Genomic DNA, 183734 nt, shown 5'->3' on the forward strand with positions numbered 1-183734 from the left:
GATAGAGGACTTCGGTGCCCTCGCCATTGCCTTCATCCTTCCGCTCGCCCTTCACGCTCAGCACATTGCGATGTGCCTCGATGGTAATGTCGGCCTCGGAGAAGCCGGCGACAGCCATCGAAATGCGGTAGGCGTCTTCACCGGTCCGCTCGATGTTGTAGGGCGGATAGGTCTGGGCGCTCTCCGGCTGCGCGAGCGAGTCGAGCATCGTGAAGAGCCGGTCGAAGCCGACCGTCGAACGATAGAGTGGCGAAAAATCAACGTGACGCATGGCCTGTTCTCCTGTTGAGCAACACTGTTTGCGTTTGGCCCGGTGCAAAACCCTTGAGCGGCGTATTGCATGGACCAGTGGCCCCGGTTCGGCGGCCACGGCACTAATCTGGGGAGCGGAAAAACGGCTTTCAAGGCATTTCCGGCCGGAAAATCCGCGGCTGGGCGCAGGAGATCGTTAGTAGAGGTCAGGCCCAGCTATCCCTCTCATCGGTGCATAACGTGCGTTCTGCACCCAGATGGCTGGATCACCCACTTGCACCTGCGGCTCCGCCTCCTCCATCTTGCCTGGTAGAAGCGGCCGATCCTTACGGCCTGATCAATTCCGCCAAATCGCGCGAAATGGCATCGCGTCAGGCGCCTTCCGCCTGGCGAAATCGAGATTCTAGGGGAGACTGATCATGAGCGAAGGCATTCCTGCAATCGACATCAAGGCTTTGTTCGGACCCGCTTCGCCCGAACGCGACGCAGCCGACCGAGCGGTGCTGCAGGCGGGTTCCGGCGTCGGCTTCATGACGATAACGGGCTTTCCGGGCAGCGAACTGCTGACCGGCGAGAACCGCGCCCGGCTGCTCCGCATATTCAGCCTTCCCGACGCGCGCAAGGCTGATCTGCTGCGCTGGAACTTCGACAACACCAGATCCAACTTCTATCGCGGCTGGTTCCCGCTGCAGCCGACGGCGGTTTCCTACAAGGAAGGCATAGATATGGGGCCGGACGTCGCCCATGAGGACGCCGCCTTCGATCCGAACGATCCATTGTGCGAAGCTACGCCGCTGCCGGACGAGTCGGAACTTCCCGGATGGCGCAGCCAAGCGGCCGACTATCACAGGGCGATGGAAAAGGTCGGCAACACGCTGATGCGCGCCATCGCCCGCGGCCTCGACCTGCCGCAAGACACGTTCGATGCCTATTTTAAGGGCGGAATCTCGACCCTGCGCCTGATCCGATATCCGCTGCGCGATGCGAAAGCCGCGGTCGATCTCAGCGGCCCGGACTATTCGGTCGTCCACAAAGGCGAGACGCGCACGATCATCGGGAAGGAACATGTCGATTCCGGTTTCGTCACGCTGCTGGCGCAGGACGGCGTGGAAGGCCTTCAGGCGAAGGACCATAGCGGCGAGTGGATTGACGTGCCGCCGGCCGATGGAACGCTTGCGGTCAATTTCGGCCAGTTGCTCGAGCGCTGGACTGGCGGCAGGGTGCGCGCCACCTTGCACAGGGTGATCGCCCCGGATCGGGCGCGCTACTCCATTCCGTTCTTTTACGAGCCTCGCGTCGACGCCGAGATAGCGCCCCTGGCGGTCCCGGGCGCTACCCCCTTCGAGCCGTTCCTTTACGGCGACCATTTGTGGGAAGCGGCGACCAATTTCGTTGAAATGCGCGGCATCAAGCATTTACGCAAGCCGCGCCGCGCCAAGGCGTCTTGAGTGCGGAAAATCGGATTTCAGGGCTTTCCAGCCGGAAACAATGCGCGGCTCGAATCGTTCTCGAACATGAATGCAGGATGAACCGCGGCTTCGGCGAGCGTTCAGGCAAGGGCTGCTAGATTGTGCTCGAACATAAGCGTCAAGCGGTGCGCGGACGCACCGCGACGAAGCCGAGCCGGGTGTAACGTCCCTTCCTCCCGGGTCGACAGAGGCCGGAACCTGCCAAAAGCAGCTTCCGGCCTCCTTTCGCCGATTCCGGCCCGCGGGATTTCCTTTGCTTTTGCCCGCCATGATCTTATCACCTTCGGCAATGCCGCTTGGGGATACCCAACACCGTGAATCTGCGCATGATCCTTCTCGACAACCGATTTCGGTTTTCGAGGGGCATGCCCGAGCCGCCATAGTGGACGATGAATACTCTTTTCCATGAGCTTCCGGGCAATCCGGTCCCGGAAAACGCCTCGACGGGACGTTTCACCACAAGCGACGGCAAATCGCTCCGCTATGCCTGTTTCTTGCCTTCCGCACGCCCGTTCAAGGGAACGGTCGTCGTGCTCCCGGGGCGCAACGAATGCATCGAGAAATATTTTGAGACGATCAGCGACCTGACGGCGCGCGGTCTCGGGGTCGCGATCTTCGACTGGCGCGGGCAAGGCGCGTCGGTCCGGCTGATCAAGGATCCGCAGCGCGGCTATGTGCGCAGTTTCTTCGACTACGCCAACGACCTGGACCAGTTCTTCACCGAGATCGTGCTGCCCGACTGCCGCGGCCCCTATTATGTGCTCGCCCATTCGGCGGGAGCGCTGGTGGCGCTTCTGGCGGCGCCCTCCATGGCGAACCGTGTCCGCCGCATGGTGCTGATCGCCCCCTTCCTGATGGTAACGGGCGTTTCGCTGACGCTTGCGACCATCCGCCGGCTGGCGACGGCGCTTTATTATCTGGGCTTTGGCCGGTTTTACGTCACAGGCGGGCCGCGCCCGCTCGAGCGGTACCCTTTCGCCTCCAACAAGCTTACGTCCGACCCGGCGCGCTATGCGCGAAACTGCGAGCTTTACGAGGCCCATCCAAATCTTGGGCTTGGCGGCCCCACGGTCGCCTGGATACGCGCCGCGGCGGAAGCTTCGGTGACCGTCCAGGATCCGGACTTCCTCGCGAAGATCCAGACGCCGATCCTGATAGTCGCAGCAGGCGCCGACGAGGTGGTAGCCAACCGGCCGATCGGGGATCTGGCGCTAAGGCTGCGCAACGGCTCGCTGCTGACGGTCGACGGCGCCCGCCACGAGATCCTGCAGGAGGCCGACATTTTTCGCGAACAGTTCTTCGCCGCTTTCGATGCTTTCGTGCCGGGGAGCGGCGGCTGAGGGATCAGCCCTCGTGCAGCAGCTTCAGCGCCGCATCGTGCAGCTTGGGCGAGCCGGCGGCGACGATCTCGCCGCCGTTCTCGGCGGGGCCTCCGTCCCAGTTGGTGATCTTGCCGCCGGCCTGCTCGATGATCGGGATCAGCGCCACGATGTCATATGCCTGCAGGCCGACCTCGACGACCAAGTCGATATGGCCGGCGGCGAGCATTGCGTAGGCATAGCAGTCGGTTCCGTAGCGCGACAGCCGGACCGCAGCCTCCAGCCGGTTGTAGGATTCGCGCCGGCCGCCCAGGAACAGCGCCGGCGTCGTCGTGCACAAGGTCGCGCCCGCAAGCGCATCCACCTTGCGCGTCGCCAGCCGGCGCTCGCCGCCCGGACCTTCATAGAAGGCTCCGCTCCCGTCGGCGCGGAAAAGCTCGCCGATGAAGGGCTGCGACATCAGCCCGGCGACCGCGTCGCCGTCGACGGTGAGGCCGACAAGCGTGCCCCAGAGCGGCACGCCGGAGATGAAGGAGCGCGTGCCGTCGATCGGATCGATCACCCAGATGTGGCTGCTTGCGGCGTTTTCGGAGCCGAATTCCTCGCCGAGTATGCCGTGATCCGGATATTGCTCGCGGATGACGGCGCGGATTGCCTGCTCCGCCCGCTGGTCCGCCTCGGTGACCGGATCGAACCCTGCCGAAAGCTTGTTGGAGACGGCCCCCTGCCCGCGAAAGCGCGGCAGGGTCTCGGCGGCGGCGGCTTCGGCGACACGCCGCATGAACTCGGCACTGACCTTCAAAATCCCATCTCCCGACACCCGAATCACTTTGCCCGACTATAGCCGTGCTCCTGTCGGTGCATGGCCTTTGCAGGGATTAATCGGACAATTTGGCGCGTTTTGGTGTTGCGCGGGCGCAACATTTCACGCCTCTTTGGCCGATCTCCACATCATTATGAATTAAATATTCATGTATGCGCTTGACATTTGTGCAGCGCACAATAAATTTTAGGTCGGACAGGTTCTCCTGTCTATGCCCTCCTTGGGCGTTTCCTCCCTAGACTTCGACCGCGTTGTGCAAACAACGCGGTCTTTTTTCGGCTAGCGTGCAGCCGGTCGGGCGTGGCTATTCGGCCGCCAGCGGCAGGTCGCCGAAATTGTGGTCGGGCATCCCCATCAGATCGGCGCAGAACCGCGCGAGATCGTCCGCCAGCGCATCGAAGCCGGACGATTTCTGCAATGTACGCTCGTTCATGTAGAGGCCGCGATTGACCTCGATCTGCAACGCGTGGAGGCGTCGCGCCGGACGGCCGTAATGTTCGGTGATGAAGCCGCCGGCATAAGGCTTGTTGTGGGCGACGGTGTAGCCCATGGAAGTCAGGAGGCCGATGGCCGTCTCGGTCAGACCCGGCGCGGCGGAAGCGCCGAAGCGGTCGCCGATGATGAAGTCCGGCCGCATCCCGGCGTCTCCGACCCGAACGCTCGCCGGCATGGAGTGGCAATCGATCAGAACGCCGTAGCCGAAGCGCGCATGGGTGCGCGTCAGAAGCTGCTTCAGGGCATCGTGGTAGGGCTTGTAGACGGTCTCGATGCGCGCCACCGCCTCGTTGAGCGGCAGGCGGCCGGCATAGATGTCCAGCCCCTCCCCGACCAGCTTGGGCACCGTGCCGAGGCCGCCGGCCACGCGGGCGGAACGGATGTTGGCGAAGGACGGCACCGGCTCGACAAACATGCGCGGGTCGAGTTCCCACGGCTCGCGATTCACGTCGAGATAGGCGCGCGGGAAATTCGCCGCCAGCATCGGCGCGCCGAGCGCGACGGCGCCGCCGAACAGCTCGTCGACGTAGCAATCCTCGGAACGGCGGATCGCATTGCGGTCGAGCCGGATCATGGCGAGGAAGCGGTCGGGGTAATGGCTGCCGCTGTGCGGAGAGTTGAAGACGAACGGCACGCGCTGTTCGGCGGCTATGCGGATGTCGAACGGCGCCCTCGCCGCGAAGTCGTCAGCGGCCGTCATCGGCTGCACCATGCCCGCAAATGCGTTCCATCATGCTTTCGAAACTGCCATCTGAAGCAACGGACGTCCAGATGGAATCGGCTCCGTTTTTTCGGACAGCGAGGCAATCTTGCCGGATGCCCGCCGCATTGGCGCAAAGGCGGCGTTCACGGGCGCCACCGCGCATTCACTTGATCTTTACCGTCGGCTCTTCATATAGAGATGGTTAACCAGCCTGGCTGCAAGCAGTTCTTGCAGGTGATTCGGACGGGAAAACATGGCACGCATACTTCTGGCTGAAGACGACGACGACATGCGTCGGTTTCTGGTCAAGGCGCTCGAACGCGCCGGCTATGATGTCAGCGATTTCGACAACGGGGCAAGCGCCTACGAGCGGCTGCGCGAAGAGCCGTTTTCGCTGCTTTTGACCGACATCGTCATGCCGGAAATGGACGGCATCGAGTTGGCGCGGCGCGCGACCGAGATCGATCCCGACCTGAAGGTGATGTTCATCACCGGCTTTGCCGCGGTGGCGCTCAACCCCGACTCCAAGGCGCCGAAAGACGCCAAAGTGCTGTCGAAGCCCTTCCACCTGCGCGATCTCGTCAACGAGGTCGAAAAGATGCTGCAGGCCGCCTGACGGCGCGCCCTGCGCCACGGGCAAATAGCCGACCATTCGATCATTCTCGCTATTGACGCGCTCGGCCATAATATGGTGTATGCGCGGCTTCGGATGGGCGTGTAGCTCAGCGGGAGAGCACTGCATTGACATTGCAGGGGTCACAGGTTCAATCCCTGTCACGCCCACCATCCTGATCCCCTGAAATTATTAGCTTTTTTGCTCCAGGGCGCTTCTTGAAAGACTGATCGAATTCGCAGCTGTCACACTCTGGTCACAGCAAAAGGGTTCGACATGTCTACAATTCGCAAGCGGGGGACCAAATGGCAGGTCCAATCCGGCGCAAGGGAATCGCTCCACTAACCCGCACTTTTGCATTCAAGGCAGACGCCATGGAGTGGGCTCGTAACCGTGAGGTTCTAGCGGACCGTCACGATCTGCCACCCAGCGCCAAAGCCCTGGACGCAATCACCCTACGAGACTTGGTCGTGCGATATCGAGACGAGGTGGTCCCTGCAAAGCGAGGAGCACCGGTTGAAACGATCGTATTGAACGCCTTCCTTCGTGATCCGGTTTGCTCGAAGCGTCTCTCCCAACTCACCACAGCCGATTTCGCGGCGTACAGAGACAAGCGGCTGTCCAAGGTGGTCGGAACGACTCTCAGAAGGCAATTGGCTCCCATCCGGAACATGTTCGAGATAGCTCGGACGGAATGGGAGGTACCGCTCAGACAAAATCCGCTCGACAGCCTTCCCCTTAACGCCGTGAATGCCAAGAGGCAGCGAAGATTGCGCGAAGGCGAGTTCGACAGGTTGGTGGCAGCCGCGACTAAGGCGAGAAATCCCCTTGTTCTGCCAATCATCAGGTTTGCCATAGAGACAGCCATGAGAAGGGGGGAAATCCTGGCCATGAAATGGCACGACATCGACGTTCAAAGGCGTCTGTTGATCGTCCCTGGGGCAAAGAACGGTCATTCACGGACAATTCCACTCACACTGACTGCTGTTGCGACTCTTAAAAGCACAGCAGAGACCAATGAAAAAGTGTTCCCAATAACACCGAACGCATTGAGATTGGCATGGGATAGACTGATTGAACGAGGTTCCATCGCTGATCTCCATTTCCATGATTTGCGGCACGAAGCCATCAGTCGTTTCTTGGAAATGGGGCTTACCATTCCCGAAGTGGCACTCATTAGCGGCCACCGTGACTTGAGAATGCTCATGCGGTACGCTCACGCGAGTTGCAGCAGGATCACAGCACAGCTTGTGAGGTTAGAGAGGGAAACTGATGACTAATCCATTCAGGGTGGCTGTGGCCCTTGGAACCCTATTTCTGGCTTCTCCGGCATTCGCCAATGACGGCCTTGTGCCTTTAAACCAGCTCCCAATGAACGATCTGGACAACTTGCTTTACATGGTGAAGCGATGCGGAGCAGTTTCCTTTGTCATGGCAACGAAATTTCGCGAACACGATGAAGACATGAGCAACAGACTCTTGAAACAACGCGATCATTTTTCAGATAAAGCATTCCAGGTTGTTGTTGCGATGTCTAACAACACTGGGAAAGAAGTTAAAACTGAAGATATCAATCTCATTGTGGAAGACATCGTGAAATTGGTATATTTATACCGTCGGCATATGGAGGACAGCTATATTAAATCCGGAAAAATGATAGATAACCTGACCATGAGTGACTCCCAGCTATGCATCAGCGCCTATGAAAGCGACTTAGTTAGTTCGAAAAACTAGGTTATTTCACATTGTCAATAGCAACTTTCCAGATTCTTCGACTAATTTTCTAATACAACACGCAATAAGGTTCGTACTCTTCGTTCCATGCCGTATCGCGCACCCACCATTCACGATTTCAACCATTACCGCTGGATGCGTAAGGGGTTTACGCTTGATCCAGTGTGGGCTCCATTGGTTGGAGACATCGCCGAGAGAGCACGGATACATGCAGGAAAGGCTCCAAGACGAGATGTTATACAGAATATAAGAAATTCCATGAGCGTCATCTTAGCAAACCTGTATTTCAGTCACGTGAGAGATGAGAATCGGTATGTTGCAATTGACAGGAGCAACGATGGTTACCCACATGGCATTTACAATCCACTCAACTTGAACATTAGGGCGACAAGAGATTCGATAAATTATTTAATTGATGCTAATCCTAGTTATGTTGAAGTGAGAGGAGGGAATTTTGATCAGGAGAGAGGCGTTGGTTATACGACTAGATTTAGAGCTAGTGAGAGACTAATTGGGGAGTTAGAAGATTCTTTATTCCGAGAAGAACATGTCGAGGAGCTAGCTACCCGAGGTATTATTAGGAACACTTTGAATAACAATCCAAACAACTTGGCATTAGCTGAACTATTTCAAAACCATAATCTACCTTTGGTAAGACTCAGGGGAGAGGCAGCTGCTCAAGGTCAAGGAAGGGAGTTTATTCATTTCGAACAAACTGACGAAACTCGCCGGATGGAAGGCAACCTTCGTCGATTCAACCAATTCATTGCTGATCACCATTGGCTTGACCTGCTCATTCCTGACCAAGAGTTCCAAGCCCTTTCAAGGCGCAATGAGGATGAAAGGGATGAGTTCGGTGACATCAAAGACCACCGCAGCGACCTAGACCTCCTCTTTCGCAACCAACTGTATCGGGTGTTCAATAACGGTCGATTCAACGAGGGAGGACGATTTTATGGGGGCTGGTGGCAAGGGGTGCCTAGTCACCTCAGACGTTATCTCACGATCAATTGGTACCCCACTGCTGAACTTGATTACTCCAACATGCAAATCGCAATGCTGTATGCAGACCAACGCTTGGCACTGGAGGGCGACGCCTATTCCATCGAAGGAATTCCCGCCACTCATCGGAAGCTCATCAAACGGACCGTGCTCAAGATTATCAATGCGCCCGGACAAATCAGAGCGCCTCGTCGAGTTGAACTGCCGGAAGGATGGACCTGGCGACAAATCATCGATGCCGTCCGCGAAAAGCATGCCCCGATCGCCCGCTATTTTGGGACTGGAGAGGGTATACGCCTACAGAAGCGAGACGCAGATATCGCAGAGACGGTCATGCTTCGGTTGATGGACGAAAATATTCTGGCGCTCCCGATCCACGACAGCTTCATTGTGGAGGATGGTCGCCAAAATCGCCTTAGACAAGTTATGGTCGAGTCCTATCATCAACATCTTGGGCAGGATATCCCAGTCGACGCCGACGAAACATGGGTTGAGACCCTTCCAGCTGACGCACCACTTTTGGACGAGCTTGGGGTGCGCGATCTTGAAGATTGGCTTTCAGAAACCGAGCAGGGACCAGAGTACGCGAATTATCGACAAAGAAGGCGGTCGTTTCTTCAGCTCAAAGGCGAGGCTTGGGGCCACGAACACCATTTTCACTCATAAGTTAGTGCTTCTATTGAATAGTATGCTCTATACGCCACAGAGAAGCCCGCACAGAGGTTTCTTAGCAAAATAGCTAGGTACATACCAGAAACAATTAACGGCTCTCAGTGACCCTCTATTCCAATTGTAGTTGCCAATCGCTTTTCTAAGCCACAGGGATTAATTTACAGACTCAAGCCATAATTACATACTCTATCCTTATTCCCAGGCTACTTTATAGGTTTACAGTCGACTATTTTAAAAATTGTGTCATGCTCGTATAGACGCTAGCTACCCCCCGGCCTGGCACTCGCCCCTACTCCCGGTGGCCCCTACATGACTTCCTCACGCAGATCGCAATCCAAATTCCGCTGTCTTTTGTCTGGGTCGTTGAAGCTTTACAACTCTGACACAAGGGGCAATGGGCCAACCGCGCATACACTTTTCATTCCTACGAAAAAACATCATGCCTTCGAAGCTGCGCCAATGACCATTAGGGCGACAACGACACCGATTACGATCCATACAGTACCCGACCACTCCATTATGTCGCCGCCCGAATTTCGGATGCGACCTCAGCCCCCCTCTGAACAGTCTCATCTTTCTTCTCAATCGCCCAGTCTTTCAAATCGTTCAGCATTTTTTCCCCACCTTGAGTACCAGCGTTGAATTATCAGCTTACCTGAATACGCACCTTTTGGGCAGATCACCTGTCTGAATGCATGCGTTCAAAAAACCTGTCCGGTTCTCGACCTCGAAGCCTTTGTTTTTTCTGGCCATCAAACGGCCGAATTGCGCGTTCATTAAAGGAGTGTTTTGTGAACAAAGGAGGATAACTGATGGCCACCCGAGCTGCCCTCTATTTGAGAGTGAGCACGAAGGATCAGACAACGGACAATCAAAGGATCGAACTCGAACAAGTCGCCCAGGCGAAAGGGTGGAGGATTGCGGCCATATATGAGGATGATGGCATTAGCGGAGCCGAGGGACGGGACAAGCGCCCTGCATATGATCAGATGCTCAAAGATGCTGTGAGAGCCAGGTTCGACGTTCTGCTGTCGTGGGATGTCTCACGGTTAGGAAGAAGCTTGACAGGCTTGGTCCAATCCCTCGACGACTTGCATGCTAACGGCGTGGACCTTTACCTACACAAGCAGGCAATTGACACGACCACCCCATCCGGCAAGGCTATGTTTCAAATGACGGGTGTCTTCGCCGAATTTGAAAGGGCGATGATCCGGGATCGGGTCTTGGCGGGCCTGGCTAGGGCAAAGGCAAGTGGGAAAACACTGGGGCGACCAAAGAACATTGTTGATCTAGTAGAGATCGCCGCTGATCGAAAGGCCGGCCTGACGCTCCGTCAGCTGTCAAAAAAGCATGGCGTCTCACTTGGCTACATCCACAGCATATTGCTACGCAATGAAAATTATAATTAGTGACCATCTCTGTGAATACGTAATGTCGGGCGACTCTGGAAGGACTGGTTAGAAATGCGAACGCGTATTTTTCATATCTCTGATCTGCACATGAACAAGGGATGGCATGAGCAGCAGGGTGTTGTCCTTGACGCTTTTTTTGATGACATAAAGCCACGCGTCAATGAGAGCAATGAGCCCTTCCTGGTATTTTCCGGCGATTTAGTTCAGGCTGGTTCAAGCCAAGAGATGTACGCCGAATTTACTCGCCATTTTGGGACACTTCTTTCAATGTTCCCGGACAAGGGTCGCCGTATATGCTGTTCAGGCAATCATGATGTAAATCGGGATTATATCGAAAAGAACATTTTCGTACTTGAAGCTATCACAAGCAAAGGCAGTTCTGAAACGACTTTCAACACCCTGCTAGAGTCCGATTCGTTCTCTAAATTGATTAGGCCGAAATTCGACGATTTTGACTCGTTCCAGCAATTGCATTTCGGTACCGTCGCTAGTGGCGACTACTTTTTTGGTGACTTCAACGAGTTCAACGATATTGGCGTCTATGTGTTGAATTCCGCCCTACTTTCGTTCGGGGGGGCGATGAATATGGAAAGAACGCAGTCCATCGACGACAGGCGCAAACTTCGTGTGGAGACGCGCAGATTAAATGAGTGGTTGCAGGTCACCGATACGAAATTTAAAATCTTAGTTGTGCACCACCCAATTGATTGGCTAACAGAGGATGCTGAGATTGAGCTTAGAACACTCATTCAAAGGCATTTTTCATTAGTATTATCTGGTCACATTCATGAGGCGAACCCGTCTGGACTAACCAACACGGCTGGCTCCTGCTTGGTTTCCATAGCGCCGGCTCTGTTTCACGCTAAGGATTTTCCGAATGGGTATACCTATTTAGATATCGATACCGCCACTAATGAGATTGTCGTACACTATCGGACATGGAGCCCAAAAACCCACCGTTTTGTTTCTGGGACCACAATCACCGGCAATGACACCGGGACGTTCATTTCCAAATCTCATTCATCTCAACCAACTGACGGCAGCCCCTCTGGTGGTTCAACTCTCATTCATACCTCTGTGGAGAAGCCTGAACAATTTCTAGCCGAAGCATTCACCGATGCACTTCGCTCCTATGCCTCGCTCAACGATTGCTGGGTGACGCCGCACTTGTCCGAAAATCCCGAACACGTCAGTGAGACAGCTGTCTCAGATACTATAGCCCCTATTGACGCGTTGAAACGCAATAAGCGCCTGATTTTGTCAGCTCCACCACGCTTTGGACTCACAACCCTCGGTAAGAATCTCGCTTTAGAGTACTGGCAAACAGCTTCGTCGCTACTCCTTGCGATACCCTCCAGCAAAATGCCTCTTTACGAAGCAGAATGCTCACGATTGGTCGAGTCATTTGTGGGGCGCTTTGGACTTTCCAACTCAGACTTTGGCGGCTTTATTGTTGACTTGGAAGCGGTTGAGCTCGATAAAATTCGACGCTTCCTAAAGTGCATCACGGAACGGTTTCCCGATCGCCATATCGTCTTTCTAAACACCCAACGGTCGATGTCGCAGCTTTCCCGCCCCCTATCTGAAACGCTAGCCAGCAATTTCACTGAATTTTACGTAACAAGCCTTAGCAGATCAGAAATTCGATCTATCGTTCAAAATCAGATTAAGTCCGGTCTGAATATCGACGAGAATATTTTAACCAATAGAATCGTCAGCGATATCGACAACATCAACATTCATCGCACTCCATTTCATGCAAAGCTGCTTTTGAGCATTGCTTATAGATATTTTGATATCACTCCCCTTAATATGACTGAGGTTCATACACTGCAATTGTCTGCGGCTATTTTGGCAAATATGCCAGTTGGTACATACGATACAGCACCAGATATAAAGGACTGCTGCTATGCTCTCGGTCTTTTTTGCGCAAATCTCATTAAGGATGACAAGAACCAATTCGAAAAGCACGACTTTTTGCTCACAATTATTTTGTATTGCGACGAAAAGTCCATTGACCTTGATGTCAATTTGCTATTCGAGTGCTTGATTAGAGAGAAGATTATAGTTGGCTATGGCTCTGCATATAAATTTAACTATATATATTGGGTATATTTCTTTGGTGCTCACCATATGATTACTAATGATGAGTTTTGTCAGTTTATATTGACTAAGAAGAACTATGCGAGATACTCCGAGATGATAGAGTACTATTCTGGAATCGACAGACGTCGCACGGATTTAATTCGATCTTTGAGAGCAGACCTCGCGGATATGAATGAGGATTTTCGCCGTCGCTCTAACATCAGCGGCGACGCTACGGTGTACAATACAATTCACTGGAGCCCTACCGTCAAAGAAATCGACGTCGTTAGTGAAAAACTAGACCAGATTGTTGATGAAACAAATCTGCCGGTAGCCGTGAAGGATTCTATTGCTGATAAGGATTTCAATCCCGCTAAACCATACCGGCAAGAATTGCGTAACTTTATAGCTGATTTGTCACTGGGCACCACGGCACATGTAATGGTGGCATCGTCTAAAGCGATTCGTAACAGCGATCATGTTGATTCTGAGGAGAAGCTGGTGCTCCTTCGGGAGATTTTCACTGTTTGGAAAGAAATCATTCAAGCAACGTTGCTGGTTTCCCCAATCTTGGTACGCGACAAGACAGCAGTATTTGAGGATGTGCTGTTTGTACTGGACGATTCTTACGACAATTATTCTGAGGACGAGCGTCTGATGGCATTGATCGAAATATTGCCGGCCTTCCTGTCCCGGCTGTCATCAAAGGACCTTTCCACAAGGAGAACCGGTCCGTTGTTCTTTAACTTTCTGGACAGGGAAACCGACGAGATGTTTAGGTTCTTTGCGGCTATGCAAATAATTATAACGAAGCCGCATAAATGGCTCACGCACGCTGTTAAGTACATTGATGGTTGTCATAAGAGATCATTTTTCCTATTTTCTTTGTTGGGACAGCTCAAGCGTGATAGGTTGATTGGGTACAACTCAACAAAGGACGCTGAGGACTTGGAGTATTTGATTTCTTATATTCATGCCAAGCACGATCTGAATGCCAAGCACCCAAGCGACAAGCTGGTTCGACGGATAATGAATGAGCTGACTTTCGGACCTCCCGTGGTTGACGCGATATAACTGGGGACCATCTGTCCGGCAAACGGGGGATTCGGTTTACTCGCTATTTCAATATGGCCTGGCACACACCCGTCACAGTCATCTAGGAAAAAGCCCCAGATTTCGGCTTCGGATGGACATGTAGCGAGAAAGATCGTAGACTGCGTAAGCAGCTGAATTCATTCAGTCTTTCGATAGGAGTGCAGCGAAGCGGAACTCTGTCTCAGCGGGAGAGCACTGCATTGACATTGCAGGGGTCACAGGTTCAATCCCTGTCACGCCCACCATCCTGATCCCAATTCCACCATTCGCCGCTAGGCCGGTGTTGACTCGCACCATCCCGCCCTGGCGCCAGCCTCGCGGTCTACGGCCGCCGCTCTCAGCGTTCTTTTGCCTCGTCGCTGAGCCGCCGCACGATTTCGACAGTGTTGCGGATGTCGGCCTCGCTCAGGCCGGCGCCCATCGTCGAGGCGATCGCTAGGAGCCGGGCGTTCATCTCGCGGTAGTGCGCTTCACCCTTGGGCGTGAGGCTCACCAGTTTCGATCGCCGATGCCTCGGATTGTCGATGAGTTCCACGAGCCCCTCCGCCGCCAGCTCGTCGGCCAACCGCTGCATGCGCTGGCGGCTGGTCGGTCGCATCTGGGCGATCTGCGGCACGGTGAGGGGGCCGAGCAGCGCCAGGCTGCGCATGAAGCCGAACGCGCCGCCGCCCCAGCTCGTGATGAGCCCTGTCCTCTGGCCAACTGCCCGTATTCGAAAGAAGAATTGCGCTGTTTCGAGCATCAGGTCCGCGATCGCCTCGCCCTTGCTCGTGGCGATCTGACTTTCCGCTTTCCCCTGTCGCGCCGTCGCCATCCTGTTTCGCTCCGCCGTTTGCAGATTGACACCTGTGTTGTCAAATATTAGAATGACACCCGTATTGTCATCTTAACGCCGATCCTGACCTTCGGCGCAGCGTCTGGCAAGTAGGAGAAGCCAATATGGGCTCTACCGACCAGCAGGCTGATGACGCCCCGGCAGCGCGGGGCATCGCGCGGCCGCCGTTGCTCTATCTCGCGTGCCTGTTCCTGGGGCTTGTCCTGGATCGCATGCTTCCCTTGCCGCTCATCTTGCCGGAGGCCGGCCTCATCCGCTGGACCGTGGGTGGAGGGCTGGTCGTGGTCGGCATTGCGATCATGGCCGCGGGAATTCGCAATTTCTCTCGCGCGGCTACGCCCGTGCGCTCCAACCAGCCCGTCCGCGCGCTGGTCGCAACCGGCATACATGCCTGGAGCCGCAATCCGATCTATGTCGGCATGCTCCTTATCTATGTAGGCATCGGCATAGCTGCGCTCAGCCCGTGGGTCCTTGTCCTCGCGCTGCCTCTCGTCATCATCCTGCGCTACGTCGTGGTCGCGCGCGAAGAAGCATATCTCGAGCGACGCTTCGGCGACTCCTACCGCGACTACAAAGCGCATGTCCGCCGTTGGCTGTAGCGCCGGCCCCGTTGACCAATCTTGGAAGAGCCGGAGGCCGAATTGAGATTGGGCTTGGCCGTAGTCGTAATGGCATTGGCGCTGGCCTCCTGCGCCACGATCCCGACGCCTCAGGAGGCCAACGACGCAGTACTCACACTCCGGAAATACGAGAGCTGGGCATGGGCCGCAGGCATCGTTCTCATCTGGGCTGATGTTGTGTTGCCGGTCCCGCAGACCGTGGTGATTGCTGCTCTCGGCGTCATCTACGGTACGGTGCTCGGGGGTCTTTTGGGTAGCGTCGGCCTGATTACTGGCGGCCTTCTGGGCTATGTCCTCATGCTCACCTCCGCACGGCGAATGGTGAAGCGCTTTGTTGGCCCCCAGTCATTGAACAGGATGGAGAGCTTGTTCGAAAGGAGCGGTGCGTGGGCGATCGTCCTGACCCGCAGCCTCCCCTACAGCGTTCCGGAAGCCATGGTCTTTCTTGCTGGGCTTGCGGGGATGCCGACGAGAAAATTCACAGCTGCATTGGCCTTGGGCAGCGTACCAACCGCGTTTGCGTTTGCGGCGATCGGCGCCGGCTGGGCCGACAAGCCGATCCTGGCGCTCGTGGCGAGCTACGTGCTTCCCATCCTGCTCCTGCCCGTTGCGCTTTTTCTCATGCGTCGCTCATCGTAGTACATGTCGACCACAATGCCCGGCAACGGCCGGTATGCAGGCGCTCAGCCCAGCCGGAGCGCCACGACGCCGGCGACTATGCAGAGCGCGGCGGCGACCCGCCATCCGGTCATCTTTTCGCGTAATGCAAAGACCGAGATGAGCATGGCAAACAGGATTGAGGTTTCGCGCAGGGCCGCCACCGATGCGATCGGCGCTTTCGTCATCGCCCACATCGCGATCCAGTAGGAGGCGGCGCTCAGAAGCCCGGTGAGAACGCCGATATGCCATTCCGTCTTCATGATCGGAAGCAGGCTGCGCCCGCGGTAGTAGAAGCCGATCGCCATCGAGACCAGCCCGTCGCAGAGGAACAGCCATGCCGCATAGCTCGACGCGGTGGCGGCGAGCCGGGCGCCGCTGCCGTCGGTCAGCGTGTAGCCCGTGACGAAGATCGAAGTGGTCAGCGCGAACCCGACCGCCCGGTGGTCGAGCCTGCCGAGGCCCCTGCCGCCGCGAAACGACATCAGCAGCGTGCCGGTCGAAAGGAGCACAATGCCGAGTATCGCCAGCAGCGTCGGCAATTCGGCAAGCAGGAAGATCGCGCCGACCGTGGTCATCAGTGGCGCTGCACCCCGCGCCAGCGGATAGGTCTGGGCGAGGTCGCCGGCCTCGTAGGCCATGACCAGGAACAGCCGATAGCCGATATGGATGGCGAGCGAGGCGGCGATGAACGGCCAGACGTCAGCACCGGGAAATTCGACGAAGGGAATGACCGGCAATGCGGCGAGGCTCATGCCGAGCGAGGTCAGCGAGATCGAGGCGAAGCGGTCGCCGCGCATCTTGATCAGCGCGTTCCATGCGGCATGCATGGCGGCCGCCGCGAGCACCGCGAAGAAAACGGTAAGCGTCATTCCGGCGCGATCCGCGATCCCGGATCGTCAAGGTCGATGTCGACGAAAAGCGGATGGTGGTCGGAAGCGATTTCAGCGTTGTCGACGCTGACCGAGCGCACGCGCGAGGCGAGCATCGAGCCGACGAAGCAATAATCGAGCCGGCGCTTCATGATGCGGCCGCCGATCTCCTTCACATGCGTATGGAGATCGCCAGGACCGTGGCCGGCAATCGTCGCCGCATCGACAAAACCGTCGAGATAAGCGACTCCGGCATGGTACGGCGTCGTGCCGGTGATCGCGCGATATTCGGCGCTGTCCGGCTCGCAGTTGAAATCGCCCATCCAGACCGCCGCCAGCGGGCATTCCGGCTCGCTCTCGCCATGTGTCCAGTCGCGCTCCGGTTCGTCGTCGACGCCGCTCCACGGGCCGCCCTGGAACGGCGTGCGGCGATGCAGGTCCTGCAGGAAAGAAATCTGCTCCAGCCGCTCCTCCGCGCCGATATGCGCGAGGTGCAACGACAGGAACCGCACGGGCCCGACTGGCGTGCGGATCATGCATTCGAGCGCCGGATTCTGCGTGTTGAGCGGGCTAACCGTTCGGCGCATCGGCAGCAGGTGCAGGCGCGACCAAACGATTGGCAAGCGCGACAGCAGCATGGTTCCGAACTGCCGCCGCCGGTTGACGACGCGGCCGTCCACGCGGGTGCTGGCGTCCATGTCGAAGGCCGGTCCGTAGACCCAATAGTGATCCGGCAAGAGCCGGCCGAGCATCTCGGGCTGATCGTCGGAACCGGTCCGCCGCCAGCCGCGCTCGACCTCCTGCAGTGCGATGATGTCGGCGCCGGCAACAACGCGCGCGATCCGCTCCAGATCGTAGCGGCCGTCTGCTCCGAAACCGTACTGAATGTTATAGCTGACGAGCTTCATCGATTATCCGGCTCAGTATTCTGATGGAGTAGCGGGTCGGCGCAGGGCTTGCAATGAGCAGGCCCAAGCAAGGGGATTGAGCCAGACGGCGGTGATGTTCAGAAGAACGAGCTTCTCCGTTGCCACGCCCGCTTTCGCGTCTGGCCATTGTGGGAAGCGGCGCATGGCAACCACGCCTAATCAATTTAATTTAGTGACGCGCTGCCATGCGCCGCCGGCGTTTTCTCCCCTTGCCGCTCCCGGCCCATGCCCTGTCCCGGTATTCTGGGACAAGGAGCGGGCGCACAGGTTCGACCCGGGGCCGGAGCGCCCCGCACGACCATGCGGGAATCATCTCCGGCGCCACACTTGCCTGGATGCCGGTCGTGCACACCCGTTCCCACCAGCAAGCTGCCGGGACTGAGTATGGTGGAGGTGGCAGGGGGTGTGGACAAAAGCGAGGGCGAAAAAAGAAGAAATCGTGCAAGACGTTGATTTCAGGGCGTTAAAACTTTTGCGGGATGGCCCGCACCCTGCGAGGTAAGACTTCAAGCACACCCACCTAATGCAAAACCAGCAGGTCACTGGACGAGAAACTGATCTCGGTCCTGTCGCCGACATTGGGCGGCGGGGTTGTGGGATTGTTGAACGTATCGAGCGAAACAGCGCTGTTGCCGAGATCGACGCGCATACGGATCACAGAGCCGAGAAAGCTGACTTCGGAAATTTCGCCCCCGAGACTGGCGTCACGGCCAGGCTGTTTTCCAAGCGAGATCGCTTCAGGGCGCAGCGCCAGGGAAAGCGTGTCGCCGGCCTTGGCCCCGTTAAGCGGCTGCTTCAGGACCAGATCGCTGCCGCCGACGCTGACCTTGCCGCCGGCGGCGTCGCTGACCGTGGCTTCGAGTACGTTCAGTGTCCCTACGAAATTGGCGACGAATTTCGTCGCCGGCTTGTTGTAGATCTCGAACGGCGTGCCGACCTGCTCGGCCTTGCCGCCATACATGACGACGATGCGGTCCGACATGGACAGCGCCTCTTCCTGGTCGTGGGTAACGAAGATGGTGGTAATGCCGAGCTTCTTCTGGATGGAACGGATTTCCTCGCGCAGCGACACGCGGACCTTGGCGTCGAGTGCGGACAGGGGCTCGTCGAGCAGCAGCAGCTTCGGCTTCGGCGCCAGCGCGCGGGCGAGCGCCACGCGCTGCTGCTGGCCGCCCGAAAGTTGATACGGATAGCGGTCGCCGAACTCCGGCAGCTTGATGATCGACAGCATCTCGGCGACGCGCGCATCCGACTCGGCCCGGGGAACACCCGCGACCTTCAGCCCGAAACCGATATTTTGCGCCACTGTCAGGTTCGGAAACAGCGCATAGGCCTGGAACACCATGCCGATGTCGCGCTGGTTCGGCTTCAGATTGGTGACATCCTTGCCGCCGACCATCACCATGCCGGCGCTGGGCTCCTCAAAGCCGGCGACGATGCGCAGCATCGTGGTCTTGCCGCAGCCGCTCGGCCCGAGAAAGGAAACGAACTCGCCGCGCTCGACGTCCAGGTTGAAGTCCTGGACCACGGTGGTCGCGCCGAAGGCCTTGCGGACGTTCTGGATCGAAAGGAAGGTTTCGGCCATGGGCTGGACTTTCAGTGCGACGGATTGTTGGCCGATTTCGGCGCAAACCGGGAGAGAAGCTGGATGACCGCCATGCAGCCCCAGGTGATGGCGAAGGCGATGACCGCCAGCGCCGCCGGCTCGTAGGCGCGGTTGGCGCCGATGTTCTGCAGGTAGGGGCCGAAGGCCGGGCGGTTGAGCAGGCTCGCCATGGTGAACTCGCCGATCACGATTGCGAATGTGAGAAACGCGCCCGAAAGGACCGCTATCAGCACATTGGGCAGGATGATGCGCGCAATTATGGTCGTCCAGCCGGCGCCCAGTATCTGCGCCGCCTCGGTGAGTGTGCGCACGTCGATTGTTCTCAAGCCCGTGTCGACGGCTCGGTACATATAGGGCAGCGCCAGCGTCGCATAGCCGATGATCAGCAAGAGGTCGGTGCCGCGTCGCGTCGCCAGGAAAGGAAGCGGCGATGACGAGCCGTACATGCGGATATAGCCGAACACGATGACGATCGCCGGGATGATGAGCGGCAGGAGCGTGATGAACTCGACGACGGGCCGGATATGCGGCATGCGCAGCCTGATCCAGTAGGCCGTCGGCACCACAAGCAGGACCCCGAGCAGAATGGTGAAGCAGGCGACCACGACAGAATAGCCGAAGGTTTCGTGGAAACGGGGATCGCCGAACACGACGCGGTAGGCGTCGAAGGAGTACTCGCCGCGCCGCATCCGCAGCGAGAATTCGAACGTCGCGATCAACGGGATGAAGAAATAGGCCGCGCCGACCGCGAAGGTGAGCCAGGCCCAGAAACGCCCGGTCTTCATTTCAGCCACCTTTCGCTGCGCGTCCGGAACCAGATGTAGAACACGTTTGCGAGGCCGGTGACGAAGATCATGCCGAATGCGAGCGCATAACCGAGATGCGGATTGTGCAGCACGTCGCCGCGTATCTGCGCATAGAGCAGGATCGGCACGATGTTGAGCGACGAGCCGGTGAGTGCATAAGCCGTGGCGATGGCGCCGAAGGAATTGGCGAAAAGCAGGATCACCGTGCCGAGGAAGCTCGGCCAAAGGACGGGTATGGCGACCATGCGCCAGTATTGGAACTGGGTCGCGCCAAGCGTGGCGGCGGCCTCGCCCCATTCCTTTTTCAGCCCGTCGATAGCCGGCGTGATGATAACCACCATCAGCGGAATCTGGAAGAACAGATAGGTGAGCGTCAGGCCCCAGAAGGACAGGATATTGAAGCCGAGGGCATATATGTCGATGCCCCAGGCCCTGAGGAGGACGGTGACCAAGCCGAGGCGGCCGAGCGTGGCGAGGAAGGCGAATGCCAGCGGAACGCCGGCAAAATTGGAGGCAACGCCTGAAAACGTCATCGTGGCCGAGCGTACCCAAGGGGGCAGTCCTCCGCGCACGATGGCGATGGCGATGGCGAGCCCGACAAGCGCCCCGAGCAATGCGGAAGCCAGGCTGATCCTGATCGAGATCCAGTAGGCCGCGAGGATGGAAGGCTGGGAAAGCGCGACGATGTTTTCCAGCGTGAATTCGCCCTGATTGTTCTGGAATGCGCCGACGACCAGATAGATCGTCGGGAAGATCAAGAACATCAGCGCGAAGATGAAGAAGGGCGCGACGCCCAACCACTGCGTCGGCAAACGGAAACTGCGGCCTGCAGTTTTTGCCGCGGCCGGCTCGATCGCTGTCTCGGTGTCGCTTAAATGTGCCATGGGGCTGGGCAGCAAATGGAATGCGGCGGGCGCCTTTCGGCTAACCCGCTGCATTCCGGATGCTTATTGCACGTTCGCGCCGACCACGGCGTCCCACTGCTTGGTGATGACTTCCTTGGCGGCCGCCTGATCCTCGAGCGTCGGGAACACGGCGGCTTCGTAGGAAGCGGCCGGCGGCAGCTTGTCGAGCATCTCCTGCGGGATCTTGCCGTTCTTGGCGAGATCGTTGAAGCGGATCGGGTGGCAATAGCCCTTCAGCCAGCCGAGCTGACCCTCATCCGAATAGAGGTATTCCATCCAGAGCTTGGCCGCGTTCGGATGCGGCGCAAATGCGCTGATCGCCTGGACATAGACGCCGGCGACCACCCCGGTCTTCGGCACAACCACGTCGACCGGCGGGTTGCCCTTCAGCGTGTCGCGGCCGGAGAGCGCATTATAATCCCAGGTGATCAGGATTGGGGTCTGGCCCTGCGCCAGAGTCGCCGCCTTGCCGATGACCGGCACGAAATTGCCCTTGGCGTTCAGTTCCTTGAAGAAGGCGAGGCCCTTCTCGGCGGCCGATGCGGCATCCGTGGCGCCGGAGCCGAGACCGGCCGCATAGACGCCCTGGATCGCCTGGTTCGACGCGCGCGGATCGCCGGCAAGCGCGACGGCGTTCTTGTACTCGTCCTTCAGGAGATCGGCCCAGTCTGCAGGCGGATTGGGTACCAGATCCTTGTTCACCTCGAACGACAGCACGCCGTAATAGTCGCCGTACCAATGGCCTTCGGCATCCTTGGCATCGTCAGGGATCGTGTCCCAGGTCGAGACCTTGTAGGGCTGGATCAGGCCTTCCTGCTTGGCGGACGGTCCATAGGAAAGACCGACGTCGATCACGTCAGGCGCTTGCGGGCCCTTGTTGTCCTTGTTGGCCTTGATCGCCTCGATCTCGTCGCTCGAGCCGGCGTCGGGGTTGAGCTCGTTGACGGTGATTTCCGGGTACTTGGCCTTGAAGCCGGCGATGACCTCGCCGTAGCCGCACCAGTCGTGCGGCAGCGCGATCGTGGTCAGCTGACCTTCAGCCTTCGCGGCGGCAACCAGTTCGTCCATGGTCTGGGCAGAGGTAATTGCCGTCGCTGCCATAAGCGATGCGGCGGTAAGGGAAAGGACCTTTCCCGTAAACTTGAACATGTGTTCTCTCCATTGAACTGACGCCATTGGACGCCTGCGATGCGGTTACCGGCATTCGATGACAGACAGATGAAAATGCGGCCGCCCGGACCCCCCAGGCAGGGAAAAGTTAACTACTTTTCTATGCTTGTGGCAATCGCGGCCATTGTTTTCCGGCTAACGATTTTCGCCTGTTCGATTTTGCTCCCCTCCCTTCATTTTGAGTTCTAACCGGCAGAGCCTTGCACCGTGCCGGCGATCGAATTGTCGAGCAGCGCCAGCGCCGCTTTCCGCGTCAGCTTCACCGGGTTTCCGCCCGCCGTAGGATCGACGATTGCCATCTCGGCAATCAGCGCCTTGCGCTTCTTGTCCATGTCGAGCCCCTTGATCAGGCCCGGCAGCGCATGCGGCACGCCCAGTTCCTTGCGCAGCTTGAGCACGGACCTGGCGAAGCCGTCGAACCCGCCCTTGATGCCGATATAGGCGGCGAGCCTGGCGATGCGCTCTTCGATCGCGTCGCGGTTGAAGGCCAGCACGTAGGGCATGAACACCGCGTTGGTCATGCCGTGATGGGTGTCGTAGAGCGCACCGATCGGGTGCGACAGCGAGTGGATGGCGCCGAGGCCCTTCTGGAAGGCGGCAGCACCCATGGCGGCGGCGCTCATCATATGCGCGCGGGCGGTCAGATCCTTGCCGTTGGCGTATGCCTTGGGCAGGTTCTCGAACACGAGCCTTATGCCCTCGACCGCGATGCCGTCGGCCATCGGATGGTAGCCCGGCGCGCAATAGGCTTCGAGGCAATGGGCGAAGGCGTCCATGCCGGTTCCCGCCGTGATGACGGGCGGCATGCCGACCGTCAGTTCGGGATCGGCGATAACGATGGCCGGCAGCAGCTTCGGATGGAAGATCACCTTCTTGGTATGCGTTTCCTCGTGGGTGACGACGCCTGCTCGGCCGACCTCGGAGCCGGTTCCTGCCGTCGTGGGCACGGCGACGATCGGCGCAATGGCGGCTGAATCGGCGCGCGTCCACCAGTCGCCGACATCCTCGAAATCCCAGACCGGCCGCGTCTGGCCGGCCTGGAAGGCGATCAGCTTGCCGAGATCGAGGCCCGACCCGCCGCCAAAGGCGATGACACCGTCATGCTTGCCCTTTTTGAAGACCGCGATGCCGGCGGTGAGGTTGGATTCGACCGGATTGGGCTTCACGTCCGAAAACACGCCGTAAGGGATCCTGGCGTCGTCCAGCAGCTTCAGCGTGCTGGCCACCACCGGCAGTTTCGCCAAGCCGGGATCGGTGACGAAGAGCGGCCGCTTGATGCCGGCGGCGGCGAGCGCGTCGGGCAGTTCGGAAATGCGCCCTGCGCCGAAACGCACGGTGGTCGGGTAGTTCCATTTGGAAACGAGTTTGGGCATCAATGCTCTTTCGAAAAAATCAAATTGCTTCGCGCAGGTGAAAAGACTTCGGCCGGGTCAGGTTCTCATAGCCGACGACCGACATGGCGCCGCCCTTTCCGGTCTCCTTGACCCCCGTCCAGACCAGGCCGGGATCGACATAGTCGCAGCGGTTCATGAACACGGTGCCGGTCTCGATCCGGTCGCCAATCGCGGCGGCGCGGTCGGTGTCGGTGGTCCAGATGGAAGCGGTCAGACCGTAAGGACTGTCGTTCATGAGCGCGATTGCCTCCTCGTCGTTGCGCACCTTCATGATGCCGACGATCGGGCCGAAACTCTCCTCGCGCATTACGCTCATCTGGTGGTCGACATTGGTCAGCACTTCCGGCGCCAGATAGGGTGAGCCATCCTTGTCGTTGTCGACCTTCATGCCGATGTGCGCGGTCGCGCCCTTGCGCAGGGCTTCGGCCTTCTGCTCGCGGATGAAATCGGCGAAACGGGCCTGCGCCATCGGCCCCATCGTGGTCGCCTGGTCGAGCGGATTGCCGACCACGTAGTTCTTGGTCTCGGCGATGAAGCCCTCGACGAATTCGTCGTAGACCTTCTCGTGGACGTAGACGCGCTCGATGCCGCAGCAGCACTGGCCGGAATTGTAGAACGCGCCGTCGACGAGGTTTGCGACGGCATGGTCGAGTTTCACGTCCGGCAGCACATAGGCCGGATCCTTGCCGCCGAGTTCGAGGCCGAGCGTCATGAAGGTTCCGGCCGCGGCCTTCTCGATGGCGCGCCCGCCGGCGACGGAGCCGGTGAAGTTGACGTGGTCGATCTTGCCGGAGCCAAGCAGCTTCTCGGTCTGCGCATGGTTGAGCACGATGTTCTGGAACACGCCTTTCGGCAGGCCGGCCTTTTCGAAGGCCTTGGCGAAGCGCTCGCCGACGAGCAGCGTCTGGGCGGCGTGCTTGAGGATCACGGCGTTGCCGGCCATCAAGGCGGGCACGATCGAATTGACCGCGGTGAGGTACGGATAGTTCCATGGCGCGATGACGAACACCACGCCGAGCGGCTCCTTCTTGAGGTAGCGGCGAAAGCCTGGCCGGTCCTCCGGAACGTAGGGCGCCAGCGCCTTCTCGGCGAGCGCCACCATGTAGCGGGTACGCTCCTCGACGCCGCCCTTCTCCCCGCCGTAACGCGTCGGCCGACCCATCTGCCAGGCAAGTTCCGGCACGATCTCGTCGTTCATGGCCAGCAGCGCCTCGAGGAAGGCGAGCAGGTATTTTCCACGTTCGGCGATCGGGGTCTCGGCCCAGGTAGCCTGCGCCGCTTTGGCGCGCTCGACGGCTGCATTGACCGCCTGATCGGTGGCGACCGGCCGCTCGGCAAAGATCGAGCCGTCGATGGGGGATTTGAGTTTTATGGTTTCCGTCATGTCGTCCTCGTGTTCTTCTTGTTCTTGAGTCGATCAGTACCGCTCGAACCCCCTGTGGAGCTCCCAATCCGTGATGCGGCGGTCGTATTCGAGCTGCTCCCAGCGGGCCGTATGCAGGTAATGCTCCATCACGTCCTCGCCGAAGGCCTCCCTCAGCATGGCCGAGCCCTCCATCGTCTGGATGGCCTCGCGCAGCGTCTTCGGGATCTCGGGCAGGTCGGCCGCCTGGTAGGCGTCGCCGACGAAAGGCTTCTGCAATTCCAGTTTCTCGTCGATGCCGGCGAGCCCGGCCGCAATCAGCGCCGCGAAGGCGAGATACGGGTTCAGGTCGGCGCCGCCGATGCGGCATTCCATGCGGATGCCCTTGGTGCCCTCGCCGCAAAGGCGGAAACCGGCTGTGCGGTTGTCTTCGCTCCACATGATCTTCGTCGGGGCGAATGTGCCGGACTGAAAGCGCTTGTAGGAGTTGATGTAGGGCGCCAGGAACCAGGTGAATTCCTTGGCGTATTTGAGCTGGCCCGCGGCCCATTGCTGGCCGAGCTGGCTCAGCGTCCATTCGCTGTTCTTGTCGTAGAAAAGCGGCGTCTTGCCGTCGGCGCTCCACAGCGAATTGTGGATATGGCTCGAATTGCCGGCGAGGCCGTAATTGTACTTGGCCATGAAGCTGATCGCCTTGCCCATGCTGTCGGCGATTTCCTTGGCGCCGTTTTTCAGGATGACGTGGCGGTCCGCCATTTCCAGCACTTCGGCGTAGCGGACGTTGATCTCCTCCTGGCCCGGTCCCCACTCGCCCTTCGAATTCTCGATCGGGATGCCGGCCGCCTCCATCTCGTTGCGCAGCCGGCGCATCACGCCCTCTTCCTTGGTTGTGATGCCGATCAGGTAGTCGCCGATATAGGGCGAAGCCGTTTCGAGGTTTTGCCAGTGCTTGGCGCGGGCGGATTCATAGGTTTCGCTGAACAGGTAGAACTCCAGCTCGGACGCGAAATAGGCGAGATAGCCGCGTTCCTGGAGGCGCTTCACCTGCTTGCGCAGAATCGCACGCGGCGAATGCGGCAGGTCGTCATGGGTATGGTGGTCGAGAATGTCGCAAAGAACCAGGGCGGTCTTTTCGAGCCATGGAACGCGGCGGATCGTCGACAGGTCGGGCTTCATGACGAAGTCGCCATAACCTTTCGACCAACTCGCCGCCTTGTAGCCCGGGACAGGCTCCATATCGATGTCGTTGGCCAGCAGATAGTTGCAGCCATGCGTCTCGTCATAGGCTGACTCGACGAAATATTTGGCCAGAAAGCGCTTGCCGACGAGCCGTCCCTGCATGTCGACGGCGCAGGCGAGAACGGTGTCGATCTCGCCGTCCGCAACCGCTTTCTTCAACTGATCGAACGAGAAATTTTCGGCCATTCTTTGCCTACCCCGGTGATGAGATTTCAAAATCGACGATACTTTAAGGACCGTGGCCGGCGTAACGCCGGCCACGGCAGGATGAAGGATGGCTCAGTGCCCGGTTTCGCCGACAGCGCGTTCCGCCGCGGCGATCTCGGCTTGCCGCTTGGCGACCTCTTCGCCGATCGGCGGTCCCTTGAAGCGCGAGCGCTCGAAGCCGAACCAGACGATGCCGGTGACGATCAGGAAGCCCACGGTAATGTAGAGCGCCCAATCGTTAGGCGGCTGGATGCCGATCACGAAGATCAGGACCATAGCAATGATGGAGAGCACGGCAAACAGCTTGAACATGCCTTCGCCGAGGTTCCACGGACCCTGTTTGTCCCATTTCGACGTGCCCCAGGCCATCAGGCCGAGCGTGATCGGAATGATGAAGGAGAAGAACAGGAAGATAACCGTGCAGGACACGACGATCGTATAGACCGGCGTCTCGCCGATAGAGACGAGCGAAGAGCCCCAGACGAAGAGGACTGCCAGGATCGAGCCCGTCCAGATCGCGGCCACCGGCGTGCGATAGGTCGGGCTGACTTTCGCGAGAGCCGAGGAAGCCGGCAGGCCACCGTCGCGCGAAAATGCAAAGATCATGCGTGAAGCCGAGGTGACGGTCGCGAGCCCGCACAGCCATTGCGCCACGAAGATCGCGAGATAGAGAATATTCTTGACGGCCGGATTGACCTGCTGGTCCATGCCCCAGAAGAACACGTTCCAGCCCTGCGTCGCCGCCTCATCCATGCTGGGCAGCATGAGCACGAACGCGCAGAGCATGATGTAGCCGAACAGCGCCGACCAAAGCACCGAACCGATCATCGCCCGCGGAACGGAGTGCGCGGCCTTGAGGGTTTCCTCGGATGTATGCGCCGAGGCGTCATAGCCGGTGATCGTATAGATCGGCATCAGCAGCCCGAGCAGGAAAATCCAGGTCGAGGATGTCGCCGGCCAGACGTTGCCGCCGGTCTCGCCCGAGTAGTTCCCAAAGGTGAAGAGCCTGCCGAACTCCCAGGTATCGGCAGCCACGAGGCAAACCAGCGCCAGCGCAATTGCGGTGGCAAAGATCAGGTAGCCGGAAAAGTCGGTCAGCTTTGCCGTGAGCCCAATGCCCATGTGGTTCACGAGCGCCTGGAGGCCGGTGATGATCGCCAGGAAGATGATACGGGTGGTTGTCGTGTCCTCAAGCCCCAGCGCGCCGCCGAAGGCGCCCATGAAGAAGTAATACGTGCCAACATTGATGGCGCCGAGAACGGTGATGAGTCCGAGAAGGTTGAACCAGGCGGTGAGCCAGCCGGTGAAGCGGTTGCCGAGGATCGAACCCCAGTGATAGAGGCCGCCCGCGGTCGGGTAGGCCGAGCTGATCTGCGCCATCGCAACGGCAAAGACCAACGAGATAAAACAGCCGAGCGGCCAGCCGATGCCGATCGCGGCGCCGCCGGCGCCCGATGTCGCCTGCGCCAGCGAATTGATGCCGCCGGAAAGAATGCAGATGATCGAGAACGAAACGGCAAAGTTCGAGAACTGACTCATCCGCCGTTCGAGTTCCTGGGCATAGCCCATGCCGTGGAGGATTTTCATATCCTCGCTTTTGTCGACGTCAGTGTATTCTGTCATTTCATGTCCCCTTTGTTATCAAGTTGACTGTTCGACCGAACGTTGCATCCCGATCCGGGCGGCGGTTCTTCTGCCCGCTTCGGGCTCCAGATTCGAAAAAATTCCTATGAGCATATCCGCCCATTTCCGCTGCCCGATTTCCTCGGCGATTTCGTCGTTGCGGATTTCGATCATGGCGCAGGCGAGCCCGCGCGAACGCCCGTGGCGCTCCAGCGTGAAATACACCCGGTCGGCCGGCGAATAAGGCTCGTTGTCGCCGACGACGATGCTGCTCGACGACTTCAGCGCGGCGATCAACGGGTCCGCGATGCTCCGGTCCTCGTCATGCAGGATGCCGATGTGCCAGGGCCGCTTCACGCCTTTGTAGACCGGCGTGAAAGAATGGACCGAGATCAACCTGGTATCGCGCCCTTGGGAAAGCCGGTCCTCGATCAGTGCTTCGACCGCTTCGTGAAAGGGCTGCCATGACAGGGCGATACGGGCCTCGCGATCCTGGGGCGAAAGGCCTGCGTTGCCCGGAACAACCGTCGTCTCGCTGACCGGGCAGATCAGGTCGGGCGCGTCCCGCGGGCGGTTGCAGTCGATCACCAGGCGCGAAACTCGGGACTCGACCAGCGCCGCATCGAGCGCCTTGGCCAGTCGGCGGGCGACCGGCAGCGCGCCCGGATCCCAGGCGATGTGGCTTTCGAGCTCTCGCTCTCCGAGGCCGAGGCGGCCGAACTGTTCGGGAATGAAATTCGAGGCGTGATCGCAAATGACGACGATCGGACTACGACCGTTGCGGTTCGTGATCCGGACGGCATTGGAGGTTGCGTGCTCGGCTGGCAGCGCGGGTTCCATTCTCGTCGTCGTCCCCTGAAGCGCCGTATCGTATGTTACGTATTTTGTATCATTGCGCCTCGATGGATGATTTCATACACATTCGGAAAGTTTGTCAAACGCGTTCGCGCGTTGACCAGCGAAAGATGGGGGACATCCGCCGGTCATGATTGGCGGCGGGCCGTGGGAGGGTTCATGGCGTCGAGTATTGCCGAACTGATCGCCGATCGCATCGATGCAATGCCGGCCGGCGAGCGCCGGGCGGCACAGACGCTTATCGCAAGCTATCCCATGATCGGGCTGAAGACTGTCGCCGATTTCTCGCTGCAGGCGGGCGTCAGTTCGCCCACCATCCTCCGCTTCGTTTCCCGCCTCGGTTTCCAGAACTATCCGGAATTCCAGTCGGCGTTGCAGGACGAGCTCGCCGCGCAGTTGCAGTCTCCGCTTTCGCGCACTGCATCGCCCTTGGCGACTGGACACGGCGAAGCCTCGCCCATGCTGGAAGCGACGCTCGAAAACATCCGCGAGACGTTCCGCCACGTTTCCGAAAAGCAGATGCGCGACATCGTCCTTCATCTTTCCAATCCGCGCGCCAAGACCTTCCTGATCGGCGGCCGCTTCACCGATCCGGTGGCGCGCTACATGGCGGCGCACCTGACCATCATCCGGCCCAATGTCTTTCATCTGACCGGCCAGGAAAGCAATTGGCGCGACCGGCTGATCGATATGGGCAAGCGCGACGTGCTCCTGATCTTCGATATCCGGCGCTATCAGGACAGCCTGATCCGCTTCGCCGAGAAGGCGCATCAGCGCGGCGTGCAGATCGTGCTGTTCACCGACCAGTGGCTGTCGCCGATCGCCCGCTTCGCCCGCCACGTCGTCGCCGGGCGCACGGCGGTACCTTCGCCATGGGACTCGTCGGCGGCGCTTTTCGTCTTTGCCGAGGCGCTGATCGGAGAGGTGACGCGCGAACTCGAGGCCGAGAGCGCCAGACGCATCCGCGAGATGGAAAATCTGCGCTGAAAATCAGACGTTCGTGATTTTGGTTAAGTCGCGCGCGGTGTGATATTACAGATATTTAAGGTGCGGACCGGCCTGCGAATTGTCATAAAGGCCGCGTACTGATTTCCGGGTGCTTTAGCGCCCGAAAGTTCCCCGGCTCGCTCTTCGGTACGGCAGAGGCCGGGTGGACCCGAAACCAACTGCCGACCGGAGTGCCGATGGCCGCCTGGAAACAATTTCTTATTGCCGCCGTCATCATGGTGGCGGCAGCCGCGGCCTGGGTGCGGTTTTTTCCCGGTGCGCCGGAAATACTCGCAAGCTGGGGGATTGAATGGGCGCTGGCAGCTACGCCCAAGGCCGAGAGCCCGGCCGAAGGTAGCCGTCAGGGTCGCGGCGGCCCAGGGGCCAAGGCCGCGGTCGTAACTCGACCCGTCGTACCTGCCACCATCAACGACAAACTGTCGGCGATTGGAACCGGTCGCGCCAACAAATCCGTCACCGTCAAACCCTATTCGGCCGGCCGGCTGACCGAACTGGTGGTCGCCTCCGGCAGCCGCATTCGCGCCGGCGACGTCATCGCCAAGCTCGATTCGGACGCCGAGGAAATCGCGGTCGACCGGGCGCGGATCGCCATGGCCGATGCGGAGGCGCGCGTCGAGCGCATCAAGGCGCTGCGGTCATCCAACACCGCGACCGCAGTTCAGATGACCGAAGCGGAGCTTGCGCTCGGCAATGCGCGTCTGGCGGTCCGCGACGCCGAGCTTGCGCTCGAGCGCCGCTCGATTGAAGCCCCGATCTCCGGCATTGTCGGCATCCTGCCGGTGGAAGCTGGAAACTACGTCGCGACCGAAACGGCCGTCGCCACGCTCGACGACCGCTCCAGCATCATAGTCGATTTCTGGGTGCCGGAACGCTACGCCAGCGCCATCACCGTCGGCATGCCAATGAGCGCCACCTCGATCGCCCGTCCCAACCAGGTGTTCGAAGGCGCTGTCAGCGCGGTCGACAACCGCCTCGACGAGGCCAGCCGGACGCTGCATGTGCGGGCGCGCATCGGCAATCCCGACGATACGCTGCGAGCGGGCATGTCCTTCCAGGTCTCGATGCGTTTTGCCGGCGACACCTACCCGTCTGTCGATCCTCTGGCCATCCAGTGGGGTGCCGACGGAGCTTTCGTCTGGGCGATTGGCGAGGACGGCAGGGCCAAGCGCACGCCGGTTCGCATCGTCCAGCGCAACACGGAGAGCGTCCTGATCGACGCCGACATACGCGCAGGCGTCGAAGTGGTCACGGAGGGCATCCACGTCGTCCGCGAGGGCGCCGAACTGCTGATCGCCGGCCGAGAACCCTCGGCATCGGCCATGCCGACGCCGCTCGCTTCCGGCAGCGGCTCCTGAGGCGCGCCATGGCCGCTAACCAGGACGCCAACGGCGAAAAAGGCATGACGGCGCTTTTCGTGCGCCGCCCGGTGCTGGCCTTCGTCTTGAACACGCTGATCGTGGTAGCGGGTCTGGCGGCCCTGGCCGGTGTCGAGATTCGGGAACTGCCGGATGTCGACCGGCCCGTCATCTCCATTTCCACCGATTTCACCGGCGCCGCCGCAGAGACCATCGACCGCGAACTGACGGCAATCGTGGAAGGTGCGGTCTCGCGCGTGGCGGGCGTGGAAGCGATATCGTCAACCTCTTCCTTCGGCCGCAGCCGGGTCACGGTCGAGTTCGGCGACGATGTCGATCTCGATACCGCGGCCTCCGACATGCGCGACGCGGTGTCGAGGGTCCAGAATCAGCTACCCGACCTCGCCGACATACCGCGCATCGTGAAGGCCGACGCAAACGCGGATGCGGTGCTGCGCCTGGCCGTTACTTCACAGGATATGTCCGTCGAGGACATGACCGTGCTGATCGAGGATGAGGTGGTTGACGCTTTTGCCGCGGTTCCCGGCGTGGCCGACGTGCAAATCTACGGCAACCGCGACAAGATCTTCCGGGTGGACATTAATCAGGCGCGCCTCGCCGGCCACGGCCTGACCGTCGCCGATATCAGCGGCGCCCTCTCGTCGATGGCCTTCGACGCACCGGCGGGATCGCTGACCAGCAACACGCAGGATCTGGTCGTGCGTGCGACAGCCTCGCTGACGACGCCGGAGGCTTTCGAGAACATCATCATCGGTGACGGCCGCACCCGTCTGGGCGACGTCTCAACGGTCACGCTCGGTCCCGACATCGGCGAGTCCAGCCTGCGCGCCAACGGCGCCACCGGCATCGGCCTCGGCATCGTGCGGCAGGCTCAGTCCAACACGCTGGATATTTCCGAAGGCGTGCACGCAGCGGCGGCGAAGCTCAACGAGACGCTCCCCGAAGGCATGGAAATCCGCGTCACCAGTGACGACGCGACGTTCATCGAGGGCGCTATCCATGAGGTCGAGATCGCCCTGATTCTTTCGGTGTCGCTGGTGCTGCTCGTCATCTTCCTGTTCCTCTGGGACTGGCGCGCGACCCTCATTCCCGGCTTCTCCATGCCGGTCGCGCTGATCGGGACCGTCGCGGCGATCTACCTGGCCGGCTTCTCGATCAACATCCTGACCCTGCTGGCGCTGGTCCTGGCCACCGGCCTCGTTGTCGATGACGCCATCGTCGTGCTTGAGAATATCGTGCGCAGGCGCAACCAGGGCATGGGCCCGCGCGCCGCCGCCGTGCTGGGCGCGAAGGAGGTGTTCTTCGCGGTGATCGCCACCACGGCGACGCTGATCGCCGTGTTCGTTCCCCTGTCCTTCCTGCCTGGCCAAACCGGCGGCCTGTTCCGTGAATTCGGCTTCGTGCTGGCGTGTTCGGTCGCTCTGTCCGCCGTGGTCGCGCTTTCGCTTTGTCCCATGCTCGCGTCGCGAATGCTCCGCGGGCATGCCGGTGAGGAGCAGCGAACCGGCGCTGCCGCGCGGGTCGGCCAAAGTCTCGCCGGTCTCTACCGCCGCATGCTTCGCGCCTGCCTGAATGCTCCCGCGCTTGTCGTCCTGGCTTCGGTGCTCTTCGGCGCCGCGGCATTCGGCATCTCCGGCTCCATCCAGCAGGAACTCACTCCGCCCGAGGACCGCTCGTCGGCCTTCCTGCGCATCACCGCGCCGCAAGGCGTCAGCCTCGACTATCTGTCGCAGAAGATGCGCGAAATCGAACAGCTGGTCGCCCCCATGCGCCAATCGGGCGAGATTCGAAACACTTTCGGCATTGCCGGGTCGAACAGCTCGGCCAATAGCGGCTTCATGGTGCTGTCTCTCGCGCCATGGCACGAGCGCGAGCGCACCCAGCAGCAAATCGTCGACGAGATCGAGAATTTGATGCGGCAGGTGCCGGGCGTAAGGGTCTTCGCCGCCCAGCCGAACAGCCTGGGCATCCGCGGCGCCGGCAGCGGCCTGCAATTCGCGGTCGCCGGCAACAACTACGCCGACCTTGGCAAGGCTGCAGCCTCAATCGTCGCCGAGATGGAGAAGGATCCCCGCTTCCAGCAGCCCAGGCTTTCCACCGACACCACGCAGCCGCAGCTTTCTGTGCGCATCGACCGCGAACGCGCATCCGACGTCGGCATCGATATAGCCGGGCTGGCCGAAGCCATGCAGTCCATGCTCGACGGGCGTGAAGTCGGTTCGGTTTTCATCGACGACCGCGCCTATGACGTCAAATTCGTCTCCACCACCAACCCCATCAACGATCCGACGGACCTGGAGAACGTTTACCTTCGCGCCGGCGACGGCCGTTTCGTTCCGATGTCGACCATCGCCAGCCTGACCGAACAGGCGGTGCCGCCGTCGCTGGCGCGCGAGCAGCAATTGCGCGCCGTCGCCGTCACCTCGGCGCTGCGCGACGACTTCGCCCTCGGCGAAGCCTACGAAGTCGCGCAGGAGCTAGCGGCCCCGCTGCTCCCTGCCGGCAGCCGCATCATACCGCTCGCCGAAACGGCGACGCTGGGCGAACAGTCGAGCAGCATGTTCGTGATATTCGGCTTCGCCATCGTCATCATCCTGCTTGTGCTCGCCGCCCAGTTCGAGAGCTTCGTCAGCGCCATCATCATCATGGCGACGGTGCCGCTCGGCCTCGCCTGCGCGGTTTTCGCGATGCTGCTGACGGGGACCAGCCTGAACGTCTACAGCCAGATCGGCCTGGTCATGCTGGTCGGCATCATGGCCAAGAACGGTATTCTCATCGTCGAATTCGCCAACCAGCTCCGCGACAGGGGCATGGGCGTGCGCGAAGCGATCGAGGAGGCGTCGAACATCCGGCTGCGACCGGTGCTGATGACCATGATCTGCACCATCTTGGGCGGCCTGCCGCTGGTTCTAGCCGCCGGCGCCGGCGCCGAGGCCCGAATTGCGCTCGGCTGGATCATCGTTGGCGGGCTCGGCCTGGCGACCGTCTCGACGCTGTTCCTGACGCCCGTCGCCTATCTGCTGCTAGGCCGCTTTGTGACGCCGAAGATCGAGGAAGAGGCGCGGCTGAAGCGCGAACTCGATGAGGCCGCCTATACTGGCATGGAGCCGGCGGAGTAGCCGCCGGACCTCCTCTCGTTTCGGGAAAGCGCCTTCCCCGGGCTCAGATCTTCTCCTGTGTGTATTTCCTGAGTTCCGCCCGCGCGACCTGCCGCCGGTGCACGGCGTCGGGGCCGTCAGCGAGGCGCAGCGTCCGAAGATGCGTCCATGAGCGCGCCAGCGGCGTGTCCTGGCTGACGCCGGCGCCGCCGAATATCTGCACCGCCTCGTCGACGACCTTCAGCGCCACGCGCGGCGCGACAACCTTGATCTGGCTGATCCAAGGTGCGGCGGCGCGCGCGTCGCCCTGGTCGATCATCCATGCCGCCTTGAGGCAGAGCAGCCGCGCCATCTCGATCTCCATGCGGCATTCGGCGATGATGTCGAAATTCGCCCCGAGTTCGGCCAGCTTCTTGCCGAACGCCTCGCGGCGGAGCGAACGCTGGCACATCATCTCGAGTGCTGATTCCGCCTGGCCGATCGCACGCATGCAATGATGAATGCGGCCGGGTCCGAGCCGCCCCTGCGCGATCTCGAAGCCCCTGCCCTCGCCCAGGATCAGATTGTCTTTGGGCACCCGGACATTGTCGAAGCGTATGTGGAAATGGCCGTGCGGTGCATCGTCGTCGCCATAGACGGTCATCGGCCGCAGCTTTTTGACGCCGCCCGCATCGGCCGGCACCAGGATCATCGAATGCCGCTTGTGCTTCGGCGCGGTGTCATCGCCCGTCCGGACCATGACGATGTAGATCTTGCAGCGCGGATCGCCGGCGCCCGTAGCCCACCATTTTTCGCCGTTCAGCACATAATTGTCGCCGTCGGGCTCGCAGCGCATCGCGATGTTGGTGGCATCGGAGGAGGCGACATCCGGCTCGGTCATCAGGTATGCGGAGCGGATCTTGCCGTCCAGCAGCGGCCGCAGCCACTTCTCCTTATGGTCCTCCGAACCGTAGCGTTCCAGCACCTCCATGTTTCCGGTGTCGGGCGCGGAGCAGTTGAAGGTCTCGGCCCCGAGATGCGCGCGGCCCATCTCCTCGGCGAGATAGGCGTATTCGACGGTCGAGAGGCCGTACCCGCTCTCAGATGCCGTCAACCAGAAATTCCACAGGCCGCGCTCGCGCGCCTTGCCCTTCAACTCGCCGAGAATCTCCCGCTGCTGCGCCGTGAAAGCCCAGCGGTCTCCATCCTTGCCGACTTCGGCGAGGAATTCGGCGTCGAGCGGGATAATCTCTTCCCGCACCATGCGGGCAACGCGTTCGTGGATCGGCTTCAGCCGCTCCGTCATGCCAAGGGCCATCTCAGACATCCGACTTCTCCTCAGTGAGGCCAAGTCCCCCGCAACGCGCGGATCACCACCTGGTTCATCTGCCGATCGCAAAGAGGTCTGCCGCGCTAGCCAAGTTCGGGCCTTTACGGCCGGTGCGGCATCAACATACTGGCTTCCCATTGCAACGCTATCGCGAACAAGCGGCGCTGCGCCGCGGCCGGGAGGTTTCGATGTCCTATCTCGACGATCTGTTTTCGGCTGCCGGCAAGACGGCGCTCGTCACCGGCGCTGCGACCGGCATCGGCCGCATGGCCGCGGCCGCACTGGTACAGGCAGGCGCGAGCGTGATGATCGCCTCGCGCAAGGGCGATGACTGCGCCCGCGTCGCCGGCGGACTGAACGCGCTCGGCGCGCCGGGCAGAGCCGAAGGCTTCGGCGGCGATGTCAGCACCGAGGCCGGCGTGCTGGCGCTCGCCGCTGCCGTGAAAGAACGAACCGACCGGCTGAATATTCTCATCAACAATGCCGGCACGTCCTGGGGTGAGCCGCTGGAGAGCTTTCCCTACAAGGCTTGGGCGAAAGTGTTCGACGTCAACGTCACCGGGCTGTTCCACCTGACGCGCGAACTTCTGCCGCTGCTCTCCAAGGCGGCTTCCGACGCCGACCCGGCGCGTATCATCAATCTCGGCTCGGTGATGGGAACCCAGCCGCTGGCCGACGACGCCTATTCCTACACCGCTTCGAAGGCGGCGGTGCACCACCTGACCCGGACGCTGGCGATTGAACTGGCGGGCCGGCGCATCACCGTCAACGCGTTTGCGCCCGGACCCTTCCGCAGCCGCATGACCGCATTCGCCACGGGCAGCGAAGAAGGCGCCAGCCGGGTGGCGAGCCACGTGCCGATCGGCAGGATCGGCGCGCCCGATGACATTGCCGGCGCGACCCTGTATCTGTGCAGCCGTGCGGGCAGCTATGTCACCGGCGCCATACTGCCCATCGACGGCGGACAGTCGGTGCAGCATGGCATGACGCTGTTCAAAGAATGATTTCGTACCGGGAGCCGAACGCTTGAAACCAATAACCGTTGATCAACTCGTGGCCGGCGTCGGGTCCGAACTCACATCGCCCTGGCGCACCGTCACGCAGCAGATGATGGACCTGTTCGCCGACGCGACCGACGACCACCAGTTCATCCATTGCGACCCGGAACGGGCCGCGGCGGAGACGCCATTCGGCGGCACCATCGCGCACGGCTTCCTGACGCTGTCGCTGCTGTCGGCCATGGCCTACGAGACCATACCGCCGCTGGAAGGCGCCGGCATGGGCATCAACCAGGGTTTCGAGAGCCTGAAATTCGTCGCGCCGGTGAAGACAGGCGCACGTATCCGAACGAAATTCGTGCTTGCCGACGTGAAGGTGCGGCCCTCCGGCTGGGTCCAGGTCGCGCATGAGGTCACTATCGAGATCGATGGATCGAAGAAGCCGGCGCTGACGGCGCGTTGGCTGACGCTGACCATGGTCGAGCCGGAGAAAGCTACGGGATGAGCGACCGGAACGCGCTCGACCAGGCGGCGCCTCGCGCCCTATCTGGAGGCGGCAATCCCCGGCTTTTCCGGGCTCCTGTCGATCGAGAAGTTCAAGTCCGGCCAGTCCAATCCGACCTATCTGCTTACAACAACGTCCGGCCGCTATGTGCTGCGGGCCAAGCCGCCCGGGCAATTGCTGAAATCGGCGCATCAGGTCGACCGCGAATTCCGCATCATGAAGGCGCTGGCCGGCACGGCGGTTCCGGTTCCCGAAATGCTGCATTTGTCGCCGGAGGACTCTCCGATCGGCCGCATGTTCTACGTCATGGGCTACGTCGAGGGGCGCATCTTCTGGGACCCGGCCCTGCCCGAGATCGGTTCCAACTCCGAACGCGCAGCAATCTACGATGCGATGAACGCGACGCTCGCCGCCCTGCACGATATCGATCCGGCGGCTGTCGGGCTTGGCGATTTCGGCAGGCCCGGCAGCTATTTCGAACGCCAGCTTGGCCGCTGGACGAGCCAGTATCGCGCGACCGAAACCGGCGTCATCGCCGACATGGACCGGCTGATCCACTGGCTTGAGGCGCATATGCCGCCGGACGACGGCGTCGCCTCGCTGGTGCATGGCGACTATCGCCTCGACAACATGGTCTTTGCGCCCGACCGCTCGGAAGTCCTGGCCGTGCTCGACTGGGAACTCTCGACGCTCGGCCATCCCTATGCCGACCTCGCCTATCAGTGCATGCAATGGCGGCTGCCGCACGCCTCGGGCTTTCGCGGCCTTGGCGGCATCGACCGGAAGGCGCCCGGCCTTCCCTCCGAAGAAGATTACGTCGCGGCCTATTGCCGGCGGCGCGGCATCGGCGGCATTGCCGACTGGACGTTCTTCCTCGCCTTCTCCTTCTTCCGGCTCGCGGCGATCTGCCAGGGTGTCTACAAGCGCGCGCTGGACGGCAACGCCTCCAATCCGGAACGGGGCCTCAGGCACGGCGAACTGGTGCCGTTGCTGGCCGGCCTTGCCGTGGAAATGATCCACGACGGAAAGTGATGCCCGGCTTCTCCCTCCCCCTGAGGGGACGGAAGGCCCGCGCCTCGTCAGGCCGCAGCGTCGCGCGCGGCTTCGATGAGGAAGGCAAAAGCGTAGTCGGCAAAAGAACGCCAGCATTCGACGCGGAAGGCGTCCTCGGCGGTGCGCAGAAGCACGATTTCTACCTTGCCCAATATGGTGCGCGAGCAGGCGCCTACGGGAAAGGCCGCGAGCGACAGATCCTGCGGGCAGCCGGCATTGATCGCGGCAGCAGCGGCCGGCCCGGTGACCGAGATGGCGACGTTGCGGTGCGAGATACCGACCGCTGAATGCAGCGCCTTGACGCCGGCGCAGTCGGCCAGCGGATCACGGCCGCCCTCGTCGATCACGAGCCATTCGTCCGGCCCGAGCCACAGCGCCGATCGCTTGCCTTTGCTGGCCGAGTTTTTGGGCGCAGTGGGCAGCGTCAAGCCGAGAGCCTTGGACAAAGCGCCAAGAGAAGCGGCCGGCGCACGCAGCGAGATGCGGTCGGCGGGTTGCAGCACCGTCAGCCTGACATCCTTCGCGCCGAACTCGCGGCCGGACAAAGCCGGCGCGCGCGCGGCGATCCTCGATACTGCGTCAGCCATTGAGGCGGCCTCCCTTCTCGTCGAAGAACACGGGCGAGCACACCTCGACCTCGATGACACTATCCGGCATCGGAACGTAAAGCGTCTTGCCCATCATGGCGCGGCCGTCGGCAACAAGCGCCATGGCGATGGAGCGGTCGCAATTTTCCGACCAATAGCTGGAGGTGACGTGGCCGATCATCTTAATTGGCACTGGCTGTTTCGGATCCGCAACGATCTGCGCGCCCTCTTCCAGCACAATTTTAGGGTCTTTTGTCTTCAGGCCGACAAGCTGCTTGCGGCCGGGGGCGGCGAGATCGGGCCGGGTCAGGCCGCGAATGCCGACGAAGTCGGTCTTTTTCTTGCCGGCCGCCCAGTCGAGCCCGGCATCGTTCGGGGTGACCGTGCCGTCGGTGTCCTGGCCGACAATTATATAACCCTTTTCGGCCCGGAGCACATGCATCGTTTCGGTACCGTAAGCACAGGCGCCGTGCTTCTGGCCCTCGGCCCAGAGCGCTTCCCAGACAGCCAGGCCGTAGTCCGCCGGCACGTTGACCTCGAAGCCGCGATCGCCGGTGAACGACATGCGGAACAGCCTGGTCGGCACGCCGCAGATCTTTCCCTCACGCACCGACATATGCGGCAGCGCCTCGTCGGACATGTCGATGCCTTCGACCAGCGGCTCGATGATCTTTCGGGAGTTCGGCCCCTGAATGGCGATCACCGCCCACTGCTCGGAGATCGAGGTCAGCCAGACGTTGAGATGCGGGAACTCGGTCTGGAGGTAGTCCTCCATGTGGTTCATGACGCGGGCCGCGCCGCCGGTCGTCGTGGTGACATGGAAGCGGTCGGGCGCGAGGCGGCCGACCACGCCGTCATCATAGATAAAACCGTCCTCGCGCAGCATGATGCCGTAGCGACAGCGGCCGGCATCCAGCTTCTCCCAAGGATTGGTGTAGAGCAGTTCCATGAACTTCGCCGCGTCCGAGCCGACCACCTCGATCTTGCCGAGGGTGGAGGCGTCGAACAGGCCGGCGGACCGGCGCACGGTGACGCATTCGCGGTTGACGGCGGCGTGCATGTCCTCGCCGGCCTTCGGAAAATACCAGGCGCGCTTCCACTGGCCGACATCCTCGAACACCGCGCCGTGGGCTTCCGCCCAGGCGTGCGTCGCCGTCTTGCGGGTCGGGTCGAACAGCGCACCGCGGCCATGGTTGACGATGGCCCCGAAGGTGACCGGCGTATAGGGCGCGCGGAAGGTGGTGAGGCCGACCTCCGGGATTTCCTTTCCGAGCGTCTCGGCGGCAATGGCCAGGCCGTGCATGTTGGAGGTCTTGCCCTGGTCGGTCGCCATGCCGGTGGTGGTGAAGCGCTTGACATGCTCGATCGAGCGCATGCCTTCCTTTACGGCGAGGCGGATATCCTTGGCGGTAACGTCATTCTGGAAATCGACAAAGGCTTTTACGGTTTTATCCGGACCCGCGCCGGGGGCGGCACCAAGCATGTTGCCGGCTAAGCTTTCGCTGCTCGCGGCCTTCGGCCTGGGGGATTTCAGGGCTTTGCCGCCGAAATCCCTCGCGGCCTTCTCGCCGGCGGCGTACGCCTCGTCGACAGCCGTCGTGACATCGTCCGTGCCGTTGCAGGCGCCGACAGACACGCAATCCTGTGCGTAGGCTCCGGGCAGGAAGCGCTTTGTGGCGTCGTCGAAGGCGACCTTGCCGCGCGACTGCGAGAAGAGGTGCACCGACGGCGTCCAGCCCGACGACATCAGGACGGCGTCGACCGGAATGGTGCGTTCGCCGCCGCCGCTCTTCGGCTGGATGGTCATGGAGGAGACGCGCAGCTTGCCGCCCGCCCTGATGACGGCGCGGCCATGATTGACTTCGATGCCGAGCGCCCTCGCCTCGTCGACTGCCGGACTGGAGGGGTTGTCGCGCAGGTCGACGATCGCGGCGATGTTGACGCCGGCCTTCTTCAGGTCGATGGCTGCCGCATAGGCGGTATCGTTGGCGGTGTAGACGCCGACATTGCGGCCGACCGTCACGCCGTAATGATTGAGATAGGTACGCGCCGCCGAGGCGAGCATCACGCCCGGCCGGTCATTGTCGGCGAACACCATGTGGCGCTCGATCGAGCCGGTGGCGAGGATGACGCGCTTGGCGCGGACCTGCCAAAGGCGCTCGCGCGGCAGCCCGTCGCCGGGCCTGGCGAGATGGTCGGTGACACGCTCGACAAGGCCGACGAAATTCTGCGCGTAATAGCCGAAGGCGGTGGTGCGCGGCAGAACGCGGACATTCTCCATCGCCGCGAGCTTTGCCACGGTCGCTTGCGCCCAGGCCCAGCCGTTCGCGCCGTCGACCGAAGCGCCCGCCTCGAACCGCAACGCGCCGCCGAATTCGGCCTGCTCGTCGCAGACGATTACACGGACGCCGGTTTCGGCGGCAGCCAATGCCGCGGCGATGCCGGCAGCGCCGCCGCCAAGCACAAGCACGTCGCAATGGGCGAAGCGCGAGGCGTAATGATCGGGATCGGGCTGGTCAGGTGCGACGCCGAGGCCGGCGGCGGCGCGGATGCGCGGCTCGTAAAGCGCCTTCCACGCGGCCTTTGGCCACATGAAGGTCTTGTAGTAGAAGCCGGCCGAGAACATGCCGCCGGCGCGGTCGGACGCGGCGCCCACGTCGAAGGCGAGCGAGGGCCAGCGGTTCTGCGAGTGCGCGGTCAGCCCGTCATAGAGTTCCTGCACGGTGGCGCGGACGTTCGGCGTCTTCCGCGCCGCGTCGCGCTCGACCTGGACCAGCGCGTTGGGCTCCTCGGCGCCTGCCGAAAGAATGCCGCGCGGGCGGTGGTATTTGAACGAGCGGCCGACGAGGTGGACGCCGTTGGCGAGTAGCGCGGAGGCCAGCGTGTCGCCCTCGACGCCGGCGAAGGAGCGGCCGTCGAACGAGAAGCGCGCGGTCTTTGACTGTGCCAGGCGGCCATGGCCGGAGATGCGATAGTTGGCCGCCATTTATGCGATCTCCACTGATGCCGAGTGCAGTCGCAGCCGTTGACGATTGACCATCACGCTTCCCCCTTCTTCGCCGACTTCCGCTTCGCCGCCGGCTTCTTCACGTTGAGCTGGTCGGGCGGCCGGTTGGCCCACGCAGCCGGACCGCTTTCCGCGATTGCGGCGAGGTCGGGCCTCGGCTCGCCGGCCTTGTAGGTCATGACGAACTTGTCGGTGACGGTGTCGCGCGCGGCGTTGAAGAAGCGCGCGCAGCCATGCATGTGCCGCCAGCGCTCGAAGATAATCCCCTTCGGGTTGGAGCGTATGAAGAAGAACTTTTCGAAATCCTCGTCGCTTGTCGCGGTGATATTCGACGGCCGCGCGATATGCGCCTCGCCGGCGTTGCGGAATTCGAGCTCGGGACGCTCTTCCTCGCAATAGGGGCAGCGGATCAACAGCATGATTTTCTCTCGGGGCTTAGTGCGCGACCGCCGCCGCCGCCGCTTCGTCGATCAGGCGGCCGGTGCGGAAGCGTTCGATGGTGAAGGGCGCGTTGATCGGGTGCGGCTCGTCGCGGGCGATGGTGTGGGCGAAGACGTTGCCGGAGCCCGGCGTCGCCTTGAAGCCGCCCGTGCCCCAGCCGCAATTTACGTAGAGCCCCTTGACCGGCGTCTTGGCCAGGATTGGCGAGCGGTCGGGCGTCACGTCGACGATGCCGCCCCAGGAGCGCAGCATCTTCATGCGCGTAAACATCGGGAACATCTCGCAGATGGCGTCGAGCGTGTGGTTGAGGATGTGGAGCCCACCCGTTTGTGAATAGGAAATATACTGGTCGGTGCCGGCGCCAATGACCAGTTCGCCCTTGTCGGACTGCGAGATGTAGGCGTGGACGGTGTTGGACATGACCACGCACGGAAACACCGGCTTGACCGGTTCCGACACCAGCGCCTGCAGCGGATAGCTTTCTAGCGGCATCCTGACGCCGGCCATGTTCATGATGACGGAGGAATGGCCCGCCGCGACGACGCCGACCTTCTTCGCGCCGATGAAACCCCTGCTGGTCTCGACGCCCGTCACCTGGCCGCCGGGAGCGCGCTTGATCCCGGTGACCTCGCAGTTCTGGATGATGTGGACGCCGCGCGCCGAGGCCGCGCGCGCATAGCCCCACGCGACCGCGTCGTGGCGTGCCGTGCCGCCGCGGCGCTGGAGGGATGCGCCGACCACGGGATAGCGCGCGTCGCGCGAAATGTTGAGCGGCGGGCAGAATTCCTTGGCCTGCTCCGGCGTCAGCCATTCATTGTCGATGCCGTTCAGCCGGTTGGCATGGACGTGGCGCTTGAGCACCTGAATGTCGTGGACGTTGTGCGCCAGCATCATGACGCCGCGCGCCGAATACATGACGTTGTAGTTCAGATCCTGGGAGAGCCCGTCCCACAGCTTCAGGGCGTGGTCGTAAATGCCGGCCGATTCGTCGTAGAGATAATTGGAGCGGATGATGGTGGTGTTGCGGCCGGTGTTGCCGCCGCCGAGCCAGCCCTTTTCCAGCACCGCGACATTGGTGATGCCGTGCTCCTTGGCGAGGTAGTAGGCGGTCGCCAGGCCATGGCCGCCCGCTCCGACGATGATCACGTCGTATTCGGCCTTCGGCTCGGGCGAGGACCACTGCTCCTCCCAGCCCCTATTGCCGCGCATCGCCTCGCGGGCGATCGCAAATACCGAATATTTCCGCATCTTTTTGGCCCCGCGAATGCCGCAACCGATCGGCTGTCGTTCAGAAAGCGAGGCATACCACTAGCGAAAAGCCGATGTCACCTTTGCGCTGTTTGCGACGGCGATTGCCGCTTTGCGCCGGACGACCAGCCCTTCCAGATCGGCCGGGCAGGCCCAGGAGCCAAATTCTTCGTCGAGGGGCTTGCATAAGATGCAACTTAGATATATCTAAGTTGCATCTTAACATATCGAAAGAGATTGAAATGAACCCCTTCAGACATTGCGGCCACAGCCGCCACAACTGGAAATCCCGAGGGCCGCACGGCCATTTCGCCGAACGCGCCGAGCATCGCCATGGCGGCGGACGCGGCGGCAGGCGGCGCATCTTCGACCAGGGCGATCTCCGCCTTGTCGTGCTGCAACTGATTTCGGAAAAGCCGCGCCACGGCTACGACATCATCCGCGCTATCGAGGAAAAGGTCGGCGGCGCCTACAGCCCGAGCCCAGGCGTCGTCTATCCGACGCTGACCCTGCTCGAAGACATCGGCCATGTCCGCGTGACGACCGACGAAAGCGCCAGAAAACTCCACGAGATCACGCCGGAAGGAACCGAGTTTCTCGAGCCGCAACCGCGAGGCGGTCGACGCGCTCTTCGCGCGAATGGCGGGTATCCAGCAGGCGCAGGGCCAGAGCGCGATGCCGCAGATCGTCCGCGCGACCGAGAATTTCAACCTCGCGCTCAGGATGCGGCTCAGCCGTCAACCATTGACCAACGAGCAGGCCAACGCCATCGCCGCGATCATCGATCAGGCGGCGACGGCGGTCGAGCAGAGCTGACCGTTCAGGGTAGCAGGCCGGCGGCAGGCATCGCCGGTCCGCCGGCAGGCCGTCTTGCGGCCGCTCGGCTTTCCACCTCGCGAGCGAAATCTCGACTTCGTCCTTCCGCACGTATCGGGTGGCTGGCCTTCGTCCGATTTGCGACCACGGTCGTCGAAGCCGGCAACCGCCGGTGGGAAATCGGAAGGGCTTAAGAAAATGTTTTCACTCGTGAACAAGGTTGCGATCGTCACCGGCGCAAGCTCTGGCATTGGGCGGGCCACGGCGCTGCTGTTTGCCGAACAGGGCGCGCGCGTTGTCGTCGCCGCACGGCGGCAGGCCGAACTTGACGCGCTGGTTGAGGAAATCGCCGAGGCCGGAGGCGAGGCTGTCGCCTTGGCCGGCGATGTTCGGGATGAAGCTTATGCGAGGGCGCTGGTCGAACTGGCAGTGAAGAAGTTCGGCGGCTTGGACATCGCGTTCAACAATGCCGGCATGGTTGGCAATGCGGGTTCGGTGCCGGAGATGACGCTGGAAAGCTGGCGCGAAACGCTCGACACCAATTTGAACAGCGCATTTCTCGGCGCCAAATACCAGATCCCCGCGATGATCGAGCGCGGCGGCGGTTCACTGATCTTCACCTCGACCTTCGTCGGCCACACTGTCGGTTTTCCCGGCATGGCGGCTTACGCGGCGAGCAAGGCCGGACTGATAGGCCTGACGCAGGTGCTCGCCGCCGAATACGGAGCCAAGGGCGTTCGCGTCAACGCGCTGCTTCCGGGCGGCACCGACACGCCGGCGAGCATCACCAACGCGCCGGGCGCCGGACCCGAGGTGCTGGCGTTTGTGGAAGGGCTGCATGCGCTGAAGCGCATCGCGAGGCCGGAAGAGATCGCGCGGGCGGCGCTCTATCTCGCCTCCGACGCGTCAAGCTTCACCACCGGCGCAGCACTTCTGGCCGATGGCGGCGTCTCGATCAACCGCACGTAAGGTACCGCCAAGCGCAGGCGGCTGACGCTATCTGCTTTTCGGCAACGGCAACGGCAACTGCCGCGCTGCAAGCGCGAGATCGGGAATGCGAGGCTGGCGGCCGGATAGGGCCAGCCGCCAGCCGGCTGGTGCCCTTTTGGATTGGATCTGGATCCCCCCAAAAGCCCATGCGGGAAAAATTATATCATATTGGCTTCGGCTGAACACCTTCTTCCAGCGTTCTTCACAGTGCTGGGAGAATTTGCCGGAAGCAAATGCGCCATTGCCATCGATTGCCGCAGGATCTACATTGATCCGACGGCGACTGGGCAAGCGATGCAATAGCGGGCTTCCCTCTCGACATTCCCCTCTGATTCTGCTAACAGCCAGCGCAATTCGCGGTGGCGACCGCCGCGGAGGCATAGGTCTATTGGCCGTTGCCTTTTGATTTTAAACCGAAAGACAGGATTGCCCGTGCAGGTACTCGTCCGCGACAACAATGTTGATCAGGCGCTTCGCGCGCTCAAGAAAAAGATGCAGCGCGAAGGCATCTTCCGCGAAATGAAGATGCGCGGACACTATGAGAAGCCCTCCGAAAAGCGCGCCCGCGAGAAGGCTGAAGCCGTCCGCCGCGCCCGCAAGCTGGCCCGCAAGCGCGCACAGCGCGAAGGCCTGCTGCCGATGACGCCGCGCCCGGTTGCCGCCGCAGGCGCCGGAGCTCCGCGCACGCCGCGCTGATCCGCCAATATTTCGTCCTTTTCAAAGCATACCGGAGGTGGGGCGATGGTAAGTCGCCACCACCTTTTTCTTTGACCGGCAGCCTGAGGAAGCACCATTGATGAACGCATTGCCTGGCAACCGCAAACTCTCGGGACGCGGCTTCGCAATGCTTGCGGCCATGATTTCCGGCTTTGCGCTGGCCGGCTGCACGACCACCCCAACGGGCGAACTGGCGACCATCGAGGTGGCGCAGGGCTCCGACGAGAACATCTCGTCGCTGTCGGCCGTCATCGACCGCAATCCGAGCGACCCGGAAGCCTATAATGTGCGCGGATCGGCCTATGGCCGCGGAGGCAAATATCGCGAAGCGCTCAGGGATTTCGACAAGGCGCTGGAGCTGCGCCCGGATTTCTACCAGGCCTACGCCAACCGCGCCCTGATCCACCGCTTCCTCGGCGACCAGGCGAGTGCGCTGGCCGACTACAACCGCTCGATCCAGCTCAACCCCAGCTACGACGCCGCCTATATCGGCCGCGGCAATCTCTACCGCAAGGCGGGCCGCGTGCAGGAGGCGTTCAACGATTTCCAGAAAGCAATCCAGCTCGACACCACGGACCCGCGCGCCTACCACAATCGCGGCCTGATCTATCAGTCGCAGGGCCAGCACAATTTCGCCATCGAGGATTTCTCGACCGCGATCTCTCTCGCCCCCGACGCCGCCGAACCCTATAACGGCCGCGGCCTTTCCTATATCGCCACCAACGACGAGGAAAACGCCTTCGCCGACTTCAACATGGCCATCAAGCTCGACGGCAAGATCGCCGAGAGCTGGGCCAACCAGGCGCTGATCTACGAGCGCCGCGGCGACAAGGCGAAGGCGGCGAAATCCTATGCCCGCGCCGCCCAGCTGGATCCCAATTACAAGCCCGCCGTCGAAGGCCTGGCCCGCACCCGCGCCAGCTGAGCGGACGCGTTAGCCGCGCCGGAACCATGTCTGCCGCCGTCAGTTTATCGAGCTGAACGGCACGAAGGAGACATGAGGTGAAAACTTCGATCATCACGGCCGCCGCTACCGCCGCGCTCTCGGCCGTCGCCTTCGCCGCCCAGGCCCAGCAGGGCGGCGTCGAGATCGGGCTCCTGGACTGTCAGGTGGAAGGCGGAACCGGCTTCATCGTCGGCTCGACCAAGGACGTCAGATGCACCTACAGGCCGGCTGACCAGTCTTTCGCCCCCGAAAGCTATTTCGGCGCGATCAACAAGATCGGCCTCGATGTCGGCACTACCGGAACCACCTACATACAATGGGCCGTGCTGGCGCCCAGCACCAACGTCTATGCGCCGGGCGCGCTGGCCGGCGACTATTTCGAGTAAGCGCCGAGGCATCCGCGGCCGCCGGCGCCGGCGCGAACCTGCTCGTCGGAGGCTCGAACCAGACCTTCACATTGCAGCCTTTGAGCCTGCAGGCGCAGACCGGCGTCAACATCGCTCTCGGCGTCACCGAGTTCGAGTTGCGCAGCGTCTCGAACTGACCGGTGCAGCCTGCAAAGTTCGATCACGCTGGCTTCCGGGTCCCGCAATCTCTCCGTTCCCGTACTTGCTGGCCTCACCGCTTCTTCTTGCTGGACGCGGCGGGCCGCCCTATCCATGGCCGCGACGAGGCGGCCATGACTTACACCGAGGCGGAAAGAGTGGACTGGCGGGCGCTGTGGGCGAGCGGCGATCTGGCGCGTTTCTGCTTCATCAGCCTCGGCATCCTGCTGCACGCCACCAACGAAACCATGGTCGCGACAGTCATGCCGGCGATGGTCGGCGACCTGTCGGGAGTGGAACTGGTCGGCTGGTCGCTTGCGGTCTACGAGATCGGCGCGATCACCGCGGGTGCTGCGGCGGGCCGGATGGTCAGCTACGTGCCGCTGCGCACCAACATGATGGCCGCCGCACTGCTCTATGCGGCCGGCGCGCTGATCTGCGCCATGGCGCCCTCCATGCCTGTGTTCCTGGCCGGCCGCGTGGTCGAGGGGCTTGGCGGCGGCGCGCTGGTGTCGCTCGCCTTCGTGTCGGTCGAGCGGCTGTTTCCCCGCAAAATATGGCCGCAGCTTTTCGGCGTCATGTCGGCGATCTGGGGTGTCGCCGCCTTCTCCGGTCCGCTGATCGGCGCGCTGCTCTCGCAGTATTTCTCCTGGCGCTGGGCCTTCGGTGTGTTCGTCTTCGGCGGCCTTGCCATGGCAATCGCCTGCTACGCCGTGCTGCGCAGCCCGGAGGCGACGACGCGCAAGGCCGCCGGAACCGCACTGCCGCCCTTTCCCTTCGCCGCGCTCGCATGCCTTGCGTCGAGCGTGCTGCTGATCGCGCTTGCCGGCGTCGATATCGAGATGCTGCGCTCGTCGCTGTTCCTGCTCGCCGGCCTCGCAGGGCTTGCGCTGTTCTTCCTGCTCGACGCGCGGAAGCCCCGCTCGCGGCTGTTTCCGACAAGGCCGTTCGACCCACGCTCCGCCGTCGGCAGCGGCATGATCATGGTGTTCGCCTTCTCGATCGCGACATGCTCCTTCGCACTCTACGGCCCGCTGATCCTGACAACTCTGCACGATATTCCGCTGCTGACGACGGGCTACATCATCGCCGCCGAATCGATCGCGTGGTCGATCCTCTCGATACTGGTCGCCAACGCGCCGCCGCGCAGCGAGCGGGCGATCATCATCGGCGGAGCGTCGATGATCGCGGCCGGAATAGCCGGTTTCGCCTATGCCGTGCCGCTTGGATCGGTGCCGCTGATCCTGTTTTGCGCGGTGCTGCAGGGTGGCGGCTTCGGCATCGCCTGGCCGTTCGTCACGCGCGTCATCGTGGCGACCGCCGACCCGGCCGAAAGCACGGTGGCGTCATCGGGCGTGCCGACCATGCAGCGCATCGGCTACGCGGTCGGCGCGGCCATGACCGGCATTATCGCCAACGCGGTCGGTTTTTCTGAAGGGCTCAGCGCCGAAACATCCGCCGGTGTGGCTTCCTGGATTTTCCTCACGTTCCTGCCGCTGGGGCTAATCGGTTGCCTGGCGGCTGTGAAGCTGACCCGCGATTCGCGGGCTCTGCCAGCCTAACCAACAGACTGGCGCTACACCCTGCCCGGCCGCCAGCCGAGACGCGATTCGATGCGGCGCGCGCTGGCTTTGACCAGCGCGATCAGGTCGGGATCCTTCTGCCTGACCTTGATGTCGGGAACCACGATCGAGATGGTGGCGCGGCATGCGCCCTGGCTGTCACGGATAGGTGCGGCTATGCAGGCGACGGAAAAGTCGGATTCGCCGGCCTGGATCGACAGCCCCTGCTCGAGCGCGGCGCGCGAACTTGCCGCTAGCACATCGGTGTTGGTTTCCGCGCGACCTGTCGGCGACGCAGTGGCCGAGCGTGCGAATATCTCGCGCCGCTCTGCCTCGGACAGGTGCCCGACCAGGAGCCGTCCCGACGCCGTCCAGTTTAGCGGGCTGCGTGTGCCGACCCGCGAGGTGACCTGGAAATGATCCGGCCCCTCTGCCATGGCCAGCACGACCATGTGGTCGCCGTCGCGGCCGCAGATCTGGATCGTCTCGCCGGAAGTCTCGGCGAGTTCCGCCATTTCCTGCGTCGCGGCGGTCAAAAGGTCGAGACTTCGCGCATAGGTCAGGCCGTAATGGTAGAGCCGCGGGCCGAGCCAGATCAGGCCGTTGTCCTGCCGGTCGAGCAGATCCTTCTCAACGAGGTCGTCGACGATGACATAGATGGTGGACAGCGGCGCGCCGATATGGCGCGCGATCTCGTAGGCGGTGGCCGGCCGCTCGACCTTCTGCAGGAAGTCGAGGATCTGCAGCGCACGGTCGATGCCGCTGGTGCGCGAGCGGCGCACCTCTGCGATGGTCGTATCGGCGGGTTTCACATCAAGGTCGGTCATTTTCCGCCGGCTGCTCGCAAGATTGCGTGTTCAAGGTACATTAGGCTGTTTCTGTCCACGCGGGAACGGCGATCAGTCCGGCCATTTCAGGATCGCCGCTTCCTGGCGCAGCAGGCGTTCGGTGAACGGCGTGACGATTACTTCGTTGGACATGCGGGCCTTTTCCAACTCCTCCATCAGCCTTGCCGCGACCTTATGCTCCTCGCCGGGATGAAGGTTGCACGGATCGAGGTAGAAGTAGCCGTGCTCGACCTCGTGGTCGCGCACGATCACCGGTGGATCGCCGGCTGCGAGACGATCGGCGAGATCCCAGGCGCTGATGCGCGCCTCGGCCGGATCGACGCTGAGCTTCAGGCGGTCGAGCGGGTTGTTGGTCGGGTCGGGCACGATCTCGACGATGACGCCGGGCCGGCCCTCGAGCCGCCTCCACCCAGCAGCCAAGGGCGCTGCGCTCGCGCGCGCGGATGCCATCATGGTCGCGCGTTTTCCAGGCGCTCAGCGCCGCGAGCGCGCCGACAATGCCTTCCTTGCCGACCTTCATGCCGCGACCGATGCCGCGGTTCTGCAGATAGACGTTGCGCACGAGTGCCTTCGGCCCGGCGACGATGCCGGAGGTCGGGCCGCCGAGGAATTTGTGGCCGGAATAAAGCACGAGGTCGGCGCCGTCGGCGAGGAAGCCCGCCAAATCATATTCGGATGCCGCGTCGACGATGACTGGCACGCCGCACTCATGCGCGACTTCGGCGAATATTTTCAGCGGGATCTGGGCGTAGTCCACGACGTGGTGCGAGACGACATAGACGGCGGCGGCGGTGCGCTCGTTGATTGCGCCGCGCAGGTGATAGGCCGACGCGCTGGTCGCCTGCCCGACTGGGACGACCTTGGCTCCGGTCAGCCTTATGCCCTGCTCGACCGGTGCGCCGTAGCTGATCATGTGGCCGGACTGGATGACGACTTCGTTCTTCAGGCCGGTCGTATCAGGCAGCCGTTCGATGGCGGCAAGATCGGAGCCGGTCATAGAGGCGGCGACCGCCAGGCTGATCGCTGCCGAGCAGGAAGCGGTGACGAAGCCCGCCTCCGCGCCGGTGAGTTCGGCGATGACCTGGCTGGCGCGGCGATGGAGGTCGCCCATCTCGACGAACTCGGTGAGGATCGCCGAAACCGCCTCGACCGCCTCTGGAACGACTATGGAAGCGCCGAGCGAGGTCATGGTTCCGGAGACGTTGATGACCGGGCGGAGGCCAAGGTCGGCACGGATATCTTTGGTCGGCATTCTGTCAGGACTCCGGGAATTCATGAATTGAACGAGTGATCGCCGGCATCAATCCACCGCCACGATGGCTTCGATCTCGACGGTGATGCGGCCGGGCAGCGAGCCGTGGCCGACGGCAGAGCGCGCATGGATGCCCCTGTCGCCGAACACTTCGATGAGAAGATCGGAGCAGCCGTTGATGACGGAGGGATGGTCGGCGAAATCGGGCGCGGCATTGACCATGCCGAACAGTTTTACCACGCGGCGCACGCGCGAAAGATCGCCCAGCGCCTCGTGCATGACCGCGATGAGATTGATACCGGTGAGCCGCGCATGGGCGTACGCCGCCTCGGCGGAAATCTCCGCGCCGACCTTGCCGGTGTGCAGGGAACCGTCGGCCTCGCTCGGGCCCTGCCCAGAAAGGTAGAGCAGGTTGCCCTCAAGCACGTGGGTGACGAAATTGGCGATCGGCGGCGGTGCGCCGGGAAGCGTGATCCCAAGCGCCTTGAGCCGGTCGTACGGCGTGGTTTCCGGACGCTTGAGAAGCTCGGAAAAGGTCATGCAAACTCCAGTCAGGATGCTGTTTCGTTGTGGCGGATACAGGCCACGAACTGGCCTCCGCCGACCGCCTCGACCGGCGGGATGGTTTCGGCGCAGGCAGGAAGCGCGAGCGGGCAGCGCGTGCGGAAGACGCAGCCCGAAGGCGGGTTGATCGGGCTCGGAATGTCGCCGTGCAGTGCTACATGCGTGCGCCGCCGGGTCGGATCGGGAATGGGCGCGGTGGCGAGCAACGCCTTGGTGTAGGGGTGGCGCGGCGCGGCGTAGACGCGGCGGCTCGGCCCCCGCTCCATGATCCGGCCGAGATACATCACCACCACTTCGTCGCAGAGATATTCGACCACCGAGAGATCGTGGGCGATGAACAGCATTGTGAGGCCGAGGCTCTTCTGCAGCTCGCTCAAAAGATTGAGCACCTGCGCCTGGACCGAGACGTCGAGCGCCGAAACGGGCTCGTCGGCGACGACGAATTCCGGCTCGACGGCGAGCGCGCGAGCGATGCCGATGCGCTGGCGCTGGCCGCCCGAAAATTCATGCGGGAAGCGCGTGGCATGATCAGGCGAGAGACCGACCAGCGTCAGCAACTCGGCGACACGCTCGGCCCGCTTCGTGCCGCGCGGAAAGCCGCGCGCGTCGAGCGCCTCGCCGATGATTGCGGCAATGCGCATGCGCGGATTTAGGCTGGAGAACGGATCCTGGAAGACGATCTGCAGCCGCCGGCGATAGGTGCGCATCTCGCGCGGCGTGAGCGAAAACAGGTCGACGCCGTCGAAGACCGCCTTGCCGGCGCTCGGCTCGACCAGCCGCAGGATGGAGCGGCCAGCGGTGGTCTTGCCCGAACCGGATTCGCCGACCAGCCCGACGGTCGCGCCCTTGCGTACCTCGAAGCTGACATCCTCGACGGCATGCACGATGCGGCCGCCGCGCCCCGGAAAATGCTTAGTCAGGCCCTCGACGCTGAGCAGGACCGGCTGTTCGGCCGGCGATTGCCAGCTCTGGTCGGGAAGGCGTTCGGCGGCGACGCTCATAGCTCGGCGCTCCTGATGCAGCGCGAAAAGCCCACGCTAGCAGCGACCAGCGGCGGCGGCGCTTCACGGCAGGCTTTCAGCGCGAATTGGCAGCGCGGCTCGAAGGCGCAGCCAGGCGGCAGCGCCGTGATCGGCGGCACGCTGCCCGGGATCGAATAGAGTGCCTGCCGCTCGCCGTCCGGGCTGATGTCGCGCGCGGCGTTCGGCGTGCAGGCGAGCAGGCCCTTGGTATAGGGATGACGCTGATGCGCGAACAAATCGTTGACCGGCGCCTGCTCGACGACGCGGCCGCCATACATGACCACGACATTGTGCGCGATTTCGGCGACGACGCCGAGATTGTGGGTGATGAACAGGATCGACATGCCGAACTGCGCCTGCAGCCGGCGCAGGAGATCGAGGATCTGCGCCTGGATGGTCACGTCGAGCGCCGTGGTCGGCTCGTCGGCGATCAGCAGCGACGGACCGCAGGCAAGGGCCATGGCGATCATGACGCGCTGGCGCATGCCGCCCGACATCTGGTGCGGATAGTCGTCGAGGCGCGACGCCGCGTCAGGAATCTCGACATGCCTCAGCATTTCAAGGGCGCGACTGCGTGCCTCGCTGCGGCTGACCGGCTCGTGCAGCGCGATCATCTCGCCGATCTGGTCGCCGACGGTGTAGAGCGGGTTCAGGCTGGTCATCGGCTCCTGGAAGATCATGGCGATCTCCCGGCCGCGAATCTTGCGGAACTCCTTCTGGCCGAAGGCGGCAAGGTCGTGGACCCGCTCCTTGCGGTCGCGAAACAGGATGCTGCCGCCGGCGATCGCGCCCGGCCGCGACAGCAAGCCCATGATCGACAGGCTGGTGACCGACTTGCCAGAGCCGGATTCGCCGACCACGGCCAGCGTCTCGCCGCGCTTCAGATCGAAGGTGACGCCGTCTACCGCCTTGGCCGTCATGCGGCGGGTCACAAACCAGGTCTTCAGGTCGCGGACCGAGAGGATGGTGTCGGCGTCGAGGGTCATGATTTCCACCCGCAATGCGGACAGGCATGCCCGCCGGCCGAACCTTCCGCCGGAACGTGCCGATGCGCGGTGACGGGCTCCGCGCCAAGGATCGCATAGCGCGGCTCGAAGAGCCGGGTGAGCCGGCTTGCCGCGCCTTGCGAATCCTTCACCGTCAGGTCGGAATCGACCACATCGAACAAGGTGAACTCGGCCGGCTTGCCAACCTCCAGCAGGTTGTCTGCCGGCAGGCGGATGGCGCGCCGCGGCGCTGTGGTCGAGGCTGCCACGACATCGTCGAGCTTCATGCCGAGCGACAGCAGCTTGGACATGGTCGTCGCCATGTCCCAGACCGATCCGTCGAGCGAACGGTTGTGCAGGTCGGTCGAGATGGTCTGCGGCTTCAACCCGCGCGACAGGGCAGCCTTCGCCACGTCGAAGGAGAAGGATGCGCCGCCATGGCCGACATCGAGCACGATGCCGCGCGCCGCCGCCTGCTCGGCGAGTTGGTAGAGATCCTCATCCTCGAGGATCGAGCCGCCGGCCTTGCCGTTGAAGCAGTGGGTGACGATGTCGCCCTCGGTCAGCACGCCGAGCACATCGTCGTAGAGCGGCGGCGGCTCGCCGACATGCACCATCAGCGGCAGTTTCAGGATGCGGCAGAGCTTTTTTGCGAGCTTGACCGGCGCGAGGTCCCAGCCGCCGGTGATGACCGCGCTGGCCCTGACCTTGAGCCCGACGATGACATCGCGGTTGGCCTCGACCGCCGCGATGGTGCGGTCGATGTCGATCGAGCGCATGTCGATCAGTTCGCTGACGCGGTTGCAGGCGACGAGGCCGATCGAGCCAAGATTGAGGAAGGCGTAGATGTTCTCGCGGGCGGGTTCGATGATGAATTCGCGCAGCCCATGGAAATTGGCCTCGCCGGCCGAACCGGCATCGACCATGGTGGTGACGCCGCGCGCCGCGCCGCACTGCTCCGGCTTGAGCGAAATGTCGGTGCCGCCATACCAGACATGGACGTGAAGATCGGTCCATCCGGGCGACACGAACGCTCCCTTCGCCTCGACGGTGCGGACGTCGCCGCCGGCTTCGATCCGCGCAGAGACTTCGGCGATGCGGCCGTCCTTGCCGATCATGATGTCGAGCGGCGCATCGGATATGGATTTTTCGCCAAAGCCGATCGGCCTTGCGCCCTTGAGGAGCAGCGGCTGGGCGGCGGGTGCGAAACGATTGCCGATCATTTTAGATGTCCTTCGCAAGTCGCGGGTCGAGAAGGTCGCGCAGGCCGTCGCCTACCAGCTGCAGCGACAGAACGGTGAGCACGATCGCCGCGCCCGGAAAGAACATCATCCAGCTCGCCTGGTCCATGTACTGGCGGCCGACGCTGATCATGGTGCCCCAGGTCGGCGTATCCGGCGAGATGCCGACGCCGAGAAACGACAGGCCGGCCTCGGCCAGGATCGCATTGGCGAAGATGAAGGTGCCCTGCACCAGAAGCGGCGAGGTGACGTTGCGCAGCACGTGACGCACCAGGATGACCGGCGTCGGCACGCCGAGCGCCCGCGCCGCCTCGACATAGGGCAGCTCACGGATGACCAGCGTGGAAGCGCGGATGACGCGCGCCAGCCTGGGCGCATAGACGATGCCGAGCGCAATCACGACATTGGTGGCTGACGCACCGAGCGCCGCCACCAGCGCGATGGCCAGCAGGATATCGGGAAACGCCATCATCGCGTCGATGAGGCGCGAGACCGGTTGGTCGAGCCTGCGGAAGAAGCCGGCGGTCAGGCCGAGCACGATGCCGATGACCGACGAGAACACGACGACCGCGAAGCCCACCGTGAGCGAGGTGCGGCCCGCATAGAGCATGCGGGTGAAGATGTCGCGGCCGAGATCGTCGGTACCGAACAGATGCGCCATTTCCGGCCCGTGCAGGCGACTGGCGATGGAGAGCTTCGACGGCGAATAAGGCGCGATGAACGGCGCGAGCAGCGCTGCCGCGGCGATGATCGCCAAGATGACCATGCCGATCAACGAGGTGCGCCGCCCGACCAGCCGCGACAGGATGTTCGGCTCGCTCTGCAGCGCTGGAGCAACCGCGGCCATCAGTAGCGCACCCGCGGATCGATCAGCAGATAGAGCATGTCGATGCCGAAATTCACGAGCACGTAGAGGCCGGCGATGACCAGCAGCGCACCCTGGATGACGGGATAGTCGCGCCTGAGCACCGCCGAGACGACGAGATTGCCGACGCCGGGCAGGCCGAACACCGTTTCGGTGACGACCGCGCCGGAGATCAGCAGCGCCGCGGTCAGGCCGATCACGGTCAGGATCGGGATCAGTGCATTCTTCAGCGCATGCTTCAGCACCACGCGCCATTCGCTCATGCCCTTGGAGCGCGCGGTGCGCACATAGTCGTCGTTGAGCACGTCGAGCATGGAGGCGCGGGTGAAGCGCGTGATGAGCGCGGAGCTTACGATGCCGAGCGCGAAGGCCGGCAGCACCAGATAGTGCAGGCGCTCGAAGAGCGTCGTGCCCGGCCCGCCATAGCCGGAGGTGGCGAACCAGCCGAGATGCACGGCGAAGAACTGCATCAGCAGCAGGCCGAGCCAGAAGCTCGGTACGCTGGCGGCGAACATTGCGAGCGCGGTGGCGACCTGGTCGAACGTCGAGCCGCGCCAGTAGGCCGACAATATGCCGACGGGCAGCGCGATCAGGGTGGCGATCAGCAGCGAAAAGATGGTGAGGAAGAAGGTCGGTTCGGCGCGGTCCATCAGCGCCTGGGTGACCGGTTGGCCGAGGAAGATCGACTGGCCGAAATCGGCCCGCAGCACGCCCGCGACATAGTTTGCGAACTGCTCGAGAATGGTGCCGTTCAGCCCAAGTTTCTCACGCAGTTGCTCGATGTCTTCGGCCGAGGCGTCGGGGCCGAGCATGACCGCTGCCGGGTCACCCGGCGTGACGCGCACGATGACGAACACGACGGTGACGACCAGCGCCATCACGACGAGCATGCCGAACAGGCGATTGAGGGCTGCACGCAACATGGCTGCTTGCTCGATTGTTGATCGGGGTGGATGCGGAGCGCCGGACTTTTCGGTCCGCCGCCCCGCTCTCTTCCGCGCAGTGTGGGAGGATGCGCGGCTCTGTGGAAGGGCTATTTCTTCTCGAAATAGGCATTCCAGAAATAGGGCCACGGAGCCGGAGCAACGCCCTCGAGGTCCGGCGCCTGCGCGGCCAGCGCGTTGAAGTTGCCGACTTTGAAGGCGGGGACCTCGTCATAGACGGCCTTCTGCACGGCGGCCCAGAGTTCGACGCGTCTGGCCGGATCGGCTTCGGCGTTGAATGCGCCGAGCACGGCCTTTTTAGTGTCGGAGACCCACCAGCCGGGCGAAGTGTCGGACATGATGCCGGTCAGCGACGGCTCGGGCAAGAACGGGCTGTGGGTGATGTAGATGTCCCACAGCGCCGGGTCGGCGCGGTTCTTGGTCAGCGTTGCCCACTCGACCACGTCCATCTGCACCTGGAAGCCGGCGGCCTTCAGATATTCCGCGGCGACCTGCGCCATCTTGTAGTGGAACTCGTACTGCCGGCTGGTCAGTATGCGCAGCGGCTTGGAGCCATCGTAGCCGGCTTCCTTGAGCAGGGCGGCGGCGGCTTCCGTGTCGCCGGCAGGCTTGTACGGCTCGGTGCCGGCCTCAGTGTGCCAGGCATAGCCCTCCGGATACATGGCGCCGTCGACAGCGAAGAAATCAGGCGATCCGAACGCGGCAAGCAGCATGTCCTCCGGCGCGAGCGCGGCCTGGATGGCCTTGCGGATGCGGATATCGGAGTTCAGACCCTCCTTCGTGTTCATGACGAACACCGGCCAGCCGAACGGCTTCAGCAGCACCGGCTCGGTCTTGCCCCCGGAGACACGCTCGAAAGATTCGACCGGAAGCTGGTCGACATAGGCGAACTGGCCGGCCACCGCGCCCTCGATGCGGGTATTGGGGTCGGGAACCGGCACGAAGCGGATCTCGTCGAGATACTGCTTGCGCGCGCCGCCATAACCGTCCGGCTCGCCTTCGCGCGAGACATAACCGTCGAAGCGCACAAGCTGGATGAACTGGTCGGGCTTGCGCTCCTTGAGCATGTAGGGGCCGGTGCCGACGAAGGTTGCCAGCGGCTCCTCGGCCGCATTGGCGGCGGGGATGATGATGGCGGCGGCATTGTTCAGCGAGAGCAGCGCCAGCAGCGGCGCGAACGGCTTGCCGAGCGTGATCTTGACCGAGCTGTCGTCGACGGCCTCGAGGCCGGTGATGGTCTCGGCGGCCTGCTTGCCGCGGGTCGCCACCTTCATCCAGCGCTGCAGCGAGGCGACTACGTCGGCGGAGGTCATGGGATTGCCGTCGTGGAACTTGACGCCGGCGCGGAGCGGGATCGTGTAGGTCAGCCCGTCGGCCGAAATCTGCGGCATGTCGGCGGCCAGAAGCGGCGTGACGCCCCACTTGGCGTCGAACGTGTAGAGCGTTTCGAACATATGCTGGGTGACGATGCCGACGAGATCGGCGGTCGAGGCCATCGGGTCCAGCGTCGGCGGCTCGCCGATCGTGGCGACGTCTATCACGCCGCCTTTGGCGGGTTCCGCCAGAGCCATGCCCGTGGCTGCGCACAGCGCGGCGGTGAGCGTGGCAAGTGATTGCACGAAACGCTTCATCTGTTCCTCCCTATTCCATTTTTATGGAACATATATCCTAGTTACGGATTAACTTTGCATCGAACCGCTTCCGCGTCAAGCCGGGTTTGAGTGGCCGCGCATGAACAGCCCTCGGGCCCTCCGATCGCGCTGGACGCGACCGCCGCCAAAGGGCTATCCAGCAGGAATGCAGTCTGGAAACGACGCTAGCGACGACAGCGGTTCGGCCTTCGACCGGTTCCGCGATGCCTTGCGCATCCTTTATCACGGCAGTTCGCCGGCGGCGCTCCGCTTCCAGATGGCCGTGATCCTGATCGACCTCGCCATCATCGCCTTCTTCATCGCCTCGCCGGTGCTGAGGGACCGGCCGTCATTCCTGTGGGTGGATTATTCGGTGGCGGCGCTGCTGGCCGGCGACATCGTCATGCGCGGGCTCGCCTCGTCCGATGTGCTGCGCTGGCTACGGCAGTCGACCGTGCTGGTCGACATCTTCATCCTGGTCACGCTGCTTATGCCCAACACGCTGGCCAACCTGGGCTTCCTGCGCATCCTGCGCCTGTGGTCGCTGTCGCGCAGCGGCATGCTGTGGCGGCCGCTTCGACACGCAGGCTATGCGACATGGCGCGACGCCGCCCACGCCGTGGTCAACCTCCTGACCTTCCTGTTCGTGGTCACGGGCTTCGTCTACACCTTCTTCTTTCGCGAAGGCTCCGGCATCGCCGGCTACGTCGACGCGCTGTATTTCACGGTGGCGACGGTGACCACTACGGGTTTCGGCGACATCGTGCTCCCCGGCGTCTGGGGCAAGCTCACAGCTATCGCGACTATGATCATCGGCATATCGCTGTTCGTGCGGCTGGCGCAGGCGATCTTTCGCCCGAACAAGGTGTTCTTCCCCTGCCCGGTTTGCGCGCTGCAGCGGCACGATCCCGACGCCGTGCACTGCAAGGCGTGCGGCACGCTGCTGAAGATTCCCGATCCGGGGGATTGAGGGCCGAGCGGTTAAGCGCCGGCGATGGCTACGAGTGGTCCATCGCCTTCACGATTTCTTCCGTCATCTTCTTGGCGTCACCGAGCAGCATCATCGTGCCGTCCTTGTAGAACAGCGTGTTGTCGATGCCGGCATAGCCCGAGCCAAGCGAGCGCTTGACGAAGAGGCAGGTGCGCGCCTTGTCGACGTCGAGGATCGGCATGCCGTAGATCGGCGAGTTCTTGTCATCACGCGCCGACGGGTTGGTGACGTCGTTGGCGCCGATGACATAGGCGACGTCGGCCTGCGCGAACTCGGAGTTGATGTCCTCGAGTTCGAACACTTCATCGTAGGGCACATTGGCTTCGGCCAAGAGCACGTTCATGTGGCCGGGCATGCGGCCGGCGACCGGGTGGATCGCGTACTTGACCTCGACGCCTGCGGCCTTCAGCTTGTCGGCCATTTCGCGCAGCGCGTGCTGGGCCTGCGCCACCGCCATGCCGTAGCCCGGCACGATGATGACCTTCTGCGCGTTCATCATCAGATAGGCGGCGTCGTCCGCCGAGCCTTGTTTGACCGTGCGCTCGACGCCGTCATCAGCGGCTGCCGAGGTCTCGCCGCCGAAGCCGCCAAGGATGACCGAGATGAAGGAGCGGTTCATGCCCTTGCACATGATGTAGCTGAGGATCGCGCCCGACGAGCCGACCAGCGCGCCGGTGATGATCAGCGCCAGATTGCCGAGCGTGAAGCCCAGCGCCGCCGCCGCCCAGCCCGAATAGGAGTTGAGCATGGAGACGACGACCGGCATGTCGGCGCCGCCGATCGGAACGATGAGCAGCACGCCGAGCGCCAGCGAGACGGCGACGATCAGCCAGAAGACTGCGAGGCTTTCGCTGGTGACGAGGAGCACGATCAGCACCACGAGTGCCGCGCCGAGCGCAGCGTTGATGGCGTGGCGGCCGGGCAGCATGATCGGTTTGCCCGACATGCGGCCGTCGAGTTTCAGGAAGGCGATAACCGAGCCGGTGAAGGTAATGGCACCGATGGCGACGCCGAGGCTCATTTCGACCAGCGCCTGGCTGTGAATGTCGCCGACCGTGCCGATGCCGAAACTGGTCGGCGCATACATCGCTGCCGCCGCCACCATGACAGCGGCCAGACCGACCAGGCTGTGGAACGCCGCCACGAGCTGCGGCATCGAGGTCATCGGGATGCGCCGCGCCGTGATGGCGCCCGCGCCGCCGCCGATCGCGAGACCGAGCACGATCAGCGCCAGACCGCCGGCCCCCGGCGTCGCCAGCGCCAGCGTGGTGACGATGGCGATGCCCATGCCGATCATGCCGTACATATTGCCCTGGCGGCTGGTCGTCGGATGCGACAGGCCGCGAAGCGCCAGGATGAACAGGATGCCGGAGACGAGGTAGAGGAAGGAAGCGAGGTTGGCGTTCACTTCACTTTTCCTTCTTCTTGTACATCGCGAGCATGCGTTGGGTGACGAGGAAGCCGCCGAAGATGTTGACCGAAGCGAGCGTGAGCGCGACGAAGCCGAAGCCGGTGGCAAGCCCGGAGGCCGAAATGCCAACGGCGAGCAGCGCGCCGACGACGATAACCGAGGAGATGGCGTTGGTGACGGCCATCAGCGGCGTGTGCAGCGCTGGCGTCACCGACCAGACAACATAGTAGCCGACGAAGATGGCGAGCACGAAGATCGCGAAGCGGAACACGAAGGGATCGATCACGCCGCCTGAAGCGGCATGGGCGGCGGCTGCGGCCGCATCACCGGCCGCTTCGGTGCTTTCGAGTGCCGCGCGCGCCGTGGCGACAGCCTGCTCGAGTTGGTCGAGCGCCTTTTCGAGAGCGGTCTTTTCCATCACGCGTCTCCCCTGTTCTTACCGGGCGTCACCGGCTTGGGCTTCGCCACCGCCGGCTTTTTAGCTGCGGCCGGTTTCTTCGCGGCAGGCGCCGCCTTCTTCTTCGGCGCAATGTCGAGGCCGGGCTCGGTTCCCTTGGCGGCCTTCTTGACCGCGGGGTCATCGCCGCGATTCTGGCCGGGAACGATCGGCTTCGGCGTGGCCGGTGCAGCTTCCTTGCCGGCGAAATTCGGATGCACCACGCGGCCGCCGTCGGTCAGCATCGTCGCCTTGACCAGCTCGTCGTCGCGGTTGATCGCGAGTTGCTTGGTCGACTTGTCGACCATGGTTTCGAGGAATGCGAACAGGTTGCGCGCATAGAGCAGCGAGGCCGATGCCGCCACGCGGCCGGGCACGTTCAGGTGGCCGACGATCTTGACGCCGTTGTCGAGCGTGATCACCGCCCCGGCAACCGCGCCCTCGACATTGCCGCCGCGCTCGACCGCGAGATCGACGATGACCGAGCCGGGCTTCATGGATTGCACCATGGCAGCCGAGACCAGCTTGGGCGCCGGCCGGCCGGGGATCAGCGCAGTGGTGATGACGATGTCCTGCTTGGCGATGTGCTCGGCCGTTAGCGCCGCCTGCTTGGCCTGGTATTCCTTCGACATTTCCTTGGCGTAGCCACCGGCAGTCTCTGCCGCCTTGAACTCCTCGTCCTCGACCGCCAGGAATTTCGCGCCGAGCGAGGCGACCTGCTCCTTGACGGCAGGACGCACGTCTGTGGCGGTGACGATCGCGCCCATGCGACGCGCCGTGGCGATTGCCTGCAGCCCGGCGACGCCAACGCCCATAACGAACACCTTCGCCGCCGGGACCGTGCCGGCCGCAGTCATCATCATCGGCAGGGCGCGGTCATATTCGGATGCGCCGTCGATGACCGACTGATAGCCGGCGAGATTGGCCTGCGAGGAAAGCACGTCCATGGCCTGTGCGCGGGTGATGCGCGGCATGAACTCCATCGAGAACGCGGTAATGCCGGCTTTGGCCAGCGCCGCCACCGCCTCGTCGTTGCCGTACGGATCCATGATGGCGATGACCGCCGCGCCGGACTTGTAGTTCTTCAGCTCGGCCTCAGTGGGACGGCGCACCTTGAGCACGACATCGGCCTTGGCCGCGTCCGACGCCTTGCCGATCGTGGCTCCGGCCTTGGCGAACTCATCATCGGTGATGCGCGAAGCCAAGCCCGCGCCCGCCTCGACGATCACATCCAGGCCCAGGCCGGAAAACCGCTTGACCGTGTCCGGCGAAGCCGCGACGCGGCTTTCGTTAGGGTCGATTTCCTTCGGAATGAAGACTGACTGCCCCACCGCGTGGCTCCCTTGTCGGCTCGGAATTTAACCGGCCGCGGAGAACCCGCGGCCTTGGACGAACAGATCAGGCAACGTGCTGTGGCACGCTGCGGAGCATGTAGATGCCTACGCCGCAGATGAGCAGGAACAGAACGAAACCGGAAAAAAAGCCGGCATTGGTGAAGAAGCCGAACGCCATCGACACAAGCAGGGCAAAGCAGACCAGGAAGCCGTATTTGGCGAGCAGCAGAAATCCCTGATAGGTGCGCTCGTGCTCCGAATAGTCCATCTCGGCGCCCGTTTCGAGCGGGCCGGTCGGCGAATGGTCAGCCATCAATAAACCCCTTGAAAATGCTTTCCTGCGCACATAGCGAAAACGGCGCGCAAGGGCAATGCCGCGATTACCCGTTTGGCTGCGACAAGAGTTCAGCAAGAACGCCGTATCCAGCGACGCCATTGTGCCCAAAACCTCCAATGATAAATCGATTTTGGCGGAGCGTTTCCGCGAGAACACGCGTTAAAATGGGTGCGAAGTTTCTGGTTGGGAGGCAGACATGGACGAGACTCGCGAACCACCGGGCGTGGACAACATCGCAAGATGGGATGCGCCTCCGTTTCCCACGACCTCCAGCGAGTACATAACACTCTTGGCGCATTATCACCGCGCCGAGATGGGCCGGATGGCGGGCTGGCGCGACCGCATCGACCGCACCACAAACTGGGCGATCACCGGCGTGGCGGCGATGCTTTCGCTGTCCCTGTCGTCGCCCACCTCGCATCACGGCGTGCTGCTGTTCGCCATGGTGCTGGTGCAATTGCTGCTGCTGATAGAGGCGCGGCGCTACCGGTTCTTCGACGTCTATCGCGGCCGCGTGCGCCGATTGGAGAAGCACTATTTCGCCCAGATCCTGGCGCCGCTGCCGGACCCGAGCGCGGGCTGGGCGGAAATCCTTGGTCAGGATCTGCGCAGGCCGCGATTCCTGATCCCGCTGCATGCGGCGATGTCGCGGAGGCTGAAGCGGAACTACGTGTGGATGTTTCTCATCCTGCTGCTCGCATGGGTGCTTAAGATTTCGACGCCCAAGCTGCAGGAGGAAGGGACCGCACGCGAACTGGCCTGGTCTTTCAACGAGGTCATCAGCAGCGCAGCATTCGGGCCGGTATCCGGCTGGATTATCCTGGCGGGTGTGTTGGCCTTCTATTGCTGGCTCGTTTATGCCGCGCTCAGGCCCGACGTGGAGACCGTCGAAGCGACTTACGGGGAGGTTCACGTTTGATGGACGGCGGTGGCCTCAAGCCAGCCACCTCTTCCGCCGCTTATAGTGCTTCACGTCCTTGAACGACTTGCGGCCCTCGCCGGCGACGCCGAGATAGAATTCCTTGACGTCCTCGTTTTCGCGCAGCGCGTAGGCCTCGCCGTCTAGCACGATGCGGCCCGATTCGAGGATGTAGCCGTATTTGGCGAAGCGCAGCGCGACATTGGTGTTCTGCTCGGCGAGCAGGAAGGAAACGCCCTGCTCCTCGTTCAGCTTCTTCACGATCTCGAAAATTTCTTCGACGAGCTGCGGCGCGAGCCCCATTGAAGGCTCGTCGAGCAGGATCATCTTGGGGCGGCTCATCAGCGCCCGGCCGATTGCCGTCATCTGCTGTTCGCCGCCCGAAGTGTAGCCGGCGAGGCTCGACCGGCGCACCTTGAGGCGCGGGAAATATTCGTAGACGAGGTCGAGATCGTCGCGGATCGCCGCCTTGCCGTCGCGGCGGGTGAACGCCCCCGTCATCAGATTGTCCTCGACCGAAAGATGGCCGAAGCAGTGGCGGCCCTCCATGACCTGGATGCAGCCGCGCCTGACCAGATCGTTGGGCGACAGCGCCTGGACCTCGTTGCCCTCGAACACGATCGAGCCCTTGGTGACCTCGCCGCGCTCGGCATGGAGCAGGTTGGAGATTGCCTTCAGCGTCGTCGTCTTGCCCGCGCCGTTGGCGCCGAGCAGCGCGGTGATGCCGCCCTGCGGCACGGTCAGCGAAACGCCCTTCAGGACGAGGATGACGTGATCGTAGATCACCTCGATGTTGTTGACCGAGAGGATGGGGGTGGCGAGCGCGATGGCGGGGTCCGGGCCATTCATCTGGATGCTTCCCTGCTGAGTAGGCGCTGCGTTGCGGCAGCTATCCTTCTCCCCGTTTGCGGGGAGAAGATGCCGGCAGGCAGATGAGGGGCGGCGTTAACTTTGCAAATGTTGTCGCTGCCCCTCATCCGGCCCTTCGGGCCACCTTCTCCCCGTGAACAGGGAGAAGGAAGAAAGTGCTACATCTTGCACTCGTCGTTCATCGGCCACGGCGCATTGGCCTCGGCGTATTTCTTCGCCTCGGCCTCGACCAGCGGCCCGATCACGCCCTGGTCCGCCTTCAAAAGGTCGGAGACCTTGACGAACTTCGCGCCGTCCCATTGCAGCATCCAAGCGCCGGCATGGCCGGTGTGGTCGGCGCATGAGGTCGAGAATGGCGGGACCATGCCGGTCATGCCGAGTTCGGCGAGCTTGGCGTCGTCCAGCTTGAGATTTTCAAAACCCCAGCGAAGCTGTTCGGCGTTCACCACCTTGGTGTCAAAGTTGGCCTGCGCGGCCTTGATCGCCTCGACCGTGAACATCGAGATCAGCACACCGCGCTGGTAGAACACCCAGTCGGACTCGCCTTCGCCGATCAGCGACTGCCCCTTGTCGATGACGTGCTTCTTGATGTCCTGCATGACGGGCGCATCCGGGACCGGCACGCTCCACGATATGGCGCGGTAGCCCTTGCCGGCCTCGCCGACGCTTTTCATGTCGCCGTCATGGGCCGACCACCAGATACCGATGAACTTGTCCATCGGGAATTTGGTCTTGGCGGCTTCGGTGAGCGCGCCGGCGTTCATTGCACCCCAGCCCCACATCAGCACGAAGTCGGGGCGCTCGCGCCGGATCTGCAGCCATTGCGCCGACTGGTTCTGCATTTCCTTCACGCCGACCGGGATCGGCAGGAAGGTGAAGCCGTGCTTCTCGGCGAGCGTCTGGATGAGCGGGATCGGCTCCTTGCCGTAGGGCGCGTCGAGGTGCAGGAGCACGATCTTCTTGCCCTTGAGATTGTCGAGATTACCTTCCGAGACGTGGTTCAGGATCATCGACGCGCCGTCCCAGTAGGACGCCGGGGGGTTGAAGGCCCATTTGAACACCTTGCCGTCGGCCATGGGCGAGAAGCCGTAGCCTGGCGCCAGGATCGGGATCTTGTCGACGTTCGACCTCGGCAGCACCTGCAGCGTGATGCCCGTCGACCATGGCTGGGTGATGATGCCGGTCGCCTTGGTCTTTTCGTAGCACTCGACGCCTTTTTTCGGTGTTGTAGCCCGTCTCGCACTCCTCGTAGCCGAGCTTGACGCCGTTGACGCCGCCGTCGCGCTCGTTGAGCATCATCATGTAGTCGCGCTGGCCGTTCATCAGCGGAATGCCGGTGGCCGCGAAAGGCCCGGTGCGGTAGCTCAGATTGGGCAGGCTGACCGCGTCCTGCGCGAGCGCAGCCGGAGCGGCAAGCGCGGTTCCCGCGGCGAGCACAGCGCAAAGCAGGGTCGACTTCAGAAGTTTCTTCATTTCATTTCCTCCACTTGTTCGTTTCTCCGTTACGGATCGGGCGAACCAACCCCGTATTCCATCGGCCGGCTTTCTGATCGACCATGATCTTATCCGAAACCGTTCCACTTTTCGGGATCATGGTTCCTAATGCGGGAACGGCCACATGATCAGTTTCTCCCTTATGATGGCCCAGAACCGCGCGAGACCGTGTGGCTCGACGATCAGGAACATGATGATCAGCCCGCCGATGATCATGGTGTTCAAATGCTCGGCCGTCGAAGAGCTGATCGGAATGCCGAAGGCGGCCGGCAGCGTGCCGATGATCACCGGCAGCGCCACGATCAGGATCGCGCCGAGATAATTGCCGAGGATCGAGCCGAGCCCGCCGATGATGGCGATGAACAGCACCCGGAACGACAGCGGTATGTCGAACAGGATCGGCTCGGCAGCACCCCGCCACAGGAACACGAACAGCGCACCCGCAATGCCAACGATGTAGGACGAGACGGCGAAGGCCGAGAGCTTGGCCTTCATCAGATTGATGCCGACGAGTTCGGCCGCGATGTCCATGTCTCGCACCGCCTTCCACACGCGCCCGATGCGGCCGCGCGTGATGTTGATGGCGAACCAGGTGATCAGGCAGACGACGCAGAGCACGAAATAATACTGCACGATCGACCTGGCGTTCGGGCCGGCGACCGGCACGCCGAACATCTCGATGGTCGGCACCTGGATCGCGCCCGACGAATTGTAGTTGTAGAGCCATGCCCATTTCTCGAACAGCCAGACCAGGAAAAACTGCGCCGCAAGCGTGGCGATGGCGAGATAGAAGCCCTTGATCCGGAGCGACGGCAGGCCGAAGGCGACGCCGACAGCGGCCGAGAAGAAGCCGGAAAGCGCGATGGCGACGAGGATGTTCAGTTCCGGGAAGATCGTGATCAGCTTGTAGCAGGCATAGGCGCCGACGCCCATGAAGGCGCCGGTGCCGAGCGAAAGCTGCCCGGCATAGCCGGTGAGGATGTTGAGGCCGAGCGCCGCCAGCGCATAGATCAGCACCGGGACCAGCAGCGCCTTGAACGCGAACTCGCTGGCCGTCATCGGAAAGACCACGAACGCCATGACGAGAATGAACGCGAGCAGCCATGCATCCTGCTTGACCGGGAAAAGCGCGTGGTCGGCGGCGTAGCTGGTTTTGAACTGCCCGGCTGTGCGGTAGAGCATGGTTTCCCCCTCACACCCGCTCGATGATCTTTTCGCCGAACAGGCCCTGCGGCCGGAACAGAAGCACGATGAGCGCAAACACGAAGGCGAACCAGGTTTCGGTATTGCCGCCGAGCAGCGGCTGGCCCCAGTAGATCTCGAACAGTTTTTCGAGCACCCCGATGGCGAGGCCGCCGATAATGGCGCCGAGCACCGATTCCAGACCGCCCAGCATCAGCACCGGCAGGGCCTTGAAGGCGATCACTTCCAGCGCGAAGGAGACGCCGGCGCGGGCTCCCCACACGATTCCGGTGGCTAGCGCGATGACGCCGGCGATGAACCAGACCAGCACCCAGATTGTCGACAGCGAGATGCCGACAGACAGCGCCGCCTGGTGGTCGTCGCCGAGCGCGCGGATGGCGCGGCCCATTTTCGACTTGTTGAGGAACAGGATGAGCCCGGCGACCAGAAGGATAGCGCCGACGACCGCCGTCAGGTCCTTCTGCTCGATCGATACGAAGCCGCCGAACGGCTCGAACGTGAAGCTGCCGGTTGGGATATAGAGCTGTTCGGTGATCATCACCTTGTTTTCGCCGCCGAAGATGATCTCGCCGAAGCCGATCAGGAACAGCGTTATGCCGATTGTGGCCATGAACAGGATAATGTCGGGCTGGTTGACCAGCGGCCGCAGCACCACCCGCTCGATGGCGACGGCGAGGACGAACATGACGGCGAGCGTCAGCGGCACCGCAAGCAGCGCCGGCACGCCCTTTTCATGGAGGCCTACCAGCGTCAGCGCCGCGAACACCACCATGATGCCCTGCGCGAAATTGAAGATACGCGAGGATTTGTAGATCAGCACGAAGCCGAGCGCGATCAGTGCGTAGAGCACGCCGGCGACCAGCCCTTCCCACAGCACCTGGATCAGAAAATCCGGCGCTCCGATCATGTCCTGGAACGGTTTGACGAAAATGCCTTCGACCAGGTTCATAGGATACCCTGCAGGCGTACGTGATAAAGCAGCAGTATGGTCTTGGCGTCGCGTATTTCGCCGCTCGCCACCATCGCGAGCGCACGGTCGAAGCCGATTTCCATAACCTCGATGTTTTCGTTCTCGCCCTCGGCGCCGCCGCCATTGGTCGGGCGGTCCGAGGGATCGTATTCGGCCAGGAAGAAGTGCAGCCGCTCGGTGACCGATCCGGGACTCATGAAGATGTCGAAGACCGGCTCGACGTTGCCGATGCGATAGCCGGTTTCCTCGGCCACCTCACGGCGGATCGCGTCGCCCGGACTGTCGTCGTCGAGCAGACCCGCCGGCGCTTCGATCACCTGGCCGTCGGTCACGCCGTTCAGGAAGGCAGGAAGCCGGAACTGCCTCGTCAGCACGACGCTCCGGCGGGCGCGGTTATAGAGCAGGATCGTCGCTCCGTTGCCGCGGTCATAGGCCTCGCGCATCTGCCGCTGCCACGAGCCGTCGGCGAGGCGCAGATCGAAATCGTAGCGGTTGAGGTGATACCAGTTGTTCGACAGCGGCTTCACTTCATGCATGCGCACGCCGCTCTCCTCCGGCAGCGGAAAATTCGATGCGGCTGTGGGTTTCGGACGCTGGCTCACCCTAATTCTCCCCCGCTATACCCACGCGCCTCAACCCGCCAACTGCGGGAACAGCCCGAGCAGGCCGACGATGATCAGATAGATGGCGACGATGTAGTTCAGAAGCCTGGGCATGATCAGGATGAGCACACCGGCAATCAGAGCGATCAATGGCGAGAGCGGCAACGTCGAGAGGTCCATCGCTATGTCCTTTCAATGCGCGACGCCGAGATAGGCGTCGATGACGTCCTGGTTGGATTTCACGGCGTCGGGAGTGCCGTCGGCGATCTTCTTGCCGTAGTCGAGAACGACGACGCGGTCGGAAAGGTCCATGACCACGCCCATATCGTGCTCGATCAGCGCGATCGTGGTGCCGCGCTGCCGGTTCACGTCGATGATGAACCGGCTCATGTCCTCCTTTTCCTCGAGGTTCATCCCGGCCATCGGCTCGTCGAGCAGAAGCAGCGACGGCTCCATGGCGAGCGCGCGGCCAAGCTCGACGCGCTTCTGCAGGCCGTAGGGCAATTTGCCGACCGGCGTGCGGCGGATGTGCTGGATTTCGAGGAAGTCGATGATCTCCTCGACCTTCTCGCGGTGCTCGATTTCTTCCCTGAGCGCCGGTCCGTGCCACAGCATCTGCCAGAACAGGTTGCGGTGCATCTTCACCGAGCGCCCAGCCATGATGTTGTCGAGCGTCGACATGCCCTTGAACAACGCGACGTTCTGGAAGGTCCGGGCGATGCCCTGCCGGACGGCGTGATGCGGCTTCATCGCCCGCCGCTCCTCGCCGCGAAAGATGATGGTGCCCTTCTGCGGCGTGTAGAAACCGTTGATGACATTGAGCATCGAGGTCTTGCCCGCGCCGTTGGGGCCGATGATGGCGCGTATCTCGCCCTTTTTGACATCGAAGGAGATATCGGTGATCGCCTTCACCCCGCCGAAACGCAGCGAGACGTTCTTCACCTCCATGAGCAGTTCGCCCGGCGCCAGTCCGTCATCGGGTGCGGCGACAATCTCCACCGGATCCGAGTGCACGTTCACTCCGCCGCCTCCCTGGCTGTCTGCCGCGCGACCGGATAGGTCTTCGCATCCACAATCTTGACCGTGGCGCGGACCACGCCCTTTCGCCCGTCCTCATAGGTCATTTCGGTCTCGACGTATTTCTCGGTCGAACCGTCATATAGCGCCTCTATTAGCGGGGCATAGCGCTCCGCGACGAAGGCGCGGCGAACCTTCAGCGTACGCGTAAGTTCGCCGTCGTCGGCGTCGAGCTCCTTGTGCAGCACCAGGAACCGCTTGATCTGCGCGCCCGCCATGACCGGCTCTTTCGACAGGCGCAGATTGGTTTCGTCGACATTCCTCGCGATCATCTCGTAGACGCGGGGGTGTCCGGCGAGTTCCTGGTAGGAGGCGTAGGCGATGTTGTTGCGCTCTGCCCAGTTGCCGACAGCCTGCAGGTCGATGTTGATGAATGCGGCGGCGAAATCGCGCCCGTGCCCGAAGGCGACCGCCTCCTTGATGTTGGGGAAGAATTTCAGCGTGTTCTCGATGTATTTCGGCGCAAACAGCGCTCCCGAGGTGAGCTTGCCGACATCCTTGGCGCGGTCGATGATCTTGAGCTGTCCGTCCGTGTCGAAGAAGCCGGCGTCGCCGGTCTTGACGTAGCCGTCCTCTGTCAGCGTCTCGGCGGTCGTCTCGTCCTGCATGAAGTAGCCGGCGAACTGGCCCGGCGAGCGGAACAGCACCTCGCCGGTGTCTGAGATGCGGATATCGACATTCGGAGCTGCCGGCCCGACCGTGTCGGCCCGCACCTCGCCATCCTTCTGCACCGTCACGTAAAGGAAGGCTTCCGTCTGGCCGTAGAGCTGCTTCAAATTAATACCAAGCGAGCGGAAGAAGGAAAACAGGTCCTGGCCGATGGCCTCGCCCGCCGTATAGGCCACGCGGATGTTGGAGAGGCCGAGCACGTTGCGTAGCGGTGCATAGACGAGAACTCGGCCCAGCGCGTAGGAAATGCGCCCCGAAAGCGGTACCGGCCTGCCCTCCAGGATCGCCTCGCCATGGCGCTTCGCCACGCCGATGAAGTGGTCGAACAGCTTGCGCTTCAGCCAGCCGGCGTCCTCCATGCGGATGGTGACACTGGTCAGCAGCCCCTCGAAGATGCGCGGCGGCGCGAAGTAAAAGGTCGGGCCAATCTCGCGCAGGTCCTGTGCGACGGTCTCGCCGCTCTCCGGGCAGTTCATGCAAAGGCCCGATACGTAGCCCTGCGCAAAATTCAGATAGTGGTCGCCCACCCAGGCGAGCGGCAGATAGGCGAGCACGCTGTCGTTTTCGGAAAGCCGGTCGAATTCAGCGGTGTCGCGCGCCGCGTTGACCGCGCTGGCCGCCTGGATCATGACGCCCTTGGAGCGGCCGGTGGTGCCGGAGGTGTAGAGCATGACGGAAATGTCGTCGCCGCTCGCCTCGCGAACGCCGCGCTCCCAGCGCTCCGCCAGATCGGGATCGGCTGCAAGCAGCGCCTCGCCCTTGTCCTGAATTTCGGTGAAGGCGGCAAGGCCCGTGCGATCGTAGTCGCGCAGCCCTCGCGGCTCGTCGTAGATGATCTCTTTCAACGCCTGGATACGGTCGGAGAAGGAGCGGATCTTGTCGACCTGCTCCTGGTCCTGGACGACGGCGAAGCGAACGCCGGCATGGTTGAGAACGTAGGCCATCTCCTCGGCGACCGCGTCGGCATAGACCGGCACCGGCACCGCCCCCAGCGACTGGGCGGCGGCGAAGGTCCAGTAGAGACGGGGGCGATTTGCGCCAACCACGGCGATCTTGTCGCCATGGCTGAGGCCAAGCGCCTGGAGCCCGAGCGCGAAGGCGCGAATTTCCTCCAGCTGCTCAGACCATGTCCAGCTCTGCCAGATGCCGTAATCCTTGTGGCGCATGGCGGGGCGGCCGCCGAAGCGCTGCGCATTGAGCAGCAGGTATTTCGGGAACGTGTCGAGGTTCATGCCGGCGGTCGCCGCCGTCGTCACCATGACCGTCTACCTCCGTGCACTGCGGTTGCGGCCATGGCGCCAGTTGCGGCCTCCGGCGCAAATGCACCATTCGGCCAATCCAGGGCCGGAACGTCCGGCGACGGCCTCATGGGCGGCAATTCCGACCTGGCTCGACGCCAAGGTTTCGCCACTCCGCTTCCTCCCGTTTTGCGCGACGGTTCCCACTCCGCCGCATCGCCCATCCGGCGGCCGGCGGGCTTTGAACATAAGCTATTATGGAAATATGCGCGGGATCAACGCACCGCTTGACAGACGAGCCGGCAGATTGTCTTTTGAATGGGCGGTTCGTGTTTCCCGCCTCCCCAAAATCAGCCATCTCCGCGGCGGTCAGCCTCCGTAATCGCCGAGCCGGACTGCGTCGAGAATATCTATGCGGCCATGTTCGACGCGGAGCAATCCTTCCTGCTCCAGCGCCTGCAGGCTTTTGTTGACGACCTGGCGCGACACCCCGGCAAGCAGCGCGAGTTCCTCCTGCGTGATCTCGATGTGGCTGCGCATGTCCGGGTAGAGCACGGGATTGAAGAACCAGGACAGATTGCGGGCAACTCGCGCCTTCGGATCCAGGATGCGGTCGTACTCGGTCGTGGCGATGAACTGGCCCAGGCGCTCATTGAGCTGGCGGACGAGGAACCGGTTGAAGGCCGCACTGTTTTCGCAAAGCCAGAAGAAAGTGGCCTTGTTGAGCATCGCCAGGCGTGTCTCGCGCAGGGCAACGAGATCGTATTTGCGCGGTTCGTCCTTGAGCACGGAGCCTTCGCCGAACCAGCCGCCGGGACCCACGCCCGCAAACGTCATGGCCTTGCCGTCGCGCGAGATGGCGCTGATCTTGACAAGCCCGGTGACGACGCCTGTCCAGTAGTCGAACCGGTCGCCGCGATGGCAGACATAGCTGCCCTTGGAGAACGTCTTTTCGCTGATGCCGCGGCTTGCCCGCTCGATTTCGCCGTCAGCGAGCTCCACGGCCCAGATCGCCGCGCGGACAAGATCGATCCTGGTGTTCATGGAGCCTCGGCGAAAGCACGGCCCGGGCCGCCCCTTTACGCCGGATTTATGGACGCTCGGCGCCGGCGAGGCAATGCGCCCTGCTCCGGCAGGATCAGGCAGCGTCCAGAAAATACTTGGCCGTCGGCAAAATGGTCAGCGGCGCAAGTTCGCCCTGGCCCTGCTTGCCGAACATCAGGCGCTGCTCCATCGGCGTCGACTTGAAAAAGGGAAAGCGCGCGAAGGAGCGTTCGCGAATGGCGTTGACGTCTGCGCGGTAGAGAACCACCGGATAGTTCAGCCCCGGATAATTGCGAAGTTCGCCGATCTGCTCGGAGCAATAGATGCGCCTGTAAAAGCCCGCATGTTCCTCGCGAATAGTCGAGAGGCAATAAGGTGCCTCGAAATGGAAGCAGGCCATGCCCGCGAGCCGCAGCGTGAGATAGGGAATCTGGGGATAGACGCGCGACCAGTCGGGGTCGGCCGCGAAGCGGCTCGGATCCACGAAACTTAGGCGCTTGGCCATCATCGGACGCAATATGTCGCCATATACCGTCGTGGACGGGGATTGCGGCGTGGCCGCGCACGCGTGGTGGATGCGCAAGGTGCTAACGAGAACCCCGTCGACATAGATGCCAAATTTGTAGCAGTTCGGCGCCTCGTCGAGTTCGTCGTGGATCGAGTGGTCCGGACTCTCCGAAACCATATCGCTCAGGCGATAGGATTTGTAGCGAAGCCGGTAGATGTCTTCGAGGTCTTCGCCCTTGTCGCAGCGGCGGTATTCCGCGCGCTCCAGAAGCGCCATTACATTTCGAGCGAAACTCGAAATTTCAGACGCACCGGAACCACTCGCACCGGCTTTTTCGCCAGGCGTCACCTGCTGCACAACCATAAGTACCCTCGTAATCCGCCGTGACACCAAGCGTAAGCCAAGGCAGGCTTATGTAAAGTTGAAAATACGAGGGAAGCCGTTTACCGAAGGTTAAGGTTAATCCGGCCAGGGGGAATTCGTCGGCTGCGCGGGCCGTCGGATCCGGCTTTTTCAGTGCGCCGGGGCGCGTTCCGCCGATTTGAGATCCTTGGCGAACGGCCAGGTCGTGTTTGACATCGTCTCGATGCCGGAGGCCGATAGCGCGGATCCGAACAGGAAGCCCTGAACGAGGTCGGGCTTTACCGAAAGCGCCAATATCTTGAGCTGCTCGAACGTCTCGACGCCTTCGACGGTGATGACCAGGCCGAGCGGACGCGAAAGATTGACGATGCCCTTCAGGAGCTCGAGCGACCGCGGATTCTGCCCCATGTCGACGAGGAAGCTGCGGTCGATCTTGATCTTGTCGAGCGGCAGCTTGTGCAGGTAGCTCAGGCTCGAATAGCCGGTGCCGAAATCGTCCAGCGCGATACGGACGCCGAGCGTCTTGAGCTCCTCAATATAGCGGCCGGTCAGCGACTTGTCGTCGAGCAGCGCCGTTTCCGTCACCTCGATTTCCAAGCGGTGCGCGGCGAGGCCGGATTGCGCGAGCGCATCGCGGACCTTGTCGATCACGTCGCGATGGCGGAAGTCCTTGGCCGAAAGGTTCACGGACACGCTGATCTGTTCGGGCCACCTAGCGCATTCGGCGCAGGCCGCTTGCAGCACGAAGCTGCTGATCTCGGAGATAATGCCCATTTCCTCGGCAAGCGGGATGAAGATGGCCGGCGAGACGGAGCCGAGTTCGGGATGGTCCCAGCGGCACAGCGCCTCGCAGCTTGCGATGCGCATCGTGTCCATCGCCACGATCGGCTGATAGACCACGCGCAGGCCCTTCGCCTCGACGGCGCTGCGTAGATCGGCCTTCATCAATTGGCGGTTACGGAACGCCGCGTCCATGGCGGACTCGAAAAGCTGCCAGTCGTTCTTGCCGAGCTCCTTGGCCTTGTATAGCGCCAGGTCGGCCTTCACGATCATGGCGTCGACTTCGGTGTCCTTTACCCGGCAGACCACCGCGCCGCCGCTGGCCTGGACGCGGAGCACGTGGCCAGCCACATCGACATCGCCTTGCAGGCCGGCGAAAATGCCGTCGAGCATCTCGGCCAGATGGCTGTCGTCGTCGATGCGGTCGAAATAGATCATGAATTCGTCGCCGCCGAAGCGGCTGACCCTGACGCCTTCGTCAGCGAAGGCCGCGAGCCGTTCCGCCACCGCGTAGATCAGCCCGTCGCCGACCGGGTGGCCGAGCGTGTCGTTGACGCTCTTGAAGTCGTCGAGGTCGAGGACCGCCAGGCCGCAGAGCCTGTCCTGATCGCCGGCCTGCATGAACTCGCCCACGATCTCGTGGAAATAGCCACGGTTTGGCAGCCCGGTGAGGTTGTCGTAGCGCGCCATCGAGCGGATCTTCTCTTCCGCCTCGATGCGCTGCGACACGTCCTCGAAAGTGATGACGCCGAGATCCTGGCTGCCTTCGCGCGCCGAGAATTCGTAGTGCTGGCCGTTCGAAAACGAGACCAGCACCTTGCGGTCGCGCCCTTCGCGCAGCGCGCGCGTGAGCTGCGCCTCGATGTAGCGGCAATCCTTGAGCGCCAGCATGCCGCCGGCGACGCCGCGCATGAGCAAAGCGTGAATGGAGCGGCCGAGCAGTGCGTCGGGTGACTTGAGCGACATCAGGTGCGCGGCTTCGGCATTGGCCACCACAACCTTGCCGTTGGGCCCAAGCATGACGAGACCGTGCGACATCGTGTTAAGCGCCCGGTTGAAGCGCTGGGCGAGCCGGTTCGCCTTCTTCTCCTCGGAGATCGCGGTGAACAGCACCTCGCGGACGGTGTCGGCAAACCGCTTGATGGCGAAAAGGAAAGGCGCAGACAGCAGCCCGAGGATCGTGTGATAGAGATCGCCGCGCAGGATGAAGCCGAGCGAGATCGGCCACGTCAGCGCCATGATGAAGATCATGACCATTCGCGGCGAGCCGTAATTGCGGCCGGCGATGGAGGTGGCGGAGGCGAGCGTGACCGCGACCGAGGCGGTCTCGGCGAAGCTATCATGCGCCAGATAGATGCCGAGAAAGCAGAACGCTCCAAGCATCAAGCCATGCACGGAGCCGTAGATGATGTAGTCGTTTTCGCGGCGGCGAGCCTCCGGCCCGTCCTTTGGCGGCGACGCATTGCGATATTTGCGGATGTTGCGCATGCGCAGGATCGCCACGGCGACCATGCCGATGGCAAGCAACAGATACAGTGGATCCGCTGTCTTCCAGTAAACCAGGACGATGAGCAGGGTTTGCGCGATGAATCCGATCGCAAGCGTCGTCCCGTCGCGGAAAAGCGTCTCCACGAACGGAATGTAGACGTCGACGGGAATCTCGTTTTTTCGTCTCGTGGCCACGCCTGAATCCCGCTTTCGGGAGCCAAGCTTTGCCACAATCGCCTTAAAAAAGGCTTATACAGCGTACTGGCGTAACCGTTACGTCAAGGTAAGCAGGCAAATACACCGGATATACTTTGTCCGCGAAGCAAGCCGCGGTCACTCGGCTGCTTCCAGCTCCGATTTTATCTCCGTGCTTTCCAGCCGGGCCAGAAGGCGGGCTCGTTCGCCGGCAGCCTTCTCTGCACTGGCCTGCCGGACATGGCCGTAGCCGCGGATGAGGGCGGGCACGGACGCCAGCGCCGTCGCCGCCTCGACCCTGCCCGGCGCCATGGAGCGGACGATCAGTTCGACGTCGGCGTCGTATTGCGCAAGCTGGCGACGCTCCATTTTCCGCTCGGCGGTATAGCCGAAAACGTCGAGCGGCGATCCGCGCAGGCCCTTGAGCGCGGCGAGCATCCGGAATGCCTTCATCATCCAGGGGCCGAAACTCGATTTCCTAGGCTTTCCGTCCGCTCCGCGCCGACCCATGATTGGCGGCGCGAGGTGAAATTCCAGCCGATCGTAATCCTGGAATTGCACGGCCAGTTGGCGCTGGAACGAGCCGTCCGTGTAGAGCCTGGCGACTTCGTACTCGTCTTTGACCGCCATCAGCTTGAAAAGGTTCCTCGCCACTGCCTCGCTAACCGCGGTGGAACCGGGTACTGCGGCCCGTTCGGCCCTGCGAACCGCGTCGATCCGATCGGCGTAACGGCTGGCATAGGCGGCGTTCTGATAGGCGGTGAGGAACTCCACGCGCCGCGCTACGATGTCGTCAAGCGACTGCGCGATGGCGACAGCGCCCTGTTCCGACTGGCCGAGCATTCCTTTGACGAAGTCCGGCTGATGCGCCGCGCGCCGTCCCCAGCGAAACGCCGCGAGGTTCATGGGGACCGCCTCGCCGTTGAGTTCGATGGCGCGCTCGATTGCGTCGGCCGACAGCGGCAGCCCGCCATGCTGGTAGGCGAAGCCCAGCATGAACATGTTGGCCCCGAGCGAATTGCCGAACAGCGCCGAGGCGGTGCGCGTGGCGTCGAAGAAATGCGCCTTGGCGTCACCGGCGGCCTCGCGGATGGCCTTCTTCAACCGCTCGACGGGCAGCGAAAAATCGGCCAGGCGTGCGAAATCGCCCGGCATGATCTCGGCGGTGTTGGCGACGAAGATCGTGTGGCCTTCGCGCACGGCGGCAAGCACCTTCTTGTTTCCCGACACGACAAGATCGCAGCCGAGCACCAGGTCGGCCTTGCCCGCCGAGACGCGGATGGCGTGGATATCCTCCGGGGTCCTTGCGATGCGGACATGCGAAAACACTGCCCCGCCTTTCTGTGCGAGGCCCGCCATGTCGATCATGCCGCAGCCCTTGCCTTCCAGATGCGCGGCCATGCCGAGAATGGCGCCGATCGTGACCACGCCAGTGCCGCCTACGCCGTCGATGATGGACGACCAGCCGTCACGGTCGAGCGCAAACTGTTGCGGTTCAGGCACGCCTTCCAGCGGATCGGATTTTCCGGCCACGCCTTCGGCCTTGCGGATCTTCGCGCCGTGCACGGTCACGAAGGAGGGGCAGAAGCCGTTGACGCAGGAGAAATCCTTGTTGCAACTCGACTGGTCGATGCGGCGCTTGCGGCCGAACTCGGTTTCGACCGGCTGGATCGACACGCAGTTCGACTGCACGCCGCAGTCGCCGCAGCCTTCGCAAACGAGTTCGTTGATGATGACGCGCTTGTCGGGATCCGGGAAGGTGCCGCGCTTCCTGCGGCGACGCTTTTCGGCCGCGCAGGTCTGGTCGTAGAGCAGAACGGAGACGCCCTTCACCTCGCGCAACTGCCGCTGGACCAGGTCGAGATCGTCGCGGTGGTGGGTGGTGGCTCCGGCCGGGAAAATTATACCGGCAGCGGCATACTTTCCCGGCTCGTCGGTTACGATGGCGATGCGCTCGACGCCCTCGGCGTGCACCTGCCTCGCGATCATGTCGACGGTGAGATTGCCTTCATGCGGCTGTCCGCCGGTCATGGCGACGGCGTCGTTGTAGAGGATCTTGTAGGTGATGTTCGCGCCCGAGGCGAGGGCGAAGCGAAGCGCCAGCGAGCCCGAATGGTTGTAGGTGCCGTCGCCGAGATTCTGGAAAATGTGCTCGCGCGTCGAGAACGGCGCCTGGCCGATCCATTGTGCGCCTTCCCCGCCCATGGCGGTGAATCCCACCGTGGAGCGGTCCATCCACAGCGCCATGAAATGGCAGCCGATGCCGGCGGCGGCTATCGAGCCTTCCGGCACCTTGGTCGAGGAATTGTGCGGGCAGCCCGAGCAGAAGAACGGCGTACGTGCGCCGATATCCTTGGTGTCGGCGAGCATCGCCTGGAACTGCCTTAGCCGTTCGACCCGGGCCGAAATCTCCTCCGACGGGCCAATGGTCTTGACGATGCGCTCACCAAGCGCGATCGCGATGTCGTTCGGGTCGAGCGAACCCTTGGCCGGAAACAGCCAGTCGCCGCGCTCGTCCTTCTTGCCGACGATGACCGGCTGCATTGCCGTATTGTAGAGGCTTTCGCGCAGCTGCACCTCGATCAGCGAGCGCTTCTCCTCGACGACGATCACGGTTTCGAGCCCGCGCACGAAATCGACAATGTGCTCGAAGTCGAGCGGCCACGGGCAGCCGACCTTGAACAGGCGCACGCCGATCTGGCTGGCGCGGGCCTCATCGACACCGATATCATCGAGCGCCTGGCGCACGTCGAGATAGCTCTTGCCGATGGTGATGATGCCGATCTTCGGATTGCCGCCGCCCGAATAGACGATCCGGTTGAGGTCGTTGGCCTTGATGAAAGCGGCGGCCGCGGCGCGCTTGTGCTCGTGCAGGCGCGCTTCCTGGCCGAGTTGGTCGAGTTCGTGGCGGATGTTCAAGCCGCCGGGCGGCATGTCGAACTCCGGAATGACGATGTTCAGCCGGTCGAGCGAGGCATCCACCGAAGCCGTCGATTCGATGTTGTCCTTGACGCACTTGATCGCCGCCCAGGTGCCGGCGAAGCGCGACATGGCGTAGCCGTAGAGGCCGTAGTCGATCAGTTCCTGCACGCCCGCGGGATTGAGGATCGGGATCATCGTATCGACGAACAGGAACTCGGTGGCGTGCGCGTTGGTGGACGATTCCGCCATGTGATCGTCGCCCATCAGCGCGAGCACGCCGCCATGCTTCGATGATCCGGCGAGATTGGCGTGTCGAAACACGTCGCCGGAGCGGTCGACGCCCGGCCCCTTGCCGTACCAGACCGAAAACACCCCGTCATGTTTGCCCTCGCCGAGCAGCTCCGTCTGCTGCGTGCCCCAGCAGGCGGTGGCGGCCAGTTCCTCGTTCAGCCCCGGCTGAAACACGACATTGGCGTTGGCAAGCTGCTGCCTGGCCTTCCAGAGCTGGAGGTCGAGGCCGCCGAGCGGCGAGCCGCGATAGCCCGAAACGAAGCCGGCCGTGTTCAGCCCTGCGCGCCGGTCGCGCTCGCGCTGCATGAGAAGCATGCGCACGACTGCCTGCGCGCCCGACAGGAAGATGCGCTCCTTCCCAAGGTCGAACTTGTCGTCGAGTGCTACGTCGTGAAGCGTCATCTGCAATTCCTTCGACGCGGCAGCTCAAATCAGGCCGTCCGCGTCAGGCAAGTTTTGGCCGGAGTGTTTCGCCCATTGCCGATCAGGTCAAACAAAATCGGCTGGCGCAGGATGCGCGCAACAGCCAACCCCAGGACGCCTCCCTAGCGAAAGAAAATGACCCTGGAGAGGCGCTGGACGCACGAAAATTCGACGTCCCCATATGGAAATGGTTCTCAGGCGCTCCGCATCAAGCCGGCGCCGGGCACGGCTCGCCGTCGCCTCCGGGCAGCTTGCCGTCCGGACGGCCGGCGAGATCGGGATTGGGCGTGTAGGCCGGGCCGAGGACGAGCGGCCGGTCCGGCAGCAGCGACTGGTCTTCCGATGACGTCATCGTCGTCTCGATCGTCTGCATGAGGTCGCCGTCAGCGCCTTCGATGCGGATCGAGACCTTGTAGGGCCGGTCCTTGACCACGCAACGCAGCGGCGGGCTTTCGATCGTCGTCTTTTCAAGCTTCGGCCAGATCTTCTTGCGCACCACGATTGGCTCGCCGCCGGCCGGATCCTCGAAGCTGGCGACCGCCGTCTCGCCTTCGCGCATCGGCTGGAGCGGCCGCAGGTTGACGAGATAAGTCGCGGTCGCGACCCGGTAGTTGAAAACGAAAAGCTTGCCGGCGATCTCGAAATACTCGCCCTCCGCGCCCGTGTCGCGGCAGGCGCCCAGCGCCAGCATGGCCAAGAGAAGCGGCGCGAGCGTAAAGCGGGCGCGTTTGACGTTACGCATGTTCGTGTTCCTCGGTGACTGGCTTGCGGCGGCGGTAATGGCGCCTGGCTTTCTGGCGGTTTCCGCAGACCGCCATGTCGCACCACAAGCGGCTGCCGTTGCGGCTGCGGTCGATAAAAAGCCAGTTGCAGTTTCGGCATATCCTGAGCCTGCGCACCCGCGACAGCAGCGAAAGCGCCGAGACGGCGAGCGCCGCCTCCAGGGCGATCGGCGTTTCCGGGTCGCCGAACAGCTTTTCCGGAGCCATCGCGAACGAGGCATGGCCGCGCAGTCCGGCGGCGCATGCCTCAAGAAAAGCCGGCAGCGACGCCGTGCGGATCGTGCCCTCGGCGGCGGCCGCCTCGCGAAACAGTTCGTCCGTGGTTTCGCGAATAGCGAGCACGGTGGGTGCGATTCTGTGCGGATCGGCAACGGCGAGCGCGCGGCCGCCAAGCTCCTCGGCCCGGAAGTTGGTGGCGGCTTCGGCGAAGAGGGCAATCTCCGCCGGGTCTTCGAAGCGGTCAAACGTTCGCGCGGCGTCGCCGCGCAGGACGACGGTGTTGGCCGCGTCCAGTGCGAGCGCGCCACCGGAGAACCGATGCTGTGTCCAGGTAACCGCCATGCAGCAAATCCTAACTGGCAAATCACATTTGACAAGTTAGATTCGGCAGCGCAGTTTCGACCCTGCCGCGGAGGTCCGCGGCGGACGGACACGCATGTTCTATTTCCTGCAGCAATTGCTCAACGGATTGCATATCGGCGCGATCTACGCGCTGCTGGCCTTCGGATATGCGGTGAGCAACGGCGTGCTCCACCGCACCAATCTTGCCCATGGCGCGCTGTTTGCGTTTGCCGGCCAGATCATGATCCTCGTCGCCGTGTTCGGCTGGCAGGTCCTGTGGCTGACGCTGCCGGCCACCATCGCGCTCGGGATCGCGGCGGCTTTCGCCTACTCCCTCCTGATCGCCGAGGTGCTGTCGCGCCACGTGTTCCGTGAGTTGGCCGCCCGTTCGCCCAACACAATCGTCGCCGCGACGCTCGGCGTGGCGCTGGTGCTGATGGAGCTTGGCCGCATAGCGGCCGAAACACGCGACTTCTGGCTGCCGCCGCTGCTCGCCGACCCTGTTGTGTTAGCCGCTTCCGCCGGCTTCCGGGTGACGCTTACGGCCATGCAAGTCGTCAATTGCGCCATCGCCATTGCAGCGATCGCAGCGGCCGGCACGGCGCTGGCCCGCTCCCGCTTCGGGCGCGAATGGCGCGCCGTCGCCGACGATCCCGCGGCGGCAGCACTTTGCGGAGTGGACACCGGCCTGGTCTTCCACCGGGCGATCTTATTCGGCGCGGCGGCGGCGGCGCTGGCAGGCATTCTGGCGGGCCTCTATTTCGGCAATATCAGCTTCGGCACCGGCCTGGTCTTCGGCCTCAAGGTATTGTTCATCACAGCTGTCGGCGGCTATCACGCGCCGACGCGCGCGGCTGCGGGCGCCATGGCGTTCGGCATCGCCGAATCGCTGTGGTCGGGCTACTTCCCCATAGAGTGGCGCGATGCCTGGATGTTCCTGTTCCTGGTAGCACTCCTGGTGCTGCGGCCCGCCCGCGAGGAACCAGGCAAGCCCGCGTAATCTTGCTTTCCCCCGGCCTCCCGACGGGTGATCCACCTCCATTGGTACAATGACCTGTGGGCGGCTGCACCATCGCTTGTTGACGCGCCGCCAAACACTCGGCATATCCGATGGAATCGCGGCGCGCGAAAAAATTCGGGGAACGCTAAGGCTCGCCTCGTACAAATCTGGGAGGATCGCATGGCAGGGCTGCTCGCTCTATCGAGAGCCATTGACCGTATGAACGAGTTCATCGGCAAATGGGTCTCATGGCTTATCTTGCTGGCCGTGCTGGTCAGCGCGGCCAATGCCGTTATCCGCAAGACCTTCAACATGTCTTCGAACGCCTGGCTGGAGCTGCAGTGGTACCTGTTCGGCGCCGCATTCCTGTTGGCCGCCGCTTACACGCTGCGGCAGAACGAGCACATCCGCATCGACATCGTCTATGGCATGTTCTCCAGGCGAGTTCAGCACCGGATCGACCTCTTCGGGCACGTCTTCTTCCTGATGCCCTTCGTCCTGTTGATGATCTACTATTTCGTGCCCTACGTATCGCTCTCGTATCGTAGCGGCGAAGTCTCGACCAACGCCGGCGGCCTCATCATCTGGCCGGCGAAATCGCTGCTGCTGATCGGTTTCTCTCTGCTGGCGCTGCAGGGGATTTCGGAAATCATCAAGAAGATCGCCATCATGCGCGGCGACATGGATGATCCGACGCCCTTCATATCGGTCCATGAACAGGCTGAACTGGAAGCCAAGGCGCTGGCCGAGGAGATCCGCTCATGATCCATTTCATTGCGGAGAACATGGCGCCGATCATGTTCTTCTCGCTCATCGTCTTTATGCTGCTGGGCTATCCCGTCGCCTTCTCGCTCGCGGCCAACGGCCTCCTGTTCTTCTTCATTGGCGTCGAACTGGCGCCTTATTCGAGCAACGAGATCACGCTGTCCTGGCCGCTGCTCTATGCGCTTCCCGAGCGCTTCTGGGGCATCATGTCGAACGACACGCTGCTCGCCATCCCGTTCTTCACCTTCATGGGCATCGTGCTCGAGCGGTCGGGCATGGCCGAGGATCTGCTCGACACGATCGGCCAGCTGTTCGGCCCGATCCGCGGCGGTCTCGCCTATGCCGTGATTCTCGTCGGCGCGCTGCTCGCCGCAACGACCGGCGTGGTTGCGGCTTCCGTCATCGCCATGGGCCTGATCTCGCTGCCGATCATGCTGCGCTACGGCTACGACCGGCGCGTCGCCACCGGCGTGATCGCCGCGTCGGGCACGCTGGCCCAGATCATACCGCCCTCGCTCGTGCTGATCGTGCTCGCCGACCAGCTCGGCCGCTCGGTCGGCGACATGTATGCGGGAGCGCTGATTCCCGGCCTGGTGCTGACGGGTCTCTACATGAGCTACGTGCTGATCATGTCGATCATTCGCCCGAAATCGATGCCTGCTTTGCCTCTCGAAGCGCGCACGCTCGGCCATGGCGTCGTTTCGCTGATCGTGGCGGCCATCGTGACGGTCGGCATCAGCTACGCCGCGCAGGTCTATCTGACGCCGAGCCAAGGCCCCAATGCCGGCATCTGGGGCGCCACGATCGGCATCATCGTCATATATGCGGCGGCGCTGCTCGACAGGACGTTGAAAATCAATGCAATGTCACGGCTGGCCCAGCAGGTGATCATCGTTCTGATCCCGCCGCTGGCGCTGATCTTCCTGGTTTTGGGAACGATCTTCCTCGGCATAGCGACGCCTACGGAAGGCGGCGCCATGGGCGCGGTCGGCGCGCTCGCGATGGCGGCTGCAAAAGGAAGGCTCAGTCTCGACGTGGTGCGACAGGCGCTAGCGTCGACGACCAGGCTTTCCAGCTTTGTGTTGTTCATCCTGATCGGCGCCCGCGTGTTCTCGCTCACCTTCTACGGCGTCAACGGCCATCTCTGGGTCGAGCACCTGCTTGTCTCGCTGCCCGGCGGCGAAATGGGCTTCCTGATCGCGGTCAACGTGCTGGTGTTCCTGCTGGCGTTCTTCCTCGACTTCTTCGAACTGGCCTTCATCATCGTGCCGCTTCTGGTCCCCGCGGCCAACGCGCTCGGCATCGACCTGATCTGGTTCGGCGTGCTCCTGGGCGTCAACATGCAGACCAGCTTCATGCATCCGCCCTTCGGCTTCGCGCTGTTCTACCTGCGCTCGGTGGCGGCGCGCGTGCCCTATCTCGACCGCATTACCGGCAAGACTATCCAGCCGGTGACCACGGGGCAGATCTACTGGGGCGCGGTGCCCTTCGTCTGCATCCAGGTGATCATGATCGGCTTGGTCATTGGCTTCCCGCAAATGGTCATGCACTACAAGGGCGCGGTCATCGACCCGAGCGACGTCGAGATCGTCGTGCCTGGCTTCGGCGGTGGCGGGGGCGATCAGCAGGGTCTGCCGGGCCTCGGCTTGCCGCAGTTCGGCGCGCCGCCGCCGGCCGATGGAGGCACGGCGCCTGCGCAACCGGCCCAGCCTGCGCCCCCGGCTAACGACCTGTCTCAACCGCCCAGTTTCGGTAGCACGGCGCCGGCCCAGCCTGCGCCGCCCGCCACCGACCTGTCGCAGCCGCCGAAATTCAACTGAGGCAAAAAAAACCCCGGAGCTCAGCTCCGGGGTTTTCGTTCAACAGGGGCGAATGCGGTTAGATCTTGCCGCCGCGCTGCTGGATCATCATGAAGGTGTCGAACGTGTATTCCGATACCTGCGCCCAGAGATAGGCATCCTTCCGGAAGGCCACCTGGCTGTCGTAGATCTTCTTGAAACCGGCATTCGAAGCGGTGATGTCCGCATAAGTCGCGTTCGCCGCGTCGAAGCAAGCAGTCAGGATCTCCTGGCTGAACGGACGCAATTGTGCGCCACCGGCGGCCAGCCTGCGGAGTGCGGCCGGGTTCTTGTAGTCATAGCTTGCCATCATGTTGCCGTTCGCTGCTTCGCACGCCGATTTCAGGACCGCCTGGTAATTCTTAGGCAATTCGTTCCACTTGGCCTGATTGATCAGCGTGTGCAGCACGGGGCCGCCTTCCCACCAGCCCGGATAATAGTAGTATGGCGCGACCTTGTAGAAACCGAGCTTCTCGTCGTCATAGGGTCCGACCCATTCGGCTGCGTCGATCGTGCCCTTTTCCAGCGACGGATAGATGTCGCCGCCTGCGATTTGCTGCGGCACGACGCCCAGCTTTTCGACGACCTTGCCGGCGAAGCCGCCGATACGCATCTTTAGACCCTTCAAGTCTTCAAGCGTGTTGATCTCCTTGCGGTACCAGCCGCCCATCTGCGCGCCGGTATTGCCGCAGGCCAGTCCGTAAAGACCCTGTGTCGCGTAGAATTCGTTGAGCAGGTCGTTGCCGCCGCCGTAGTACATCCAGGCGTTCATCTGGCGCACGTTCATGCCGAATGGCACGGCTGTCGCCAGCGCGAAAGTGGGATCCTTGCCCCAGTAATAATATGAAGCCGTGTGGCAGCATTCGACGGTTCCGGCGGCAGCCGCGTCCGCGGCCTGCAGGCCGGGAACCAGTTCGCCGGCGGCGAAAACCTGGATGTCGAAATTGCCGTCGGTCGATTCCTTGACGAGATTGGCCATCGTCTGGGCGGCGCCGAAGATCGTGTCGAGCGCCTTCGGAAATGACGAGGTGCAGCGCCATGTGATTTTCGGCGCGGTCTGCGCGATAGCCGGAGCGGCCAATGTCGTGGCGGCTGCGGCACCGGCGCCGGCGAACCCGGCCTTTCTGATGAAACTACGACGATCCATTCCAAGTCCTCCCAATTGATGATGCGCGCCGGATCGGTCTTTGCCGAATGCCCGGGCCGCCCAATCAATGCACGGCGCGGCCATTTAGTCCAGACGACCGGGACTGCTGTCCCAGACGAAAAAGCCCCGGAACCTTGCGGGTTCCGGGGCTTCGATCGAGACAATCGGTTGGCGGGCTAGATCTTGCCGCCGCGCTGCTGGATCATCATGAAGGTGTCGTAGTTGTATTCGGCGACCTGCGCCCACAGGAAATGCTCCTTGCGGAACGCGGTCAGCGAATCCCAGACCTTCTTGAAGCCGGCATTTGATGCCGTGATCTCGGCATAGACCTCGTTCGAGGCGTTGAAGCAGGCTTCCAGGATCTCCGGGCTGAACGGGCGAAGCTGAGCGCCGTTGGCGACCAGTTTCTTCACCGCGGCAGGGTTGAGGAAATCATACTTCTGCAGCATGTTCGCGTCGGTCGCCTGCGCGGCAGTGCGCACCAGCGACTGATAGCCCGCCGGCAGCGCGTCGAACTTCGCCTTGTTGAACATGAGATGGACGGTCGGCCCGCCTTCCCACCAGCCGGGATAGTAGTAGTAGGGCGCGACCTTCTGGAAGCCGAGCTTCTCGTCGTCGTAAGGTCCGACCCATTCGGCGGCGTCGATCGTGCCTTTTTCCAGCGACGGATAGATGTCGCCGCCGGCGATCTGCTGCGGCACCACGCCGAGCTTTTCCACGACCTTGCCGGCGAAGCCGCCGATGCGCATCTTCAGGCCCTTGAGGTCGGCGACGGTGTTGATTTCCTTGCGGAACCAGCCGCCCATCTGCACGCCGGTATTGCCGCCGGGGTAGCCGACCAGACCCTGTGTCGCGAAGAATTCGTTCATCAGGTCGATGCCGCCGCCATGATACTGCCAGGCATTCATGCCGCGCGCATTGAGCGCGAACGGCACGGCGGCGCCCAGCGCCCACGTGGGGTCCTTGCCCCAGTAATAGTATGACACCGTATGGCATGCCTCGACGGTGCCCGCCGCGGTCGCATCCGCAGCCTGAAGGCCGGGAACGATCTCGCCCGCGGCGAAGGGCTGGATGGTGAAATTGCCGTCGGTCGCTTCCGAGACCATTTTGGCAAACACTTCCGCGCCGCCATAGATGGTGTCGAGCGACTTCGGGAAGGACGAGGTGAGCCGCCAGGTAATCTTGGGATTGCCCTGGGCGATGGCCGGGGCTGCAAGCGCCGTGGCAGCCGCGGCGCCCGCGCCGGCGACGCCGGCCTTGGTGATGAATGAACGTCGATCCATTAACTTTCCTCCAATGCTTGGATCTACACAACGCCGTCCAGCAGACCGGAAGTCTGAATCGGTTTTTCGGCGAGGCCGCACAATACACACCGAAGGAGTCGAGTCCAGCACGCAGGCGCTTCCCCGAGGGTCAGACGGCGCTGGCCCAAAACTATTGTCTAACAATGCCGGTCTACGCCGCGCGGCATCGCAATCTCCCATGGAAAACCGCCGGCGGATCGCCTATTTTGCAGGCATTGCCAACGCCGCAACGGACCCTTCAATGCATCAGCCGCTCGTCGCCATATCGACCGATGTCCGCCAGTTCGAGAACTACACCTGGCATGCGGCACCCCAGCAGTATCTCGAGGCGGCGATTGCCGGCGCGGGCGTGTTTCCGGTGCTGGTGCCTTCGTTCGGCGACCGGCTCGATTTCGACCAGTTGCTCGCGTCGGTCGACGGCGTGATGGTCACCGGCTCGAAATCGAACGTGCATCCGTCCTTGTACGGCGGTGACGCCAGGGAGGAGAACGGCCCCTACGACCCCGCGCGCGATGCGACCACCCTGCCACTGATCCGCAAGGCGATCGAACGGGGCGTGCCGCTGCTGGCGATCTGCCGCGGCATCCAGGAACTCAACGTCGCGCTTGGCGGCACTCTAGCGGCCGAAATCCAGGAGCGCGAAGGCTCGCTCGACCACCGCGCGCCGGTGAGCGACAATCAGGACGAGCGTTTCGCCATCCGCCAGAACGTGACGATCAAGCCCGGCAGTTGCCTGGCCGGCGTTTTCGGCGCGGGCGACATCATGGTCAATTCGGTCCACCGCCAGGGCATCGACCGGCTCGGCTCAAAACTTCAGGTCGAGGCGGTGGCGGCCGACGGCACGGTGGAAGCCGTGTCGGTCAGGGATGCGCGCGGCTTCGCAGTCGGCGTGCAATGGCACCCGGAATACTGGGTGAGTTCCGACAGCGCCTCGCTCAAGATATTCCGCGCCTTCGGCGATGCGGTGCGGCTTCACGCGGCCGCCAGAGCGAGCGTCAGGACCGCTGCGGAATAAAGCGGGTCTTAATCCGCAGCGTCGAGCGAAAGCAGCGGCGTCGACGGCTGGAAGGATTCGTAAGCGACGCCGTCGGCGACCGAGAAGCTGACGATCGGGTCGCCATCGTTTTCGACGAAAACGACCGAGCCGTCATTGTTCTCGTGCCAGAATTTCGCACGTTCCATCCCCGGCAGGAGTGCGGCGCAGGCAGGTTCGACCCTAAGCTCCGCACGGTCCTGTGATACCGCATCGCCCCGCCTGACCGCGCAGGACGCGCCGCCGCTGGAGCGCAGGCGAAACGCGTCGCCTTCCGCTTCCGCTTGGCGTATGGCGGTAGCGGCCTGCGCCTGACGGTCGCCCGCCGGCCCATAGGAAAGCACGCCGGCTGCCGCGAGCAGTCCGGCTATCATGACGGTGGATGCTGCAAGGTTCATCTCGAGACCCCTCAATTTGCGCCTGACCCGAAACCGAGCCACGCGCAGATTCAAGCTTCCGGAGCGTCGCCCGGCATCGGGCCCGCCGCTCCATGATTCGTAACCATGAATCGTCGAGTGCTAAGCTTGCGTTAACAAATGCGGCAAAGCCGAGGCGTCATTGCCGGGCAACGATCGCGGCTGCCTCCGGGACGGGCGTCAGCGCCTTGCCTGTGGAGAACCAGGCGACGAGATTGTCGACCACCAGGTCGGCCATGGCGTTGCGTGTGTGGACAGAAGCCGAGCCCACATGCGGCAGGAGCGTCGCGTTGGGCAGGTCGATCAGGGCCTGCGGCACGTTGGGCTCGTCGGCAAAGACGTCGAGCCCGGCCGCCCGGATGTACCCCGCCGCCAATGCCTCTGTCAGCGCCTCTTGGTCGACCGTGCTGCCGCGGCCGATATTGACGAACACGCCATCCGGCCCGAGCGCCTTCAGGACCTCGGCATTGACGGCCTTGTCGGTCGCCGCGCCGCCGGGTGCAACCGAGATCAGCGTATCGACGGCGGAGGCAAGGCCCAGCAGCGTCGGGTGGTATTCATAGGGAAGCTCGGCGACCCGGCGCCGGTTGTGATAGGCGATCGACAGACCGAACGCTTCGAGCCGCCGCGCGATCGCCAGGCCGATGCGGCCCATGCCAAATATGCCGGCGCGGCGTCCCCTGAGCGTTGCCTTGGTCAGCGGATAGGGTCCTTCCTTGACCCAGCGGCCCTGCCGGAGCCAGCTTTCGGCGCGCGGCAGTTCGCGCACGGTGTTGATGAGAAGGCCGAGCGCGGTGTCGGCAACTTCCTCGGTCAGCACGTCCGGCGTGTTGGTGACGATGACACCCTTGGCTGCCGCATGGCGGGCGTCGACGGCGTCGTAGCCGACGCCGAAATTGGCGATGATCTCCAGATTGGGCAGCGCGTCGATGAAGGCGGCGTCGATGGCCGTCATCGCGGCTATGCCGCGCACGTCGCGGGCCAAGTCAGGGGTGAGCAGCGATTTGTCCGCCCGGTCGATGTGCGCCATCCGGAACGCGCCGTCGACGCGCGCCGCGGCGCGCTCGTGCAATCGGCCTGGGACGAGGATGGTCACGGCGGAGCGGTCGCTGGTCATGTTCGGATTTCTTCCAGGATTCGGCTGCGATGATGGCCCTGCGGCCGAGGACGTGCGCCAGACCGGCGCCGCCGTGATTTGCCAGAACGGCAAATTCCGACCGCAGGGGCGCCGAGCGCGAGAGCGCCTGCTGGCCGATCACACCACTCGAGCACGAAAAAAACTTTAGCATAGGACCGCGCCGCCGGGCAATTGCGGACGGGAATGCGATGCTACTGCGTACGTTCCAGCGGCCTGCCCGTGGACTGCCGCACATGCAGTTCGGGGCGGATCAGTTCCTGCGACGGCCGCACGGCCTGGCCGTTCAGCTTGTCGAGCAGGGCGCTGGCTGCGCGGCGGCCGACCTCGCGCTGTCCGTTCCAGACTGTGGTCAGCGCCGGGGTGGCGATTGCCGCCTCCTCGAGATCGTCATAGCCGGTGACGGAAATGTCGACGCCAGGCACCAGCCCGGCGCGCGCGATGCCGTTCATCAGTCCGATGGCGACAAGATCGTTCCAGCAGCAGGCGGCCGTCGGGTGATCTTTGAGCGCCAGGAACTGGCTTGCCGCTTCGAAACCGGCCTGCTTGGTGCGGGGTCCCGGAATGCGCCAGTGCGGCTTGACCTCCAGCCCGGCATTTTCCATCGCTGTCAGGTAGCCCTGGAAACGGTCGCGGCCGGTCGAGGTCTGGTCGGTGCCGCCGATCATGGCGATGCGCTTGTGCCCGAGCGAAATCAGATGATTGGTCGCGAGCCCGGTTCCATAGGCGTCGTCGCCGCGAAACACCGGCACCTCGGCGCCCTCGACCGTGCGGGCGATCAGCACCGCCGGCAGGCCGTTCTCCTCGGCGAGCCGGATGTCCTCTGGCGGCGTGCCTATGGCAGGCGACATGATGACGCCGTCGGCGCCGAGCTGCAGCAGCGTGTCGATGAAGGTGCGCTGCTTTTCGAGCTGGTCGTAATGGTTGGACAGGATGAACGTTTGCCGGCTGCGGTCGAGCTCGCTTTCGATCGAGCGCAGGATTTCGGCGAAGAACGGGTTCATGATGTCGTGGACGACGACCCCGACTATGCCCGATCGCGAGGTGCGCAGGCTGGCCGCGCGACGGTTGTAGATGTAGCCGATGGCGCGCGCATGCTCCTTGATGCGGTCGCGCGTCACACCTGCGACGAGTGGACTGTCGCGCAAGGCGAGCGACACGGTGGCGGTCGAAACGCCGAGCGCGTCCGCGATCGTCGAAAGCTTGATTTTCTGCGCCAGCTCGCCCTCCCCGGCCGTCCCTCAGCCCGGCATTTAAACTGTTTAAATGTGGCTTATGGCACCGGGCGACGCGGAGTCAAAGCTTTTTTGCCAGCTCCGCATCTTCGGTGTTGGGCGCGGTGCGGCTGGCGAGGCGCAGCCTGTGCTCGCGATGGACGATATAGAGGCCGCTGGCCACGATGATGGCGGCGCCGCCGAGCGTCCAGCCGTCCGGAAGCTGCCCGAAAACCAGATAGCCGAGGCCGATCATCCACACCATCTGCAGGTAGGGATAGGGTGCGAGCGCCGTCGTCGTGGCCTGCCTGTAGGCCTTGATCAGCAGCCAGTGGCCGAAGCCGCCGAAGAATCCGAGCGAGATCAGGATCGCCCAATGGAACGGTTCCGCCGGCGCCGAGATCGTGTAGGGCACCACCGGCGACATCATGACGACGGGCGCGAGGGCGGAATAGAAGATCAGGCTTTCGGCGGTCTCCGACGCGGCCATGTGTCTGGTCATGATCACATAGGAACAATAGCTCAGCGTCGAGCACAGCGCGTAGACATGGCCGAGTTCGAAGCTGCCTACGCCGGGACGGGTGATGACGAGGACGCCGGCGAAGCCAGCGATGATCGCCATCCAGCGGCGCCAGCCGGCCCACTCGCCGAGCAGCGGTCCGGCCAGCGCGGTGATCACCATCGGCGCGAAGAAATAGATCGACATGGTTTCGGCCAGCTGCAGCGACTTCAGCGCCGCGAAATTGAAGATCGTCGAGCCGAACAGGAAGAGGCCGCGCAGGATCTGGCGCGGCAGGCTTTGCACCCGAAACATGGCCGGGTTGTTCCAGCCGCGAAACAGGATCAGCACCAGCGCGACGTGGACCGCGAAACGCATCCAGGAGACGAACGGCGCCGCCATGCCCGACAGCACCAGATATTTCGCGCCCGTATCGAGAAAGGAGAACAGCAGGCCTGCGCCGAATACGAGCAGGATCGCCGACACGGGCGTGGCGGCTTCGGAACTGTTTTCAGGTACGCTCAAATGTCTGCAGTCGGCTGAGGGTGGATTTAAGAATACTTTTGGCCGTGCCGGCCGCCTGGCGCAAGGCCAAACGGCTGGTCCAGCGGATGCAGATCAATCTTCCAGTTCGAGATCTTCGTCGACCTCGGGCGCCGCCGCGCCGTTGAGATTGGCTTCAATGCGCGACAGGAGCTTCGACAAGGCCTTCTGATCCTTCTTGTCGAGCCCGCGAAAAGCCTGCTTCTCGGTCTTGCGCACCGATTTCTGGATGCCGCGGATCGTCTCCCGGCCGGCTTCGGTCAGGAAGATATGCGCCTGCCTCGCGTCCGAATCGGATGCCCGCTTGTCGAGGAAGCCCTGCACCTGCAGCCGGTTGATGGTCTTCGTGATGGTCGGCGGGCGCACGCCGAGCCGCGTCGCCAGTTGGCCCGGCGTCTGGCCGTCCTGCTGGTCGAGCGCTAGCATGATCTGGTCCTGCCCGGCATAGAACCCTTGAGACAGCAGCCGCGCCGCGAGCGCCGTCCGCGACAGGCGCGCCGCCGAATGCAGCCGGCTCATCGTCGCGCTTTTATCAGCCTTCACCATGTGCACACCCTCAAGCTCGCACCGCCTTCGACAGCATAGTTGCGGCGGCGTCGTTGCCAATCGCGATCTCTTGCCAGGCCGGCATCCCCGAACGTTTGCCGGCAAGCAAACATATCGCCGACCGTGCTAATGCCAGAGCTGTATTTCAGTTAGATGACAAAGGAAAATTTTTGACCGAAGGCCGGCGACCTCACGCCCCGGCGCCGACCGCGATGATCATCAGCGCTTCGTAAGCCGATTGCGTTTCGCGCAACGCCGCCTGCGACAACGGCCCCGCCTGCAACGCGATCCCGTCCTGCCTGTTCCACACGTCGCGCTTTTCGGAACGGTCATTGTAAGGCGCGACACCGGTGAACAGATGCTCGCTGAGATCGTCGGGAAAGAATATCTGGCCCGTCATCACCGAGTTTTCATCGGGAAAAACCTTTAAATGGATATGCGTGGTGCGGCCGCGATACCAGCCGGGATAGATGGTTTTGAAAGAGACGAGACCCTGACCGTCAGTATGCTGGACGCCGCGCAGAAACTTCTCGCCCGTCGTATCGATATCGCGGCCGTCGCCCTGCCCCGGATAGCCGGAGTAGTGGCCCTTCGCATCGCAATGCCAGATATCGACGCGCGCGTTTGGCAAGGGCAGGCAGCTTTCGTCGACAACCTGCAGCCGCAACGTCAACTCGACGCCTTCGCGCCCCTCCGCGATGTCCTGCCGCTCGAGCTCGGGATCGAAATAGAACGGCCCCTCGGTGGTTTCCGGCGTGATCGCACACAGTCCCGCGCCGGGCATAAGCAGCGAGGTGCCCGCAAACGGAGAATCGCTTGCCGCCAGCGCTTCGGCAGGCAGGAATGCACCGCCGCCGGCGGTCACGGCGATCAGGCCCAATGCCTGCCGGCGGGTGAGACGGGCGTTCGACGATTTGGGGTCCATGGAAAACAACCTTGCGAACCGAATGGCCGCCCAAATCTAGGCTGCCGTCCGAACCCGGCCTAATGAATTTTCCGTAATGGCTGGCCCGGAAAGGCTGCCAGGATCGGCACGTGCAAACGCATATTGCCGTCCTATATGGGGGCGATCATCCAATCCTGGATTGCCGACGTCGATGACCCCGGAAACTGGACCATGGCCTGGCGTGTGTGAGATTCAGGTCAGGCCGGAAGCGCAGAAAGCCGCCATTTGCAGGCCGGCATCACCTGAATATCAACACACCCTAAATCTTGCGGGCATACACGGTAAGGTTCTCGGCAGGACTTTCAAATGGAGCTGCAGAACGAACAGTCTCGCCCAGTTCGCGGGCTTCGCGCTCATTGGTGACATAGATACCGGCGAGCAGGCGGTATTCCTTCGCCGGCCCTTCGTTCTGATAAACGATCTCCATGCCGAGTGTCGTCAGAATGTCCGCGATTGCCGGGGCGCTGATGTAGACCACGGAGTTGGTGACGAACTCGGCGTGTTCGGGCAGCCCGAGCCCGTCTAGATAGGCGGCGGCAAATTCGCGGGGAAGATACGGGGGCCACGGTACCTGCGCATGACCGTCCCACTCGTTGCGGACATCATCGGCCCAAAGGGTCAGTGTGCCACCCGGTTTGAGAACGCGAACAATCTCACGCAAGCACGTTTGCGGATCGGGCACATGCTCGAACACCATAAAGGAATGACAGGCCTCGAAGTGATTTGACGGGTACGGCATCAACCTTCCGGGGTAGAGCGTGATCCTCTCTTTGGCGCTAGGCTCATGCCTTTCGGCGTTCCGCAAAAATTCGACATGGCGCTGTGGGTCAACTTCGATGCCGTGAACATCCAGCCCATTGCGCAGCGCTGCGATTAGGAACCCGCCGGCGCCACAACCGAAGTCCAGCAATCGCCCCGCTGGCGGCGCTCCAAAGCGAGTAATGTGGGACCGCCTGAAACGCTGATAGCGCTGCTCGCCTTTTTCGATTGCCGACATTCTTCCTCCATCCAAATCACACGCCCTTTCGCACATCACCCCCAATACTTCAATCTGCAACCTACCGAGGTTCACCAGCCATGCCCGGAATACGCGCACAAGCCACCGCGCTTCCGATAGCGCAACGCTGGCGGACGGGTGGAAAAATCCTGTTCGAAAACTGCGACCAAGCCCAGGCCGGACTGTCGCACACTCCATCCGCCAGTCTCATGAATGTCTCGTGACGCACGCCTTGGGGCTATGGTTCAAACCCAGAAATAGCTTGCCAGAACCGCATGTTCCAAGCGTGCAAATCACAACTCACCGTCCTATATGGTAGCAACCACGGTCAAGGAATGCCAAGAGGACCATCATGAGCGACGCACAGACGCAGATCCCGGTAACCGTGCTCACCGGCTATCTCGGCTCCGGCAAGACGACGCTGCTGAACCGCATCCTTTCGGAGAACCATGGCAAGCGCTACGCCGTCATCGTCAACGAATTCGGCGAGATCGGCATCGACAACGATTTGATCGTGGAATCCGACGAGGAAATCTACGAGATGAACAATGGCTGCGTGTGCTGCACGGTGCGCGGCGACCTGATCCGCGTGGTCGAGGGCCTGATGCGGCGGCCCGGACGCTTCGACGCCATCATCGTCGAGACCACCGGCCTCGCCGACCCCGTGCCGGTGGCGCAGACCTTCTTCATGGACGACGACGTGCGCTCCAAGACCAGCCTTGACGCGGTCGTCGCCCTGGTCGACGCCAAGCACCTGCCGCTCCGGCTCAAGGACAGCCGCGAGGCAGAGGACCAGATCGCCTTCGCCGACGTGGTGGTGCTGAACAAGACCGACCTGGTGACGCCGGAGGAACTGCGGGATGTCGAGGCGGCGGTCCGCGCCATCAATCCGGCCGCGAAGATCCATCGCACGACGCGCGCAGGCGTGAAGCTGACTGAAGTGCTCGACCGTGGCGCATTCGACCTGAAGCGGGCACTCGAAAATGATCCGCATTTTCTCGATGGCGACTACGATCACGAACATGATCACGATCACGACCATCATGACCACGATCACGGGCACCACCATCATCATCACGACGGCCACGACCACGGCGCGGTTTCGCCGATCCATGACGTGACCGTGCAGTCGGTCTCGCTGCGCGGCGGCGAGATGGATTCGAAGAAATTCTTCCCCTGGATCGAGAAGATCACGCAGATGGAAGGCCCGAACATCCTGCGGCTGAAGGGCATCATCGCCTTCAAGGACGATCCTGAGCGCTATGTCATCCAGGGCGTCCACATGATCGTCGAGGGCGACCACCAGCGCGCCTGGAAGGATGGCGAGAAGCACGAGAGCCGGCTGGTCTTCATCGGCCGCGAACTCGACGCCGAACGGCTGAAGAAGAGCTTCGACGCGTGCCAGGCTGCCTGATCCTTCAATCAGTCCCCGGCGCTAGCGCTGCCCCTCATCCCCTGCCGGACCTTCTTCCCGTGCAGTACCGGGAGAAGGAGAAAGCTCCAACGCTAGTGCCCCCTCTCCCCGTCCTTACGGGGAGAGGGTAAGGGTGAGGGGCAGCTGAACCTGGAATGAAATAGCCTGTCATGCCCACAGTAGCCCCGCTCGATCTTTCCGGCCATTGCATTGCCGCCGCCTTCTTGACGGGTGTGCCGCATTTTGCGCTCGCCGATGGAACCATCCACCGCCTCGACCACGGCCACAAGACATCGCAGGCCAATGACGGGCTGCTCTGCGCCACGCTCGACCTGACCGGCGCCAAACTGATCACCGGCGGCGAGGACGGCAAGGTTTTCGCCACCGGCCCGGATAGCGAGGCGATGGTCGTCGCCGAGGCCGGCCGGAAATGGATCACCAGCGTAGCAACTGGACCTCAAGGCGCGATCGCCTTTGCCACCGGCAAGATCGCGACGGTCCGTTTCGCCGACGGGCGGACCAAGGAATTCGTGCATCCGCGCTCGGTCGAGGGCCTGGCCTTCGCGCCAAAGGGCATGCGCTTCGGCGTCGCCCGCTACAATGGCGCGACGCTGCATTTTCCGGCGACCGAAGGCAAGCCGGTCGAACTCGAATGGGCCGGCGCCCACACCGGCATCACCTTCTCGCCCGACGGCAATTTCGTCGTCACCGCCATGCAGGAAAACGCCCTGCACGGCTGGAAATTAGCCGACGGCAAGCACATGCGCATGACCGGCTATCCGGCGAAGGTCAAAAGCCTGTCGTGGAGCGCCAGGGGCAAATGGCTGGCGAGTTCCGGCGCGCCTGCGGCCATCGTCTGGCCGTTCTCGGGCAAGGACGGGCCGATGGGCAAGGCGCCGCTGGAACTCGGCACGCGCGGCAATTCGATGGTCACCACCGTCGCCTGCCATCCCAGCGAGGAGATAGTCGCTATCGGCTACCACGACGGCATGATTATCGCCGCGCGCTTCGCTGACGCCAAGGAAGTGCTGCTGCGCCGCCCCGGAAAGGGCGCGATCACCTCGATGATGTGGGACGAGGACGAACGGCGCATCGCCTTCGGCAGCGAAGCCGGCGATTGCGGCGTCATCGATATCACCGGCTGACGAAGGAGCCGGCCGAGGCACTTCCCCGGAGCGGGATAAGGCTCATTCGACCCCGCAGGAAATCTCGCCTGTGTGGGTGACCGTGCTGCCCTGCCCGTTTTTGCCGCCGGCATCGTACGCCGTGAAGGAATAGGTGCCGTTGTATTCGATGTCGTCCCCGGCCGCCTTTGTCAGGATGGTGATTTCGACCGACCCGAAGATTTCGGTATCTCGCTCACGATAGAGCACCATGTTCAGGTTCTCGCCGTGGAACCAGTATTGCGGAACGTGCGCGCCTTCGAACGATATTTTGCTGAGATCGTCGCCGATCGTGGCATCATCGACTTCTGATGAAGCGCGGAAATCGAAAAACGGAAAACCCATTCCGCGGGTCACTCCGCTCTGGATGCTGATCTTGACCGGTCCGCCTACGTTGTCGCACCAGAGCCCGCCCGACGCGAACACCGCGCCGCACGTTAGCAGAAGTGCGCCCAGCGCCAGAAAAATACGCATGTTTCCCCCCGAACCGATCCATTTCCGAGCGCTGCCATGGCTCGGCACGAGTGTGTCATAGCGGCTTTCGGTTGCTGGCGCGTGTCGCCGCCCGATAGATTTGTTTCACGGAGGGGACGTTTCCATGAGCCTATCGAAAATGCAGGCCGGCCACGCCAGCGTCACGCCCGAGCGCATCTCCGAAATTCGCACGCGCGAGGCAGCGCTGTTCAAGAAGGCCCGGCCGAAAACCGAGGCTGCCATCGGCAGGGGCGCGAAGGGCTTTTTCGGCGGCGTGCCGATGCACTGGATGAACGACTGGCCGACCCCGTTCCCGATCCTAGTCGACCGGGCCAAAGGCGCAACGATCACCGACGTCGACGGCAACGAGCTGGACGATTTCTGCCTCGGCGACACCGGCTCGATGTTCGGCCATTCGCCGAAACCGGTGGCCCGCGCCATCCGCCGCCAGAGCCGGCGCGGCCTGACCTACATGCTGCCCTCGGAGGATGCGCTGGCGATCGGGCCGCTGCTTGCAGAGCGATTTAGGCTGCCGCACTGGCAGATCGCAACTACCGCCAGCGATGCCAACCGCTTCGTGCTTCGGGTCGCCCGCGCCGTGACCGGCCGGCCAAAAATCCTGGTGTTCAACGGCTGCTATCACGGCGCCGTCGACGAGACTTTGTCCGGCTCGACGCCGGCAAGGCGGTGAACAAGCCGGGTCTGGCCGGTGAGTTCCGCGACCTGACCGAGGCGACGAAAATTGTCGAGTTCAACGATATCGGCGCGCTGAAAAAGGCGCTGGCGGCAAACGATGTCGCCTGCGTCATCACCGAGCCGGTGCTGACCAACTCCTGCATGGTTCTGCCCGCGCCCGGTTTCCACGATGCGCTGCGCAGGATCACACGCGAGACTGGAACGCTGCTGCTTATCGACGAGACGCATACCATCTCCACCGGTCCGGGCGGCTACACGCGCAGGCACGGCCTCGCGCCTGATCTCTTCGTGCTCGGCAAGCCCGTCGCCGGCGGCATTCCAGCCAGCATCTGGGGCATGAGCGGGGACGTGGCCGCGCGCTATGAGGCGTACAACCATAAGAAGGAGCCGGGCTATTCCGGCATCGGCACCACGCTTTCGGCCAACCCGCTGCAATTCGCTGCCATGCACGCCACGCTCGAAGAGGTGATGACCGAGAAGAACTATGCCCACATGGAAAAGCTCGCTGCGAGGCTGGAACGCGGGCTCGCCGCCGCGATCGCCAGATGCGCGCTTCCCTGGCACGTTATGCGGGTCGGCGCCCGCGTTGAATTCATCTGCGCGCCCGGCCCGCTGAGGAATGGCACGGAAGCGTATGCCGCCCATGCGCCCGACCTCGAAGCGGCGATCCATGTGGCGCTGGTCAATCGCGGCTGTCTGATCGCACCGTTCCACAACATGATGCTGGTTTCACCTGCCACCGCCAAGCGCCAGGTCGATCGGCTGGTCGCGGCGTTCGGCGATGTTGCCGTCGAACTCACGGCGTGAGACAAGCCCCTTTCCGGCAACAGGGCAGCAGCATGAAGTCCCCATCAGGTTCGACGATCGACGAGGCAAAGGCGTTTCTCGACCAGCACCCCGAGATAGAAGCCTTCGACATCGTGCTGACGGACGCCAATGGCGTCGGGCGGGGCAAGATCATCCGCCGTCATGAGCTTGCCGCCATCTACGAGAGCGGCCGGCACATGCCGATCTCCATCCTTGGCCTCGACATCACCGGCGAGGATGTCCACGAAACCGGCCTGATCTGGGATTCCGGCGACGGCGATTTGCGCGCCTGGCCCATCCCTGGCACGCTGAAGCCGCTCCATGGCACGAGCCCGGCGCGCGGCCAGGTGCTGATGTCCATGTATCATCTGGACGGTTCGCCGATGACCTCCGACCCGCGCCACGCGCTTGCCCGGCAGGTCCGCAAGCTCGCGCAAAAGGGCCTGCATCCGGCCGGCGCCTTCGAGCTCGAATTCTTCCTGCTCGCCAACGAGCGCGACGCGGAAGGCCGCGTGCAGCCGGCTGGTGCGGTGCTCGACGGCCGCAAGAGCGGCAAGACCGAGGTCTATTCGGTCGACCATCTGCACGGCATGGAGCCGTTGTTCTCCGACATCTACGCCGCCGCGAAGGCGCAGGGGATTCCGGCCGAAACCGTGATTTCCGAATATGCGCCGGGCCAGTACGAACTGACGCTGCACTATCGCAAGGACATCATGCAGGCGGCCGATGATCTCGTCATGCTGAAGCGGCTGGTGCGTGCGGCGGCGCGCAGGCACGGCGTCACGGCCTGCTTCATGGCCAAGCCGATCGAGAAATATGCCGGCTCCGGCATGCACCTCCACGTCTCCATGCTGGACGATTCCGGCCTCAACATTTTTTCAGAGGCGGAAGAAGCAAAATGGGCGCCGGCGCTGCTGCATTCGCTCGGGGGCCTTGCGGCGACGATGCCGGAAGCCATGCTGGTGTTTGCGCCGCACGCCAATTCATGGCGGCGTTTCGTAGCGCAGTCCTACGCGCCGATCGCGCCGACCTGGGGCGTCAACAACCGCTCCGTGGCGTTGCGCGTGCCTGCCGGAGACGTGAAGAACCGCCGCATCGAGCACCGCCCGGCCGGCGTCGACACCAACCCCTATCTGGTGGCCGCGGCCGTGCTTGCCGGCATTTCGAAGGGACTGGATGAAAAGCTCGATCCCGGCCCGGAGACGACCGGCAACGGCTACGAGAACGCACCGAAGCTGGCCGGCGCGCCGGGTGACTGGCGCTCGGCCATCGAGGCCGCCGAAGCCTCCGAGTTCCTGAAGGAAGCGCTCGGACCTGACCTCCACCGCACGTTCACGGCAATCAAGCGCGCCGAGTACCTGCGCGTCGCCCGCACGGTCGGCGAACTCGATTACCATCTCTACCTGCACGAGGTTTGAGCGGCCCACGCATTCCGGAACCTCCTCCAGCCCCGCTCATTCCTGCAATGTGCGAGGTGAAGAGATGATTACGAGATTTTCTGCCGAGCCAGCTGCGCGCCACGCGAAGGCGGAGGTCAGGCACTGGCCGGAACTCAAGCCGACCGACGATGGCGAAGGCGGCGACACGGCCTCGATCGACGAGTTGCGCGAGATCGCCGAGGGCTGCCGCCGCTGTCCGCTGTGGCGCGATGCCACGCAGACGGTGTTCGGCGAAGGCCGGCAGCAGGCAAAGGTCGTGTTCGTCGGCGAGCAGCCCGGCGACCAGGAGGACCTTGCCGGCAAACCGTTCGTGGGCCCGGCGGGCAAGGTCTTCGACCAGATCCTTGCGGAGGCCGATCTCGACCGCACGATCACCTACGTCACCAATGCGGTAAAACATTTCAAGTTCGAGCAGCGCGGCAAGCGGCGCATCCACTCCAAGCCGAATGCCGGTGAAATCCGGGCCTGCCGCTGGTGGCTGGACAATGAACTGCGGCTGATCCAACCCGATCTAGTGGTTGCGCTTGGGGCGACGGCGGCGCAGTCGCTGCTCGGCAAGCCGGTTCCTATAACGAAAATGCGCGGCGACCTAGTGCAGCGCGAGGACGGCCTGCGCATCTTCGTGACCATCCACCCGTCATTCATCCTGCGCATTCGCGAGCGAGCCGACAAGGAAGCCGAACGCGCACGGTTTTTGGCCGATATGAAGGCAGTGAAGAAGCTGATGTCTGAGCGACCTTGACGGTCACGTATCTTTGATGCGCCCTTCTCTGCTTGGACGGCCTGGTACCAGGAAGATACGGTAACATTCCAGATCTTTTCGGATAGATGAATCCGCGTTGCCAGCATTCTCGTTTTCTGAGAAGTGGCTTCGATCAACACCAAGATTATTTCCAGCCACAAAAAGCGAATATTCACCCGGCTCGATCTTCGCCGAAATCAGCGGGTTCCCACCCATGATCGACATGACGAAAATCATGCCAGTGTCAGATTTGAACCCCGCACAGGTTACTCGCGGCCACCCGTCAGTGGGAGGTGTCGTTTCGGAGGCAAAAAGCTCGACCCAATGTTCATTCAAATCAGCTTCTGTACCAAACATCCGAAATGACGGCCTGCCAGCAAATCCACGTCCCACCGCATCAGCGTTCCAGTTTTCTGTATCCAAGATCGTTGCCAAAGGGTTGTCACAGACAACAATTTGGTAATGGCTCGCGAATATGCGGCCTGCGCCGAGCAAAACTCCAAACATCTACATGCGACTCACTGAATCAATATGGCCCTGAGATCATTGACATTGGTCCCCGTAGGCCCTGGCACAAACAGATCGCCAACCGCGTTGAACGCCGTCCACGCATTGTTGCCGGCGAGCATGGCCTTGGCGGCCACGCCGGCGGCGCGCATACGGGCGACGCTCGAACCATCGGCAAACGCACCGGCATTGTCTTCCGAACCGTCGATCCCGTCCGTATCGGCGGCCAGCGCATGGGCGCCGGCGACACCGTCGATCCCGAGCGCGAAGGCCAGCAAAAATTCGCTGTTGCGGCCGCCCTTGCCTTTCGCCCGCAGCGTCACGGTGGTCTCACCGCCGGAAAGCACGAGCACCGGCTTCCTGAACGGTCGGTCGCGGATAGCGATCTCGCGCGCGATCGCTGCGTGCACCGAGCCGACATCGCGCGCCTCGCCTTCGATGGAATCGGACAGGATGACAGTTTCGATGCCGTGCTTTCTGGCTTCCGCGGCGGCGGCTTCCAGCGAAACCGCGGCCGAGGCGATGACCTGGACCTCGTTGTCCGCAAATCGCCGATCGTCCGGACGCGGCGCGTCGGCCGCTGGAGAGTTCAGATGGGCCATGACGGCCGCCGGCAGTTTCATGCCGTAGGCGGCGACGATGCCCAGCGCGTCGGCGCGGCTGCCTTTATCCGGCACGGTTGGACCGGAAGCCACCAGCGCCGGATTGTCGCCGGGAATATCGGAAACCACCAGCGAAACCACCAGCGCCGGCCAGGCGGCGGCGGCCAGGCGTCCGCCCTTGATGGTCGAGACGTGCTTGCGCACCGTGTTCATGGCCGAGATCGGCGCGCCCGAGGCAAGCAGCGCCTCGTTGACGGCGATCTCGTCGGCAAGCGTCAACCCTTCGGGCGGCGACGGCAGCAGCGCCGACCCACCCCCCGATATCAACGCAATGACCAGATCGTCGGCCGTCAGGCCGGAAACCCTTTCAAGCAGCCGCCGGGACGCTTCGAGACCGGCGGCGTCCGGCACTGGATGCGCCGCCTCGATAATCTCGATATGCTCGCATCTGGCCGCATAGCCATATCGCGTGACGACCACGCCTTCGAGCGGCCCGTCCCAGGCTTTCTCCAACGCAGCCGCCATCTGCGCGGAGCCCTTGCCCGCGCCAACCACGATGGTGCGGCCTCTAGGCTTCTCCGGCAGATGTTTGCGGATCGTCAGTTCCGGATCGGCGGCCGCGACGGCCGCGTTGAAGACGGCGGTGAGGAGGGATTTGGGATCGATAGTCAAGGGCGCGTCCCTCCCGCGAAACTCAACTTGCAGCCGCCAGCGCCATTGAAGCGCTATCCCGCCCCAGATGATTGCACAGCGCATCGACGATGATGCCGTGGTCCTGGCGTTCCGGCAGGCCCGAAACCGCGATGACGCCGATCACACCCGCGCCCTTCACGCGGATCGGAAAGCCGCCGCCCGCCAGCACATAATCCGACGGGCTGAGCCCGAAGCGGGCGGGAAAGGTCTTGTCCTCGCGATCCTGCTCCAGCACCATGCGGTAGGTGCTTTTCAGGAACATCTTCACCGCATTGATCTTCCGCCGCGCCCAGTCGGTGTTCGATCCGGTCGAGCCCGGCAGCGCACAATAGAACAGCGCCCGGTCCCAAAGCCTGATGTCGACGATGATCGGCCAATTTTCGGCCAAGGCTCGTGCACGCAGCGCCGAGCCGATCTCGAACGCCGTCGCCTCGTCGAAGGCCGGGAACACCAGTTCCGCTTCCTGGACCTTGATCTTCTCGATATCGCTGGCGACGCTCATGATGCTCCTCCGAAAGCTCGTCGTCCGCTTTGACCGATCGTTATTGTTGGGTCAAGCATAGCGCGGAAGCGAGATATGTCGGTCCTGACGGTGCGTCCTTCGAGGTTCGGCTTCGCCTCACCTCAGGATGAGGAAGGCTTTTGCCCATGTCCCTTTTCTTAAGGCCGTGTTTCCTGAAGCCGCCTTCCAAGAGGAGGCAGATCGGCGCCCAACCTTCCTCATCCTGAGGCGCGAGCGCAGCGATCCTCGAAGGACGTACTTTTCATTCGCCGCTCGCAACCATGATGCTCTTGGCCGGCTTGCCCGCGACATAGACCTCGCGCACCGCCCGGTCGTCACCGAGCGTCTGCAGCAGGAACAGTTCCTCCGCCAGCATCTCGACCGTCTCCATTCGGAGCCGCATGCTTGGCGTCGCATGGCTGTCCAGCACGACGATGTCGGCATCGCTGCCCGCCTCCAGCGTGCCGACCTTGTCGGCGACCGACAGCGCCTCGGCATTTCCGCGCGTCATCTGCCAGAACGAGGCGAACGGGTTGAGCTTTTCGCTATTGAGCGCGATCACCTTGTAGCCCTCGTCCATGGTGCGCAGCATCGAATAATTGGTGCCGCCGCCGACATCGGTGGCCGTCGCGATGCGCAGCGATTTTTCGCGTTGCCGGTAGCGCTGATAGTCGAACAGGCCCGAACCGAGGAACAGATTTGACGTCGGGCAGAACACCGCCACCGAACCAGAATCCGACAGCGCGTCGGCTTCGCGCTCCGACAGATGGATGCAGTGGCCGAACAGGCTTTTTTCCCCGAGCAGGCCGTAGTGCTCATAGATGTCGGTGTAGTCTTTCGACCACGGATAGAGTTCCTGCGTGAAGGCGATCTCGGCGTAGTTTTCCGACAGATGCGTCTGCATGTGCAGGTCCGGATACTCGCGCATAAGTGCGCCCGACATCTCCAACTGCTCGGGCGACGAGGTGATCGCGAAGCGCGGCGTGATCGCGTAGTGCTGCCGCCCCTTGCCGTGCCATTCGCCGATCAGCGCCTTACTGTCGTCGTAGCCCGATTGCGGCGTGTCGAGCACGCCTTCCGGCGCGTTGCGGTCCATCATCACCTTGCCGGCGATGTTGAGCATGTCGCGCCCGTGGCTCTCCTCGAAGAACGCCTCCGCCGACTGCTTGTGCACCGAGCAGTAGGCCGCGACGGTCGTGGTGCCGTGCCGCACCATCTCGTCCAGGAACAGCCGCGCGATGCGGCGGCTGTGCTGCGCATTGCGGAACTTCGTCTCCTCCGGAAACGTGTATTTGTTCAGCCAGTCGAGCAGTTCCGCCCCATGCGAAGCGATGACCTGCATCTGCGGAAAATGCGCATGCGCGTCGATGAAGCCGGGCAAAAGCATATGCGGCCGGTGGTCAATCTTTTCCGTCTCCGCGCCCGCCTGCCGCGCCACATCCGCGTAGGAACCGGCGGCGACGATCCTGCCGTCCCGGATGAGCAGGCCGCCGTCTTCCTCGTAGCGAAAGGCGCCGTGGTCGTCCGTGGAATCGGGCCAGCGCAGAAAGGTGAGCGTGCGTCCACGAAGCAGAAGATCGGTCATGCGAAAAGCCTTGCTCGGATATGCAGAAATTTCATCGGAAAGGAGCTCACTTTCCCGCTCCCTCGAACCAAGCCGCAAGCAGCGCCCGCTCCTCGAGCGTCATGGCGGTCACGTTGCCGGGCGGCATGGCGTGGCTGCGCCCGGCCTGCAGATAGATTTCCCGGGCATGCTCGGCAATGGCCGCATCGGTTTCAAGAACCACGCCCTTCGGTGCCTGATGAATGCCCTCATAGGAAGGTTCCGCCGCATGGCACATCGAGCAGCGGCCGAGCACCGTGTCGCGCACCGCCGGAAAATGCGACGAAGCGACGAATATCTCGCTGGCCGCCGCCTGTTTCGGCTCGCCAGTCAGGATCTTCGGCACTGTCGAGAGCCACATGATGACGATGAACAGCACCGCGGCCGCCAGCCAGGTCCAGGTCGGGTTGCCTTTGCGCGCATGCCGTGTGTTGAAGAAGTGCCGGATCAGCACGCCGATGATGAAGACCAGCGAGGCGATCACCCAGTTGAACTGAGTTCCGAACGCAAGCGGATAATGGTTCGACAGCATCAGGAACAAGACGGGAAGCGTCAGGTAGTTGTTGTGCAACGAGCGCGTCTTGGCAATTTTGCCGTATTTCGGGTCGGGCTTCCTGCCCGCGATCAGGTCGGCGACGACGATCTTCTGGTTCGGGATGATCACGAGAAAGACATTGGCCGACATGATGGTTGCCGTCACCGCGCCGAGGTGCAGAAACGCAGCGCGGCCGGTGAAAAGCTGCGTGTAACCCCAGGCCATGAACACCAAGACCGCGTAGAGCACCAGCATCAACAGCGTGTCGTTCTTGCCGAGCCGCGACTTGCACAGGAGATCGTAGACCACCCAGCCGAGTGCGAGCGACGCCACAGATATGCCGATCGCCACGGGCGCGGAAACGTCCAGCACATTGCGGTCGATCAGGAAGAGGTCCGCGCCGGCATAATAAACCACGGCCATCAGCGCGAAGCCGGTCAGCCATGTCGAATAGGCTTCCCATTTGAACCAGGTCAGATGCTCGGGCATCTCGGCCGGCGCGACCAGATATTTCTGGATATGGTAGAAGCCGCCGCCATGCACCTGCCACTCCTCGCCATGCGCGCCCTGCGGCAGACCAGGACGCTGGCGCAGGCCCAGATCGAGGGCCACGAAATAAAATGACGAGCCGATCCAAGCGATGCCGGTGATCACGTGCAGCCAGCGCACGGCGAAACTCAGCCAATCCCAGAAAATCGCAAAATCGGTCATGCCCATCCTTCCCTGCCGACCCGCGACTTTACGGCCTGCGATGCAAACGGAAAGAGGGCAGGTGTGCGATGACTTTCAAAAAAATCTGGAAAATAGTAGCGTCGCCCCCGAAACTCATTGGAAGCCGGCAATTGGCCTACCTCGACAACATCGCTGTTTTCGTCCGTGTCGTCGAACTGGGCAATCTGTCGGCGGCGGGCCGCGACATGCGCATTTCGCCCGCCGTGGCTTCCAACCGCGTCAAGGAACTGGAAAAGCATCTAGGCGTGCGGCTGTTCAACCGCACGACGCGCCAATTGATGCCGACCGAGCAGGGCACGGTCTTCTATTCCGGCGCCAAGCAGGTGCTGGAAGCGATCGCCGAGGCCGAGGCCGCCGTCAGCGCGCTCTCGGGCCAGCCGCGCGGCACGATCAAGGTCACCGCGCCGCTGGGGCTCGGACGCCGGTTGATCGCCTCGGGCATCCCGGATTTCCGTGACAAATATCCCGACATCGAGGTGCGGCTTAGGCTTTCCGACCACAACGTCGACATTCTCAAGGAAGGCATCGACGTGGCCTTCAGGCTCGGCCTGATCGAGGATTCGAGCCTCAGGATGCGCGGCATCATGGAATGCGACCGCGTGCTGGTGGCCGCGCCGAAATATCTGGAGGCGCGAGGCGAGCCGACCGAGCCGCAACAACTGGTCGACGACAGGCATGATTGCCTGATGCTGCGCTTTCCCGGCATGCGCGAGTATTTCTGGACGTTGAAGACGCGGTCGGGCCCTGCCAAGTTCGAGGTCCACGGGCCTTTCGATTCCGACGACGGCGACGTCCTGACCGGCTGGGCGCTGGCCGGCCGCGGCGTCATCAACAAGCCGCGCTTCGAGGTCGAGCCCTTCATCCGCGACCGCCGGCTGAAGATAATCCTCGCCGACACGCCGCCGACGCCGGTGCAGTTCGCCGCCGTCTATCCGCACAAGAAGCTGCAGGATCCGAAGGTGCGCCTGCTGCTCGATTTCATGGCCGAGCGCTGCCAGCGTCTGATCCGGGATATTCTGGCGGGGCGCTAGCCCGGTCTCAGGATGCTTTCAAATTCTGCAGGCCGCGCTCCAGCAATTCACGCATGAATCGCTGATAGGGGATACCTCGCTTTCTGGCCTCCGCCTTCAGCACCGCCAATTGCCCTTCCGGCAGGCGCATGTTGACCCGAGCGGTCTTGTTCTCGAACTCGAACCGGTAAGGCTTGAACTGGGAAAAATCGAGATCGGACAGATCCTGTTCAAGGAAAGCCTCGGCTTCCTCATCGGTTGTCATGACCGGAACTTTTCGTTTCATAGCGTCGAGATCCCAGTCCTTGAGTCGGATGAAGCCAAAGGCGTCGATGAAAACTTCGTTCGAAGACGAAATTCAGACATAGCCCTTTTTTGCTTGATCGGCGACATGGCACTCGTGATGCACAAGACGAGTGTTTTCCGGCGTGTAGCCCAAACTGGCTTGTAAGCGGTCGAGTTCTGCGTATTTCGGAGGAAGATTTTGTGAACAGATAGGGCAAATTCCCTGCTGCTCGCGCAACTTCAGCACCTTTAACTTGTTCCGGTGGGCCGGTGTGCCGCGCTCGTCATGCGTTAGCTTAACCAGGAGTCGGCGACGATAGGCAAATAGCAGTTCACGATTATCGCCGGAGAGTTCTTGCAGACGATTCCGAATCACCTCCAGCAAAACATCTGCGTTTTCTCGTTGAAGGGGGCTCAAACGGAATTTTGTCATGAGGGGCCATGTTTCCCAGTCGATAGCGAGAGCGCCAGCGCCGTCATGATCTCCGCCGCGGCGAGCGCTGCGATCACGGCCGGGCGCTTGTCCTTCACTTGATCGCCGCCTATGGGCGAAACGAGGCGGGCAAAATCGGCTTCGCTGCCGCCGGCGGTCTTCAGGTACCAACTCCTGAACGTCGCCTTCTTCGTCTTCGAGCCGATCATGCCGACATAGGCGGCGTCCTCGCGCTTCAGCGCCTCGGCCACGATCAGGAAATCCAGCGCATGGTCGTGAGTGAGCACGACGAAGGCGGAACCGGCCGACGCGTCGCGGACCATTTCTTCGGGCACCGGGGTCAGCCGCGTCTCGACGCTTTCCGGCATGCCCTCCAGCGCATCCGCACGCGTTTCGACCACGATCACGCGCACCGGCAGCAGTGCGAAGGCCGCGGTCAGCGCATGGCCAACATGGCCGCCGCCGAAAAGATAGACATGGGGTAGCCTGGCGTCTTCGACCTCGGCTTGTTCGAGAAGCATGGATCGAACCGCCGCGTCTGCCAGCCTGATCGACACCTCGACCCGTCCACCGCAGCACTGGCCGATTTCGGGTCCGAGCGGGATGTCGAGGAGCAATCTTTCGCCGTCGCGCTGCCCCTCACCCGTACCCTCTCCCCGCGAGCGGGGAGAGGGGGGCGTCAACATTGGCGATCCTCCTCTCCCCGTCCTGAGCTTGTCGAAGGGCACGGGGAGAGGGTAAGGGTGAGGGGCAGCGCCTGCGCCCGCCAGCATGTCCCTCGCCTTGTCGATCGCCATGAATTCGAGCTGACCGCCGCCGATCGTGCCGAAAATCCTCTCCGGCGAGACCAGCATCCACGCGCCCTTCTCGCGCGGGGTCGAGCCTTTCGCCTCCGCCACCTCGACCAGCGCCGCTAATGGCGACGCGTCGAGGAAAGCCCGCAGGCTCTTGGCGGTGCCGCTCATCTGCGTGCCGCTTCGGCCCTCAGCCGCTCGACCGCCATCAGCACACGCTCGGGCGTCGCCGGCGTGTCGAGGCGCGGGCAGATCTTGTGGCCGGCGACACTCGCCACCGCGTCCGAAAGTGCATGCAGAACCGACATCGCCAGCATCAGGGGCGGCTCGCCCACCGCCTTGGAGCGATGAATCGTCGGCTCGCTGTTTTCCGGCCAGTCGGCAAGCGTCACGTTGAATATCTTCGGCCGGTCCGACGCCAGCGGTATCTTGTAGGTCGATGGCGCATGGGTCCTGAGCCGGCCCTTCTCGTCCCAGACAAGCTCCTCCGTCGTCAGCCAGCCCATGCCCTGGATAAAACCGCCTTCGATCTGGCCAAGGTCGATCGCGCGGTTCAGCGAACGTCCCGTCTCGTGCAGAATGTCGGTGCGTTCCACGACATATTCGCCGGTCAACGTGTCGATCGACACTTCCGACACCGACGCGCCGTAGGCAAAATAATAGAACGGGTGGCCCTGCCCCTTGTCGCGGTTCCAGTGGATTTTCGGCGTCTTGTAAAAACCCGCCGCCGAAAGCTGGATGCGCGCCATATAGGCCTGCTTGATAAGATCGGCGAAAGCGATCTGCTGGTTGCCGATGCGCACGCGGTTGGGCAGGAACTCTATCTGGTCGACCGGCACCGCATATTTCTCCGCCGCGAAATCGGCGAGCCGGTCGCGAATGATGCGGGCGGCGTTCTTCGCCGCCATGCCGTTGAGATCGGAGCCGGACGACGCGGCCGTCGCCGAGGTGTTGGGCACCTTGCCGGTCGTCGTCGCCGTGATCTTCACCTGGTCGATGTCGATCTGGAACTCTTCCGCCACCACCTGTGCGACCTTGACGTAGAGCCCCTGCCCCATCTCGGTGCCGCCATGGTTCAGGTGCACCGAGCCGTCGGTATAGACATGCACCAGAGCGCCGGCCTGGTTGAAATGGGTGGCGGTGAACGAGATGCCGAATTTTACCGGCGTCAGCGCCAGCCCGCGTTTTATGATCCGGCTGTTGGCGTTGAACGCATCGATGGTGCGCCGCCGCCGCGCATAGTCGGAACTCTCCTCCAGTTCCGACACGATGCGCTGGATGATGTTGTCCTCCAAAGTCTGGTGGTAGGGCGTGACGTTGCGCTCGCCGACCCCGTAGAAATTGGCCTTGCGGATTTCGAGCGGGTCTTTGCCTGTCGCGAACGCCACCTCGTCGATGACGCGCTCCGCGCCGACCATGCCCTGCGGTCCGCCGAAGCCGCGGAATGCGGTGTTGGAAACCGTGTTGGTATAGAGCGGAGCCGACACCGCCTTCACTGCCGGATAGAAATAGGCGTTGTCGCAGTGGAACAGCGCGCGGTCGGTGACCGGCCCAGAAAGGTCCGACGAAAACCCGCAGCGCGCCGCGTACGAAAAATCGACGCCGTGGATTTTTCCGTCGTCGTCGAAGCCGACTTCATAGTCGATCAGGAAGTCGTGACGCTTGCCGGTCGCGGTCATGTCGTCGTCGCGGTCCGGCCGGATCTTGACCGCGCGGCCCAGCCGCTTGGCCGCGATCGCCGCCAGTGCCGCAAATTGGTTCGACTGCGTTTCCTTGCCGCCGAAACCACCGCCCATCCGGCGGATTTCGACGGTCACTGCGTGCGAAGGCACGCCGAGTGCGTGGCTGACCATATGCTGCACTTCACTCGGATGCTGCGTCGAGGAATAGACGGTAACGTCGTCATCCTCGCCCGGCACGGCCATGGCGATGTGGCCCTCGAGATAAAAATGATCCTGCCCGCCGACCCGCATCTGGCCTTTCAGTCTGCGCGGCGCTTTGGCGATCGCCTCGGCGGTATCGCCGCGCGACAGCGTCAGCGGCGGCGTCACGAGCTTTGCGCCTTGCCGATCGACGTCGGCAACATCGATGATCGCCGGCAATTCGTCATATTCAATCTTCGCCAGCCGGCAGGCCCGCCGCGCCTCTTCCCGCGTCTCGGCGATCACCGCAAAGATCGGCTGGCCATGAAACTGCACCACGCCGTCGGCCAGCACCGGCTCGTCATGCCGGCCCGTCGGCGAAATGTCGTTCTCGCCGGGCACATCCCTGGCAGTCAGCACATCGACCACGCCGGGCGCCGAGCGAACCCCCGACAGGTCGATCGCACGGATTGCCCCATGCGCCACCGTCGATAGCCCGAGGCAGCCATGCAGCGTGCCGGCCGGCTCCGGCATGTCGTCGATGTAGATCGCCGAGCCATCAACATGCTTGTGCGCCGAATCATGCCGCTGGTCGGACGCGACGCCGCCCGAAATTTTCTCGGCCTTGAGGTCGATGATTTGATGCTTGGTCATCACCAGTTCCTCACGCCGCCTCATGCCTTGAGACCTGAACCGGCGCCGTCGTCCCGGTCGACTCCAGATAGAACCGCCTGAGCAAATTCTTCGCGACCAGCATCCGGTATTCGGCCGAAGCGCGCATGTCAGTCAGCGGCGTGAAATCCTTCTCGTAGGCATCGAGTGCCGCCTCGACCGTCGCCTCGCTCCACGGCCGTCCGCGCAACGCCGCCTCGACCGCCATCGCCCGCTTCGGCGTCGCCGCCATGCCGCCATAGGCGATGCGGATGTCCGAAACCGCGCCATTACCAGCCAGCGTCAGATGGAACGCACCGAGCACCGCCGTAATATCCTCGTCGCGCCGCTTGGTGATCTTGTGGACGGCGAAGTGCGCGCTCTCGGCCGGAACCGGCACATCCACTGCCTCGACGAACTCGCCCGGCTGGCGGTCCTGCTTGCCGTAGGCGACGAAGAAATCCTCCAGCGGCATCGTCCGGCGCTCATTGCCCTTGCGCAGCGTCAGCGTCGCGCCGAGCGCGATGAACGGCGGCGGCGTGTCGCCGATCGGCGAGCCGTTGGCGATATTGCCGCCGATCGTGCCCATATTGCGCACCTGCTCGCCGCCGATGCGGTCGAACAGCGGCCCGAGCGCCGGAATGCGCCGCGCCAGCGTCGAGAAGGCGTCCGTATAAGTCACGCCCGCGCCGATCGAAATGACGCCGTCGCGCTCCGAAATCGTCCGCAACTCGTCCAGCCCGCCGATGAACACGGCCGGTGAAATCTCGCGCATGAATTTCGTCACCCACAGCCCGACATCCGTCGAACCCGCGATGATAGTTGCCGTCGGCTCGCCTTCGAGTATCGCGGCAAAATCCCCGACATCCGCCGGCACGACCAGCCTGCCCTTGCCCTCGCCGATCTCGACCCGCGCACCATCCCTCAGCGCTGCTAGCTTTTTGCCGACTGCCGCGCGCTCCATTGCCAGCGGGTCCTTCGCCGCCTTGCCATAGCTCGATATCGCGCGCGCCGCCCGCACGATCGCCTCGTAGCCGGTGCAGCGGCAGAGATTGCCCTGCAACGCCTTCTCGATCGCTTCATCCGACGGCTCGGGGTTGCGCATCCACAGCGCATAGAGCGACATCACGAAGCCGGGCGTGCAGAAGCCACATTGCGAGCCGTGGAAGTCGACCATCGCCTGTTGCACAGGATGCAGCTTCCCGCCCTCGCCGCGCAGGTGCTCGATGGTGACGACATGGCAGCCGTCGACCGAGCCGAGGAAGCGGATGCAGGCATTGACGCTTTCGTAAGCGAGTTCGCCGCCGGCGAGCCGCCCGACCAGAACCGTGCAGGCGCCGCAATCGCCCTCCGCGCAGCCTTCCTTGCTGCCGCGCAGCGACCGGCGCAGCCGCAGATAATCGAGCAGCGTCTCGTCCGGCGAGACCTTGGAAAGCGCCACCGCCTCGCCGTTGAGCAGGAAGCGGATTTCGTTGCGCATTTTCACGGCGGCCATCCTTCAGCTCCCCCTGTAGGTCGAATAGCCGTAAGGCGAGATGAGCAGCGGAACATGGTAGTGCTTGTGCTCGGCCATGCCGAACCGGATGGGAACGATGTCGAGGAATGCCGGTTCCGGCAGCGCGATCCCCTGCCTACGCAGATAGTCGCCCGCCGCAAACACCAGCTCGTATTCGCCGGCCGTAAATTCCGCGCCCGCCAGAAGCGGCGCATCGCAGCGGCCGTCGCTGTTGGTGGAGACGGTCTTGAGCAGCGTCCGCTCCTCGCCCTCGATGCGGAACAGCGAAATGGACAGCCCCGCCGCCGGCTTTCCCGAAGCGGTGTCGAGCACATGCGTGGTCAGGCGTCCGCCTTCAGTTCCCGACATTCTGCCTCCCTCAAGACCGCCAAGCGCAAGCGGTCGATTGTGCGGCGATTAAATGCCATGCATAAGTCCGGGTGAAGCGGAACGCCACAAAAAGACTTTCAAAATTTTTCGGGGGAATGCCGGCCGATCCCGTCGACTATCTTGGATTGGCAGATCCGACAGGACTGGCGGCGAGGGATTGATGCGTTACCAGCGAGACATGCGCGGCTACGGGCAGAACCCGCCGGACCCGAAATGGCCGGGCGGCGCGCATGTCGCCGTGCAGTTCGTCGTCAATTACGAGGAAGGCGGCGAAAATTGCATCCTCCACGGCGACGCCGCCTCCGAAGCCTTCCTGTCCGAGATCGTCGGCGCAGCACCCTGGGCCGGCATGCGCCACTGGAACATGGAATCGATCTACGAATACGGCGCCCGCGCCGGCTTCTGGCGCCTGCACCGCATGTTCACCGAAGCCGAAGTTCCGGTCACCGTCTACGGCGTCGCCACCGCCCTTGCCCGCTCGCCCGACCAGGTTGCGGCCATGCAGGAAGCCGGCTGGGAAATCGCCTCGCACGGCCTGCGATGGATCGACTACCGCGACCACAAGATGGAGGACGAGCGCCGCGACCTGGAAGAGGCGATCCTGCTGCATGCCGAAGTCACCGGCGAACGCCCGAAGGGGCTTTATCTCGGCCGCACCTCGATCAATTCGGTGCGCCTGGCCGCGGCCGAGGGCGGCTTCGACTATGTGTCCGACACATATGACGACGAGCTTCCCTATTGGCTCGATCACGACGGCCATGGCGGCGCGATTTCGCCGCAGCTCATCATTCCGTACACGCTCGACGCCAACGACATGCGCTTCGCCACGCCGCAGGGCTTCAATTCGGGCGATCAGTTTTTTGCCTACCTCAAGGACAGTTTCGACACGCTATACGAGGAAGGCAAAGCGGGCCGGCCGCGCATGATGAATATCGGCCTGCACTGCCGGCTCGTCGGCCGCCCCGGCCGCGCGGCGGCGCTGAAGCGCTTTGTCGACTATGTGAAAGTCCACGACAAAGTCTGGCTGGCGCGGCGCATCGACATCGCCCGCCACTGGCGCGAGCATCATCCTTACCAAGCTCGGGCGCTGCGTCCCTCGCGGATGAGCAGGGAAGATTTCGTCGAGAAATTCGGCGGCGTCTTCGAGCACTCGCCCTGGGTCGCCGAGCGCGCCTTCAAACTGGAGCTCGGCCCCGCTCACGACAGCGCCGGCGGCCTGCACAACGCGCTCTGCCGCGTCTTTCGCTCCGCAACCAAGACCGAGCGCCTCGGCGTGCTGAAGGCCCACCCCGACCTTGCCGGCAAGCTGGCGGCCGCGAAAAGACTGACGGCCGAATCGACCAAGGAGCAGGCCTCCGCCGGGCTCGACGCGCTCACCGATGCCGAGCACGAGCTGTTTTCGAAGCTCAATTCGGCCTACGTCACCACCTTTGGTTTCCCCTTCATCATAGCCGTCAAGGGAAAAACCAAGGACGAGATCCTGGCGGCGTTCGAAACCCGCATCGGCAACGACCGCGCCGCCGAATTTGCCACCGCCTGCAAGGAGGTGGAACGCATCGCGCTCCTGCGCCTTGCCGACATCCTGCCCGATTGAACAAGGCGAGCCACCCAATGTACGATCTCTATATCGGCAACAAGAATTACTCCTCCTGGTCGCTCAGGCCCTGGGTTCTGATGAAGGCGCTCGGCATTCCCTTCTCCGAACACCTGATCCCCTTTCACGATCAGGACGCATGGTCGAAGTATCGCCTATTGTCCCCCAATGGGATGGTTCCCCTGCTTGGGGATGGGGACATCCTGGTCTGGGATTCCCTTTCCATCGCCGAGTATCTGGCCGAGCGCCATGAGGGCGTCTGGCCCAGCGACCCCGCAGCGCGGGCTTTCGCCCGCTCAGCCGCCGCCGAGATGCACTCCGGCTTTCCCGCCCTGCGCAATATCTGCGGCATGAATATCGGCGTTCGGATAAACCTTCACCAACAGCCGGACGCGCTGAAGGCCAATCTCGCCCGCCTTTCCGTGCTCTGGAACGACGGAATTAGCCGCTTCGGTGGTCCTTTCCTCGCCGGCCCTGATTTTTCCGCCGCGGATGCCTTCTTCTGCCCGGTCGCTTTTCGCGTCCAGACCTACGGTCTGGAACTGGACCGCTCCTCCGCCGCCTACGTGGCACGGTTGCTGGGCTTGCCCGCCATGCAGGAGTGGTATGGCGGCGGTCTGGCGGAGACATTCCGCGCCCGGCCGTACGAGCACGAGATTGATGCGGTCGGCACAGTCACCAAGGACCTGCGCGCACCGGCGAGCAATTAGGGAAACGAATATGACCGGCCGCACCTATTACGCGCCCCATGGCGGCCTGCCGCCGCAGACGGACCTCCTCACCGGCCGCGCCGTATTCACCGCGGCCTATGCCGTCATTCCGAAAGGCGTGATGAGCGACATCGTGACCAGTTGCCTGCCATTCTGGCAGCAGACCAGGGCGTGGGTGCTGTCGCGACCCTTGTCGGGCTTCGCCGAGACGTTTTCGCAATACATCATGGAAGTCGGACCCGGCGGCGGCAGTGATCGGCCCGAACCGGACACCGGCGCGGAAGCGGCCCTCTTCGTCGTGGAAGGCGAACTGACCGTTACGCTCGACGGCCGGAAGCAGGTTATGCGGCCCGGCGGCTTTGCCTTCATCCCGCCCGCAAGCCGATGGACCGTCCGCAACGAAGGCGCCGCGCCGGTCCGTTTCCACTGGATCCGCAAGGCCTACGACTCCGTCGAAGGCATCGAGATTCCCGAAGCCTTCTTCGCCGACGAGGCCGACATCGCGCCGGCCCCGATGCCGGGCACCGACGGCAAATGGGCGACGACGCGCTTCGTCGATCCGGCCGACATGCGCCACGACATGCATGTCACCATCGTCACCTTCGAGCCGGGCGCCGTGATCCCCTTCGCCGAAACGCATGTGATGGAGCACGGCCTCTACGTTCTGGAGGGCAAGGCGGTCTACCGCCTCAACCAGGACTGGGTCGAGGTGGAGGCCGGCGACTACATGTGGCTGCGCGCCTTCTGCCCGCAGGCCTGTTACGCTGGCGGCCCCGGCAAGTTCCGCTATCTCCTCTACAAGGACGTCAACCGCCACATGAAGCTCGGCGCATCGGGCGCCGCGAAACGCTTCGGATAGAGGTGTTCCAGGTGAAAAAAATCCTTGCAGGACCGCTGACCCGCGAGGCCTTCGCCGAGTTCGGCGATGTGCTCGACATGGAGGGCGACAACCACTACCCGATCAATGGCGGCAGGGCCGAACGCTACCACGATCTCGCCAGGGTGGAGGCCGAAGGGCCTAATGCTCGCGTGCTGATCTCGATCGTCAAAAGCGAGCCCTTCATGTTTCCGCTGCGGCTCGAAATGGTCGAGCGCCACCCCTTCGGCAGCCAAGCCTTCATGCCGCTCGCTCCCCGGCCGTTCGTGGTCGTGGTCTGCCATGACGGTGAAAACGGCCCCGGCACACCGCACGCCTTCGTCACCGAGCCCGGACAGGGCGTCAGCTATCCGCGCAATACCTGGCACGGCGTGCTCACCCCGATCGACGAGCCGCAGGAGTTCCTGGTGGTCGACCGCGGCGGCGACGGCTCCAATCTCGAGGAATACTTCTTCGACGAGCCGTGGGAAATCCACCTGCCCGGAATGACGCTTTGAGCGATGCGACCCTCATCGACCGCCTGCTCGACGTGATCGAGCACGACATCGTGCCCAGGACGGCCGAAGGCGTATCGCACGGCAACAAGCTGTTCGGCGCAGCGATCCTGCGGAAGGACGACCGCTCGCTGGTGCTCGCCGAGACCAACAACGAGATCGAGAATCCGCTCTGGCACGGCGAAATCCACGCGCTGAAGCGCTTCTACGAAATGCCGCGCGAGAAGCGGCCGGACACCAGGGATTGCATCTTCCTCGCCACCCACGAGCCCTGCTCGCTATGCCTTTCGGCGATCACCTGGACCGGCTTCGACAATTTTTACTACCTGTTCAGCCACGAGGATTCGCGAGACAGCTTCGCCATCCCGCACGACTTGAAAATCCTGAAAGAGGTCTTCACCCTCGATCCGGGCGGCTACAATGCCGAGAACGCCTACTGGAAAAGCTATTCAATCCGCAAAGTCGTCCGCGCTTTGCCTGAACCCGAGCGCACGCGGCTCGAAGCACGGATCACAAAAATTTCGGCGCGCTACGACGCCCTTTCGACCGAGTACCAGAACAGCAAGGTCGACAACGATATCCCGCTGAATTGAGGCACCAAGGCTCCGCAGCTGCGATTGCTCCTGCGGACGCAAATGCGATGGGGCAGGACGCTAATCCGCATTGAACTTACAGCCGTCTCCATGCCTGATGCCGCCCGTCAGGAGCTTTTGGAATGAAGACCATCACCACCTTCCCTCGCAAAACCGTCGAGCACCCAGACATCGGCATCATCATGCCGGACGGCTGCCGGCTTTCGGCTCGCGTCTGGATGCCTGAGGACGCCGGGAAGAACCCAGTCCCGGCGATCCTGGAGCATTTGCCTTATCGCAAGCGCGACGGCACGACCTATCGTGACTGCCTCACCCATCCCTGGTTCGCCGGCCACGGCTATGCCTGCATCCGCGTCGACATGCGCGGCAACGGCGATCTGCAAGGCCTGATGGAGGACGAATACACCGAACAGGAATTGCAGGACGCATGCGACGTGATCGCCTGGGCCGCTTCGCAGCCTTGGTGCAACGGCAATGTCGGCATGATGGGCATTTCCTGGGGTGGCTTCAATTCGCTTCAGGTCGCCGCGAAGCAGCCGCCGGCGTTGAAGGCGGTCATAAGCCTCTGCTCGACCGTCGACCGCTATGCCGACGACATCCACTACAAGGGCGGCTGCCTGCTCAACGAGAATTTCGGCTGGGCCTCGACCATGCTGTCCTATTCGTCGCGGCCACCGGACCCCGCGATCGTCGGCGAAAGCTGGCGTGAGATGTGGCTGGAGAGGCTCGAGAACCAGCCCTTCCTGCTGAAGACATGGCTCGCCCATCAGGCCCGCGACGCCTACTGGAAGCGCGGTTCGGTCTGCGAGGATTTTGCCGCGATCCAGGCAGCCGTGCTGTCGATCGGCGGCTGGCACGACGGCTACCGCAACACGGTCGCGAACCTGGTCGAGGGCGTGAAAGCGCCGGTCAAGGGCGTCATCGGCCCATGGATCCACAAATACCCGCATTATGCCGCGCCGGAGCCCCGTATCGGTTTCCTGCAGGAGGCGCTGCGCTGGTGGGATCGCTGGCTGAAGGGCGTCGACACCGGGGTCGAGAACGATCCGGCCTACCGGGCCTGGCTCATGGACAGCGTGCGGCCGGCGCGCTGGCACGACGCCCGCCCGGGCCGTTGGATCGCTGAGGCGGCATGGCCTTCGCCGCGGATCGCCACGCGTGCGATCGACCTGCTCGACAGGGGCGCCGAACCCGTAATCGTGGGTTCGCGGCAGGATTGCGGCCTCGAAGGCGGAGAGTATTTTCCATTCACCTTCGGTCCCGAATTGCCGGGCGACCAGCGCGGCGACGACGCGCTGTCGGTCTGCTTCGACCTGCCGCCGCTGACTGAGCCGATCGACGTCGTCGGCGCAGCGCAACTCGAGATCGCGGTTCGCGCCGACCGGCCGCAGGCAAACATCGCAGTCAGGCTCTGCGATGTGCATCCCGACGGGGCGTCGGAACTGATTTCCTACGGCCTGCTCAACCTGACGCACCATGCCTCGCACGAGTGCCCGCAAGCCTTGGTCCCGGGAGCGGAAATATCCGCCACCGTCCTGCTTGATCAAGCCGCCTATCGCGTCCCGGTGGGACACCGGCTGCGCGTGGCGATCTCCACCGCCTATTGGCCGATGATCTGGCCGTCGCCGGAACCCGTCGCGCTGACACTGAGTTCGGCAAGGCTGATGCTTCCCGTGCGGCCGCTCGCTACAGGCGACGAAACCTCGTTTCAGCCGCCGGAAGCGGCGGCACCCTGGCGCACCGAGCAACTGCGGCCGGCGAATTCCGAGCGGCATCTCGGCCGCGACCAAAAGACCGGCATCGTCACGCTAGCGATCGTCGACGATTCAGGCGAAGTCCGCGATCTCGATCACGGTCTCACGACCGGCGGTATAGCCCGCGAAACCTGGACGATAGGTCCCGACGATCCCCTCTCGGCGCGCGGCGAGACGCACTGGACCGCCACCTTGTCGCGAAATGAATGGTCGGTGCGGACCGAGACTTTCACCGCGATCCGCTCCGATCGCGAAAATTTCCATCTGACCGCACGCATCGAGGCCTATGAAGGCGAAAAGCTGATCTTCGAGCGCGATTTCGAGGAAAAAATCCGCCGCGATCACGTCTGAGCGCCTGACATGGTTGGTCCAGACGCGACATGCCATTTACGCCACGTCATGTCGCATTCTGCCTTGCGCCCGCCTTGGTGTTGCGGCCAATATTCAACTCACAAAAATACAAAAAATGATGTCGGCAAAACCGCCTGAGTGAGGAACCATAAATGTCTAACGAACTTGATTTCCTGAGCCGCCATGTCGTCGCCGGCAAGCTGAACCGCCGCGACTTCCTCAGCCGCGCCGCCGCGCTTGGCGTCTCGGCTACATTCGCCAATTCGCTGCTCGCCGGCGCCGCTCGCGCCCAGGGCCCGGTCAAGGGCGGCATCCTTCGCGCCGGCATGCAGGGCGGCGCCGCCACCGACAGTCTCGACCCCGCGACCTGGTCGAGCCAGGTTCCCTATTTCTTCGGCCGCCAGTGGGCCGAGCAGCTAGTGCAGATATCCGCCGACGGCGTGGTGCAACCGGCGCTCGCCGAGGAATGGGGCGCTTCCGACGACGCCAAAGTCTGGACCTTCAAGATCCGCAAGGGCGTACAGTTCCACAACGGCAAGGAGATGACGCCGGCCGACGTCGTCGCGACGATGGAGCGTCACTCCGACGAGAATTCGAAGTCCGGCGCGCTCGGCATCATGGGCGGCATCGACAGCGTCAAGGCCGACGGCGACACCGTCGTTTTCTCGCTCAAGGACGCCAATGCCGACCTGCCCTTCCTGCTGGATGACTACCACCTGATGATCCAGCCCAATGGCGGCAAGGACAACCCGGCCGAAGGCATCGGCACCGGCCCCTATAAGATCACCGTCAACGAGGCGGGCGTGCGCCATGGCGGCGAAAAGTTCGCCAATTACTGGCGCGACGACCGCGGCTTCGCCGACCAGATCGAGATCATCGTCATCAACGACGCGACGGCGCGCACTTCCGCCCTCCAGGGCGGGCAGGTCGACATAATCAACCGCGTCGAACCCAAGATCGTCGAACTGATCAAGCGCGTACCCGGCGTAACGATCCAGAACGTCGCCGGCCGTGGTCATTACGTGTTCATCATGCACTGCAACACCGCGCCGTTCGACAACAACGACCTGCGGCTGGCGCTGAAGTACGCCCTCGATCGCGAAGAGTTGGTCCAGAAGATTTTGCAGGGCTACGGCTCGGTCGGCAACGACACGCCGATCAACAAGGTCTACCCGCTCTTCACCGAAATGGAGCAGCGCACATACGATCCCGAAAAGGCCGCCTTCCATTACAAGAAGTCCGGCCATTCCGGTCCGGTTCTGCTGCGCACGTCGGACGTGGCCTTCCCGGGCGCCGTCGACGCCACCCAGCTCTATCAGCAGAGCGCCGCCAAGGCCGGCATAACCATCGAGGTGAAGCGCGAGCCCGGCGACGGCTATTGGTCCGAAGTCTGGAACAAGCAGCCCTTCTCGGCCTCCTACTGGGGCGGGCGGCCGACGCAGGACCAGATGTATTCCACCGCCTACTATTCCAAGGCGAACTGGAACGACACGCGCTTCTTCCGCGAGGATTTTGACAAGATGCTGCTCCAGGCGCGCGCCGAACTGGACGCCGAGAAGCGCAAGAAGATCTACGCCGACATGGGCATGATCGTGCGCGACGAGGGCGGCGTGATCACGCCGATGTTCAACGACTTCATCGACGCGACCAGCGCCAAGGTCGGCGGCTGGAGCCCGGACGGCAACCAGGAGATGATGGGCGGCTACGCCCTGTCCAAGTGCTGGCTCGTGGCCTGAGCCCGACCTTGCGCTCATGTCGTCACCCATCGTGAAGCTCGTGGCCCAGCGCATCGCGCTGGGCCTGCTCCTCCTTCTGGCCGTCTCGGTCCTTATCTTCGCCGGCACCCAGATCCTGCCCGGCGACGTTGCGCAGTCGATCCTCGGCCAGTCGGCGACGCCCGAGGCGCTCGCCAATCTGCGCGAGGAGATGGGGCTCAACGACCCCGCCTATATCCGCTACTTCAGGTGGCTGGGCGGCGTCGTCACCGGCGATCTCGGCACGGCGCTGTCGAGCGGTCAGGATATCGCCACTTCCATCGGCGGGCGGCTGTGGAACACGCTGTTTCTTGCCTTCTGGGCAGCGGTCGTGTCCGTGCCGTTGGCGATCATCCTAGGCCTGCTCGCCGTCCGCTACCGCAACGGCTTCGTCGACAAGCTGATCTCCGGCATGGCGCTGGCCTCCACCTCGCTGCCCGAATTCTTCATCGGCTATCTGCTGGTCTATTTCTTCGCGGTGAAGTTCCAGTGGTTCCCCGGCATCTCCACCGTCTATGACGGCATGCCCTTTCTGGATCGCATGCAGGCGATCGCCCTGCCGGCCACGGCGCTGACCCTCGTCGTTCTCGCCCACATGATGCGCATGACGCGCGCCGCCATCCTCAACGTCATGCAGTCCGCCTATGTCGAGACCGCCGAACTGAAGGGGCTGTCGGCCTTCGACGTGATCCGCAGGCATGCCTTCCCCAACGCAATCGCTCCGATCATCAACGTCGTCATGCTCAACCTCGCCTTCCTCATCGTCGGCGTGGTCGTGGTCGAGGTGATCTTCGTCTATCCGGGCATGGGCCAGTATCTCGTCGACCACGTCGCCAAGCGCGACGTGCCGGTGGTGCAGGCAGTCGGCCTTATCTTCGCTGCGGTCTATATCGGTTTGAACATCGTCGCCGACATCGGCGCGATCGTGGCCAATCCGCGGCTCAGGCATCCGAAGTGAGGCCGGCATGCTGGATCTGAAGAGAATACCCGCCGGCGCCTGGCTGGGCCTGGTCTTCACCACGCTGTTCATGGTCGCGGCGGTCTTCGCGCCGTGGATAGCGCCCTACGGGCTCGGCGAGATCGTCGGCAATGTTTGGGAACCGGCATCGGCGCAATACTGGCTCGGCACCGACAATCTCGGCCGCGATCTGCTGTCGCGCCTGATCTACGGCGCCCGCACCACCATCCTGATCGCCGTCCTGGCCACGGCCTTGTCCTTCACGCTCGGTTCCGTCCTCGGCTTCACAGCAGCCGTTGTCGGCGGCTGGTTCGACACGCTGATGTCGCGCTTCGTCGACCTGCTGATGGCCATCCCGACGCTGATCTTCGCCCTCGTCGTGCTTTCCGTCCTGCCTTCGACGCTGGTGACGCTCATCCTGGTCATGGGCATTCTCGATGCGACCCGCGTCTATCGGCTGTCGCGCGCGGTGGCTGTCGACATCAACGTCATGGATTTCGTCGAGGCAGCAAAGCTGCGCGGCGAAGGCTCGGCGTGGATCATCTTTCGCGAGATCCTGCCCAATGCCCTGTCGCCGCTGGTTTCGGAACTGGGCCTGCGCTTCATCTATGCCGTGCTGTTCCTTTCGGCGCTGTCCTTCCTCGGGCTAGGCGTGCAGCCGCCGCAGGCCGACTGGGGCGGCATGGTCAAGGAAAACAAGGACGGCATCGTCTTCGGCATACCGGCGGCGCTGATCCCGGCCGCCGCGATCGCAGCGCTGGCGATCTCCGTCAACCTGGTCGCCGACTGGGTGCTCAACCGCACCACCAGCCTCAAGGGAGGGCGCGGCTAATGGCCAAGGCTGGAATGCAGGCGAAGCCGGAAATCCTGCTCGACATCCGCAACCTTCGGATCGAGGCGAGGGTGTTTCCGCCGGGCGAAGCGCCCCGCGACATCACGCTCGTCGATGACGTGTCGCTGACGCTGAAGCGCGGCAAGGTGCTTGGCCTGATCGGCGAATCCGGCGCCGGCAAGTCGACCATCGGCCTGTCCTCGATGGGCTATGGCCGCGGCGGCTGCCGCATCACCGGCGGCGAGGTGATCCTCAATGGCCGCGACATCCTGAAATCCGGCAAATCCGGCATCCGCAAGCTGCGCGGCCGCGAGGTCTGCTATGTCGCGCAATCGGCGGCGGCGGCATTCAATCCGGCGCACCGGCTCATGGACCAGGTCGTCGAGGCAGCGCTTCTGCACGGCACGGCGACGAGAGCCGAGGCCGAAAGGCGCGCGGTTGCCCTGTTCAGAAAGCTCAGCCTTCCCGACCCCGAAAACATCGGCAGGCGTTTTCCGCACCAGGTCTCGGGCGGCCAGTTGCAACGCGTCATGACCGCCATGGCGCTATGCTCCGAGCCCGATTTGATCGTCTTCGACGAGCCGACCACCGCGCTCGACGTGACGACGCAGATAGACGTGCTCGCGGCCATCAAGGACGCGATCCGCGATACAGGGGTCGCGGCGCTCTACATCACCCACGACCTCGCCGTGGTGGCGCAGGTTGCCGACGAGATCATGGTGCTGCGCCACGGCAAGCTGGTGGAATGGGGCGGCACGCACCAGATCATCAAGGAGCCGCGGCAGGATTACACCAATGCGCTGGTGTCGGTGCACGAGATCGAGCACCGGGAGAAGAAGCCCGGCACGGCGCCTTTTCTTTCCGTGAAGAACGTGACAGCCGCCTATGGAGGCGGCACGGTCAAGGTGCTGAAGAATGTCAGCGTCGACATCTTCCCGGGCCAGACGCTCGCCGTCGTCGGCGAATCCGGCTCCGGCAAATCGACGCTGGCGCGGGCGGTCACCGGCCTTTTGCCGCCGTCGGAAGGCAGCGTCACCTTCTCCGGGCGCACGCTCGCCAACCGCCTGGCCGACCGCACGAAGGAAGACCTGCGGCAATTGCAGATGATCTACCAGATGGCGGACGTCGCCATGAACCCGCGCCAGACAGTCGGCGCCATCATCGGCCGGCCGCTGGAATTCTATTTCGATCTGCGTGGAAAACGGCGTGATCTTCGCGTGGCCGAACTCCTCGAAAAGATCGAGATGGGCAAGGGCTTCATCGACCGCTATCCGGCCGAACTGTCCGGCGGCCAGAAGCAGCGCGTCTGCATCGCCCGCGCGCTCGCCGCCAAGCCCAAGCTGATCATCTGCGACGAGGTGACGAGCGCCCTCGATCCGCTGGTCGCCAACGGCATCCTCAAGCTTCTGCTCGACCTGCAGCAGGAGGAAGATGTCGCCTATTTGTTCATCACCCACGACCTGGCGACCGTCAAATCCATCGCCGATTCTATCGCGGTCATGTATCGCGGCGAGGTCGTGCGCTACGGCCCGAAATCCGAAGTCCTGAAACCGCCCTTCGACGCCTATACCGACCTGCTCCTGTCATCGGTTCCCGAAATGGAGATCGGCTGGCTGGAGAAGGCGATCAAGGGCCGGCGCATGGAAAGCGCGGGGAATTAGTTCCACTGTGCGTCGCAATCGTGCGAATTGCGGACCGCCTTCGCGGTAAACTCTGTAGCGATGGCCGGTGAAGGCTAACGATGATGTCAACGATCGCAGCACCCGAATTCGCCATGTATCACGACGAATGGCACCTTTCTCCGATTCTGGACACGGGAGAGTTCGTTTTCTTTTCAGGACAGACGGACACGCGCCCGGACGGCACGGTCTCTGCCGACCCGGAGACGCAATTTCGCGACGCCTTTACATCGCTTGGCAAGAACCTTGCGGCCGCCGGCCTCGGCTTTTCCGACATCGTCGAAATGACCACGTACCACGTGGAGCTTCGCCGACATCTCCCCGCATTCATGAAAGTCAAAGACGAGCATATCCGCCCGCCCTATCCGGCCTGGACGGCAATCGGCGTCGTGGAACTGATCACACCGGGCACGATCATCGAGATACGCATCATTGCACGCAGGTCGAAGCCGGGGGCGTGACCTCCACTAGGAGCCGATCAAGCTGAGCGCTGCATTTTGGGTACCGTAGTCACGCGAAGCACCCCTATCTCGACCGCTGCCGCTGCCCAGGTTTCCTTAAACGCAATTCGAGCGAGGCGCGCGCCTTCCCATCTCAGACAAGCCAGTCCAGTTCGTAGGCGCGGATATAGTCGATCTGCATTTCGGCGGGCGTCGCCAGGCCGTCGGCGGGCGTTCCGGCAGTCCCTCCCACCGCCAGATTGGCCAGCATGTACATGGGTTCGTGCATGTCGTCCGGAGTGTCGGTGCGGAAGACCTCGACATCGTCGAAATACCAGACGAGTTCGTCTTCCGTCCACAGCAGCCCGTAATTGTGGAAACCTTCGGTGTTGGTCACATTGACCGCCGAGGACACCGTCGTGCGGTTGCCGGTCTCGTTGGAGTGCGCGCTGACATGGACCGTGTTCGGATCCTGTCCGCGCATCTCCACGATATCGAGTTCGGGAGGCCATGAGCCGTCCGCCGGCAGCAGCCAGAAGGCCGGCCAGACGCCGTGATTGTTCGGCATGTCGGCTCTCATCTCGAAATAGCCGTAGGTCTGGGAGAACGAGCCATACGTCGTCAGCAGCCCGGACGTATATTCGTGATTGTTGATATACGGCTGGATCGAATCCGGCGCCCTGGCCGCGGTGATCGTGAGGATGCCGTCATCGACGCTGAACGGGTTGACCGAGCTTGTCGGGCCGTAGTCGGCGTCGATATACCATTGCAGCTCGCCGTTCTCGGCGAGTGTGCTTCCGTTCGGCTGTCCCCACCAGAAATTCGTGTCCCAGGTGCCGCCCGAGCCGTCCCGGAGATCGAGCGTGTCGAACTCGTCCGAGAACGACAAGGCCAGCGCCGACCTGTCGAGGCTCAACTTGAACTGGCTTGGCGCAAGACGGTCCACGGTCGTGCCGGCGAAGACCAGAACCTCGCCCTCCCCCAGGTCGAGCCGCACGTCGCTTCCCGACTGGACCATGCCGGCCCTGACCTCGTCGAACGATGCGAAGCCGTAGCCGTTGAGGCGGACCTGGTCCTCGGCGGTGAAATCGCGGATCAGGTCGCTTCCGTTTCCCTGTGCGAAGACGAAGATGTCGCTCCCGGCTCCGCCCTTGAGGACATCGTCGCCCAGTCCGCCGTCGATCGTCTGCCGGCCCGAGCCGCCGGTGATGATGTTGTCGCCGGAGTTTCCGATGGCGTAGCGCCCGCTGCCGGTGACCGTCAGGTTCTCGATATTGGCCGGCAGCGTGTAGCTCATCCAGGTGCTGATCGTGTCGATGCCTTCGCCGGCCTGTTCGAAAGCCTTGTTCTTGGCCGAGTAGAGATAATAGATGTCGTCGCCGAGCCCGCCGAACATGGTCACGGCGACACTGCCGTCGCCCCACATCGAATCATTCCTGGCGCTGCCGTATAGCTGCGGGCCCGAATTCGTCGCCGAAAAATGATTGACCGAGGATCCGCTATAGGGAAGTGGGACGCCTTTGGCGTTCAGTACCGTAGCCATCGTTGTTTTCTGCTCCTGCGTCTCATGCTGCCTGCGGCAGGCTAGCATCCATGTCCCACCGGTGCGACCGGGTTCCCGTTAACGTTGTGCAACACCGGGTAACAGAGCTGCGTTCCAAGGCCCCGATCGGGCTTTGTCCTTCGGGTCATGTAACGGTGTCTCCATGTTAGAAGGCGCACCTCTCCGTTGCCACGCCCGCTTCCGCGTCTGGCCATTGTGGGAAGCGGCGCATGGCAACCACGCCGATTATTTTAGTTATTTGACGCGCTGCCATGCGCCGCCGGCGTTTTCTCCCCTTGCCGCTCCCGGCCCATGCCCTGTCCCGGTATTCTGGGACAAGGAGCGGGCGCACAGGTTCGACCCGGGGCCGGAGCGCCCCGCACGACCATGCGGGAGTCATCTCCGGCGCCACACTTGCCTGGATGCCGGTCGTGCACACCCGTTCCCACCAGCAAGCTGCCGGGATGCAGTATGCGGGCATTGAGGGAGGGTGTGGACAAAGTCGAGGAAAACATTCCTGACAGATGCTGACATGATGGGGCGGCGATAAGCGACATGGGCAAACCACACGATCATCGCCTATGTGCGAGATACGCCTTGCAGTCGTGGAGGTAGTGCCGACCTCCTTTCTCCCCGCGCGGGAAAATAGGCGCCAGCGCCAGCGTCTCACCACACCCACTCGCCCTTGCCGAGCACAGTTACCGCCTCGATGATCCGGCCAAAGCTGGCGCGGGCCCGCGCAGCCGTATGCCGCGCCCTGAGATAGCCGTGCACCAGCCCCGGCTCCTCATGCCACCACGCTTTGCCGCCCTCCGCCTGGATGCGGCTGCCATAGGCTTCGCCGTCGGAGGATAGCGGATCGCACTCGGCGGTGATGATCACCGTCGGCGGCAGATTGGCGAATTCGGCGTCGGCGAGCGGCGCGAGCGTGATATCGCCGGTGCGGTCGACGCCCCCGGTGCGGATGTCCCGGTAAAAATCCAGGTCGCGCACGGTGAGCATCGGCGCTTCGGCATGGACCACATAGGAGCCCTTCGAGGCGTCGCCACCTAGGCCCGGATAAATCAGCACCTGTCCGATCGGGTGGCGCTTATGGCCGCGCGTCGCGTGGCTGACCGCGGCCGCGAGATTGCCGCCGGCCGAATCGCCGCAAAGCAGAATCGCCTGGCTGTAGGTCGCCGCCGCCCACTCGAAGGCGCTGATCGCGTCGTCGAAGGCCGCCGGATGGACATGCTCCGGCGCCAGCCGGTAATCGACCGACACCACCTCATAGCCGCTGCCCGCGCACAATTCGGCGCAGACATCGTCATGGCTGTCGAGCCCGCCGAGGATGAACCCGCCGCCATGGAAATAAAGCACCATCGACGCCGCTTCCGGCGCGGCGGTGCGGTAGATGCGGATGGGAATCGCGTGGGTCGGCGTGCTGATCGCCGAATCTTCGGCCGCCGCGCCTTCGGGATAGCCGGCATGGAAACCCCGGCACATCGCATCATAATTCGCGCGATGATCGTCGATCGTCTCGCCGCCGGTGGGCGGGTAATAGGAATTGGTGCGCTCGATGAACGCCCAGGTCTCCGCATCGATCAGTTTCTCGTAATCGATCATGGCGATCGTTTGCCGACTCCCTTGCACTTCAGTTGCGGCCGCCGACCTGTCTTCGACCTGGCGCCCTACGAGTTCGAAAATCGGTCGATCACCCAAAGCCACGTTCCGTCACCCTGGCGGCGGGCGACCTCAGCGCTGATGCTGCCGTCGGGAAAACGTGTAGAGGTGAGCGCCAAGTCTCCGCTGACGACGGCGGCGCGCTGCTCCCCGAGCTGGAACTTGCGCCCTGATGCGATGATCTCCGCAAAGAAGGTGCGGATTGAATCCTTCCCCTCCGTCAACCCATCGCCGCTGTCGATGATGGCGCCAGGTTCATAGAGCGCCACCATTCCATCCAGATCACCGGCCCTCTGTCGCGTGACTAGAAAACGCTCAAGATCCTGCGGATCGTGAGCCGGCTCAGTTTCATCAGCCACGGCGGCTCCTCTCGAAAACGATGGCGGCCTACCTGCCCTTCCAGACCGGATCGCGCTTCTCTGCAAACGCGCGAAATCCCTCCTGGTTGTCCTCCGACGCATAAAGTTCGTCCACCGTGCGGAATTTGCGCTTGGTGATCCAGTTCATCGCGTCCTGGAATTCCATCGCCTCGGCGCGCCGCGCGACCTCCTTGATCGCGGCGAAGACCAGCGGCGGCCCGCCGGCGAGCAGGCGCGCGATCTCCCAGACGCGATCTTCCAGCTTCTCCTTCGGCAGCACCTCGTTGACCAGCCCCCAGCGATGCGCCTCCGCGACGTCCATCCAGCGCCCGGTCAGCAAAAGATCCATCGCGACATGATACGGAATGCGCTTCGGCAGCTTGACGGTCGCGGCATCCGCCAGCGTGCCAGCCTTGATCTCGGGCAGCGCAAAGCTCGAATGATCCGACGCATAGATCAGGTCGCAAGACAGCGCGAGTTCGAACCCGCCGCCGACCGCCATGCCGTTGACGCAGGCGATCACCGGCTTGTTCATGTCGCGCAGTTCCTGCAGGCCGCCGAAGCCGCCGACCCCATAATCGCCATCGACCGCGTCGCCGCCGGCTGCAGCCTTCAAATCCCAGCCTGCGCTGAAAAACTTGTCGCCCGCGGTCTTCACGATGGCGACGCGCAGTTCCGGATCGTCGCGGAATGCCTGAAAGGTCTCGCCGAGCTTTCGCGACGTGGCCAGGTCGATTGCGTTGGCCTTCGGCCGGTCGAGCGTGACTTCGAAAACGCCGCCCTCGCGTCGGGTACAAATAACGTCTGACATCAATTCTCTCCCTTGGCGCTAACCTGCGCGACTCCCTCCCCTTGCGGGGAGGGTGGCTTCCCCGGGTCTTGCCTTCGGCAAGCCCAAGGACAGGCTCCGGGCCGGGTGGGGGTGGCGCAGAATACTGTGTCGGCGCAGAACCGAGCGCTTCGTCTCCACCCCCCCTCCGTCGCCTCCGGCGACACCTCCCCCGCAAGGGGGAGGAGGGCGCCATCATCATCAGCGCATCGGCAATCCACGCGCCCTTGCCCTCGCAGCAAACGATCAGCGGGTTGATATCCAGCTCCTCGATCTTATCCGAGTTTTCCAGCACAAACGCCGCGATCCCCAGAATAGCCTCGATCGCCGCGTCGAGATCGGCCTTCGGCCTCCCCCGATAGCCATCCAGCAGCGGAAACAGTTTTAGGCCGCGCAGCTCCGCCTCGATATCTCCGCGCGTCGCCGGCAGCATCAGCGTTGCGGAATCCTTCAGCAACTCCACCAGCACGCCCCCAGAGCCGATGGTCATGACCGGACCGAATATCGGGTCGCGCGTGAAGCCGACGATGAGTTCGGCGACCCCGCCCTGCACCATGCGCTCGACATAGAGGCCAATGCCGAGCGTCAACAGCGCCGCGGCCGCCGCCTGTACCTCTTCGGCGGATTTCAGGTTGAGCCTGACTGCGCCCAGTTCGCTCTTGTGGGCAACGCCCAGCGCCTTGAGCGCGGCCGGGAAACCGATTTGCTCGGCGGCGGCAACGGCTTCCTCGGCCGTAGCAGCGCGGCAGCCAGGCGGGACCGGAAGGTTTGTCTGGATGAGCAGGGCTTTGGCCTCGGCTTCGTCGAGTGTGAAAGCCCCCCTCACCGTCTCGGGCTCCGCCCGAGCCACCTCTCCCCACTCCGTGAGGGCGAGGAACTGCCACTCGCGAAGGCCTCGACGGACTGGGTTCCTCTCCCCCGGGCAGGGGGAGAGGTGGTTTGCGAAGCAAACCGGTGAGGGGGTGTTTTGAACATATCCGCCGTCGCAATCGGCTGAGCCACTGCCGCTTTCCACCTCTCCCCGATAAACGCCGCCGCCTCGACCGCTTCCATCGCTTCGACGATCCCGTGCAACGGCACGATGCCGCGCCGGAAAAGCTCGGCGGCATGCTCTTCCGGCAGGTTTTCCAGCATCGAGGCGACGATCGCGCCGCGCGCGCCATTGGTCTTCAGCGCAGCCTCGAATGCCCGCACGGTGGGCCACCAATCGGCGTCGGAGCAGCGGTCGTTGCGCGGAAAATCCAGCACCAGCATGTTGAAATCGAACCCGCCGGAGACCATCGCCGTGAAGGTGTCGGTCATCGCCGGTTCGTTGTTCCAGATGAAGGTGTGGTAATCGAGCGGATTGGCGACTGCCACCAGAGGGCCGAGTGTCGATTTCACATGCGCCCGGTGCGCCTCGGTGAGGGCGGGGAAACGGACTTTTCGCCCTTCGGCGGTGTCGGCCATCACCGAAGCCTCTCCGCCGGAACAGCTCATCGAGGAAAGCGCGTAGCCGGAAAGCGGGCCGCCGGCATGCAGCAGCTTCAGTGTTTCGAGGAAGGCCGGGATCGAACCGGCCCGCGCAATGCCGAGCCGCTTGAGGAAGGCTTCGCTAGCCGCGTCCGACCCGGCGAGCGAAGCCGTATGCGAGATCGTGGCGGCCCGCGCCTGCTCCGACCGCCCAACCTTCATCGCCACGATCGGCTTGTTCAGCTCCCGCGCCCTGGCCGCCAGCCGTTCGAAACCAGCGGCTGAATCGAAACCTTCAATGTGCAGGCCGAGGCAGGAGACGCGGTCGTCCTCGATCAGGCCGAGCGCCATTTCGGACAAGCCAGTCTGTGCCTGGTTGCCGGCCGTCATCAGGAAGGAGATCGGCAGGCCGCGCTTCTGCATGGTGAGATTGCAGGCGATGTTGGACGACTGCGTGATGATCGCCGCACCGCGCGTACCAGGCTCCAATCGCCGGCCGCCATGTTGGTCCGGCCACAGCAGCGCGCCGTCGGCATAGTTGATAAGGCCGTAGCAGTTAGGTCCAATGACCGGCATGTCGCCGGCTGCTTCGACCAGTTCGGTCTGCAGCCGGTCGCCGTCCTCGTCATCGGCGCCGGCCTCGCGAAAACCGGCGGCGAAGCAGATCGCGCCGCCCGCCCGGCGCGCCGCAAGCTCGCACACGACATCTATTGTGGCGAAACGGTTGACGCCGATGAACACCGCATCCGGAGAGCCCGGCAGGTCGGCGACCGAGCGGTAGGCCTTCACGCCCTCGATTTCGTCCTTCTTCGGATGCACCGGCCAAATGTCACCGGGAAAGCTCATCTTCAGCGACTGCCTGACGACATTGGTGGCGAACGCGCCGCCGCCGATCACGGCGATGGATTTCGGACGCAGCAGGCGTTCAAGACGGTGCATGGCATGCGCCTCCCCTTCTCCCCTTGTGGGAGAAGGTGTCGCCGAAGGCGACGGATGAGGGGTGTTGGACGGAGTGCCAGGCTGGAGCACCCTTCATCCGACCTCGCTTCGCTCGGCCACCTTCTCCCACAAGGGGAGAAGGGAAATCCAGGTCCACCATCATCCCCCCACCGCCCTCAGCATCGCCCGCGAAATAATATGCCGCTGGATCTCGCTGGTGCCCTCCCAGATCCGCTCCACGCGCGCGTCGCGCCAAATGCGCTCCAGCGGCAGATCGTCCATGAGGCCCATGCCGCCATGTATTTGGATCGCCTCGTCGGCGACGAAGGCAAGCATCTCCGTGGCTTTCAGCTTGGCCATCGCCATGTCCTGGTCGGTGACGGTGCCCTGGTCGTATTTCCAGCCGGCTTCGAAAACCATCAGGTCGGCGGCCTTCAATTCGGTCGCCATGTCGGCGAGCTTGAACGACACACCCTGGAACTTGCCGATCTGCTGGCCGAACTGCTCTCGGTTCGCGGCATATTCGACGGCATGGCCGAGCGCGCGTTCGGCGCGGCCGAGACAGGTCGCGGCAACCTGCAGCCGCGTCGCGCCCAGCCAGGAATTGGCGACCTCAAAACCCTTGTGAACCTCGCCGAGCACTTGTTCCTTCGGCAGCCGGCAATCGTCGAATTCGAGGATCGAATTGGTATAGCCGCGATGCGAGACGTTGCGGTAGCCCTCGCGCACGGTGAAACCGGGCGTGCCCTTGTCGACGAAGAAGGCGGTGATCTTCTTGCGCTTGCCGTGCGGCGAATCTTCCTCCCCCGACGCCATGAACACGATGGCGAAATCGGCGATATCGGCGTGGGAGATAAAATGCTTGGTGCCGTTGAGCACCCAGTCGTCGCCGTCCTGAACGGCAGTCGCATTCATGCCGCGCAGGTCGGAACCGGCGCCGGGTTCGGTCATCGCCAGGCAGTCGGATTTCTCGCCTCTAACACATGGGAAGAGATATTTTTCGCGCTGTTCCGGCGTGCCGGCCAAAAGTATGTTCGAAGGCCGCGCCACGCAGGTCCAATGCAGCGCATAATTGGCGCGGCCGAGCTCCTTCTCGTAGAGCAGCCAAGTCACCGTATCGAGCCCGGCGCCGCCGACGTCTTCGGGCATGTTGGCCGCATAAAGCCCGGCCTCGATCGCCTTTGCTTTCAGCTCATCGATCAGCTCGCGTCGCAGAACGCCGGCCCGCTCCACCTCCGCCTCATGCGGATAAAGCTCGTTCTCGACAAAGGCGCGGGTCGTGTCGACGATGAGCCGCTGTTCTTCCGATAGGCCGAAATCCATGTTCACATCACCTGTTGCGAGGTTGACCGGTGCGTTGTGCGTCCTTCGACAAGCTCAGGATGAGGGAGGCTGGTGCCAACCTCAACGGCAAGGCCGGGCACCACCGGCCTCACCATTTCGCTGGCCTCTCAGGATGAGGCAGGTCTGCACCCAACCTTAATATGCTGGCCAGCACCAGCCTCCCTCATCCTGAGCTTGTCGAAGGACGCACGACCACCGCCTCAGCCCTTCTTTTTCTTCAACTTCCCCGCCTTGGCCTTCTCCGCAGCCTTCGACCCAGGCTTCTTCGCCAGCTTCGCCAGCCGCTTGGTATAGTCGTTATGCAGCGCGCCGGCGCCCCAGCCCTTGCCCTTGTTCTGTTTGCCCAGCGCATCCATGATCGCGACCAGATTGTCGTCGCGGATTTTTTTCGAGCTCGCGGATCGACAGGCCGTGCGCCTGGTCGTCCGATTGCGTCGCGATGAGATCGACCAGCTCGTCGTTGAATTCCGGCACGTCCATCAGCTTGGTCCACGGCCATTTCAGGCACGGCCCGAACTGCGCCATGAAATGGCGCATGCCGGCCTCGCCGCCCGCCACGCGATAGACCTGGAACATGCCCATCTGGGCCCAGCGCAGGCCGAAGCCGTAGCGCATGATGTCATCGAGTTCCTCGACGGTGCAGATGCCGTCCTTGATCAGCCACAGCGCCTCGCGCCATGCCGCTTCGAGCAGGCGGTCGCCGACGAAGGCCTCGATCTCCTTGCGGATCACCACCGGCTTCATGCCGATCGAGGCGTACATTTCCTTGGCGACTTCGATCGCCTCCGGCAGCGTGTCCTTGCCGCCGACGATCTCGACCAGCGGCAGCAGATAGACCGGGTTGAAAGGATGGCCGACGACCAGCCGCTCCGGATATTTCATGGCGGTCTGCATGTCCGACGGTTTGATGCCGGAAGTCGATGAGCCGACGATGGCGTTGACCGGCGCGTGCGCGTCGATCTCGGCCAGCACCTTGTGCTTCAGGTCCAGCCGCTCCGGCACGCTTTCCTGAATGAAGTCGGCATCGGCCACCGCTTCCGCGATGGTCTTGGCGAAGGTCAGCTTCCCCTCTTTCGGCAGCCCATCCGGCAGCATCTGCCTGTAGGCCCGGCGCGCGCCCTTCATCACCTCGCCGACCTTTCGCGACGCTTCCGGGTCGGGATCGTAGATCGAGACGTCGATGCCGTTGAGCAGCAGCCGCGCCACCCACCCCGCGCCGATGACCCCGCCACCTATGGCTGCGGCCTTGCCGATGATGCTCATGCAGATGCTCTTTGTCTGGCGATTTCGGGGTTGACGAGCGGCACGCGCTCGCCGGGTCGGATGACGGCCGGATCGTAGGCTTTTCGTGAAAACACCTCGATCACGAACGGACGGAAGAACTCGATCGGCAGGGTGTCGTAATCCGGATCGAAGCTCGACTGGTCCCAGCGCTCGCAGAACTGGTCGCAATCGTCGAAATAGGCATGCCCCGCAAACCTGTCGCGCGCATGCGGATTGCCGCCGAGATGGTGCGCGTAATAGAGGCGCTGGAAATCGCCGTGCTTCTCGACCGTCCAGAAGCATTGCTCGCGCACGAACGGCTTCACAATCGCCGCGGCATATTCGTCGTGATTGTAGGGTGCGTAGATGTCGCCGATGTCGTGCAGGAGCGCGCAGGCTATCCAGTCCGTATCGGCGCCGTCGCGAAAAGCGCGGGTCGCCGCCTGCAGCGAATGGCCCAGCCGCGTGATCTTGTAGCCGGACAGGCCCTCGTCCAGTTGCACCAGCGCATCGAGCAGCCGGTTGCCGGTCTTCGCGGCATATTCGGTCTCATGCGCAGTCAGGAATTCGTACTCCTCGCGCGTGCCGTCCTTCATCGCCGTGAACTTGACCGTTTTCATCGATGCCTCCTTCAAGCGGCAGCGAGCGGCGGGCGCTTGGTGAGGTTGAGCTTCTTGCGCACCTCGTCGGGGCCGATCACCCGCGCGCCCATGCTCTCGACGATGGTCACGGCGCGCTCGACCAGCTGCGCGTTGGTCGCCAGCACACCCTTGTCGAGCCACAGATTGTCCTCGAGTCCGACGCGAACATTGCCGCCGGCGAGCACTGCCGCCGCGACATAAGCCATCTCGTTTCGGCCGAGCGAGAATGCGGACCATGTCCAATCCGACGGCACGTTGTTGACCATCGCCATGAAGGTGTTGAGATCGTCCGGCGCACCCCATGGCACGCCCATGCAAAGCTGCACCAGCGCATCCGGCTTGAGCACACCTTCGCTTACCAGTTGCTTGGCGAACCACAGATGCCCGGTATCGAAAGCCTCGATCTCCGGTTTGACGCCCAGCGCCGTCATCATGCCGCCCATGGCGCGCAGCATGCCCGGCGTGTTGGTCATCACATAATCCGCTTCGTTGAAGTTCATGGTGCCGCAATCGAGCGTGCAGATTTCCGGCAGGCACTGGCGCACATGCTCCATGCGATTGGCCGCGCTGCCCATGTCGGTCCCCTGCTCCTTCAAAGGCAGCGGCGCCTCGGGCGGACCGAACACCATGTCGCCGCCCATGCCGGCGGTCAGGTTCAGGACGACATCGACCTTGGCGTCGCGGATGCGCTCCGTGACCTCGCGATAGAGATGGACGTCGCGGCGCGGCTTGCCGGTTTCGGGATCGCGCACATGGCAATGGACGATCGCGGCGCCGGCCTTTGCGGCGTCGATCGCCGCGTCTGCGATTTGCTTTGGCGAGCGCGGCACATGCGGGCTGCGGTCCTGTGTCCCGCCCGAGCCGGTCACGGCGCAGGTAATGAAGACCTCGCGGTTCATGGCTAGCGGCATGTCTCTCTCCCAACAATACAGAGGGCAATCATGACCGACTTGCGAAAAGCTGTTTTGCATTTTACGAAGTCTGCATGACCAAAGACGAAACACCGTCGATCTTTTCGCCTGAGCGCGCGCCGATCAAGGTGACGTTCCTGATCTTCTCGGGTTCGTCGATCATGTGCGTGGCCTCCGCCGTCGATCCGCTGCGGGCCGCCAACCGGATTTCAGGCGACACGCTGTTCGACTGGAAAACGGTCTCGGCCGACGGTGAGCCGCCGGTCACCACCTCCGGCCTTCCGGTCGCCGTCAGCGGGCGATTCAATCCGGCGGAAAAAACCGACGTGCTGATCGTTGTCGGTGGCTTCGGCACCAGGACCCAGGGCACGCCGGGCCTGGTGTCCGGCATTGGCCGTGCGGCTCGTAGCGCCCGCGCCTGCGGCGGCGTCGAAGCCGGCACATGGCTCGTCGCCCGCGCCGGCCTTCTGGAAGGCCGCGCCGCCACCACCCACTGGGAAGACATGGAAGACTTTGCCGCCGCCTTCCCCGGCACCGACGTCCGGCCTGACCGCTATGTCATCGACGGTCCCGTCTTCACCACCGGCGGCGCGTCGCCGACCTTCGACCTGATGCTGCATCTGATCCGCACCCGGCTCGGCATGGCGGTGGCGCTCGATGTCGCCAGCGTCTTCATCTATGACCAGGCACGTGCCGCGACCGATGCGCAGCCGCTCGTCTCGCTCGGCCGCCTCGACGGCTACGACCCGCGGCTGGCCCAGGCTATTCGCCTGATGGAGTCGCATGTCGACCGTCCCCTGACAGTCGCGGCAATCGCCAAGCGCGCCGGCGTCACCGCCCGCACCCTGGAGAGCATATTTGGCAGATCCATCGGCGAGACGCCTGGCGCCTACTACCTGCGGCTGCGGCTCAACACCGCCCGCCGGCTGGTTCTCGACACGCGCGAACCGATGGCCAACATCGCCGAGCGAACCGGCTTTACCAGCGCCGCCGGCTTCTCGCGGGCGTTTTCCAAAACCTTCGGTGAAGCCCCGGTGAGAATGCGCCGGGGATAGGCCCTTTTCGCGTGGTTGGCTCGTCTAAGGGATCGGAAATCTATCCACGGGTGCGAAACCGCGCGTTCACTTTTTGCGCGCGACGATCCAGTCGGCGGCCCCGGCAAGATCATTGAAAACCGCGGTCGGCCGCGGGTCGAAGCGCGTTTCATCGCCGGGTCGGTACTTGCCCGTGCGCACCAGAAGCGCGCTCGATAGCCCGGCGTCGAGCGCGCCCGCGACATCGCCTTCTGCATCGTCGCCGACCATGACCGCCTCTCCCGGCGGGCAATTCATGCTAAAAGCGCTGCCTGGAAGAAGTCCGGCGACGGCTTGCCGAGGACCGTCGCCTGCCGCTGGCAGGCAAATTCCAACGCGGCAACGAACGGGCCGGCATCGAGGCTGAGCCTGCCGTCGGCGTCCTTGAACGCCCTGTTGCTGGCCAGCGCCAGGAAGTCCGCGCCTTCGCTCAATTCCCTAAATGCTTGATTCAATGCGGTATAATCGAGCGTCTCGCCGACATCGCCAATGACCACAGCGCGCCTGCCATGCGCCGGCAGGCCTTCGAACTCGGCCTCGAGATTGGGATGAACCAGCAGATGCGGCGACAACCGGCGCTTGACAAGCCATTCCCGCGCCGCCCGCGCCGGCGTGAAAAGCTCATCCGCCGGAACGGAAATGCCGAAGCCGGCCAGCCGATCGAGAACGGTCCGTCTCGTCGACCGCGTCGTGTTGCTGACGAACCGCAACGGCAGTCCCGCCTCGCGCAGCCGCACCACGGCATCGACCGCGCCCGGTATCGCCCTGTCGCCATCGTAGATGACGCCGGCAAGATCCAGAAGCACACCGCTGATCATCGCCCAAAGATGGCCAAGCCGGCACGAGAGGTCAAACCCTCCCGTCCCACTTCGCACATTGGGTCAGGCAGCGCGCTGGTGCTCGTCGTCGCCGATCAGCGACCGCACCCTGTCGGCGAGCTTCGCCTCCAGCCGATCCTTGACGATTCGATTGAATGTATCGGCCTCGTCTATCTCGTTCGCCGGCAGCGAAAGCAGTAGATCGACAATCGAATCGGCTTCTGGCCGAGACAGCAACGCCTCGATTGCAGGTTCGCGATGACCGATTGCGGTGAGTCTTTCAGCGTCCCTTTTCATGCCGCCAAGATGCCTGTTGGGGGCGGCGCGTTGAAGGCAAGATCGGGGCAATTGGGCGGCGAAATGGAAAATCTTTTCCCTCGCCGCCCCGGCGCGGGTCAGACGTAGCGGTTGACGATGTTCTCCAGATATTCCTGGCGGCCGGACTTCGGCTGCGGGTCGAGGCCTTCCTTCAGCACCCACTCGGAAATCTGCTCCAGCGTACGCCCGCCCTTGAGCATGGCCTGTGCCCCGCCTTGGGTCCAGCCGGCATAACGCTCTTCCAGCGGACCGGACAGCGCCTTGTCCTCGATCATTTTCGCCGCCGCCTTCAGCCCGCGCGCGCAGCAATCCATCCCGCCAATATGAGCGATCAGCAGATCCTGCGGATCGAGCGACTGGCGCCTTAGCTTGGCGTCGAAATTGGTGCCGCCGGTGGTGAAACCGCCGGCCTGGAGCACATGGTAGTAAGCGAGCGCCATTTCCGGGACGTTGTTGGGGAACTGGTCGGTGTCCCAGCCCGACTGGTAGTCATTGCGGTTCATGTCGATGGAGCCGAAGATGCCAAGCGCGTTCGCCAGCGCCAGTTCGTGCTCGAACGAGTGCCCGGCGAGGATCGCGTGGCCCTGCTCGACGTTGACCTTCACCTCCTTCTCCAGGCCGAAATCCTTCAGGAAGCCGTAGACGGTGGCCACGTCGTAATCGTACTGATGCTTGGTCGGCTCCTGCGGCTTGGGTTCGATCAGGATCGTGCCCTTGAAGCCGATCTTCTTCGCATAGTCGACGACCATGGATAGGAATCGTCCCGCCTGCTCCCGCTCTCGCTTGAGGTCGGTGTTGAGCAGCGTCTCGTAGCCCTCGCGTCCGCCCCACAGCACGTAGTTTTCGCCGCCGAGCCTTTGGGTCACGTCGATGCACGACTTCACCGTTGCGGCCGCATAGGCGAACACGCTCGGGTCGGGATTGGTCGCCGCGCCCGCCATATAGCGGCGGTGCGAGAACAGGTTCGCCGTGCCCCAGAGCAGTTTTGTCCCGGTCTTCTCCATCTTGCCCGCGAAATAATCGCCGATCTCGTCGAGACGGGCAGCGCTTTCGGCGAAGGTGCTGCCTTCCGGCCGCACATCGGCGTCATGGAAGCAGAAATACGGCACGCCGAGCAGCGAGAACATCTCGAACGCCACATCGGCCTTCAGTTTCGCCAGCTCCATCGTGTCGCCGAACCATGGGCGCTCGAAGGTCTGGCCGCCGAATGGATCGCCGCCCGGCCAGGCGAAGGAATGCCAATAGGCGACAGCGAACCGGAGATGGTCCTCCAAGCGCTTACCGAGAACGAGCTCGTCGGGGTTGTAGTGGCGATAGGCGAGCGGATTGGTCGAATCCGGCCCTTCATATTTTGCTTTGCTGACGTCGCCGAAGAAACCAGTGGTCATCACGAAACTCCTTTGATGGCTGGATAGAGCGCCCGGTAGCGCTCATAGGCATGCGCATATGCGCCGCCGAGTTTAGCGTCGGGTTCGATCGTCTCGGCGGTGGCCGGTGCGGCGCAGACCTCGTACGGATCGGCATTCTCGGCGGCGATCAGGCCTAGCCGCGCGGCTCCGTAGGCCGCGCCGAAATCTCCATCCGCTGGAATGTCGACGGGAATCTGCAGCGCGGTGGCGATCGCCTTCAGCCAGTAGCGCGAGCGGGAGCCGCCGCCGATCGCGGTGACGCGGCTGAGTTCGGTGCCTGCCTGGTGCAGCGCCTGCTGGCTGTCGCGGAAGGCGAAGGCGACGCCCTCGACCACGGCCTGCGTCAGCACCGCCCGGCTCGATTCATGGCCGAGGCCCGCGAAAACGCCGCGGATCGCCGCGTCGTTGTGCGGTGTCCGCTCGCCCGAAAGATAGGGCAGGAAGGTGACGCCGGTAGGCGCTTTCAGCGCCTCGCCGAGTTCGCCGGTCAGGTCGCCCGCCTCTTTGCCGGTAATTTCCGACAGCCAGTTCAACGAATCGGTCGCCGACAGGATGACGCCCATCTGATGCCAGGCATTGGGCAGCGCATGGCAGAAGGTGTGGACGGCGCTTTCGGGGTTAGGCAGGTAGGAGCCGTTGGCGGCGAACAGCACGCCCGAGGTGCCGAGCGAGACAAAGGCATGGCCGGGCCGCACCGTGCCCATGCCGCAGGCCGACGCGGCGTTGTCGCCGGCGCCGCCCGCAACGACCACGCCGGCGTTCATGCCCCAGCGGCTCGCAAGTTCGGAGCGCAGCGAGCCCGCCTGCTCGGTGCCTTCGACCAGGCCGGGCATCTGCCGCTCGTCCAGCTCGGTCGCGGCGAGCAGTTCCGGCGACCACTTGCGGGCGGCCACGTCGAGCCATGATGTGCCGGCCGAATCCGACATTTCCGACATATGTTCGCCGGTCAGCCACAGCCGCAGGTAATCCTTGGGAAGCAGCACCCAGCGCACCTTGGCGAAGACCGCAGGCTCGTTGTTCTTGACCCAGGCAAGCTTGGGTGCGGTGAAGCCGGGGAACACGATGTTGCCGGTGATCTTCCGGAAGCGCGGATCGGCGTCGAGCTTCGCCGCCTCGGCATGGCTTCGCGTATCGTTCCAGAGGATGCAGGGACGGAGCACCTGATCGCGCTCATCGAGAAGCGTCGCGCCATGCATTTGACCGGACAGGCCGATGCCTTTCACGGCGGCCAGTTCGGCCGCGTGTTGCGCCTTGAGTTCGCCGACAGCCTCTTCGGTGGCTCGGATCCAGTCGGCGGGATCCTGCTCGGACCAGCCGGAACGGGGGCGCGAGACCTCCAGCGCGCCATGGCCGGAGCCGATGACCTTCTGGTCTCCGTCTATCAGCAGCGCCTTGACGCCGGACGTCCCGAGATCGAGTCCCAGATACATGACAATTCCTCCCGGTCAGGCCGGTTCGCCGATCGCCCGCGACATCTTCCTCCCGCGGGCACATCTCTCATAGCAAAAAAACCGCGACTGAAAACCGGCTGCAGAAGAATTTTTTCGCGGCCCGCAAAAATTCTGGTCCGACCACATTGTGGTACGGCCAGAATAGCAATTTGCGATTGTGCACCGGTCCGAATTGTGGCTTTATCGCGGCGGGCATGAAACCGGGGGTGTAAGCGCATAGCGGCGTCACGCGCGATGCCGGAAATTTGAGGGGAAGGCGATGAGACGCCATGCCCAAGGTCGCGTCGAAAGCGACATTCCCGATACGGCGGCTGCACCACTCAGCGACCCAAACAAGCAACGGCATTTCCAGTTGCGCCGATTGAGCTTGCTCGCCTCGACCGGTCTTACCATGGCCTTTTTCGGGACTGGGCCCGCGCTTGCCGCGTGCAATAACCATGACCCGGCAACCGGCCAGACCGTCACCTGTGATGCTTCCGCATCCAACCCGGACACCACGCGAGTTGAAGCGGCGGCCGGCAGCACCGATGTGACCGTTATCGTCCAATCGGGGGCTGCGCTCGACGTCACGAATATCAACGGTATCTTCGTTCGGGACCAAAGCGAGGTCACCAACGAGGGCGGCATCACAGTCACCGGCGACACGTTCGACGGCATCCGCTTTGACGGCAATAACACGATCACCAACAGCGGTACGATTACGACGAATGGGCTTCTGTCGGAAGGCATGTTCTCCGACGGGGGCGACAACAATGTCGTCCTCAACACCGGCACGATCGTCACCAACGGAGACGACTCACAGGGAATCCTGCTTTTCACCGGCTCGACCGGTAACATGGTCACGAACGAGGGTACCATCACCACGAACGGAGATAACTCCGTCGGCATGGAGGCGGTCGGCAACGACAATGCCTTCACGAATTCCGGGATAATTACGACATCGGGCTCAAGCGCGAACGGCATTCTCGCGACGGGTGCGAACAACACGATCACCAATGCGGCCAGCGGCGCCATCACCACGGCCGGAGCAACGGCACACGGCGTCATCAGCAACGGTTCGAACAATACGTTGACGAACAGCGGCTCTATCAGTGTCTCGGGTCCGAACGCGCATGGTATCAACTGGCTCGGCGCCACGCTCGGAATAGTCACCAACGCCGGGACCATTACCGTGACCGGGGCCGGCGGACTCGGCGCCTTCTTCAGTTCCCCTGCCGCTTTCACCAACACCGCGACCGGTTCGGTCGTCAGCCAGCAGGCGAATGGCATCATCGTCAATGGCGGCGGTACGGTTGACAATGCGGGCGAAATCAGTGGCCAGCAGGCGGGCGTTGTGGCGGCCAATGGCCCGACAGCCTTGACCAATATGGGTACGATCACCGGGGTAACTGCAGAAGGCGTTTTGTTCCTGGGCGACTTCGACGACAGCCTGACGAATACCGGCACGATCAGCGGCGCCGGCACGGCCGTGAGCATGGGCGGCGGTGACGATACGCTGACGATGAACGACGGCACCATTGACGGCGCCGTCGACCAGGGTGACGGGGCAGACCGAGCCGTGATCAACGGCGGCACGATTACCGGCAATGTACAGCAAGGAAACGGCACTGACGATTTTCGGATGACCGGCGGGGTGATCCAGTCGCTTAGCCAAGGCGACAACCTCGACACTTTCACGATGTCCAGCGGCCGCATCATCGACTTCTTCGAGGACGGTGACCATGCGGTGATGACCGGCGGCCGGATCGGGCGCGTCAACATGAAGCTCGACGACAATCTGTTCGACATGTCGGGCGGAGTGATCGACCGCAACCTCGTCGCCGGATTCGGCAACGACACCATCATCCTTTCCAACGGAACCATCGGCGGAAATATCAGCGTCAGCGGCGGCACCGACAGCGTAACCGTGACGGGCGGCTCCGTCGGCGGCAGCGTGCTGACGAGCTTCGGCGCCGACACCTTCACCTGGGACGGCGGTGGCATCATCTATGGCGCGATCGACCTCGGCGGCGACGACGACACGGCGACGCTCGCCAACCTCACCAATGCCAACCTTGGCACAACTACGCAGATTACCGGCGGGCTGGGAACTGACGGCCTCGCGCTGCAGAACGTCTCCACAGCAGGCGTTGACCGGTTTCAGAACTGGGAGAGCATCACCGCGACCGAGGACACCGAGTTGACCTTCGACGGGAACCTGGTGCTCGGCGACACCGGCACGGGGACCGGCTCCCTGACCGTCGACGAAACCAGCACGCTTTTCGGCGGGAGCGCCAATGCGGCCATCTCCGCCTTCACCGCCGGGCAACTCGTCGATGTCTTCAATTCCGGCCGCATCGACCTGGCCAATGGCGGCGACAGCACGACCGACACTTTCACCATTGCCGGCAATTATGTCGGCGATGACGGGCTGGTGCTGCTGCAAACGGTGCTCGGCGACGATTCCTCTGCGTCGGACAAGCTTGTGTTTTCGGACGGCGCTGTTTCCGGCTCGACAAGCATCAGCATCCTCAATGTCGGTGGGGCAGGCGATTCCACAGTGCAGGATGGCATCCAGGTGGTCGAGGCCGTGAACGGCGCCACCACCGCGAGCGGCGCCTTCGCGCTCAACGGCCCGGTGGCCGCCGGCGCATTCGAATATTTCCTGTTCAAGGGCGGTGTAACCTCAGGCACCAACGAAAACTGGTACCTGCGCTCGACGCTTATTGCTCCACCACCACCGCCCCCGACACCCGAGGATCCAACCCCGCCTGCACCGCCACCGCCGACACCCGCGCCGGCGCCGGACCCGCTTGAACCGTTGCCGCCCGCTCCGCCGCCGCCGGAGCCGGGCGAACCCACACCACCGCCTCCGACCGAGCCGATACCGCCGGAGCCGCCGCCTCCCCCGCCACCGCCGGTTGAGCCCCCGCCGCCGCTGCCGCCGGAGCCGACGCCAGGCGATCCGGACCCGGTCGATCCTGCGCCTCCGGTGGAGCCGGAGGATCCGGCGCCATTGCCGCCTCCTCCGCCATCGCCGGCGCCTCCGCTCGATCCGCCGCCGCCGCCTCCAGCGCCGCCGACGGAGCCTGCGCCCCTGCCGGTGCCGACCCCGGTCGAAACCGGCCCTGAGCCGTTGCCGCCGCCCGTTCAGCCCGCGCCGCCGACACCGGGTGCAACGCCTGTAATCGCCGAGGAGATCCCGCTCTACCGCATCGAGGTGCCGACTTATTCGGTGGTTGCACCGGTCGCCCATCATCTGGCGCTGAGCAATCTCGGCACGTTCCACGAACGCCGGGGCGAGCAGGCTTTGCTGCAAGGCCAGGATTTCCTTCCAGTGGTCTGGGGCCGTGTGTTTGGACAGGACTTCGAGATGAAGTGGTCGGGAACCGTGGCTCCGTCTTTCGACGGCGACCTGTTCGGCTTCCAGGCCGGCGCCGACCTGTTCGGCTGGGAAAGCGCTTCAGGCCACCGCGACCGCGCCGGCCTGTTCGTCAGCCACAGCCGCATGGACGGCGACGTTCGCGGCCAGGCGCTCGGCTGGAATGACCTGTCGGTCGGCGAGATGGATCTCGACGGAACCAGCTTCGGCACCTACTGGACGCATATCGGCCCGACCGGCTGGTATCTGGACGGCATCGTCATGGGAACCTGGTTCGACGGCAGCGCCACATCCAGCCGCGGCGTCGGCATCGACCTCGATGGAAGCGGCGTCGCCGTTTCCCTCGAAGGCGGCTACCCGATCGCGTTGGCCGAGGGCTGGACAGCTCGAGCCGCAGGCGCAACTCATATGGCAGCACCTATCCTTCGACGATCAGGAGGACAGGTTCGCGACAATCTCGTTCGACCTGGACGATGCGGTGACCGGCCGGCTGGGCGTACGCCTGCAGGGCGAGATGCTGTTCGGCGGCATGAAGCTGCAGCCCTATCTCAAGGCCAATCTCTGGCATGAGTTCGGCGCGACCGAAAGCATCTCGTTCGGTCCGAACGTCATCGCGACCGAACTCGAGGGGACTTTGCTGGAGGCCGGCGGCGGCATCGTGGCCAACGTCACCGAAAATGCCAGCATCTTCGCCACGGGCGATTTCACCACCGAGCTCGATGGCGAAAGAACCCGCATCCTCGAGGGCAATATCGGCCTCAGCATCAAATGGTAGAAGCGCGGCGGGCGAGAGCCGTCAGTTGCCGGACCGCATCGCGACGGTCGCGATGCCGGCGCCGATCAGCAGCGATCCGCCGGTCCGGTTGAAAATGCCGATGGCCCTCGGATTGCGCACGAGGCTGCGCGCCCGCGCCGCCACCAGCGCATAGCCGAAGGCGTTGACGAAAGCCAGGATCAGGAAGGTGGCCTCGAAGATCAGCATCTGGGTGAAGAAATCCGCGTCGCGGTTCAGGAACTGCGGCAGGAACGCCACGAAGAAGGTGATACTCTTGGGATTGAGGGCGGTGACCAGCCAGGCATGGCCCACCATCTTCGCGGCTGAAACCGCGCCGGTTCGCGGATTCGCCCGCAAGGCGCCGCCCGCCCTGAACAGCTTGATGCCGAGATAGATGAGATAGGCCGCGCCGATCCATTTCAGGATGGTGAAGACGGTGGCCGAAGCCGCAAGCAGCGCGCCGATGCCGAGCATCGACAGGGTCATTGCTGTGAAGTCGCCGAGCGCCACGCCGACTGCCACCGGCAGCGCCGTGCGCCAGCCCTGTCCGAGCGCGTAGGAGACGACCAGCAGAATGGTCGGGCCCGGAATGATCAGGAGGACGGATGTTGCCGCGGCGAAGGCTGCCCAGGTTTCAATCGGCATGGATGTCTCCTTTGCTCAAAGGAAAGGATAAATCCCTGCCATCGCGGCGATGTAAAGGGCGAAGTTTGCGGACGTGTTTCTTCGGCGTGGCGCGGGTGTCGCATCAATAATCCCCCGCGACCAAGCCGGCGATCTCCGCGAGGCTGACGTCAGCCCCGAGCGCGGCACAAGCCAAGACAGTATCTGATGTTAACGTCGCGCCCATTTTCCCCTCGAGCAGCCAGCACCGCATGCTGGGCGTGGCTTTTGCCGAGATTGTGTCTGCGCCGGGGTAATGCTGTGTCGCGGCAGCGAGCCAGCGCGGGCAAACCGGCTTAATTCGTGCAAGCTGCTGACGTTCAAAGGCTTTTCTGATTCACGGTTTCTCAACCATGATTGGTGAAAATGCCGGATAAGCTTTGATCGCGGATTTCTGCGAGCGCCAAAGCGCGTGTCAAATCGTGGAAGTGTCCCAGTGTCCGAGTCTCCCGCGTCGTCCGAATCCGCAATCCCATCACATCCGCAATCCGACCGCTTGTCCCGCCGAACGGCGATGTTAGCCCTCGGCTCCGCCGCACTGCTGGCGACGGGCTGTTCGCGCTCGCTCGACCTTGCGGCGCTCGAAGTGGATGAGTTCACGACCGGAACGATCCGCCCGCGCATCAGCGTCGACAGCCGCGTGACGCGCCCGGAACTGATGTACGCCTCGTTCACCGACGAAAGTTTCGTTCTTCCGGAAATCCCGTTCGAGAAGGTCGATCCGAAGTGGCGCCGCCAGATTGTCGTCGATCCGACCGGCGAGCAGCCCGGCACGATCGTGGTGCATTTGCAGGAGCGCCATCTTTATTGGGTCCAGCCGGGCGGCGACGCCATCCGCTACGGCGTCGGCATCGGCAAGGATGGCTTCGTCTGGTCGGGCCGGGCCAACATCCAGTACGGCAAGAAATGGCCGACCTGGACGCCTCCGCCGGAAATGATCGCGCGCCGGCCGGAACTGGAGAAATGGCGCGGCGGCCAGCCCGGCGGGCTGGACAACCCTCTCGGCGCACGCGCGCTCTACATCTTCAAGGACGGCCAGGACACAGGCTTCCGCGTCCACGGCTCGCCCGAATGGCACACCATCGGTCAGGCCATGTCGTCGGGCTGCGTGCGCATGATCAACCAGGATGTGATCGACCTCTACAACCGGGTTACCGGGAAAACGCCGATCGTGGTGGTTTAGCCATCTGGCTAGGCGTTCGCCGCAACCAGCGCCTTCTCCAGCTTGCCCATGCCTTCGGCCAGGACCGCGTCCGAGATGGTGAGCGGCATCAGGATGCGGATGGTGTTGGCATGGACGCCGCAGGAGATCAGCACCAGCCCTTCCGCGATCGCGGCCTGGGTCACCCGTTTGGTCGCGTCGGCGTCGGGCTCGGCGCCGCCGCGGCCTTTGACGATATCGAACGCCACCATCGCTCCCGGCCCGCGGATGGCGGCCATGGGAACTGTGTCGTTGCGCTGCGCGATGCGCGCCAGTTCGCCCCTGATTCGCTCGCCCAGCACGTTCGCGCGGTCGATCAGGCGCTCTTCGGCGATGACGTCGAGGACGGCTAACGCCGCAGCACATGCGATCGGGCTGCCGGCATAGGTGCCGCCGAGGCCGCCGGGCTCCGGGCCGTCCATGACAGCGGCGCGGCCGATGACGCCGGACAGCGGAAAGCCGCCGGCGAGCGACTTGGCTATGGTGACCAGGTCGGGCTCTATCCCACTGTTTTCTATGCCGAACATCTTTCCGGTGCGGGCGAAGCCGGTCTGGATCTCGTCGGCGATCAGCAGGATGCCGTGCTCGTCGCAGACTTTGCGCAGCGCCTGCAACAATTCGGTGGGGGCCGGGTGGAAACCGCCTTCGCCCTGCACCGGCTCGATGATGATGGCCGCCACATGCGCCGGCTCGATGTCGGCGCGGAACAGCAGATCCAGGGCCCGCATCGTATCGGCGACGGTGACGCCGTCCTGCGGGATCGGGAACGGCAGATGATAGACGCCGCCGGGCATCGGCCCGAACTTCTTCTTGTAGGGCGCGACCTTGCCGGTCAGCGCCATGGTCATCATGGTGCGGCCGTGGAAACCGCCGCCGAAGGCGATGATGCCCGGGCGGCCGGTCGCGGCACGTGCTATTTTCACTGCGTTTTCAACGGCTTCTGCCCCGGTCGAGAACAGGATGGTCTTCGCCTCGCCCGAGAAAGGCGCAAGCCCGTTCAGCCGCTCGCAGAGCGCGATATAGGGTTCGTAGGGCACGATCTGGAACGCGGTGTGGGTGTAGCTGTCGAGCTGCTGGCGCACCGCGGCGATCACTTTCGGATGACGGTGGCCGGTGTTCAAAACGGCTATGCCGCCGGCGAAATCGATGTAGCGGTTACCGTCGACGTCCCAGAGTTCCGAACCTTCGGCGCGGCTTGCGAACACCGGAAAGGCGGTGCCGACGCCGCGCGGCACGGCGGCGACCCGGCGCGCTTGAAGCGATGAATTCTTTGTCATTTCAACCCCTTGAATGAAATCGTCTTCCGGTCGGCACCACGCGCGGCTCCGCAGGCGTGTAGGATAAACGTCGGCCCTGTCCATGTATATGACACGGAAAACTTTGAATGGGCCCAAGCGGTTAGAGACCGTTTGATAATTCTGCTCCGGCGGGCAGCAATTGCTTGCCGCATGATCTGCCCCGGAGCGAATTCTCAAACGGCCTCTTAGCGCGACAGGCGCGGCCGGACCGCGCAGAATTTGTTCACAAGGTTGCGCAAGGCGCGCGGAAACGCCAATGTTGGGTCAAACAAAGCGGGGAAAGACGCCAAATGCCCGAAACATTCGTGATCGCCCAAGGCGGCGGCCCGACCGCCGTGATCAACCAGACGGTGGTGGGCGCAGCGCTTGAAATTCGCCGCCGCCATCCCGGCGCAAAAGTGCTGGGTTCGCGGCACGGCGTTCGCGGGATCAGGGATGGCGACTACGTCGACCTTTCCGGAATTCCGGAGGATCAGTTGAAGCTCATCGGCGCGACGCCAGGTGCTGCCCTCGGCTCGACCCGCGACAAGCCGGACGCCGCCTATTGCGACCTGGTGCTGGCTGGCCTGAAAAAGGCAGGCGCCGACGCCTTCATCTATATCGGCGGCAACGACACCTCGGGTACGCAGCAGATCCTGACCGACGCTTCGGGCGGATCGATCGCCTTCGTTCACGCGCCGAAGACCATCGACAACGATCTGATGGAAAACGACCACACGCCGGGCTTCATCTCGGCGGGCGAATTCGTGGCCGGCGCATTCCTCAGCGTCGACCTCGACTTCCGCGCGCTGCCCGGCGTCTATGTCGGCATCGTCATGGGCCGGCACGCCGGCTTCCTCACCGCCGCGGCCGCCGCATGGCGCGCGGATGAGGACAGCGGCCCGCATCTGGTTTATGTGCCGGAGCGTCCCTTCTCGGCGCCGCGGTTCATCGACGATGTGCGAATGACGCTCGACCGCCACAAGCGCTGCATCGTCGCCGTCTCCGAGGGCGTGACGACCGAGGACGGGCGCGCGCTCGTGGAGAGCATCGTCCCGGCCGACAAGCTGGAGCGCGACGCGCACGGCAACATCAAACTTTCGGGCAGCGACCTTAACATGGCGTTCGAGCGGATGCTCGCGGAAGGGCTGCCGGGGAAACGGGCGCGCGTCGATGCGCTGGGCTACATGCCGCGCGGCTATGTCGGCGCCATCAACAGCACGGATTCGAGCGAGGCGTTCGAGGCCGGCGCCTTCGCCGTCGAAGTGGCGGCGCGCGGGGGCGGATCGGTCGCGCTGAAACATGAGGGCGGCAAGACGGTGATGCGCCAGGTGCCGCTCGATGCGGTCGCGGGCAAGACCCGCCACATGCCCGACGATTTCATGCAGTCCGACGCCAACCAGCTTTCGGACACGGGCATGGCCTATCTGAAGCGGCTCATCCCGGAGAAATACCGGGTCGGAAAACCGTTCGTTTAGGCCGCCAAATTCATGAGCGATATTTCGGTCCAGGAAATCGCCGGTCTGCGCAAATGGCTGTACCGGAACCTCCAGCCGGCCGCCTGGCACAAGACCGGGCTGTCGCCGCTCAATCGCTTCATCGTCGTGGTGATCTGCCTCGCCGTGGCGGTCGCAGTGTTCGAAAGCGAGCCGGAAATCCATCGGGGCCGGGAGAAATGGTTCTTCGCCGCCGAGATGGGATTCGGCTTCATCTTCCTGCTCGAATATCTTGCGCGGATCTGGACCTCGGCTGAAAACCCCGCCTATCGCGGCGGGCTGCGCGGCTATGTCCGCTACATCCTTTCGCCGCCCGCGATCATCGATCTCCTTGCCATGTCGACCCTGTTCCTGACCTTCTTTGGCAATGAGACGTCGATCCTGCGGCTGTTCCGGCTGATCCGCATCCTCTCTCTGGCCAAGCTCGGGCGCTATTCCTCGGCTATCCGGGCAATGGCGGAGGCGGTCAAGTCGCGCCGCTACGAGCTTTTGATGAGCCTGGCGATCGCCGGCATGCTGCTTTTGACCTCCTCGACGCTGCTTTACATCGTCGAAGGTGACGCCCAGCCGGCGACGTTCGGCAGTATCCCGCGCGCGATGTGGTGGTCGATCGCTACGCTGACCACCGTCGGCTATGGCGACGTCATACCGGTGACGGTGATCGGCAGGGTTCTGGCCGGCCTGACCGCGATCACCGGCATCGGGCTCATAGCCATGCCAACCGGAATCCTCGCCGCCGCCTTCAGCGACGCCATCCAGCGGCAGCGGGAGGCGAGGAAGCACAAGGAGCCGGTGGGGCCGGGTTGAATTCGTTTTCGGTTTGCGCCGCCCCTCACCTGCCTGCCTCTTTGCAAGCTCAGGCGCTGGCCCCAAACCCGTGGTTCGACAAGCTCACCATGAGGGGGTTTGGGGCTCGCCGCGCCTACCCTGCAACGTTGGGAGCTTCGTGTCGGGAACGGCGGAATTCGTCGTAAACATTGGTGGTTAGCGGGCGTGGCGTTTTCAGTAGACCTCATGGTGAGCCTGTCGAACCACGAGGGCGCTTGGCGGGTAAGAGGCCGCGCAGACCTCCACCCTCACTTCGCGCGCCCCGCCAGCCAGGTTTCGAGTTGCTTGATCTCGCGCTCCTGGGCTTCGATGATTTCCTCGGCGAGCTTGCGGATCTCGGCGTCCTTGCCGTGCTCCAGAACGATGCGGGCCATGTCGATCGCCGCCTGGTGGTGCGGAATCATGCCGCGTGCGAAGTCGATGTCGGCGTCGCCCCTGTATTCGATCGCCGACATCGCGCCATGCATCTTGTCGTTGGCCGCCTTATAGGCCGTCGTCGCATCCGTGGCGGGCGCGGCGGCCTCGGTCGTTGCGTGCCCGCTATGGTCGGTCTGGGCGATTGCCGGGGCGGATAGCGCGAGGGCGAGAAGCGCGGCGGCGGAGAGAGCTGAGAAGATTCTGGTCATGAAGGTTCCTTTCGTGGTCGGATTTTCGCGGCCGCTGGCGGGCCGTTTTTCAGTGCGTGGTCGATTGGTTGGTCAGTGGGCGGTCAATTGGGGTCTTCCTCGCCGGACAGGCCGTCGAGGATCGGGCATTCCGGACGCTCGTCGCCGTGACAATGGTCGACGAGATGCTTCAGGGTTTCGCGCAGGCCGACGAGTTCGGCGATCTTGCGGTCGATCTCGACGAGCTTGACCTCGGCGATGGCCTTCACGTCGGCGCTCTCGCGGTGGCTGTCGCCATAGAGCGAGAGAAGCTGCCGGCACTCCTCGACGGAGAAGCCTAGGCTGCGCGAACGCTGCAGGAATTTCAGCCGGTGGACGTCGGCGGTCGAATAATCGCGATAGCCGTTGCCGGAGCGGCCGGGCTTCAGGAGGCCTATATCCTCGTAGTAGCGGATCGTCTTGGCCGGCAGGCCCGAACGCTCCGATGCGTCGCCTATGTTCATGATGTTCCTTTCAGAGCTTGATGGTGCGGAGCCTGAGCGCGTTGCTGATGACGGAGACCGACGACAGGCTCATGGCGGCGGCAGCGATCATCGGCGAGAGCAGCGTGCCGAACACCGGATAGAGCACGCCGGCGGCCACGGGCACGCCGACCGCGTTGTAGACGAAGGCCAGGAACAGGTTCTGCTTGATGTTGCGGATCGTGCCCTGCGACAGTGTCCGGGCCCGGACGATGCCGTTGAGATCGCCCTTGACCAGCGTGATGCCGGCGCTTTCGACAGCAACGTCCGCCCCCGTGCCCATGGCGATGCCGACATCGGCGGCAGCCAGCGCCGGCGCGTCGTTGACGCCGTCGCCGGCCATGGCGATGCGGGCGCCGGCGGCGCGCAGTTCGTCGATCAGCGTCTTCTTGCCTTCCGGCAATATGTCGGCGCGGATGTCGTCGATGCCGAGCTTTGCAGCGACCGCGCGTGCCGTGCGCTCATTGTCGCCGGTGGCCATGATGATCTTCAGCCCGCTGCGATGCAGGGCCTCGATCGCCTCGGCGGTGGTCGCCTTGACCGGGTCGGCGACCGCGACGATGCCGGCGAGCCGCCCGCCGACAGCGACGAACATCGCCGTCTTGCCGTCGGTGCGCAACGCATCGGCCCGGCCGGCAAGCCCAGTGTCGTCAATGCCGACCTCCTGCATCATCATCGCATTGCCGAGGCTCACCGCCTTGCCGGAGACTGTGCCCTTGACGCCCTTGCCGGTAACGGCGTCGAAGTCGGAGGCTTCGGCAGGCTTTACGCCCCGCTCCTTGGCGCCCTCGACGATGGCTTCGGCGAGCGGATGCTCCGACGCCTTCTCCAGGCCGGCGGCGAGCGCCAGCACTTCGTTTTCGTCAAAACCTTCCGCGGCGACGACATCGGTCAGCACCGGCCGGCCTTCGGTCAGCGTTCCCGTCTTGTCGACGATCAGCGTGTCGACCTTGGCGAAGCGCTCGAGCGCTTCGGCGTCCTTGATCAGCACGCCGGCCTGCGCGCCCCTGCCGGTCGCGGTCATGATCGACATCGGCGTCGCCAGGCCGAGCGCACAGGGACAGGCGATGATGAGCACCGAGACGGCCGAGACCAGCGCGAAGACCATGCTCGGCTGGGGGCCGAAGACCGCCCAGACTATGAAGGAAACGATCGCGACCAGAACCACCGCCGGCACGAAATAGAACGAGACCTTGTCGGCGAGGCCCTGGATCGGCGCCCGGCTGCGCTGCGCCTTGGCGACGAGTTCGACGATCTGCGAGAGCACGGTGTCCGCTCCGACCTTCTCGGCGCGCATGACCAGCGTGCCGTTCTTGTTGAGCGTGCCGCCGGTCAGGCGGTCGCCGGCGGTCTTCTCGACCGGCACGGCTTCGCCGGTGATCATGGATTCGTCGACCGACGAGCGGCCTTCGCCGACCACGCCATCGACGGGCACGCTGTCGCCGGGGCGGATGCGCAGGAGATCGCCCACATGGACCTCATCCAGCGGCACGTCGGTTTCCGAGCCGTCCTTGCCGATCCGCCGCGCGGTTTTCGGCGCAAGGTCGAGCAGCGCGCGGATGGCCGAGCCGGTGCGCTCGCGCGCCTTGAGTTCCAGAACCTGGCCAAGGAAGACCAGCGCGACGATGACGCTCGCCGCCTCGAAATAGACCGGCACTGTGCCGCCATGGCCGCGGAAGGAATGCGGAAACACGTCCGGGAACAGCGTGGCGACGACGCTGTAGCCGTAGGCCGCGCCGACGCCGAGCGAGATCAGCGTCCACATGTTGGGGCTGCGGTTGACGATCGATTCGAAGCCGCGATGGAAGAAGGGCAGCGCCGCCCACAGGACCACCGGCGTCGCCAGCGCGAGTTCGAGCCAGACGGAGACCTGCTCGCCAATCCATTCGCGAACCGGAAGCCCGAGCATCGGCCCCATTGTGAGGATGAGAAGCGGGATCGACAATGCCGCGCTGACCCAGAAGCGCCTGGTGAAATTGACCAGTTCGGGATTAGGACCTTCTTCGCCGGTCGGCACGCCCATCGGCTCCAGCGCCATCCCGCATATCGGGCACGAGCCGGGCTTGTCGCGGACGATCTCCGGATGCATCGGGCAGGTGTATTGAGTTCCGGCCGGCATCGGCTCGGGCGCCGGACGGTCGCCGAGATAGGTCTCCGGCGAGGCCTCGAATTTCTTCTGACATCCGGCCGAGCAGAAATAATAGCCCTTCCCTTCATGGCGCTCGAAATACCTGGCCGTCGAACGATCGACCTTCATGCCGCATACCGGGTCGACCGCCTCCAGGTAGGTTTCCGGCGACTTGACGAATTTTTCCCGGCACGATGCGCTGCAGAAATGGTAATCGTGACCGTGGTAATGCGTGGACGGCTTGCCGGCGGCAGGATCGACGGTCATTCCGCAGACCGGATCGCGCGTAACCGCGTCCGCTGCTTCATGGGAATGGTGATGGTGCTGGTGACCGTGATCCATGATTTTTCCTGCGCCTTTCGAATGTAGTGACGGCAAGATAGGGCTTCCAGTGACTGGAAGGTCAAGGGCCGGCGTCAACATTCCGCGAAAGCGAAAAGGGAGAAATAGCGCCAAGAGCCGGCGTCTCCAGACAAATGTCAGGAGTGGTGGCTTGTGGTGGTCACTTCAAAAAGATTGATTTGTGCGGTGCACACCCGCTACCTAGATGTTACGGACTTCGCATGAAGGAACCAATTACGAGGGGTACACGATGGTTCGAATTGCACGTATCCGCCACGATTCTCTGGCCGCCCCCTCCAGACGAACCGTTCTTTCAAAATGGTTAGCCGCCGCGGCGCTGGCTTTAGCGAGCTCATTTGCGCTGCCGGCCGCACAGGCGCAGGAAGCTCCTCCCGCTCCCGTCGTCACCGTCGCCAAGCCGCTGGTGCGCGACATAGTCGAGGATGACGAGTTCGTCGGCCGTTTCGAGGCCGTCGACGAGGTTTCGCTGCGTTCCCGCGTCGGCGGCTATCTCGACCAGGTCCACTTCCAGGACGGCACGCTGGTCAAGCAGGGCGATCTCCTGTTCACCATCGACCAGCGTCCTTTCAAGGCGGCGCTGAGCCAGGCGCAGGCGCAGGTCGATTCGGCCAAGACCCTGGTCGAATTCAGCAAGATGCAGTTCGAGCGCGCCGAGACCCTGTCGCGCGACGGCAACATCCCGGTTTCGACGCTGGACGACCGTCGCCGCGAACATCTTGCCGCCCAAGCGCAACTGGACGGCGCAGAGGCCGCACTTGCCAACGCCAGCCTCAATCTCGAATTCACCGAGATCAGGGCGCCATTTTCCGGCCGCGTCGATCGCCGGCTCGTCTCGCCCGGCAATCTGGTGCAGGCCGACCAGACCGTGCTGACCACCATCGTCTCGATCGACCCGATCGACTTCTATTTCGACATCGACGAGCGGGCCTACTTCGCTTATGCGCGCGATGCCCGCGAGCGCGGCGGTGTCATGCAGGAGGGCGCCGGCGGCATCGATGTGGTCGTCCGTGTCGCCGACCGCAGTGAAGCGGTGTTCAACGGCAAGCTCGACTTCGCCGAGAACCGCCTGGACGAGGCGACCGGCACGATGCGGGTCAGGGCGCGCTTCGACAACAAGGACGGCGTGCTACAGCCCGGCATGTTCGGACGCATCAACGTGCCCGGTTCGCTGCCGCATCCGGGCGTGCTTCTGCCGGACGATGCGATCGGTGCCGACCAGAACCGCCGCATCGTCTTCGTCGTCGACGAGGCAGGCCTGGTATCGGCCAAGCCTGTGCGCACCGGCCCGCGTATCGACGGCTATCGCGTCATTCGCGAGGGCCTCACCGGCGAAGAGACCGTGGTGGTGAACGGGTTGGTGCGAGTGCGGCCGGGCGTCACCGTCAAGCCCGAGATGACGACCTTGCCGCCCAAGGCGGAAACCGAAGAGCAGACGCAATGAATTTCGCCCATTTCTTCGTCAACCGCCCGATCTTCGCGGCGGTGCTGTCGATCGTGCTCCTGATCGTCGGCGGCATCGCCTACACGCAGCTTCCGGTCGCGCAATATCCCGAGATCGCGCCGCCGACCATCGTGGTGCGCGCCTCCTATCCGGGCGCCGACGCCGAAACCGTCGCTGCGACCGTGGCGACACCGATCGAACAGGAAATCAACGGCGTGGAGCACATGCTCTACATGTCGTCCTATTCCTCCGGCGAAGGGTCGATGTCGCTCACCATCACCTTCCGCCCGGGCACCGATCTCGACGCGGCGCAGGTGCTGGTCCAGAACCGCGTCTCGATCGCCGAAGCGCGCCTGCCGGAAGAGGTGCGCCGGCTCGGCATCACCACGGCGAAGAGCTCGCCCGACCTGATGATGGTCATCCATATGCTGTCGCCCGACGACACATACGACCAGCTCTACGTCTCCAACTATGCGCGCTCGCGGGTGCGCGACATCTTGTTGAGACTGGACGGCGTCGGCGACGTGCAGATCTTCGGCGAGCGCGAATATTCGCTGCGCGTCTGGCTCGACCCGGAAAAGCTGTCCGCCTACGGCATGACCGCAGGCGATGTGGTCCAGGCGCTGCGCGATCAGAACGTGCAGGTGTCCGGCGGCTCGATCGGCGCTCCGCCGATCGGCAACGGCTCTGCCTTCCAGTACACGGTCACCACGCAAGGGCGCTTCGAAGACGCGCGCGACTTCCGCTACGTCATCGTCAAATCGACCGAGGACGGCCGCCTGATCTCACTGCAGGACGTGGCGCGCATAGAACTCGGCGCGAAGGACTACGTCACCAATTCCTATCTGAACAACAAGGCCGCAGTGGCGCTCGGCATCTTCCAGCGGCCGGGCACCAATGCTTTGGCCTCGGCGGAAGAAATCCAGAACACCATCGCGGAGCTTTCGAAGGATTTCCCGAAGGGGCTCGCCTACGAGATCATCTACAATCCGACCGAGTTCATCGCCGAATCGATCAACGAGGTCTATGTCACCATCGCCGAGGCGATCCTGCTGGTGGTGATCGTCATCATCGTCTTCCTGCAGTCGTGGCGCATGGCGATCGTGCCGATCGTGGCGATACCGGTCTCGCTGATCGGAACGCTGGCCGTGCTGCTCGCCTTCGGCTTCTCGCTCAACATGCTCACTCTGTTCGGGCTGGTGCTGGCGGTCGGCATCGTCGTCGACGACGCCATCGTGGTGGTGGAAAATATCGAGCGCAACATCAGGCTGGGGCTCGCTCCGCGCGCTGCGGCGCACAAGACCATGGATGAGGTTGGAAACGCGGTCCTCGCCATCTCGCTGGTGCTGATCTCCGTCTTCGTTCCCGCGGCTTTCATCCCCGGGATCTCCGGCCAGTTCTACCTGCAGTTCGCCATTACCATCGCGGTCTCCACCGCGATTTCGGCGTTCAACTCGCTGACGCTCTCGCCGGCTCTCGCCGGCGTGCTGTTCAAGCCGCACAGCGAGCAGCATTCGAATTTCTTCCTGGCACGGTTCGGCCGCGCCCTGGCGAACGGGTTCAACAACGGGTTCGACAGGATGGCGGACGGCTATGCATGGCTGGTGCACAGGCTGGTCGGCACGACGCTGGCGCTCATCGCCATGCTGCTCGTCTTCGCGGCCCTGCTCTACGCGACCTATCACATGCTGCAGACGGTGCCGCGCGGCTTCATTCCGAACATGGACCAGGGCTATGCGATCGTCGTCGTGCAATTGCCGGAAGGCTCTTCGCTCGCGCGAACGGACGCGGTCATCCAGAAAGCGTCTGATGTCATCCGCGAGACTCCGGGTGTCGCCAACGCCGTGGCCTTTGCCGGCTTCAACGGTGCGACCTTTACCAACGCCAGCAATTCCGGCGTGATCTTTGCGCCGTTCAAGAGCTTCGAGGAGCGGCTCGAGAGCGGCGATACTTCCGACAAGATCATCGGCACGCTGTTCGGCAGCCTGCAGAGCATCCAGGAGGCCTTCATCATTGCGCTGCCGCCGCCGCCAGTGCGGGGCATCGGCAACTCCGGCGGCTTCAAGATGATGCTGCAGGAGCGCAACAGCGCCGACATGCGGCCGATCCTGGCGCTGGCTCAGGAAATCGCGGGCAAGGCCAACCAGACGCCCGGCCTGATGGGCGTCTTCACCACCTTCTCGGCCTCCAGCCCGCAGTTCTTCCTGGAGATCGACCGCGACAAGGCACGCATGCTGAACGTGCCGATCCCCAACATCTTCGAGACGCTGTCGATCAATCTCGGCACCGCCTATGTCAACGACTTCAACGCCTTCGGCCGCGTCTACCAGGTGCGGGCGCAGGCCGACCAGGCTTTCCGCATCGAGCGCGACGACATATTGAAGCTGAAAGTGCGCTCGGCGGCCGGCGACCTGGTGCCGCTCGGCACGCTGGTCGAGATCCGCGACGTCACCGGCCCGTCGCTCGTGCAGCGCTACAACATGTATGTCTCCGTGCCGCTGCAAGGCAATGCCGCGCCGGGCGTCGCCACGGGCACGGCGCTCGACCTGATGGAGGGGATCGCAAACGAAACGCTGCCGCAGGGCACATCCTTCGAATGGACTGAACTCGCCTTCCAGGAGCGGCAGACCGGCAACACGGCGGTCTTCATCTTCGGCCTGTCGACCCTGTTCGTCTTCTTGGCGCTCGCCGCGCTCTACGAAAGCTGGATCACGCCCTTCGCCATCGTGCTCATTGTCCCGCTCAGCGTGCTGGGCGCCATGCTGGGCGTCGCCTTCCGCGGGCTCGACAACAACATCCTCGTGCAGATCGGGCTGATCGTGCTCATCGGCCTGGCCGCGAAGAACGCGATCCTGATCGTCGAGTTCGCACGCCAGGGCGAGGAACGCGGCCTTGACGCCGTCGAAGCGGCCGTCGAGGCCTGCCGGCTGCGGCTGCGGCCGATCCTGATGACGGCCTTCGCCTTCATCCTGGGCGTGGTGCCGTTGGTGGTCGCCAGCGGGCCGGGCGCGGAAATGCGTCAGTCGCTGGGCACGGCCGTCTTCTCCGGCATGCTTGGCGTGACGCTGTTCGGCCTGTTGCTGACGCCCGTCTTCTACGTCGCCCTGCGCAGGACATTCCGGCGCAGGCGACCGGAAGCCGGTCCGGCCGGAGCCGAGCCGGTCCCGCAAGGGCCCGCGGAGTAGAAGCCAGGTTGGTTCGTGGTTGCATCAGGCGGGAACCAAACCAACGGGTTCCCGCCGAAGCGATGGATCCGCAATCCATCCTTCGAGCGGATCAAGTGATTTCGGCGCGCCGTATCGCTCGCTTCGCATCGTCCAAGCCCAGGCCGCCTGGATCGCGCAGAGAAGAGCATCCAATTGGTCGCCGGTCGGGTCGTCCGCCAGGCTGCGCGGAGCCTTGACCGTCACCGCATGGCAGCGTTCCAACCTGCCATCCAATATCGATGCCAGCAGCCGATGGCGCGTTTCGAACTGCGATTGCGTCTGTTTACCGGGACTGTCGTTCTTATAGCTGGTTCGAGAAATCAATTGCCTGGCCAACGCGCCAGGATAGGCCTCCACGACGATCCGTTCCGGGTCGCCCTGCCGAAGGCCGGGAATTGTGACGCCAGCCTCCACCAGCCGCCGTGCACCCTCGAAGAACATCAGCCCCACCGGAACTCCATGGAGCTTCTGCGGGCTGATCGACGATGCCGCGATGTCGGTCTTGCGGCGATGTTCCTTGTCGCCGAAAGGCCGCGCCGCGCTGTAGTTCTTCAACGTCGCGCAAAACTCGGCACGGCCGAGTGAGCCTGCCAGGGCTGCATAGTCGGCCCAGTTGCCCGACCAACCGATATTCTCGATGAACTTTCGGGACTGTCCGAACGGGAAGTCGATGCCGGCGATCCACGGCCCCGGCGTTTGAAGGGCGCGCTCAAGCAGGTCGAAACTCGCCCATTCCTCGAGGTCGCCAGCCTCCAGCACTCCGTCCTCGAACGTGCAATAAAGGCAGGTGAGCGGCTTCCGCCGGCACGGGCTGGACGTGAAGTCGATTCCCAATACCTTCAAATCGCTCACCTCTCCGCCTCGTGCCGAGGGACATCCGATCTGACAATGGCAACATTGTCATCCCCTAGATCAGGCCCATTCGGCACCCCACTCCTGCACCATATGGTTCGGGCCAATTTGCCTGAATGGCCGCACCGGAGCCTGGTAGTCGATCGCGCGGATCGGACTCTTCAGTTCTTCGTTGGCCAGCCGGCGCTTGGTGTCGCGATGGGTGGGATCGGGGATGGGCACGGCCGAAAGCAGCCGTTTGGTGTAGGGATGCTGCGGATTGCCGAAGACGCTGGCGCGCGAGCCGATCTCGACGATTTCGCCGAGATACATCACCGCGACGCGATGGCTGATCCGCTCCACCACGGCAATGTCATGGGAAATGAACAGGAACGCCAGCTTCAGCCGTTCCTGCAGATCGAGCATCAGATTGATTATCTGCGCCTTGATGGACACATCGAGCGCTGAAACGGCTTCGTCGGCCACGATCAGGTCCGGTCCCAGCGACAAGGCGCGCGCGATGCAGATGCGCTGGCGCTGGCCGCCGGAAAACTCGTGCGGGAAGCGATCATAGACGTCGGCGCCGAGGCCGACCTCCCTCAAAAGCTCGCCGACGCGTTCGCGTGCGCGCCTGGGCGTTTCAGTGGCGTGTGCGATCATCGGCTCGGCTATGCTTTCACCGATGCGCATGCGCGGATTGAGGCTCGCAAAGGGATCCTGAAAAATCATCTGCATTCGCCGGCGCATATGGCGGAAGGACGGCTTGTCGATCTGCAGGATGTCCTGCCCGGCCAGCCGAATGGAGCCGCTGGTCGGCTCCGTCAGGCGTACGATCGAGCGGCCTGTGGTCGACTTGCCGCAGCCGGATTCGCCGACGAGCGCCAGCGTTTCGCCGGGCTGGATGGCGAAAGAGATGTTTTCGATGGCATGGACGCGGCCGGTCAGCCCGCGCAAGGCGCCTTTGCGGATATCAAAATATTTGGTGAGGTTCTTCACCTCGAGAATGGGGCGGGCGTTATCGACGGAATCGATACCTGGCGCAGGCTCCGTCGCGATACCGGTCACCTGGTCCACGATGGGAAAGCGCAAGGGGCGCGACTTTCCCGTCATGGAACCGAGCTTGGGCACCGCCGAAAGCAGGGAACGTGTGTAGGCGTGTTCAGGGCGGGCGAAAATGTCCGTGGTGTCTCCACTTTCGACGATTTCCCCCCGCAACATGACAATGGTTCGATCGGCGATCTCGGCCACCACGCCCATGTCGTGGGTGATGAAGAGCACCGCCATGCCCTCCTCGTCCTGCAAGTCGCGGATGAGTTCGAGGATCTGTGCCTGGATGGTGACATCGAGCGCTGTCGTCGGCTCGTCGGCGATCAGGAGCTTGGGTTTGCAGGCAAGCGCCATGGCGATCATCACGCGCTGGCGCATGCCTCCGGAAAGGCGGTGCGGAAAATCGTTGAAGCGCGATTTCGCGGAGGGAATGCGCACGCGCTCGAGCAGCCGGATCACCTCCGCTTCGGCTTCAGTCCGGCTCATGTTGCGGTGGCACATCAGCGCTTCGGCGATCTGGAAGCCGATCGTCAGGCTCGGATTGAGGCTGGTCATCGGCTCCTGGAAGATCATGGCGATCTCGTTGCCGCGAATTTTTCGCATCTCCTTCTCGCCGATATCGAGCAGAGACTTGCCGGCGAGCGAGACTTTGCCCTCGACGCGGCTGTTGCCTTCCGGCAGCAGGCGCATGATCGAAAGCGCCGTCATGCTCTTGCCCGAACCAGACTCGCCGACGATCGCGACGGTGCTTTTCGGGGCGACGTCGAAGGAGATATCGCGAATGACGGGCGTCCATATGTTGTTGTTGTGGAACGACGTGCGCAGCTTCGTGACGGACAGGATGGGTGGCGTCATGGGACCATCTCTCACGTAAGCACGCTGACGAGGAAGCGCAGGCAGACCAGAAGCAGGAATATGCCGAAGGCGACTTCCAGGCGCGACCTGGACAGGGAATGCGCAAGCCTCACGCCGACCGGCGCGGCCAGAACACTGGTCGGGATGAAAAGAATGACGCCGAGCAGCGAGACATAGCCGATACTCATGGGCGGCTGCAGGGCAACGACATCCGGAAACTGCGCGGCGCGCGGCCAGCCGGCATAGATGTATCCCAAGGCGCCGGGAATGGAGATCAGGATGCCCAGCCCCGACGAGGTCGCAACCGCCTGATGGATCGGACGGCCGTAAAAGGTCATGAACAGGTTCGACAACTGGCCGCCGCCGATCCCCATAAGCGACGACAGGACGCCGATGATGAAGCCGATCGCCCGCATGAACCAGCCTGACGGGACGTCATCCGCGATGCGCCAGCGTTCGTTGCCGAAAAGCAGCCTGATTGCCGAGACGCCGGCGACAACGATGAACACGATCTTGAACAGGTCGGCGGGAGCGTAGCGCGCGATCAGGCTGCCCAGCATCACACCCGCAACCACGGGGACGGCCCACTGCTTCAGGATAGTCATGTCGACAATGCCCTTGGCACGGTGCGCGTAGAAGGAGCGCAGCGAGGTCGGGATGATGATGGCCAGCGACGTACCTATCGACAGCGGCATTCTCACTTCTTCCGGCACCTCCATGAAGCGGAACAGTTCATAGAGGATCGGCACGGCCACGGCGCCGCCGCCAACGCCGAACAGGCCGGCGAGAAGGCCCGTTATGGCCCCTGCCGCGACCAGGCCGATGATCAGCCACGACAGTTCGAAAAGAGGAATGCCAAACATGGATTAAACTTTCAGGCGGAGGTCGAAGACATTCTGGGCTGGGGGCCAGGGATAATCCCGGCACTACCGGCCTATCGCATAGGCCTGCATCAGGCGCGGAGTGGCGGCGGCGTGCAGGATCCCGTCCGGATCGCGCTCCGCCGCGGTCAGGCGGCCGACCGACCATTGCGGAACGATCTCCACATCGTGACCGCGCTGCTTCAGCGCATCGATGACGGATTGGCCGAAGCTTTCCTCGACGACCAGCCGTCCCGGAATGGCTTCGCGCGGGTAGAACGACGAGGGGAAATGCATGGTGTGGAAGAGCGGGAGGTCGATGCCTTCCTGGAGGTTCAGGCCGTGATGGACGCGGCGCAGGAACAGCGCCAGTTGCCATTGGTCCTGCTGGTCGCCGCCGGGCGTCCCGAAAACCATGCGCGGCTTGCCGTCGAACAGCGCCAGCGATGGCGTCAGTGTTGTGCGCGGGCGCTTGCGCGGCGCCATGCTGGTGGGCAGTCCCGGCTCGAGCCAGAACATCTGGGCGCGCGTGTTCAGCGCGAAACCCAGCTCGGGAACCACTGGCGAGGACTGCAGCCATCCGCCCGAAGGCGTGGCCGAGATCATGTTGCCCCAGCGGTCGATGACGTCGATGTGGACGGTATCGCCGCGCTTTTCCGTGCGAAGGTGGGCCATTGTCGGCTCGCCCGCGCCGGGCGCCGCATCGCCGCTCGCGCCGGCGTAGCGGACCTGCGACAGAGCCTTCTGGCGCTGCGCCTCGTAGCCGGGCACCGTTCCCGGCGCGAGTTTGAACGATGCTCGCGACCCTATCAGTTCGCGACGCCGCGTCGCGTAGGCTTCGGAAAGCAGCGTGTCCATCGGAACGTCGACAAAATCCGGGTCGCCGTAATAGACCTCGCGGTCCGCGAAAGCGAGCTTCATGGCTTCCGTTACGGTATGGATGAATTCCACGCCATCCGGCTTCATTGCGGCGATATCGAAGTCCTTCAGGAGGGAAAGCGTCTGCAGGAAGACAGGCCCCTGCCCCCACGGGCCGGTCTTGGCGACAGTCCAGCCGTGGTAGTCGTATGTCAGCGGCGCTTCATATGTCGCGCTCCAGCGCGCCATGTCGTCGCCGGTCAGAAGGCCCCTGTGGCGGCGGCCGCTCGTGTCCATCGCCTCGGTGTTGCGGCAAAAACGGTCGATCGCCTCGGCAACGAAACCGCGATAGAAGGCGTCGCGCGCTTTTTCGATGGTGGCCTCGCGGTTGCCGCCGGCGTTTTCGGCTTCGGCGACGATGCGTTCGTAGGTATCGGCCAAGACCGGATTGCGAAACAGCTTCCTGGCTTCCGGCGCTTGGCCGCCCGGCAGCCAGGTCGCCGAGGATGTCGGCCATTCCCTGGCGAAAAACTCGGCATTGTCCTTGATGGTGTTGGCGACGCGCGGCAGCAGCGGGTGCCCGTGGCGGGCGTAGTGGATTGCAGACTCCATCACGTCGCGCAGCTTCATGCTGCCATGATCGCGCAACAGCACCATCCAGGCATCGAACGCGCCCGGAACGACCGTCGCCAGAAGGCCCGATCCCGGAACGAGATCGAGGCCGAGCGCGGTATAGGCTTCAAGCGTTGCGGCTTGCGGCGTCACGCCCTGCCCGCACAGCACTTCGGTTTTCCCGGTGCGCGCCGAATGCAGGATGATGGGCACCTCGCCGGATGGGCCCACGAGGTGCGGCTCCACGACCTGCAGGACGAAACCGGCGGCGGCCGCCGCATCGAAGGCATTGCCGCCGCGCTCCAGCATCGCCATTCCGGCCGCCGAAGCGAGCCAGTGCGTGGAGGTCACGACACCGAAGGTGCCCAGTATTTCCGGCCTGGTCGTAAACATTGGCAAACTGCTCTTTCTGTCTTGGGAATGTCAGTATTCGCGCGGATCGATCGCGTCGCGCAGGCCGTCGCCCAGAAGGTTGAAGCCGAGAACCACGAGGAAGATCGCTGTACCGGGCCACAACGACATCCATGGCGCCTGCGAGATGAAGTTCTTCGCCGTGTTCAGCATCGAGCCCCAGGAGGGGTTGGGAGGCTGCTGCCCAAGTCCGAGGAAGGAAAGGCTCGCTTCGGCAATGACGGCGGCGGCGATGGTGAGCGTGGCCTGCACGATGATCGGCGGAACGGAATTGGGCAGGATGTAGTGCAGGATGATGCGCGGATGGCGCAAGCCGATCACTTGCGCAGCCTCGACATACTCCTCCGATTTGATCGACAGAACCTGTCCGCGGGTCAGCCGCGCGAAGATCGGCGCGGCCGAAAGGCCGATGGCGATCATGGCATTGGTCAGGCTCGCCCCGAGAAAGGCGGCCAGCGAGATCGCCAGGATGAGGAATGGAATGGCGAGCATGGCATCGATCAGGCGCGAAATGACGCTGTCGATCCAGCCGCCGAAATATCCCGCGAGGAGCCCGAACGGCACGCCGACGATGACCGCGATCGCCACGGAGATGCCGCCTGCCGTAAGCGAGGCGCGTGCGCCATACACCATGCGCGAGAAGATATCGCGGCCGAGCTCGTCCGTGCCCAGCCAGAATTGGGCCGACGGCGGCTTGCGCACATTGATGAAGTTTGTCTGGAACGGATCATAGGGCGCGATCAGCGGTGCAAAGATCGCGATCAGCACGAACACACCGACAATGACGGCGCCCGCAACAGCCGCGTGGTTCTTGGCGAATTTGGCGAGTTGGCGGCCGAGAGGGCTCTTTTGCACATGCGCGACGGCGGTCATGCTGCATCCCTCAGACGCGGGTTGACGACGATGTAGAGAAGATCGGCGACCAGGTTCATCAGGATGAAGCCGACGGCGGTGCACAGCACCACCCCCTGAACCACCGCATAATCGCGGGTGAAGACGGCATCGACGATGAGCTTGCCGAAGCCCGGGATGGTGAATATCTGCTCGGTCAGAACCGCGCCGGCCAGCAACTCGCCAAACAGCAGCGTCGACAGTGTGATGATCGGCACCAGCGCGTTTTTCAGCGCATGGCGCAGGATGACCGTCTTTTCGCTCAGGCCCTTTGCACGCGCGGTCCTGACATAATCGGAGCGCAACACGCCGAGCATGGCCGAACGTGTGTGGCGCATCAGGACGCCCGCAAGCCCCGTTCCCAGGACGAAGGCCGGCATGACCATGGTGCGCAAGTTCTGGCCGATATTCTCAAAGGGCGAGGTGTAGCCGGAGGCCGGGAGCAACTGCCATTGCACCGACACCAGCAGGATGAGCATGATGCCGAGCCAGAAGTTGGGGATCGAAAGTCCCGACAGGGCAACCACATTGATGCCGTAGTCGACCGCCGTGCCCTTGCGTATTGCCGAGATGATGCCGGCGGGAACGCCAATCAGGAAGGCGACAATCATGGCGAAGGCCGCCAGTTGGATCGTGACCGGCAGCTTTTGAACAATGAGGCCGAGCACCGGTTGTTCCGTGCGAAGCGAAATGCCGAGATCGCCGCGAAGGATCTGACCGAGCCAAGCCACGTACTGGACCGGGATGGGATCGTTGAGGCGGTACTTTTCCTGCAGATAAGCGATCGTCGCCGGATCACGGTCCTCGCCGGCCATCGTCAGGATGGGGTCGCCGGGCAGCAGTTTCTGCATGCCGAAAACCAGCATCGAGACGATCAGCAGCGTAGGCAGGACGACGACGCATCGCCGGAAAACGATCTCGATCATTGGAACAGCACTTCAAAATTGGAGAGGTGGAGCGGCCACCGAGAATGGCCGCTCTATGGAGGCCAAGGATCAGCCCTCGGACGAAACGCCGCGCAGCCGGATCATGCCGTCCGGATAGGCGGTGAAGCCCTTCACATTGGCGCGGGCGGCAAACGGCCAGGGCTGATAGTAGAGATAGACGATCGGCAATTCCTCCTGGATGATTTCCTGGACCTGATCGTAGAGCGCCTTGCGCTTGACCGGATCGGTCACGCTCCTGGCCTCGTCGAGCAGTGCGTCGACCTTTTCGTTGCAGTAATGCGCATCGTTCAGATTGCCTTCGCAACTGACGAACTGATGGATGTTTCCATCCGGATCGGCGCGGCCCGACCATCCGCTCTGGCCTGCCTCGAAGTCGCTTTCCTTCAAGGCCGCCTGCAGGGCGGCGAACTCCGTCGGCCGGAGCGAAATGTCGAACCCGGCCTCGGAGGACATCGCCTGGATCAGCTCATAGACCTGCTGGGAAGCGGTGTTGTTGCCGAAAGCGATTTCGAGCTTCACACGCTCGACGCCGGCTTCGGCCAGCAGCGACTTTGCCTTGGCGACATCACGCTGCGCGCCTTCGAACTTCTTGTCATAGGCGAAGCTGGTCGGCGGAAACGGCTGGTATGCCGGCTGGAAAATGCCTTGGCCGACCACCTCGTTGATCACGTTGCGGTCGATCGACAGTTCGAACGCCTGACGAATGCGCTCGTCATGGCCGATGGGGAACGTGTCCTTGTCGCCCTTCTTCAGATTGAAGGTCAGGGCTTGATAGCCGGTTCCGGTGACGGGATGGAAGGCGAGGTTCGCGTCGGCCTTCACCGTTTCCACGTCTGCCGGCGCGATGCGCTCGACGATATCGAGATCGCCGGCGCGCAGATTGGCTAGCCGCACCGTAGAGTCCGGAATCGGGATGAAGGTGATCTTGTCATAGTTGAAGTTGGCCGCATCCCAATGGTCCGCGAACTTCTCCAGAACGATGCGGTCGTTCTGGATGCGCTCGACGAATTTGTACGGTCCCGAGCAGACCGGGTTCTGGCCGAAGTCGCCGGTTTCGAATGCTTTCGGCGACAGGATCATGCCGGCCCTGTCGGCAAGCTGCGAGAGCAGCGAGGCGTCGGGGCTAACGAGGTGGACCGCGACAGTCGTTGCGTCGACCGCCTCGACCGTGTCGATGGAGGCGACCTCACTCTTGCGCAGCGATTCCGGCAGCGTTTTGGCGCGTTCAATATTGGCCTTCACGGCAGCGGCGTCGATCGTGGCGCCGTCGTGGAACTTGGCGTCTTCGCGCAACTTGATGGTCAGCGTCTTCCCGTCATCGGACCATGCCCATTCCTTCGCCAGTTGCGGCTGGATTTCCAGCTTGGCGTTGATGTCGAAAAGCTTGTCGCACATCGAGGTGAAGACGATGCGCCCGACGAAAGTGCGGGCGCGATGCGGGTCGAGAACGTCGGCGTCGTCTTGCAAGCCGATACGCAAATCGGCGGCAAGGGCGGACGAGGCCGATACCAGAGCGGTGGCCACCAACAACAATTGCTTTATACGGTTCATTTCATTCCCTCTGTGGCTAAGGCTTTTGCTTCCGTGATTGCAGGATCATGAAGGCGTTCTTCGTCGGCAATCGGCACACTTGCCGCCTGCATGGCCTCGACAAGTGCGCTGCGCAGCGAAATCAGATGCTGGCGCATTGCAGCTTCGGCTTCCGATGGATGCAGGCGGCGGATCGCATCGATCACGGCCTCGTGCTGCTGGACGGACAGAGTGGTGCGCCCGACCGAGCGGACGCGCTCGCGAAAGTGCCGCCACGCGTCGTTCTGCCGGATCTGGTCGATCATGCCCATGAACAGGATGAAAAGCTGATTTCCGGCCGCCTCGGCGATTTTCCGGTGAAAGGCGCCGTCCCACAGCTCCCATGAATCCGTATCGGCGGCTTCCCGCGCCTTGGCCGCAAGGCGCTCGAGCTGCTGGATAAGGGCGGGCGTGCTCTTGGTCGCGGCGAGCCGGGCCAGGACAGGCTCGATCTCGATACGCACTTCCATGACCTCGAGCGGATTGGTGAAGTCGGCAAGATTGTCGACGCGAAGCGTCTTCGAGACCTGCTGGGAGCCGCCAAAGGTGCCCTTGCCCTGCTGGCGCCAGATCAGCCCCTCGTCCTCAAGAACTTCGAGGGCGCGCCGCAGCGCCCTGCGCCCGACGCCGATTTCCGCCGCCAACTCGCGCTCGGGCGGCAAGCGCAACTCTCCGCCGGAAGGGACCGAGCTCAACAAAACGCGCAACCGCTCAAGGGCATAACCCGAATTTACAGTTGGCTTAACGCGCTGCGACATCAGAACCCGATAGGTGATCAATTCTACGAATGGTTCGCTTCTGCCAGCGACGCGCTTTCAGAAATCGAGGCATTTTGGCCGGAAATTTCAAGATAGCTGTCCCAAAAGGCCCAGGTGAACCTATTTAGTCGAGATTAGCCGCGCAACCAATTTCTTCAATGGTTCATCTATTTTGCTTTTCTCGGATTCGCCATCACTCGGGCGCGCCGGTTTAACGGCGTCATGCCTGGACCGTTATGGATGGCAGGCCGGGCTCCACATGGCCCACCGGTCGGACTGACGGATAGCCATCCGCGACAATCTTCTCGACCAGCGCCGCTGCGCTGTTGCGTTCGCAGGCAATCAGCAACCCGCCCGAAGTCTGCGGATCGGTGAGAAGATGGCGGCGCCATTCCGGCATGTCCGGAGGCAGCACCACCGCTTCGCCATAGCTCGCCCAGTTGCGCCGCGATGCGCCGGTGACATAGCCATCACGAGCAAGCGAAGCTGCTTCGGAAAAGAGAGGTACATCGGAATCCCGGATGACGAGAGCGCTGCCGGAACCTCGCGCCATTTCAAGCGCATGTCCGAGCAGGCCGAAGCCGGTCACATCGGTGATCGCATGGACGTTAGGGTCTTGCGCGAGCTCCGATCCGATCTGGTTAAGAAGTGTCGTCGATGCGATCATCTCGGCGTAGCCGCTCTCGGGGAGCGCCTCTTTCTTGATGGCGGCGGAATAGATGCCGACACCGAGCGCTTTCGTCAGAATCAAGGCGTCTCCCGGCCTCGCGCCCGAATTGCGCCGGACATCTTCCGGCCGGCACGTGCCGATCACCGCCAAGCCATAGATCGGCTCCGGTGAATCGATCGAGTGGCCGCCGGCGACAGGGATGCCGGCCGTGGCGCAGATGGCTTTGCCGCCCCTCAGGATCTCGCGGACCATATCGGTGGGAATCTTGTCGAGAGGCATGCCGAGGATTGCCAGCGCCATGATCGGCCGGCCGCCCATCGCATAGACGTCCGAGATCGCGTTCGTCGCCGCGATCCGGCCGAAGTCATACGGGTCGTCCACCATGGGCATGAAGAAATCGGTGGTTGCGATGACGCAGGTGTCTTCGTCAAGCTGCCAGACGGCGGCGTCGTCGCCGGTCTCCGTGCCGACAAGAAGCTGCCGGAAAGAATTGGCTTCTACCTGATCCGCTAGAAGTTGCTGAAGCACGGACGGCGCCAGCTTGCAGCCGCAGCCGCCGCCATGGGCGAGGCTGGTCAGGCGCACGGCGGGCGCGTCGGCGATTTCGATCGAAAGGGCGATTGCCATGGTTCAGGGCTCCTTGGAATGCCGAATGACAACCCGCGTGGAGGCTGACGCCTGCCACGTGTTGTCGCGAGTAGCCGGAATGAAGAAAACACCGGTGACGGCTGGCTGTGCGAATCTGTCTTTGGCGACACGATGGGGAAGATGAAGGGCGAGACGTACGCTCAGCGATGGAGCGCGTGACATCGCCTCCATAGGTCGTCGCTCGAAAAGCGCCCCGGCACGCGGGAGCCGTTTCCAACACCACGCCTCACTGTAGGACGACCTTTTGGCGAGCGTCAATCGGACCGCCACACCAGGAGATCCGTCATTGTACGCAATGCTCAAACACGGCCTTTGCTGCCGCCGCACGCATCCGTTGTTTGACATTGATTTGATTCGGTTCGAAAATGGCTTCGTACTCTTGGTTCGGGATGTCCTCCGGGGCATCGGCTTCGGGAGGAAATTCAATGACTATCGAACTCTCGCGACGCGCGTTCCTGCAGACCGCAGGCGCGGGTCTCGCCGGCACAACGCTCGGGGCCTTCGGCTTCGGCGATATCGAGGCCGCGCATGCGGCGGCGATACGGCCCTTCAAGCTCGTCAACACGACCGAGACGCGCAACACCTGCCCGTACTGCTCGGTTGCTTGCGGCGTGATCCTGTATTCGAAGGGCGACCTCAGGAAGGGCGAACAGGCCGAGATCACCCACATCGAGGGCGATACCGATCACCCGACCAACCGCGGCACCTTGTGCCCCAAAGGTTCGGCCCTGCTCGGCTTCGTCAAGGCTCCAACCCGCCTTCAGCAGCCGATGATCCGCAAGCCGGGATCCGACAAGTTCGAGCCGATCTCCTTGGGAAGATGCACTCGACCGCATCGCCCGCCTGATGAAGGATGACCGGGACAAGAATTTCGTCGCGACCAACAATGACGGCGTGACGGTAAACCGGTGGATCACGACAGGCTTCCTCGCCGCGTCGGCGACGACAAACGAAACCGCGTTCGAGACCTACAAGGTGGTCCGCAGCACGGGAATGCTGGTGTTCGACAACCAGGCGCGTGTCTGACACGGCCCGACGGTGGCGAGTCTCGCCCCAACATTCGGCCGTGGAGCAATGACGAATTCCTGGACGGACATCAAGAACACGGATCTCGTCGTCATCATGGGCGGCAATGCCGCCGAGGCGCACCCGTGCGGCTTCAAATGGGTCACCGAAGCCAAAGCAAACCGTGGCGCCAAGCTCATCGTCATCGACCCGCGCTTTACGCGCTCGGCTTCGGTGTCGGATGTCTACGCGCCGATCCGCCAAGGAACGGACATCGCTTTCCTGCTCGGCCTGATCAACTACTGCATTCAGAACGACAAGGTGCAGCGGGACTACGTCAAGGCGTTCACCAACGCAGCCTATGTCGTCAAGGAGGGTTTTGCATACCAGGACGGCCTGTTCACCGGTTATGACGAGGCCAAACGCGACTACGACAAGTCGACCTGGGACTACGATATCGGCGCGGACGGTTTTGCCGTCGTCGACGATACCTTGCAGAACCCGCGCTGTGTCTGGAACCTGCTCAAGAACCACGTCTCCGTCTACACACCGGAGATGGTCGAGCGCATCTGCGGCACGCCGAAGGAAAAATTCCTGAAGGTGGCCGGGATGATCGCGGAATGCTCGTCGCCTGAAAAGGCGATGACCTCGATGTACGCGCTCGGCTGGACGCAGCACTCGAAGGGTTCGCAGAACATCCGCGCCATGGCGATGCTGCAGCTGATCCTGGGCAATATCGGCATTCGCGGCGGTGGCATGAACGCGCTGCGCGGCCACTCCAATATCCAGGGGCTGACCGATATAGGGCTTATGTCGAACCTGCTGCCCGGCTATCTGACGATACCGACGCAGAAGGAGCCGGACCTGGCTTCCTACATGTCGACCCGCGGCTTCAAGCCGCTCCGGCCGAACCAGATGAGCTACTGGCAGAACTACAGGAAGTTCTTCGTTAGCTTCCAGAAGTCGATGTGGGGGCAGGCCGCGACGGTCGAGAACGACTTCGCCTATGATTACCTGCCGAAGCTCGACCTGCCAGGCTACGACGTGCTGCGCGCTTTCGACATGATGCACCAGGGCAAGATGAACGGGTACTTCTGCCAGGGATTCAACCCGCTGCAGTCGTTCCCCAACAAACAGAAGATCACCGCCTCGCTTTCCAAGCTGAAGTTCCTGGTCGTCATGGATCCGCTTGCGACCGAGACGGCGCGGTTCTGGGAAAACCATGGCGCGCACAACGACGTCGATCCTTCGGCGATCCAGACCGAGGTCATCGAACTGCCGTCGACGTGCTTCGCCGAGGACGACGGCTCGCTCGTCAATTCAAGCCGTTGGCTGCAGTGGCATTGGGCGGGCGGCACGCCGCCCGGCGAGGCCAAGCGCGACACCTGGATCATGGCGCAGATCCATCTGCGTCTGAAGGAACTCTATCGCACGGAAGGCGGCGCGTTCGCCGATCCGATCCTCAATCTCCAATGGCCTTATGCCGATCCAGGCGATCCGAAAGCCGAGGAAATCGCTCAGGAGCTTAATGGCCGCGCGCTCGCCAGAGTGACGGACACGGCCGATCCGACAAAAGTGCTGGCGGAGGCCGGAAAATTGCTGCCGGGCTTTGCCGCGCTTCGCGACGACGGCTCGACCGCCTGCGGCTGCTGGATTTATTCCGGCTGCTTCACCGAGGACGGCAACAATATGGCCCGGCGGGATACGATAGACCCGGACGAGGTCGGCATGTATCCGAAATGGGCGTTCTCGTGGCCTGCCAACCGCCGCATCCTCTACAACAGGGCTTCGGCGAATCTGGCGGGGAAGGCTTGGGATCCGACTCGCAAGGTGATCGAATGGGATGGTGCGAAATGGTCGGGCTACGACATCCCGGACATCGTGCCGACGGCGAAACCCGATCAGGTCGGCCCGTTCATCATGAACCCGGAAGGCGTGTCGCGCCTCTTCGTTCGGGGCATGATGCGCGACGGGCCGTTCCCGGCACATTATGAGCCGTTCGAATCGCCAATCGCCAATCCGGTCGCGCCCAATGTCATCGGTAATCCGGCGGCAAGGGTGTTCGAGGGCGATTTGGCGCAGTTCGCCGAGGCTGGTTCTCCGGAATTCCCGTATGCCGCGACCTCCTACCGCTTGACCGAGCATTTCCACTTCTGGACCAAGCATGTGGTCGTAAATTCCGTGATGCAGCCGGAGTTCTTCGTGGAAATCTCGGAACAGCTTGCGTCGGAAAAGGGCATCGCCAAGGGCGGCTGGGTGCGCGTCTGGTCGAAGCGCGGTTCGGTCACCGCGAAAGCCATGGTGACCAAACGCATCAGGCCGCTGACCTGCGACGGCAAGACGGTCCATATCGTCGGCATCCCGCTGCATTGGGGCTTCACCGGCGCGGCGAAAAAGGGCTTTGGCCCCAACATGCTGACGCCTTATGTCGGCGACGCCAACATCGAGACGCCGGAGTACAAGGCGTTCCTCGTCAACATCGAGCCCGCACCTGGGCCGGTGGCATAGGGAGGCGAGAAGATGTTTCCTCCAATCCCAAATCCTTCGACGACGGACACGGCGCCGCGTTTCTCCGAGAAGGACCTCATCCGCCGATCGGCATCGACTGTCCCCGCGCCGGCGCAGCAGCAGACTGAAGTCGCCAAGCTCATCGACGTTTCGAAATGCATAGGCTGCAAGGCATGCCAGACGGCCTGCATCGAGTGGAACGACACGCATGAGGAGGTCGGCGTCTTCGCCGGCGTCTTCGAGAATCCGCCCGACCTGACGCCGGACATGTTCACGCTGATGCGCTTCAGCGAGTGGGAAAATCCGGAGACAAACGAACTCGAATGGCTGATCCGCAAGGACGGCTGCATGCATTGCGCGGATCCGGGCTGCCTCAAGGCCTGCCCGGCGCCGGGCGCGATCGTTCAGTACTCGAATGGCATCGTCGATTTCGTCCACGAGAACTGCATCGGCTGCGGCTACTGCATCAAGGGCTGCCCCTTCAACATCCCGCGCATCTCGCGCGTCGACAACACGGCCTACAAATGCACGCTATGCTCGGACCGCGTTGCGGTAGGCCAGGGGCCGGCCTGCGCCAAGGCATGCCCGACACAGGCGATCGTCTTCGGCACGAAAGACGAGATGAAACAGCACGCCGAAGGCCGGATCGAGGACCTGAAATCGCGCGGCTATGCCAATGCCGGCCTCTACGACCCGCCCGGCGTTGGCGGGACGCATGTGATGTACGTGCTGCATCACGCCGACCAGCCGGAACTCTATTCCGGCCTGCCGAGGGAGCCGAGGATCAGCCCGCTGGTGGAGGCGTGGAAGGGCATCACCAAATATGCAGGCCTGACCGTGCTTGGCGTCGCGGCCGGCGTCGGCGTCCTGCATCATCTGATCATGGGGCCGAACAGGGTCACGGAAGACGACGAGGAGCACGCCGAAGAGCTGACGGAAGGTGACGGCCATGGCCGCGTATGATGTCGGACCGAGCGAGAAAGTTCACCCCGGCAGGCCCGTTGTGGTGGACCGGTACACGGTGGGCGCGCGCATCAATCACTGGATCACCGCGGCGAGCCTGATCCTGCTCGCCTTGTCCGGGCTGGCGCTGTTCCACCCGAGCCTGTTCTTCCTGTCCGGCCTGTTCGGTGGCGGTCAGTTCACGCGCTTCATCCATCCCTGGATCGGCGTCCTGCTCTTCTTCAGCTTCTTCGGACTGTTTCTTCGCTTCTGGAAGGCCAATCTCTGGAAACGCGAGGACGGGACATGGCTTGCCCGCTTTCGCGACGTGCTGGCCAATCACGAGGAGAACGTCCCCGAGGTTGGCAAGTACAATGCGGGCCAGAAGTTCGTATTCTGGGCGATGTCCGTCCTGATCGTGATCCTGATCTCCAGCGGATTGGTTGTCTGGGATCAGTATTTCTCCGAGTTCACGACGGTCGAACAGAAGCGAATAGCCATTCTTGTGCATTCCATTGCAGCCGTCGCGATCATCGGCGTGTGGATCATCCACTTCTATTCCGCGATCTGGGTACGCGGTACGATCCCCGCGATGATCCGCGGCTCGGTAACCGGAGGCTGGGCCTGGCGGCATCATCGCAAATGGTTGCGGGAACTTGTTACGAAATCGGGCGGAAGGTCGGGATCGAAGCCCGCCGAATAGAGCGGGCGCCAGCGGGATGACTTTCGATCGCGCCGCCCTAAGTACCGCTTTGATCCAGGCGCTGGACAGGCGCAACCACGTGGCCCGTGCGGTTCGTGAGGTTTGAATGCCAAGACAGATCAGTCCAGCCGGTTCCGACCCTACCGCTATCGGCGAAGTTTCGGCGCCACCCTTCGCTCGATTGCCCGACCCGTCGCTTCTGTTCGCCCGCCGCGCGCAACGGCTCGCCGGGCTGGCTGAAGGACATCAACTCGGCGCCTATCTTCGCTTCCTTGCCGCCGTGAGCAACGCCCAGCACCATATCCAGGACGGATTGCCCGATCCTGAAGCCCCGGACATCGACGCACGCGAGCGAGCACGCTCTTTCGGCATGCCGCCGCTTGACCGCAACAAACCCGCGGCTGCGGCGCTTTCCGAAACGCTCGAACGCCTGGTCATTGCGGCATCGACAATCGACAAGCCGGAAGCGGCAACGGGGGCTCTCGACCGGCTGAAACAGGCCGGGCCTTCCGAACGCGACGGCATGGTGCGCAACGTGCTCGCCGATGCGATCCCTATGGAAGCTCTGGCCGAGCACGTCTATGTCGCGGCCGCGCTGCAGGTTCACTTCACCCGCCTTGCCGGCTGCCTCGATGCCGCCGCGCTGGTTCCCGTTGGCGATGGAGCATGCCCTGTCTGCGGCGGGCCTCCGGTATCCTCGATGATCGTCGGCTGGCATGGCGCCCACGGATCGCGGTTTTGCGCCTGCTCGCTCTGCGGAACATTGTGGAACTACGTGCGCATCAAATGCACCCTGTGCGGTTCGACCAAGGGGATAGGCTATCAGGAAATCGAAGGCGGTCCGGGCACGGTGAAGGCCGAAACCTGCAAGGCATGCGGCTGCTACGTCAAGATCCTGCATCAGCACAAGGATCCGGCGCTCGACCCGGTCGCCGACGATGTCGCAACGCTCGGCCTCGACCTGCTCGTGCGCGAAGGCGGCTATCGGCGCGGATCGTTCAATCCGTTCCTGATAGGCTATTGAGGATGCGATGACCGAGTTGCTCGCAAGCCGCCTGCGCAATCTGCCATCGGTCGATCAAGTGCTGAGGGAACCGCCCGCTGCGACGGCGATCCAGCGCTTCGGGCGGCACGCCGCCACGAATGCCGTTCGCGATGCACTCGCCACAGCGCGCGCGGCTGGCCTTGCGGGCGCAGCCGTGCCGGAAGCGAGCGAGGTGGCCGCCGAGGCGCTTGCGCAACTCGCAGCCGGGGAAGGTTCCTCCCTGCGCCCCGTCTTCAATCTGACCGGAACGGTGTTGCACACCAATCTAGGCCGTGCCGTTCTCGCAGAAGAAGCAATCGAGGCGATCGGCGCTGCCATGCGCGAGGCCGTGGCCCTCGAATTCAATGTCGAGAAGGGCGAGCGCGGTGAGCGCGACGATCATCTGCGCTCGCTTGTCTGCGAACTGACCGGCGCCGAGGATGCAACCATCGTCAACAACAACGCAGCGGCGGTTCTTCTCGTCCTCAACACATTCGCGCTTGGTCGAGAGGCAATCGTCTCGCGCGGCGAACTGATCGAGATCGGCGGTTCCTTCCGCATGCCGGACATCATGACCCGCGCCGGCGCCAGGCTGGTCGAGGTCGGCACAACCAACCGCACGCATCCGAAGGATTATGCGGCAGCGCTCGGCACGGAGACCGGACTCGTCCTCAAGGTGCACACGTCGAATTACCGCGTCGAGGGTTTCACGGCGGAGGTTTCGGCGCGGGAACTTTCCTCGATCTCGAAAGCGCACGGCGTGCCGCTTGTCCATGATCTCGGCTCCGGCACGCTCGTCGATCTCGCTCGCTATGGTCTCGGGCACGAGCCGACGGTGCGCGAGGCGGTCGCCGATGGCGCCGATCTCGTCACGTTTTCCGGCGACAAGCTGCTCGGGGGCCTCAGGCGGGCTTCATCGTCGGCCGCAAGGATCTGATTGCGGCGCTCGGCCGCAATCCGATGAAACGGGCGCTCAGGCTCGACAGGCTTCGGCTCGCCGCGCTCGAGGCGACGCTGAAGCTCTACCGCGATCCCGACCGCCTGGCGGAACGCTTGCCAACACTGAGATTGCTGGCGCGTCTGGCGGCCGACATCGCGGCACTGGCGGCGCGCCTTCGCCCTGTGGTCGCCTATGCTCTCGGCGAGGCCTTCATAGTCGACGTCGTGGAGTGCCGGAGCCAGATCGGATCAGGCGCACTGCCGCTTGAAACACTACCCAGCGCTGGTCTCGCTCTCCGCCCTCGCTCGGGGAGCGGAAGGGCGCTGGAGGCGCTCGCGGCCGCGCTGCGTGCGCTACCGGTTCCGGTGATAGGACGCATCGATAAGCAGGCGTTGGTGTTAGACCTGCGCTGCCTCGAAGACGAAGCTGGTTTCACCGCCAATCTCGCCGGTCTCGATGCGGGAGGCGCCAATGCGCTGGCTTGACCGCATTGCGCGCCAACCGGCCGAGGCGCCGGTGCCGGAACGCATGGCCATGGCCCTCGAAGCCGCCAGAAAAGGCGACCACGCCACGGCTCTCGCCATCTGGGAGCCGCTGGCCCAGGCCGGCGTAGCTCGCGCGCAGAACAATATCGGCGCCTGCTTCGCCGAGGGGCTCGGCGTCGTGCGGGATTCGGACCTTGCCGTCCGGTGGCTGACGCTTGCCGCGGAGGGCAACGATCCTGTCGGGCAGCGGAATCTCGCGTCGCTCTATTTCCGTGGCGAAGGCGTCGAGCAAGACTACGTCCGTGCGGCCGAGCTCTATCGGAGGGCCGCGGAACAAGGCGACGGACCGGCGCAGGATATGCTGAGCTGGATGCTGCTCGAAGGCGAGGTGATGGAGCCCGACGTTGCGGAAGCGCGGCGCTGGGCGACTGCCGCCGCCGATCAGGGGATCGCCTCGGCCATGACGCGGGTCGGCATGCTTCATCACAACGCGCTCGGCGTACCGCGCGACCCGGCCGAAGCTGTCCGGTGGTGGCGCAGGGCGGCCGCGCGCGGAGATGCGGACGGCCAAGCGATGCTGGGAGCCGCCTGCCATCTTGGCGCAGGCGTGCCCGTGGATGCAGTCGGGGCGCTGGCGTGGTTGCTGCGCGCCCAGGCAAGCGGCAGCGCGTTGGCAGCCCGGTATTTGGCAGCGGCGCGCGCCGCGCTCAGCACTGAGGAAATCGCCGAGGCTGAACGCCGCGCCACGGCGCCGTTGCCGGAGATCGCGCCATGATCGTGGGCACGGCCGGGCATGTCGACCATGGCAAAACCGCGCTGGTGCATGCGCTCACCGGCGTCGACACCGACCGCCTCCAGGAAGAAAAAGCGCGCGGCATGACGATCGATCTCGGCTTCGCCTATCTGCCGACGCCGAGCGGAGACATTATCGGGTTCGTCGATGTTCCCGGACACGAGCGATTTGTCCACACGATGCTTGCAGGAGCCAGCGGCATCGATTTCGCGTTGCTGGTCGTAGCCGCGGATGACGGCGTCATGCCGCAGACGCGGGAGCACCTCGCCATTGTCGATCTGCTCGGCATCAAGCGCGGCGCTGTCGTGCTCTCGAAGTCAGACCTTGCCGACACGGCACGACGCGCTGCCGTTGCGGCGGAGATACACGCCACGCTCGCAGAAACCGCGCTCGCTGGAGCCGAAATAATTCCGGCCTCTTCCGTCACCGGCGAAGGCATCGACGCTCTTCGGGGTCTCTTGTTCCAGGAAGCGTCACGCTTTGCCGTCCGTGCGGCATTGGGCCGCTTCAGACTGGCGGTGGACCGCTCATTCACGCTGCACGGCGTCGGTACCGTCGTCACCGGCACCGTGCTGTCAGGCTCGGTGGGGATCGGCGACAGCGTCGTGGTCAGCCCGTCGGGGCTGTCTGCGCGCGTCCGGTCTATCCATACCCAGAACCGGCCAGCCAAGCGCGGCAAGGCGGGAGATCGCTGCGCGCTGAACCTGGCCGGCGAAGGTATCGGCAAGGAGGCGATCCGGCGCGGCGACGTGATACTCGATCCGGAACTTCACGCGCCGACGGACCGCATCGACGCAAGGCTGCGCGTCCTGCCTTCAGAACCGAAACCGATCGGCCAATGGTTTCCGGTGCGGCTGCACCATGCCGCAGCCGAGGTCGGCGCGCGGGTCGTGCTCCTCGGCGACGAACCGGTCAGGCCCGGCGGCGCGGCCACTGTGCAACTGGTGCTGGACAGTCCGATCGCCGCCGCAGCCGGGGACACGTATGTTGTGCGCGACACCTCGGCGCAGCGGACCATCGGCGGTGGAAGCTTTCTCGACCTCAGGGCGCCCAGCCGCAAGCGCCGCACGCCGGAACGGCTTGCCCGGCTCGAAGCACACGCTGTCCCGCTCTCCGAGCAGGCCGTTGCCGCGCTCCTCGACGCGCCGCCTCACTATCTCGACCTGAAAACTTTCGGGCGTGATCGGGCGCTCGGCGCGGACGAGGCGGAAAGCCTGATCGAAAGCCTCGGGCTCGTCCGTATTCCCGTCGGAGAGATGCTGCTTGTGTTCTCCCCGGAACGCTGGATGGCGTTCAAAATCGCCTTGATCTCGACGCTGGAGGCTTTCCACGCCGACAACCCCGACCTGCCGGGCATCGGGATGGAAAGGCTGCGGCTTCAACTCGAGCCGCGTCTTCCGACCCCCGCTTTCGCCGCCGTTCTACGCGGCCTGTCGCGCGCCGGTGAACTGGCTCTCGACGGCGCCTGGGTACGGCTTCCGGGCCATGAAGTACGGCTTGCGCCGAAGGACGAGTCCCTCTGGCTGCGGATCCAGCCGCTCCTTGGCGGTTCCGACCGGTTCCATCCGCCGAGGGTGCGCGACATCGCCGAAGTGCTTGCCGGCCAGGAAGCTGAAGTCCGAAGGCTCTTGAAGCTTACTGCCCGCATGGGGAAGGTGCACGAAATCGCCCACGACCATTTTTTCCTGCGCAACGCACTGGCGGAGATCGTCGAGACTATCCGCGAGCTTGCGGCAGCGACGCCGGACGGGCAATTCGTCGCCGCCCAGTTTCGCGATCGCGCCGGCAGCGGCCGCAAGGTGGCCATCCATATCCTCGAATTTCTCGATCGGCATGGCATAACCGTGCGGCGTGGCGATCTTCGCCGCCTCAACCGGCATCGGCTGGACCTGTTTCGCAGTCCGGCCGATGATCGACCGCTGACGGCGGAAGCCTTTGGAGGAGCATCGTCCCCGGTGGGGCGTCCGGACTTCAAATCCGGGAGGGGCCGCGAGCCGGTCCTTGGTGGGTTCGACTCCCACTCTCTTCCGCCATCCTCCTAGAGCATGATCCCGAAAAGTTGCATCCTTTTCGGAAAAGATCATGCTTCAACAAAAGACGCGACGACAATGACCGCATCGTTCCTCCGTGAACTGAAGACAGCGGCCGAAGCCGCCAAAACCGCTGAAACAAGCTTCCGGCGGGAGGCCGCCCTGAAAATTGCGGCTCTCGAGCAGGAGCGCGCATTCGCCTTCAGGCGGCTCAATCTCATGCAGGCGATCGCCGAGGCGATGGCATCGGCTGAAAGCGAGGAAATTGCCGTGGCGAGCGCGTTTGCCGCCCTGCGCACGCGTCTCGGCTGGAACTCGGACAGCGAGGCGCGATCGGAGGTGATGATGCATTTCAGCCCGGTAGCGCTGGCGGTATTTCGCAATGCGGCTTCGAGCGAAGACAAATCAGCGGCCGAGGCTCACGAGGCCATTGCTGCTTTCGAACGCTGGTACGCTGAAACCCGGGGATCGCCATTCTGGATCCTGTTCGAGCACCAGATGCCAGACACGCCTCTCGTCGATTTTTAAGGAACGCAGTTAAAAAAAGAGCCCGCACGAAGCGGGCGTTGCGAGGGGATGAGGGGGTCTCTCCATCAACGAAAAAACCCGCCAGGCAGGACCTGACGGGTTTGATTTGGTTGCGGGGACAGGATTTGACTTTTTCTGTCCCGCCGCGTCGGCTGCGCCTCCTTGCGGGCCCCTGACGAGGTTAAAACAGCCGGCCGCCACAAGCGAATACGGAAACGGCCCGCACAGGGCGGGCCGTTTTCGTATTTGGTTGCGGGGACAGGATTTGAACCTGTGACCTTCAGGTTATGAGCCTGACGAGCTACCGGGCTGCTCCACCCCGCGCCACCTTTTTGCGAGATCGAACCCGCGAAACATCAGCCGGCCAAAACAAATGGGCCGCATCGAGCGGCCCGAAATCCCGTTTTGGCGGGCCGCATCGGAAAGAGAAGATTTACAACATGCGCTTGGCAGACCTGGCAGCGACTTACTCTCCCGCGTCTTGAGACGAAGTACCATCAGCGCTGGAGCGTTTCACGGCCGAGTTCGGAATGGGATCGGGTGCAGCCGCTCCGCCATAACCACCAGGTCGGCAAAGAGCATGTTGTTTCGAGAAGCTGTTTTTGTGCCTTCCATCGCTTTCGCGATAGGCATTCGAAATGAGAACGATCAAGCCAATCGAGCTATTAGTACCGGTAAACTTCATGCGTTGCCGCACTTCCATACCCGGCCTATCAACGTGGTCGTCTTCCACGGCTCTCAAGGGAATACTCGTTTTAAGGTGGGTTTCCCGCTTAGATGCCTTCAGCGGTTATCCCGTCCGGATATAGCTACCCTGCTATGCGGCTGGCGCCACAACAGGTCCACCAGAGATCCGTCCATCCCGGTCCTCTCGTACTAGGGACAGATCCTTTCAATATTCCTACACCCACGGCAGATAGGGACCGAACTGTCTCACGACGTTCTGAACCCAACTCACGTACCGCTTTAAATGGCGAACAGCCATACCCTTGGGACCTGCTCCAGCCCCAGGATGCGATGAGTCGACATCGAGGTGCCAAACAACCCCGTCGATATGGACTCTTGGGGGTCATCAGCCTGTTATCCCCGGCGTACCTTTTATTCGTTGAGCGATGGCCCTTCCACGCGGGACCACCGGATCACTATGACCGACTTTCGTCTCTGCTCGACTTGTCAGTCTCGCAGTCAGGCAGGCTTATGCCATTGCACTCAGCGAACGATTTCCGACCGTTCTGAGCCCACCATCGCGCGCCTCCGTTACTCTTTAGGAGGCGACCGCCCCAGTCAAACTACCCACCATACATTGTCCCGGACCCGGATAACGGGCCGCGGTTAGACATCCATAGTGATAAGGGTGGTATTTCAAGGTTGGCTCCACCCGAGCTGGCGCCCGGGCTTCAAAGCCTACCACCTATCCTACACATGCCACTACGAATGCCAATGTAAAGCTATAGTAAAGGTGCACGGGGTCTTTCCGTCTAACCGCAGGAACCCCGCATCTTCACGGGGAATTCAATTTCACTGAGTCTATGCTGGAGACAGCGGGGAAGTCGTTACGCCATTCGTGCAGGTCGGAACTTACCCGACAAGGAATTTCGCTACCTTAGGACCGTTATAGTTACGGCCGCCGTTTACTGGGGCTTCGATTCAGAGCTTGCACCCCTCCTCTTAACCTTCCAGCACCGGGCAGGCGTCAGACCCTATACGTCGTCTTGCGACTTCGCAGAGCCCTGTGTTTTTGATAAACAGTCGCTACCCCCTGGTCTGTGCCACCCCCATACACTTGCGTGCAAAGGGGTCACGCTTCTTCCGAAGTTACGCGTGCAATTTGCCGAGTTCCTTCAGCATAGTTCTCTCAAGCGCCTTGGTATACTCTACCAGTCCACCAGTGTCGGTTTCGGGTACGGTCTATAAGTGGGAGCTATTTCCTGGAACCACTTCGCTGCCAGATCAATCCAATAAGATCTGACAACACACGTGATCCGTCACTACCCACAGGCCCACGAATATTAACGTGGTTCCCATCGTCTACGCATTTCTGCCTCGACTTAGGGGCCGGCTAACCCTGCTCAGATTAGCTTTAAGCAGGAACCCTTGGACTTTCGGCGGGGAGTCTCTCACTCCCCTTACGTTACTCATGTCAGCATTCGCACTTCTGATACCTCCACCACCCCTCGCAGGTATGGCTTCATCGGCCTACAGAACGCTCCGCTACCGCTCGACCCTTGCGGATCGAACCCTAAGCTTCGGTGTATGGCTTTAGCCCCGTTACATTTTCGGCGCAAAGACCCTTATTTAGACCAGTGAGCTGTTACGCTTTCTTTAAATGATGGCTGCTTCTAAGCCAACATCCTGGTTGTTTTGGGATCCTCACATCCTTTCCCACTTAGCCATAACTTGGGGACCTTAGCTGTAGGTCAGGGTTGTTTCCCTTTTCACGACGGACGTTAGCACCCGCCGTGTGTCTGCCGA

General features: G+C 63.0%; 146 protein-coding genes, 3 tRNA genes, 2 rRNA genes and 12 pseudogenes (2 of these 163 running past the window's edge). 63 read left to right on the forward strand and 100 right to left on the reverse strand.

From position 1 onward, the window contains the following. On the reverse strand, positions 1 to 271 hold the 5' portion of the coding sequence (locus ACG873_RS19320; protein ID WP_394886794.1) for an Hsp20 family protein. Its footprint begins 200 nt before the window's first position; only the first 271 of its 471 coding nucleotides appear in the window; its start codon is at positions 269 to 271; the stop codon falls past the left edge of the window. A gap of 400 nt (positions 272 to 671) precedes the next feature. Here ACG873_RS19320 and ACG873_RS19325 point away from each other — a divergent pair, with 400 nt between their 5' ends. Beyond that, positions 672 to 1700 (forward strand): isopenicillin N synthase family dioxygenase, encoded by a 1029-nt coding sequence (locus tag ACG873_RS19325; RefSeq protein WP_394886796.1) that lies wholly within the window; start codon positions 672 to 674, stop codon positions 1698 to 1700. 410 nt (positions 1701 to 2110) lie between these two features. Beyond that, the gene (locus ACG873_RS19330) at positions 2111 to 3061 is read left to right on the forward strand and encodes an alpha/beta fold hydrolase (RefSeq protein WP_394886798.1); all 951 of its coding nucleotides are present in this window, start codon (positions 2111 to 2113) and stop codon (positions 3059 to 3061) included. Positions 3062 to 3065: 4 nt separating this feature from the next. On the opposite strand, the gene hisN is transcribed toward ACG873_RS19330, so the two are convergent. Both hisN and ACG873_RS19340 read right to left on the reverse strand, forming a co-directional pair. After that, a complete protein-coding gene (gene hisN, locus ACG873_RS19335) occupies positions 3066 to 3842 on the reverse strand; it encodes a histidinol-phosphatase (RefSeq protein WP_394886800.1) in 777 nt (258 codons plus the stop codon). 325 nt (positions 3843 to 4167) lie between these two features. Next, positions 4168 to 5058, reverse strand: coding sequence for an N-formylglutamate amidohydrolase (locus tag ACG873_RS19340; protein ID WP_394886802.1), 891 nt, complete (start codon positions 5056 to 5058; stop codon positions 4168 to 4170). 256 nt (positions 5059 to 5314) lie between these two features. Here ACG873_RS19340 and cpdR point away from each other — a divergent pair, with 256 nt between their 5' ends. The 7 genes from cpdR to ACG873_RS19375 all read left to right on the forward strand — a co-directional run bounded on the left by cpdR (position 5315) and on the right by ACG873_RS19375 (position 13653). Beyond that, a complete protein-coding gene (cpdR, locus tag ACG873_RS19345; RefSeq protein WP_008835384.1) occupies positions 5315 to 5677 on the forward strand; it encodes a cell cycle two-component system response regulator CpdR in 363 nt (120 codons plus the stop codon). 95 nt (positions 5678 to 5772) lie between these two features. Beyond that, positions 5773 to 5847: transfer RNA gene (locus ACG873_RS19350), tRNA-Val, on the forward strand. Positions 5848 to 6204: 357 nt separating this feature from the next. Then, a complete protein-coding gene (locus ACG873_RS19355) occupies positions 6205 to 6954 on the forward strand; it encodes a site-specific integrase (RefSeq protein ID WP_394886804.1) in 750 nt (249 codons plus the stop codon). Beyond that, positions 6947 to 7408 carry a hypothetical protein gene (locus ACG873_RS19360; protein ID WP_394886806.1) on the forward strand — a complete coding sequence of 154 codons (462 nt, stop codon included), beginning with the start codon at positions 6947 to 6949 and terminating at the stop codon, positions 7406 to 7408. Before ACG873_RS19355 ends, ACG873_RS19360 begins: the two co-directional genes overlap by 8 nt. A 258-nt stretch (positions 7409 to 7666) precedes the next feature. Beyond that, positions 7667 to 9076, forward strand: a complete 1410-nt coding sequence (locus tag ACG873_RS19365) for a hypothetical protein (RefSeq protein ID WP_394886807.1) — start codon at positions 7667 to 7669, stop codon at positions 9074 to 9076. Positions 9077 to 9894: 818 nt separating this feature from the next. Continuing rightward, positions 9895 to 10491: a recombinase family protein gene (locus tag ACG873_RS19370; protein WP_394886809.1), complete on the forward strand. Its 597-nt coding sequence runs from the start codon at positions 9895 to 9897 to the stop codon at positions 10489 to 10491. Between the two features lie 54 nt (positions 10492 to 10545). Continuing rightward, the gene (locus ACG873_RS19375) at positions 10546 to 13653 is read left to right on the forward strand and encodes a metallophosphoesterase (RefSeq protein ID WP_394886811.1); all 3108 of its coding nucleotides are present in this window, start codon (positions 10546 to 10548) and stop codon (positions 13651 to 13653) included. Positions 13654 to 14011: 358 nt separating this feature from the next. Here the strand turns inward: ACG873_RS19375 and ACG873_RS19380 are convergent, their stop codons facing one another. After that, entirely contained in the window at positions 14012 to 14488 is a 477-nt protein-coding gene (locus ACG873_RS19380; protein WP_394886813.1) for a MarR family winged helix-turn-helix transcriptional regulator, read from the reverse strand. 125 nt (positions 14489 to 14613) lie between these two features. Here ACG873_RS19380 and ACG873_RS19385 point away from each other — a divergent pair, with 125 nt between their 5' ends. After that, positions 14614 to 15108 carry a methyltransferase family protein gene (locus ACG873_RS19385; protein ID WP_394886815.1) on the forward strand — a complete coding sequence of 165 codons (495 nt, stop codon included), beginning with the start codon at positions 14614 to 14616 and terminating at the stop codon, positions 15106 to 15108. Positions 15109 to 15177: 69 nt separating this feature from the next. Beyond that, complete coding sequence (locus ACG873_RS19390) at positions 15178 to 15768, forward strand: TVP38/TMEM64 family protein (RefSeq protein WP_394886816.1); 591 nt, start codon at positions 15178 to 15180, stop codon at positions 15766 to 15768. A gap of 44 nt (positions 15769 to 15812) precedes the next feature. Here ACG873_RS19390 and ACG873_RS19395 read toward each other — a convergent pair whose 3' ends face one another. The 11 genes from ACG873_RS19395 to ACG873_RS19445 all read right to left on the reverse strand — a co-directional run bounded on the left by ACG873_RS19395 (position 15813) and on the right by ACG873_RS19445 (position 28740). Then, positions 15813 to 16658: an EamA family transporter gene (locus ACG873_RS19395; protein ID WP_394886818.1), complete on the reverse strand. Its 846-nt coding sequence runs from the start codon at positions 16656 to 16658 to the stop codon at positions 15813 to 15815. Then, complete coding sequence (locus ACG873_RS19400) at positions 16655 to 17566, reverse strand: endonuclease/exonuclease/phosphatase family protein (protein ID WP_394886819.1); 912 nt, start codon at positions 17564 to 17566, stop codon at positions 16655 to 16657. The genes ACG873_RS19395 and ACG873_RS19400 overlap by 4 nt, the downstream gene beginning before the upstream one ends. A gap of 541 nt (positions 17567 to 18107) precedes the next feature. Then, positions 18108 to 19172, reverse strand: coding sequence for an ABC transporter ATP-binding protein (locus ACG873_RS19405; RefSeq protein ID WP_394886821.1), 1065 nt, complete (start codon positions 19170 to 19172; stop codon positions 18108 to 18110). 11 nt (positions 19173 to 19183) lie between these two features. After that, the gene (locus ACG873_RS19410) at positions 19184 to 19978 is read right to left on the reverse strand and encodes an ABC transporter permease (RefSeq protein ID WP_394886823.1); all 795 of its coding nucleotides are present in this window, start codon (positions 19976 to 19978) and stop codon (positions 19184 to 19186) included. After that, positions 19975 to 20883: an ABC transporter permease gene (locus tag ACG873_RS19415; RefSeq protein ID WP_394886824.1), complete on the reverse strand. Its 909-nt coding sequence runs from the start codon at positions 20881 to 20883 to the stop codon at positions 19975 to 19977. The genes ACG873_RS19410 and ACG873_RS19415 overlap by 4 nt, the downstream gene beginning before the upstream one ends. 63 nt (positions 20884 to 20946) lie before the next feature. Continuing rightward, on the reverse strand, positions 20947 to 22053 hold the full coding sequence (locus ACG873_RS19420) for an ABC transporter substrate-binding protein (RefSeq protein ID WP_394886826.1): 1107 nt from the start codon (positions 22051 to 22053) through the stop codon (positions 20947 to 20949). Positions 22054 to 22259: 206 nt separating this feature from the next. Next, entirely contained in the window at positions 22260 to 23447 is a 1188-nt protein-coding gene (locus ACG873_RS19425; RefSeq protein ID WP_394886828.1) for an iron-containing alcohol dehydrogenase, read from the reverse strand. A 19-nt stretch (positions 23448 to 23466) separates the two neighbouring features. Beyond that, positions 23467 to 24852: an aldehyde dehydrogenase family protein gene (locus ACG873_RS19430; protein ID WP_394886830.1), complete on the reverse strand. Its 1386-nt coding sequence runs from the start codon at positions 24850 to 24852 to the stop codon at positions 23467 to 23469. Positions 24853 to 24885: 33 nt separating this feature from the next. Further along, positions 24886 to 26256 (reverse strand): glutamine synthetase family protein, encoded by a 1371-nt coding sequence (locus ACG873_RS19435; RefSeq protein ID WP_394886832.1) that lies wholly within the window; start codon positions 26254 to 26256, stop codon positions 24886 to 24888. A 93-nt stretch (positions 26257 to 26349) separates the two neighbouring features. Beyond that, complete coding sequence (locus ACG873_RS19440; RefSeq protein ID WP_394886833.1) at positions 26350 to 27900, reverse strand: amino acid permease; 1551 nt, start codon at positions 27898 to 27900, stop codon at positions 26350 to 26352. 18 nt (positions 27901 to 27918) lie between these two features. After that, the gene (locus ACG873_RS19445) at positions 27919 to 28740 is read right to left on the reverse strand and encodes an N-formylglutamate amidohydrolase (RefSeq protein ID WP_394886834.1); all 822 of its coding nucleotides are present in this window, start codon (positions 28738 to 28740) and stop codon (positions 27919 to 27921) included. A gap of 174 nt (positions 28741 to 28914) precedes the next feature. On the opposite strand from ACG873_RS19445, the gene ACG873_RS19450 reads away from it, so the two are divergent. From ACG873_RS19450 to ACG873_RS19460, 3 genes are all read left to right on the forward strand, one after another. Next, positions 28915 to 29742: a MurR/RpiR family transcriptional regulator gene (locus ACG873_RS19450; RefSeq protein ID WP_394886836.1), complete on the forward strand. Its 828-nt coding sequence runs from the start codon at positions 28915 to 28917 to the stop codon at positions 29740 to 29742. 197 nt (positions 29743 to 29939) lie between these two features. After that, positions 29940 to 31118, forward strand: coding sequence for an efflux RND transporter periplasmic adaptor subunit (locus ACG873_RS19455; RefSeq protein WP_394886838.1), 1179 nt, complete (start codon positions 29940 to 29942; stop codon positions 31116 to 31118). Positions 31119 to 31126: 8 nt separating this feature from the next. Then, complete coding sequence (locus ACG873_RS19460) at positions 31127 to 34258, forward strand: efflux RND transporter permease subunit (RefSeq protein WP_394886840.1); 3132 nt, start codon at positions 31127 to 31129, stop codon at positions 34256 to 34258. Between the two features lie 43 nt (positions 34259 to 34301). Here the strand turns inward: ACG873_RS19460 and ACG873_RS19465 are convergent, their stop codons facing one another. Further along, positions 34302 to 35543 carry an acyl-CoA dehydrogenase family protein gene (locus ACG873_RS19465; RefSeq protein WP_394886842.1) on the reverse strand — a complete coding sequence of 414 codons (1242 nt, stop codon included), beginning with the start codon at positions 35541 to 35543 and terminating at the stop codon, positions 34302 to 34304. Between the two features lie 191 nt (positions 35544 to 35734). On the opposite strand from ACG873_RS19465, the gene ACG873_RS19470 reads away from it, so the two are divergent. The 3 genes and pseudogenes from ACG873_RS19470 (at position 35735) to ACG873_RS19480 (ending at position 38081) form a co-directional block, all read left to right on the forward strand. Continuing rightward, on the forward strand, positions 35735 to 36550 hold the full coding sequence (locus tag ACG873_RS19470; RefSeq protein WP_394886843.1) for an SDR family oxidoreductase: 816 nt from the start codon (positions 35735 to 35737) through the stop codon (positions 36548 to 36550). Between the two features lie 22 nt (positions 36551 to 36572). Next, positions 36573 to 37049 (forward strand): MaoC family dehydratase, encoded by a 477-nt coding sequence (locus ACG873_RS19475; protein WP_394886845.1) that lies wholly within the window; start codon positions 36573 to 36575, stop codon positions 37047 to 37049. Beyond that, a pseudogene (locus tag ACG873_RS19480) lies at positions 37046 to 38081 on the forward strand (phosphotransferase family protein). Before ACG873_RS19475 ends, ACG873_RS19480 begins: the two are co-directional and overlap by 4 nt. A 47-nt stretch (positions 38082 to 38128) precedes the next feature. On the opposite strand, the gene ACG873_RS19485 reads toward ACG873_RS19480, so the two are convergent. From ACG873_RS19485 to ACG873_RS19500, 4 genes are read right to left on the reverse strand one after another with little or no spacing between them, the layout of a single operon-like run. Further along, entirely contained in the window at positions 38129 to 38689 is a 561-nt protein-coding gene (locus tag ACG873_RS19485; RefSeq protein WP_394886847.1) for a sarcosine oxidase subunit gamma, read from the reverse strand. Next, positions 38682 to 41675: a sarcosine oxidase subunit alpha gene (locus tag ACG873_RS19490; protein ID WP_394886849.1), complete on the reverse strand. Its 2994-nt coding sequence runs from the start codon at positions 41673 to 41675 to the stop codon at positions 38682 to 38684. Before ACG873_RS19490 ends, ACG873_RS19485 begins: the two co-directional genes overlap by 8 nt. A gap of 53 nt (positions 41676 to 41728) precedes the next feature. After that, entirely contained in the window at positions 41729 to 42115 is a 387-nt protein-coding gene (locus ACG873_RS19495; RefSeq protein ID WP_394886850.1) for a sarcosine oxidase subunit delta, read from the reverse strand. A 16-nt stretch (positions 42116 to 42131) separates the two neighbouring features. Continuing rightward, positions 42132 to 43385 carry a sarcosine oxidase subunit beta gene (locus tag ACG873_RS19500; RefSeq protein WP_394886852.1) on the reverse strand — a complete coding sequence of 418 codons (1254 nt, stop codon included), beginning with the start codon at positions 43383 to 43385 and terminating at the stop codon, positions 42132 to 42134. A 242-nt stretch (positions 43386 to 43627) separates the two neighbouring features. Here ACG873_RS19500 and ACG873_RS19505 point away from each other — a divergent pair. The 7 genes and pseudogenes from ACG873_RS19505 to ACG873_RS19535 all read left to right on the forward strand — a co-directional run. Continuing rightward, positions 43628 to 43927: pseudogene (locus ACG873_RS19505) on the forward strand (PadR family transcriptional regulator); the annotation flags it as partial. Positions 43928 to 44060: 133 nt separating this feature from the next. Next, positions 44061 to 44201, forward strand: a complete 141-nt coding sequence (locus tag ACG873_RS19510; protein ID WP_394893819.1) for a hypothetical protein — start codon at positions 44061 to 44063, stop codon at positions 44199 to 44201. Positions 44202 to 44399: 198 nt separating this feature from the next. Then, entirely contained in the window at positions 44400 to 45170 is a 771-nt protein-coding gene (locus tag ACG873_RS19515) for an SDR family oxidoreductase (RefSeq protein ID WP_394886853.1), read from the forward strand. Positions 45171 to 45623: 453 nt separating this feature from the next. Beyond that, entirely contained in the window at positions 45624 to 45887 is a 264-nt protein-coding gene (gene rpsU, locus ACG873_RS19520; RefSeq protein WP_394886855.1) for a 30S ribosomal protein S21, read from the forward strand. A 100-nt stretch (positions 45888 to 45987) separates the two neighbouring features. Beyond that, entirely contained in the window at positions 45988 to 46833 is an 846-nt protein-coding gene (locus tag ACG873_RS19525; RefSeq protein ID WP_394886857.1) for a tetratricopeptide repeat protein, read from the forward strand. Between the two features lie 77 nt (positions 46834 to 46910). Then, positions 46911 to 47398, forward strand: a pseudogene (locus ACG873_RS19530) (DUF992 domain-containing protein). Positions 47399 to 47533: 135 nt separating this feature from the next. Then, positions 47534 to 48961, forward strand: coding sequence for an MFS transporter (locus ACG873_RS19535; RefSeq protein WP_394886858.1), 1428 nt, complete (start codon positions 47534 to 47536; stop codon positions 48959 to 48961). Between the two features lie 14 nt (positions 48962 to 48975). Here the strand turns inward: ACG873_RS19535 and ACG873_RS19540 are convergent, their stop codons facing one another. The 9 genes and pseudogenes from ACG873_RS19540 to ACG873_RS19580 all read right to left on the reverse strand — a co-directional run bounded on the left by ACG873_RS19540 (position 48976) and on the right by ACG873_RS19580 (position 58314). Further along, a complete protein-coding gene (locus tag ACG873_RS19540; protein ID WP_394886859.1) occupies positions 48976 to 49788 on the reverse strand; it encodes an IclR family transcriptional regulator in 813 nt (270 codons plus the stop codon). Between the two features lie 72 nt (positions 49789 to 49860). Further along, a pseudogene (locus ACG873_RS19545) lies at positions 49861 to 51061 on the reverse strand (aminotransferase class V-fold PLP-dependent enzyme). Positions 51062 to 51109: 48 nt separating this feature from the next. Continuing rightward, positions 51110 to 51601 (reverse strand): RidA family protein, encoded by a 492-nt coding sequence (locus ACG873_RS19550; RefSeq protein WP_394886861.1) that lies wholly within the window; start codon positions 51599 to 51601, stop codon positions 51110 to 51112. 11 nt (positions 51602 to 51612) lie between these two features. Next, complete coding sequence (locus ACG873_RS19555) at positions 51613 to 52626, reverse strand: ABC transporter ATP-binding protein (RefSeq protein ID WP_394886863.1); 1014 nt, start codon at positions 52624 to 52626, stop codon at positions 51613 to 51615. Then, positions 52623 to 53633 (reverse strand): ABC transporter ATP-binding protein, encoded by a 1011-nt coding sequence (locus tag ACG873_RS19560; protein WP_394886864.1) that lies wholly within the window; start codon positions 53631 to 53633, stop codon positions 52623 to 52625. Before ACG873_RS19560 ends, ACG873_RS19555 begins: the two co-directional genes overlap by 4 nt. Further along, positions 53630 to 54856 carry an amidohydrolase/deacetylase family metallohydrolase gene (locus ACG873_RS19565; RefSeq protein ID WP_394886866.1) on the reverse strand — a complete coding sequence of 409 codons (1227 nt, stop codon included), beginning with the start codon at positions 54854 to 54856 and terminating at the stop codon, positions 53630 to 53632. Before ACG873_RS19565 ends, ACG873_RS19560 begins: the two co-directional genes overlap by 4 nt. A 1-nt stretch (position 54857) precedes the next feature. Next, positions 54858 to 55721, reverse strand: a complete 864-nt coding sequence (locus ACG873_RS19570) for an ABC transporter permease (protein ID WP_394886867.1) — start codon at positions 55719 to 55721, stop codon at positions 54858 to 54860. Further along, the gene (locus tag ACG873_RS19575; RefSeq protein WP_394886869.1) at positions 55721 to 56662 is read right to left on the reverse strand and encodes an ABC transporter permease; all 942 of its coding nucleotides are present in this window, start codon (positions 56660 to 56662) and stop codon (positions 55721 to 55723) included. The genes ACG873_RS19570 and ACG873_RS19575 overlap by 1 nt, the downstream gene beginning before the upstream one ends. A gap of 110 nt (positions 56663 to 56772) precedes the next feature. Then, positions 56773 to 58314 (reverse strand): ABC transporter substrate-binding protein, encoded by a 1542-nt coding sequence (locus tag ACG873_RS19580; RefSeq protein WP_394886871.1) that lies wholly within the window; start codon positions 58312 to 58314, stop codon positions 56773 to 56775. Between the two features lie 166 nt (positions 58315 to 58480). Between ACG873_RS19580 and ACG873_RS19585 the strand changes: the two genes are divergently transcribed. Next, complete coding sequence (locus tag ACG873_RS19585; protein ID WP_394886873.1) at positions 58481 to 59284, forward strand: potassium channel family protein; 804 nt, start codon at positions 58481 to 58483, stop codon at positions 59282 to 59284. A 28-nt stretch (positions 59285 to 59312) separates the two neighbouring features. Here the strand turns inward: ACG873_RS19585 and ACG873_RS19590 are convergent, their stop codons facing one another. From ACG873_RS19590 to ACG873_RS19605, 4 genes are all read right to left on the reverse strand, one after another. Next, positions 59313 to 60713: an NAD(P)(+) transhydrogenase (Re/Si-specific) subunit beta gene (locus ACG873_RS19590; RefSeq protein WP_394886875.1), complete on the reverse strand. Its 1401-nt coding sequence runs from the start codon at positions 60711 to 60713 to the stop codon at positions 59313 to 59315. A gap of 1 nt (position 60714) precedes the next feature. Further along, positions 60715 to 61134, reverse strand: a complete 420-nt coding sequence (locus ACG873_RS19595; protein WP_394886877.1) for a proton-translocating transhydrogenase family protein — start codon at positions 61132 to 61134, stop codon at positions 60715 to 60717. After that, complete coding sequence (locus tag ACG873_RS19600) at positions 61134 to 62483, reverse strand: Re/Si-specific NAD(P)(+) transhydrogenase subunit alpha (protein ID WP_394886879.1); 1350 nt, start codon at positions 62481 to 62483, stop codon at positions 61134 to 61136. Before ACG873_RS19600 ends, ACG873_RS19595 begins: the two co-directional genes overlap by 1 nt. A 67-nt stretch (positions 62484 to 62550) precedes the next feature. Further along, the gene (locus ACG873_RS19605) at positions 62551 to 62799 is read right to left on the reverse strand and encodes an aa3-type cytochrome c oxidase subunit IV (protein WP_394893614.1); all 249 of its coding nucleotides are present in this window, start codon (positions 62797 to 62799) and stop codon (positions 62551 to 62553) included. A gap of 220 nt (positions 62800 to 63019) precedes the next feature. Here ACG873_RS19605 and ACG873_RS19610 point away from each other — a divergent pair, with 220 nt between their 5' ends. Beyond that, positions 63020 to 63742, forward strand: a complete 723-nt coding sequence (locus tag ACG873_RS19610; RefSeq protein WP_394886880.1) for a DUF2270 domain-containing protein — start codon at positions 63020 to 63022, stop codon at positions 63740 to 63742. 15 nt (positions 63743 to 63757) lie between these two features. Here the strand turns inward: ACG873_RS19610 and ACG873_RS19615 are convergent, their stop codons facing one another. From ACG873_RS19615 to ACG873_RS19680, 14 genes and pseudogenes are all read right to left on the reverse strand, one after another. Beyond that, positions 63758 to 64591 carry an ABC transporter ATP-binding protein gene (locus ACG873_RS19615; RefSeq protein WP_394886881.1) on the reverse strand — a complete coding sequence of 278 codons (834 nt, stop codon included), beginning with the start codon at positions 64589 to 64591 and terminating at the stop codon, positions 63758 to 63760. 179 nt (positions 64592 to 64770) lie between these two features. Then, positions 64771 to 66085 (reverse strand): annotated as a pseudogene (locus tag ACG873_RS19620) (ABC transporter substrate-binding protein). 126 nt (positions 66086 to 66211) lie between these two features. Beyond that, a complete protein-coding gene (locus ACG873_RS19625) occupies positions 66212 to 67288 on the reverse strand; it encodes a branched-chain amino acid ABC transporter permease (RefSeq protein ID WP_394886882.1) in 1077 nt (358 codons plus the stop codon). 10 nt (positions 67289 to 67298) lie between these two features. Further along, positions 67299 to 68258, reverse strand: a complete 960-nt coding sequence (locus ACG873_RS19630) for a branched-chain amino acid ABC transporter permease (RefSeq protein WP_394886884.1) — start codon at positions 68256 to 68258, stop codon at positions 67299 to 67301. Then, positions 68255 to 68815 (reverse strand): NUDIX domain-containing protein, encoded by a 561-nt coding sequence (locus tag ACG873_RS19635; protein ID WP_394893616.1) that lies wholly within the window; start codon positions 68813 to 68815, stop codon positions 68255 to 68257. Before ACG873_RS19635 ends, ACG873_RS19630 begins: the two co-directional genes overlap by 4 nt. Positions 68816 to 68911: 96 nt before the next feature. After that, positions 68912 to 69061: a DUF3096 domain-containing protein gene (locus ACG873_RS19640; protein ID WP_394886886.1), complete on the reverse strand. Its 150-nt coding sequence runs from the start codon at positions 69059 to 69061 to the stop codon at positions 68912 to 68914. A 12-nt stretch (positions 69062 to 69073) separates the two neighbouring features. Next, entirely contained in the window at positions 69074 to 69829 is a 756-nt protein-coding gene (locus tag ACG873_RS19645) for an ABC transporter ATP-binding protein (protein WP_394893617.1), read from the reverse strand. A gap of 68 nt (positions 69830 to 69897) precedes the next feature. Beyond that, positions 69898 to 71886, reverse strand: a complete 1989-nt coding sequence (locus tag ACG873_RS19650; RefSeq protein WP_394886888.1) for an AMP-binding protein — start codon at positions 71884 to 71886, stop codon at positions 69898 to 69900. 348 nt (positions 71887 to 72234) lie between these two features. Next, positions 72235 to 72909 carry a Crp/Fnr family transcriptional regulator gene (locus ACG873_RS19655; protein WP_394886890.1) on the reverse strand — a complete coding sequence of 225 codons (675 nt, stop codon included), beginning with the start codon at positions 72907 to 72909 and terminating at the stop codon, positions 72235 to 72237. Between the two features lie 94 nt (positions 72910 to 73003). Beyond that, complete coding sequence (locus ACG873_RS19660; RefSeq protein ID WP_394886892.1) at positions 73004 to 73693, reverse strand: N-acyl amino acid synthase FeeM domain-containing protein; 690 nt, start codon at positions 73691 to 73693, stop codon at positions 73004 to 73006. 237 nt (positions 73694 to 73930) lie between these two features. After that, positions 73931 to 76243 carry a putative bifunctional diguanylate cyclase/phosphodiesterase gene (locus ACG873_RS19665; RefSeq protein WP_394886894.1) on the reverse strand — a complete coding sequence of 771 codons (2313 nt, stop codon included), beginning with the start codon at positions 76241 to 76243 and terminating at the stop codon, positions 73931 to 73933. 138 nt (positions 76244 to 76381) lie between these two features. After that, positions 76382 to 79858: an indolepyruvate ferredoxin oxidoreductase family protein gene (locus ACG873_RS19670; RefSeq protein WP_394886895.1), complete on the reverse strand. Its 3477-nt coding sequence runs from the start codon at positions 79856 to 79858 to the stop codon at positions 76382 to 76384. Between the two features lie 229 nt (positions 79859 to 80087). Further along, positions 80088 to 80621, reverse strand: a complete 534-nt coding sequence (locus ACG873_RS19675; RefSeq protein WP_394886897.1) for a hypothetical protein — start codon at positions 80619 to 80621, stop codon at positions 80088 to 80090. Continuing rightward, positions 80614 to 81222: a CGNR zinc finger domain-containing protein gene (locus ACG873_RS19680; protein WP_394886899.1), complete on the reverse strand. Its 609-nt coding sequence runs from the start codon at positions 81220 to 81222 to the stop codon at positions 80614 to 80616. The genes ACG873_RS19675 and ACG873_RS19680 overlap by 8 nt, the downstream gene beginning before the upstream one ends. Before the next feature lie 94 nt (positions 81223 to 81316). Between ACG873_RS19680 and ACG873_RS19685 the strand changes: the two genes are divergently transcribed. The 3 genes from ACG873_RS19685 (at position 81317) to ACG873_RS19695 (ending at position 84807) form a co-directional block, all read left to right on the forward strand. Further along, positions 81317 to 82222, forward strand: coding sequence for a branched-chain amino acid ABC transporter permease (locus ACG873_RS19685; RefSeq protein WP_394886901.1), 906 nt, complete (start codon positions 81317 to 81319; stop codon positions 82220 to 82222). 180 nt (positions 82223 to 82402) lie between these two features. After that, the gene (locus ACG873_RS19690) at positions 82403 to 82987 is read left to right on the forward strand and encodes a TRAP transporter small permease subunit (RefSeq protein WP_394886902.1); all 585 of its coding nucleotides are present in this window, start codon (positions 82403 to 82405) and stop codon (positions 82985 to 82987) included. After that, complete coding sequence (locus ACG873_RS19695; protein ID WP_394886904.1) at positions 82984 to 84807, forward strand: TRAP transporter large permease; 1824 nt, start codon at positions 82984 to 82986, stop codon at positions 84805 to 84807. Before ACG873_RS19690 ends, ACG873_RS19695 begins: the two co-directional genes overlap by 4 nt. Positions 84808 to 84865: 58 nt before the next feature. On the opposite strand, the gene ACG873_RS19700 is transcribed toward ACG873_RS19695, so the two are convergent. Further along, on the reverse strand, positions 84866 to 85972 hold the full coding sequence (locus tag ACG873_RS19700; RefSeq protein WP_394886906.1) for a TRAP transporter substrate-binding protein: 1107 nt from the start codon (positions 85970 to 85972) through the stop codon (positions 84866 to 84868). Positions 85973 to 86148: 176 nt separating this feature from the next. Beyond that, positions 86149 to 87255: a TRAP transporter substrate-binding protein gene (locus ACG873_RS19705; protein WP_394886907.1), complete on the reverse strand. Its 1107-nt coding sequence runs from the start codon at positions 87253 to 87255 to the stop codon at positions 86149 to 86151. Positions 87256 to 87517: 262 nt separating this feature from the next. Between ACG873_RS19705 and ACG873_RS19710 the strand changes: the two genes are divergently transcribed. Then, positions 87518 to 88291, forward strand: coding sequence for a gamma-glutamyl-gamma-aminobutyrate hydrolase family protein (locus ACG873_RS19710; protein WP_394886909.1), 774 nt, complete (start codon positions 87518 to 87520; stop codon positions 88289 to 88291). A gap of 8 nt (positions 88292 to 88299) precedes the next feature. Here the strand turns inward: ACG873_RS19710 and ACG873_RS19715 are convergent, their stop codons facing one another. From ACG873_RS19715 to ACG873_RS19745, 7 genes are all read right to left on the reverse strand, one after another. Further along, positions 88300 to 88707, reverse strand: a complete 408-nt coding sequence (locus ACG873_RS19715) for a hypothetical protein (RefSeq protein WP_394886910.1) — start codon at positions 88705 to 88707, stop codon at positions 88300 to 88302. Between the two features lie 157 nt (positions 88708 to 88864). Continuing rightward, positions 88865 to 89842, reverse strand: a complete 978-nt coding sequence (locus ACG873_RS19720; protein ID WP_394886911.1) for a 2-hydroxyacid dehydrogenase — start codon at positions 89840 to 89842, stop codon at positions 88865 to 88867. Between the two features lie 212 nt (positions 89843 to 90054). Then, entirely contained in the window at positions 90055 to 91080 is a 1026-nt protein-coding gene (locus ACG873_RS19725) for a LacI family DNA-binding transcriptional regulator (protein WP_394893619.1), read from the reverse strand. A gap of 76 nt (positions 91081 to 91156) precedes the next feature. After that, positions 91157 to 92098, reverse strand: a complete 942-nt coding sequence (locus ACG873_RS19730) for a DMT family transporter (protein WP_394886912.1) — start codon at positions 92096 to 92098, stop codon at positions 91157 to 91159. A 93-nt stretch (positions 92099 to 92191) separates the two neighbouring features. Next, positions 92192 to 92662, reverse strand: coding sequence for a MarR family winged helix-turn-helix transcriptional regulator (locus tag ACG873_RS19735; RefSeq protein ID WP_394886914.1), 471 nt, complete (start codon positions 92660 to 92662; stop codon positions 92192 to 92194). A gap of 190 nt (positions 92663 to 92852) precedes the next feature. Next, positions 92853 to 93587, reverse strand: a complete 735-nt coding sequence (locus ACG873_RS19740) for an intradiol ring-cleavage dioxygenase (RefSeq protein ID WP_394886915.1) — start codon at positions 93585 to 93587, stop codon at positions 92853 to 92855. 280 nt (positions 93588 to 93867) lie between these two features. Next, positions 93868 to 94605 (reverse strand): class I SAM-dependent methyltransferase, encoded by a 738-nt coding sequence (locus ACG873_RS19745; RefSeq protein WP_394886917.1) that lies wholly within the window; start codon positions 94603 to 94605, stop codon positions 93868 to 93870. Positions 94606 to 94957: 352 nt separating this feature from the next. Between ACG873_RS19745 and ACG873_RS19750 the strand changes: the two genes are divergently transcribed. Then, positions 94958 to 96019: a CobW family GTP-binding protein gene (locus ACG873_RS19750; protein WP_394886919.1), complete on the forward strand. Its 1062-nt coding sequence runs from the start codon at positions 94958 to 94960 to the stop codon at positions 96017 to 96019. A gap of 170 nt (positions 96020 to 96189) precedes the next feature. After that, a complete protein-coding gene (locus tag ACG873_RS19755; RefSeq protein WP_394886921.1) occupies positions 96190 to 97164 on the forward strand; it encodes a WD40 repeat domain-containing protein in 975 nt (324 codons plus the stop codon). Between the two features lie 42 nt (positions 97165 to 97206). On the opposite strand, the gene ACG873_RS19760 is transcribed toward ACG873_RS19755, so the two are convergent. Continuing rightward, on the reverse strand, positions 97207 to 97656 hold the full coding sequence (locus tag ACG873_RS19760) for a hypothetical protein (protein ID WP_394886922.1): 450 nt from the start codon (positions 97654 to 97656) through the stop codon (positions 97207 to 97209). A gap of 139 nt (positions 97657 to 97795) precedes the next feature. On the opposite strand from ACG873_RS19760, the pseudogene ACG873_RS19765 reads away from it, so the two are divergent. The 3 genes and pseudogenes from ACG873_RS19765 to ACG873_RS19775 all read left to right on the forward strand — a co-directional run bounded on the left by ACG873_RS19765 (position 97796) and on the right by ACG873_RS19775 (position 101340). Next, positions 97796 to 99159 (forward strand): annotated as a pseudogene (locus ACG873_RS19765) (aspartate aminotransferase family protein). A gap of 32 nt (positions 99160 to 99191) precedes the next feature. After that, complete coding sequence (locus ACG873_RS19770; protein WP_394886924.1) at positions 99192 to 100577, forward strand: glutamine synthetase family protein; 1386 nt, start codon at positions 99192 to 99194, stop codon at positions 100575 to 100577. Between the two features lie 64 nt (positions 100578 to 100641). Next, positions 100642 to 101340, forward strand: coding sequence for a UdgX family uracil-DNA binding protein (locus ACG873_RS19775; protein WP_394886926.1), 699 nt, complete (start codon positions 100642 to 100644; stop codon positions 101338 to 101340). A gap of 3 nt (positions 101341 to 101343) precedes the next feature. Here the strand turns inward: ACG873_RS19775 and ACG873_RS19780 are convergent, their stop codons facing one another. The 5 genes from ACG873_RS19780 to ACG873_RS19800 form a co-directional block, all read right to left on the reverse strand. Beyond that, a complete protein-coding gene (locus ACG873_RS19780) occupies positions 101344 to 101763 on the reverse strand; it encodes a hypothetical protein (RefSeq protein ID WP_394886927.1) in 420 nt (139 codons plus the stop codon). Between the two features lie 95 nt (positions 101764 to 101858). Further along, positions 101859 to 103121: a glycerate kinase type-2 family protein gene (locus tag ACG873_RS19785; protein WP_394886928.1), complete on the reverse strand. Its 1263-nt coding sequence runs from the start codon at positions 103119 to 103121 to the stop codon at positions 101859 to 101861. Positions 103122 to 103143: 22 nt separating this feature from the next. After that, on the reverse strand, positions 103144 to 103644 hold the full coding sequence (locus ACG873_RS19790) for a heme-degrading domain-containing protein (protein ID WP_394886929.1): 501 nt from the start codon (positions 103642 to 103644) through the stop codon (positions 103144 to 103146). 262 nt (positions 103645 to 103906) lie between these two features. Continuing rightward, positions 103907 to 105229 carry a guanine deaminase gene (gene guaD, locus ACG873_RS19795; protein WP_394886931.1) on the reverse strand — a complete coding sequence of 441 codons (1323 nt, stop codon included), beginning with the start codon at positions 105227 to 105229 and terminating at the stop codon, positions 103907 to 103909. Between the two features lie 46 nt (positions 105230 to 105275). Beyond that, on the reverse strand, positions 105276 to 106493 hold the full coding sequence (locus tag ACG873_RS19800; protein WP_394886933.1) for a urate hydroxylase PuuD: 1218 nt from the start codon (positions 106491 to 106493) through the stop codon (positions 105276 to 105278). Positions 106494 to 106624: 131 nt separating this feature from the next. Here ACG873_RS19800 and ACG873_RS19805 point away from each other — a divergent pair, with 131 nt between their 5' ends. Further along, positions 106625 to 107545, forward strand: a complete 921-nt coding sequence (locus tag ACG873_RS19805; RefSeq protein ID WP_394886935.1) for a LysR family transcriptional regulator — start codon at positions 106625 to 106627, stop codon at positions 107543 to 107545. A gap of 7 nt (positions 107546 to 107552) precedes the next feature. On the opposite strand, the gene ACG873_RS19810 is transcribed toward ACG873_RS19805, so the two are convergent. The 6 genes from ACG873_RS19810 to uraH all read right to left on the reverse strand — a co-directional run bounded on the left by ACG873_RS19810 (position 107553) and on the right by uraH (position 113413). Continuing rightward, positions 107553 to 107810, reverse strand: coding sequence for a CopG family antitoxin (locus tag ACG873_RS19810; protein WP_394886937.1), 258 nt, complete (start codon positions 107808 to 107810; stop codon positions 107553 to 107555). Positions 107811 to 107882: 72 nt separating this feature from the next. Further along, complete coding sequence (locus ACG873_RS19815; RefSeq protein ID WP_394886939.1) at positions 107883 to 108242, reverse strand: hypothetical protein; 360 nt, start codon at positions 108240 to 108242, stop codon at positions 107883 to 107885. Further along, a complete protein-coding gene (gene xdhC / locus ACG873_RS19820; protein ID WP_394886940.1) occupies positions 108239 to 109207 on the reverse strand; it encodes a xanthine dehydrogenase accessory protein XdhC in 969 nt (322 codons plus the stop codon). The genes ACG873_RS19815 and xdhC overlap by 4 nt, the downstream gene beginning before the upstream one ends. After that, complete coding sequence (xdhB, locus tag ACG873_RS19825) at positions 109204 to 111552, reverse strand: xanthine dehydrogenase molybdopterin binding subunit (RefSeq protein WP_394886942.1); 2349 nt, start codon at positions 111550 to 111552, stop codon at positions 109204 to 109206. The genes xdhC and xdhB overlap by 4 nt, the downstream gene beginning before the upstream one ends. A gap of 10 nt (positions 111553 to 111562) precedes the next feature. Further along, positions 111563 to 113044 carry a xanthine dehydrogenase small subunit gene (gene xdhA, locus ACG873_RS19830; protein ID WP_394886943.1) on the reverse strand — a complete coding sequence of 494 codons (1482 nt, stop codon included), beginning with the start codon at positions 113042 to 113044 and terminating at the stop codon, positions 111563 to 111565. A gap of 3 nt (positions 113045 to 113047) precedes the next feature. Next, a complete protein-coding gene (gene uraH / locus ACG873_RS19835; protein ID WP_394886945.1) occupies positions 113048 to 113413 on the reverse strand; it encodes a hydroxyisourate hydrolase in 366 nt (121 codons plus the stop codon). Positions 113414 to 113594: 181 nt separating this feature from the next. Here uraH and puuE point away from each other — a divergent pair, with 181 nt between their 5' ends. The 11 genes from puuE (at position 113595) to ACG873_RS19890 (ending at position 125491) form a co-directional block, all read left to right on the forward strand. Further along, the gene (puuE, locus tag ACG873_RS19840) at positions 113595 to 115028 is read left to right on the forward strand and encodes an allantoinase PuuE (RefSeq protein ID WP_394886946.1); all 1434 of its coding nucleotides are present in this window, start codon (positions 113595 to 113597) and stop codon (positions 115026 to 115028) included. A 17-nt stretch (positions 115029 to 115045) separates the two neighbouring features. Then, positions 115046 to 115738 (forward strand): glutathione S-transferase family protein, encoded by a 693-nt coding sequence (locus ACG873_RS19845; RefSeq protein ID WP_394886948.1) that lies wholly within the window; start codon positions 115046 to 115048, stop codon positions 115736 to 115738. A gap of 10 nt (positions 115739 to 115748) precedes the next feature. Next, a complete protein-coding gene (locus ACG873_RS19850; RefSeq protein WP_394886949.1) occupies positions 115749 to 116597 on the forward strand; it encodes a bifunctional allantoicase/(S)-ureidoglycine aminohydrolase in 849 nt (282 codons plus the stop codon). An 11-nt stretch (positions 116598 to 116608) separates the two neighbouring features. Beyond that, a complete protein-coding gene (locus ACG873_RS19855) occupies positions 116609 to 117112 on the forward strand; it encodes an ureidoglycolate lyase (protein WP_394886951.1) in 504 nt (167 codons plus the stop codon). After that, positions 117109 to 117702, forward strand: a complete 594-nt coding sequence (locus ACG873_RS19860) for a nucleoside deaminase (RefSeq protein WP_394886953.1) — start codon at positions 117109 to 117111, stop codon at positions 117700 to 117702. Before ACG873_RS19855 ends, ACG873_RS19860 begins: the two co-directional genes overlap by 4 nt. A 122-nt stretch (positions 117703 to 117824) precedes the next feature. Further along, positions 117825 to 119807 (forward strand): CocE/NonD family hydrolase, encoded by a 1983-nt coding sequence (locus tag ACG873_RS19865; protein ID WP_394886955.1) that lies wholly within the window; start codon positions 117825 to 117827, stop codon positions 119805 to 119807. Positions 119808 to 119959: 152 nt separating this feature from the next. Next, on the forward strand, positions 119960 to 121543 hold the full coding sequence (locus ACG873_RS19870; protein WP_394886956.1) for an ABC transporter substrate-binding protein: 1584 nt from the start codon (positions 119960 to 119962) through the stop codon (positions 121541 to 121543). 16 nt (positions 121544 to 121559) lie between these two features. After that, the gene (locus tag ACG873_RS19875) at positions 121560 to 122519 is read left to right on the forward strand and encodes an ABC transporter permease (protein ID WP_394886957.1); all 960 of its coding nucleotides are present in this window, start codon (positions 121560 to 121562) and stop codon (positions 122517 to 122519) included. A 7-nt stretch (positions 122520 to 122526) separates the two neighbouring features. Then, complete coding sequence (locus ACG873_RS19880) at positions 122527 to 123351, forward strand: ABC transporter permease (RefSeq protein ID WP_394886959.1); 825 nt, start codon at positions 122527 to 122529, stop codon at positions 123349 to 123351. Next, positions 123351 to 125012, forward strand: a complete 1662-nt coding sequence (locus tag ACG873_RS19885; RefSeq protein WP_394886961.1) for an ABC transporter ATP-binding protein — start codon at positions 123351 to 123353, stop codon at positions 125010 to 125012. The genes ACG873_RS19880 and ACG873_RS19885 overlap by 1 nt, the downstream gene beginning before the upstream one ends. An 80-nt stretch (positions 125013 to 125092) precedes the next feature. Beyond that, positions 125093 to 125491, forward strand: coding sequence for a RidA family protein (locus ACG873_RS19890; RefSeq protein WP_394886963.1), 399 nt, complete (start codon positions 125093 to 125095; stop codon positions 125489 to 125491). A 133-nt stretch (positions 125492 to 125624) separates the two neighbouring features. Here the strand turns inward: ACG873_RS19890 and ACG873_RS19895 are convergent, their stop codons facing one another. The 9 genes and pseudogenes from ACG873_RS19895 to ACG873_RS19935 form a co-directional block, all read right to left on the reverse strand. Continuing rightward, entirely contained in the window at positions 125625 to 127013 is a 1389-nt protein-coding gene (locus tag ACG873_RS19895) for a family 16 glycosylhydrolase (protein WP_394886965.1), read from the reverse strand. 666 nt (positions 127014 to 127679) lie between these two features. Beyond that, positions 127680 to 128618 carry an alpha/beta hydrolase gene (locus ACG873_RS19900; RefSeq protein ID WP_394886967.1) on the reverse strand — a complete coding sequence of 313 codons (939 nt, stop codon included), beginning with the start codon at positions 128616 to 128618 and terminating at the stop codon, positions 127680 to 127682. Positions 128619 to 128683: 65 nt separating this feature from the next. Next, positions 128684 to 129034: a YybH family protein gene (locus ACG873_RS19905; RefSeq protein WP_394886969.1), complete on the reverse strand. Its 351-nt coding sequence runs from the start codon at positions 129032 to 129034 to the stop codon at positions 128684 to 128686. A gap of 28 nt (positions 129035 to 129062) precedes the next feature. After that, positions 129063 to 129845 carry a carnitinyl-CoA dehydratase gene (locus tag ACG873_RS19910; protein ID WP_394886971.1) on the reverse strand — a complete coding sequence of 261 codons (783 nt, stop codon included), beginning with the start codon at positions 129843 to 129845 and terminating at the stop codon, positions 129063 to 129065. Between the two features lie 211 nt (positions 129846 to 130056). Continuing rightward, positions 130057 to 132254, reverse strand: a pseudogene (locus ACG873_RS19915) (acetate--CoA ligase family protein); the annotation flags it as partial. Positions 132255 to 132413: 159 nt separating this feature from the next. Then, positions 132414 to 133577 carry an acyl-CoA dehydrogenase family protein gene (locus ACG873_RS19920; RefSeq protein ID WP_394886972.1) on the reverse strand — a complete coding sequence of 388 codons (1164 nt, stop codon included), beginning with the start codon at positions 133575 to 133577 and terminating at the stop codon, positions 132414 to 132416. Between the two features lie 299 nt (positions 133578 to 133876). Beyond that, positions 133877 to 134861, reverse strand: a pseudogene (locus ACG873_RS19925) (carnitine 3-dehydrogenase); the annotation flags it as partial. Next, positions 134858 to 135481 (reverse strand): HD domain-containing protein, encoded by a 624-nt coding sequence (locus ACG873_RS19930; RefSeq protein WP_394886974.1) that lies wholly within the window; start codon positions 135479 to 135481, stop codon positions 134858 to 134860. The gene ACG873_RS19930 and the pseudogene ACG873_RS19925, both read right to left, overlap by 4 nt. Before the next feature lie 11 nt (positions 135482 to 135492). Continuing rightward, positions 135493 to 136413 (reverse strand): 3-keto-5-aminohexanoate cleavage protein, encoded by a 921-nt coding sequence (locus ACG873_RS19935; RefSeq protein WP_394886975.1) that lies wholly within the window; start codon positions 136411 to 136413, stop codon positions 135493 to 135495. Positions 136414 to 136487: 74 nt separating this feature from the next. On the opposite strand from ACG873_RS19935, the gene ACG873_RS19940 reads away from it, so the two are divergent. Next, positions 136488 to 137468 (forward strand): GlxA family transcriptional regulator, encoded by a 981-nt coding sequence (locus ACG873_RS19940; RefSeq protein ID WP_394886976.1) that lies wholly within the window; start codon positions 136488 to 136490, stop codon positions 137466 to 137468. Positions 137469 to 137534: 66 nt separating this feature from the next. Here ACG873_RS19940 and ACG873_RS19945 read toward each other — a convergent pair whose 3' ends face one another. The 6 genes from ACG873_RS19945 to ACG873_RS19970 all read right to left on the reverse strand — a co-directional run bounded on the left by ACG873_RS19945 (position 137535) and on the right by ACG873_RS19970 (position 141921). Next, positions 137535 to 137717: an HAD hydrolase-like protein gene (locus ACG873_RS19945; protein WP_394886978.1), complete on the reverse strand. Its 183-nt coding sequence runs from the start codon at positions 137715 to 137717 to the stop codon at positions 137535 to 137537. Positions 137718 to 137740: 23 nt separating this feature from the next. After that, positions 137741 to 138304: a TIGR01458 family HAD-type hydrolase gene (locus ACG873_RS19950; RefSeq protein ID WP_394886979.1), complete on the reverse strand. Its 564-nt coding sequence runs from the start codon at positions 138302 to 138304 to the stop codon at positions 137741 to 137743. Between the two features lie 63 nt (positions 138305 to 138367). Then, positions 138368 to 138601: a hypothetical protein gene (locus ACG873_RS19955; RefSeq protein WP_394886981.1), complete on the reverse strand. Its 234-nt coding sequence runs from the start codon at positions 138599 to 138601 to the stop codon at positions 138368 to 138370. 98 nt (positions 138602 to 138699) lie between these two features. Beyond that, positions 138700 to 140010: a xylose isomerase gene (xylA, locus tag ACG873_RS19960; RefSeq protein ID WP_394886982.1), complete on the reverse strand. Its 1311-nt coding sequence runs from the start codon at positions 140008 to 140010 to the stop codon at positions 138700 to 138702. After that, the gene (xylB, locus tag ACG873_RS19965; protein WP_394886983.1) at positions 140010 to 141461 is read right to left on the reverse strand and encodes a xylulokinase; all 1452 of its coding nucleotides are present in this window, start codon (positions 141459 to 141461) and stop codon (positions 140010 to 140012) included. Before xylB ends, xylA begins: the two co-directional genes overlap by 1 nt. Positions 141462 to 141528: 67 nt before the next feature. Then, entirely contained in the window at positions 141529 to 141921 is a 393-nt protein-coding gene (locus ACG873_RS19970; protein WP_394886985.1) for a hypothetical protein, read from the reverse strand. 927 nt (positions 141922 to 142848) lie between these two features. On the opposite strand from ACG873_RS19970, the pseudogene ACG873_RS19975 reads away from it, so the two are divergent. Next, positions 142849 to 145618 (forward strand): annotated as a pseudogene (locus tag ACG873_RS19975) (autotransporter outer membrane beta-barrel domain-containing protein). Between the two features lie 21 nt (positions 145619 to 145639). Here ACG873_RS19975 and ACG873_RS19980 read toward each other — a convergent pair. Continuing rightward, entirely contained in the window at positions 145640 to 146263 is a 624-nt protein-coding gene (locus ACG873_RS19980) for a LysE family translocator (RefSeq protein ID WP_394886987.1), read from the reverse strand. 454 nt (positions 146264 to 146717) lie between these two features. On the opposite strand from ACG873_RS19980, the gene ACG873_RS19985 reads away from it, so the two are divergent. Beyond that, positions 146718 to 147464, forward strand: coding sequence for a L,D-transpeptidase (locus tag ACG873_RS19985; RefSeq protein ID WP_394886988.1), 747 nt, complete (start codon positions 146718 to 146720; stop codon positions 147462 to 147464). An 8-nt stretch (positions 147465 to 147472) separates the two neighbouring features. Here ACG873_RS19985 and gabT read toward each other — a convergent pair whose 3' ends face one another. Beyond that, positions 147473 to 148759 (reverse strand): 4-aminobutyrate--2-oxoglutarate transaminase, encoded by a 1287-nt coding sequence (gabT, locus tag ACG873_RS19990; RefSeq protein WP_394886990.1) that lies wholly within the window; start codon positions 148757 to 148759, stop codon positions 147473 to 147475. A 311-nt stretch (positions 148760 to 149070) separates the two neighbouring features. Here gabT and ACG873_RS19995 point away from each other — a divergent pair, with 311 nt between their 5' ends. Next, on the forward strand, positions 149071 to 150237 hold the full coding sequence (locus tag ACG873_RS19995) for a diphosphate--fructose-6-phosphate 1-phosphotransferase (RefSeq protein WP_394886992.1): 1167 nt from the start codon (positions 149071 to 149073) through the stop codon (positions 150235 to 150237). A 12-nt stretch (positions 150238 to 150249) separates the two neighbouring features. Next, complete coding sequence (locus ACG873_RS20000; protein ID WP_394886993.1) at positions 150250 to 151062, forward strand: ion transporter; 813 nt, start codon at positions 150250 to 150252, stop codon at positions 151060 to 151062. A gap of 269 nt (positions 151063 to 151331) precedes the next feature. Here the strand turns inward: ACG873_RS20000 and ACG873_RS20005 are convergent, their stop codons facing one another. The 3 genes from ACG873_RS20005 to ACG873_RS20015 form a co-directional block, all read right to left on the reverse strand. Next, entirely contained in the window at positions 151332 to 151709 is a 378-nt protein-coding gene (locus tag ACG873_RS20005; protein ID WP_394886995.1) for a DUF305 domain-containing protein, read from the reverse strand. 83 nt (positions 151710 to 151792) lie between these two features. Next, positions 151793 to 152191 (reverse strand): Cu(I)-responsive transcriptional regulator, encoded by a 399-nt coding sequence (cueR, locus tag ACG873_RS20010; protein WP_394886996.1) that lies wholly within the window; start codon positions 152189 to 152191, stop codon positions 151793 to 151795. 10 nt (positions 152192 to 152201) lie between these two features. After that, positions 152202 to 154679, reverse strand: a complete 2478-nt coding sequence (locus ACG873_RS20015) for a heavy metal translocating P-type ATPase (protein ID WP_394886998.1) — start codon at positions 154677 to 154679, stop codon at positions 152202 to 152204. A gap of 250 nt (positions 154680 to 154929) precedes the next feature. Between ACG873_RS20015 and ACG873_RS20020 the strand changes: the two genes are divergently transcribed. Further along, positions 154930 to 156141: an efflux RND transporter periplasmic adaptor subunit gene (locus ACG873_RS20020; RefSeq protein WP_394886999.1), complete on the forward strand. Its 1212-nt coding sequence runs from the start codon at positions 154930 to 154932 to the stop codon at positions 156139 to 156141. Then, on the forward strand, positions 156138 to 159326 hold the full coding sequence (locus ACG873_RS20025; RefSeq protein WP_394887001.1) for an efflux RND transporter permease subunit: 3189 nt from the start codon (positions 156138 to 156140) through the stop codon (positions 159324 to 159326). The genes ACG873_RS20020 and ACG873_RS20025 overlap by 4 nt, the downstream gene beginning before the upstream one ends. A 24-nt stretch (positions 159327 to 159350) precedes the next feature. On the opposite strand, the gene ACG873_RS20030 is transcribed toward ACG873_RS20025, so the two are convergent. The 9 genes from ACG873_RS20030 to selD form a co-directional block, all read right to left on the reverse strand. Beyond that, positions 159351 to 160199, reverse strand: a complete 849-nt coding sequence (locus ACG873_RS20030) for a DUF429 domain-containing protein (RefSeq protein WP_394887003.1) — start codon at positions 160197 to 160199, stop codon at positions 159351 to 159353. Between the two features lie 60 nt (positions 160200 to 160259). Beyond that, a complete protein-coding gene (locus ACG873_RS20035; RefSeq protein ID WP_394887005.1) occupies positions 160260 to 162080 on the reverse strand; it encodes an ABC transporter ATP-binding protein in 1821 nt (606 codons plus the stop codon). Between the two features lie 11 nt (positions 162081 to 162091). Further along, the gene (locus ACG873_RS20040) at positions 162092 to 162943 is read right to left on the reverse strand and encodes a sulfite exporter TauE/SafE family protein (protein WP_394887007.1); all 852 of its coding nucleotides are present in this window, start codon (positions 162941 to 162943) and stop codon (positions 162092 to 162094) included. Between the two features lie 63 nt (positions 162944 to 163006). Continuing rightward, positions 163007 to 164809, reverse strand: a complete 1803-nt coding sequence (locus tag ACG873_RS20045) for a gamma-glutamyltransferase family protein (RefSeq protein ID WP_394887009.1) — start codon at positions 164807 to 164809, stop codon at positions 163007 to 163009. Between the two features lie 24 nt (positions 164810 to 164833). Further along, a complete protein-coding gene (locus tag ACG873_RS20050; RefSeq protein ID WP_394887010.1) occupies positions 164834 to 165694 on the reverse strand; it encodes an ABC transporter permease in 861 nt (286 codons plus the stop codon). Further along, positions 165691 to 166638 (reverse strand): ABC transporter permease, encoded by a 948-nt coding sequence (locus ACG873_RS20055; protein ID WP_394887012.1) that lies wholly within the window; start codon positions 166636 to 166638, stop codon positions 165691 to 165693. The genes ACG873_RS20050 and ACG873_RS20055 overlap by 4 nt, the downstream gene beginning before the upstream one ends. A gap of 69 nt (positions 166639 to 166707) precedes the next feature. Beyond that, complete coding sequence (locus ACG873_RS20060) at positions 166708 to 168210, reverse strand: ABC transporter substrate-binding protein (RefSeq protein WP_394887014.1); 1503 nt, start codon at positions 168208 to 168210, stop codon at positions 166708 to 166710. After that, positions 168207 to 168890: a FadR/GntR family transcriptional regulator gene (locus tag ACG873_RS20065; RefSeq protein WP_394887016.1), complete on the reverse strand. Its 684-nt coding sequence runs from the start codon at positions 168888 to 168890 to the stop codon at positions 168207 to 168209. Before ACG873_RS20065 ends, ACG873_RS20060 begins: the two co-directional genes overlap by 4 nt. 316 nt (positions 168891 to 169206) lie before the next feature. Continuing rightward, the gene (selD, locus tag ACG873_RS20070) at positions 169207 to 170283 is read right to left on the reverse strand and encodes a selenide, water dikinase SelD (protein ID WP_394887018.1); all 1077 of its coding nucleotides are present in this window, start codon (positions 170281 to 170283) and stop codon (positions 169207 to 169209) included. Between the two features lie 446 nt (positions 170284 to 170729). On the opposite strand from selD, the pseudogene fdnG reads away from it, so the two are divergent. The 9 genes and pseudogenes from fdnG to ACG873_RS20115 all read left to right on the forward strand — a co-directional run bounded on the left by fdnG (position 170730) and on the right by ACG873_RS20115 (position 181262). Then, positions 170730 to 173817: pseudogene (gene fdnG, locus ACG873_RS20075) on the forward strand (formate dehydrogenase-N subunit alpha). Positions 173818 to 173829: 12 nt separating this feature from the next. Then, on the forward strand, positions 173830 to 174780 hold the full coding sequence (fdxH, locus tag ACG873_RS20080) for a formate dehydrogenase subunit beta (protein ID WP_394887020.1): 951 nt from the start codon (positions 173830 to 173832) through the stop codon (positions 174778 to 174780). Beyond that, positions 174767 to 175462: a formate dehydrogenase subunit gamma gene (locus ACG873_RS20085; protein ID WP_394887022.1), complete on the forward strand. Its 696-nt coding sequence runs from the start codon at positions 174767 to 174769 to the stop codon at positions 175460 to 175462. Before fdxH ends, ACG873_RS20085 begins: the two co-directional genes overlap by 14 nt. A 106-nt stretch (positions 175463 to 175568) precedes the next feature. Next, positions 175569 to 176486, forward strand: a complete 918-nt coding sequence (gene fdhE / locus ACG873_RS20090; protein WP_394887024.1) for a formate dehydrogenase accessory protein FdhE — start codon at positions 175569 to 175571, stop codon at positions 176484 to 176486. Positions 176487 to 176493: 7 nt separating this feature from the next. After that, positions 176494 to 177911, forward strand: a pseudogene (gene selA, locus ACG873_RS20095) (L-seryl-tRNA(Sec) selenium transferase). Continuing rightward, positions 177898 to 178686 (forward strand): tetratricopeptide repeat protein, encoded by a 789-nt coding sequence (locus ACG873_RS20100; protein ID WP_394887026.1) that lies wholly within the window; start codon positions 177898 to 177900, stop codon positions 178684 to 178686. The pseudogene selA and the gene ACG873_RS20100 overlap by 14 nt, the downstream one beginning before the upstream one ends. Continuing rightward, positions 178683 to 180518 (forward strand): annotated as a pseudogene (selB, locus tag ACG873_RS20105) (selenocysteine-specific translation elongation factor); the annotation flags it as partial. The gene ACG873_RS20100 and the pseudogene selB, both read left to right, overlap by 4 nt. Positions 180519 to 180641: 123 nt before the next feature. Further along, positions 180642 to 180737 (forward strand) — tRNA-Sec (locus ACG873_RS20110). Positions 180738 to 180953: 216 nt separating this feature from the next. Then, a complete protein-coding gene (locus ACG873_RS20115) occupies positions 180954 to 181262 on the forward strand; it encodes a hypothetical protein (protein WP_394887028.1) in 309 nt (102 codons plus the stop codon). A gap of 247 nt (positions 181263 to 181509) precedes the next feature. Here the strand turns inward: ACG873_RS20115 and ACG873_RS20120 are convergent. From ACG873_RS20120 to ACG873_RS20130, 3 genes are all read right to left on the reverse strand, one after another. Beyond that, positions 181510 to 181586: transfer RNA gene (locus ACG873_RS20120), tRNA-Met, on the reverse strand. A gap of 129 nt (positions 181587 to 181715) precedes the next feature. After that, a 5S ribosomal RNA gene (rrf, locus tag ACG873_RS20125) occupies positions 181716 to 181830 on the reverse strand. Between the two features lie 76 nt (positions 181831 to 181906). Further along, positions 181907 to 183734, reverse strand: a 23S ribosomal RNA gene (locus ACG873_RS20130) (it continues 972 nt past the right edge of the window).

This window comes from Allomesorhizobium aridi (assembly GCF_043769475.1).
GTDB lineage: Bacteria > Pseudomonadota > Alphaproteobacteria > Rhizobiales > Rhizobiaceae > Allomesorhizobium.

Bases quoted from the DNA above. Each gene is read 5' to 3' on its own strand.
- ACG873_RS19715 (WP_394886910.1), bottom strand. From the start codon at position 88,707: ATGAACCTTGCAGCATCCACCGTCATGATAGCCGGACTGCTCGCGGCA.
- ACG873_RS19735 (WP_394886914.1), bottom strand. From the start codon at position 92,662: ATGGTGAAGGCTGATAAAAGCGCGACGATGAGCCGGCTGCATTCGGCG.
- cueR (WP_394886996.1), bottom strand. From the start codon at position 152,191: ATGAACATAGGCGACGCATCGGAGCGTTCGGGCCTGCCGGCCAAGACG.
- ACG873_RS20115 (WP_394887028.1), top strand. From the start codon at position 180,954: ATGCAGGCGATCGCCGAGGCGATGGCATCGGCTGAAAGCGAGGAAATT.
- ACG873_RS19755 (WP_394886921.1), top strand. From the start codon at position 96,190: ATGCCCACAGTAGCCCCGCTCGATCTTTCCGGCCATTGCATTGCCGCC.
- guaD (WP_394886931.1), bottom strand. From the start codon at position 105,229: ATGACCGATCTTCTGCTTCGTGGACGCACGCTCACCTTTCTGCGCTGG.
- ACG873_RS19920 (WP_394886972.1), bottom strand. From the start codon at position 133,577: ATGGATTTCGGCCTATCGGAAGAACAGCGGCTCATCGTCGACACGACC.
- ACG873_RS20035 (WP_394887005.1), bottom strand. From the start codon at position 162,080: ATGACGCCACCCATCCTGTCCGTCACGAAGCTGCGCACGTCGTTCCAC.
- ACG873_RS20000 (WP_394886993.1), top strand. From the start codon at position 150,250: ATGAGCGATATTTCGGTCCAGGAAATCGCCGGTCTGCGCAAATGGCTG.
- ACG873_RS19995 (WP_394886992.1), top strand. From the start codon at position 149,071: ATGCCCGAAACATTCGTGATCGCCCAAGGCGGCGGCCCGACCGCCGTG.
- ACG873_RS19750 (WP_394886919.1), top strand. From the start codon at position 94,958: ATGAGCGACGCACAGACGCAGATCCCGGTAACCGTGCTCACCGGCTAT.
- ACG873_RS19900 (WP_394886967.1), bottom strand. From the start codon at position 128,618: ATGATCGATTACGAGAAACTGATCGATGCGGAGACCTGGGCGTTCATC.
- ACG873_RS20020 (WP_394886999.1), top strand. From the start codon at position 154,930: ATGGTTCGAATTGCACGTATCCGCCACGATTCTCTGGCCGCCCCCTCC.
- ACG873_RS20060 (WP_394887014.1), bottom strand. From the start codon at position 168,210: ATGAACCGTATAAAGCAATTGTTGTTGGTGGCCACCGCTCTGGTATCG.
- ACG873_RS19410 (WP_394886823.1), bottom strand. From the start codon at position 19,978: ATGAAGACCGGGCGTTTCTGGGCCTGGCTCACCTTCGCGGTCGGCGCG.
- ACG873_RS19430 (WP_394886830.1), bottom strand. From the start codon at position 24,852: ATGACGGAAACCATAAAACTCAAATCCCCCATCGACGGCTCGATCTTT.
- ACG873_RS19710 (WP_394886909.1), top strand. From the start codon at position 87,518: ATGCATCAGCCGCTCGTCGCCATATCGACCGATGTCCGCCAGTTCGAG.
- ACG873_RS19560 (WP_394886864.1), bottom strand. From the start codon at position 53,633: ATGACCCTCGACGCCGACACCATCCTCTCGGTCCGCGACCTGAAGACC.
- ACG873_RS20040 (WP_394887007.1), bottom strand. From the start codon at position 162,943: ATGTTTGGCATTCCTCTTTTCGAACTGTCGTGGCTGATCATCGGCCTG.
- xylA (WP_394886982.1), bottom strand. From the start codon at position 140,010: ATGACCACTGGTTTCTTCGGCGACGTCAGCAAAGCAAAATATGAAGGG.
- ACG873_RS19365 (WP_394886807.1), top strand. From the start codon at position 7,667: ATGAGCGTCATCTTAGCAAACCTGTATTTCAGTCACGTGAGAGATGAG.
- ACG873_RS19510 (WP_394893819.1), top strand. From the start codon at position 44,061: ATGCCGCAGATCGTCCGCGCGACCGAGAATTTCAACCTCGCGCTCAGG.
- ACG873_RS19515 (WP_394886853.1), top strand. From the start codon at position 44,400: ATGTTTTCACTCGTGAACAAGGTTGCGATCGTCACCGGCGCAAGCTCT.
- ACG873_RS19585 (WP_394886873.1), top strand. From the start codon at position 58,481: ATGCAGTCTGGAAACGACGCTAGCGACGACAGCGGTTCGGCCTTCGAC.
- xdhC (WP_394886940.1), bottom strand. From the start codon at position 109,207: ATGAGCGGCACCGCCAAGAGCCTGCGGGCTTTCCTCGACGCGTCGCCA.
- ACG873_RS19745 (WP_394886917.1), bottom strand. From the start codon at position 94,605: ATGTCGGCAATCGAAAAAGGCGAGCAGCGCTATCAGCGTTTCAGGCGG.
- ACG873_RS19775 (WP_394886926.1), top strand. From the start codon at position 100,642: ATGATTACGAGATTTTCTGCCGAGCCAGCTGCGCGCCACGCGAAGGCG.
- ACG873_RS19420 (WP_394886826.1), bottom strand. From the start codon at position 22,053: ATGTTCAAGTTTACGGGAAAGGTCCTTTCCCTTACCGCCGCATCGCTT.
- ACG873_RS19615 (WP_394886881.1), bottom strand. From the start codon at position 64,591: ATGAATGGCCCGGACCCCGCCATCGCGCTCGCCACCCCCATCCTCTCG.
- ACG873_RS19455 (WP_394886838.1), top strand. From the start codon at position 29,940: ATGGCCGCCTGGAAACAATTTCTTATTGCCGCCGTCATCATGGTGGCG.
- ACG873_RS19695 (WP_394886904.1), top strand. From the start codon at position 82,984: ATGATCCATTTCATTGCGGAGAACATGGCGCCGATCATGTTCTTCTCG.
- ACG873_RS20005 (WP_394886995.1), bottom strand. From the start codon at position 151,709: ATGACCAGAATCTTCTCAGCTCTCTCCGCCGCCGCGCTTCTCGCCCTC.
- puuE (WP_394886946.1), top strand. From the start codon at position 113,595: ATGCGTTACCAGCGAGACATGCGCGGCTACGGGCAGAACCCGCCGGAC.
- ACG873_RS19815 (WP_394886939.1), bottom strand. From the start codon at position 108,242: ATGACAAAATTCCGTTTGAGCCCCCTTCAACGAGAAAACGCAGATGTT.
- ACG873_RS19705 (WP_394886907.1), bottom strand. From the start codon at position 87,255: ATGGATCGACGTTCATTCATCACCAAGGCCGGCGTCGCCGGCGCGGGC.
- ACG873_RS19435 (WP_394886832.1), bottom strand. From the start codon at position 26,256: ATGGCCGAAAATTTCTCGTTCGATCAGTTGAAGAAAGCGGTTGCGGAC.
- ACG873_RS19945 (WP_394886978.1), bottom strand. From the start codon at position 137,717: ATGGTCGGCGACGATGCAGAAGGCGATGTCGCGGGCGCGCTCGACGCC.
- ACG873_RS20025 (WP_394887001.1), top strand. From the start codon at position 156,138: ATGAATTTCGCCCATTTCTTCGTCAACCGCCCGATCTTCGCGGCGGTG.
- ACG873_RS19445 (WP_394886834.1), bottom strand. From the start codon at position 28,740: ATGGAACCCGCGCTGCCAGCCGAGCACGCAACCTCCAATGCCGTCCGG.
- ACG873_RS19685 (WP_394886901.1), top strand. From the start codon at position 81,317: ATGTTCTATTTCCTGCAGCAATTGCTCAACGGATTGCATATCGGCGCG.
- ACG873_RS19440 (WP_394886833.1), bottom strand. From the start codon at position 27,900: ATGACAGAATACACTGACGTCGACAAAAGCGAGGATATGAAAATCCTC.
- ACG873_RS19800 (WP_394886933.1), bottom strand. From the start codon at position 106,493: ATGACCGATTTTGCGATTTTCTGGGATTGGCTGAGTTTCGCCGTGCGC.
- ACG873_RS19390 (WP_394886816.1), top strand. From the start codon at position 15,178: ATGGCATTGGCGCTGGCCTCCTGCGCCACGATCCCGACGCCTCAGGAG.
- ACG873_RS19700 (WP_394886906.1), bottom strand. From the start codon at position 85,972: ATGGATCGTCGTAGTTTCATCAGAAAGGCCGGGTTCGCCGGCGCCGGT.
- ACG873_RS19870 (WP_394886956.1), top strand. From the start codon at position 119,960: ATGTCTAACGAACTTGATTTCCTGAGCCGCCATGTCGTCGCCGGCAAG.
- ACG873_RS19405 (WP_394886821.1), bottom strand. From the start codon at position 19,172: ATGGCCGAAACCTTCCTTTCGATCCAGAACGTCCGCAAGGCCTTCGGC.
- ACG873_RS19570 (WP_394886867.1), bottom strand. From the start codon at position 55,721: ATGGCCGCGGTTGCTCCAGCGCTGCAGAGCGAGCCGAACATCCTGTCG.
- ACG873_RS19790 (WP_394886929.1), bottom strand. From the start codon at position 103,644: ATGAGCGTCGCCAGCGATATCGAGAAGATCAAGGTCCAGGAAGCGGAA.
- ACG873_RS19935 (WP_394886975.1), bottom strand. From the start codon at position 136,413: ATGCCGCTAGCCATGAACCGCGAGGTCTTCATTACCTGCGCCGTGACC.
- ACG873_RS19770 (WP_394886924.1), top strand. From the start codon at position 99,192: ATGAAGTCCCCATCAGGTTCGACGATCGACGAGGCAAAGGCGTTTCTC.
- ACG873_RS19645 (WP_394893617.1), bottom strand. From the start codon at position 69,829: ATGGAGGTGAAGAACGTCTCGCTGCGTTTCGGCGGGGTGAAGGCGATC.
- ACG873_RS19565 (WP_394886866.1), bottom strand. From the start codon at position 54,856: ATGATCGGCAATCGTTTCGCACCCGCCGCCCAGCCGCTGCTCCTCAAG.
- ACG873_RS19415 (WP_394886824.1), bottom strand. From the start codon at position 20,883: ATGGCACATTTAAGCGACACCGAGACAGCGATCGAGCCGGCCGCGGCA.
- uraH (WP_394886945.1), bottom strand. From the start codon at position 113,413: ATGTCGGGAACTGAAGGCGGACGCCTGACCACGCATGTGCTCGACACC.
- ACG873_RS19380 (WP_394886813.1), bottom strand. From the start codon at position 14,488: ATGGCGACGGCGCGACAGGGGAAAGCGGAAAGTCAGATCGCCACGAGC.
- ACG873_RS19325 (WP_394886796.1), top strand. From the start codon at position 672: ATGAGCGAAGGCATTCCTGCAATCGACATCAAGGCTTTGTTCGGACCC.
- ACG873_RS19895 (WP_394886965.1), bottom strand. From the start codon at position 127,013: ATGGCTACGGTACTGAACGCCAAAGGCGTCCCACTTCCCTATAGCGGA.
- ACG873_RS19640 (WP_394886886.1), bottom strand. From the start codon at position 69,061: ATGGACCTCTCGACGTTGCCGCTCTCGCCATTGATCGCTCTGATTGCC.
- ACG873_RS19500 (WP_394886852.1), bottom strand. From the start codon at position 43,385: ATGCGGAAATATTCGGTATTTGCGATCGCCCGCGAGGCGATGCGCGGC.
- ACG873_RS19690 (WP_394886902.1), top strand. From the start codon at position 82,403: ATGGCAGGGCTGCTCGCTCTATCGAGAGCCATTGACCGTATGAACGAG.
- ACG873_RS20050 (WP_394887010.1), bottom strand. From the start codon at position 165,694: ATGACCGCCGTCGCGCATGTGCAAAAGAGCCCTCTCGGCCGCCAACTC.
- xdhA (WP_394886943.1), bottom strand. From the start codon at position 113,044: ATGGCCGCCGTGAAAATGCGCAACGAAATCCGCTTCCTGCTCAACGGC.
- ACG873_RS19540 (WP_394886859.1), bottom strand. From the start codon at position 49,788: ATGACCGACCTTGATGTGAAACCCGCCGATACGACCATCGCAGAGGTG.
- ACG873_RS19490 (WP_394886849.1), bottom strand. From the start codon at position 41,675: ATGGCGGCCAACTATCGCATCTCCGGCCATGGCCGCCTGGCACAGTCA.
- ACG873_RS19930 (WP_394886974.1), bottom strand. From the start codon at position 135,481: ATGAAAACGGTCAAGTTCACGGCGATGAAGGACGGCACGCGCGAGGAG.
- ACG873_RS20085 (WP_394887022.1), top strand. From the start codon at position 174,767: ATGGCCGCGTATGATGTCGGACCGAGCGAGAAAGTTCACCCCGGCAGG.
- ACG873_RS19495 (WP_394886850.1), bottom strand. From the start codon at position 42,115: ATGCTGTTGATCCGCTGCCCCTATTGCGAGGAAGAGCGTCCCGAGCTC.
- ACG873_RS19340 (WP_394886802.1), bottom strand. From the start codon at position 5,058: ATGACGGCCGCTGACGACTTCGCGGCGAGGGCGCCGTTCGACATCCGC.
- ACG873_RS19885 (WP_394886961.1), top strand. From the start codon at position 123,351: ATGGCCAAGGCTGGAATGCAGGCGAAGCCGGAAATCCTGCTCGACATC.
- cpdR (WP_008835384.1), top strand. From the start codon at position 5,315: ATGGCACGCATACTTCTGGCTGAAGACGACGACGACATGCGTCGGTTT.
- ACG873_RS19460 (WP_394886840.1), top strand. From the start codon at position 31,127: ATGGCCGCTAACCAGGACGCCAACGGCGAAAAAGGCATGACGGCGCTT.
- ACG873_RS19660 (WP_394886892.1), bottom strand. From the start codon at position 73,693: ATGGCGCTTCTGGAGCGCGCGGAATACCGCCGCTGCGACAAGGGCGAA.
- ACG873_RS19610 (WP_394886880.1), top strand. From the start codon at position 63,020: ATGGACGAGACTCGCGAACCACCGGGCGTGGACAACATCGCAAGATGG.
- ACG873_RS19605 (WP_394893614.1), bottom strand. From the start codon at position 62,799: ATGGCTGACCATTCGCCGACCGGCCCGCTCGAAACGGGCGCCGAGATG.
- ACG873_RS19670 (WP_394886895.1), bottom strand. From the start codon at position 79,858: ATGACGCTTCACGACGTAGCACTCGACGACAAGTTCGACCTTGGGAAG.
- ACG873_RS19580 (WP_394886871.1), bottom strand. From the start codon at position 58,314: ATGAAGCGTTTCGTGCAATCACTTGCCACGCTCACCGCCGCGCTGTGC.
- ACG873_RS19375 (WP_394886811.1), top strand. From the start codon at position 10,546: ATGCGAACGCGTATTTTTCATATCTCTGATCTGCACATGAACAAGGGA.
- ACG873_RS19470 (WP_394886843.1), top strand. From the start codon at position 35,735: ATGTCCTATCTCGACGATCTGTTTTCGGCTGCCGGCAAGACGGCGCTC.
- fdxH (WP_394887020.1), top strand. From the start codon at position 173,830: ATGTTTCCTCCAATCCCAAATCCTTCGACGACGGACACGGCGCCGCGT.
- ACG873_RS19550 (WP_394886861.1), bottom strand. From the start codon at position 51,601: ATGACCTTTTCCGAGCTTCTCAAGCGTCCGGAAACCACGCCGTACGAC.
- gabT (WP_394886990.1), bottom strand. From the start codon at position 148,759: ATGACAAAGAATTCATCGCTTCAAGCGCGCCGGGTCGCCGCCGTGCCG.
- ACG873_RS19555 (WP_394886863.1), bottom strand. From the start codon at position 52,626: ATGAGCGTCGCCGCCGAACGCCTTCCCGACCAGAGCTGGCAATCGCCG.
- ACG873_RS19845 (WP_394886948.1), top strand. From the start codon at position 115,046: ATGTACGATCTCTATATCGGCAACAAGAATTACTCCTCCTGGTCGCTC.
- ACG873_RS19955 (WP_394886981.1), bottom strand. From the start codon at position 138,601: ATGAAAAGGGACGCTGAAAGACTCACCGCAATCGGTCATCGCGAACCT.
- ACG873_RS19950 (WP_394886979.1), bottom strand. From the start codon at position 138,304: ATGATCAGCGGTGTGCTTCTGGATCTTGCCGGCGTCATCTACGATGGC.
- ACG873_RS19810 (WP_394886937.1), bottom strand. From the start codon at position 107,810: ATGAAACGAAAAGTTCCGGTCATGACAACCGATGAGGAAGCCGAGGCT.
- ACG873_RS19880 (WP_394886959.1), top strand. From the start codon at position 122,527: ATGCTGGATCTGAAGAGAATACCCGCCGGCGCCTGGCTGGGCCTGGTC.
- ACG873_RS19850 (WP_394886949.1), top strand. From the start codon at position 115,749: ATGACCGGCCGCACCTATTACGCGCCCCATGGCGGCCTGCCGCCGCAG.
- ACG873_RS19890 (WP_394886963.1), top strand. From the start codon at position 125,093: ATGATGTCAACGATCGCAGCACCCGAATTCGCCATGTATCACGACGAA.
- ACG873_RS19970 (WP_394886985.1), bottom strand. From the start codon at position 141,921: ATGGTTATTGCACGCGGCAAGCGCGGGCCCAGTCCCGAAAAAGGCCAT.
- ACG873_RS19980 (WP_394886987.1), bottom strand. From the start codon at position 146,263: ATGCCGATTGAAACCTGGGCAGCCTTCGCCGCGGCAACATCCGTCCTC.
- ACG873_RS20015 (WP_394886998.1), bottom strand. From the start codon at position 154,679: ATGGATCACGGTCACCAGCACCATCACCATTCCCATGAAGCAGCGGAC.
- ACG873_RS19625 (WP_394886882.1), bottom strand. From the start codon at position 67,288: ATGCTCTACCGCACAGCCGGGCAGTTCAAAACCAGCTACGCCGCCGAC.
- ACG873_RS19370 (WP_394886809.1), top strand. From the start codon at position 9,895: ATGGCCACCCGAGCTGCCCTCTATTTGAGAGTGAGCACGAAGGATCAG.
- selD (WP_394887018.1), bottom strand. From the start codon at position 170,283: ATGGCAATCGCCCTTTCGATCGAAATCGCCGACGCGCCCGCCGTGCGC.
- xdhB (WP_394886942.1), bottom strand. From the start codon at position 111,552: ATGACCAAGCATCAAATCATCGACCTCAAGGCCGAGAAAATTTCGGGC.
- ACG873_RS19575 (WP_394886869.1), bottom strand. From the start codon at position 56,662: ATGTTGCGTGCAGCCCTCAATCGCCTGTTCGGCATGCTCGTCGTGATG.
- ACG873_RS19675 (WP_394886897.1), bottom strand. From the start codon at position 80,621: ATGCGTAACGTCAAACGCGCCCGCTTTACGCTCGCGCCGCTTCTCTTG.
- ACG873_RS19450 (WP_394886836.1), top strand. From the start codon at position 28,915: ATGGCGTCGAGTATTGCCGAACTGATCGCCGATCGCATCGATGCAATG.
- ACG873_RS19740 (WP_394886915.1), bottom strand. From the start codon at position 93,587: ATGGACCCCAAATCGTCGAACGCCCGTCTCACCCGCCGGCAGGCATTG.
- ACG873_RS19425 (WP_394886828.1), bottom strand. From the start codon at position 23,447: ATGCCCAAACTCGTTTCCAAATGGAACTACCCGACCACCGTGCGTTTC.
- ACG873_RS19400 (WP_394886819.1), bottom strand. From the start codon at position 17,566: ATGAAGCTCGTCAGCTATAACATTCAGTACGGTTTCGGAGCAGACGGC.
- ACG873_RS19395 (WP_394886818.1), bottom strand. From the start codon at position 16,658: ATGACGCTTACCGTTTTCTTCGCGGTGCTCGCGGCGGCCGCCATGCAT.
- ACG873_RS19485 (WP_394886847.1), bottom strand. From the start codon at position 38,689: ATGGCTGACGCAGTATCGAGGATCGCCGCGCGCGCGCCGGCTTTGTCC.
- ACG873_RS19525 (WP_394886857.1), top strand. From the start codon at position 45,988: ATGAACGCATTGCCTGGCAACCGCAAACTCTCGGGACGCGGCTTCGCA.
- ACG873_RS19465 (WP_394886842.1), bottom strand. From the start codon at position 35,543: ATGTCTGAGATGGCCCTTGGCATGACGGAGCGGCTGAAGCCGATCCAC.
- xylB (WP_394886983.1), bottom strand. From the start codon at position 141,461: ATGTATCTGGGACTCGATCTCGGGACGTCCGGCGTCAAGGCGCTGCTG.
- ACG873_RS19535 (WP_394886858.1), top strand. From the start codon at position 47,534: ATGACTTACACCGAGGCGGAAAGAGTGGACTGGCGGGCGCTGTGGGCG.
- ACG873_RS19650 (WP_394886888.1), bottom strand. From the start codon at position 71,886: ATGGTGACGACGGCGGCGACCGCCGGCATGAACCTCGACACGTTCCCG.
- ACG873_RS19630 (WP_394886884.1), bottom strand. From the start codon at position 68,258: ATGAACCTGGTCGAAGGCATTTTCGTCAAACCGTTCCAGGACATGATC.
- ACG873_RS19720 (WP_394886911.1), bottom strand. From the start codon at position 89,842: ATGACCAGCGACCGCTCCGCCGTGACCATCCTCGTCCCAGGCCGATTG.
- ACG873_RS19330 (WP_394886798.1), top strand. From the start codon at position 2,111: ATGAATACTCTTTTCCATGAGCTTCCGGGCAATCCGGTCCCGGAAAAC.
- ACG873_RS20055 (WP_394887012.1), bottom strand. From the start codon at position 166,638: ATGATCGAGATCGTTTTCCGGCGATGCGTCGTCGTCCTGCCTACGCTG.
- ACG873_RS20100 (WP_394887026.1), top strand. From the start codon at position 177,898: ATGCGCTGGCTTGACCGCATTGCGCGCCAACCGGCCGAGGCGCCGGTG.
- fdhE (WP_394887024.1), top strand. From the start codon at position 175,569: ATGCCAAGACAGATCAGTCCAGCCGGTTCCGACCCTACCGCTATCGGC.
- ACG873_RS19910 (WP_394886971.1), bottom strand. From the start codon at position 129,845: ATGTCAGACGTTATTTGTACCCGACGCGAGGGCGGCGTTTTCGAAGTC.
- ACG873_RS19655 (WP_394886890.1), bottom strand. From the start codon at position 72,909: ATGAACACCAGGATCGATCTTGTCCGCGCGGCGATCTGGGCCGTGGAG.
- ACG873_RS19865 (WP_394886955.1), top strand. From the start codon at position 117,825: ATGAAGACCATCACCACCTTCCCTCGCAAAACCGTCGAGCACCCAGAC.
- ACG873_RS19680 (WP_394886899.1), bottom strand. From the start codon at position 81,222: ATGGCGGTTACCTGGACACAGCATCGGTTCTCCGGTGGCGCGCTCGCA.
- ACG873_RS19360 (WP_394886806.1), top strand. From the start codon at position 6,947: ATGACTAATCCATTCAGGGTGGCTGTGGCCCTTGGAACCCTATTTCTG.
- ACG873_RS19875 (WP_394886957.1), top strand. From the start codon at position 121,560: ATGTCGTCACCCATCGTGAAGCTCGTGGCCCAGCGCATCGCGCTGGGC.
- ACG873_RS19760 (WP_394886922.1), bottom strand. From the start codon at position 97,656: ATGCGTATTTTTCTGGCGCTGGGCGCACTTCTGCTAACGTGCGGCGCG.
- ACG873_RS19635 (WP_394893616.1), bottom strand. From the start codon at position 68,815: ATGCATGAAGTGAAGCCGCTGTCGAACAACTGGTATCACCTCAACCGC.
- ACG873_RS19940 (WP_394886976.1), top strand. From the start codon at position 136,488: ATGACCAAAGACGAAACACCGTCGATCTTTTCGCCTGAGCGCGCGCCG.
- ACG873_RS19385 (WP_394886815.1), top strand. From the start codon at position 14,614: ATGGGCTCTACCGACCAGCAGGCTGATGACGCCCCGGCAGCGCGGGGC.
- ACG873_RS19595 (WP_394886877.1), bottom strand. From the start codon at position 61,134: ATGGAAAAGACCGCTCTCGAAAAGGCGCTCGACCAACTCGAGCAGGCT.